A 230,686-nucleotide genomic window follows, 5' to 3' on the forward strand; every position below is an offset into this window, starting at 1 on the left:
TCTGTAGGTACTAAAACACATGGTAAATATGTTGGTTCTATTACATTGTATGATTCACCTAATTTTTATAATAAGGTAAATATTAATCCTAACCATAAATGGGCAATGCAACCCATTGTTTTAGAAATTGTTAATAAAGATGGAAACAACGATAAAGATGGTATTGACCCTACGGTTGAGTTTCCTGAAGACTATGGTAACCTCGGTATTTTAGGTGATAAAGCAGAACCTCTATTAGCCAGAACACTGCAGTTAATTACTACAGGATCAAGGGCATTTTCGTTACAAAGAGTTCCTTTTGAATTAAAAACAATTAGCAGTTCGAAAGCAAATAGTCCAACATACAATAATATGTACGTTGAATTAGAATAGAAATTAAAAAATCCAGTATTAAGCTGGATTTTTTTTTATAACAAACTCATTTGAGCATTGTTTTCTTCATTTGGTATTTTAAGGTTTACTCCCAGCTCCTTATTCAATTTCTTTATAAAATAAGCAGCCAATAACGGCGATTCGACTTCTAAATTTTGGTGAATAAAAAAGTGAATATTATTCAATCCAAGAGTTCTCCACTCTTTCAAACGAAGTACCCAATCATCTAATCGTGTATAATCAGAAGGATGATTTGCACCAACATAGCGTACAAAAGCTTCATCATTAGTTAAACGCATATGCATCATATCTCTCCTACCCGCTGTATCTACCAATACGTTTGCTATATTATGGTTTTGTAACAAATCTGTAAACTCATTAAAAACAGTAAGATCTTCAAACCAATCTGGATGCCGAACTTCAATAGCTAAAGGGATTCCCTTAGGCCAACTAGCCGCAAAGTTTTGCATTCTTTCAAAATTCTTTGCCCCAAAATTAGAATGTAACTGTAAAAATATTGTACCCAATTTTTCTTCTAAATTACAAGCAGCATCTAAATAATAATTTACCGAATCTGCAACGTCCTGTAGGCGCTTCCAATGACTAATTTCTTGAGTTAACTTTGGGAAAAATTTAAAATTATCTGGAGTCTTTTGTTTCCATTTTGAAAATTGTTCTGCTGGAAATTGACGATAAAAAGTTGCATTCAACTCGATAGAATTAAACTGTTTCGAATAATACGCCAATTCGTCTTTAGTACCACGTGGGTAAAATCCCTTTAAATCTTGTTTATTCCATTTTGCACAACCTACAAAAACAGAAGGCTTTTCTTTCTTTTCTATAGATTCTAATAACGTAACCGTACTTGCATTCGTTTCTGGCAAACTAAAATCTATTAACTCTGGATTTTCTACTTTTCCAAATTTCATTTACGATACTTTTTTAGATTCTTCTAATCCATCTTCAATCTCATCATTAGGCATTAATTCAGGTCTAAAATCATTCATTAAATTACCATCTTGATGTTTGGCATGATCAAAACCCTGTTTCCACCATTTGGTCATCATTCTCTTATTAAAAACCAAAGAGTTTGTGGTTAATACCGTTGGTGTATAATATAAATTTAACTGAACATCATTATGTTTAGCAGATAACTTTCCTATAGTCACATTATGACGTTCGACATGCTCTAACATAAAATCAAAAACATTCAACATTAATGAAAACGGATTCTTTGCAGGCAATCTATTTATTTGTGTTACTTCTGTTTCCAAAATAATGGCATCAATTTCTTTTGCACCTCTTAAAATAGCTTCACGAATCGGAATCAAACAACCAAAACCACCATCGGCGTATTGCATATTATTCTTTTCTAACAAACTCATAAAAGGAACATAATTACACGAACCCCAAATCCAATCGCAAAAATCATCATATTCACATTCTAAAATAGACTTATACTCTATTTGATTCGCTGTTAAATTAGAAACAGTAACAATTACTTCCTTATTATCTTCACGAATCTTTTCATGCATCTTTTGGGTAATATTCTTCTTAATAAGTTTACGCAGATTTTTACTTTCTCCAAACGTTTTACGTCCGTTAATAAAATTCCATAGTGTATTTCTATGTCGAATCGACACCACTTTTTCTCCATGCACAGTTTTTATACGAAACGGACTGTTACTAAAAATAGAGTGTTGATTCACATTCGTATACAATTCTTTTAACTCATCAAGCATATGCAAAGCCAAATGAGAAACCATTAAACTTCCAGTAGAGGTACCTAAGTACATGTCGTAGTCTTTCTTCTTTTCCTTCATCAAATACTCTGCAACACCTCCTGCAAACGCACCTTTACTACCACCTCCAGAAATTACTAATGCTTTTTTCATCGATTATATAATTGATTTATCTATTTTTAGTACTGTAAAAATATCAAAAAAATGACACGTTTCTTACCTATTTTTTTAGTCGTTGTAACTCTTTTTTCTTGCAAAAAAGAAACAGCATATATTCCTCGAGAAATTAATAGTATTACCATTCAAGAATTTAAAAGAGATAGTTCTAGTATTAGAGCTATTTACGGTGTAAATCCAGATACCTTATATTATGCTGGCTCTAAAGGAGATTTAGTTACTACCATTAATGGAGGAAAAACTTGGAATACCATCAAAATCAAGTATCAAGACTCTATTCTTCCGCATTTTAGAAGTATTGCTTACAGTAAAAATGGACTCTTTACTCTATCTGTAGGAAATCCAGCGCTCTTATATAACATCAACGTTTTTGAAACTCGTATAGCTTACAAAGAGGAACATGAAAAAGTATTTTATGATAGTATGAAATTCTTTAATGATGAATTACACGGAATTGCTGTTGGAGATCCTACCGAAGATTGTCCTTCTATCTTAATTACCATTGATGGCGGAACCATATGGAAAAAACTACCATGTGAAGCTTTGCCTAAATTTGAAGAAGGAGAAGCTTTTTTTGCAGCTAGTAATACAAATATTGCCATTGTAGACAGTACGGTTTGGATTGCTTCTGGTGGAAAAAGAGCTCGAATTTTAAAATCTACCGACTATGGAAACACTTGGAAAATTTTTGATACTCCTTTTATTCAAGGAACTGGTCCTCAGGGAATGTATTCAATAGATTTTTATGATGTAAATAATGGAATTGCTGTTGGAGGAAACTATTCCGAACCTGAAGATAATTGTGCCAATAAAGCCATTACTGCCGATGGAGGAAAAACTTGGACAATTGTTGCTGATAATGAGACTCCTAATTATAAAAGTTGCGTACAATATGTACCAGACACCAATGGTAAAGAGATATTTGCAGTTGGTAAAACAGGAATTTCCTTTTCTAATGACGGAGGTTTAACTTGGAAAGATGTTAGTAAAGAAGGGTATTATAGTATTCAATTTGTAAACAAGAATATAGCTTGGTTATCTGGTCACGAAAAAATAGGAAAACTTATCATACCCTAGTAAATCTTAATCTTTTGTTAAAACCTTAAAGTTTCGTTAATATCCATGTACTTTTATATTCTAATTCAACCTAATTTTCAATGAAAAACAAATTATTACTACTGTTATTTTTGTGCTGTAGTATACTACAAGCACAGGAATATTTCCCTACAAATACAGGAGTAAAAACGACAAAAAACAATGTTTATGCATTTAAAAATGCAAAAATTTATGTCACTCCTACAAAAATTATTAAAAAAGGAACCTTACTCGTAAAAGACGGTAAAGTTGTTTCTGTTGGAAAGTCCGTTTCCATTCCAAAAAATGCACATACTGTGGATTTAAATGGTAAAACAATTTATCCTTCTTTTGTTGACGTTTATTCATCTTTCGGAATTGAAAAACCAAAGAGACAAAGTGGTTTTGGTAAACGTCCGCAATACGATGCAACAAGAAAAGGATATTACTGGAATGATCATATTAGACCAGATGTAGATGGTTCTAAGTTATTTAAATTTGATGGTAAAAAGGCTAAAGAGCTTATCAAACTAGGATTTGGTGCTGTAAATACCAATATGCAAGACGGAATTATGCAAGGAACAGGTGTTTTAGTTGCTCTTAACCCTCATAGTTCTGACGCTTATAGAGTTTTAGATTCACGTTCTGGAAATTACTTATCTTTTTCGAAAAGTGCAAAATCGCGTCAGAGTTATCCTACCTCTCGTATGGGAGCAATGGCTTTACTTCGTCAAACATATTTAGATGCTGATTGGTATGCTAAAGGAAATGCTAAAAACAAGGATTTAGCTTTACAAGCTTTAAATAACAATAAAGATTTACCTCAAATTTTTAATGCTGGCGGATATTTAGAAGATATGCGTGCTGATAAAGTTGGTGATGAGTTTGGTATTCAATATACCATTGTTGGTGGAGGAAATGAATACGAAAGAATAAATGATATCAAAAAGACAAATGCTACCTATATTATTCCTATCAATTTTAGAAAAGCCTATGATGTTTCCAACACGTTTTTAACAAACCGAATTGCATTAAGTGATATGCGTTCTTGGAATCAAGAGCCTTCCAATCCAGCAGTTTTAGCAAAAAATAATATTCCTTTTGCTTTAACTACACATGATCTAAAATCGGCAAAGGATTTTACTGCAAACTTACAGAAAGCTATTTCTTATGGTTTAGATAAAACAAAAGCCTTGGAAGCTTTAACAACTGTTCCTGCTAAAATTTTAAAGAACAATAAAATTGGAAACTTAGAAACAGGTAGTTATGCAAACTTCTTAATTACCTCTGGTGATTTATTTGATAAAAAAACTACAGTTTATGAAAATTGGGTTCAAGGAATGAAAAATGAAATCAACCCAATGAATATCAAAGATATTACTGGTAAGTATACCTTAACAGTGAATGGTCAGTCATATGATATGACTATTTCAGGTAAAGCCGCTAAGCAAACCGCAGCAATTAAAAAAGGTGATCAAAAAGTAAATTCTAAATTTAACTATGCAAATGATTGGGTATCTATTACTCTGAGAGAAGGAGATACTTTTACACGTCTTACAGGGCAAATGTTTGATAAAAACATTCAAGGAACCGCTATTGACACCAATGGAAATGAATCTAATTGGACAGCAACGTTTGTTTCTAAAGAAGATAAGAAAGACGAGAAAAAGAAGAAAAAGGAAGATACACCAGAAGTAGTTGCTATATCTTATCCGAATATCGGTTTTGGTAATCACACTAAACCTCAAGCACAAACTTTATTAATTAAAAACGCTACTGTTTGGACTTCTGAAAATGGAGAAATCTTAACCAATACAGATGTTTATATTAAAGACGGTAAAATTGCTAATATTGGTAAAAACTTACCTAAAAGAGGTGCTACTGTTATTGATGGAACTGGAAAATATGTTACTACGGGTATTATTGATGAACACTCACATATTGCTGCTTCTGCAATTAATGAAGCCGGTCATAACTCAACAGCAGAAGTAACTATTGAAGATGTGGTAGACCCAAATGATATTAATATATATAGAAATTTAGCTGGTGGGGTTACTTCTATTCAAATACTACATGGATCTGCAAACCCAATTGGTGGTCGTTCTGCAATTATTAAATTAAAATGGGGAGAGAATGCTGATAACATGATTTATAAGAATACACCTAAATTTATCAAGTTCGCGTTAGGAGAAAATGTTAAGCAATCTAACTGGGGTGATTTACAAACCGTACGTTTTCCTCAAACCAGAATGGGAGTTGAACAAGTATACATTGATTACTTCCAAAGAGCCAAAGAATATGATACTAAAAAGAAAAGTGGTCAACCTTATCGTAAAGATATTGAGCTAGAAACCTTAGCTGAAATTATCAATAAAGAACGTTTTATTTCCTGTCACTCTTATGTACAATCTGAAATTAATATGTTAATGAAAGTTGCAGAAAAATTCAACTTTAATATTAATACATTCACTCATATTTTAGAAGGATACAAACTTGCTGATAAAATGAAAGAGCATGGTGTTGGTGGATCAACATTTGCAGATTGGTGGGCCTATAAATTTGAGGTAAACGATGCTATTCCTTACAATGCTGCCATTATGCATAACCAAGGGGTAACTGTTGCTATTAATTCAGATGATGCTGAAATGTCTCGTCGTTTAAATCAAGAAGCTGCTAAACTAGTAAAATACGGAGGCTTATCTGAACAAGATGCTTGGGCAACGGTAACTATTAACCCTGCCAAACTATTACATCTAGATAATAGAACTGGAAGTATTAAAGTTGGTAAAGATGCAGATATTGTTGTTTGGAATGACAATCCGCTATCTGTATATGCTAAACCTGAAAAAACAATTATAGATGGGGCTATCTATTTCGATATCGAAAAAGATAAATCTAAACGTCAAGCAATCAAAGCTGAACGCGCTAAATTGATTAACATGATGTTAAAAGAAAAGATCAAAGGAGGTAAAACACAAGCTCCTGTAAAGAAAACTAAAAAGTTATTCCACTGTGATACTGAATAAGAATTTAAAGCTACAAAACATGAAAATTAGAATTATATATAGTTTAGTATGTTTCTTATTCATAGGAAATTTACTAGCACAACAAACACCCGCACCTAAACAAACGCAAGATTATTCTATTGAAGGGGCTACTGCTCATTTAGGAAATGGAAACGTCATAGAAAACTCATTAATTATGTTTTCTAATGGAAAAATAACTTTTGTAGGTAAAGCTGAAATGAGAATTGCGAGAATTGGTAAAATCATTGAAGCCAAAGGAAAACATGTATATCCAGGTTTTATTGCAGCAAATACCTCATTAGGTTTAGCTGAAATTGATGCTGTTAGAGCAACTAGAGACTTTGATGAGATAGGTAGTATGTTACCTCATATTAGAAGTATTATTGCTTATAACTCTGAAAGTAAAGTTGTAGAGACTATGCGTCCAAACGGAGTATTAATGGCTCAGATTACTCCACGTGGTGGAGTTATTTCAGGAACTTCATCAGTAGTTCAATTAGATGCTTGGAATTGGGAAGATGCTACTTTGAAAACTGATGACGGAGTTCATATGAATTGGCCTAATGTTTTTGCTAGAGGACGTTGGTGGATGGGAGAAGACCCTGCTTTAAAACCAAATAAAAACTACCAGAAAAATATTCAAAATATAAAAGACTATTTTAACAACGCTAAAAACTATTTAGCTGGTGCTAAAACTTCAATGAATCTTCCATATGAAGCTTTAAAGGGTATTTTTAATGGAAATCAAAAACTTTTTGTTCATGTAAATGGACCAAAAGGCATTACAGATGCTGTCAAGACTTTAAAAGAATATGGTGTTAAAAATATTGTTATTGTTCGTGGTCGTGGTGCCGAAAAAGTTGCTGATCTTTTAAAAACATATAATGTCCCTGTAATCTTAGAAAGAGCGCACCGATTACCAGGTGATGAAGATCAAGATTATGATTTACCATTCCGTTCAGCCAAAATATTAACTGATGCTGGAATTTTAGTTGGCTTAGGTATGGAAGGTGATATGGAACGCATGAGTACTCGTAATTTACCTTTTTATGCAGGAACTTATGCTGCATATGGTTTAGGTAAAGAAAAAGCACTGCAATTAATAACGCAAAACAATGCTAAAATATTAGGTATAGATAATTTAGCAGGAACTCTAGAAGTTGGAAAAGATGCTACTTTATTCATTTCAGAGGGAGATGCATTAGATATGCGTACAAATATTTTAATAGAAGCATTTATTCAAGGGAGAAAAATTAGTCTAGAATCCCATCAAACAAAACTTTGGAAACGTTATTCTAAGAAATACAAAAATCAATAAAAAAAGAGCTCGGTTCACCCCCGAGCTTTTTTTATATACAAAAATTACCCCCTATTATAATTTCTGTATACCTGCAATTGCTTTGCAAATATTTGTAATTATTGTGCTACATAAAATCCCTAAGAATAGGTATTTTTGCACTTATGAAACAAATCAGCAGTATTCAAAACCCATATATCAAAGAGCTTGTTAAACTTCAAGAAAAATCAAGAGAGCGAAAGAAAAAAGGCTTATTTATAGTTGAAGGTCAACGAGAGATTTCTTTAGTTATTAAAGGAAATTACACTATTGAAAGTTTATTGATACTGCCTGAATTAGTTTCTAAAGAATTTATACAAAGTACTGAAATTGAACCTACTCAACTTATAGAGATTACTAAAGAGGTGTATCAAAAACTTGCATATAGAGATTCTACCGAAGGAGTTATTGCAGTAGCTAGAGCGAAACAATTATCTGTAGATAACATTCGGTTTGACAATCCAAATCCTTTAATATTAGTAATGGAAGGGATTGAAAAACCAGGAAATGTTGGTGCTATGCTTCGAACGGCAGATGCTGCTAAAGTTGATGCAGTTTTTATTGCAAATCCAAAATCAGATTTGTTTAATCCAAATATTATAAGATCAAGTGTTGGGTGTGTATTCACCAATCAAATAGCAATAGGAACTTCTGAAGAGGTTATCGGATTTTTACAAAAGCAACATATTAATATTTATAGTGCTACCTTACAGAATTCGAATGAATATCATAAAAATGATTATCGTAAGGCAACTGCTTTAGTGGTAGGTACAGAAGCTACAGGGCTCACGCAAGTATGGCGAGATGCTGCTACACAAAATATAAACATTCCTATGCAAGGTGAAATAGACTCTATGAATGTTTCTGTTGCAGCTGCAATTTTAACCTTTGAAGCTAAACGACAACGGGCATTTACATTGTAAAAAATAAACTAAAAAAGGGAACTATATCTAGTTCCCTTTTTTAGTTTTTATTAGTATTCAATTCTTATTGATTACTAAATAACTTATTAATTTCATCTAAACTGATAAATTTAGATTGAGTTATTACATCTGGATCTCTACTAACATATTGCTTAATTTGAACCTTAACTTCATTATCATGCTGTCTTTCAAATTTTAACCAAACTACATCTCCGTTTGCTTTAATTTTATAAGACTCTCTTGGGTTTTCTTCAAATCCTCTTAAGAAGATTTTATGCAAAGCTCCAAAATCATTATTCATATTTGTAAATGTAAAATACACATACTCATTAACTGCTGGGTCATTGATGTTTTTGTAATAAAAGTTGTACGAATCTTCACCAACTTTTTCTAAATAAACAAATTCAACATGACTTACCACCTCTGTACGAGTAGTTTCAACGAATTCAATTTGGGAGTACGATGCTAAAGAAATAAACAATGCGGCTAAAAGGAATACTTTTTTCATAAGGGAAAATATTTTAATAGTTTGATTTTATTTACACAATGTAAACGCTGCTAAATATAAAAAATTATATTTTATTAAAATTTTGTTAATGGATTTATTTTCATCCAAAAACAACTCTTGATTTTACAGCGTGAAAATACTATTTTAGATTTTAAATAAATGGTGAAATTATTGAAAAAACTAAACAATTTTAATGATAATATCCATGTAGTAATCTTAAAACTACTTGTATCTACCTTATTGATTATTTTTTTCTATAGAATAGAAGAAGTTATTTTAAGATATGTTGATAGAGATTATGCACAAAAAATAAAAATTAGCACGTGGGAAACCAGAATCTCTCATTTCTCTAATACAACACAAATAATGATCAAGAAACAAAACAGAAATAGGATAACCGAATTAGAAACAATAATATGTTTATTTCAAGAATTATGGTTTCATTCCAACAATTGTTCTCAACCTATACGCCACATTTGGTTTCCTATTCAAGAAGTTGCAAAATCGACTCAAAAGACAAGAACAGAAATCAAAAAAAGGAAAGAAAGTTAAAACCTATTCTGATATTCAAAAACTACTTGAATAGTCTTTCATAATTTTAAACTAAGATTTTCAAACAAAAAGATATGAGAAATAAACTTTTAATATCCTTAATAACCTCATTTTTTCTTCTGTTCGCATGTAATAAAAACACTTCGATAGATTCAATAATTTTAAAACCAATCGTTGTTAAAACCTTAGATTCTTTAATATCTTATTCAGATAAAATTAAAATAGGGATGTATCCCTTTTCATCTGAACACCACGATTCCTACTGGATTTATTTTTACAAAAAAAACAGTAACTGTTATTTAAGATTAATGGCTAATTTCGATTATTATGACGAAAATGAAGTTGAAGGATATACTTTATACAAAAATAAGGTACTTACTTTCTATGGAATGAAAGATCAATGTAACCTTAACATAATTGATAAGTCTAAAATTAACACTTCTACAAAAAAAATCAAACGTTATATTCAAAGCTACCAAGATATTATTCCACCTCCACATGATCCTCCATATATTGATTTTCTTTTAAATAATGATCAACTAATAAAAGTCGTTACTCCTACTGGCTACTTTATAGATAAAAGAGATAGTACTTTTTATAACACCATACAAATTGGCAACAAAATATGGATGGCCGAAAACTTACGTTACAATGCTAAAGGATCCTTTCTTAACCCTAATAATCCAAATGAAACCTATGGAAGGCTCTATATGGTTAGTTCCTTAGAAAATGTTTGTCCCAAAGGATGGCATCTACCCTCCGACGAAGAATGGGATGATTTGGAAATTGCTCATGGAATGGAACATAAATTTGTAAACATGGGCGGATGGCGTGGAAAACATGCCATTCACATGAGAACCATTGATCATTGGGATAATGAAGCTAAAAACACCAATACATTAGGATTTAGCGTTTTACCAGCAGGGTATTATACCTCTGGAGAATTAGGACTACCAAAAGGCTTTGAAGGTTTAGGCTTTGCTGCGGCTTTTTGGTCTTCAACTCAAAATAATATTACCACAGCTCGCTTTATGTTCAGTCAAAAAACATTTGTAAATAAATGGGAGGATACTAACAATAATACGCTTATGGCATTGTCTTGTAGATGTGTTAAAGATGAATAAGCCTAATGTGGAAAACAATCCTAAAACCGTTTTTTCGATTCGTAATTATTTTACTAATTTCGACTTTCTAAACTCATTTAATGAAAGTCTGTATAGCCGAAAAGCCCAGTGTAGCTCGAGAAATTGCTAATATCTTAGGAGCCAATACCAAACGAGATGGATATTTCGAAGGTAATGGCTATGCGGTTACGTATACTTTCGGTCATTTATGTACACTTTTAGAACCTAAAGACTACAAACCTCATTGGAAAAGTTGGGATTTGAATAATCTCCCAATGCTTCCGGATAAATTTGATACGAAAGTAACGGACGATTCTGGTATTCAGAAACAGTTCAATATTGTTAAAGGATTATTTGAAAAAGCAGATGTTGTTATAAACTGTGGGGATGCCGGACAAGAAGGAGAATTAATTCAACGTTGGGTAATTAACCAAGCCGGATATACAGGTGAAATTCAACGATTATGGATTTCTTCACTTACTGAAGAAGCTATTAAAGAAGGTTTTGACAATTTAAAAGCCAATGACGATTACAATAATTTATACTACGCAGGATACTCTCGTGCTATAGGTGATTGGTTATTAGGTTTAAATGCCACACGTTTGTACACCGTAAAATTTGGTGGATATAAGCAAGTATTGTCTATTGGTAGAGTACAGACTCCTACCCTAGCCATGTTGGTTAATCGATTTAAAGAAATTCAAAATTTCAAACCGCAACCTTATTGGGAACTACAAACTTTATATAGAAATACACTCTTTAGTTGTGAAGAAGGTAGGTTCTTAAAAAAAGAAGAAGGAGAAGCTTTTGCCGATAAAGTAAAAGAAGCAGATTTCGAAATAACTTCTGTTGTCAAAAAGAAAGGGAAAGAATACGCACCTAAGCTTTTTGATTTAACAGGATTACAGGTGTATTGCAATACAAAGTTTGGATTTTCTGCTGATGAGACTTTAAAAATTGTTCAAAAGCTATATGAAATGAAAGTGGTTACCTACCCTAGAGTAGACACTACTTTCTTACCTAATGATATTTATCCCAAAGTTCCTAATATTTTAAAAGGCTTAAAACAATTCGCTAGCCTAACACAACCACTTTTAGGAAAGAAGATTCGTAAATCAACTAAAGTTTTTAACGACAAGAAGGTTACAGATCACCATGCCATTATTCCTACGGGAGTAGAAATTAGCTTACAGTACAATCAGCAACAAGTATATGATATTATTGCTCGTAGATTTATTGCTGTGTTTTATCCTGATAGCGATATTGCTAAAACCGAAGTAAAAGGTGAAGCTGATAAAGTACCTTTTAGAACTTCTGGAAAGGAAATTTTAACCAAAGGTTGGCGTGAAGTATTTGAATTTGGTAAAGACTCAAAAAAAGACGACGAAAAAGATGTATTACCAACTTTTGAAAAAGGTGAGAAAGGCCCACATGAGCCTTCTTTTTTAGAAAAAGAAACCAAACCCCCACGTAATTATACAGAGGCAAGTTTATTAAGAGCAATGGAAACCGCCGGTAAACAGGTTGATGATGATGAGATGCGGGATTTAATGAAAGAAAATGGTATTGGACGTCCGTCAACTCGTGCAAGTATCATTGAAACCTTATTTAGAAGAAAATATATAGAACGTCAAAAGAAATTAATCATTCCAACACAAACTGGAATTGATTTGATTGATTTGATAGACAATGAACTATTAAAATCTGCTGAATTAACTGGACTTTGGGAAAAGCGTTTAAAAGAAATTGAACGTGGTGAGTACAGTGCCTCTCTTTTTATAAAAGAGATGAAACGAATGGTAGATACCTTAGTATATGAAGTTCGTTCTAATAAAAAAACAGTTCGTTTATCTGCTGAAACTGCAACCAAAACTCCGGTAACAAAATCTAAAAAAACTTCTAAAAAGAAAGAGGTCGCTGGTAAAGAATGTCCTAAATGTAAAAAAGGACAATTGTTAAAAGGAAAATCAGCTTACGGTTGCTCAAATTATAAAAATGGATGTGATTTCGTGTTAAGTTTCCAATTTTTAGGAAAAAAGATATCAGAAACACAATTGATTCGATTAATCGATAAAGGTTGTACTACCAACTTGAAAGGCTTTAAACAAGGAGATGGCAAAATTGAAGGTTTAGTTCGATTCGATGATAATTTTAAATTAAAGTTAGAGCCTAAAAAAGGTTCCTCAACACCTAACCAAAGTTCGACTCAAAACAGTGAAAAAATCACCTGTCCTAAATGTAAAAAAGGTACTGTTTTAAAAGGAAAGTCGGCTTATGGTTGTTCTGAATATAAAAATGGATGTGACTTTGTATTTACCTTTGATAGCATCAAAAAAATAGCCAATGGAAAACCATTGACTAAAGAGTTTGTTCTTGAAATTTTATCTTCTAACCGATAGGTATTTAACAATCTAAAAAAATAATAACTCACAAATACTGAAGATTTTTTCGTTAAAAAACATAAGTTATTCAGCCTTATTTTCTTTTTGATAATGCTTCTTTAACTTATCTAAATTCTTTATCGATTTTTCAATCCATTCGGTATAGAGCACTTCTTTTTCATTATCTTCTAACTGCCAATCGTTTTTTTGAAGTTTCATTCGACTAGTCACATCATGTAAAGTAATTGCTGCTGCTACAGAAATATTTAAACTTTCTGTAAAACCAACCATTGGTATTTTCAAAAAGCCATCTGCATGTTTTTTAACATAATCTGAAACCCCTTCTTTTTCAGAACCAAACACAAAAGCAGTCTTTTTAGTAATATCAAAATCAGACAAAATACAAGAATCTGTATGAGGAGTAGTTGCGATAATTTGATACCCCTTATCTTTTAAGTCTTTGAAACATGTTACTGCATTATTTCCATCTTCTTTGTACCTATTTAAAGTAATCCATTGTTGACTCCCTTTTGCAACTCTTCTTGATACCTTATTGATATTATAATCTTCAATAGAATACACATCTTGTACTCCGAAAATATCACAACTTCTTATTACAGCACTAGCATTATGAGGTTGAAATATATTTTCCAACACTACCGTAAAATGTCGAGTTCTTTGGTCTAATACTTCTTTAAATTTCTGCTTTCTCCTATCTGTTACGTACCCTTCTAAAAAAGATAACAAATTTTTATCCATCATATCACAAACATAATAAAATTTACTTTTTTTAATCATGGAGCCCCTAACCAAGCTTATATTTTCTTAAACTTGCTACAAAAAGTAGTATGTTTAAAATAACATACTTGATATTTTAGATTCGAGATTATTAATTTCTGAAAATTTATCTATGAAAAAACTTGTTATACTTACTGGAGCTGGCATGAGTGCCGAGAGTGGAATTAATACTTTTAGAGATGCAGATGGTCTTTGGGAAGGTCATGATATCTATGAAGTAGCATCACCGCAAGGTTTTGAGGCAAATCCAAAATTGGTATTAGACTTTTATAACCAACGTCGTCAACAACTACTCACTGTAACACCTAATTCAGGACATCAAAACTTGGTTTTATTAGAAGAACATTTTGACGTACACATTATAACGCAAAATGTAGATGATTTACATGAACGTGCAGGAAGTAAAAATATAATACATCTTCATGGCGAACTTTTAAAAGCTAGAAGTTCAAAAAATATAAATGATGTTTTTGAATGGAAAAAAGATATATTACTTGGTGATTTAACTAAAGATGGAGCACAAATTCGCCCACATATTGTTTGGTTTGGAGAAGACGTTCCTATGATTGAAACTGCTGTAGATATTGTTGAAAAAGCCGATGTTCTAGTGGTTATTGGGACTTCTATGCAAGTATACCCTGCTGCTGGATTAGTTAATTATATTCAGCATAATACACCTATTTATTTTATAGATCCTAAACCTAATTTAAATAAAAATGCCTTCAACAACTTAACTATTATTGAAGACATTGCTAGTTCTGGAACTAAAAAGCTTATTGATTTATTAGTCGATTAAAATACTCGAATAATTCACCTTTAGAAATGTTACTTCCCTTTTCAATTAAATCGAAAATTTCAACATTTCTTTCTTTAATATATTGTTTTGAGCCCTGAAGATATTCTACCGTTACATCTTGAGGGTTCTTTAATAACCACTCATATCCTTTTTGTTCTAAAACATTAATATCTCTATTAAGTTCTATAACAATTCTCTTTATCTCATCCTCTTCACATTTAAATAAGTTAACTACTTTAGGTGAAAAATGCTCTAAATAATTTGTTCTAGTAAGTACATCATCCCAAACGACATCACTAAATATATTCATTTCATCTTCTGCAACTTGAGGTTTCATTTCCTTAAGCTCTTCCCATTCTTTTTTATCGATACTTTGTGATGCTAAAAAACGTGCAAATTCTTCATGCAAGCTTTCAAATTGTTCTTTAGTAAGTTGTCTATATTTCATAAAAAAACCGCCTCTTTTTAGGCGGTTCAAATATCTGAATTTCTAAACGAATTAGAAAACCAATATGAAACTATCTAGTTACTGTTCCCGTAATAGTAGCTACAGGTCCTGCCCCCATTGTTAACACCGAATGATCAACTGCATCAATTGGTACCTGATGTGCCAATGGCTTTAATGTAAAAGGACTTGGACTATTATCTGGATCTGGTTCTACAGAAATTACAATTGTTCTTCCTCTTAAATCCGTTGGAAAAGTTAATCCTGAAGGTGCATTTTGAATAAAATCTTCTCCTGGATATCCTGGTCCATTGTTTACAGATCCCTTAAAAGTTGAAGTTGCCGCATTATCATCTGCCGAATCAACCGCTGTAAATGTTCCTGTACTTACAGGTGTTCCATCAATAACTGCCCATCCTTCATACTTCCATCCTGCCGATAATGTTGGTAACGTTAACCCTGCCACGGCACTTCCTGATGAATTATCTAAAAACCAAACTCCACTTCGCTCATTATTAGCCATACCATCTGTAGGCGTTGCCAATATATATTTCCCTGCTGCCGCCGAGAAATTCCCAACAATACCTGTTGATGATACACTTGCAGAGTTTCCTGAAAAATCTCCTACTAATAGTTTTGTTGCTGCAGGAGCAGGATCATTATCTGGACTTGGTTCAATACTCAAAACAAATCTAGTTGCTGCACTTAAAATGCCTGCATCAATAGAAAAAGTTGTTTGCGATAATTGCCCTGAATCATTTACATCAAAAGTTCCTGTAGATACAGGTGTTCCATTAACAATCACCCAACCTTCATATTTATAACTTGTTCCTAAATTCTCTAATCCACTAATGTTTAAAGTTAAATTAGCTCTTCTTGGTGTATCGTCATCATCACTACAAGATGACAATAAAAAAAATCCCAAAATAGCTAAACCTAAAATTGCTTTCTTCATTGTTTTTGTATTTTAAATTGTACAAAAACAAAGTTAAATGTGCCATTTCTAATAAAATGTCAGCTAGATGACACTTAAGCAATTTTTTTACGAAGTCTAAGTTCTTTTCTGTTAAAATCAATAACATTGTCTTGTTTTAACTCATTCATAATGGTATTTAAAGTTTGCCTTGAAGTACCTATTAATGTCGCAATATCTTTTTGATTGTAAGGGTGTTTTATTACGTGATCTCCATTTTCAGGACATTCATATCCATATTCCTCACAAAGATCTTTAAAGAACTCTAATAATCGTGTTTTGGTATCTTTAAACAAAAGTAGTTGTAATCTTCTCTCTAACTTTTTCATTCGCAACCCTATAAACTTATATATTTTAAAACTTATAGAAGCATTTTCTCTCATTAGATCATACATAGTATCCTTAGATACTGGGCAAATAAGTGTTCGATTATCTATAGCTTGTGCAAATTCATTTCTTCTTTCAACTCCCAATATAGCTTTTTCTCCAAACAACTCTCCTTTTGTTAAAATAGCTTTGATTACCTCTTCTCCTTCTTCTGTATAGTAACCAATTTTTACTTTCCCTTCGTCTATCAAGTATAACTTATTGGCAGCATCGTCTTCAAAATAAATATAGTCGCTCTTTCTATATGAGTTAAACTCATGTCCTACTTTATATTCCGAATATTTATGCGGACACAGTATTTTAAATAAATTAACTTCTTCAAAGTACCAAAGAGCTCTCATAGGTTAAAGCGTTTATTAAAGTATGTCGAAAAAGATTAAAATTCATTACAAAAAAAACGCTGGTAATAACCAGCGCTTAATTACTTATCTTTTTTACAATGTTTTCTATCATTTCAACACCTAAATTCAGTTGCTCTGAAGATACAAATTCATTGGCTCGATGTGCTTGTTCGATTGACCCTGGACCACAGATAATACTTTCAAAACCTGCTTCGGCGAATTGACCAGCTTCAGTGGCATACGCTACATAGCTAGGGGTACTATTACCCGTTACTTCTGAAATTAGATCAACAATGGAGGCTTTTTCATCCGTTTGTAATCCTGGAACTGGTGGGTGCAATAAGGTATTTTCTATTTTAAAATTTGGAAATAGTTTTCTCTTTTCCAACTGAAGTTCATCGCAATATCCTTGATACTCATTTACAATATCCATTATACTATCTTCAGGAATCGATCGAACATCCCATTGAAATGTTGTATTCCCTGCTACAACATTCGTAGCAATTCCTCCTGCAATTTGCCCAACATGCATTGTTGAATGTGGTGGTAAAAAAGATTCATTTCTACTCTTTTGAGATAACTCTTTCATTTTATTTTCTAACCAAAGAATTAATCTAGTACTCTCATGAATTGCACTTACCTCCTTCTCTATTCTACTACTATGTCCCTGGCTTCCATTCACTTTTGTTTCAACATATAAGATTCCTTTCTGTCCAACTATTGGTTGCATCATGGAAGGTTCTCCAATAATGGCATATTTTGGTTTTTCCGAATAATACGACTTTATATGTTCTGCCAATTCTGGTGCTCTTAAACAACCTATTTCTTCATCATAAGAAATTGCAAAATATATGGGTACGGATAAATTAGCCGTAACCATTTGAGGTAATACAGATAAAAAGCAGGCTAAATATCCTTTCATATCACAAGCACCTCTTCCGTATAAATTACCCTCTTTTTCAATCAATTCAAAAGGATCTGTATTCCAAGGCTGTCCTTTTACTGGTACCACATCGGTATGACCAGATAAAATGATTCCTCCATCTACAGCCGGGCCAATTCTACAATGTAATGATGCTTGCGTTTTTTCTTCATTATACACATATACTGTTTCTATACCAAATTGGGTAATGTATTCACTTATCCAATCGACTAAAGAAATATTATTCTGTTTACTCAATACTCCAAAACTTACCAGTTTTGCTAAGATTTCTTTTGCTGTCATTTTAATAATTTATAAAAGTGGCTATTGTTAAAATAGTCCATGAAAGTACTAATATTATCATCACTAATGGTAAAATAAATTTGAACCATCTATTCAAAGGAACTCTACACATACTTAACATGGCGATAAGCCCTCCCAAAGTTGGATTAACTAAATTAGTTACTCCATCTCCTATTTGAAATGCTAAAATTGTAGTTTGTCTTGTTAAACCTAACACTTCTCCTAAAGGAATCATTACTGGTAAGGTAGCCAGTGCTTGTCCGCTACCAGAAGGAATAAATAAATTGATCACTCCTTGTGAAATGGACATTCCAACAGCAGCGAAATATTGAGGTAATCCTTGTAATAAGTTTGCCATTTCGAAAGATATGGTATCACTAATATTACTCATATCCATAAGTACTTTTATAGTGGTTGCGAAACCAACCATAAAAGCCCCTGGAGCAGCTTTTGCAACCGATTCTAATACGGTTTCACTAAAAACCGTTGGATTCATCCTCGAAACCAAACCACTGGCTATTGCTATCATTAAAAATACAGCCGAAAGTTCTATAAAATACCAATTATGTTGAAATACTCCCCAAAGTATTACACCTAAGCCAATTATAAAGATAAATAAGACCATATAATTACCTCTAGTTATCGTATATTCTGAAATAGATTTTGATAGTTTAATTCCGTTTTCATCTAATCCTTTTCCCAAAGATTTATCAGGGTTATGTGAAGTTTTTTTCAAGTATTGAATATTATACAATGCCAAAATCCCCAGTGCCAACAAACACAAAATGGTTCTCAATGCAGCTCCTGAAAACAACGGTAATTCTGCTATTTTATGACCAATTCCAACGGTATAGGGATTTATCGGTGATAATCCAAAACCAACTGTAATTGCCGCAACCGAAATACCGGCTGCTAAGATTAAATCTCCACCAATGGCAATACTTAATACCGCCGCTAATGGTACCATAGCTATATTATGTTCATACCCCACAAAAACTCCTAAGAAACCATAAAAAAACGTGATTAAAAATACAATAAGATACCTCTTTTCGTTCCCTAATTTCTTTACTAAGGTTCCTGCAGCATTTTCAATGGCTTGTGTCTTTTCCATAATACCAAACATAATTCCTCCAGCTAATACAATAAAAATAATATTTACAGCCGTTTTAAAACCTAAAGGAATTGCTTTGAAAATATCAAAAAAACTTACGGGTGTACTTTGAATAACTGCATAGGAGTTAGGAATAACTCTATTTCTACCTTCCATTAAAACTCTTTCAAACTTTCCTGCCGGAATAATATGTGTAAGTGCCGAAACCAATAGTATTATAATAAACAATAAGGTTAAAGCATGAGGGATTTTTATTTTTTTCAAAAGTATAGTTTAAGAATTAGCGTTCATCCCAAAAATAAAAAAGTGCAGCTAAAAACTGCACTTTCCTTAGAAAATATTTGATATCTAGAAATTTAGATATTTTGTTTCTTAATTAAATTCAATGCTGAACCTTCTTTATACCACTCAATTTGTCCTGCATTATAGGTATGATTTGCTATAATACTATCTTTAGACCCATCAGCATGTACTACTTCAATAGTTAATGGTTTCCCTGGAGCAAACTCACGTAAATCTAAAAAGTTGAATGTGTCATCTTCTTGAATCAAATCATAGTCTGATTCATTTGCAAAAGTCAATCCTAGCATTCCTTGTTTTTTAAGATTCGTTTCATGAATTCTAGCAAATGATTTTACCAATACCGCCACAACACCTAAATGACGTGGCTCCATAGCTGCATGTTCACGAGAAGACCCTTCACCATAGTTGTGGTCACCCACTACAATAGTTTTAACTCCTGCTGCTTTATACGCTCTTTGTGTTTTAGGAACCGCATCGTACTCTCCTGTAATTTGACTTTTAACAAAATTGGTTTGCTTGTTATACGCATTTACTGCTCCTATTAAACAGTTGTTTGAAATATTATCTAAATGCCCACGATAACGCAACCAAGGTCCTGCCATAGAAATATGATCTGTTGTACACTTTCCAAAAGCTTTAATTAATAATTTAGCTCCTTTAATTTCATCACCAATTGGCGTAAATGGTGTTAACAATTCTAATCGTTCAGAATTAGGATCTACCATAACTTCTACTCCACTTCCATCTGCAATTGGCTCTAAATAGCCATTATCATCTACTTCAAAGCCTTTTGGCGGTAATTCCCATCCAGTAGGTTCATCTAACATTACCTCTTCACCATTTTCATTGATTAGTTTATCTGTTAACGGGTTAAAGTCTAATCGTCCTGCAATTGCAATCGCAGCAGTTAACTCTGGTGAAGCTACAAAAGCATGCGTGTTTGGATTTCCATCAGCACGCTTGGCAAAGTTTCTATTAAAAGAATGTACTATTGAGTTTTTTGGTGCATTTTTCGGGTCTTTATAACGCCCCCATTGTCCAATACATGGTCCACAAGCATTGGTGAAAATCTTTGCATTTAACTTCTCAAAAACCTGTAAAATCCCATCTCTTTCTGCGGTATAACGTACTTGCTCAGAGCCTGGATTAATTCCAAACTCTGCTTTTGTTTTTAATCCTTTATCCAAGGCTTGTTGTGCTACCGAAGATGCTCTTGACAAGTCTTCATAAGATGAATTGGTACAAGAACCTATCAATCCCCATTCTACCTCTAGAGGCCAATCATTTGTAGTTGCCTTTTCTGTCATTTCTTTACCTACTGAAGTAGATAAGTCTGGTGTAAAAGGTCCGTTTAATAATGGCCCTAATTCTGATAAGTTTATTTCAATAACTTGATCAAAATATTGTTCTGGATTTGCATATACCTCAGGATCTCCCGTAAGGTATTCTTTAATTTTATTAGCTTCATCAGCCACATCATCTCTATCTGTAGCACGTAAATAACGTTCCATAGAATCGTCATAACCGAAAGTAGAAGTTGTTGCTCCTATTTCTGCTCCCATATTACAAATAGTTCCTTTACCAGTACAAGACATTGCCGTTGCTCCCGGCCCAAAATATTCTACAATTGCTCCAGTTCCTCCTTTTACGGTTAAAATTTCAGCTACTTTTAAGATTACATCTTTAGGAGCTGTCCATCCTGATAATTTACCCGTTAACTTTACTCCTATTAGTTTAGGGAATTTTAACTCCCAAGGCATCCCAGCCATAACATCAACAGCATCGGCTCCACCTACTCCAATGGCTACCATTCCAAGTCCACCAGCATTTACCGTATGTGAATCGGTACCAATCATCATTCCTCCCGGAAAAGCATAATTTTCTAATACTACTTGATGAATAATTCCTGCACCTGGTTTCCAAAATCCAATTCCGTATTTATTAGAAACCGATTCTAAGAAATTAAATACTTCATTTGAATTATTTAATGCTGTTTGTAAATCTACCGAAGCTCCTACTTTCGCCTGAATTAAGTGATCACAGTGTACCGTGGTAGGTACTGCTACTTTCTTCTTTCCTGCTTGCATAAATTGCAACAAGGCCATTTGGGCTGTTGCATCTTGACATGCAATTCGATCAGGAGCAAAATCTACATAGTCAACTCCTCTATTATAAGCAGTCGTTGCTTTTCCATCCCACAAATGTGCATATAAAATCTTTTCAGCAAGCGTTAACGGTTTACCAGTAAGTTTTTTTGCTGCATTTACATGCTCTTCAAACTTACTGTACACCTTTTTTATCATTTCAATATCAAAAGCCATGGTTTTGTTCGTTTTTGTTATATGCCTAAAGTTAGCAAAAAAAGGTGTAATCATCTTGAATCTAGTATAATTAATACCAATAAGAGTATCTAATTAATTGATTAAAATAATATAAAAAGAAAAGTCCGAGCTATAAACTCGGACTCTTATATATTTCTATAAAGTATTGTAATTATTACATTACCAATTGCTTTTGTGAAGGCTTAAACTTAGTTAACACAATACCTTCCACAGCTGCTTGATACTCTTCTAAAGTTGGAGTTCTTCCTAAAATTGAAGATAACACTACTACTGGAGTTGATGATAATAAAGATTCTCCTTTTTTCTCATCTGAATCTCTTACTACACGACCTTGGAATAAACGTGTTGAAGTAGCCATTACTGTATCTCCTGGCTCCGCCTTTTCCTGGTTCCCCATACATAAGTTACATCCTGGGCGCTCTAAATATAATACGTTTTCATATTTTGTACGTGCAGCCGCTTTTGGTGCATCATCATCAAATACAAAACCAGAATACTTAGCTAACACATCCCAATCTCCTTCTGCCTTTAATTCATCTACAATATTATATGTTGGAGGTGCAACTACTAATGGTGCATTGAATTCTACTTTACCTTGTTGTGCTTCAATGTTCTTTAGCATTTGCGCTAAAATCTTCATGTCTCCTTTGTGAATCATACAAGACCCAACAAATCCTAAATCTACTTTTTTAGTTCCTCCGTAGAAAGATAATGGTTGGATATTGTCATGTGTATAACGCTTAGATACATCCTCATTATTTACATCTGGATCAGCGATCATTGGCTCAACAATCTTATCTAAATCGATTACTACTTCTGCATAATACTTTGCATCAGCATCTGGTTTTAATGCAGGTCTAGAACCTGATTGAAGTTCTGCTATACGAGCATTCGCTTTATCTACTAAACCTTGTAATACTTGCTTCTCGTTGTCCATTCCTTTATCAATCATAATTTGGATACGATCTCTTGAAATTTCTAACGACTCGATTAATGTTTCATCTTCTGAAATACAAATAGAAGCTTTCGCTTTCATTTCTGCAGTCCAATCTGTAAATGTAAATGCTTGATCTGAAGTTAACGTTCCAATATGTACTTCAATAATTTTTCCTTGGAATACATTTTCTCCTTCAAATTGATCTAACATTTGTTGTTGTGTAGCGTGCACTACATCACGGAAGTCCATATAAGGAACCATGTTTCCTTTAAATGTAACCTTTACAGACTGAGGAATTGGCATTGTAGCTTCTCCAGTTGCTAAAGCTAGAGCTACTGTTCCTGAATCTGCACCAAATGCAACACCTTTTGCCATACGTGTATGTGAATCACCACCAATAATTACATCCCAATCATCTACAGCAATGTCATTTAATACCTTGTGAATAACATCCGTCATTGGGTGGTACACTCCTTTAGGATCACGACCTGTAATTAAACCAAAGTCATTCATAAACTTCATTAATCTTGGAATGTTCGCTTTTGACTTATCATCCCAAACTGAAGCTGTGTGACATCCTGATTGGTACCCAGCATCTACGATTGGAGAAATAACCGTTGCAGCCATCATTTCTAATTCTTGAGAAGTCATTAACCCTGTAGTATCTTGAGATCCTACAATATTTACTTCTACACGAGTATTAGATCCTGCATGTAACGTAACACCTGGTGTGTTTCCTACTGCATTTCTATTAAAAATCTTTTCTACAGCTGTTAAACCTTGACCTTCAATAGATATTTCTTTAGAAGGAGCATATACTTGAGGAACATCAATTCCTAAAACTTTACATGCAAAAGTTTGTAATTTCTTACCAAATACAACGGCATAAGATCCACCTGCTTTGATAAACTCCATTTTCGGAGGAGTTAATGCAGTAGAGATGTCTTTTAACTCTTGAGTTCCGTTATATAATTTTTTTTCTTTAGTGTTTATTGTTAAAACTGTACCTGTTTTTACAGAATACATTTCTTTTAAAATTGGATCACCATCTTCATCAACAATGGTATTTCCATTTTCATCTTTTTGCTTTACCCAATTCTTTAAATCAATTCCAATACCTCCAGTTACACCCACTGTAGTTAAGAAAATTGGAGCAATACCATTTGTACCAGCAATTACTGGTGCAATATTGATAAATGGTACATAAGGACTTGAAGGAATACCTGTCCATAAAGCCACATTATTTACACCTGACATTCTAGAAGAACCAACCCCCATTGTTCCTTTTTCAGCAATTAACATTACACGCTTGTTTGGGTGCTCTTTTTGTAATGCTAATAATTCATTTTGCATGTCTTTATTATGCTCGAACATAGATTGTCCGTGTAACTCACGATCTGATCTTGAATGCGCATCCGCTCCTGGAGATAATAAATCCGTTGAAATATCACCTACACCAGCTACATACGTTACTACTTCAATCTCTTCATCTATCTCTGGTAACTTTGTAAAGAACTCAGCTTGAGCATAACTTTCAATAATATCCTTAGCTATTGGGCTTCCCAACTTCATTGCTTCTTCTAAACGCTCTGTATCTGCTTCATACAAGAATACTTGCGTCTTTAATACTTTAGCCGCTTGTTTAGCTATTTCTTCATTGTTTCCTAAAGCTAAATCTAATAACACTGCAACAGAAGGCCCCCCTTTCATGTGAGATAATTGCTCAAAAGCAAATTCAGGAGTAATTTCTTTTACTACAGATTCTCCTAAAATAATCTCTTTTAAAAATTGAGCTTTTACTCCAGCAGCACTAGTTGTACCAGGTAAAACATTATAAATAAAAAAGTTTAGAGATGCTTCGCGGTGCTCGTTATTTTCATCTTTAATCTGTGAGATAATGTCTTTTAATAATTCGCTTCCGTCGATTGGCTTTGGGTGTAAACCTTGGCCTTTTCTTACTTCAATCTCCTTTAGGTAATCTGAGTATGTATTCATAAAAGGTGTGTTTTAAAATATTTTTAAGAAGAAAAATTAAACATTGTTTATAAAGTTAAACTCATTTTAATTCTTAAAACTATAGCGTCTATCATTTACTGTTTATAGCCAATGAAAAGGTACTAAGTATAAAATATTTATGATCGTTATTTTGTTATTTTTCGCTTAGCAAAAGTACTATTTTAGGGTGAATTTTAAAAATAAACAACAAAACAGCCAAAAAAGCAAATTAATTTAATTTCAAAACCTCTTTTTTAAAAATATATCAAAAAAACAAGGTTTTAAATCTTAAAAAATTGCGAAATTGATAATTCAACATTTTTTACTTGGAAGAAAATATTCTTATAATCATTCTAAATAAGAAAAAAAGCAGACCAATAAGCCGGATTCTGTTCTTCAAATAATTGAAGCTCTTATCATTTATCTAGTTTTACAATTACTCGTAAAATCCATCTGCCTACCCCTTAGAATCGTGCGAGCTACACTCAATTTCTAATATACGTGGCATTGCACCGCATAGAGTTTACCTGGTTTCACTACAGCATTACCTGTACATACTTTCTGTTGCACTTGTCCTCGGCTTACGCCGGACGGATGTTATCCGCTATACTGCTCTATGGTGTCCGGACTTTCCTACTTAAACTACTTTAAGTCGATAAGATAGGTCTGCTTTATATTTTATAATGTACGATTTCATAAAAAAACCCACTCAAAAATTGAGTGGGAAAATTGCTATGAAAAAGAAAAAGTGTCTAGAACGTCTTCTAGACGGTACAAATATATAAATGTTTTTTAATACAACCATCTTTTATTTCAACTTTTCTTTTGGAATTAACATATTTTTATCAAAATGCTATGCATAAAAAAACCCACTCAAAAATTGAGTGGGAAAATTGCTATGAAAAAGAAAAAGTATCTAGGACGTCTCCTAGATATTACAAATATAATTTATGTTTTTGGTATATGCAATACTTTTTCAAAAAAATGGCCATAAAAAAACCCACTCAAAAAACTGAGTGGGAAAATTGCTATGAAAAAGAAAAAGTGTCTAGAACGTCTTCTAGACACTACAAATTTAAGTTTTTATTTTTTATTCCTACAAGGAAAAAAAGTTTTTTTACGAAAACATATCTTTTACCTTTTCGAAGAAAGATTTATCTGTTTTTTGAGGATTCGGACTAAAGTTATCATCTCCCATCATTTCTTCAAAAAACTTTCGTTGATCTTTTGTAAGTTCTTGAGGAGTCCAAACATTAATATGAATTAGAAAATCACCATTACCATAATGCTCTATACTTGGTAACCCTTTACCTTTTAACCTTAAGATTTTACCAGATTGTGTACCTGCCTCAACCTTGATTTTAACTTTTCCAGTTACCGTTTCAATTTCTTTTGAAGTTCCTAATACAGCTTCGGAGAAATTGATGTATAAATCATAATGGATGTTACTACCTTCTCTTTTTAAAGTTTCATGCTTTACCTCTTCTATTAAAACTAAAAGATCTCCCGGAATAGAGTTATTACCAGGTGCTTCATTTCCTTTCCCTCCTACTTTTAACTGTACTCCTTCTGTTACACCTTCAGGAATGTTAATAGAAACTGTTTCTTCTTTAACAACCATACCTTGTGCATCGGCCCCTGATGGTTTAGAATCTAACATTTCTCCAGCTCCATGACATGTACTACAAGTCGTAGCAGTTTGCATTCTACCTAATATTGTATTGGTAACACGCATTTGTTGCCCACTACCATTACATGTTGAACATGTTTTATAAGTTACTCCTTCAGCTTGAACTTTTCTACGAACTTTTACTTTTTTCTCAACTCCATTTGCTATTTCTTCAAGAGTTAGCTTTACACGAATACGTAAGTTACTTCCTTTAACTCTAGCTTGACGACGTCCACCGCCACCAAAACCACCAAAGCCACCTCCAAAAGCACCTCCAAAAATATCTCCAAATTGGCTGAAAATATCATCCATATTCATACCGCCTCCACCGAAGCCTCCTTGACCTCCTTCAAAGGCTGCATGACCATACTGATCGTAACGTGCTTTTTTGTTTTCATCGCTCAAGACCTCATAAGCCTCGGCAGCTAATTTAAATTTTTCTTCTGCTTCAGTATTATCAGGGTTCTTATCTGGATGATACTTAATGGCCATCTTACGATATGCCTTTTTGATTTCAGCTTGTGTAGCTGATTTTGTAACTCCTAATATTTCGTAATAATCTTGTTTTGCCATTGTATTTTAATTGACAATTAACAACTAGCAATATGCAATTGATAACTGATAATTGGAAATTATTAATTGTTTATGCTTGTCCCATTACCACTTTTGGATGGCGAATAATTTTATCTCCTAGCTTATACCCTTTTTCCACACAGTCAATAATCTTTCCTTTTAGATCATCTGTTGGAGCAGGAATTTGTGTAATTGCATCATGAATCTCAGCATCAAAACTATCTCCCGGATTCACCTCAATCTCAGTTAATCCTTTTTGAGTCAAAGTATTTTTAAACTTAGACTGAATCAACTCCATCCCTTTTAATAACTCAGTGTCTTCAGATTTTTTAATTTCTGCCAAACCTCTATCAAAATCATCCATAATTGGCAGTAAAGCTGTCATTAATTCTTGACTTGCTGTTTTAAATAACTCTATACGCTCTTTAGTTGTACGCTTTTTATAATTTTCAAACTCTGCAAATAAACGCAAATATTTGTCTTTTTCTGCTTGAATTAACTCTTCTGCGGTAGGTACCTCTTTCTCTTCCTTATCTTCTTTAGCTTCCTTATCATCAATAGAATCAGTAGTTCCCTCTTGATTTACATCAACCTCTACTTGTTTTAAATTATCTTTTAACTCGTCTTCTTGTGTATATTGATCTTTACTCATTGTAAATCGTTTCTTAAATTTCTTTAGCATTCTTTTATCAATAATATTGCCAATTAATTAATTGTGTCAACATGACATTATTAATTATTTTTTTATGCTTTTGTTAGTATAATTTTTATATATTTAACTCGAATAAATATTAACTTAAAAGTCCCTCGTACTCATGAGAAAAAACTTATTAAACGTAAAAGGTGCAACAATTTTAGCAAAACAAGAATTAAAATCTATTAATGGAGGTATTTCTTTCAAAGATGCTTCCAAATGTGGATGTGATTGTGCAGGACGTGTTACTGGTCCTTTTTATTGCCACCAATTAATTGCTTGCCCTCAAGTTTATACTTGTAACGAAGAATCTTAAAATAAAAAAGGCTACCAAAATGGTAGCCTTTTTTTTACCTTCTATTTTAGACTAGTCTTCAATTCTTTCAATTTTTGCTCCAATAGACTTTAAACGAGCTTCTATATTTTCATATCCTCTATCAATTTGTTCAATATTATTAATTATTGAAGTTCCTTTTGCCGATAACGCAGCTATTAATAAAGAAATTCCTGCTCTAATATCTGGTGAAGTCATTTTTGTTGCTTTTAATTGACTTTGGAAATCATGACCAATTACGGTAGCTCTATGCGGATCACATAAAATTACTTTGGCTCCCATATCTATTAATTTATCTACAAAGAATAATCGGCTTTCAAACATTTTTTGATGTATTAATACCGTTCCTTTTGCTTGCGTAGCAACTACCAAAACAATACTCAATAAATCTGGTGTAAAACCAGGCCAAGGTGCATCGGCTACTGTTAAAACAGATCCATCAATATAGTTTTGTATTTCATATGAATCTTGCTCAGGAATATAGATATCATCTCCACGTTTTTCTAAGTTGATTCCTAATTTTCTAAATACATTTGGAATTTGTCCTAAATCTTTCCAGCTAACATCTTTAATTGTTAGCTCTGAACGTGTCATTGCAGCCATTCCTACCCAACTACCAATCTCAATCATGTCTGGTAAAACTCTGTGGGTACACCCTCCTAACGATTCAACTCCTTCAATAGTTAATAAATTAGAACCTACTCCTGTTATCTTTGCCCCCATAGAGTTCAACATTTTAGACAATTGCTGAATATATGGTTCACAAGCTGCATTATATATTGTAGTAGTTCCTTTAGCTAAAACTGCTGCCATAATTATATTTGCAGTTCCAGTAACTGAAGCCTCATCTAACAACATATCTGTTCCTACTAAACCTGTATCGGTTTCAACACCATAGAAATATTCTTCTCTATTGTAACGAAATTTTGCTCCTAGATTAATGAATCCTTCAAAATGTGTATCAAGACGTCTACGTCCTATCTTATCTCCTCCAGGTCTTGGAATATATCCTTTTCCAAAACGTGCTAATAACGGACCTACAATCATAATAGACCCTCTTAAAGAGCTACCATCTCTTTTAAATTCTGGGCTCTCTAAATATTTTAAATTAATATCATCTGCTTGGAAACTATATGAATTTGGTCCTAATTTCTCTATTTTAACTCCTAATTCTCCTAGGATGAAAATAAGTTTGTTTACATCAATAATATCTGGGATGTTATTAATCACAACTTTTTCGGGAGTTAATAAAACTGCACAAATTATCTGTAATGCTTCATTCTTTGCTCCTTGTGGCGTAATAGTTCCTTTTAACTTATGCCCTCCTTCTATTTTAAATGATGCCATTTACTTCTTTCTATTTTTATTTTTATTTGTGTTCTTCTTTTTACTGTAAGTACTTCTAACTTTAATCAAATTTTTACTTTCAATCAAACCTTCTTCCATATTTCTAAAGTCAATTTTACCATCAGAAAGCTCATATAAATGTTCTAAGATAACTCCATCTTCAACAGTATCTTTATTCCAGTTTAGATAACATTTCTTCATATGATTTGCTATGGTAAATATCAATGCTTCTTTCATATCTCCTTCTTCCCAAGTTAATGCTACATCAATCATTGTTTGAATATTGGTTCCGTAGAATCTATATTTTGATGCTGATTTAGGATAAGGTAATTTCTCTGGCTTTTCTTGTAATTCTTCTTTTGAAGGAGTTTCATATGGGCTATCTACGTCTAACTCAAAATTGGCCATTATATGCAACTGATCCCATAATTTATGTTTAAAATCTGGAACATCACGTAAGTGAGGTTGTAAATTCCCCATTACATCAATGATTGCTTTTGCCATAGTATTTCTCTCTTCCTTGCTTTCTAAAGCCATACAATGATTTACCAATTTTTGAATATGTCTACCATATTCTGGTATTCTCATAGTAGGTCTTTCCGAATTATATTCTAAATCAAACGTCATTTTTCAATATTTTAAGTATGCAAAATAGCTAATAATTGCTAATTATTGCTTAAGATTGCTTTAATTTTAATTAACCTATTACCTTCAATTTTGCGAATTGAAGTAATAATTTCTTTTTTCCTGCAGTGCTAAATTCTATTTCTGCTTTTTTATTTGGTCCTTTTCCTTCTAAACCTATGACTCTACCAGTTCCGAAACGATTGTGCTCAACCAAATTCCCTACAGTAATTTCTCCATCAAATAAATTGGCTTTTGAAGATGATACTTCAGAAACTTTTTTCATTCGACTTTTTGGAGGTACTAAATTTGATTTATCTTTTTTAGCCAAAAACTCCTTTCGTTTCTTCTGAATTGGCTTTTGAAAACGCACCTGCTTAGGAGCATCATCAAACAAATCTGCATCAATGAAACGATTCGCCCTTGGTTCTGGGAGTTTTGGAGCTAAGTATTCTAAGAACTTATCATCAATTTCTTCTAAAAATCTACTAGGTTCTCCATCTGTAAGTTTCCCCCAACGGTATCTTGTTTGTGCATAAGTTAAATAAGCTACTTTTTCAGCTCTAGTTAAAGCTACATAAAATAAACGTCTTTCTTCTTCCAATTCACTTCTCGTATTCATACTCATTGCAGATGGAAATAAATTTTCTTCCAATCCTACAATATATACATACGGATATTCTAATCCTTTTGATAAGTGAATTGTCATCAAAGAAACTCTCGGTTCTTCATCTTGTTTTTCAGAATCAAAATCCGTAGCCAATGCCACATCTTCTAAGAAAGCCGTTAAGGAAGCATCTAATCCTTCTTCAATTTTATCTGAAATAAAATCTTTAATACCATTTAATAATTCTTGAACGTTCTCCACTTTAGTAATACTTTCGGGAGTACCGTCTTTTTGAAGGTCTTTTACTATTTGTGTTTGTTTTACAACAGAATCAGCTACTTCAAAAGCATTTTTTGCCTTGGCTTCAATCTGAAAACGCTGAATCATATTTACAAAGTTTTGCAACTTTGTTTTGGTACCTGCATTGATCTTTATATCAACCTTATCCAAATTCATTAAAACTTCAAAAATGGATTTTTTATAGTGATTTGCAGCAATGACCAATTTATCAACCGTAGTAGCACCAATACCTCTTGCAGGATAATTAATGATACGCTTTAATGCTTCTTCATCATTCGGGTTGATTAATATTCTTAAATACGAAAGTGTATCTTTTATTTCTTTTCGTTGGTAGAAAGATATACCTCCATAAATCTTATACTGAATATTTTTCTTACGTAATGCATCTTCTATTGCTCTCGATTGTGCATTTGTTCTATATAAAATGGCAAATGAATCGTTTTGCAATTGTTGATTCATTTTGTTCTCCCAAATAGATTGCGCCACAAAACGTCCTTCTTCTCCTTCTGAAATAGTTCGCATCACTTTTACTTGCTCTCCAGCGTCATTAGCGGTCCAAATCTCTTTGTCTAATTTGGTTTTGTTTTTATCAATCACACTATTTGCTGCTAGAACAATATTGCTGCTAGAACGATAATTTTGTTCTAATTTAAACGTTTTTACATCTGGGTAATCCTTTTGGAAGTTTAAGATGTTTTGAATATTCGCCCCACGGAATCCATAGATACTTTGCGAATCATCTCCTACCACACAAATATTTTGAAAACGATCTGCTAAAGCTCTTACGATTAAATACTGTGAATGGTTGGTATCCTGGTACTCATCTACCATGATATATCTAAAACGGTCTTGATATTTCGCCAATACATCTGGAAATCTAGCTAACAATTCATTAGTACGTAATAATAAATCATCAAAATCCATAGCCCCAGATTTAAAACACCTATCCACATATTCTTTATAAATGTCTCCTGTTTTCGGTCTGCTGGCTTCTAAATCAGCTTGTTGTAGCTCTGAATTATTAAAATATGCTCTAACCGTAATCAAACTATTTTTAAAAGATGAGATACGACTCAAAATTTGTTTTGGTTTGTATCTATCTTTGTCTAACTGCATTTCTTTAATAATTGCAGTAATTAAACGAACAGAGTCTTGGGTATCATAGATGGTGAAATTAGATGGATATCCCAATCGATCTGCTTCAGAACGCAAAATACGTGCAAAAATAGAGTGAAATGTTCCCATCCACAGATTCTTGGCTTCACTATATCCTACTACTTTACCAATACGCTCTTTCATTTCTCGTGCTGCCTTGTTGGTAAAGGTTAATGACAATATATTAAAAGCATCTACTCCTCCTTGCATTAAATGTGCAATTCTGTAAGTTAATACTCTTGTTTTACCAGATCCTGCTCCTGCAATGATAATCATTGGACCGTCTTTTTGTAAAACGGCTGCCCTTTGAGGCTCGTTAAGTTGCTCTAAATAAGTACTCAATGAAAAATATATTGAAAGAATTTACAAAGTGGAAAATTACGGATTCTTTTAGGTTTTATAAAGGCTTATTAACATTTTTTTATTCACATTTTTTTTCTCAAAGTAAATGTTATGCTTACTTTCGTCTTCAATAGTTTTGAATATGGAAGATAAAATATTAGAAGGACTTGCTTATGCCCTTCCTGCTTTAATTACTGGAGGTGTGGCATACATGATTTTAAGTCGCTTTATTGATCAAGATAATAATGAGAAAAAGTTCAACGCTTTAGTTGAAAAAAAACGAGAGAGTTTACCAACAAAGCTGCAAGCATATGAGCGTATGCTTTTGTTTTGTGAACGTATTAATCCAGCTAAATTATTATTAAGAATTAAACCAATTGGAAATAACCCAGAAGATTATTCTCAATTGTTAATTGCCAATATTGAGCAAGAGTTTGAGCACAATTTAGTGCAACAATTGTATATTTCTGATGATAGTTGGAAAGCAGTAACAGGCGCTAAGTTAGCGATTATGGCTAAGATTAGGAATACTGCTGAAAAGGCGAGTTCTGCTAACGAATTAAGAGAAAATGTTCTGATAGACTATTCTCAAGAAGCGAGTCCAACAGAAACCGCTGTTTTAATTCTAAAACAAGAAGTAAAAAAATTAATATAAAAAAAGCTCGCAATTGCGAGCTTTTTTATTCGTTGTTATTCTTTGATTAAGATCTTGTATTCCCATGGACCTAGTTCAAAAGCATCTTTGTTTAATGTAATGTTCGAATTAGCCATATAATCTTTAAAGGTACCTTCTACTGGTGCAACTATCTTATCTCCTTCCTTAGAAAGGTTTGCAATAAATACCACTTCAGTATTTCCTTTTTTACGTACAAAAGCTAATATGTTTTTATCTGTTTCTAAGCGCTCGTATGAAGCAGCTTCTTTTCCTCCATTTAAAGCAGTGTTTGTTTCTTTAAGTTTTCCTAATTTCTGCAATACTTCCCACTCTTTTCCTTTTTCATGTGGTATTTCATCTTTTTCAAAAAACTTTAATCGATGTTTCATTCCGTATTCTTGTCCAGAGTAAATTAATGGCATTCCTGGTGCTACATAACTTAAAGCAGTCATAACTTCCCAAGCATCTCCCATACGCTCTTCAATGGTTCCGTTCCAAGAATTTTCATCATGGTTCGTTACAAACGTCATTAAAATATCATCATTTTCATAACGTGTAGTATCTTTTGCATAGTTTTCATCCCACGCTTTTGCTCCACCATCTTTCGCAATGTGGTTCATGGTATGATGGCGATCCCATCCGTAAGCCATATCAAACAATCCGTCTTTTAATAGTTCTGGTTCCCAAGCTTCTGCTAACATAAAGATGTCTTTTTTAGCTCTTAACTTCGGTATTGCTTCCTGCCAGAAATCTGTTGGTACTGATCCTGCAACATCACAACGGAATCCATCTACATTTTCTTCGGTAATCCAATGTTGCATGTCTTTTACCATTGCCTTACGCAATTCTTTGTTGTCATAGTTTAAGTCAGCAACATCTGCCCAACCTACTGGAGTTCCATCAGCATTTAAAGGATCTGTAATTTCTCCTTTTGCATTCTTTGTATAAAATTCTGGATTGCTTGTTAACCAAGTATGATCCCATCCTGTATGGTTTGGAACCCAATCTAAAATTACATACATGTCATTTTCATGTGCCGTTTTTACCAATTTTCTAAAATCTTCAATGGTACCAAATTCTGGATTGATCTTCGTAAAATCGGTTACAGCATAGTAACTTCCTAAATATTTTTTTCTTTCCCCTTCTGGAAACTCCGAAGCAAACTTATCTCCAGTTGCTTTTCTCTTCGTTTCTGAAATTGGAAATATGGGCATTAACCATATAATTTTTACGCCTAATTCTTTTAATTGAGGAATGTCTTTTGTGAATTGCTCAAAGGTTCCTTCCTTTGAATACTGTCTAATATTTGCTTCATATATAACCGCATTTTCCATCATGTTATCTGAAACAGGGGCTATTTTAGCTACCGCTGCTGGAGTGGTAACTTTGGCTTCTTCCTTTTTTTCAGTTTTACATGCAAAAACGATACATAAACTTGCAATAATTAACGTTAGTTTCTTCATACTCTTTAGTTGTTTTCTAATAATACAATTGTATAAGGGGTGTTTATAACTATTTTTCCGTTGGTTACTTTTATTTCTTGATTTGAATACGCGTCTTTTAATAAAGTTCCTTCTTTAAATACAGCTGCTACATCAAGGGTTTTCTCTCCTTTAGGTAAGTCTAAACCGATTACTATTTCTTCTTTAAAAGTACCTTGCTCAAAACTTCTTTTGAATAGATATGGTCTTTCAGAAATCATTAGATGTTTTCCTGCTCCAACCGCTGGGTGATTCTTTCTAAACTTTCCTAATTTCTGCCAATGTGCTAGCAAATCTTTAGTATCTTGTTTTTTTAGTTCCTCCCAATCCATTGGAGAACGTAAATTAGCATCTCCTTCTGCTCCTTCTATGATTAACGGACGTGCTACTTCATCTCCATAGTATATTTGTGATGTACCTGGTGATAACAACAGTTTTGTAGCTGTTTCATAAGCTTTTTCTCTTTTAGGATCAAAAGGTTGTCCATCATCATGTGAGGTCATGTAGTTTAAGGTTTCAAAACCTTTTAACTCATTATGCAAGGCTTTGTCATACTTAGCAAATAGGGCTTCGTAACTAGGGAGTTGCTTTGCATTCCATTTAAATTCAAAGTTGATTAAGCTGTTGAAAGCCTTATCGAAATAGTTTACTTTCTTATCTCCAAAATCATAGAACTGTCCACCACTAATTCCATATCCATAGACTTCTCCAACTAGATAAAAGTCTTTTCCTAAGTATTCTGTTGGATGTGCTGATTTAAACTCTTCATATGCGGTATCGCAGATGGTTTTAAATTCTTGCCATACATTTTCTTCTACGTGTTTTACCGTATCTACACGGTACCCATCAATTCCGAATTCTTTGACATAATCTGCCAACCATTTCATAATATAAAATCGTGGTGCTCTAGGATATCCGGTTTTCTTAAAAAACTCGTCCAGTTCTTTTACTTCCTGCTCATAACGTCCTTCTGCTTTCCATTTTTTAACCAATTCTTCTGGTAAGGCTACTTCTTCATTACTTTCTGTTAATACATCTGGTAAGTTTCTTACAAGTGTACAGGTTACCGTTGTTTCATAGTTTTTATATACACATTGCGGGGTTGTGCGCACCCAATTTTCTTCCCAAACCTTATCCTTGGCTGTTACCGGACCAATGTGGTTTACAACGGCATCTAACAAAATTCTAATTTTGTGTTTATGTGCTGTTTTGATAAGCTCTTTAAGGTCTTCTTCAGTTCCAAAATTCGGATCCAATTGTGTCCAATCTTTGGTCCAATATCCATGAAAACCATAAGTATACCCCGTATCTTCATCGGTTCCATCATGAATTTGCTCTACGATAGGCGACATCCATATAGCATTAACTCCTAATTCATCAAAGTATCCTTCTTTTATTTTTTTGGTAATTCCTTTTAAGTCTCCTCCTTCAAATCCTCTGAATTTTGATGGTTCATGTGTTCTATTAAAGTTCACATCGTTGGAGGTGTCTCCATTATGAAACCTATCGGTAAGTAAAAAGTATAAGTTTGCTCCATTCCAAACAAACGGAACTTCTTGCTTTAGTTTTTTCTCTTCTTTTTTACAAGAAAATAAGGTGATGCATCCTATGAAAACAATGAGTAGTTTCTTCATTTTATAGTTTTATGGTAATTTTTTTGGTCTTTTTGGTATTCCAATCAAAAGATACTAAAAGACTTTTATTGGTTTTGTTCCAAACAATTGCTTGTTTCTTTCTTCCTATTTTTACTTCTTTTGGTGCTTTTTGTATGTTGTGTACAATTAGCTTTATATCTTTTTTAGATGCGCTAAATTGTTTTCCTATAGCATCTTTCAACTCAATCGTTAAACAATCCTTTTCAAATTCACTGTTAAAGGTTAACAGTTCAAATTGGTCTTTCTGAATTGCATTAGCAGTCACACCATTGTCATTGTATAGGTTTCTTTTACTTTTCTTTACAGATGCATCATGGTAATAGTGTACTTCTATGTTATTTCCTTTATAGCTATCTGTAGATTGAACAAGCTTAGTCATCGGTATAAATGCACCTGCTCTTACATAAGTAGGAATCGAATTTTCTTTCGTTACTACTTGTTTTTTCTGTCCTCCATTAACTTTATCACCGGTGTAAAAATCAAACCATACAGCATCTTTTGGAAAATACACTTCTTGCTGAGTTACTTTTGAATTTAAGATAGGTGTAATTAAGAAATCATTTCCCCATAAATAGGTCGAAGCTAATTTTTGTAATTCTTCATTGGTTGAATTCTCAAAAAACAAAGGTCTCATTAAAGGTTTCCCAAATTGACTATTTTCATATACTAAATGATAGTTATATGGCAATAATTTATAACGTAACTCTATCGATTGTTTTGCTAGTTCTTTTGCTTTTTTTGAACGAAATACAGGTTCACTAGGTACTTCTTCTTGTGCATGGGGTCTAAAGATTGGTTGAAATACACCGTATTGTAGCCATCGAGTATATAATTCGTCATCTAAATTTGCACCTGCAAAACCTCCCAAGTCAGAATGCATATATCCTATTCCTTGCATTCCCATTTGCAATGATATCTCTGGCTGGCTTTGTAAGCCTCCCCAAGTTCTATTTACATCTCCAGACCATGGTACTAAACCAAAGCGTTGAGAACCTGAATATCCTGCACGCATTAGAATAAATGGTCTTTCATTTGGGTATTCTTTTTGAAAACCTTCAGCAATTAATCGTGCCCAATCATGTCCATAAATATTATGTACTTCATCGGCAGTTCCTGTAGCATGTTCTACCCAAGATGGGTGTACTTCTGGTTCTCCTAAATCTCCCCAGAAACCTTGTACTCCCATACTTTTGATTCCTTTATAAATATTCCAAAACCATGCTCTTCCTTCTTTTTTATAGATATCTACAATCCCCGTATTTCCAAAGTAAAAATCATATCTCGCAGGTTTACCAACAGAATCTTTTGCTAATACATCTTTCGCTACCGCCTCTTTCCATTTTTTAGATGTTGACAATACAAATGGTTCTGTTATTAAGACTGTTTTTACTCCTTTACTTTTAAGGTTTTGTACCATCTGCTTCATATCAGGAAATGAATCTTTATAGACTTCTAAATTCCCCATGGTTCCTTTTAAGTCTTTTCCAAACCAATATAAATCAAGGATGATTGCATCTACAGGAATATTTTCTTCTTTGAATTTTGCAATGGTATTTTCCGTTTCTTTTTGAGAATGATATCCAAACCTACTTGAAAAATTACCAAGTGCCCAACGTGGTAACATCGGTTGTTTTCCGGTTAATTGGGTATAATTTCCTATTAAATCTAACCAAGAATCTCCTACAATTACTTGATAAGTTTTTCTTCCTGAGATTGTTTCATAGGTCAAAGCATTGTCTTTATGACTATCTAAATCTAAATAACCTATAGGAGCGTTGTCAAAATGAATTGCATATTTCTTTGATGATAAAACCAATGGCATTGAAAAGTTCATCAGCTTAGATCTATCTTCATAACCATAATGCGCTTTGTTATACAATTCTAAACGATTTCCTCTACGATTCATTCCTAAAGCTCTTGCTCCTCCTCCATATAAAACTTCTTCTGGAGTTAGCCCAAATCGTATGGTTTCATAATCATCATTCTTTTGATATCCGTTTTTCTCTTCTGTTACTTTTTTTCCCTTGTACCAATACGAAACTTTAAAAGGTTGTTTATTTATTACAATGGATAGTTCATTTGTTTTAAACTCAATCTGTTTATCGCTCTCAACAAACTTAGCTTTGTTATATGTTGATGTCAAGACTACTGCATGAGATGCTTTTGTCGCTTCTTTTTCTCCCTTCGGGATAAAGGTTGTTTCTGAAATTTCTGAAGAATAGAATTGTATTTTATAGCTACCATCAGACACCTTTACAAGTAATTGATTGTTTGTATAAGTAGCTCCTACGAATGTTCTAGGTTGCATAGTATCTTTAAACAACCAAGCAATGGCTTCTTCAAAATTGGTTCTCCAAAGTTTTTCATCATGTTTTCCCTCTGGAACTACTTTAGATTTAATATTATCTGCATTAAAACCTTCTTCTTTTAAGGTTTTAACCATGGCATTCATATCTCGTGCAGTTTGGCTGATTTCATTAAAAGCAACATTGTTTCCTTCTTTAGCTCCTGCTAAAAAATACATCTTAGTATCGTTAAGTTTTCCATGTGTTTGAGAATACTCCTTCACTTCTGGAGCAAACCAAAATGCCGGAGAAAACACACCTACTTTTCCAAATACTTTTGGGTATTTTAATGCTGCATAATGAGAAATTAGCCCTCCCATTGAACTTCCGATAATTCCAGTATTAGTTTTATCTTTTAAAGTTCTGTAGTTTTTATCGATATATGGCTTAAGATTTTTTACTACAAAATCTAAATAAGCATCTCCTTCCCCTCCTCCATATTTATTGTTTGTCCAAGGAGAATATTCATCTAAGCGTTTTTTACCACCATTATCAATTCCTACAACTATTAATTGTAAATTTTTGTCTTTAAATAATTTATTTAGTGTTTCATCTACTTCCCATTCTCCTGAAAAGGATGTTTTCTTATCAAACAAATTCTGCGCATCGTGCATGTACACTACCGGATACGATTCTTTTGAAGAGTTGTAATTTGGAGGTAAATACAATCGAACTGTTCGTTTTCTATGTAACTCTGGAATTTCAAATTCCTTTGTTAATACAGTGACATTTTTTGATGCTGTAGATGCTTCTTCTGGACTAAATAAATGCGACCAACCAGCAATTTTAACTTTTATTGTGTCCTTTCCAGTATTAAAATTATGGATTCTATTGTCTATACTTTTCCCATTCGCATCACATTCAGCAGTTTTCCAGGTTCCTTGTGTGAATTTAAAAAGTATATTATTTGATTTCTGTGGAAGTGTTATGCTATACTTTCCATCTTTCTGAGTTAACTGAAATTTTTCATTTCCACCAGTCCAACCTTCAAAATCACCAGAAACATATATTGGTGCATCTTTAGGTGTACCTTCTGGCAATTCTTCAACAACAATAGTTACTTGTCCGAATACTGTAAGTCCTATAAATAGGAATGCTATGTTTATTATGTTTTTCACTTAGTTATTTTGCTTTGTTGTTAATAACAAACTTCCTTTTTCATTAAGCGTTAAGCTTTCCTCCCACTTTAGTTTTTCTCCAGAGATTATATTCTGAAGTATTGTATGGTCTAAACCTATTTCTTTAAAACGATTTAAATCAATCGTAATAGGTTTTTCATTCTTATTTAAAATCAACACCACGGTTTCATTCTCAACAATTCTAAACAGTACATAAACCCCATTTAATGGTGCAAAATGTATGGTTTTACCCGTATGAATGGCTTTACTAGACTTACGATAATTTAATAGTTTTCTAGTATAATCTTGCATTTCTTTTTGCTTAGGACTTAATCCTTCTCCTGTAAATGCATTAACAGTATCTCCTTCCCAGCCTCCAGGAAAATCGGTTCTAATTAAGCCATGATCACCAGGTTTTTCGGAATCATCCATTAAGATTTCTGTTCCGTAGTAAATTTGTAAAATTCTAGGCAAAACAGCATAGGTGGTTAATGCCATCTTTGTATTTACAACATCTTCTTTCAGCTGTGTATAAATTCTGCTTTTATCATGATTGTCAGGAAAAATTAAGATATCTTTTGGTGAAGCGTAGTGAAAATCATTTGCCAAACCTTCATAAATCTTTACTAGTCCTTTATTCCAACTCTCTGGTTCATTTAAAGCATCTACCACATTCTTTTGCATCCCAAAATCCATCGTTGATTTTAGATTTGATATAAAACCATCTCTGTTTTTAGCTCCTTTTTGCCAGTATCCAATTAATAACGGATTATAACTCCATTCTTCTCCAACAATAGAAAACTTCGGATATTCATTCATAATAGCATCTACCCATTTAGCCATAAATTCTTTAGCTGGATACGGATAAGTATCTTGCCTTATACCTCCTAAGCCTAAAGTTTCTATCCACCAAATTGAATTTTGAATAATATACCTAGACATATATGGATTTCGTTGATTTAAATCGGGCATAGTAGCCACAAACCAACCTTCTACATTTCCTTTTTTATCTATTTCTGAAGCGTACAAATCTTGATTTGTTGTTCTTCTATGATTGGAAGTATGTACTGTTTTCCATGACCAATTCTCTTTGTTATTTTCATAATACACTTGGTCATTTACCCAATCTTCAAAAGGCAAGTCTTTCATCCACCAGTGTTCCAAGCCACAGTGATTCGCTACCTGATCCATGATCAACTTCATACCTCTTTTAGAAAGTTCTTCTGAAAGTTTTTTATACTCTTGCAAGCTTCCAAAACGAGGATCAACTTGATAAAAATCGGTCATTGCATATCCGTGATAAGAACCACGAGCCATATCATTGGTTAAAACTGGTGTTGGCCAAATAGCAGTAAATCCTAAATCTTTTATATAATCTAAATGCTTAGTAATTCCTTCTATATCTCCACCATGTCGTTTATAATCATGTGATCTATCAACTTCTGTTTCTTTTAAATTCTCAAAACGATCGTTTTTCGGATTCGCATTTGCAAAACGATCGGGAGTGATTAAGTAAATAGCATCTGAACTATCAAACCCAACATAAGAATCAGCTTTCTTTTCTCTAGATTTTAATTCGTATGTATGTGTCTTCTTTGTCCCATCTTTAAAAGTAAACACAATGTCAAATTTCCCTGCTTGGGTAGTTTTATCAATGTTTAAATCGACAAACAAATAATTCGGACTTCTTCCTTTATGTACTTTATTAATATGTACTCCTTGATAAGAAATAGTTGGTGTTGAATTGCCTATATTTTCTTCCTTAACTAATAATTGAAGGGTATTGTTTTTAAAACCAATCCACCAATTAGGTGGTTCTACTCTTTCTAAAAAAGTACTGGAAACTTTAGATTGCGTTTTTACAATACTTTCCTGTTTCGTTGTAGTGTTACACGAAATAAAAATTAAGAAAATAATGTATAAGCTAATATTCTTCATAAGATAAAAAACCTCACAAAAAAATGTGAGGTTAGTGTCTAACTTCTAACTATACTGTTACTAAGTTATTAGGGGAAATTTTTATTAATTTATCATTTACCAAAATCTCTAAAGCGCTACCATTTTCTAATTCAAATTTAGTATCATCTTTACAAACAGAAATTTTTAATATTTGTCCTCTAAAGTTTACCTTGAAAGAGTATGCCTCCCATTGTCCTGGGATTTGTGGTGTAAAACTTAATGTGCCATTTTTTACACGCATTCCACCAAATCCTTCTACAATACTCATCCAGGTTCCTGCCATTGAGGTAATATGCAATCCTTCTTCTACTTCTTTATTATAATCATCTAAATCTAAACGAGAAGTTCTTAAATAAAACGTATAGGCTTGTTCCATTCTACCTAATTTAGCAGCCTGAATACTGTGTACACAAGGTGACAAAGAACTTTCATGTACCGTAAATGGTTCGTAAAAATCAAAATGACGTTCTAATTCTTCTTGACTAAATTGATCTTCGAAGAAATAGAATCCTTGTAAAGTATCTGCTTGTTTGATATACGGCGAGCGTAAAATACGATCCCAACTCCATTTTTGGTTAATTGGTCGTTGTGCCTTGTCTAAATCAGCTACGGTGATTAATTCTTTATCTAAGAAACCATCTTGTTGTAAAAACACTTGATGCTCTTCTGAATATGGGAAGAACATATGGTCTGCTACTTTTTTCCAAGAAGCTAATTCTTCAGCATCAAACTTTACTTTTTCTTTGATTCTGATATAATCCGAGATATGATCTGATTCTACTTTTTGAATGGCTTCTAAGGCATAATCAATACACCACTTTGCAGCATAATTGGTATACCAATTGTTATTTACGTTGTTTTCATATTCATTTGGTCCTGTAACTCCTAAAATCACGTACTTATTCTTAGCTGTAGAAAAGGTTGCTCTTTGATACCAAAAACGGGCAATACCAATTAATACTTCCAATCCCTTTTCTGGAACGTACGATGCATCTGAAGTATATCTTTCATAGTTGTATATAGCAAATGCTATCGCTGCATTTCTATGAATTTCTTCAAAAGTAATTTCCCATTCATTATGACATTCTTCACCATTCATAGTTACCATTGGATATAATGCTGCACCATTAGTAAAGCCTAATTTTTCAGCATTTTCAATGGCTCTATCTAAATGATGGTAACGATACTCTAATAAGTTTCTTGCTACTTTTTGGTCTTTTGTTGCCATATAAAATGGTAAACAATAAGCTTCTGTATCCCAATAGGTACTTCCTCCGTATTTTTCTCCTGTAAATCCTTTGGGTCCAATGTTCAAGCGAGCATCAGTTCCTAAATAGGTTTGGTTTAATTGGAAAATATTGAATCGAATACCTTGTTGTGCCTTTACATCACCAGAAATGGTAATATCTGACATGTTCCAAATCTGATTCCATGCCTGAATCTGAAGCGCTAGTAAATCATCAAATCCTATATTTAAAGCCTTGTCTAATGCAGTTTTAGCCGCAGAAACTAATGCTTCTTTTTTATGGTTTCTATCTACTGTATATCCAGCAAACTTATATAAAGTAGCCGTTTGGTTTTGTTGAACATCAACCTTGTATGTGAATGTTAATTTTCTATCAGATTTCTCCTCTTCCTTTGCTAAATCAAGTATTTTACCATCAACATACACTCGAGATTCCATAAAAGTACATGCATGGAAATTCGTTTTCATTGTATGCGACTCAATAAATCCTTGGTTTCCTTCTGATGTTACGTTAAGAATATTCCAAAACTTATCATCCCAATTTGAATCTTCATTGGTAATTCCTGCATCTAAATACGGAGAAAAAGTAATAGCTACATCTGAATTTAAAGGAGTTACTTTATATTCAATTGCACCAACTTCATCTAATTCTAAACTTAAAAAACGTTTAGAACTTACTTCTAATTCAATTCCATTAGATAAGGTTGCCTTAAATGTTCTAGACAACCATCCTTCTTTCATGTTCAATTCTCGTTTAAAGTTTTCAACTTTTTTACATGTATTTAAATCGAAAACCTCCTCATTGATTTTAACATGAATACCAATCCAGTTAGGTGCATTCAACACTTTGGCAAAGTATTCTGGATATCCATTCTTCCACCATCCTACTCTGGTTTTATCAGGATAGTATACTCCTGCAATATAGCTACCTTGAAAAGTAGCTCCTGAGTAATCCTCTTCAAAATTGGCACGTTGTCCCATCGCACCATTTCCAATACTAAAAAGACTTTCAGACGATTTTACACGCTCTTTATCAAATCCTTCTTCAATAACACTCCATTCGTTGGGTATGATATAATCTTGATTCATTTCTTATTGGATATATTAGTAAAGATTAATACTTCTTTACTTTAAATTCTTTATTCTTTTTTGTTAGTTATCATTGCATTTAGGCAGGTTTCTTTGTAAGATTCCTTTATTTCTTTGCCTATGACATTTGTTTTATGGTTAATACATTTCAATAATCTGAAATGATATTTTCTTCTTATTTTTTAATAATGTCTTCTATGAACTCTATGGAGATCTCTGTAAAGTCATTGAATACATAATCTGCTTCATGTAACACTTCTTTACTTCCAATTCCGATTGAAATCATATTTGCTGCATTCGCTGCTTGCACTCCTGCAACTGAATCTTCAAATACAACACAATCTTCTGGCTGTATTTTTAATGCTGTTGCTGCATTTAAAAATACCTCCGGATCTGGTTTTGCTTTAGATACATTGGTTCCATCTACAATTGCCTGAAACTTCTCAATCAAGTGTACCTTTTCCAAAATTGCTCTTGCATTTTTGCTTGCAGATCCTAATGCAATACCTTGTTTATTATCTATTAAATAGTGTAATATTTTAGGTACATCAGGCAGTATTTCAGAGTCATCCATTTGGGCTATATAACTTAAATAGTCATCATTTTTTTTAGCCATTAATTCTGAAAATTCTTCTGGAGATAAAGTTTTGTTTCCCCAGCTTAATATTTTTTCTAACGATCTTACACGACTCACTCCTTTTAACTGTTCGTTTTGTTCTGATGTAAAATCAATTCCTAAACCGTTTGCTAGCTTTTTCCAAGCTAGGAAATGGTATTTAGCAGTGTCTACAATAACACCGTCTAGATCGAAAATAAATCCCTTCTTCATTTTACTCTTCTACTGTTTGGTAAGTAATTGCGTTTGGATTGGTAATTAACAAATTAGCGATACCTGCAATAATTAAGCTGATACCTGCTACGGTCATTGCGTTAATAGCTTCGCTTCCTATTAAATTTGACACAAAGTTCACTCCTCCTAAGGCAGCTACAATTTGAGGAATTACAATAAACATGTTAAAGATTCCCATAATAACTCCCATTTTCTTAGGGTCTACTGAACTTGATAGCATTGCATAAGGCATTGATAAAATACTTCCCCAAGAGAATCCGATTAATACGAAAGAAATTGTTAAGTACTCATGAGATGGAATAAATTTCATCATTAGAAATCCGATTCCTCCTAAAATTAAGGATCCCATGTGTACATATTTTCTGTTGATTCTTCTTTTTGAAGTATACAATACTAAAAGCAATGCAAATGCCATTGAAGATAAACCATAAGTTCCCATATATGATCCCACCAAGTTTGATGATTTCTGAAAGGCGGTATTGGCAGTATTAAAAGCCTCCGCTTGTGCCGCTACAGCCATATCGTAATTTGCTTCAATAGGTGCTGGGGTTTGGAAAACATGTTCCGTAAGCGCTGGATTTGCCATACTCCACATAGTAAAAAATGCGAACCAACTAAAAAACTGAATAACTCCTAATTTTTTCATGGTCATTGGCATGCTACCAATATTGTTTAGTATATCTGGAATAAACTGATTTTTCTTAGCTTTTTCTCTTTCAAACTCTTCCATGTCTTCTGGTGGATACTCAGTAGTTGTAAAAACTGTATAAAGTATACTTAATAAGAATACAAAAGCACCAATTGCAAAAGCCACTTTAACCGACATTGGAACAACTCCTACTGGAGCTGCATCACTTACTCCAAATTGAGAAACCATCCATGGTAAATTACTTGCTACCCAAGTACCAATACCTATAATTAAAGTTTGTACTACAAAACCATATGAACGCTGAGATTCTGGAAGTTTATCGGCTACTAAAGCTCTAAATGGTTCCATTGAAATATTAATAGAAGCATCTAAAATCCATAAAAATCCTGCAGCCACCCATAATGCTGGTGAATGCGGTACAAAAAATAAAGCTAACGAGCTTAACACAGCTCCAATTAGAAAGTATGGTCTTCTTCGTCCCCATTTTGGACTCCAAGTTCGATCACTTAAATATCCTATTATAGGTTGAACCAATAGCCCTGTTAACGGAGCAGCAATCCATAACAATGGAATATCATCTTTTGCAGCACCAAGAGTTTGAAAAATACGAGACATAAAGCCTCCTTGTAAGGCAAAACCAAACTGAATTCCTAAGAATCCGAAACTCATGTTCCAGATTTCCCAAAAACTTAATTTACGCTTATTCATTATCGTAATTATTAGTTAATACATACGATAAGCGCTACGACTTATCTTATTCTTTTTGTGGAAAGTAAATTACTGATAAGTCCGTTTTATTGTTGTAAAGATATAATTTTAAAAATTAACTTTACGAAAAATCTACTATCACGATTTCGTAGATTCTCTAGATTTTATATTACTCGATATCACTTTTGTTTGTGGTAATCTTTCTGAATCTTCATTTTCAATTCGATCAATTAACATTTCAGCAGCTTGTTTTCCCATAGTATATCCATGCTGTACAACTGTTGTTATAGATGGTGATGAGTATTCAGAAATTAATCCATCTGTAAATCCTATGATAGAAATATCTTCAGGTATCCCTAACCCTCTCTCTTTTGCAATTCTTATTGCAATGGCAGCATAAATTTCATTTACCGTAAATATAGCATCTATTTTATTTTCAAATAAACTTTCTATTTGTTCCTTAATATTGTTTTCTTCGTCAACTTCTACAATTAACTTTCTATCAATATTAATTCCTTCTTCCTTCAAGGCCTTTTCATAACCTTGCTCTCTATGCAATCCTACGGTAACATGCTCTGGAGTAGTAACAATACCAATACTTTTACAACCGATATCTAATAAATACTTCGTTGCTTTATATCCAGCTCCAATATCATCTACAATTACTTTATCACATTTAATTGATTTATGAGTTCTATCAAACAATACTAATGGAACTTCATTATCAATTAACTTTTTAAAATGAGAAAATTCTCCATTTTCTAAAGTTTCTTTTGCTATAGATACTAACAATCCATCTACACTTCCATTAGTTAATACATCAATGGTCTCTGCTTCTTTTTGCTCATCATTATTAGAGAAACATACCATAATATTGTATCCTCTATTAGATGCTTCACTCTCTACTCCTTTAATTACTGTAGAGAAAAAATGATGTACAATCTTTGGTAAAATAATACCGATAACTTTCGTTTTTTGATTGCGTAATTGAAGTGCTAAATTATTAGGCCTGTAATTATAATAATCTGCATAAGCTCGAATCCTATCTTTAGTCTCTTGACTAATTTCATGACTATCTCTTAAAGCCTTTGAAACTGTGGAAATTGACACTCCCAATTCCTTGGCTATTATCTTAATGGTAATTTTAGGTTTCATATTTTACAAAACTCATAATTTTTTTTAGCTTATTTTAATAATATGTTAAGCTAAAGTTAGAAAGTTATTAACACGAAAACGTTTTCGTAGTGTTTTCAATAGCTACAGAGCAACTTTTATTTCTATCTTCACGTCGTGGAAAGTAAAATTATTGGTAATCTTTATATCAATTTTATACCTATTTTAATTTATAAAAATGAAGGATTTTAAAATAATATTATGTAGTATTCTATTACTGTGCTCCTCTCAAATATTTGCCCAGCAAGTACTAAAAGGAACCGTTGTAGAAAAAACAACAGGTGATGGATTACCTGGTGTTAGTGTAATTGTAAAAGGAACAACAAAAGGAACATCTTCAGATTTTAACGGAAACTTTGAATTAAGTAATGTTAAAACTGGGGATGTTCTTGTTTTCTCTTTTATTGGTTTTACTGATAAAGAAATTACCATTGGTAATAACTTTAACATTACAGTAAATTTAGAAGAAGATTCGCAACAATTAGATGAAGTTGTTGTAGTTGGTTATGGAACAACTACTAAAAAAGATGCCACAGGTTCTGTTGAATCTATCACATCAAAGGGTTTTACTAAAGGTAACATTGTTACTCCAGAAAACTTATTAAGTGGTAGAGTTTCAGGGGTAAGTATTAAAACTAGTGGTGCTCCTGGTTCTGGTTCTGAAATCAGAATTCGTGGAGGTTCTTCTTTATCTGCTTCTAACTCTCCATTAATTATTATTGATGGATTACCTATTGATAACAACGGAACTACAGGTTCTAGAGGTGTATTAGCAAATATAAATCCAAGTGATATCGAATCTTTTTCTGTATTAAAGGATGCTTCTGCAACTGCTATCTATGGGTCTAGAGCTTCTAATGGTGTAATCATTATTACAACCAAAAAAGGAAAATCTACATTTAGTTTCAACTACGATATGCAATTTACCTTTGGTGAAATTAGAGATCGTATCAATGTTTTTGGTGCAGATGAGTTTAGACAGTTAATTCAACAAAACAGACCAGCTGATGTAAACTTACTTGGAACAGCAAATACTAATTGGCAAAACGAAGTAATGCAACAATCTGTATCTACTTTACATAATTTATCGTTAAGAGGTACTATTTACAATACCATTCCTTTTAGAATCTCTGCTGGATTTACGAATCAAGAAGGTAACATTCTAACTTCTGACTTTGAAAGAAATAATGCCTCGTTATCTTTAACTCCAAGCTTTTTTAATGATCATTTAAAAATTAACTTTAACATTAATAGAGTTCATGAGTTTAGTAGGTTTGCCGATGTAGGACAAATTGGAGCTGCTCTCCGTTATGACCCTACACATCCAGTTTATGATCCTAGTTCTAGGTTCGGTGGATACTATCAACACACTACTCCTAGTAATAATACCACTATTGTTCAAAACGGAACAACAAACCCAGTTGCATCATTAATGCAAAGGTTTAACTTTGGTCAAGCAAGTAGAACTTATGGAAACATTCAGTTCGATTATAAACTTCATTTCTTACCTGAATTAAAGGCAGTTGTTAATTTAGGTTATGATGAAACGAAAGGTACAGGTACAGATATGACTTCTCTTGAAGTTCCTGTTACAACTACTAATCCAAACTTTATTGGTAATGATTCTTTTAGTAATCAAACTAGAACAAACAGATTATTAGACGGTTATTTAAACTATAAGAATAACTTAACAGAAAATATTATTGGTGACTTTACAGCTGGTTATTCATATCAGAAATTCACCAATGAAGGTTTTAACTCTGGAAACAGAAGAGATCCTAATAGTGAGTCAGATCCTTATACAGACGATCCAATAGTGTTAATTGGTTTCTTTGGTAGAGCTAACTTAACTTTTTGGGATAAATATTTAGTTACTCTTAACTACAGAAGAGATGGAACTTCTCGTTTCTCTGCTGCAAATCGTTGGGGGAACTTTGGAGGTGCTGCTTTCGCTTGGAAAATGAGTGAAGAAGATTTCTTAAAAGATTCAAAAATCATTTCAGACTTAAAGTTAAGAGCTAGTTATGGTACTACAGGACAACAAGAAATTGATGCAAGAGGTTTATTCTTAGAAAAATATCGTTTAGGAAACAATAATTCTCAATATATATTTGGAGGAAACCCATTAACCATTGCAATACCTTCAGCTATCAACCCAGATATCAAATGGGAAACTACAAGAACTATTGAAATTGGTGTTGATTATGGTATACTTGATAACAGATTTACAGGATCTATAAGTGCTTTCCAAAAGAATTCTACAGATCTTTTATTTAATGATGTATCTGTTGCCGATGGTAGTAACTTCTCAAATACAATTACAAGAAACATTGGTGAGTTACAAATAAGAGGTTTAGAATTCTCAATTAATGGAGATATTTTAAAAACAGACGATTTTGACTGGAACTTCAACTTCAATGGTACTGTTTTTGACCGTGAAATTAAAGAGTTAGCTTTAGGACAAGACGTTAGAACTGGAGGAATTGCAGGAGGTACAGGTAACAATATTCAGTTACTAAGAGAAGGATTTGCTCCAAACTCATTCTATGTATTAAAGCAACTTTACAATGCTGATGGTACTCCAATAGAAGGTGCATATGCAGATTTAAATGGAGACAATGTAATAAACGATAATGACAGATATTTAAAAGGGAAACCAGATGCTGATGTTATCTTAGGATTCCAATCGAACTTTAACTACAAAAACTTCGACTTCTCTTTTAACTTAAGAGCTAATATTGGAAACTATGTATATAATAATGTTAACTCAGCAAGGGCACAATTAGAATTATTACAAGACAATGCTGTACTAGGAAATATCCCTACTTCAGTAAATAACACTAACTTTTTAAGAACAGCAAACGTAATTACTTCTGATATTTATTTAGAAGAAGCTTCATTCTTAAAAATGGATAATATTACTTTAGGATATACCTTTAATCCGATTAAAAAATTCTCTAACACTAGTTTACGTTTATGGGCTGGTATGCAGAATGTATTTGTAATTACTGATTATAGCGGACTTGATCCTGAAGTATTTAATGGTATAGATAACACAATATACCCTAGACCTCGTAATATTTTGTTCGGAGCAAATATTAAGTTTTAAAATTAGTTAAGAAATGAAAAAATATATAAAAAACATTAAAACAGCAGCTTGTGCAACTTTGTTTTTAGCCATGGCTTTTACATCGTGTACGAAAGATCTTAATGTAAATCCGCAAGATGATGACAATATCTTAGCTAGTCAATTATTTACAAACGAAAACTCTTATAAACAAGCACTAGCAGGAGTATATGGTAACTTAGCGCTAACAGGAACTGATGGTGCTGGTTCATCAATTGTTCAAGGATTAGATGCAGGAACAAGTCAATATGGACGTGTCTTACTTTACTTACAAACATTATCTACAGATCAAATGGTATGGTCGTATGAAAATGACCCTGGAGTAAGAGAAATTCAACGTAACATTTGGACCGCTCAAAATCCTTTATTGGCAGGTATGTTTGGTAGAGCACACGTTTCTATTGCTTTGGCAAATAATTTCTTAAGAGAAACAACAAATTCTAAATTAGATGAACGTAATGTTTCTGCAGAGTTAAGAGCTAAAATTACCAACTACAGAGCTGAAGCTCGTTTTTTAAGAGCCTTATCATATTATCATATGATGGACCTATTTGGGCAAGCAAACTTTATTACTGAAGATACGCCTCTAAATAGTCAACCTGAAGCTGCGGATAGAGCTAGATTATTTAGCTACATTGAGTCAGAACTAAAAGCAATTGAAGCAGATTTATTAGATCCTCAAACTAATGAATATGGTAGAGTTGATAAAGGTGCTTTATGGATGCTTTTAGCTAAAATTTACTTAAATGCAGAAGTATACATCAATGAAGATAAGTATGCAGACTGCTTAATGTACTGTGATAAAATTATTGGAGAAGGATATTCATTAGCTACCGACTATCTACATAATTTTATGGCTGATAATGATATGAACAGCGCTAGAAATGAAATTATATTTCCTGTAATTTCAGATGGTGTAGTAACTCAAAACTTTGGTCCTACTACTGTAATGGTGAATGGTGAAGTTGGAAGTATGGAGAAAAACGGAGCTTCTTTAGGCGTTGGAGACGGCGGCTGGGGCGGTGCATTAAGAATTAGAGAACAATTCGCACGCTTATTTGAAGACAGTAGTTTTACAAATGATACAAGAAACACTATTATTTCTGCAGATAGAGATATTGAAATTGGCGATATTTCTGATAGAGATTCTGGGTATATCATAACAAAATACTCAAACAAAACTTCTACTGGACAAAACGGACAAGATCAAACTTTTGTAGATACTGATTTTCCTTTATTCAGATTAGCTGATGTGTATTTAATGTATGCTGAAGCACACCTAAGAGGTGGCGGCGGTACTATTGATAATGCTGTTAACTATGTTAACTTACTTAGAACAAGAGCCAACAACCCACAAACACTTACAAGCGGTGATTTAACTTTAGACTTCATTTTAGATGAAAGAGCCAGAGAATTACACTGGGAAGCTAAAAGAAGACAAGACCTAATTCGATTTGGAAAATACACAGATGGAAACTTTAATTGGGCTTGGAAAGGAAATGTTAGCGGAGGAATTCCTATTTCTAAAAATTTAAAGGTATTCCCAATACCTTCAAATAGCTTAGCTGCTAACCCAAATTTAAAACAAAACACAGGATATTAATTTATAACAACATAATACAATGAAAAAAATAGTATCATTATTATCTTTCATTTTAATTTTTAGCTTTATCGGCTGCCAAGAAAATGATAATTTAGAATTCATAGTACAACCTCCTCAACAAAATGTTGAGTTTACGAATGCTTTTTTAAACGAATATGTTATCACACAACAAACTTCAGGAAACATTGCTGAGCGTTTTGTTTGGAATGAAGTTGAATTTGAAGGTGTAGCTACACCAGTAACTTATGAATTACAAGTTTCTTTAACAAGTGATTTCGCAAGTTTAGAATCTTTAGGAACCACAAATCAAACGAACCTTCCTGTTACTGTTGGTAAATTTTTAAGCCTAGCAGCTGATGCAGGTTTAGACAATGACCCTAGTACTGATGACAAGCCGAACACTGGAAATATTTACTTTAGAGTAATTGCTTCTGTGGGAACTAATGGAGGTCCTGAAAGTATTTCTTCTATTAAAGAATTAACAATTACTATTCCTGAATCTACTGGAAGTAGTTCTGGAGTTCAAGTAGCTTCTTGGGGAATAGTTGGTTCTGGTTATAATGACTGGGGAAATGCAGGTCCTGATGCACCTTTCTATACTACTAGTGAAGCAAACGTATTTGTTTCTTATGTTTCTTTAGTAGATGGTGAAATCAAATTTAGAGAAAACAACGATTGGGCAAACAACTTTGGTGATACGGGAGCAGATGGTACTTTAGATGCTGGTGGAGATAATATCGTTTCTACTGCCGGTACTTATAAGGTAACCTTAAATCTTAATGATAATACTTACACAATCGAGGAATTCTCTTGGGGAATTGTAGGTTCTGGTTACAATGATTGGGGGAATGCTGGTCCAGATGCTGCATTCCACTATGATTACACAACTGATACATTTAAAGTAGGAGTTAAATTATTAGATGGAGAAATAAAATTCCGTCTAAACAATGACTGGGGTACTAACTTCGGAGATACCGGAGCTGATGGAACTTTAGATGCTGGTGGAGATAATATTGTATCTACTGCAGGTTTCTATAATGTAACTATCGATTTTAATAACAACACATATACAATTGAAGCAGGTGATGTATGGGGAATTGTAGGTTCTGGTTATAATGACTGGGGTAATGCAGGTCCTGATTTCAGTTTTACAGAAGTTAATCCTGGAATTTTTGTAGCAAACAATGTAACCTTATTAGATGGAGAAATTAAGTTTAGAATAAACGAAGATTGGGGTACTAACTTTGGAGATACAGGAGCAGACGGAACTTTAGATGCCGGAGGAGATAATATTGTTTCTACTGCTGGTAACTATAGAATTGTTATGGATCTTTCAGATTCATCGAACCCTACTTATACCATTACATCTTTGTAAATAATTTGTTTTAATTAAGGTCTGTGTAATGCAGACCTTAATTTTATTTAACTACCCACTACAGAATTATGAAAAAAATATGCTCCTTACTTCTATATTTTATTAGTTTAACCATATTTTCTCAAGTAACAACTTCTCCTGGTACACCTACCATTAACGATGAAATTACTATTACCTTAAACACAACAGGAACTGAATTAGAAAATCATACCGGCGATATTTATGCGCATACTGGTGTAACTGTTGATGGTACACAATGGGAAAACACCATTGGAAGCTGGGGAAACAATGCCACGCAACCAAAGTTTACTAAAACTGCCGATAATACCTACACGCTAACCATTACTACAAACGTATACTCATTTTATAGTGTTGATAATTCAAAAACTATCAGCGAGATAAATTTAGTAGCCCGTTCTGACGATGGTTCTAAACAAACTAGGCCAGATATTCATATCCAAATTTTTTCGGCAGATTTAAATATTCAATTTACTACACCGAATAACGATGATGTATTTGATAGTGGCGCCATGGTAACCATAACTGCTGAAGCTACCAAAGATGCTGATTTAGAATTACTCGTTAATAGTACATCTATTGAAACACTTACCAATACAAAAACCATTAGTAAAGATTATACCTTTACTACAACCGGACAACAAACCATCAAAGCTGTTGCTACTGATGGATCTACTACTAAAGAACAAGAAATTAAGCTATATATAAAAACTCCTACAGTTTCTGAAACTAGACCTACTGGGGTTAAAAATGGTGTAACTGTAAACAATGATGGTTCTGTTACTTTCATTTTACTCGCTCCTCAGAAAAACGATGTTTTTTTAATAGGAGATTTTAACAATTGGTCTTTACACCAAGATTACCAACTTAAGAAAGATGGTGATTATTTCTGGATTACCTTAAACGGTTTAGATCCAAATACTGAATACGCATATCAGTTCTTTATCGATTATAGTAAAAAAATTGTCGATCCATATGCTAAGAAAATATTAGACCAATCTAACGATCAATATATATCCGCTAGCAACTATCCCGATTTAAAAAGCTTCCCTGAAAAAGCTTCAGGAATTGTTGCTACCTTTAAAATAAACGAACCTTCTTATACTTGGCAAACCACTTCTTTTACAAAACCAGCCAAAGAAGAGTTGGTTATTTATGAATTACTTGTTAGAGATTTTTCTACTGAAGACAGTTATCAAGCCGTTATTGATAAATTAGATTATTTAGAAACCTTAGGAATTAATGCATTACAACTAATGCCTGTAAATGAGTTTGAAGGAAATGATAGTTGGGGATATAATGTATCTCACTTCTTTGCATTAGATAAAGCTTATGGGACACAAAACAAATTCAAAGAACTTATTGATAAGTGTCATGAAAAAGGCATTGCTGTAATTTTAGATGTAGTTTTTAATCATGCATACAGTCAGAATCCATTAATTCAAATGTATGACTTCAATATTTCTAATGGAACTACTTCAAACAATCCATTTTTTAATGATGATCACAATTTTCAAAATGGAGCTTTACGTTTCGGTTTTGATTTTAACCACGAATCTAACTATACCCAACAATACTTCAAAGATGTAATGTCTTACTGGATAGAGGAATATCAAATAGATGGATTTCGTTTGGATTTTACAAAAGGATTTACCAACACCTACTACCCTACTTCTGGAGATCAATGGGGAAATAATTATAATAAAGAACGTATTGATCGTTTGACCGATTATGCAAATCATGTTTGGAATAATCACGATAATGGTTTTTATATGATTCTAGAACACCTAACCAGTAACGATGAAGAAAAGGAATTGGCTAATGCAGGAATGATGCTTTGGGGAAAAATGACTGAACCATATAACCAAAACACAATGGGATATAGCAGTAACTCTGATATCTCATGGGGATATTACAAAAACAGAGACTTTAATTCTCCTCATTTAGTGGCCTATATGGAAAGTCATGATGAAGAACGTTTAATGCATAAAAATCTTCAATATGGAAACTCAAATGGTAGCTATAACGTAAAAGATTTAAATACTGCTTTAGAAAGAATGAAAGCAGCAGGAGCCTTCTATTTTACTATTCCTGGACCAAAAATGATTTGGCAATTTGGTGAATTAGGCTATGATATTAGTATTGATGAAAATGGCAGAACTGGACGTAAACCTGTTAAATGGGAATATTTCGATGTTCCTCAACGAAAAAGCATTTACGATAGCTGGAGTAAGTTAATTACCCTTAAAAAAGGAGAGAATATTTTTAACTCTACCAATGTAACCCTAAATACAGGTAATTCAGAGTTAAAAAGTATTCAAATCACCTTAAATTCAGCTACTGGAGATGAAATTAAGTATGTAACTATTATTGGTAATTTCGGTGTTACTGAGCAAGCTATAGATCCAAAATTTCAAGAAACTGGAAATTGGTACGAGCTTCTAAATGGTAATAAAAAAATAACCGTTACTAATGTAAATGAACAAATAACATTAGCTCCCGGGGAGTTTAAATTATATGCAAACAATCCAACCAGTTTATTTCCTATAACAGATAATGATAACGACGGAGTATTGAATGAAGATGATTTATGTCCAGATACACCTGAAGGTACCGTAGTAGATGTTAACGGATGTGAAGTATTTACTTTACCGAATACCAATTTCACCTTAAACGTTCTAAGTGAAACCTGCAGAAACAGTAACAATGGTAGTATCTCTATTACAGCTCAAGAAAACTTAAACTATGTAGCTAAACTTACTGGGAATTCAATGTCTTTAACTGCGAATTTCAACACAAACCATAGTTTTGACAATCTTCCTGCTGGAGCATATGAAGTGTGCATTACTGTTGATGGAAAATCAGGATATGAAATTTGCTTTAATGGTACTGTTACCGAACCAGAAGATTTAAGCGTTTTATCGAGAATTGAAAATAATAGTAAGTCTATCATTTTAAATATGTATGGTAGTAAAAACTATACAATTAATTTAAACGGAATAATATATACTACCCATAACAATGAAATAGAACTACCGATTATTGATGGTTCAAATACAATTAAAATTGTGGGTGATAAGTTATGTCAAGGAACCTTTGAAAAGGAATTCTATTTTGGTGATGAAATAAGTGCTTATCCAAATCCAGCCAACAATTTTTTCAATGTTTATTTAGGAAATCATAAACTTAATTCTACCATTCTATTATATGCTTTAAATGGAAAATTAGTTTATAAAAACTCTTCAAATAAACTTACAGAACAAATTGATATTTCAAAAATATCTAACGGCGTATATATTTTACAAGTCGTAAACAATAAAGAAAGTAAAACAATTAAAATAGTTAAGAAATAATGAACTTTAGAATTTTATATAATCTTGTATTCGTTAGTGTATTATTTATTTCTTGTGGAGGAGGTGGTGGTTCCGATGATGTAGCTCCTACTCCACCAAGTAAAGCTACTTTAATTTTTCCTGAAGAAAATTCGGAATGTAATGAAGGAACTCAGGTTTCTGCTACACAGACTACGGTTAATTTTGATTGGTCAGATGCTACCAATGCAACTAATTATGAAATTACAATTAAAAACTTAACCACTGGAACTTCTGTTAAACATACCAGTAGCACCTCGAATAAAGCTATTACCATAAATCGTGCAACTCCGTATTCGTGGTTTGTAGTTTCTAAAAATGACGGAAGTGAAACCGCTACAAGTAACACTTGGAAATTTTACAATGCTGGAGATGCGGAATCTTCACATGCTCCTTTTCCTGCTGATTTGGTAAAACCAACAATGGGAAGTAGCTTTAATAGCACTACGACTTCTGTAGTACTAGAATGGACTGGAAGTGATATAGATAATGATTTAAAACAATATAGCATTTTAATGAATACCACAAGTCCTCCTACAACTGCTCTCAATACTACATCTTCTAATTCTTTAGAAGTAAATGTAAGTACAAACAATACTTACTATTGGAGAGTGATTACCGAAGATGAAAAAGGTAATACATCTACATCAGAAATATTTCAATTTAAAATAAAGTAATTTTTAACAAAAAAGTACAAGCCTCATTTCCCCTAAAAATTTGGCTTGTACTGTAAAAACACCCCTGTTTTCCCCATAGGTTAAAAATTACTCCTTGAATCCTCTGGGCTCTTTTGGGCCCTCGAGGAATCAATTTTTAACTAACCCCTTCATTTACTGTACAGTTACTTTTTAAAACACCCTATTTTTTTTATATAAAAAACACAAATCTTTTTTAATTTGTGCCATTAGCTTTATAATCTAGTTTAAAAATTACCTCCTGGTAGCTCTGAACTTTGCGCTTATGCTCTTCGTGCGTTCAGTATCATATAATTCCCTAAAGCTGTTAATGCAGTATACTTATCATATTTATCTAACTTTTCTAAGACTTCCTTTCTTGTAATTATTTTTTCGCAATTTGTAGAACTATTATCTCTCATCAATTTGAAATATTAAACTATTGTGTTCAAAGATTTATGATATAACTAATTACTATACCCATCAACTGTACAGTTGATTATTAAAAGCCCCTATTCTTTTATATAAAAAAAGCACAAATCAATAATGATTTGTGCTATAATGCTCATTTTGTTGTTTAAAAATTACCCCCTGGAGGTTCTGGTTCTGGGCTCTGAGCTTGGGCCCTTTGTGGATTTAAAATCATATAAGTCCCTAAGGCGGTTAATGCTGTATACTTACCATACTTCCCTAACTTTTCTAAGGCTTCTTTTCTTGTGATTTTATTTTCTTGACTTGTCATATTTTGTGTTTTCATCGATGCTTATTTTTTTAGAATTACCTTCTTATTTGCTACTCCAATAGTGCTCTTTACATTCACTACATAAACTCCTGTTTCTACTTTTGGCAAAACAATACTATTCTTTCCGCTTCCTGTAAATTCTCCTTGATATACCAACGATCCTAAAGTGTTGTATAATGTTACTTCAAAGCGCTCTCCTTGAATACCTTCTACAAATAATGTTTGGTTGGCTGTATAAAGCTTGATATCTTCTGAGGTTACTTCTGGAATAATTACTTCTACTTTGCTATGCAAGTAAAATCTTCCTATTCCATTTTCTGATTGTGATAGCGTTACTTGATAAGATTCTTTGGTTAAGTCAATATGCTTTTCTAATAATCTGTCTTCTAAATACACCTCAGCTCCTTCTGGTAAAGAAGTTCCTGTTGTACTAATGATGATAGATGTTCCTGCTGCTGCTTTAACTCCTACGGGAATAATAACCGTTTCATTGGTTTCTGTTGGTAAAGATTGATATGTAAAGTTCTTTTCTGATGAACCATCTAATAGTCTAGTGTAAATATCTAAACTTGCTCCATCAAAGTTTCCTACATCATATCCTGCATCTAATCCTTTAGTTGCATTGCTTCTATAACTAATGCTAGTGTTTACTTTTATACTTTTAGAAGCTATTGATAGTTCTATAGAAGGTACACTTGCTGTTCTACTAAAAGCACCTCCTATAGCAGGTTGTACCTTTCTTTGAGCTTGTTTAAATGATAAAGCACTGATTCCACTAGTAGTTTTTACAAAGAATCCTTGTCCGGGTGCTAATGAACTTTCTCCACTTGCCAATGTTTTAGCTACATACTTGTTTTGAGTATTGTCCCAAACATAGGCACCTACATAAGTCGGATCAAAACTAGCTAGATTATCATTGATAAAGTTCGTTCCTGAGTTTTCATTAATTGGTAAGAAAGCTGTGTATGGGTTTCCTACTGCATTCCATTGAGAGGCTGTTACTGTATGGTTTACATCAATCGTTGCTACAGTTCCTGTAAATGTAACAGCTCCATTGCTTGCTCTTGAAATAGCATAACTTCTTCCTTGTTCAAAAGTAATACTGTTAGAGGCCAAATCATCAACCGTATAATACACCCATTTATTTCCTGCTGTTCTACTATCATCATAGTATCCTACCGCATACCTATTAGGAGTTACTGTAGTGTTTACTCGAATATTATTCGATGCGTTTTCAACAAAGTCTTTTACACTTTGACCAGAGACTGGAGCGGTTACAATGCTCCATTTGTTGGCTACTAAACCTCCACGCTCATAGCTTACTTGTCCTGTAGCAGTTCCTTTTACAATCAAACTAGCACTATTTGCTGCTGTTGATGTCATGGTAAAAGTTCCGTTGTTGTCTAAATTACCATCTACTTGTACTCCTCCATTTTCATTGATTTCAAAAGAAGAAAGTGATGCTACTGTTAAATCGTTGATTTGAACTGAACTTCCTATTACTGGAGTCGTTGCTACATTTGGTATTACTACATTATCTGTGGTTGTTGGTAGCGCTCCTCCACCCCAATTGCCTGTAACTGTCCAATTAGAATCTACTGTTCCTAACCAAGATACTCCAGCTACAACAACTGCTCCTGTTGAATCAAAAGAATCGCCTGTTAATTGTACTCCAGGATGATTCGTACAGTCTGGAAATCCAAATGTAGTTGGTCCACAAGCTGTAAAAAACTGATCTAAATACACTGCTCCTGTTTCAAATGCTACATTTGGTGTTTCATTTATATCAGTATACTTGATTTTTATACTAAATAAATGTTTAGGTGTTGTGGTTACATTATTCGCCGTAATGGTTCCACTGCTTACTCCTTGCTGGAAAGAAGTAGATACTCTGGAAGTTGTATTATCGTTTACAATAAAATCTTTGTAAGCAGGAAAACCATAAACTTCTCCTAAAATACTTCCTGATGGTTGTAAATATTGAAAGTTACCACTTGTATGAATATTACTTCCAAAAGCTGCTGTATTGTAGGTAAAATAAACTTGACCTGAACCTAATTTAAAATCTGTATCTGAAGCTATATAAATATCGGCTTCATAAAAATCGTCCGTTCCATCATTCGTATTTCGAGCATTTACGAAAGTAAAACTAATGTTCTGTGCAAATGTTATTGTACTAAATAAGGTTAATACAATTAGTAGTAATTTTCTATTCATGATTAAGTTTATGTTTCATTTTAAATATGGTTCGTAGGGTTTTATACAACGTATACATAGGTTGTACATTCTAATTCTTAATCACCCTATTTTTTTATTTAATTTTTTAAAAAGAAGTGTTCTTTTATTCAAGATTGAAAAAGCTATTACTTTTCAATAGCCTTTTCATCTTGATTTTATAGGTTATTGTTTAAAATTGTTTTCCTTTCCCTATGTTCGGATTTAACAAGGTATTTATATCAGTATTTTGTATTTGACCATTCATATCCATGTCTGCTTTATTATATCCAGATCCCCCTAATAATTGGATTACTGCACTAACATCTGCATTTTGAATTTGACCATTATCATCTTGATCTCCTACTGGAATTGCAAAAATTCCATTCCCCATATTAATCACAGCATTTGCTGTACCTTTTAAGGAAGTGTTATCTGATGAATAATCAATTGAAGTATTACTTGCTGATAAATTATGTGTGTTTATGGATTGAACACTTAAATGATTACGGTGTTTAATTACTATAAAATAGTTGCCAGCCGTTTGTGTAAAGTTTATTGGGGAAACACCATCTATACCAACAATATCTCCATCCCTTTGAAGAAGTCCCGATTTTCCATCTACAACAACACTACCATCAATAGCATCTCTTAATTCTATCCATATCCAATCAACAATTGCATTTGATCCCGTAGTATTAAATACAGATATATCTGTCGTTAACGCATCACTATAAGGACTTGTAGTTGGCAATAATCCTCCTACTCTAAGATCATCTCTCATGAAACTCTCTTCTCCTGTATTTGGGTTTGATGCTGCTCCTTGTAAAAAAGCCTTAATTGACATAGTAATTGTATTCATCGTATAAACCGCAGTTACACTATTACTCATTGCTACGAATCCACAAACGCTGTCTGTAAGTAAACTCTTTTTCCAATTAGTATCATCTCCAGAAGCATTTTGCAGTGTCCCTGTATTTGAATTACTAGAATCATCTGTTATATTGGTTCCAGAAGCTTGATTATAGTTATAATTTAATACCAAGTTTGTTTCTGATGTTGTATAAACAGTATTCATGCTTGATGTAATTTCCGTTTGTGTACGGATTCCATTCCAGACTCTTGTTTGTGCTATTTCTCCACCAAACAACTTGTCAGATGTAGAAGTATTTTCATAGTTTCTTCCTATTCGAATGTTGGATGTTAAATCAAAAGTTTCAAATCCATAATAAGTACTGGTTGTACCAATTAAATTTCCATTCACATAAAAATTAACACTTGAACCATTTATAGTAGCAGCTACATGGAACCACGTATTTACTGGGTATGTATAACTTGGTGTATTAAAGGTTCCCCCATCATCTACGTCATTATCATGATGACCAGCAAAAATAGTTCCTCCAGAGATATTAATATATAATGGAACAACGACTGAAGCTATACCTGTTCCTGCATATGATTCAAAAGAAATAATGGAAGCGTTTACATCAGTAGCATCTGAAGCTGGAATTTTAACCCACGTTTCTATAGTGGCTTGACTTGAACTTGTTAAATGAGAGTTGATTGCAGAAATACTAACGTAATCATCTACATTATCTAAACTCAAACTATGTCTTACTCCATTATTACTATTTGCATCCGTTGCTACGACTTTATAAATTCTATCTGCTGAAATTGCTTCTGTTGTAAAAGAAAAATCAGTTCCCGTACCCACTACTGGTCCTTGTAATACTTCATTGGATACATTATCTTGTAAATAATAACTTACTCCTGTTTGAGAGTTGGCAACTGATACAATTGCTAATTGCCCATTGGGTTGCGAAATATTAATTGTTTTCTCCTCCAATAGTTGAATGCTTGCAGTTGGTGTTTGTAACATTTGCAATGTATTGGTCGCTGAAGGCAACGTCTGATTATCTTGAACTCCTATTATATTATATGTACGGTTAGCTGTTAAAATTTCTTTAGTAAATGTAATTCCACTTCCAGTTCCTGCAATTGGTCCTTCAATGATACTATCATCTTGATTATTTCTTAAATAATAATGTACACTTGCTTGTGAATTATCTAATGAAATAGTTGCATGGGTATTACACATTACTGAACCTGTTGTATCTAAAGTTACATTTTGATTAGCTATTACAATGGCGTTCACAGTTAACGATTGCACTACATTTGGTGCAGCACTGTAGGAACCTCCTCCTGCTTGAGAGGCTGTAATATTGATAGTTCCTTCCTTAAGTATTGTTACCGTATTTCCAGTAATTGAAACAATTGTAGGGTCTGAACTTGTATATGTAACTGTTAACCCAGAAGAAGCCGTTGCTGTTAAATTAAATGCTGCATCTCCATATATTACATCACTTAATGCGTTAAAAGTTATTGTTTGTGGAGCACCAATTACTGTTACTGTAACATCTTTAGTTGTTGCATTGTATAAACTATTGTCAGAGGTAAATGCACGTAAAGTAACAGTTCCTGCACTTGAACCTGCAGTGAACACATTTCCATCCATAGAAGATCCTGTTCCTCCATTATCAATAATAGTATATGTAGTAGGTTGCCCTGAAAAATTCAATGCCGTTTCTATCGTTTTAGTTTCTCCAGGATTTAATGAAAAGTCAAATAAATTATGAGCTAAATCTGTTTTAGGTGAAAATCCTGTATTAAAGAACAATGTTGAGTAATAGGCAACTGTTTCACTATAATTTGCATCAGCTGCTTGGGTTACTTTTATTATAATAGATCCTGCCACATCACTTGTATTCAACAAATTACCGCTAATTGAATGTCCTAATGTTTCCCCTATAATTTCAAAAGTGTAAGCTCCAGTAGAGTTTGAGTTCAACGTTGTTGTCATATCTACAGTAGTTACCCCCGAGTTGACCAAATAATAAATTCCACCTCCTAAAGTTGCTAAAGGTGCATTTATAGTCAAAGTCATGGTTTCGGTAGTACTTTGATATGTTGCCGTAGCTGCTTGAGATGCTTCAATAATAACCGTTCCTGCATTCCCTATATTCACAGTTTCATTGTTTGTACCGCTTAAGGTTGTTCCCGTTCCACCATCATTAAGAATTCTATAAGTAATTGCACCAGTAGAATTTGATGTAGCATTCAAATTAAAATTTGTTCCCCCTGCATTTACAGCCATATCATTAAAAGTGATTGTTGGATTAATCAATGCTCCATTGTTAACTTTAGAAAACTCGTACCCTGTTTGTTGATAACTCTTAAAAAAGTACGGTGCACCAGAATCTGTATATGCATAAATTGTAAAGTAATAAGTTGTACCTGAAGTCAATCCAGTTATTACCAAATTTGGTGTTGTTGATGCTCCTATATACATTACTTGTTCTCCTCCCTTATAATCAGCATCTGAAGTTGGAAGCGGTCCTCTAAATCCGTAAGGAGTAAAACTATTTACCGTATTCATCTTTACAATATACCCTTTAGCCGCTCCTCTTCCATTATCAGCAATAGGTGCTCCTGTAAATGAAGCTAAAGTAAATCCCGTTCCTGTAAAATTATTAATGACGGCATTTGAAGCCAACTTATCTGTTACTCCAGCTGTAAACTTTGATGTACTATGACCTGTATTAGAAAAATAATACTGACCATTACACACTCTATAGGAGTATGTTTTGAAAAAATATTCTGTGTTGGGTAATAAATTATGCCCAGTAAAGGCTTGACCATTTGGGAACGTTCCTACCAAAATTACCTGTTCACCAGAGCCAGAATAATTTACATTCGCAGTAGGTAAACTACTTTGTACTCCTGTAATATCTGTAAATGAATTTTCTACGTTTATTTTAACTACTTGCCCTTCTGCATCAGCAGGAACATTTGATAAAATTGGTGATAATCTATTTTCATATGTCAAATCTTCTCTAAAACTTAACAATTGTGCATTACCTGATGGAATTCCACATGTTTTAATAGTTACTGGAGTACTTCCTGTTGTTTCAAAATAGTCTCCTCCAGCACAGGTATTGTAAGTATACACCTTTACATAATAGGTTCCATTGGCTGTTAATCCAGTAATATTAAGATTTGGATTTGCTGAGCTACCTATATACATAACTTGTTCTCCTCCTGTCGCTGAATTATAGACTGTACTGGCAGCTCCAGGAACAGCATTTGGTGCTGTAAAAGAATTTACATCACTTACTTTAACAATATAACCTAAAGCTCCATTTACAATTGACGGAGCTGTAAAAGAAGTAATACTTAATGTATTTGCACCTGTAGCACTTGCAGTTACATTTGTTACTGCTGATGGAGCTTCACAAACATAATTAGTAGTAACAACTGTAGAACCTGTAGTTTCAAAATTATATTTTCCTCCACATAAATCATAAGTATAAACTTTTACATAATACGCTTTATTAATCTGTAGTCCAGTAATTACTTGATTGATATTATCAGTAGTTCCAGCGGCACTTCCTACTTGTCCTGTATACACAACTTGCTCTCCTGTTTTGCCAGAATAGTCTAATGAAGCTGCTGGTATTGAAGTTCCGCTTACTGGTGCCGAAAAGCTGTTTGTATCACTAAATTTCACTAAATATCCGATAGAAGTATCCGCTCCAACTGGTCTACCTAGAGTATTAATAGTTGCGGTAGTTGGTGAAGTTGCAGTTACTGAATTAATACTCCCTACACCTGGTAATGTTCCTGGGCAAGTTGTAATAGATACAGGTGTACTAGTGTTATTATAATTGATATATCCCTGACAATCACTATAGGTATACACTTTATAATAATAAGTAGTATTTCTTTGTAAATTAGTCATTGTCAAAACCGATTCTAATGCTCCATTGTCGGTTCCTACATATACTACATGTTCTCCAGAACCACTGTAAGAATTATTTACTGCAACATTAGGTAATGACTGATTTTGGATGTAATGATCGGTAAAATCTGTGAATGAATTTGTTCTTGAAAACTTGACTATATAATAAACATCATCAAAGCTGTTAGTTCCTAAAGTATTTAAAGTAACATCGGTATCATTAACTTGTTTAGGTGATGGTGTTGCAATTCCAAACTCATAACAATAGTATAATGAATTTAAAGAATTCGCTTTTAAATTAAAATTATAATTAAAACTAGTAGCACTAGTAATTACTTCAATAGCATAATAGTTATTACTATTACCTCCACTTACATTATTACTATATGGTAAACGAACACTATAATCATAAATCCCCGAAGATTGCATCAAAGTTCGCATTGTACCAATATTTACTGGAGTTACTCCCCAATTTCCACCGCGATACTCCCAAATTCTGAAATCAAAATTTGGATTACTATTTACCCAAAGCCTATCTAAATAAAGGAACATATCAGTAGCCTGCGTTACTTTTCGAGAAATAATCCAAAAATCAGAATCAGTACTTGTAACTGTTCCTTGATAATTGGCAGACATATGAATTCGGGTTTGAGCAGAGGATATTGCATTGGCAACAGAATTATTATTCTCTACCTCATTAAACGTTTGAGCAATCATTTGTGTTATTGTTAAACACATAAGTATTGCATACAAGAGTATATTTTTTTTCATAAGAGGGCTTAAATTTTGTTCTACTTTTCTAACCTTTTTGATAAAAGGGCTTTATTATATTGCTATTAATATTTATACAACTCAATTCAGAAACTATTCTTCAAACAATTCTTAATTTAAAACCTAACCCTTTACAAGATTAGGTTTCATAAAAATTAGAATTGTTTTCCTTTACCAATATTTGGATTTACTAATGTATTTACATCTGTATTCTGAATCTGACCATTCATATCCATATCTGATTTATTATATCCTGATCCACCTAGAAGTTGGATGATAGCATTGATATCTGCATTTTGAATTTGTCCATTTTCATCTTGATCTCCTACAGGAATAGCAAATACTCCATTTCCTAAATCCACTACCGCATTGGCTCCTCCTTGAAGTGATGTATTGTTTGATGATAAATCAATAACTGTATTACTGTTTGTTAAACTATAAGCGTTTGCAGAAAGCACACTCAAATGATTTCTGTGCTTAATTACGATATGATAACTTCCAGAAGATTGTGTAAACGTAACCGGTGAGCTTCCATCAACAGATACAATATCTCCATCTCTCTGTAACAAAGCTGACTTTCCTTCTACAACAATAGAATTATCAGTACCATCTCTTAATTCTACCCAAATCCAATCTACAATTGCATTTCCACCGGTATTTGTAAATACTGAAGCACTTGTAATAAGAGCATCACTATAAGGACTTGTTGTAGGCAGTATACTTCCTGCTCTAAGGTCATCTCTCATTAAACTTTCTTCTCCAACATTTGGATTGATTGCCGCTCCTTGTAAATAAATCTTGGGACTCAACGTAATATCAGGATTCGCCACTGTTAGTGTTTGCATAACCGAAGCAGCAGCTGTATAATTGGTGTTTCCAACTTGCCTTGCTGTAATAATGGTACTTCCCATCCCTACTACACTTACTACATTTCCTGAAACAGTTGCCACTGCCGTATTTGAACTAGTGTATGTTATTGTTAATCCTGAAGTAGTACTTGCTGTAAGGTTAAAGTCTGGGCTCGAAGGCGCTACTGAAGTTAAACTGTTAAATGTAATTACTTGATTCGCTCTGTTAATCGTAAAACCATAGTTATCTGATCCTTTATATTGCGGATCTGATGCACTCACAGTAACTGACATCGTATAATCTCCGGCATTTGTTGGGGGTGTATTCGAAGGTCCATAATCGATATCATCCGTATCAGTTCCTTGATAAGAAACTGTATATGTAGGTGTAACTACTTGATCATTGCTATCTGTAAAACTTGAAATAGCAGGTCCTTGAGCAGAACCATTATAGGTCAAGCTTCCTGAACCAAAATTTATCATTACATTTTCTTTTTCAAAAACACTTAACGTGGCTATAGTACTTCCAAAGAAATTTACATCGTTCGTATTTACATATGCATGAACTTTATAAGTTCCTCCATTTGTAGGAGCATATGTAGATTTCCTGTAATAGGTCCCGTTAATTCCTTCATATGTCATTAGAATATTAGGTTCGGGCGTTGCTGCTACCCCAGGGCTTGTTTCAATACTATTTACTGTAACTGATCTTTGGGTACCATCATAATCCTGTGTTAAGTTTGTTAAGTTAATTGTAACTTCTGTTTTGTTTGTTATAATTAAGTTTCCAGAATAATTGACCGTATAATTATTCGAATTTGCCGCATAAATAGATACCGTATAATTTCCTATTGCTATTGGGGCTGCCTCACTATTATATGCTCCTGTTCTATACAAAATTCTTAATGGAATATTTTCTCCTAGTACTCCAGTTGCCGAAGCTTCAAATTCTTTAGGAAGTCCATCATAAGCTTTTGATTGTGGTGTATTAGGATTGATTGTAATCCCTCTTTGATTAATCCTAAAACTTCCCACTACTTCTCCAAAATAATTAGTATCGGATTCATCTACAGTAGCTTTAACGGTATAATCTCCTGCATTAGTTGGAGGTGTATTAGAAGGACCATACGAATTTCCTGAGTAATCATTTCCTTTATATGAAAAGTTGATTGCTGGTGATACAACACTTCCATCAGACACTTTAGCTACACTTGTTACGCCAACTGCCTTTCTTGGGTTTCCATCATAAAAAGATATTGCTAAATCTGAACTATTTAATGTAATATTTACTTGTTCCTTAGTAGTTATTGTAAATACACCTGTTTTTAATCTAATATCATAATTCGCGGTAGTTGATATCATCGGGGTTGAAAATCGATTACTTACATCTGAAGATTTAGTTTTCTTAGTTATGTTACCATTTTTCTCTGAAGCAAAAGGGTCATCTCGTCCTATACAAATACCTGTAGGACATACACCTGTAGGATCAAAGCTAGCGGGTGCTTGTGCGCTTTGATCTACTGATATTACATACGTTCCTGCTGTTTCTCCCGGTTCTCTTTTTAAAGGTACCCAAATTTTAGTATCTCCATAGGCCAGTTTTCCTTGTGTTATTGAATATGACAAGGCTGGATCAGCACTACTTAATGCTTTTATAATATCATTAGGTGTTATTTCTAAAATATTGGATGAAGCGGATCTTGTAACCGTAATTGTAGTACTCCCTGCAATAACATTGTAATTTTTATCTTCTGGTATAAATCTGGTATAAATAGTTGTAGGGATTCCACTATTGTACGTCAGTGATGTTACTCCTTCTGTTATTTTCCCTGAGTAAATGTTCAAAGAAGCATGATAATAAGTATAATACTCAAATGTTCCAGTAACATTTGCACTGGCATTTAAATGAGTAGCATCTAAAGGTACTCCTTCTAGAATAGTAGTAGGAGTATTCCAAGAAATTACTGGGTTTCCTTTTGATATAGTTAAATTAAAGTCTTTTGTAATTTCATTATAAATACCATTCGCAGGTACTGTAATTCTTAATGTCGTATTTCCAACCGTTCCTGGTGTAAAATCGTTCCCACTTAAACTTGACCCTGTAGTATCATTTACTAAACTATAGGAAATAGATCCTGTACTCGTGGTTGTTGCATTTAAAGTAGTTACTCCACTTCCATATATTATTGTTGGTGGCGTAAAACTTAACCCTAAAGTACTCTGCGTAAAGGTGTATCCCGTTTGTTGATATATAGGAGTTCCGTTACAATCATTGTATGCATATATTGTAAAATAATACGGTGTTCCTTCTGTAAGTCCTGTAATATTTAAGTTTGGTGTGATTGATGTGCCCACATGTACAACTTGTTCTCCACCGGCATACGCTGCATTACCTGATGGAAGTACTGAACCGCTAGCTAAAGGTGAAAAACTATTTACAGTATTCATCTTTATGACATATCCGTCTGGCGCATTTGTAGTTGCTGTTGGTGCTGTAAACGAGTTTAGGTCAAAAGAAGTTGTATTTATGTTATCCGTTACCACATTCGAGGCTAACTCGGAAGTAATACCACAGGTTGTATTTTGACTATAAATACCAGTTGGGTAAAAATAGTAAACACCATTACAAATCTTATAATTTACTGCAGCAAAATAATAAGTAGTACCTGGTAAAAGTCCGGTTGTAGTGACTCTAAAACCAGTAGCTGCTCCCGTATAAATAGCTGCCTGACCAGTTTTACCAGTATAATCCGTGCTCACACTTGGTAAATTTGCTGCCGTTAATATGGTTGGTAATGTAAAGTTATTCTCGGTACTTATATAAATAATTTTACCATCTGCGTTGTTGTTTCCTGTAAAATTAACAACACTCATAGTGTTATGCGAACTCGTTGGCTCTGCATATAAATAAATTTGAGCATTACTATTTGGTGGTGCACATACTGGTGTTATCGAAGATCCAACTCCAGTAGATTCAAAATAATAATTACCACCACAAAATTCTGCTGTATACACTTTAAAAAAATACGTTGTTCCTGTATTTAATCCAGTGATTAATTCATTAGGCGTAGCTGAGTCTCCTGCATAAACAACTTGTTCTCCTCCTGTGTAAACTGAGTTTGCTGTTGGTAAGCTTGTACCATTTGTAGGAGCTGTAAAATTATTAGTTGTATTTGCTTTTACAACATATCGTTTTGAAGCTCCTATACTTCCAGTTATTGAGCTTATATAACTTGAACTTTCGTTATTTGCAGATAAGTTTAGAACTGTGGCCCTTGCTGGTGCTGCTCCACATGTTGTTACAGTAAATACATTTCCTGTTCCTAGTTTCAAATTACCACCACAATCGCTATAATTAAATACTTTCACATAATAGGTAGTGTTTGCATTAAGTCCAGTTACGGTAACATTTGGAGTATAAGAATTACCTAAATAAACAGTTTGCTCTCCAGAACCATTATATGCCGTTCCTTCTGAAGTAGGATAACTCGTTCCTGATGTTGGATTAGTAAAGCTATTTACCGTATTGACTTTTATAAGTGATATATTAGTGCTTCCACCAACCGCTGTAATTCTAAAATCATTCTCAGTTGGGTCTGTAGACAATACAGTACTCGCTCCAGGTGTATTGCATCTTGGAAAATGAACTCTATAACTATATCCTCCTGATCTACCGCCTCCTACTCTAATCAAATAGTACTCATTTGCAGCGGAGTATGAAATTCCCATTGCTCGATTCGATTGATCAGTTCCTTGATGAATTAAAGTGCTAGAAATTACAGGTCCATCATAACTTCCTGTTCTTTTTTCTAACCATACTTCGGGTTGCATAGATCCTAAATTAGATTGAACCGCCATTCCTACATAACCATTAGAAAAAGGAGATCTTCCTATTTTATAGTAGTCTTCATCACTCCCTACTACTGTACTTCCTCCAATAATTGTGGTGGTATTGGTTGTAGCTACCGTAAGTGTTTTCACACCGGTATCATTGGGAAGATTATTTGGTTCCGTTTCGCTTGCATAGTCAAACTGTGCGGTGATTATTGTAGTGGTCAATAAACAGACTATAGTTAGTAAAAACAACTGTTGCTTTTTACTTAAATTCAGTTGTGATTTAAGCAAACACCATAAATATGTATAAAATGTTAGCGTAGTTTTTTTCATGAGAGGGTTTAAATTTGGTTTTAGATTTTGATGTGTTAATCAGAATAAAGAGATGATAAATCCTTAAATGTTTTCTGCTTTTCTGATTCGTTGAATGTTTATAATTTTCATTTTGTGACCATTAAAACTTTTTTCTATCAATACATCGGTAAACCAATGAAGCTTCCCACGATGAATAATTGGAAGAAACAAGAACTTCTGAATGTTCTCTCTAACTTTAAATCGTCTTTTAGATAAATGTTTTAAATCAACTTTCATATTCGTTAGTTAAATGGTTACTTATAAACTGTACATCTAAATTGTTTTTAACCCTATTTTTTCGTGTCAAAACTATTTAACTCCTTATCAAAATTCTAAAAAACCACCTATACAAAAAACTATACAAAAACAATACACCACTACAAATCAACCACTTACACAAAGAACTATTTTAATACTAGTAGTTATCTCGATCCAAAAAAAAAAGAGAGTTTGCAACTCTCTTTTAACTTAAATATTCCACTAATGAAATTTCTTTTGGAGCAGATATCTTTTTACGAAGTCTATACCTACTAATAAAAATACTATCAACTGATACCCCTAACATATTGGCTATTTCATTATTGTCTAAACCTAATTTCTCCAATGCAACTAAACGTTCTTCTGATTTTGTAAGTTTGTATCCTTTTCCATTTATCTGAGCAAAAAAATGTGGATGCACCTTAGAGAATTTATCTTTGAACAGATACCAGTCATCTTTTGTAAGAATTTTAGCATTAACTAGCTCTTGAATTGAATGAATTGTTTCCTTTTCTGAAACTTGATCTTTTAATACTTCCAATTGTAGTTTTAATTCATCTTGTTCTTTACTTTTCAATAATAATTGATGTGTAAAACTGTTCAACTCAATTTTGTTTCTTTCAACCTGTTTTTTTAACTGTGTCCTTTTATTTTTTTCTCTCCACCAAATTCCAAATATTATTAGCATAATCGAAAACAAAATAGCGACTAAAGTATTTCTCTTACTCCTTGAGATCTTTTTATCCGCTATTAATTTTTGAATATCTTTTTCTTTTTGAACATTATTAAATCTAGCTTGATGAAAGGCCAAAGCATCTGTTAATGCCTCTTTATTAATAGAATCTTTCAATTTCAAATAACTATTGTTGTGTTTTAATGCTTCTTTATAATTTCCTAATTTTAAATAGACCTTAGATAACAATCTTTCACTTTCTAAAAGGCTTATATTTTTAACCGAGTTCATCTCTGAAAACTTTCTAAAATCTTGCAAGAGTTGTAACGCTTTAACTATTTCTCCTTTTTCTATGAAATATTCGGCTTTTTCAGGAGTTATTGAAAACAGTAGTTTTTTATGCTTAATTTCTTTTTCTAACGTGAGTATTTGATTAAAAATAGTATCGGCTGATTTTAAATTCTTCTCCTTTAATCTTAATCTTAATTCTATTTGCCTTGATTGAAAAGCATTATTACTTTGAACTACTACGTCAGTGATGAAACTAGTATATCTCTTTGATGAGTCTAAATACTTATTGGCTTTATTTAAATCATTCGCTTTAATTGCCTCTTCGCTTAAAACCAAGTATAAAAATTGTAAAGGAGCATATGATTTATATTTTTTAGTTTTTATAATTAATTGATGCGTCTTTTCATTTGCTGTCTTACTCAATCCATTTCTACGATAGATTAAATCCAATTCTTTTGCTGTTCGATATATATATGGATAGTCTTTCAATTTCTCATAAAAATCATGCGCTTTTTCAAGATATTTAATAGCCGAAATAAAATTACCTGAATTGGAGTAAGCCTGTCCTGAAAAATAAAAAGCATCTGCAGCAAAAATTGAATCATTAGATGCTAAAAATAAATGTGCCGATTTCTGATAATCTTCAATAGCTTTTTTATAAGCCAATTCAGAAAAATATACGCCTCCTCTTTTTAAAAGTATATGTGCTTCTGACTTTTCTTGAGTAAAATATTTTTTATATGATAATAAAGAATCACATAAACTCTTGGCTTCTTTATTTTTACCTTTCATGATGTATTGCTGCACTAAAAATCGAGCTTTAGAAGCTAACAAATCATATTCTCGAAGTTCTTTGGCAAGTAATAAATATTCCTTTAATACAGGGACCAATTCTTTATGGTTTTTACGAATCATTTGCTTCGTTAACTCATCTAAAATTTTAAGTTTATCTTTCTTTTGAATAGTTTCTTGAGCTATTGTTTTTAGAGAATCAATTTCAGTTTGTGCAAATAGTATATTCACAAAAAATACAACCACCACTAAATTAACCAAACATAACCTACTTATAATCATACAAATAACAACATTACTACATTAATATCTTTATTATTGTACAGTAAAATTATAGTAGACCCTATTCATTATTCCTTTTTTTTTTAGATTTGTCAAACATTAATTTTTGTCAATGCCCGAACAACAAAAATCTGTTTGTGAAGAAAAGAACTTTGATTCTTTATTCAATACCTACTACGAAACTGCTACCAACTACATTTATTATAAATGTGGAAATTTGCAGCAAGCAGAAGATATTGTTCAGGATGCTTTTGTAAAAATTTGGAAAAGATGTGCTGAAGTAATTTATGAAACTGCAAGATCTTTCCTGTATACTATATGTAATAATGCATTACGTAACCAGTTTGCGCATCAAAAAGTCGTGTTACGCCATGAGGCAATTCCTAGAAGTGATAGAGATCATGAAAGTCCTGAGTTCATTTTGGAAACAGAAGAATTTAGAAGTAAACTAGAAAATGCCATTGCAAGTTTATCTGATAAAGAAAGAGAAGTTTTTTTATTAAGTCGTATTGATAAAAAAACGTATAAAGAAATAGCTGAAATAACTAACATAACTGTAAAGGCCGTAGAAAGAAGAATGAGCAATGCATTTATCAATCTAAGAAAGATTTTAGGAAAAGATTTAAAATTTTAATAGGGTAAATGCATTTATAGTGGTACAATAGATAAAGGCACGAAATAAAACAAATGAAAAAATACGAAACCGATAAATCTTTTTTAGCACGTTGGGCTGCAAATGAATTGAGCAATGAAGAATTAGCTGAGTTCAAAAAAACCGATGCCTTTAAAGATTTTGACCGTATCAATGAAATTGCGCAACAGTTCAAAGGCCCTAAAATTGACACAAAAGCTGCCTTAGCTCGAACCAAGACCAAAATGAATAAAGGAAAGGTTAGATCTTTAAATTCAAAACTTTGGTATTCTATTGCCGCTTCTATCGCTATTCTAATTTTAGGATACTTTGGTGCTAACTCTACCAAACAATATACAACAGGCATTGGAGAACAACTGGCAGTTGTACTTCCAGATGGTAGCAAAGTACAGTTAAATGCGAACTCTAATTTACAACATAAACGTTTCTTTTGGAATTCTAATCGAAAGCTTAGCTTAGTAGGTGAAGCTTATTTTCAAGTTGAGAAAGGAAGTGACTTTAGTGTTTCTACTTCCTATGGAAATGTTACAGTTTTAGGCACCAAATTTAATGTAAAATCGAGAAGTAACAATTTTGAATTAAACTGTTACGAAGGAACCGTACGATTTGATCAAAAAGGAACCAATGTTCAAAAGATTTTAAATGCAAATGATCAAATTTTATTAGTAAAAGAACGCATTATAGAACAAAAACACCAAACGGGTGAGCCTGTTTGGATGAGTGGGATTAGTGTTTTTAAAGATCGTCCATTACAGGAAGTTCTAAATGAATTAAGTAATTTGTATAATATAACTTTTAAAACAAACAACATAGATACTTCTCAATCTTTTTCGGGAAGTTTTATACATAACGATTTAGAAAAAGCTTTGAAGACTACCCTTACCCCAATGGGAATTGTCTATACTTTTTCTGATAACGAAAACATCGTATTTTTACAGTAGCATATTACCCCAATCATGAACAAAATTTTTAGTACAGCGATATTACTTTTTAGTATCGTTCAACTCTCTTTTTCACAAGAAAAGTTCAGTATTCATTATAACAATACACCACTTCAAGAAGTTATCTCTGATATTGAAAGCAAAACTCATGTCATTTTTTCATATTCGAAAGAAATCATTCAAGGCAAAAAAGTAACCTTAAATAAACAAAAAATTACTTTAAAACAATTAACCCTTAATTTAACTCAACAAACGGGATTACTATTTGAAATGCTGAGCAGTAACCAAATTGTAATAAGTAAACCCAGAAGGTTTTGTGGATTTGTGGTTGATGCTGAAACTAATGAGCCTTTACCTTTTACCAATGTTTTAATCAACGAACGTTTATTTACAACCACCAATGAACGTGGATTTTTTAGTTTTGAAAACCCAGCTAATAACTCAGAAAAAATTACTTTTAACCTACTCGGGTATCAACAAGAGGAGGTTTTAATTTCTACCAATCAGGATTGTCCTATTATTCCTTTAAAAACTGCCTCATCTGAATTGGATGAAGTGGTAGTTTTAGGGTATATAACTTCAGGGATAGATAGAAATAGTGATGGTTCCATTTCTGTGGATTCAAAGAGGTTAGGAATTTTACCAGGTTTAGTAAGTCCAGATATATCTCAAAGCATTCAATTGATTCCAGGTATTTCTACTTTGGATGAATCTGCTACGGGTATTCAAATCAGAGGAGGATCGCCTGATCAAAACCTTGTACTTTATGATGATATTAAACTTTACAACACAGGATATTTTTATGGGATGTTTTCGCTTTTTAATCCATTTGCTACAGAAAAAGCAACCATTCTTAGATCAGGAACCAGTGCGAGTTATGGTGATCGAATTTCAGGAATTATAGATATTTCTAGTGGCACAGATATTCCAGAAAAAATGGAAGGAGGGTTAGAGATAGACGGACTCTCTATTAATGGATATATCAAAACCCCTATCTCAAAAAAACTTGCGCTATATACATTTACTAGGAGATCTTATAACGATATTGTAAAAACTCCTACATATAAGAGTTATGAAGATAAAATTTTTACAAATTTTGGAACTGTAAAAGATCGAAATGGCAATATATTGGTCCTTGAAACCGATGATGATTATAGTCCTGAAACTAGTAATAACGATTTTTCATTTGCTGATTTTAATTCTAAAATAATCTATAAACCAAATAGTAAAAACACCTTAGCCATTAGTGGTTTATACACTAGAAATCGTTTAGATTTTGATTTTAGTGGAGGAGATGAAGTAGTTGTTGATTCTTTAAAAACTCAAAATAAAGGTCTGAGTTTTAATTGGACCCATGCTTCAAATGAAAAGCAACAAGAAGAACTTACAGCATATTACTCTGAGTATAATTCTTTTTATCAAAACAACGAAATCAAAGACGAAACTGGCGATGGAGTTTTAGATTTGGCTGAAATAAATATTCGTAAAAATAACATCGTAGATTTCGGTATTAACTTTACTTTTACTACTCAAATAAAAGATTCACAAAAATTAACCTTAGGGTATCAACTTTCCTATACTGATTTGAATATTTTGATTAGTAAAGAAAATCCGGTTGATAATGAATTAGAGCGTTCTTTACAAGACGATACTAATTTAAAAAATGCATTGTTTGGAGAATATACTTTTAGTTTTAAAAATAAAGGTTTTATTAACGCAGGATTACGACTTTCTCACTATAGTTCTTTGAACAGGTTTTTAGTAGAACCACGCTTAAATTTTGAATATCCGTTGAACGATCGACTTCGTTTTAAAACAGCAATAGAAAAAAGAAATCAGCCTATCTCTCAATTAGTGGAATTCAACCATACTGAGCTTCGTTTAGAAAATGAACTTTGGCGTTTATCAGATGGTGAACAATTTCCTCTATTAAGTAGTAATCAAGTCTCTGGAGGAATTTTATATCATCATAAAAACTTAAGTATTGATGTTGATGCTTATTACAAAAAACTTGATGGTTTAACTACTTTTACAAGTGGTTTTAGTAACCCTCTAGAAAACTTAGAAAAAGGTGAAAGTAGTATTAATGGTATTGATGTTCTCTTAAAATACAAATGGAACCATTACAAAATATGGGCTGGTTACACTTTTAATGATATCACATTTGAGTTTCCAAACTTAAAAGATACGCCTGAAAATTTCCCAGGTAATAACGATATTACTCATCATTTTAGAATTTCTAATACCTTACAATTAAAAAATTGGCAGTTCTCTCTAGGATGGCAATACAGATCAGGAAAACCAATTACACCTGTTAACAGTTATGTAATTAAAATAGATGCTGATAACGAGCCTGCTGGTGTAGTTAATTTTGGTGCAGTAAACAGTGAACGTTTACCCGATTTTCATCGTTTAGATGCTTCTATTTTACATGATTTAAATATTTCTTTGGGGAATAAAAAACTGAAGGCTCAACTTGGTATTTCTTTTCTTAACATTTATAATAGAGTGAAGCCACTAAACTTAATATATAAAGCTGAACGCAAACCTTTGGATGATGGAGGAATTGCTGTTGAAGGAACCACAGGTTCTAGTCCTGAAGAATTAGAAGTTATTTTAGAACAAGTAATTCAACGATTTTCACTTGGTTTTACTCCAAACGCAGTATTTAGAGTCTATTTTTAACCAATATGTTTAAATAAAAAAGCACAAGTCAAATTGACTTGTGCCGTAATAAGCTCTTAGTTGTTGTTTAAAAATTATTCCCTGGTGGTTCAGGACTTTGAGCTTGTACTTTTTGAGGGTTTAGTACCATATATGTTCCTAAAGCTGTTAAAGCTGCATATTTTCCATATTTGCTTATCTTATCTAGCGCCTCTTTTCTAGTTATTTTAGGCTCCTGATATTCAAAATTTTGATTTTTCATTGCCTATTGATTATTTCTTCAGAACTATTTTTTTACTCTTTATTCCAACAGCTGTTTTAACTTTTACGATATATACACCCGTCTCAACTATTGGTAAATCAATACTATCTTTTCCTGTTCCTTCAAAATTGGCCTGATAAATCAAAGATCCTAATGTGTTATACAAAGATAACTCATATTTTTCGTTATAAATTCCATCAACAAACAGCATACGATTCGAATTATACAATTTAATTCCATCTATAGTTACTTCTGGAATGAAGGTCTTAATTTTTGTGTGTAAGTAAAACCTACCTACTCCATTTTCTCCTTTAGACAACGTTAATTGATAATCCTCTTTAGTTAAATCAATAAGTTTAGCTAGTTCTTTATCTTCAAAAAATACCTTTGCTTCTTCTGGTAATGAAATTCCTTCTAAAGATACAACTATTGACGTTCCTTCTTGTGCTTTAATTCCAACAGGAATAACATTGGCATCATTTCCTTCAATAGGCAAAGATTGGTAGATAAAATTATTATCTGAAGAGCCATCTACCAAACGTGTATAAATATCAAATCCAGCTCCATCAAAGTTTCCAACATCATACCCTGGATCTAATCCTTTTGTTCCATTAGTTCGATAACTAATATTTGTTGTTACAATGGTTCCTTTTGATGCCAAAGATAATTTAATGGTAGGCACTTCAGTTCCTCTACTAAACGCTCCTCCTGTTACAGGTTGTAATGCTCTCTGAGCTTCTTTAAAAGAAATTGAACTTGCACTACTACTTACTTTTACAAGGAATCCTTGTCCTGGAGCTACATAGGCTGCTGCACTTACCAATGTTTTAGGTACATATTTGCTTTGAGAATTATCCCAAACATAGGCTCCTACATACATAGGGTCAAAGTTAGCCAAGTTATCATTTACAAAATTGGCCCCTCCATTTTCATTCATAGGTAAAAACGCAGTGTACGGATTTCCTATCGAATTCCATTGTCCTGCCACAATTGATTGATTGATATCTGAAGTTTCTATGGTTCCAATAAATGAAACTGCTCCATCCGTTCCACGAGATATTGCGTAGCTTTTTCCTTTTTCAAAAGTAATGCTATTGGATGCTAAATCGTCTGTTGTATAATACACCCATTTATCTCCAGAGGCTCTATTATCATCATAATACCCTACTGCATATCTATTAGGTGTTACAGTTGGATTTATTCGTATATTGTTTTCTGGATTCTCAACAAAATCTTTAATACTTTGTCCTGAAACAGGTGCAGAAATAATACTCCATTTATTAGCTACTAATCCACCTCTTTCATAAGTAACCTGTCCATTTGAAATACCTTTTACAATAAGTACTCCACTTTTGTTTGTTGATGATTTTATGGTTACGACACCATTATTTGTAAAATCTTCATTTACCAACACACCTCCATCTTCACCAACATCAAATGAAGTAAAAAAGTCTACAAATAAATCATTTACCTCAACAGTGATATCTGATTCTACAATTGGAGTAGTTACACTATTAGGAATAATAACATTACTTGTTGTTTGCGGTGCAGCATTTCCTATCCAATTGTTTGTTTCTTGCCAATTCGTATCAACATTTCCAGACCAAACTACCGAATTACAGTTTTCGCTAAAATTAGCTATTACATCTTTATCCCAAGTTGATAAATATGAAGCAGATGCATCGTCAACTTCTATACATGTTAAATAATCATTGAATCTCGCATTAAAATCAGCCATGAGATTATTGTTTCCATTTCTAACATCAAGTGACACTAGCAATGTTTGCGTAACCCCCAACTCTTCTAATTGTGGACAATTCGTAACATCTAAATAAGTGTATTGATTTTTACTTGCTCTAAGTTTCTTAAGATTTGGATTATTGACTGTTAATGTTCTGATTTTGTTAGAACGTAATTCAACTTCTTCTAAAGTCGGAATAACTGATAAATCTAATTCTGTTAAATCATTTTCAGCAACATTTAAGATTCTCAAACTTGAATTACTTGAAAGGTTTAATGCAGTTAAGTCATTATAATCTAAATTTAAAGATTCTAATAATGTAAAGGCTTCTATTCCTGTTACATCTGAAATATTTTGACTACTAATATCTAAAGCTATCACTTTTTCTATTTTAGATGTAGCTACTTGATTATCATTTGCAATTCCATTCCCCATGCTTGAACTATTTCCGACCGCAACAACATTACCATCTGCATCATGTGTTTCTAAATAATTCTCAAAATTAGCATCTGCTATATATGTGAGTTCGCAATACAAAGCGTAGTTTGCACTAGCATCTTTATGCCAAATAGCTGAATCTGGATTTATATCGTCTACTTCAATACAATTTAACCCAGTATTTCCTTGAGCGTCAAACCAAGTGAAGTTAGTATTATTTCCATTAGCTACATTTAAAGAGGTTAATTGATTATTGGCAATTCTTAATTGTAAAATACTTGAACAAGCAGATATATTTAAGTTGGTAAAATTATTATCATTAATATTTAATGATCTTAATAATGGATTATTAGAGATATCTATTGTAGACAGGTTATTATTATTACTTTGTAAAGTTTCTAATTTAGTAAGGCTTGAAATATCAAGAGTTCCAATTGGATTTCCGCCAGTAATTAACTGCATCAATTCAGTATTAGTGCTAATATCTATGTTAGTAAGCTTATTATCTTCAAGGCTTAGATGTGTAAGTTTTGAATTCTGACTTATATCTATAGTTTCTAGATTAGATCTACGACATATTAATAACTCAATGGATTTAAAGCCTTCTATCCCTGTTAAGTCGGAAATATCATTATCTTGAATAATTAGGCTAGTTTCATTTTCTATTAAAGCTGTGTAAACATAATCATCGTTCGCTATACCATTACCGAAACCTCTACCTTCTAATAAAGCTTCAAAATTATCATCTGGAACATAAGTCATTCTACAATACTCTGCATAGTTCGCGGTTGCATCTTTTAACCAAGTTCCTAATAATGCAGCAGCAGCTGGATCCTCTACTGAAATACATGTTAAACTAGGATTACCTGTAACGTCTACATTATCTAAATCAGCATTATTACCACTACGAAGGTTCAATCTTGTTAATGAAGCATTTTTACAAGACAAATTGTCTAAGGTATTTTGATTACCTAAATCTAAAGTGGTAAGAGAAGTACTGTCACATATTAATCGACTTAGATTCAAATTATTGCTTAAATCTATTTCAGCAATACTTGTATTGCTGAACGATAAGTAAAACAAATCTAATTGTTTGGTTACATCTAAACTTGTAAGCGAATTTTTACCACATTCTAAGTTTTCTAACAATACATTATTTTGAATATTTAACGAAGTAATATTAGTATTCTCACAATATAAAGAGACTAAATTCAATTGATTACTTACATCTATAGTATTTACACTATTATTCGTAACCGTTAAGCTTGTTAAATCATTATTTGTAACATCAATACTAGTTAAGTTATTATCTGCTAGATTTAAGAACTTTAAAGCGACATTGGTACTTATATCTAAAGTAGTAAGACTATTGTTTGAGGCTTCTAAACTTTCTAAAACGGTCAAACCTGTAATATCTAAGCTTGTAAGTCCTGTGTTTCCAATAGTTATATTTTCTAATAACTTATTTTTTGTTAAGTCTAAACTGGTATTTGTTAAGGAATTATCATCAATCCATAAGCGAATTAAACTAACAAAATCTTCAATTCCTGTAAAATCTTCAATTCCCTCATTTCTAGGAGTTAATAATTGTATGTTTTCAATTTTAGCTGTTGGTACCAAATTGTCATCAATAATTCCATTTCCGAGACTATTCGAACTTCCTAAAGCGACTGTTCCTCCATATTCATTATGTGTTTCTAAATAGGCCTCAAAATTAGCATCTGGAATGCTTGTAAATCTACAGTATTCAGCAAAACTAGCGGTAACGTCTTTATCCCAACTGGCTAAATAAGCTCCTGTGGGATCATCAACTTCAATGCATGTTAAATTAGGGCAACCATCTACTTCAAAGTCTGTAAAACTGCTATTGTTTCCATTTCTTGCATTTAACTCTACTAATTCACTATTGTTTCGTGCACTAAATTCTGTCAACTTGGTATTCTTACTTATATCTATAGAGGTAATATTGGTTTCATCTAAATTTAACTCTTCTAAGTTCGTTAAACCACTCACATCAAAAGAAGTAAACGGGTTTTTGGCCAAATTTAGGTAATCCAATAATGGATTATTTTTTAGATCAATTTCAGTAAATTGGTTTAAAGACCCTATTATTCTTGTTAAATTGACATTTTTACTTACATCTATACTACTTAAGGTTGTTTCGTGAATTTGCAAATCTTCTAATAAGATATTATTACTTACATCTAAACCTGTTAAGTTGTTTGTAGAAATGATTAATTCTTTAAGCGCTGTATTAGTAGCAAGGTTAACAGATGTAAGACTATTACGAGATATTTCTACCCTTTCTAATCCTGTTAAATTTGAAATATCAATACTGGTTAGTCCCATACTACTAGCCTCAATTCTTTTTAAATTTGTATTGGCAGTAAGATCCAAATGGGTATTGGTTAGTACATTATTAAATATAAATAGTACTTGTAGTGAAGTAAACGCTTCCAAACCTGTTAGATCTGTAATCCCTTGAAATCCGACAAACAAATCGGTTACATTTTCAATATTGGCAGTTTTCACATAGTTATCATTAGCAATTCCGTTCCCCATACTTGTTGGATCTCCGACCGCTACATTATTATTGTTAGCATCATGTGTTTCAAGATAATCTTCAAATCTATCATCTGGTATATAGCTCCAGTTACAATCATTACTAAAACTTGTAGTAGCATCTTTTTCCCAACTATTCAAGTAGCTAGCAGAAGTATCATCTACTTGAATACATAAAAGATTAGAATTTCCTGTTGCATACAATTCTATATCGCTACTATTGTTTCCATTTTTTAAGTTTAAAGAGGTCAATGCTCCATTTTGAAGTTCTCCGTACTCAAAATCGGGACTATTACTAAAATCTAATTCAGATACTTGGCTACCGTAAGTATACACTTCTATTAATTTTGTCAAGCCAGATACATCTAAAGCCGTCAATGATGTGTTTCCATTGACACCAATATCTTCAAGATTTACATTTTGAGAAACGTCTAATGATGTTAATGTTGGAGTATCTTCTATAAATAAATCAGTAAGGTTTACCAAAGTACTAACATCTATAGTGGTCAATTGATTCTCTCCACAACTTAACGTTTGTAAAAGCGCGTTATTAGAAACATCTAATGTAGTCAATGCATTATCTCCACAATATAGTCTAGTTAAATTGGTATTGCTACTTGTATTAAGTGCTGTTAACTCGTTTTCTCTTATCCTAAAATCAGAAAGCATCAAGTTAGAACTTATATCTATTGCGGTAAAGTTATTCCTATCTACATTTAAATAGTTCAGGTTCGTATTAGAACTTAAATCTATCGTAGACAAGTTATTATTTCCTAGCCATGCCCTTCCTAACTTTGTCAAATTAGATAAGTTTATACTCGTAAGTCCCATATCACTACAAGTAATTTCCGTTAAATTTGTATTTGCAGTTATATCTAAACTAGAAACCGTATTCCCATAAGCCTGTAACGTTTTTAAGGCTGTGAATCCCTCCAATCCTGTAAAATCTGTAATTCCTTGGTTAGAGATATTCAAATAAAGTATATTTTTTATTTGTTCGGTTCCAACATAATCATCATTGGCAATACCATTTCCCATACTCGTAATATCACCTACTGGAACTACTCCTCCAACTGAATTATGTGTTTCTAAATAAGCTTCAAAATTATCATCTGGAACATAGGTTTGAGTACAAAACAATTTATACTCCGTTTGGGCATCTTTACGCGTAAATGTTGTCTCTGCATATGATGTATCATCAACACTTACACAAGTTAACCCAGGATTGTTTCGAATATCAAAATCTCGATGATCTAAATTGGTGTTGTTTCCGTTTTTAATATTTAAATAGGTCAATTGATTGTAGGCAATTGACAAATCAACTAAAGCAACATTCTTTGAAACATCTAAACTTGTAATACTATTACTTTCTGCATATAATTCAATTAACTTTACATTATTACTTACATCTAAACTTGTTAAGTTATTTTCATATACCTGTAACTCCAATAACTCTGGGTTTTGAGAAAGATCTAAACTTGTAAGATTATTTTCCACACAATCTAAGTCTTCTAATATTGGAAGATTGGTAACATCTAAACTTGTTAAGTTGTTATCATAACATGTTAATTTTTTCAATTTCGTGTTATTCGATACATCAAGACTTGCTATTTGATTCCTGGCGCAGCTTATTGACTCTAGATCAATATTATGAGAAATATCTATTGACGTTAACTGATTTTGAAAAGCATCAATTCTTGTTAATGCAGTATTGTTACTAATATCAATTGATGTTAACTCATTTCTAAAAACTTGAACTATTTTTAGGTTTACATTTTTAGTAATATCTATACTTTGTAACCCCATTCTGTAACAATTTAACTCTTCTAAAGCTAGATTATAAGAAAGGTTTAAACTTGTCATTGTATTATCTTGACAATCGAGTTTCTTTAACGCGGTAAATCCTTCAATACCTGTTAAATCTGTAATCCCTAAATTATCAATATCTAACTCTTCTACATCAGCTATTCTATTGGTTGTTACATAATCATCATTGGCAATACCATTTCCCATACTCGAAGCATCTCCTACTGACACAGTATTTCCATTAGCATCATGTGTTTCTAAATAGTTTTCAAAATTATCATCAGGAACATAGGTCCAATCACAATCTTCGTTAAAAGAGGTTCCCGAATCTACAGTCCATAACGCTAAGCTAGACAACGAACTATCATCAACAGTAATACATAAAAGATTGTAATTAGCGCGTGCACTAAACGTTTGTATGAGTGCATTATTACCATTTCTAAAATCTAAAGACGTTAATTCATTATCGTCAAGATCAACTTTGAGTAAATTTGTATTAGCTGTTAAATCTAAACTTGTTATTGGATTCGATTCTGTTGTAAGCTCTTTTAATGATAAATTTTGGGAAATGTCTAACGATGTTATATCATTTTGAGCACAATTAAGAACCTCTAATTTTTGAAAAGCGGCAATTCCCTCTAAACTGCCAATATTTTGATTGGAAACATCTAATGATATTACCTCTTTAATTCTCACCGTATAAACATAATTATCATTTGCTACGCCGTTCCCCATTCCATTTGCTTCTAGAAAAGCTTCAAAATTATCATCTGGAATTGTACTTACTCCACAATTTTCATCAAATGATGTATGAGCATCTACGTTCCATAACACCAAGCTTGATAAAGCAATATTATCAACAGTAATACAAAACAACTGATAATTTGCTATAGCTCTAAATGTTTTTATAATACCATTATTCCCATTTCTAAAATCAAATGTTATCAAATCATTGTCGGATACATCAACGCGCTCAAGTTTTGTATTTGCTATCAAGCTTAAGTTAACAAGATCATTTGAGATTGCTGAAAATTCTAATAACTCTAAATTAGCTGATAAGTCTATAGTGCTAATACTATTGCCATCTACATTTAAAAATTGAAGACTTTGAAAAGCTTCAATACCAGAGATATTAGAAATACCCTTATTGGAAACATTTAAAGAGGTTACATTTTCAATATTCGCAATAATGACATAATTATCATTAGCAATACCGTTTCCCATACTTGATGCATCTCCTATTGAAACCGTATTTCCATCGGCATCATGCGTTTCTAAGTAGTTTTCAAAATTATCGTCTGGAACATAGGTTTGTTGTCCTACTACTAAATTACTTAATAGTAAAAGCAAAATAGATAATAGTTTTAATTTCATCGGAACAATTTGAGAGGTTAGTGAGTTTTACAGTATTTAAAAAGGTGTTTAGTTAAAGTTTATGACATAAACTCAATCTTAATTATTTTCATCTTATAACCATTAAAAGCCTTCTCAAGTCTTACCCTAGATAACCAAAAAACTCTCCCATTATGAAGTAATGGGAAAAACAAAAAAGTGTCTTTCTTAACTCTTACCTTACGCCTTTTGTTCTTTCTAATTTTAATCTGCATTATCGATTCATACTTATGGTTATAAATATGAATCAAAGAAAAAAAATACAACGTATTTTATAGTATTTATCTCCGGACAAAAAGCGGACAAAAAGCGGACAAAACACTAAACCACTAATAAACAAACAGATAAAACAAGCTATTAAGATGCTTCTAAAAACTCTAATAAGGAATGTCCTTTGGGCGCATTGATCTTTTTTCTCAACCTAGATCTGCTTCGAACAACACTATCTTGAGATATTGCTAACATACTTGCAATTTCATTGGTATCTAAGTACAATTTTTCCATAGCAATCAAACGTTCTTCCGATTTAGTTAAATCGAATCCTTTACTTTTTATTTTTAAGAAGAAACTCGGATATACATTTTTAAACTTTTCTTTAAAAGTATACCAATCGTCATTCGTTAAAATTTTATTCGTTGTTAAATCTTGCAACTTATCAATAGACTTTTGCGCTCCTATTTCTTCTTTGAGTTTTTGTATTTCTTCTGAAAGTGATTCCTGAGTTTTACTCTTCTCTAATAGCAATTGTGTAAACTCTGCTAACTCCTTTTTATTCTTGGCTATTTTTTTATCTAAAGCTTTTCTCTTCTGTTTCCCCAATAACCAGATATAATAAGAAACGGTTATTGAAATTATTACAATTGACAATAATAGTAACCACAACATGTTTCGTTTACTTTTTTCTATTTCTTGATCTTTTTCAAGTAAAGAAATTTGCGTTTCTTTTTTATAAATTTCGTTGTCTTTTCTTTCTGACTCAAATTGTGATTGATAATATAAAAACCTATTCGTTCTTACTTCATCTTCGAATGCTTCATTCGCCTCTATATACTTTTGTTGATGCTGCGCTCCTTTTATGTACTCCTTTTTTAATAAATATAATTCTGCTAATTCTCTTTCCGCCTGTATGTAATTACTAATGTCATTAACCTTTTCCTTTTTTGCCACGAACTCATTTAATATTTCTATTGCTTTACTATAATTCCCTACCTTTTTATAGTACTGTGCTTTTGGTAATAACATAACTGAATTATAGTACTCTGGTGCATCCGTTAAAAAACGTTGTTCATTTGCTAAATCTAAATGTTTCTTCGCCTTTATTATATCATTTTTATTCAAATAGTACTTTAATTTACCAACCTCTGCATGTATTTTAATTCTTGATTTGACTACAGGATGTGAAATACTATCAGCATAATACAATGCTGAATCTACATACCTTTTTGCCGTTTCGAATTCTTTTTTACTCAAATAATTCCCTGCTAATTGAATATAAATAGTACTTATCCCTTTATATTCTTTGCCTTTTAAGAGCTCTTTTAAAACTTTTTTTCTTTCAAAAATAGCTTTGTCATAAAACTTGTTTCTTCCGTAAATACTAGCTAGTTCAGATAAAGCATAATTAGCATATAGTTTATCTCCTAATATTGCATACAACTTATAGGATTCTTCATATCTTTCTAATGATGTTAAAAAGTCCTTTAAGTTTACATATACCTGCCCAGCAAAATATCTAGCATCTGCTGCAAAAATTGAATCTCCACTTATCAAAAATAAATCTCCTGATTTATCATAGTCTTTTGCAGCTTTTTCTAATAATTCCTGATTAAAATAAGCTCCTGCCCTTTTTAAAAGTAAATGTCCTTCTGATTTTTCAGTTGTAAATTTTTCTTTGTGTTTTAACATTTGCTCAACTACATATATGGCAGAATCTGCTTTACCTCCATAAATATACTTTTGCGCAATAAAACGTGTTTTAGAAGCCGCTAAATCAAAATCTCCAAGTTTTTTAGCTAATTGAATAACGTCTTCCAAATATTTGAATTGTTCTGGATGCTTTTCTTTTATCATTTGATGAGATAAAGTATCAAGTAATTTTAACTTTAATTCATCCTGTTTTGCTTCAATTAATTGTTGTTGAAGTGAGTCTATTTTGGTTTGTGAGAAACCAGATAGCACTATACCGAATATAAAAATTGCGAGGGAAAAATTTCTAATCATAAATAAAGTTGAATCAACTAAAACATCTAAATACTAGGTTCTAAAATTAAAGTAATTAAATCTAGCTTCCAAATTTCATTGATTCTAGTTAATCGTAAAAAATAATCATGAAATTACCTTATTAAACTCCTATAAAACAAAAAACTCTGAGTACATACTCAGAGCTTTCTATTATAAATTATTAATTTTTTTATGAGTTCTTTCTGTTTCTAAACATTAACCAAACTCCTACTAGAATTAAAGGAATACTTAATAATTGTCCGGTATTTAAACCTAAAATAATATCTTCTCTTCCTTCTACCTGTGGTTCTTTAAAGTATTCAATAACTAAACGTAGTCCCCATAATCCAATCATAAACAGTCCAAACAAGAATCCTTCTTGTTTTTTCTTATCTGTTTTCCAATAAAAATACCATAGAGCAAAGAATAAAACTAAATAACTAAATGCTTCATATAATTGAGTTGGATGACGTGGTACCGTTTCTCCTGCTTTCTTAAAAATAACTCCAAAACTAGAACCTGTTGGTTTTCCATAGATTTCTGAGTTGAAGAAGTTTCCAAAACGAATAAAGAATGCTGATAGGGCAACCATAATCCCTAACCTATCTAAGATGAACAAAAATTTTCCTTCAAGGTGTTTTTTAGCATAAAAATACATGGCTATAACAATTCCAATAGCTGCTCCATGACTGGCAAAACCAGTATAACCAGTAAACTTCCAGCCTTTCACCAATCCAAACAACATTTCTGCCCCTTCTTGCCTTTTCATTGGAAGTATTATTTCCCATAAATTATTTTGATAATCTGCCCAACTATAGAAAAATACTTCTCCTAAACGCATTCCTATAAGCATAGAAACAAATACATACATAAACAACGGATCCAACTTTTCTACTGGAATCTTATCTTCTATATAAATTTTCTTCATAAAATGAAGACCTAATACGAAGGCTATTACAAACATTAAGCTATACCACCTAACTCCAAAACCTCCAATATTAAAAATTTCAGGATTCCAATCCCACACTATGGATAAATAATTCATGTATATTTACTTTATATTTTTATTCTTTTTTTCCTTTACTTCGGGTACAGGATCATATCCACTTCCCCCCCATGGATGACAACTGAAAATACGTTTTGTTGCCAACCAGCCTCCATAAAACAATCCATGTTTTTTTAAGGCTTCGATTGTATAACTTGAACAAGTAGGATCATATCTACAAGTGGCAGGTGTAAACGGTGATATTGCCGTTTGATAAAAACGAACCAATAATATAAACGGATATGCTAATATTTTTTTCAAATTAATTCCAATCTTCTTTTAACAATGCATACCTTCTATCAGTACAATTATCGTATTCATTATAAAACTCTTTTACAGGTGTTAAAAACTTTGACAAAACCTTGTTAGAAGCTATGTTTTCAACCCAAACATCAGCCGTAATTTTATCTAGCTTTAGCTCTGAAAAAGAAAAATCAATCATCCTTTTTGTAATCTCTGTTGCATATCCTTTTCCCCAGTAAGGTTTTCTGAAACGATATCCCAATTCTCTATCACCTTCATCATTGGTAAGAAATGCCACAAGACCTATCAGTTCATCTTGACCGTCTTCAAAAACTCCTAAAATATTTAATGGGTTTTCAGAGATATTTCCATCAAAACCAATGGCCTTCTCGAATTTTATATTGATATTTTCTTCTGAAGGACATTGTTGAGGAATTGCCGCTATAATTTCTTTTGCTGTTAACAACTCTACAAACTCCTTTTTATGAATTTTAGTTATTGCTTTCACCACAAGTCGTTCAGAAGTAAAAATCATGAGAATTTAATTTACTGAAAATGTTGTTCCTTCTCTACCATCTTTCAACTGAATACCTAAAGCGGCTAACTCATCGCGTATTTGATCAGATAAAGCCCAATCTTTATTTTCTCTAGCTTCCTTTCTCATTTGTATCAGCATCTCCACAACCCCATCTAACTTATTTGTTCCTTGTTGTGTCTCTTCTTCTACTAAGCCTAAAACATCAAATACAAATGCATTTAAAGTTGCAGTTAATAGCGCCAAGTCATCTTTAGAAATTTCTGCTTTTTTATCTTTTAATAAATTGATAAACTTAACTGCTTCAAATAAATTAGCTATTAAAATAGGCGTATTAAAGTCATCATTCATAGCATCATAACATTTCTGCTTCCATGCTAAAACATCAAAATCAGAAGTAGCTTTACTCTCTTCTACTGATTTTAACATCTTTAATGCTTCCATTAACTTATTATACCCCTTTTCAGAGGCCAATAAAGCCTCTCCTGAAAAGTCTAAAATACTGCGATAGTGAGCTTGCATGTTAAAGAAGCGTACTACTCCAGCACTAAATGCCTTTGGTAAAATCGTATTGTCTCCTGTTAAAATTTCTTCTGGTAAAATATAGTTCCCAGTAGATTTAGCCATTTTTTGACTGTTTAACAATAACATATTCGCATGCATCCAATAGTTTACAGGTTGTACTCCTGAACATGTATGAGATTGCGCAATTTCACACTCATGATGTGGAAATTTTAAATCCATTCCTCCACCATGAATATCAATTTGTTCTCCCAAATATTTTGAACTCATTACTGAACATTCTAAATGCCAACCAGGAAAACCATCACTCCAAGGAGAAGGCCAACGCATAATATGACGTTCATCTGCTTTTTTCCAAAGTGCAAAATCTTGTGGGTTTTTCTTATCTGATTGCCCGTCTAAAACTCTTGTATTATGAATAGCATCTTCTATCGTACGTCCAGATAAAATTCCATAATTACTATTCTCATTGTATTTCAATACATCAAAATACACAGAACCATTCACTTCATAAGCCATTCCTTTATCCATGATTTCTTTAATCATTTCAATTTGCTCAACGATATGTCCTGTTGCTGTTGGTTCTATACTTGGTGGTAAGAAATTATATTTAGTAGTTACATTATGAAAGTCAACAGTATAACGTTGTACTACTTCCATTGGTTCAATTTCTTCTAAGCGTGCTTTCTTAGCAATTCTATCTTCGCCTTCATCTGCATCATTTTCTAAATGCCCCGCATCTGTAATGTTTCTTACATATCGAACTTTATATCCTAAATGCAATAAATAACGAAACACCATATCAAAAGACATGAATGTTCTAATATTTCCTAAATGTACATTACTATATACCGTTGGACCACATACATACATTCCTACACGTCCTTCGGTTACAGGTACAAAAAGCTCTTTACTTTTTGATAGCGAATTGTAAATTTTAAGTTGATTTTCTTTGTATAATTCCATAGAAAAAGTGTCTAATAACTGACGCTAAGATAGGCACTTTATAAAGAATATAGAAATGGAATTTTAGTGAAGTTTTTTCATAGTATTTTTCAACTTTTCATCTTACTCACGAACAGTTAATTGCGTATATTTTCCTTTAATTTCAAGCGTTTTATTATTAGTAGAAAGTACAAAGTTTCCGTTAATTTTTTTCGATTTATCATTTACGGAAAACTCCATAGCTGGTTTATTTCGATGCGCAGCTGATTTTTCTCCTATAACATACTCTAATTTGTTCTTTACTTTAGATAAATTAATATCGGCACTTGAAGAGTTTAAAAACACTTTAAAAGTACTATAATTCGGACTTACCTCTAAAATTGTTAACTCTCCAAACTTATTAATTACTTCAACATCATTCAAAATTTTACTGATTTCTACTTCCGAAGAGTTTGTATCTAAAGTTGTATTCGTAACCGATGCAACTTTGGCATCGGTTACGTTATTTAAAAATAATGTACAGGCATTTAATGATTCTATGGTTACTGGTGAAAATGACACATTTAACTTCCCACCATTAATTTCATCTGCTTTAAAAGCTCCATAGCTAACCTTCCCGTTTACTTTTCCTTTAGGTAGCTTAATTTTACAGTGACGGGTATTTAAATCAAACGTAGCATTTTTAGGTACTTTAATAACGATTTTCTTTGTCACTTTAACTTTCTTCCCATTTACTGTAAACTCATTACTATCAGAAGAAAACGAATAACTAAAACGTGTATTTTTTAATTGCTTTTGTGCTTCTGCTACAGCCTTTTTTATTTCTTCTTTATTTATTCTTCTTATTTCTTCTCTAGCCTTTAGCATTGCAGCCCTTTCTTCCTTAAGAATTCTTCTTTTTTCTTCAAGAACTTTTCTCTTTTCATCTCTTAGTCGTTGACGTTCTTTTCTATGCGCTTCTCTTTCTTTTTTCAGTTCTTTTGCTCTTTCTTTTAACTCTTTCTTGCGCTTTTCTTGCTTTTTCTTGAATTTTTTATATTCTTTTGACTTCTTAAATTCCTCCCATTCTTTTTTTGATTTGATGGTAATACTATTTACACCATCCTTCCATTCAATAAAATAATTATCTCCATCTTTTGCGTACTTGTCGAAATCGAAATCAAAATCTTCTAAATCTGGCAAAACCAAAGCGTCAAAATCAATATCTGGAATTTCTATTTCGGTCACATTAGGAAGTACAATTACTTCTTCTTCTACATGAGGTGCGACCCTATATACCCCAGGAAAACTATTTCCATGTTGATTAAACATTACAAAGTTATCTTTACCAAAAGAATAGAAATTTCCTCTATTAGCATTAATTTGAATTTTAGCTTTATTACCCAAAGCTTCAAATTTCCAATTATTTAGATACTTTTCGGCTTCTTTTTTACTTAAACCATCTACTTCAATAACTGCTTCTACAGCTACTTCATTTCTATCCCATGTAGTTACATCTATTTCAGCGTTAGACGCTTTAATATCAACTACTACATCTTTATTTGTATAAAACTTCTCGCTAAATTTTTTATCAAATTTTTGTGCTACTAATGTTCCTGTAACAAATAATAGTAATACACTTGTTTTAAATTGTTTGAATGTCATTTTGAGTTGGATTTTTAAATTCACGTAATTGTTTTTGCATACGTTTTAACAGCTGTAAACGCAATTGCAAGTTTCCAATCAATGCATTGATAGTATCATCGTTAACTCCTTTTGTATTGAGCTCATCGGTTAACGATTTATATTCTTTTGTTAGACTTTCTAATTGTAATAAATACCCATCAAATAATTCTTTATTTTCATTAGTTAGTTCTAACTGACTTAGTTCGTAATTAATAGAGTTTACGTAGTACGCCTCTACCGTTTTCAATTCAGGAGATATACTTCCTAAACTTAATCCCTCAGGTTTTGATGATGCCTCATCTTTTGTTGAAACCACTGGTTCAATTGGTTCTATATTACTTTTAGGATAAAAAGTAATCGCAAACCCTAAAAGTAAAACAATAGAAGCCGCAGCATATAACCATTGATAGTTTCTCTTTTTAACTACAGGAGTATCGTGTAACTCTTCCATTAGTTTTTGTTGAAAACGTGCTCTATGATTTGTTGATAATTCAACCTTCTTCTCATTCTTCTCTTGTAATATTTCTCTGATATCTTTAGACATGATGAGCTGTTTTTAATTGTTCTTGTACTTGTTTTTTACCTCTCATTAAATGAGTTCTTGACGTAACTTCTGATATTCCTAATATTTCAGAAATCTCTTTATGATCATACCCTTCTAATAAAAATAAGGTAAGTACCACTCTATATTTTTCTTTTAATTTTTGAATGCAGCTTACTATCTCTTGATAAGAAATAGTAGAAGCTACACACCAATCATCTTCTTCAACTACCGAAGATGTAATTTCTTCATTTATGGAAATCAATTCTAATTTTTTCTTCTTTAACCAATCAATACTCTGATTAATTACTATTCTTTTCAACCAAGCTCCAAAAGCCACTTCTTCTTTATATGAATTGATATTTTTAAAGGCTTTTATAAAAGCATCTTGCATAACATCTTCAGCTACAAATGAATCTTTTACGTAGCGTAAGGCAACTGTGAACATTGCTTCACAATACAAATCATACAACTGCATTTGTGCTTTTGCATCATTTATTTTACAAGCTTCAATTACTGAATGATGTAGCTGTTTGGTTGACTTCATTTTTGATTTCTTACTCTAAAGACGATTGTTTTTTAACGGCGTTGCATTTTGCTTAATTTTTATTTCTAAATTTACATTATTATTTGCTTTACCACTGTTAATGACATCAAAAAACAAATCGGCACTATCGGAAAAAGATGGAGTTTCTCAACCAGAAACTACCAGTAAATCTTCTGCTCAAAAAATTAAACGAAATCGAAGAAAACAAACATCTGTGGAAGAATTTGTTACTAAGATTTTAGAAGGTGATATTACTTTTTTAAGTAGAGCAATTACACTGATTGAGAGTACCAACTTAAAGCATCAAGAAAAAGCCAATCAAATTTTAGATGCTTGCCTTCCTTATGCTAATAAGTCTGTAAGAATTGGAATTACCGGAGTTCCAGGGGTTGGAAAAAGTACTTTTATTGAGTCTTTTGGTAAACATTTAACAGCTTTGGGTAAAAAAGTAGCTGTTTTAGCTGTTGACCCTAGTAGTTCTATTAATAAGGGAAGTATTTTAGGTGATAAAACACGAATGGAACAATTGGTTACCGATGAAAATGCCTTTATTCGTCCCTCTCCCTCAGGAACTTCCTTAGGAGGAGTAGCTCAAAAAACTCGTGAGAGCATTATTTTATGCGAAGCCGCTGGGTTTGATTCTATTATTATTGAAACTGTTGGTGTTGGACAATCAGAAACTGCCGTACATTCTATGGTTGATTTCTTTTTATTGTTGAAATTGGCAGGTGCTGGAGATGAATTACAAGGTATTAAACGTGGAATTATTGAGATGGCCGATGCTATTGTTATTAATAAAGCAGACGGTGATAATGCGAAAAGTGCAAAAATGGCTAAAGTTGAATTTAACCGTGCTTTACATTTATACCCACCCAAAGAAAATGGTTGGCAACCTAAGGTAATGGTTGCAAGTGCTTTGCATCACCAAGGTATAGATGCTATTTATGACATGATTAACGATTATATTACCAATGCTCAGCAAAGTAATTTCTTTAACAAAAAACGGAAACATCAAAATGAGTATTGGCTGTTAGAAACCATTAATCAACAATTAAAAAATAACTTCTATAACAATCCTGAAGTAAAAAATCAATTACAAATTGAAATTGAAAATTTAGAAAAAGGAACTACCACTCCTTTTAATGCTGCTAAACGCTTACTAAAAAAATAAAGATTCAGAAAAAGAAGGCTTAAAACTAGTCATACTTATAAAGCATAACATTTACGATTTTAAAGCCTTCTTAGATCAATCAAAAAACTAAAAGTTAGTAGTAATTAACTAACCTTCAAAATACCTTTACCTCCTTGGGTAATAGGTTTTATCTAACCATGTTGGATATTTTAATCCGTATTTTTCTCTCATTATATGCTCGACTACACAAAATACTCCTGCTACCTATCCTTGTTAATCTGAATACGCCTATCCAGTAATGAAAATTCATTCTTCTTGGTAAGGTTGTCGTTTGTCCATTGAATTTTAAAGGGAGTTAAATCATATGGTGTTTCTCCCTCAACTGCTAAATCCGCAAGAATTTTACCCAATAAAGGAATAAACTTTGCTGCCCAACCACCTGTATACACGAAAATATTCTCATTGTTATGTACCCATTCTGGTAGTGTATCAAGCAACAACTCTTTATTATCATTACTTAAAGTTATTAAACAAGTGGATGTAAACTCGGGCTCATCGTTTAATCCAACCATATGGTCTTTTACCCAGTCTGAATTTAACTGTAAACTCTTTTCACTAGGAATTCCAGTTCTCCCACTAGGATCTTTAATTACTCTATCTGGTATATCTGGTGCGACTCTTATATAACCTGGATTTGCCCAATCTTCTTCTGGGAACCCATAGAATAAGCTTGTATTTTGTGGTTCTTGAAACACAAACCAAGTTGGTAACTTAATATCTTCTGTTTTCTTGTAATATGCAGATGACATTTCCCAAATATCAACATTTACAGATACTCCAAAATGTTTTAAAACATCATTCACATAAGCTCCTGGAGTAATTACTAATTTTTCTGTCGAAAAAGATGCCTGCGCCGTTACTACTTCTATAATACCATCTTGTTCAGAAAATATATCGATAACTTTATCAAACTCTCTTAAATCAATATTAGAAGCTGCATTTGCAATATTAAATAACGCTTGAAGTGTTGCTTTCAAATTGATTATTCCTCCATCTTTTTGGAAAAAACCATTATAATCTTTCGGAAGATCTTTAAACGGAAATTGCTTTTCTATTTCAGATGCCGATAACTTTGTATACGGAATTGATAGTTCATCCATTACATCCATGGCAGCTTGAATACCTCCTTCTTGAGAACTAATTTTTGGATCTCCAAACCATAATGAACCTACTTTATCTATTAATGTTTCTTCTGACTTTTCTTGAAGCTTATCCCAATAAGGAATAGCATCAACAGCCAATTGTGCCATGTATTCTTGGGCATATTGTACTCTAAATTGACGTGAAAGTCCAGCAGAACTTCCTTTATTATTAAAAAATCCAAACTGTTCTAAAACGAGTACTCTTTTATCAGTGTTCGCCAATTCAGCCGCCGTTGCCAGCCCCATTGCTCCACCTCCTATTATTATAATATCATAATCTTCTTTCATGATAATTGGGTTTGGTTAGTTAAATTTTGGTTACCCCAATTTCTCAATTTTAAGGCCTCTTTAGAATATTTAATCCTTAGACGAATAATTACAAGTCATAGGAGGCTCTTTTTACAGTATAAAAGTTATATTTATTGAAAATTTAGAGGAATGAGTAAAACGGAAAACAACCTGATATCTTGGAATGATTTTACTAAAATTGAAATGCGTGTGGGTACGATTATTTCAGCAGAGGTATTCGAAGAAGTAAAAAATCCTGCTTATAAAATGCAAGTTGATTTTGGAGCGCATGGTATTAAAAAAACCTCAGCTCAAATAACTCAGCTATATAATGTAAAAGAATTGATAGGGAAACAGGTCGTAGCCGTAATCAACTTTCCTAAAAAACAAATTGCAACTATGATGAGTGAATGTTTAATTTTGGGTGGATTGGGAGATAACAAAGAAGTTACCCTGCTCACTCCAGAAAGGCCTATTAAGAACGGTAGTAAAATTGCATAATGAAACCCTTATCTCATAAAACCCTTTTTTTAATTGATGCCACAGGCGCTCTTTTATCATGTTTCTTATTAGGTTTTGTACTTGTAAAGTATCAATCTTATTTTGGAATTCCTCAGCAGACATTATACACTTTAGCAATATTTCCTTTTGGCTTTTTTTTGTATGATTTATATTGTTTGATATTTGTTAAATCTCTTCTCTATAAGTACTTAAAGCCTATTGCATACTTTAATATCATCTATTGTCTAATCTCTCTTGTATTAGTTGTAGCACATATGAAAGATATTACTCTCTTAGGATGGTTATATATCTGTGTAGAAATAATAATTGTATTGATGCTGGCTAAGATTGAGTTGAATGCTTCAAGTTTGTCTAATTAATTGCAATTCTTGCAAGTCCAAACTAAACTTTGAATATTTTATTAACTGGTATTGGTAAATCAACCCCTTCTTTTACAAAACGTTTGTGTACAACTTCTTTCAATGAACATTTTGTTTTGAACTCTAAAAATGGCTCATTTAACCAAACATAAGCTCTCATATGAATATGGTCTGGATGAACATCAATTACACGAACATCTACCTGATCTTTATTCTCAATAACCTGTTCTGTTGTTCGGTTATCAATCACATTCGGAAGTTTTATTGCTTCTTCTTGTATTATTTTTCTTGCCAAATCTATATCAGCCTCAATTCCTATTTTAAAATTATTAAAACTTAAAATATAAGAATCTTCAATCGTATGATTCAAAACAGAATCGGTACTGATAACAGAATTGGGTATAATCAAACGTTTGTTTTCAAAATTATTAATAACTGTATGTCGTAGTGTAATATCCTCTACAATTCCCATACGAGTATCGTCTAATTTTATGTAATCTCCTACTCTAAAAGGTTTAAACAATACAATAAAGGCTCCAGCAATTAAATTAGATAACGCAGCTTGTGCGGCAAAACCAATAATGGCAGCAATAATACCTGCCCCAGAAAAAATAAGTGTTGCTTTGCTTCGTAAAGTAGGAATAGTTAACACAATATAAATCAGTGCAAAAATTCCTATAAAAAACTTTACCGAATTTCTAAAAAATAGAATACTAGTTTTCCCATATCTATCAGTTTTTCTATTCTTAATAAAAAGTAAAATTATATATCGAATAACTCTTGAAATCAACCAAGATACAAGTACAACCGTTAAGATATAGCCTAAGATTCCCCAAAAAGAATCTAAATCGAACTGATATTTAAATATTTTGCCCACTATTTAGATAAACTAAATGCCTTCGATGCATGGATTGTTGTAGTATCAAAAACAGGAATATTTACATCCTTTTGTTGAATTAACAACGGAATTTCTGTACATCCTAAAATGATACCCTCGGCTCCTTGCTTTTCTAGCTTTTTAATAATACGAAGGTACTCATTTTTTGATTCTTCTTTTAATTCCCCTTTGGCTAACTCATTATAAATTACACCATGAATCACCTCTCTATCGCCTTCTTCTGGAATAATTGAATCAATCTTATACCTCATTAAAACATCTTTGTAAAAGGTCTTCTCCATAGTATATTTAGTACCAAGTAAAGCTACTTTTGCAAGCTCTTTACTTTGAATAGCCTCTGCGGTTGCTTCCGCAATATGAACTATTGGAATACTTACATGTTTCTCAACAGCCTCTACTGTTAAATGCATGGTATTTGCACAGATCACAATACTACTTGCTCCAGCACGCTCTAAGTTTAAAGCAGCATCAACCATCATTTCATCAAGTAAATCCCATCTTCCTTCTGATTGATATTGAGATACAGCCCCAAAGTCTAACGAATTAATGAGTACTTTAGCGGTATGTTTACCCCCATAAGTTTCATTGGCAAGTCTATTTAAGACTTGATAGTACATTATGGTTGATTGTGGCGTTACTCCTCCTATTAATCCAATAGTTTTCATTTAAAACAATGCTGTTTGACTATCGTCGTCTTTATTTTCTTTTTTCTTTTTTATGGCTCTAGCCAATGCTTTTTTTGCCTTATCTTCTTTCGATTCTTCAAAGTCCTTTTTTACTTCTGGGACATCTAATAAAACAGCTTCATCTTCTACAATTTCTTCTTCTTCATTTACTTCAATATCTTCCACCTTCTCTTCTACTGGTTCTTCATATGGTAAAGACTCTAACAAATTAACGGTTCTTATTTTATCAGTTGTTAACTGATTTCCTAATGCTTTAATTCCTTTAATTGAAATAAAGTCTTCAAAGTTTACTTCAATTTTCTCTAAACTTCTTTTAGAAAACACAACTTCTGCCATAGGGCGATAATCTGTTGCAATAATTTCAAGTTTTGATTTTTCATGATCAGAAATAAACACTTCTTCTTTATCTGGATTTTCAATTAGAAAACGTTTTACATAATAACGTTCTTTATTTCCATCAAAATAAATAGCCGAAATTGGTTTGTTTGGGTTCCATTTTTCTAAAACAATCATATCATTTTCAAAATGCATCGCTAAATCTGGAGTGACAGCTTTAATTTTTCCTGATTGTGTAGCGATTAAAATTTTGTCTTCTGCTTTAAACTCTCCTAATAAATCACCTCTGCCATCAACATTTAAACGTTGTACAGCATCGTCAAACCATATTTTTCGTGGTTTTAGTGTAGAAGCTCCAGCTTCTTTAAACTCAACTTTTTTGATTGGGTGTTTACTTACCAAGTTACCTCTAACTGCTCGTCCTTTCACCGCTAAATCAGCAAAATCTATATCCCATTTTAGTTTTTTGACACTTCCAACAGAACGTAATAAAATAGTCACTACTTCAGCTTCTCCATTTGGATTTGCTGTGAAGTAAAGCACTTTAGATTTAGGATTATTATTCGCTAAATTATATTCTTTATCACGCGTCACAGAAGTAACATTAAATCTTTTCATATAAGATGGACCTCTTGCACCATCTTTATAGATCATGTTATATACCGTTCGTTTATCTTTCTTCTTAAAAACTGCAATATGTATTATTCCTTTACCTACAAATGTTTTAGATCCAACCTTGGTAACTAACATTGTTCCATTATCTCTAAATACAATAATATCATCAATATCGGCACAATCATCAACAAATTCATCTTTTTTTAATGAAGTTCCAATAAAACCTTCTTCTCTATTTACATAGAGTTTAGAATTACGCATAACCACTTTGGTTGCCACGATATCATCAAAGATTCTAATTTCTGTTTTGCGTTCTTTATCTTTTCCGTACTTAGATTTTAAGTCTTTAAAATAGTCAATAGCAAATTCTATTAAATTATCTAGATGATTTTTTACTTCAGCAATCTTTTCTTCTAAACTTTCAATAAACTGTTTTGCTTTATCAATATCAAACTTAGAAATTTTCTTAATTCGAATTTCTGTCAATCGAACAATATCTTCTTCAGTTACTGCTCTTTTCAAATGCTTTACATGTGGTTGTAATCCTAAATCAATCGCTTCAATAACTCCTTCCCAAGTTTCTACTTCTTCAATATCACGATAAATTCTGTTTTCAATAAAAATACGTTCTAATGAAGAAAAGTGCCATTGTTCTTCTAATTCATTTAAATGAATCTCTAATTCACGTTTTAAAAGCTCTACCGTAAAATCTGTTGATTTCTTTAAAACTTCTGAAACTCCTATAAAAACAGGGCTGTTATCTTCAATAATACAACACAATGGTGATATTGAATTTTCACAGTTAGTAAATGCATATAAAGCATCTATGGTTTTATCTGGAGATACATTTGGAGGAAGGTGCACTAAGATTTCAACATTTGCAGCCGTATTATCTTCAATTCGTTTTATCTTAATTTTTCCTTTTTCATTGGCTTTTAAAATACTATCAATTAAAGAGGTAGTAGTGGTTCCAAATGGAATCTCTGTTATAACTAACGTTTTTTTATCGTGTTGTGAAATTTTTGCACGAACTCGTACCTTCCCTCCTCGTTTACCATCATTATAATTGGTAAAATCCGCTATTCCACCAGTTAAAAAATCTGGTACAATTCTAAAACTTCTTCCTTTTAGGTACTTAATTGAAGCATCTATCAACTCGTTAAAGTTATGCGGTAATATTTTAGTAGATAATCCTACAGCAATACCTTCTGCTCCTTGTGCTAATAACAACGGAAACTTAACAGGTAAATTGACTGGTTCTTTTTTACGACCATCATAAGAAGCCTGCCATTCCGTAGTTTTTGCATTGAATACTACATCTAACGCAAATTTTGACAAACGTGCTTCAATATATCGAGAGGCTGCTGCACGGTCTCCAGTAAATATATTACCCCAGTTTCCTTGCATATCAATCAACAATTCTTTCTGTCCCATTTGTACCATTGCATCAGCAATAGATGCATCACCATGTGGGTGATATTGCATGGTATGACCTACGATATTAGCTACTTTGTTATAACGTCCATCATCGAGATCTTTCATGGAATGCATAATACGACGTTGCACCGGTTTAAATCCGTCTTCTATAGAAGGTACCGCACGTTCTAAAATTACATAGGAAGCGTAATCTAAAAACCACTCTTTGTACATTCCTGTAACCTTTGTAATGGTTTCAGTTGTTTCCTGATTGTTTTCGTTTGTTAACTCTTCGTCGTGTTCGTAATTGTTGTTCTCTTCACTCATATATAAATGTTTAAACGACTATTCGCTTAAAAGTTTATTAGTTTAAATCCTCTTCTGATCTTTTTACAGCTTCTTTAAATTCCATATAATTGCTATACCATTTATCTATCACAAAAATACCTCTATACTTATCTTTTAAACTTGCATAAATTCTTATTTCTGATGGTTTAGACAATTTATCAAATTGTGCTTTAAAACGATATACTCTACCCAATACATTGTCAGATAAATATTGCTCTAACTGTAGTGAATTAATAGCTCCATTTTTTAATTTTATAGAATCACACTCCTTTAACATAATAGGAATCCAACCTTTTCTAAAGGAACGATATTCTGTATTTTCTTTAGTTATCAAGGGCATACTATCTAACTTACAAATATTATAAGATTCAAAAGCAAACTGTTTTAATTCATTTTTACGTTTATCTGAAATATCAGTTAAACTTTGTATAAATAATTCAGGTCCTTTATTACCTCTGTAAAAATTGTCATCCCAATATATCTTAGTAGCATATCCGTAATACTTACCTCTAAAACTAAGGTAAACCCTGCATTCTTGAGGAACATCTGCTAGTGTTCTAAAAATTTTATATCTAAAAACTAAATTGTTGTTTCTATCTTTTAAAACTTGCGCTAATTCAATTTCTATAACACTTCCATATCTTTCTTGATACCATGTACAGTTTTTGTTTAACTTAGAGATGGTATACCAATTTAATAATTGTTTTTCTGCAGTATTTGCATCTAATTTAACATAGGTACCATCATTGCATACATTTATTGTATTCTTTGCAAATTCAAAAATTGCATTCTTTTTGTTTTGATCTATTTCTGAGACATCTATCTGTTTAAATTGCGTCCACCCATTTATAGAGATCATCAATACAAAAAACCAAATATTCTTTCTCATACTATTTCTTTTCTCTTCCTTTAGCCGTTATATAAATTAAAACAAAAGCTAGAAAAGAAAATATCATCCCTATGTAATGACTTTTATTATGAACCCAAGATAGATTGTCTAAATCTACTCTGAACAAACTAACAAAGAACAGAACAGTTGCTATAATCAAATAAACTTTAAATCTATTAATGTTTTTCATATACTCTTATCTATAATAATTTTCCTTTTTCCACTAAACGTTAATCTTTCTTTATAGTTTTGTTCTATCTATATAAAACAACACCAAGTATTTCAGTATCATCTATCAAGCCTATATACCTAGAATCCAAAGAAAAATCTCTATTATCTCCAACTAAAAACACTTTTCCTTCTGGTATCTTTAGTGGTCCAAAATTATCTTTATTCCACTTATGATTATATACTTTCTGGATATCTTCTTCCATCTCATTTTTCAGTTTTAACAACCTTTTTCCTTCTATCTTTTTTTCTTCAACATATTGATCAATCAATGGAGTCTTTAACTTTTTTGTCTCGATATTGAACGTTGTATAAGGATTATCTATTACCTCTTCAATCTCTTTTCCTTTCTCATAAGAAAATTCATACATATGCATTAATACCAAGCTTTCATCAATATTAATGTTATTAATATAAAATACCCCCTTACGAATTTCAATTATATCTCCCTCTTTCCCCAATAGTCTATGCACTCTTACATGTTTCCCTATAAGATCATCATTAAAATTATAACAAACAAAATCTTTATTTTCAGGTTTTATCAAGTTTGATACGAACATAAAAGATTTAAAAGGAATATTAGGTTCATTTGCCATAGTAGGGTTATGATAAAGCTTCAAAATTCCAGTAACTCCCAATATTTGATAAACACCAAACAATATAGCTAAGGCAATTAATACTCTCTTTAAATTTCTATTCATTATTACTTCTCCTCTATTAAATCTTGCTCTACTTTTAAGTTTTCAATAATGAACTTTTGTCTGTCTGGTGTATTCTTTCCCATGTAAAATTGTAGCATTTGTTCAATAGACATTTCTTTGTCTAACATGACTGGGTCTAAACGAATATCGTCTCCTATAAAATGTACAAATTCATTTGGTGAAATCTCCCCTAATCCTTTAAATCGAGTGATCTCTGGTTTTCCTCTCAACTTATCTATTGCTGTTTGTTTTTCTTCTTCAGAATAACAATAAATTGTTTCTTTCTTATTTCTTACTCTAAACAAAGGAGTTTCTAAAATATACAAATGACCTTCTTTAATTACTTCTGGAAAGAACTGTAGGAAAAATGTAATTAATAACAAACGGATATGCATTCCATCAACATCGGCATCGGTTGCAATTACAATGTTATTGTATCGTAAATCTTCTAGTCCATCTTCAATATTTAGAGCTGCTTGTAATAAATTGAATTCTTCATTTTCATACACTATCTTCTTCGTTAATCCATATGAATTTAAAGGCTTTCCTTTCAAACTAAATACGGCTTGTGTATTTACATTTCTTGATTTGGTAATAGATCCACTTGCCGAGTCTCCCTCCGTTATAAACAAAGTAGTATCTAAATATCCATCTTTCTTAGTATCTCCAAAATGAATACGACAATCACGCAATTTCTTATTGTGTAAACTTGCCTTTTTTGCTCTTTCTCTTGCTATTTTACGTATTCCAGAAAGTTCTTTACGTTCTTTTTCTGCCTGTAAAATTTTCTTTTGAAGCTTCTCAGCAGTTTCTGTATTCTTATGTAAGTAGTTATCTAATTTTGTCTTTACAAAGTCGTTGATATAGGTACGCACTGTAGGTAATCCTCCACCCATTTCAGTAGATCCTAATTTTGTTTTTGTTTGACTTTCAAAAACTGGCTCCATTACTTTTATAGAAATGGCGCCTATGATAGACTTTCGAACATCAGAAGCTTCAAAATTCTTCCCATAAAACTCTCGGACAGTTTTTACAACAGCTTCTCTAAATGCGGCTTGATGCGTTCCTCCTTGTGTTGTATTTTGACCGTTTACAAAAGAGTGATATTCTTCTGAATATTGCGTTTTACTATGTGTAATTGCTATTTCAATATCATCACCGCGTAAGTGAATAATTGGATACAACATGTCCTCCAGATTGTTGTTGTCTTCCAATAAATCTTTTAATCCATTTTCTGAATAATATTTCTCTCCATTAAAAACAATAGTTAACCCTGGATTCAGATATACATAATTCTTTAATAGACGTATAACATACTCTGGACGGTACTTATAGTTTTTAAAGATGGTATCATCTGCAATGAAGGTTACTTTTGTTCCTCTTCTTCTAGATGTTTCATCTAATAAATCCTGGTTCGTCAAGTTCCCTTTTTCAAATTCAGCAGAAGCTGATTTACCATCACGTGTAGATTCTACTCTAAAATAAGTAGATAAGGCATTTACTGCTTTGGTACCCACACCATTTAACCCTACTGATTTTTTAAAGGCTCTAGAGTCATACTTACCCCCAGTATTCATCTTAGAAACTACATCTACTACTTTTCCTAATGGAATACCTCTACCGTAATCTCTTACAATTACTTTATTTCCTTGAATAGAAACTTCTATGGTTTTTCCAGTCCCCATAACAAACTCATCAATCGAGTTGTCGAGAACTTCTTTTACAAGAATATAAATTCCATCATCTGGTGATGAACCGTCTCCGAGTTTACCAATATACATTCCTGGACGCATTCGGATATGTTCTTTCCAATCGAGCGAGCGTATATTGTCTTCGGTATATTTTGTTTCCTGAGCCATAAAAATTGTGAGAATTTGAAGTGCTTGCTAAAATAACATTTACCGTCAAAAAACAAAAAACTCTGTCGATATAGTTATCAACAGAGTTCAATTAATTTTGTTTAAGTACAGTTTTTATATATTTATCGAGCTACTCTTCTAACATTTACAGTAATTGTTGCCGATGATTTCAATTTCCCATCAGTAACCTCGACATCTACCAAATATTTTTGGATACTTATTAACTTGGATGATTTTAATGACAATTTTCCTGCGTTTGTAATCTGAAACAAACTTAAATCATCCTTTTTTATCGAATACGTCAATTCATCATTCTCTGCATCTGAAGCAACCACCTGCAATGATATAATCGATTTTGGATTTACATTAAATGTTTGATCTACAATAACAGGAGCAGTATTTTTTTCTGCCACCTCATCACTTGAACAAGAAGTTAATTGTACTGTTAAGGCTAACCCCAGTAAAGCAATTATTTTTTTCATTTTTATTATATAATTTGTGTTTCGACCACAAACATATATTGCTCTTACAATAGAAGTTTTAAATTGTTTCCTAATGACTTCATTTTACTTCCAAATAATTCAAAAAATGAAATTTTCCTGTGATAATCAAATCACTCTCTATAAGCAAGACTATATCAAACCAAAATCTTTTGTGATAGCTATCAGCTGTGTTGGGTTGTTTGCGTTAAAATTTTCCTTTAGAAGTTTAAGCCTTTTTTCTATTGAACTAACACTACAGGGTTTTACCTTTTTTGATTTTAATGCATTGCTTATTTCTCTTTGATCAAAACCATCTGCCAAATATTGTAACAAATTCACATCGTAATCAGTAATATCAAAGGTTTCCTTGTTCTTTAAAGCATGTGCCAAATTTTGAGAAATAAAGAATATTCCTTTATATACTTTTTGAACTGCTCTCTTTAGTTCTTTTTGTCCATGCACCGACTTCCAAACATAAGCGTCTACTTCTATTTCGTGACATAATTGTTGTACTCGGTATGGTTTGTCTTCAATTGAAAACACCATTGTTTTTAAACTGGGTTGCAATAACTTTGCTTCTTTTATTAGCTCTTCTCCGATAGTTAACCGTTGAGGATTGGGGTTTTCTAAAAACGATAAATCACTAATTAACAAATCAAACGGCTCTCCTTTTAGGTATGCATTTTTAATTTTTAAATAAGCTTCATCACAATATTTTGCATATTCTATTTCAGGAATCTGTAACTCCTCTAAACATTGCATGATTCCGCTTGACATAAAATCTGTGTCTTCTGCTATTAGTACTTTTTGAAACATAACTACTTTTTAAATTGAAATTTTGCCTGAAATCCTTTTGTTTCCTTTGTTTCAAAAGTAATGTAACCTCCGATGGATTTAATACGGGTTTCCATATTTTGCAATCCATTTTTAATATTTAATGTATTAACACCAATCCCATTATCTTTATACGTAACTTTTATACTGTCTTTCTTTTGGGCAAATGCGATAACTACTAGACTTGCATTACTATACTTTTTCATATTTACCAAAAGTTCTTGTAAAACCCTGTACATCACTATTTGCTTCTCTTTTGCTATCTTATGAATTTGAATCGTAGAAATGTCTTTACTCATAACCCTACAATGATCAGTGGTAAAATCTTGAAACAACTGTTTTAAATAAGTTTCAAACTGACGTCCTGTAACAACTGGACTGTTTTCATGAGATATATTTCGAGTTTGTGTATAGATTTTTTCAAGATTTTGCAACAAAGATTCTCCTGTATTTCCTTGTTGTACTTTATTCATTGCCAGATATACATCATTTGCTAGCTCATCATGAATCTTTTTGGCCAACCTAGTTTCAGTATTATATACTTCAATTACTTTTTCCTTCTGCGTTTTTTGTCTTTTATAAAAAAAGTAAATAATAAATATGATAATAGAACCCAAACCAATAAAAATCCATTGTTGTTTTTGCGATCTATATTGCTCTGCATTTAACTGAGCTTTTAATTTTTGTTTTTCTAGCTCTTCATTATTGTAGATAACTTTTACCAGTTTATTTTGAGAGTTACTACTAGCTTTTATAATACTGTCTTTAAGAAAATTTCTTTCGAAATAAAGATCTCTTAATTTTGATTCATCTACCAATTCTACAATTTTATCTAAAGCTTCAATTCTGCTATTGGTTGCTTTTAATTCTACAGACAACGCATACATCCTATTAGCATAATCTAAAGACAGTTGTTTATTGGTACTTTTATAAAAATCTGATAAATACGAGTAATTACTCAGCAATCCTCTTTGATCATTTATTTCAATTTTTATTCTTTGAGATTTTAAAAGCTCTTCAACTTGTACATCACTATTTGCTTGAAATTTAGCATACGCATAATTCCCTAGAATTGTTGATCTTAAACGTGGATCGATACTATCAAAAAAATTATTCTCTCGAAGTTCTTTATAAATAACGACTGCTGTATCATACTTTTTTAGACTAATATAGTTCTTACCTATATTATTTTTATATCTAATTCTCTTTTCTTTATTTTCTATTAAATGAAGGGCTTTATCATACCATTTAAAAGCTTCTTTATATTTTCCTTGCTCATTAAGGTTTATGCCTAGACAGTTATATAAAGAAGAAGCAATCTTTGATTTTTTATTCGTTAAATATCGAAGTCCCATTATGGCTGTTGAATCACTTCTAGCAAACAACTCATTATCTGATTCAATACTTGCCAAGCTAAATAATCTGTAAGCTACCAATATACTATCTTCTGCTAGTACATGATTTTCCTTAGATTTTTTATAATAGTAATAAGTACTATCTAATTTTTCTAGCTTTCTGTAATTGATTCCTATCCTATAATACAATCCTCCTAACTCACTAAATGTCAAATCTTTTGACTTAACAAATTTATTTAAGTGATAAATAGCACTATCATATTGCTTAAGATTATCAAATTTTTTATTAAGTATTTTAATCTCTTCATAATCCATATTTTTGGATTTAAAGTTTAAAACATGAACTCCTTCTTTTCTTGTGCAAGAAATTTGGAGAAATAGAAAGATTAAAATGAGGGATAAAATCTTTATCTGTTTCATCCCTCTAAAATATTAAATAAATACCTATTTTCTATCCTTTACGACTAGTATCTTCATCTGAGTCGTCATCATAATCATCATCATAATCATCTTCCGGTTCATCATCCGGATCTGGATCAGGGTCTTGTTCATTTCCTCCTGTACTAGGAAGCTCTTGTTCTGTTTCATTGGGAACTAAATCATTTGATAAATCTGTACACGAAGTAAATATTCCACATGTAAACAGAATTGCTAGGACTAGAATTAATTTTTTCATTTCTTTTAAAATTTTGAGCGTTAGAATTCCTTTCCAAACATTTTGCTCGATTATCTTGTTCGTTTGGAAAAGCCTAAAATTTTAAAAGAGTCGCGCGTCTCTTTCGCGGGAAGTAAAGATTAAAATCAGTAGTATTTTACAACTTCCCTTCTGTGAAAATTCTCTGATTATAAATCTTACAATTTAAAGAAAACCAAATATATCTTATGAACAATATGGTTTTCCCTAATACAAATATTAAAATTTTTAAAATTTCATCATTTATCAAAAATTGTCCATTTTTTAATCAATTATTGTTTGTTGTTTTATGGATAACCGTAATTAATAGAGATACAATAAAAGTAGTTTTGAAGAATTATTCAATAATTTCCTAACCTACTTACTATGATTGAAAAACTTATTACTGATTTCTTCTATGCTATAGAAAAAAATGAATCCATTACTTCGAGACATGGAAAAGCCGTTTTTTTTATTGAAGAAATCTTAGAAAAGAAACATGAGAAATTTAATTATGTAAGTATTCAAACCATTAGCAGACTTCATAGAAAATTCGTAGAAAACGAAAAAAAAATTTCTGTTGGAGTACCGAACGGCTTTATCAAAGATGCAATGGCGCAATACTTAAATTACACTAATTATGACGATTACAAACTAATTAACTCTCCTACTGTTTTTCTGGGTAAAAAAAAAATTCATTATTCAAACAAGAATCATATTTCTAAACTAAAGTTAAAAGTAGCTTAAGAAATTCGATTGATACTATACATGAATTTAATGAAGGGTATTCTAAACAATGTTTAAGAATAAAAAAGCCGTTGACATTAGTTCAACGGCTTTTGTTTATATAAGTGATTTAGTTATCTTCTACTATAATTTGGAGCTTCTTTTGTTATAGCTACATCATGTGGGTGACTTTCATTGATTCCACTTGCTGTGATACGTACAAATTTACCCGTATTCTTAAGTGTTTCAATATTTTTAGATCCGCAATATCCCATTCCTGCTCGTAAACCTCCTACAAATTGATGGATACTCTCTTGTAATTCTCCTTTATAAGGAACTCTACCTACAATTCCTTCTGGAACTAATTTTTTAATATCATCTTCTACATCTTGGAAATAACGGTCTTTAGATCCTTTCTTCATAGCTTCTACAGAACCCATTCCTCTATAAGACTTAAACTTTCTTCCTTCGTAAATGATTGTTTCTCCTGGAGATTCTTTTGTTCCTGCTAATAACGATCCTAACATCACACAATCTGCTCCAGCTGCAATTGCCTTTGGAATATCTCCTGTATAGCGGATTCCTCCATCTGCTATTACCGGAACTCCACTTCCTTTAATTGCTGCTGCTACTTCTAACACTGCTGAAAACTGAGGAAATCCTACTCCTGCAACAACTCTTGTTGTACAAATAGAACCAGGTCCTATTCCTACTTTTACAGCATCTGCTCCTGCCTCTACTAAATATTTTGCTGCTTCAGGTGTTGCAATATTTCCAACCACTACATCTAGTTCTGGAAATTTAGCCTTTACTTCTTTTAAAACAGTTACTACTCCTTGGGTATGACCATGTGCAGTATCTATAATAACTGCATCTACTCCTGCATTTACTAATGCTTCGGCTCTTTCTACAGCATCATGCGTTACTCCTAAGGCAGCAGCTACACGTAAACGCCCATAAGAATCTTTATTAGCAATTGGCTTCTGAGTTAACTTGGTTATATCTCTAAACGTTATTAAACCAACTAATTTATCGTCATCATTAACAACCGGTAATTTTTCAATCTTATTTTCTTGTAAAATAACCTCAGCATCTTTTAAAGAAGTTCCTTCCGCAACCGTTACTAAGTTTTCAGATGTCATTACTTCAACTATAGGACGATCATTGTTTTTTTCAAAACGTAAATCTCTATTCGTTACAATTCCTATTAACTTACCATTATCGTCTACTACTGGAATACCTCCTATTTTATGCTCGCGCATGGCTTGTTTAGCATCCAAAACAATTGCTTGTAATGAAAGTGTAATAGGATCTATAATCATCCCGCTTTCTGCACGTTTTACCTTACGAACTTCTTGAGCTTGTTGTTCAATGGTCATGTTCTTATGCAGAACTCCTATTCCTCCTTCACGAGCAATAGCAATAGCCATAGCACTTTCAGTTACCGTATCCATTGCAGCTGATACGATAGGAACATTTATAGTAATATTTCTTGTAAATTTTGTTTGTATGCTTACTTCTCTTGGAAGTACTTCTGAATAGGCAGGAACTAATAGAACATCGTCGTAAGTTAATCCTTCACCTACAAATTTAGACTGGTGAGCGTTCATAATGCAATCAATTGTTGTGTTGTTAATTAATTGCGAGCAAATATACCATTTTTATGAATACTGACATATTATATTAACGTTAAGTGTACATATTTCTCTTTTTACGCTTGTACTTTCTTTTAATACACTTAAGGAATAAAATCAATTTTACAGATGGTTTCCTACTAATTTTGATAACAGATGAAACAAAGTTGCGCAACCCGAACTCATCTATTAACAAATTTATAACCTCAAAAACTTATTTAATTATGGCTACTTTAAAAGAACCAAAAACGTTAATCGACTCTGCTTATTTAACAAAAGGAACTATTGGAAACGTGGGAATGCCTGGTGCACCTATTGCTCATTTCTCATTAGTTGTTTCTCCTGCTTCTAACACTGTTTCAGGTATCGTTGAAATTACTCAAGCTGTTGATAGAGCTCCAATCAGAGTACACGTTGCTGGTAACATTCGTTATACAGGATATGGTAATGTAACGAAGATCGTAACATTGGCTGGAGAGTATGTAGTATCTGTTCCACCACCAGCAATTGGAAGTTACTTAGAAAAATTTACTGCATACATGGATATCGATAACGATTGGAATGGTACTGGTGGTTTTACCTATGGTAACAACAAAGTAGAAGATGTACCTGTAAAATCTGCAAACTAAAAAATTTATACTAACATAGTATTGAAATCATTCCTTTAACGAGGAATGATTTTTTATACCTCCTAAAAACACTTATAACCCCAAAAAGAACTTCCATTCCTTTTTTTTAAACGTATAAGGTTGAATCTATACTTTCAACGAAAACGTTTTCTAACTTTAACACAACTAACTAACTCTTTACCATGACTACTACACCTTCTCCTTCTATTAATGAAACCGTGTCAAAAAAAGTAATTGATGAGTTGACTAACGAAATCAATAATATGCTTTCTTATGCCATATATAACGGTATTACTATTAATACCAATATTAATACACTCATTGAAAGCAAAAATGTTGAGAACCTTATTGATGCGCATAACCTACTCGTTAAAAATATAGCTCCAGCGACTCCTAAGTCAATTGAGTTTACCAAGAATATTCGTATCAACGAAAAAAATAAATCAATCTTTAACAGATTGCCATTGGTAAGAAACTTGATCTTTTTATCATTGTTCTTTTTAGCCATGTTTATTGCAACTGGGCTATCTCCCAATGTAAATAACAATTCACTCGATGAAGGTGTGTTAAATAATAATGGATGGTCATTACTATTAAATATTTGCTTCTTAGCTTCAATATCTGGATTAGGTGTTTTGTTTTTTTTATTAAAGAAAGTAAGTGATTCAATCAAGGAAAGTACATTGGTTTCTGAAGAAGCCATTTCATATATAGCACAAATTATCTTAGGGATTATTGCAGGAATATTAATGTCTGAAATCATTTCATTCTATTCTAATAATCCAAAAAGTATCAATTTATTTAATAAAAGTGCCATGGCGTTAATTGGAGGCTTTTCTTCCGATGCTCTCTTTAGCATTTTACAAAGTATGATAGATCGTGTTAAATCAATATTTGTTACATCTTAAAACTTAAGGGGCTGTAATGGGAGATGATATATGCTAACAACTACGAATAAAAACTACATTTATAATAGTACCCATGTTAAAATGTATCTCTCCCTTACAAGTCTCCTAAAAATCAAACTATGAGACTCAACTATATTCTTATTCTTACTTCTTTTTGTATACTAAGCTCTTGTGCCAGTTTACCAAGTGCAAGTACAACGCTTACACAAGAAGTAATTAATGAAGCAAACGACATGCATTCATTAAATAAATCTTTGATTCAACGTATTTTTGATGAAAAGAAAAAACAGGTTAGTTTCTTTATTGACAAGACCTATACTCCTGCTATTATTAAAAAATATGAAGCGCTTTTACCAGATACATTAAACTACAGGAAAGAGCTTCCAAACATTATACAAAGTATAATTCCGGTTATCATGCAAAAGAAAGATTCTTTACTAGGCGTTATTGATAATCAAGAACAAAAGTTAATGAGTCAACTTGATAACAGTTATACAGAATATTCAAAAGCAGCGTCTTCTTTACAAAACTTGATTAATTCTGCAGTTAAAATAAAGTCTACAGAAGAAAGTATATTGAATAGTGTTGATAAACTTACCGATAACAAACTTAACTTTAAGAAAATAGCATCGAATTTAGATAGCATTTTAAATAAATCAAGTAGTTTTTTCTCAAAACTAGATACTATTGAAAACACATTAAAATAACATGGCAGCAATTAATTGGGATCAACTAGCAAAACAAGCTGGAAATCAAACAGACGCAGAATTTAATCAACAAATAACACAACTTACAAACCTTAATTTATCTGAGGTAGATACTTTTATCTCTGAAAGTAAAATAAGTAATGACAATGCTTTAAAAGTTTTAAAAGTAATTGACAACGCCACACTTTCTAACAATGAAAAAGCCAATTCAATTTCTACAATAGAAAACGGAATTGGCTTTTTGGTAAAGTTAGCTTCAAAGGCTATCTAAAAATGGTATTGTCTTTTATGAATGCATTTTTATAGCGTTCACTAAAAGGTACCTTTTCAGCATTTTCTAGAATTATTAAATTATCTTCAAAATAAATTTCTTTAATCTTTTTAAGGTTGACTAAGTAATTTCGATGTACTTGTTTAAAGTCAGGATTAGACAACATTTCTTTCATTTTGATTAGAGAAAGTTTAATAAGGTATCTTCCTTCATTACAATGTAAGCTACAGTACTTTTCTTTCACTTCTACATAATTAATAGCAGTGACATCTACTTTAGAGACGCTTCTCCCTTTTTTTACAAACAAAAATGAAGGACTTACCACGGCACTTTCCTCATTATAACTAATGCTATTGGATTGCTCATAACATGATTCAATAGCCAACTCTAATGAATACAATAACTCCAATTTATTATAAGGTTTTAATAAATACACCATTGGATTGGTCAACTTTGCTTCATCAAATATCGCTCTACTTTGCATACTCGTTAAAAACAAAAACGGAAGGTCTATTCCTTCTTTATTCATACGACTCGCAAGCTCTATTCCTTCAGGTTTCCCATTGATCATAATATCTAAAATGACCACATCAAAAAAGCGATTCTTTATCTCCTTTTCTGCCTCAATAATATTTCTTACTCTGACAACCTCATAAGTGTTCTCTTCTAAAAAAGATATAAGCTCATTGGCTTCACTATCTAAATCTTCTAACAATAATAATCTTAACGCGTTCATTGGGAGACATTTTATACTTTTTGTAAAACTATTTTCACGGTAGTTCCTTTTCCTAACTCACTACTAAAAGTAAGTTTTCCATTATTTTTCTTAATTAATGTTTGACATAAAATTAACCCTAAACCAACTCCTTCAGATCGATCTATCTTATCAATTGATAAATCAGTTAATGCATTAATTTTTTGCAACTGTTCTTTAGATATTCCTATTCCAGTATCATGGATTTTAATATACGAAAATTCTTCCGATTCTTTTCCAGCACTTATTTTTATACGCCCTTTTCCATCCATATACTTAATAGCATTGTCTATTAAGTTACGTACGACAATCTTAATAGATTCTTTATCTATTTTCACTAATTGATTTTCAACTTCACTACTAATAGCTATTTCTTTGGCTTCCATCAACGTACCATAATCAAATAATATATGTTCTATCAAAGGCTTCAAAGCATGCTCTCCTTGATTAAACAATAACTGATTACTTTGTTCTAAAGACCAATGCAATACATTGTTTAATAAATGGCTGGTACTTTTAGTTACCGCAATAGCAGTATTATTGGCTTCTTTGATTCCGTCTATATCTTTAGTATCAATATGTTTTTTTAATTGTTCATGTTGATACTGAATGGTATTCATTGGTGAACGTAAATCATGAGAAACCACCGAGAACAGATAATTTTTTGTTTTATTGGCAATATTTAGGTCTTCCTTTTGCTGGGTAATAAGCACATTCTGCTTCTTCAATTTTTTATAGAGAAATGCTAAAAACCCAAGGAAAATTAACAAACCTGAGGCTCCAGCAATTAAACTATGCTGAACTACTCTCTGTCTTTTGATTTTCTCGTCTTGTAAAGCTATTTCACTTTCTTTTTGTGCAACTGCTAATTGTTTATCCTTTTCGGTAAGTTCCCAAATTTTATCTCTATTAAACAGAGAATCCTTCCATTTAATAAACTCTCGATAATACTCTACGCTTTCCTTATAACGTTTACGGTTACGTTCTACGACCGCCATATTTTGTGCGGTGAACTGCTTTAACTCAACATCTGAAAATAACTTTGCTAAATCATAAGCCTCTTGAAACAAAGGAATCGCATCATCATCTAAATATTGATTATAATATACATTTGCTAAATCCATTTTTGCTCTTACTAAAGAAAGTGTATCCTCCTTATTTATTAAAGCTAATTCTTTATCAAAGTATTCTCTTGACTTATCATACTCTTTTTTATGTACGTAACATAATCCTATATTATGATAAGCCTCTTTTCTTCTAGATTTCTTAGTCCTTTCTTTAAATTTTTCCCATTCAAGGTAATATTTTAATGAAGAATCATAATCTTTTAAACTTAAATAAATTCTCGCAGATTTTAAACGCTTCAAATTAGGGTAATTTCCATAATCAGAAATTTCAGACATACTAGCTAATGCCTTTTTTAAAAGTCTTTTTCTAATAGCACTAATACCCAATATATAATTTAAAATATCCTTTTCGTCTTGAGATTTAACTTTATCAATTGCTTTTGAACTATAAATATAAGACGAATCGTACTGCTTTTTTACAAAAAATGTATAAGCAGTACAAAATTCTTCTTTTTTTTCTTCACAAAACCTCTTCGCATTTATATCTAAAATACTTTTCTCTGTTTGTGAAACTAAAGACTGTGTAGTAAATAATAGAAATAAAAATACCTTAATCTTCTCCATCAGCTGGCATAGTCACTGTCCCTCTATCTGTTTCTGGATCTTCATCTTCATCTCTTACCCAAACAACATCAGCAGAAGCCCCAGATATCACCTGATAGGTAAATTGGATATAGTATAAATCAAACTTCTCTGCTTCTTCCGCACAATTAAACTCTACACGAAATTCTCTTCCTTCTAACGTATCAAATCCTCCTTGTTTATTCAAAACTTGCACTGAATTGATACCATAGTAGTTTAAATAGATTTGATTTCCTTGTAATTGCAACCCACTGGTATTTTCTACTGGATTTAGAGTATTGTCAGGTAAATAAGCTAATACGGTTACCGTATAAGGTGTACCATTACCTCCTTCTATACCCGACATATTTACCAAAGGCCCTGTAGGTTTATTAGCCGCTTCAATGTTAGTATCAAATTTTCTGAAATCTTTTAGCGTTAATGTTACACCATTAACCGTCACTGGGTTCCCCATAGTTGTATATTTAGTTTAGTTAGACAAACTAAATTTACAATAAAAATTGAAAGAAAAAAGAAAATGATGGAAGTTCCTAAAAATATCTTTTCTAAAAAAAACTTAAGCCTCTGAATCTAAAGACACAATAAAATCTTTGTTAAGCATTCTCAAATAACAGTTCTACATATGCTCCATTAGGGTTCTTATACACTTCTTGTGTCTTTCCTTGTTGCAATACGTTTCCGTTTTGTAAGACTAAAATTTCATCAGATACCTCTAAAGCATCTTTAATATCATGAGTCACAAAAATAGCCGTGGTATTGGTTTGTTTTAAGATGGTTACAATATCTTGTCGTAACTGATTTCTTAAAATCACATCTAGATTACTAAAAGGTTCATCTAATATTAATAATTCTGGATTTGGAGCAATGGCTCTTGCTAATGCTACTCGTTGTTGTTGTCCACCTGATAATTCATGTGGATAGCGTTTTTCCATTCCTTCTAACCCCACTAAAGCTAACACTTCTTTTACTCTTTCTTGCTTATGAGGGTTTTTAGAAATTCCATAAGCAATATTCTTAAAAATTGTCAAATGTGGAAATAAAGCATAATCTTGAAAAACCATACCTACATTTCTATACTGAGGTTCAACAAAAACTGTATCAGATGCTACTAGGGTATTGTTTAATTTAATATTACCACCATCTAAGGTTTCAAGTCCTGTGATTAATCGAATCAAAGTTGTTTTACCACTACCACTTTCTCCTACAATTGCTAAAATTTTTCCTGCTTCTAACTCTAAAGAAACTTCATTTAAAGCAACTACTTTTCCTTTATTAAAAGTTTTACATGCTTTTTGTATTGTTAATAATTGCTTCTCCATTAGTTTTCTTTAGATATTAAACGATTTAAAAATAACACTGGTATTACGCCTGTGAGGATTATAAATAATGAAGGCAATGCTGCCTCTGCAATTAATTCATCACTCGCATATTCGTATGCTTTTACCGCTAGGGTATTGATATGATACGGTTTCAAAATTAAGGTTAATGGTAGTTCTTTCATTACATCTACAAACACCAAAATCAATGCACTTAAAATGGCTGATTTTAATAAAGGGAACTCAATTTTTAAAAAGGTTTGTATATTTCCTTTTCCTAATGTTTTTGAAGCCTCTGATAAACTCTTTCCAAACTTTAACGAACTTGCTTCTATAGGATTGTATGCCACCGCCATATATCTTACAACATATGCATATAGTAACGCCAAAATGGTTCCGTTAATAATAAATCCTATTTTACTATCTAATACATCTCTAAAAAACAACACTAGCCATTTATCAATAAATAAAGTAGGTATTAATACCCCTACAGCAATTACTGCTCCTGGGATTGCATATCCAAGTATCCCAATTTTTGCTATTGATTTTATCATTGATAATCGATTCCATTTAGATAAAAAGATCAATAGTAAAGCAAAAAGCACAGTTAATAGTGCTGATAAACTTGCTATTCCTAAACTTTGAAGAGATACTATTAAAAAATCTGTTGTAAACACTTCCGAATAGGTTAAAAACGCCCAATACACCAATTGTAAAACAGGCAATACAAATCCGAAAAATACAGGAAAGCAAACGATGCTTAAAAAAAGTATTCTCAATCCTTTGGATACATTTTCCTTTTGAACTTTTTTATGGTTTTTTATTGCATTGAAATACCCAATTCTTCTTCTTTGCCATTTTTCAACCATAATTAATAGAAATATAATCCCTACTAAAATTGCCGATAAATAAATAGCGGTTTCTGGTTCTTCCAAAGAAAACCATGCTCTAAATATACCCGTAGTAAACGTATTGATTCCGTAGTATTTTGCTGCTCCATAATCGTTTAACACCTCCATTAAAACCAAAATTAAACCTCCAACAAAAGCGGGTCTTGCCAAAGGTAAAATTAGTTTGAAAAAGGTTTTTCTTTCACCCGCTCCTAGCAATTTTGAAGCTTCTATAATACTACTTGATTGATTTAAAAAGAACGCCCTTGAAGCTACATATACATAAGGATACAATGATACACTTAGCACGAAAATCAATCCGAAGTGATTCATTACATCAATCTTCAAATGAAATAGTTTTTCTATAACCCCTCCATAATCAAAAACTCCTGCATAGGCATATGCAGTAATATAAGAGGGTATTGCTAATGGAAGTATTAACAACCACTCTAATTGTTTTTGAAAAGGAATATGATAGCGAGATACAATCCAAGCTGAAGAGATACCAAACACTAATGTCAAAATACTTGTACCTACAATTAACCAAACAGAGTTTTGAATGTAATTCGGTAATAAGGTAGTAACCAAATGACTCCATGTTTCCCCTGGTCCATAAAACAAATTGATAAAAATAGTTACAATGGGTATGGCTATAAACAAAACAATGGTCAATAAAAATATTGACCATTTATTTGTATCTCTTTGTATGTTTTGAATATACTTTATCACTTAGGTTCCATACATTAATGGATTACAAAGATATTGATTATTTCCATGCTGCTTTATCAAAAACTAACACTGCATTTTTATTGTTTTCTCCCAGCTTAGTTAATGATAAGGTATCTTCTTTAAAATCTCCCCATGACTTTAATAAATCAGATGGTTCAACTTCTTTGTTTACAGGATATTCATAATTAGCTTTTGCAAAAACCTCTTGCGCTTTTTTACTTGCTAAAAACTCAATAAACTTAATCGCATTTTCTTTGTTTGGTGCATATTTAGCTACTCCTGCTCCACTTACATTAATGTGCGTTCCTCTATCATCTTGGTTAGGAAAGAATATTTTTACTCCTTCTCCTGCTTTTACTTCTTCAGGGTTTTTAGAGTTTACTAACTTTCCAATATAATAGGTATTTACAACCGCTACATCTCCTTCTCCTGCTACTACAGCTTTTACCTGATCTCTATCATTTCCTTTTGGAGAACGTGCCATGTTGGCAACCATTCCTTCTGCCCATTCTGTTGCTTTTTCTTCTCCGTTATTAGCAATAATTGATGCTAATAATGATTGATTATAAATGTTCCCTGAAGAACGGATCAATATTTTGTTTTTCCATTTATCTTCTGTTAACGCTTCGTAAGTTGATAAATCTTCTGGCTTAACTTTTTCTGGATTGTATACAATTACTCTTGCTCTTTTTGTTAATGCAAACCAGTTATTATCAACATCTTTCAAATGTGTAGGAATCGTTTTATCTAAAAACTCAGAAGTTGCCGATTGTAACAATCCTTTCTTCTTAGCTCTTACTAAGCGACCAGCATCTACAGTAATTAAGACATCTGCCGGAGATAATTCTCCTTCTGTTGTCATCTTTTGCATTAACTCATCCGCTTTCGCATTTACCACATTTACCTTGATACCTGTTTCTTTTTCAAACTGAGCAAACAATTCTTGGTCTGCTTTATAATGACGGTGTGTATATACGTTTACTTCTTCTTGCTTCTTTTCTTCTTTCTTTTGCTCTGTTTTACAAGCTGCAAATGCCACTAGTAAAAGGAATGCTGAAAATATTTTTCTCATCTTAAAAATGGTTTTTCGCCTAAAAGCGATTTCTTAATTATTAAATTTTGATTTGTAAAGTAACATACCAGTTTCTTGGAGCTGAAGGAATAATTCCTGGCCCTGGATATCCTGTGGCTCTTCTGGTAAAGTATTTTTCATCCAACAAGTTATTAACTCCTGTTTCTAATTTAAACATCTTGTATTTATAAGAAAACGATACGTCAAATACACTATATGCAGGAATAACTCCATTAACTCCACTTAAACTTGGAACTACAGAGTTGGAAGCATCTGTAAATTGTTCTGATAAGTAGGTGTATTGAAAACTAGAAAGGAAGTTCTTATATCCAAATCTTACTCCTGTTTTAAAGTTTAAATCTGGAACAAATTCAACTTGATTATTTTCTATTCCGTTAATTTGCGATTTGGTATACTTGGAGTTAATAAAAGAAGTATTCGCAAAATAATTGAAGCTAAAATCGTTGTTTATTCTAAATAATTCTTTCAAGTTAACATCAAATAAACTCTCTATTCCTAAAATACGTGCATCTCCTACATTTCCTCTTTCTTGTACTACTCTACCGTCTGCAAGTCCTTTAGATACCAATCCTATTCTATCGTTATAGAATAATCCAAACAACCCAACATCATACGAAACTAGCCTTTTAAAGTTTCCTCGAATTCCCAAATCCGCTGTAAATCCTTTTTCATCTGAAATGTTAGGATTAATTGTAAATGATGGATTCACAATGTTTAAATCTGAAAAAGTTACAGAACGATAGTTTTGAGAAACATTACCATAAAATTCAATAGAATTATTTGGTTTATAACTAGCTCCTAATCCTAATAAAACGAACGAACGCTCGTTTGATTCATTACTAGTTACAGTTTCGTTTAATATTACATTTCCAGCTCCATCTTTATTTATTCTCTTAAAGAAACCATCGCTTTCCGTTTTTATATATTCAAAACGTACCCCTGGAGTTATTGATAATTTATCATTCAAATAAAAGATATTTTCTCCAAAAATGGCAATATTTTGATTTGGGTTGTTGTAGTTTGATTGTGATGAATAATCAGGATATGTATCTAAAGCTGAAGTAAAGTTAGCATCACTTCCGTTGGTTCCAGGCCCTTGTACTGATGTATTTTCTGCCTTATAAAATTTCGCTCCCACTAAGAAAGTCGCATCTTTATTAAAAATGGTATATTTATCTAATAAACGAGCTTCAAATCCAAAGTTTTTAAAATCTCCAGTTATTAAATCTCTTTCTTCTCCACTATCCACTTGACTTACTCTGTTAGTTCTAAACCCTAATGCTTTTCTTGAAGCATCTAACCCAAAGAAATTAAATGTAAAACTAGTGTTTTCAGAAAATTGATGTGACAATTTCAAATTATACAGAAACCAATCTACCTGAAACCAGTTTCTCGCTCTATTACTTTGAAATGGATTATCAGCAAACATAGCATCTGTTAAACCTCCAGCTTGTTGTGCTAAATATTTCAAGTACGTAATTTCTGCTTCTAGCTTGGTTCTGTCCGAAAATTCATATCCTAAATGTACAAACGCATTTTTTGAGTCAAATTCAGAATTCGGTCTAAAACCATCTCCCTGCTTGTAGTTATAATATCCATAGTAGCTTACTTTGTTTGAAGTTCCACCAATACTTGTAAAATTGGTAAATAAGTTATTACTTCCTACCGTATTTCTGGTTAAAATTTCAAAAGTTTTGTTTGGGTTTGGCTTTTTCATGACAAAATTAACCAGTCCTCCAAACTGCGTTCCATATTGTAAAGATGCCGCTCCTCTAACAATTTGAATTTCATTCAGTGCTTCTGCTGGAGGTGTATAATAACTTTCTGGATATCCTAATACATCTGCACTAATATCATATCCATTTTGACGTGTGTTGAAATTAGAAGTTCTATTAGGGTCTAATCCTCGTCCTCCAATATTTAATTGTAAACCTGCATCGTCATTTTGAAAAATGTTTAACCCTGCTACTTGACTATAAATTTGTCTTGCATTATTAGATGCCAACGCAGCTGTTGCCTGATTTACCAAAACAACTTCTGTCTTTTTACCTGCATAAATAGCAGTTTGCTCAACATCTTTTAATCTTGTAAGCTCAAATACTTTTTTCCTTTGCGCATTTATAACAATTTCAGAAAGTTCTTCTGAAAAAGAATTCAATACTATATCAAATGAAGTAGTATCATTAACTTCTATCTCTACCTCCTTTAGTTTATACGCATCTAAATAGAATAGTAAACTAAGTTTATTCTTATCGGTTAGAAACTCATAATATCCTTTTGAGTTTGTCTCCGTCAAAAACTTACCTCCACTCAGATAAACTTGAACTTTATTTAATTTTTTCCCAGTATCAGAAGTTATTATTCCCGATACTTTCTGTTGACCTATTAAGGTCGATGTACATGCAAATAGTATAAAAACTATTAATTTAAATTCCTTTAATTTTAATTTCATGATTAAAAGGTAATATCCAATCTTTATGTTTAAAAGATTCTTTTTGTTTGTATAAATCTATCTTAGGATTAATATATGGTTGACTTGCTCTTCCGTTCAAAGCTACAAAGCTTTCTACGTATATTTCAATATTTTCATGACCATCTTTTTTAAAATGATCTCCTAAATAATGCGCATATTCTAAAATGAAATCAGGTTGAAAACTCATCTGCTTTTCCTGAAAAGATGTTAAAAAATCAGAATTATCTACGTAAAAATACTTCCCCGTTTCAGCATCTACTACTTTAAAATTTGCATAACCCGCTTTTTCCATCAACATAACTCTCCATGAAAATCTAAAGCCTTCTTCTGTCCAAAACAATTCTCCGGGATATAATAAATAGCGCCATGGTAATAATACCTGAATCAGTAAGAAAGTTGCAATAAACCTAACTAGTATTTTACTTTGTATAGAAGAGAGTTTATACTCATTAATTTGTTGAAGCTTGCCATTTGAAATGGATAAAATTTTCTTCAAGATGTTTAAAATCTTAATATGTAAAGAAGCATCAAAAAAGATCAACGTACTAACGATCATTATAAAGGGAAACATCCCTATAGGAAACAACACCCTTGTAAATACATGAAAGAAAACAACCAATCCAAAAGCTAGTAATCTTGTTCTTTTATAAAGTAGTAAAAATGGTATTGCAAGATCATAGATAGCTCCACACCAGCTCATTGCATAATGAAACCATTCTTGTTGCATTATATTATTTCCTATAATGGGCAGGTCGTATTTAGATGGCAGCCAAATTTTTAAAGGCTGTGCTCTAAACAACCAATCTGAATTTAACTTTGCTAAACCTGCATAGAAATAAACAATTCCCAGCATAATTTTAATACTATCAATTGACCATTTAGGTATGTTTAAATACTCTTTTCTACGTTTGTACGCATCTATAGAAAAATAGGCATTTGCAGGTAAAAATATTAAAAGAAAACTCAATAAACTTATAAAGTAATAATGGTTTAAATAGGTAGTTTTATCCATTAATTCTATATAAGTAAAGCTCAAGAAAAATGAAATTATGGCCAATCGATACTTAAGTCCCAATGCCACAAAGATTGCTGAAACTCCACATACAACAAACAGCAAATAGGTATAATTTCCAATGGGTTTTACCCATTCAAACCCATAGAAAGAAAAGTGAAAAGTAGGTTCTAAATAAAGTTTTTCAATCCATCCATTATACCAAAAACGTATAATACTTAAAGTCATCATCACTCCAAATAAAATACGAAAAACCGCTAAAGGAGCGGCACTTGTATATTTTGAAAAGTATTTATTGAATGTCATCTTATATAAAAAAACTGCCTGTTTACATATTACAGGCAGCTTTCAAATATCTTATTGTATATTAATCTCCATCTGCATCCACATAATCAACACTTACATTAAAGGCTTGTAACATATCTACCTTTAACAGCACTACTGCTTTTTGCAGTTCATCATATGCTTTTAACATTTCCGTGTTGTTTGTGTTTATTTGCTCATAAAAGTTAGCATTTAAACCATTTATCTGAGTTTTGGCTAAACCGAATTGATTGTTAATTTTAGTAACCAAATCTCCTTTATTTAAAGCTTCCAAATAAGTTTTAAAACTAGCACCTGAACTCACAGCATTAAATTTTGTTCCATTAAAGAAACTTTGAACAGCTGTTAATGCTTCTAAACTTAATTCTTTTGAAGATGTTTTCTTATAAAACGCTTCTACCTTTTCTGGTAAAGTTGTTGCTGAAAAATTACCTGCTGGTATTCCTACTTTGTTTGCTCTTAATCCCTTTTCATAATAGTAAATGAAATCATTTACTAATTTATTTAATGAAGAGGTTGCTGTATTTCCTGAATTATTAGCAAATGAAACTTTGTAACCACCATTCCAATCATTTACAATAGTAGTCATTACTTCACTCATTTTAGCAACAACATCTGTTAAATACATCTTGTATTTTGCTGCGTCAGTATCTGTTGTATATTTAGCTACAATAGCATTATCATCTGCTGCCACTCCATAAAACAAATAGTCTAAGGCAGGAAACCCTTGAGCATCATGATTATTTGGATGAGCTAAATCATACCCTCCATTAGATATATTTGATTCAACATCGGCTACGGTAAGTGGATAGATATTAAAGTGATTCACAAAACCAATTTCTTCGGCCTTTCCAATATTAAACATTTCTACCCATTGCCAAGATTTATATGCTTGATACCAAGCAGTACGTGCATCTTCTAAAGTAAGTGTGCTTGGTGCATTGTTAAACGCTTCCACCTTTCCTTTTAAAACAATCAATTTACTATTAAAATCTTGAAAAGAAGGAACGATAATATTATCTGCTAAGTTTGTTAGCATTGCTTTTCTATCAAAATTATCTGTAGGTCCTACATCATCTGAACTTGAACTACTACATGCATAAATAGTAACTGCAAGTACTAGTAGAGGAATAATTTTTTTGAACATAATTTTTATTTCTATTTATTCTAAATAAAAGACATGCAAATATAAAAAAAGTAGCTAATCGTTAGCTACTTTTTATGAAATATTATTAGATAAAACTATTACTTAGTTTACTGTTTCAGCTACAGTAAAGTTAAATTTAGCTGCAATCTTGTTTGAAATATTGTCTAACGTTGCAGGTGTAGTATTTTCCCATAAACCATTTCCTGTACCTATTAAATCATTTATGTACCCATCTACTTCAGCTTTTGTAAAGTAAGATTCTGTAGAATTTGGTTTTCTAGTAAATTGTAAACTATAAATAAAACCTAAACCTTCCGAAAGATCATGAAACGCAGATGCCTTATCTGTAGCCCATACTCCTTTTCCTGATTGTAAATAATATACCGTTCTAATAGCAATTACTTCAGAAATTTTCTCACGAATAATTTCAGCTTGCTCGTTACGAACTTTATAATTTTTAGCAACGATAGCTGCTCTACCTAATTTAAATGCATTGTAAATTTCTGTCGCAATTCCAGCAAAATCAGAGTCTTTATTTACACGATCTAAATACTTATTTAAAAAGCTATCCGCATCCAATACAGGTACTGCAGGGTTAGCTTCACCTCCATATAAATATCCGTAAGCTTCATCCCACTTATGCTCCATCTTAGTGTAATTAGTACCTGTTTCTAAAGTACCAGCATCATTCTTAGCTACATTTGTTCCCTCATCTAAGACTAACGTACTTAAGTAATTATTTAACATTTGATCTACCATTAAAGCACCGATTAAACCTTTTGCAAAAATTTGATTTAACTCTACTCCTTTTCCATTAATGTATCTTGTAGAACCACCTCCAGACTCTTGTAATTTACCCGCTGTTCCTGCTACTGCATTCACATCCCAATTTGGGTAAACATCATCTACCTGCTCTTCAATCCAAGAATCAAATTCTCCTTTAATTGCATTTGCATCTACAGCATTTGCACTGAAGAAATCATTAGAAGCAGCTGTTTTACTTCTCACATTTTTTCCTGTAGCGTTTAAAGATGTATCAATAAAATCAGGTTTCCCTTCTTCATGAGCAAACATTTTATCTATATCTTCTTCAGTCTTTGCTGTGTTTTTTAAAGCATCAGCAATTTCTTTTGCCATCTTAATTCGAGTTGTTTGTCCGGAAAAACTAACAGTTGTATTTCCGTTTCTCTCAAATTTATATGTAGCAGGAGCAGTTACGTTATTTACTGGATCATCATCTGAACAAGATGTTAATACCACAGCAGAAACTGCCAACATTGAAAGAATTACTCTTTTCATTTTTATTTAGATTTAGTTTTAATAAATTTTCGACAAATTTATAGAACTCTATCGTTTTTCCAAACTTTATTAAGATTTATTTTAAATAAAAATTACACGTAAAAATAAAACACTGTTTAACAGTGTTTTAAAAATTATTTCTTTTTAAGAAGTTCAATAACAGCCTTACGAATATCATACGCCATTTCATTATCATTAGGACGATACACCTGTATTACCCCTTCCGCTTTGTCTGAAAGAATAGGTATATCTAATCCTTTTAATAAATAATCAGAAAAAGCAACTTTATATATTTTGTTACTATCAATTGGTTTTCCTTGTACAAGCCACTTTCCTTCCTTTTTAACAACATTATAACGCTGTAAATATGCTCCTGTACCTGCAGATTTTAGTCCATATTCTAACACCTCTTTTAACAAACTTCCTTTAATATCTACTTTTAAAACCGCTCCTCCGTAAGGTAAAACTCTAAAAATATCTACAACATTCACCGCTCCAGACAATTCATCATCTATCCTTACCGAACCTCCATTAACCAAAGCACAATCTACTTCGTTATTATACGCTAAACTCATCGCTTCAGCAATTAAAACCCCCATATTAGTTTGTTCACTTCTTATCGGAGTTTCTCTTGCATCCAAAGGTTCTTTAGCTGTATAAATTACTTCGTAAGGATTAGAAACGATATCTTGAATCTTATTCTTTAATATATCTTCCCATTTACTAACAACAGCATTTACCTTTTTATCAGCTACTATTTTATCATTAATCTCTTTCAATTGAGACTTGAATCTCAGTTTTTTCGTTTTGGGATCAAATTCAAATCGATGGATGTAGGCTGTTTTTGCATTTGCATCTGCTTTCGCTATTACAGCATTTCCTACTCTATCATAACTATTTGTATGTTCATGTCCTCCCATTAACAAAGGTACATTCGGTAATAATTCGGCTACCCTTTTGTCTTGACTTAAAGATAAATGGGTTAATCCTAATACAACATCAACCTTATCTTTAATATCACTATAAGATCTTTGTATTTCTTTATACATATCTCCGTAATACACATAATTTTTTGGGTTTGAAGGAATACAAACACTTATAAAACCAACTTTCAAAATAGATCCATCGGGGTTCTTAAATTCTTTTATAAAAGAATCTTCTAGATTGTGCTTGCTTCCATTTTGTTCTTTGTAAAAATAACGGTGTTCTCCATCAACATTGTGTAACACATTAGCAGAAATCCAAGCAAAAGAACTTTCATTAATTCTTTTTTGTAAATCTTTATAGCTCAAATCGAATTCATGGTTTCCAAAAGCAACCAAGTCAAAATTCATGGCATTCATTACTTCGACCATTTGTTTTCCTTTCACTCTCTCTCCATCTACTTTCATTGTACCTATTAAAGAGGGATTCAAAAAATCTCCAGCTAAAACAAGCATTACATTTTTACTTTCTTTTAACAAATCTTGGTGCACGGTTTCTACTCTTGCCATACCACCATACTTACCTCCTTGTATAGGTGCTATTTCATATACATCGTTTAATTGTAAAATTGAAAAGTACGTTTTAGATGCTTCTTGTTTAAATTTAAAGGCATCTTCTGAAGTGTTAGTTACGTTTTTAGCAGATCCACATGCCAAAAAGATAGCAACTAATAATAAAGAAAATAAATATTTGATTTGTTTCATTATGTAATTTTTAGCAAGCCAAAATTACAAATTCTAATGAAGGTATTTACGTGTATTTTGTTTTATTTGAGCTCTAAACTTAACCAACTCTGGAAATTGATAAAAGAAATTTATTTTCTTTTGAGCAGTAGTTCTTGGTCTTTTAATCTTTGGACGTAACACAAAAGCAGTCCAGCTCTCTACGATATCTTCTTCTGGACTTTCAGCCGCGTAATCAGTAATAAACTCAGTAAAATTATCCATATACAAATCTGAAAGTTTATCAACACAACTCGCTTCTGTATAGCAATGTTCTTTTTGAATATAATCCCATTCTTCTAACAAACCTTCTTTCTTCCAAAATAAGTTAACAAATCTATTCATGTAACTATTTTTGTAAGCCTCTCCTTCGTGTGTTAAATACAACCCGTTCTCTTCTACTTCTTGCCTAGTAGGTCTAATTTGTTCTTTATTCAAGGTTATTAAGTGACCAAACTCATGCACTAATGTATATACAGACTCATATAATCTTCTACGATCTCTTGAATCAAAATTTACATCTTCAACATCAATTACAAGCTGCCATCTATCATTTCCTTTACTCAATGAAACCAAGGCTCCTGTTTTTTCATCAGGACCGTCTGTCATTAACACTAACCTTCTTATATACTTTCTTAAAACCTTTTTAGGAAAAATCTTATTTAACTCACTCCAATACCTGGAAGCCAAATCGTTATTTATTGAACTATTTTTAATTAAATATCCATTATATATTTTCCATGTTCCAATCCTTTTCTCTTTACTTTGAGAAAACGATAACATCGAAATAGAAAATGTTAATAATGCGATTAAAATTTTAGTTCTCATATATCTTTAAAAAACTTCGAGTGCTTTGTTGTAAGCACTTTCAAAACTCATTGGTTTTATATTTGTATCAATACTATTACTAGTAAAGTATGATAATAATTTTTCTGTAGGCATATTACCTGTTAATTCATCTTTCGCCATCGGACAACCTCCGTATCCTTTTATGGCTCCATCGAATCGTTTACACCCCGCTTTATAAGCACTATCAACTTTTTCAAACCAAGTTGTTGGCGTTGTATGCAGATGTGCTCCAAATTCGATTTGTGGATATTTCGGAATCAAATTCGAATACAAATAGGTTATATCTTCAGGTGTCGAACTACCTATAGTGTCTGACAAAGATAGTATTTTTACGCCCATATTCGACAAACGTTCTGTCCATTCTGCCACAATTTCCACATTCCAAGGATCACCATACGGATTTCCAAACCCCATAGACAAGTATGCTACTACTTCTTTATTCGCTCTACCAGCAATGGTTAATATTTCTTTTAACGTATCAATAGACTCTTCTATTGTCTTGTGTGTATTCCTCATCTGAAAATTTTCAGATATTGAAAACGGATATCCCAAATAATGAATCTCTTCAAATTGAGAGGCATCATTTGCTCCTCTTACATTCGCAACAATAGCCAATAATTTACTAATTGTTGATGATAAATCCAACTTTTTTAACACTTCAGCAGTATCTTTCATCTGCGGAATTGCCTTCGGGGAAACAAAACTCCCAAAATCTATCGTGTCGAATCCAACTTTTAATAAAGCATTTATATATTTCGCTTTTGCCTCTGTCGGTATAAAATGACTTTTAATACCTTGCATAGCGTCTCTCGGACACTCTATGATTTTGACTTTCTCAACCATTGTGCCAAATATAAGTAAAATCATTAAAAATTGTAAGCTTTATATTAGGTTAATTCATTGGCAACAAATTAGAGAAATTATTTATTTTTATAAAAAAGTGTCACACATCAAAAATATCCTTGTCTATTAAATAGAATGATTTCATTAGAGTCGAAAAAGACACATATTAATCAACTAATCGAACGCTGCAAACTAAACGATAAAAATGCACAAATGCTTGTGTACAATAGCTACTATAAGGCTATGTTTAACACTTCATTTCGTATTTTAAAAGATGAATTTGAAGCAGAAGATATCATGCAGGAAGCTTTTTTAACTGCATTTACTAAGTTAGACACCTTTAAAGGAGAAGTTACATTTGGAGCCTGGCTAAAAAGAATTGTAATTAATAAAAGTTTAACACAACTGAAAAAGAACAATCGTTACGACGAAGTAAAAATGGAAGTTATCTCTAATGATAGCCTTGATGAAGAAGAAACGAACATAAATTATAACTCGTTGGATGTTAAATATGTATTACGAACAATTCAACAACTAAAAGATAACTATAGAATCGTACTTAATTTAAATTTAATTGAAGGGTATGATTATGAAGAAATAGCTCAAATACTCAACTATACAAACGAAAATGTGCGTACAACAGTATCTAGAGCAAAGAAAAAATTAAAACAGATTTTATTATCTGAAACTAATAAAACACAAGTATATGGAGGATAAACTACATACTTATTTTTCTGAAAATGATTTCGACATACTAGAGCCTCATTCAGGTCATATAGATCGTTTTCAAAGAAAATTAGAACAACAACAAAAGAACACCAAGAAAACCTCTTGGAGATGGTTGAGTGTTGCTGCCTCAGTGATCTTATTATTAGGTTTTTATTTAGGAAGTATTCAAAAAACGGAAACCTTTGATTTAACCACTGTATCACCTAAAATGGCAGAAGCTGAGAGCTTTTTCGTTTCTACCATAAACCAAGAATTAAAGGAAATAGAAAAGTACAGAACTATTGAAACCGAAGTACTTATTGAAGACACCTTAGACCAAATAGAGGAACTAGAAGAACAATACAAAGCTTTTATCATCGATTTAAAATCGAACGAAAATAAAAAACAAATAATTAAAGGTATAATAGCAAACTATCAACAAAGATTAACCTTACTTGAAGAACTATTATCTCAATTAGAAAACAACGAAAACCCTAACAATTTTGAAATTAATTACGATGAAGTCATTTAATATTATATTCTTATTTCTGTTAATTCCATTTGTTTCGTTTGCTACAAATGATAACAATGGGTTAAAAAAACACGAAAAAACAAAAACCATTAAGAAGAATTTTTCTGTAAACTCGAACGCAACTGTATTTTTAAAGAATAAATATGGTAATTTGAATGTTACTACATGGAATGAAAACAAGGTTGACATTACGGTAAAAATTACTGTAAAAGGAAACAGTTTAAGTAAAGTAGAAGACAAATTAGACGGTATTGACGTTATTTTTGAAGCTTCTGAAAACTTAGTAGAAGCACGTACTACTATAGAAAGTACAAAATCTAATTGGTCTTTTTGGGGTAGCAATAATAATATCAACTATCAGATTAATTATTATGTAAAAATGCCTAAAACCAATAATGCAGATTTTCACAATAAATATGGAAACATTGAACTTGATGAAATTGAAGGTAAGACCAATATTAATTGTGATTATGGTAAAATAGAAATTGATAAACTTTTAAATTCGTCGAATACTATTGATTTAGATTATTGTTCTGCCTCTGAAATTAATTTCATGGAGTCGGGGAATGTAAACATTGATTATTCTAAATTAAAAATTAATACAACAACTTCTACGAAAGTAAATTCAGATTATTCAACTGTTCGTATTGGTACTTCAGAAAATGTTGATTTTAACTGTGACTATGGTAGTATCGTTATTAATGAAGCTACTAACATTAATGGAAATTCTGATTATGCAGGAATGAAAATTGGAACTTTAAAAAAGAATTTAAAAATTAGTACCGACTATGGAGGAATTAAAATTTTAAATTTAGCTAACGGATTTGAAAATGTTACAATCGACGGAAGTTATGCCGGCATAAAAATACTAACCAACGAATCAAATAGTTTTAGTTTTAAGATGGATTTAGGCTATGCTGGCTTTAGCTACCCGGATGATAATGTAGATCTAACAAAAAGTATTAAAAAGAGTACTAAAAAGTATTATGAAGGTACTTTTGGAAACGCTAGCTCTAACTCTTCGATTAATGTTAAATCAAGATATGGAAGTGTATCATTAAAAGTTAACGACTAACTTTTTTCCAATATCATAGCTCTACATATTAAATATCGAGCTATATAATAAATAGAAGTATAAACAATTACATATCCTAAGTTGTAATCTAGATATTTATTATATGCTATTAAAATATCTGCAACTACAATTAACAAAATACCCAATAAAAAGTATTTGTTTCTAAGATTCATTTTGTTCAAATAATTCAAGAATGAAAAGAGAATCATTGTTGCAGAGGTTAACCCTAGTAATAAAAAAGAAGAAGAAATTTCTTCTAAATACGGTCTCAATAATACATAAAAAATAATAAACAAGCCAAAACTTGGAACCATATAAAACAGTAAGGTTTTTATATCAGTATCTTTTAGTGCCCTTCTAGATATAATTATATACAAAACCCTGTTTAATAACAAAAGTAAAACACCAAAAAGTAAAAAACTGTCTTCAAAAATTAAAAAAGTATCAGATGCTATAGAACTTAGCAACAAAAGTAAATACCAATAATTGATTTTTTTTGATACAGTTAAATATAAAAAGGACAAAGACAATAATGCCGTAACTTTTATAGTCATTTCCATCAATTGGTCTCCCCTATCAATAAAAAAGAAGGATACAAAACAAGCTATAAAGTAAACTGTGCTATATGTTTTAAGGTAAAAAGGCATACGTAATGTCTATAAATATATAATATAATTTTAACATAACTTAAATAAAAAATGAAAAAACAACTGCTTACTCTAATTCTAATTGCAACCACAATTACTGCAACTTCGCAAAGTTGGTGGAATTCAAAAAAGATTAAAGGAAATGGTAAAGTAATTACCAAAACAAGAACTGTAGGAAGCTTCGATGAAGTAGCCGTTGGAGGATCTTTCGACGTTAATCTAGTGCAAGGTAAAGAAGGAAATATTACTTTAGAAGGTGAAGAAAACATTTTACCTTATATCGTAACTGAAGTTAAAGGAGGAACTCTTAAAATTAAGTTTAAAAGCAACACAAATATTAATACTACTAGAAGGTTATTAGTTACTGTTGCTTTTGATAAAATTGACGGAATATCTTTAGGAGGCTCTGGAAATGTAACCTCACAAAAAGTAATCAAAGCTGAAAGTGTTTCTTTAAATCTAGGAGGTTCTGGAAGTATTATTGCTGATGTTGACGCCGACACTACTAAAGCTTCTATAGGTGGCTCAGGAAACATTAAGATAGAAGGTAAAACAGACAATTTTAAATGTTCTATTGCTGGGTCTGGAAGTATCAAAGCTTATGAACTACAAGCAAAAAATTTAAAAGCGAACATTGCTGGGTCTGGTAGTGTTAAAACTACTGTAAGTACTCGCATTAAAGCTACTGTTGCTGGTTCTGGAAGTGTTTACTATAAAGGAAATCCTAAATATGTAGATACAAACTCTATTGGCTCAGGAGATGTTATTGATAGAAACTAAACGTTTATAAAACAAAACACTGCTATTAAAAAACTCCAACAAAATATTTTGTTGGAGTTTTTATATTTTAAATACTATGAAATCTTTATTGCAAAGAAGCCAAACTTGCTTTTAACGTTTCTATTTTCGCTAAAGCATCTGCTTCTTTTTTCTTTTCACCCGCAACTACCTGCTCTGGTGCGTTATTTACAAAACGTTCATTCGCCAATTTCTTTTGCACCGATTTTAAGAACCCTTCAGTATAGTTTAACTCTTCTGTAATTTTCTTAACTTCTTCTTCTACATTGATACTATCTGCTGAAATAGGTACAAAGTACTCATTTGACTTGACACGGAAACTTAAAGCTCCTTCTACTTTTTCAGAAGAATAAGAAAGAGTCTCTATATTTACTAACTTTTGAATTACATTATCAAAATTTTCAGAAACTTTTTCATTATTAACAATTACTAAATCAATTGTTTCTTTAAATGAAATTTTCTTTTCCTTACGAATTGTTCTAATTCCTGCAACTACTTCCGATGCAAAATCAAACTCAGCAATTAATGCTTCTTTGCTTTCTTTTGTCTCAGGATATTTAGCTATGATTAACGCTTCTTCTGGAGTTCTTTCTTTAATAGATTGCCAAACTTCTTCTGTAATAAAAGGCATAAAAGGGTGCAAAATTTTAAGATTATCTTCAAATAAAGCGATTATTTCTTTATACGTTTTTGCATCTATTGGCTGCTGAAAACCAGGTTTAACAATTTCCAATAACCATCCACAGAAATCATCGTAAATCAATTTATAAATAGACATGATAACATCACTTAAACGATATTTCGAGTAATGATCTTCAATTTCAGCCAACACTTTTTGGAATTTTGCCTGATACCAATCTAAAGCTATTCTACTAGACTGTGGTTGTTCGATTGTTTCAGAAACTTCCCACAATGTTGTCAATTTGAATGCACTCCAAATTTTATCTCCAAATCTCTTCCCTTGATTACAAAGAGTCTCGTCAAACAACAAGTCGTTCCCTGCTGCCGAACTTAACAACAACCCAACACGAACCCCATCTGCACTATAGTCTTCAATTAACTTTAATGCATCTGGTGAGTTCCCTAAAGATTTAGACATTTTTCTACGTTGCTTATCACGTACTAAACCAGTTAAGTAAACATTTTCGAAAGGGCGTTGGTCTTTATATTCATACCCTGCAATTACCATACGTGCTACCCAGAAAAATAAAATATCTGGCCCTGTCACTAAATCATTTGTAGGATAATAATATTTAATTTCTTCGTTCTCAGGATTACGAATTCCATCAAATACACTCATTGGCCATAACCAAGATGAAAACCATGTATCTAATGCATCTGGGTCTTGCGTTAAGTCAGATGTTGACAATGATGAATTTCCCGTTTTCTCTTGAGCTAATTTTAATGCATCTTCAATACTTTCAGCAACTACAAAGTCTTCTTTTCCATCTCCATAATAAAAAGCTGGAATTTGTTGACCCCACCATAACTGACGCGAAATATTCCAATCACGAATGTTTTCCATCCAATGACGATATGTATTCTCAAACTTTCTTGGGAATAATTTTACTTCTCTATCTTCTCCTAAAACAGCTTCAATTGCTGGTTTTACCAACTCCTCCATTTTCAAGAACCATTGATCTGATAATCTTGGTTCTATTACCGCTTTAGTTCTTTCTGAAGTTCCAACTTTATTGGTATGCTGTTCAACTTTTAATAAGAACCCTTTTTCTTCTAATTCTTTTGATATCTCCTTTCTTACTACAAAACGATCTTTTCCTTCATAATGTAACCCGAAAGAATTTAAAGAAGCATCTTCATTAAAAATATCAATTACCTCTAAATTATGCTTATCTCCTAAAACCTTATCATTTTCGTCGTGTGCAGGTGTTACTTTTAAACATCCAGTACCAAACTCAACATCTACATACTCATCTTCAATAATTGGGATTTCACGATTACATAAAGGTACAATTGCTTTCTTTCCTTTTAAATGTGTATAACGCTCATCATTCGGATTGATACAAATTGCTGTATCTCCCAAAATCGTTTCAGGACGCGTAGTAGCAATTGTAACTTTCTCATCAGAATCTACAATACTGTATTGTAAGTAATATAGGTTTCCTTGACGCTCTTCATAAATTACTTCTTCATCTGAAAGTGTTGTTTTTGCCTCAGGGTCCCAATTTACCATTCTAAAACCACGGTAGATATATCCTTTATTATACAAATCAACAAAAACCTTTATAACAGCTTCACTCATATCATCATCCATGGTAAACTTTGTACGTTCCCAATCACATGAAGCTCCTAATTTTTTTAATTGTTCTAAAATAATACCCCCATATTGATCTTTCCACTCGAAAGCATGTTTTAAAAACTCTTCTCGTGTTAAATCACTTTTATTAATTCCTTGCTCTTTTAGTTTGGCTACTACCTTCGCCTCTGTAGCAATTGATGCATGGTCGGTTCCAGGAACCCAACAAGCATTTTTACCTTGTAAACGAGCACGACGAATTAATACATCTTGAATTGTATTATTTAACATATGTCCCATATGAAGTACTCCTGTGACGTTTGGCGGTGGAATTACAATTGTATATGGTTCTCTTTCGTCTACTTCTGAATGAAAATAATTATGTTTCATCCAGTAATCATACCATTTTCCTTCTACCTCTTTTGCACTGTATTTTGATGGAATACTCATGTGTTAATGTTATTTATTTTTGTATATTTTTACATCTCAAAAAAATGCCTAATTCAGCTTTGGCATCATTTTTGAAAAATGATTAGCAAAAATACAACTATCTTTGAGGTACAGAAAATCTAGAGGTTGTTTTTTTATTAACTAAAAAATAATATTAAATTTGTAACGGTTTGTAACCCCTAAATTAATTTTAAGATTATGAAAACATTATTATCTTTTGTAGCTATTTGCTTATTATCATTAAGTGTTAATGCTCAAGAATTTAAATTTGTAACTGAAACTATTGATTATGGTAAAGTAGCATATGGTTCTGAAGGAAAACGTACTTTCGAATTTACCAACATTGGTGATGCTCCATTAATTATCAAAGATATCAAGTCTACTTGTGGATGTACAGTTCCTAAGAAGCCAGAAAAACCAATTATGCCAGGAGAAAAAGGGCAAATTGAGGTTTCTTATGACACAAAAAGACCAGGAGGTTTTTCTAAAGCGATTACTATTATGTCTAACGCTAAGAAAAAAAGAAGAATGTTAAAGATTAAAGGATTTATTACTAAAGATGCTACTCCTGCAAAAGCAAAGAGTGTTGTAAACGATAGTGAATAAAAGACTTAATTAGATATAAAAAAAGACCTGCAAATTGCAGGTCTTTTTTTATATTCTTTGTTCTAATCTGAATTCATACTTTAGACGTGTTACCCCCCTATCTACTTTTAACTTTATCTTCTTATCAGGTTTAGAATGAAAAAGTTCCATTATTTGTCCCATTGTATAAGTATGTGCAGGTTTTCCATTGATATATTTAATAACATCTCCCTCCATTAAACCAGCTCTAGCTGCTGGTGATCCTTCAACTACTTTATCTATTTTATAAGAAGGCTTAAATCTGTAAAAAAATGTAGTTACTAAAGATATCGTATTATTTTTACTAACATTATTGTTTTCTAAAGTTCTTGCAAATTTTGTAATTGCTTCTTCTTTAATAAGTTCTTGTCCGTTATAAATAACATGTAAGCCACTCATATTATAGTAAAAGCCCCCTTTTAAAGGAGCATTCTTTTTAAACGTAATTTTTCCATTTGGGTAATCAATCCAAACTTTAAATCTCTTTAACACCTCTCCCCCAATACTTCCGTTACGTTTTTTAAATTTACGTGCATTAAATGTAGAAGTTGAGTCTAAAAATGCGGCAGTTGGTTGAATTATTTCATACTTCCCTATTTTTAGTTTAGCTACTCTACTTCTGTTCCCGTAAATGGTACCACTAAACCCCTCACCTAGTACATCATTAAAGTATTTTTTGGGAGTACGTATTTCCTTTTTCGTATCCTCAAAAAGCCACATAGCATCGGTACCTCCAGAATCTATCAAAAGTTTCACGGGTAAATCATTTACATTATCTACCAAGTCAACATTTACATCTACATAAGGTTTATTCCTGTAGAACTCTAAAGGAATAGTCTCACATTTCCTACATCTTTTGGGGTATTTGAATGTTTTCGGATTATAAAATGTTACTTTTTTATTATTATAATCTACCCTAGCAATAACATCTTTTAGTAAATCATATCCTATAATTCCATGAATAGTGGTTCCCATTCTTGCAGAAAGGTTAAAAGCATCTTTTAAAATAACATATAAACTTTCGTTAGAATTAACAATATTATTAACTCTAAAGGTATTTTTTCGAGAAAGCAGCGCCTCTACAGGTTCACCATCTCCTAAACCATGTATAAATACTTTTCTTACTTCTTTCAGGTCTATACTATCATTCTGGGTCAAATTAAAGAGTATAGTTTTGTTAACTCCTGTGTCTAAAATAAATGAAAGAGGTTTATCATTTATTTCAAGAGGAATCACTATTAAATTATTAATTAAACGAAAACTAACAGTTTGTTTATCAGTTTTTTTACCGAAGAATTGAAATTTTCCTTGACCAAAACTTAATAAGCATACATGAAGCAATAAAAGTGTAAGTAATTTTTTTCTCAAAAGGGAGTAGTTTAGAATATCAATATTCAATTTACAATTAAATTTCGGGGTATTTAACTTTTTAAGATTTTTTTAACCTTATTTCTCTACTTTTTTTATGCTTTTTTTGATGCTTTTATCTGTCTTAAATTCAATTATATTTCGCAAATTTGCCTTTGAAAACAACTAAACATTTATATTTAAAATGCCTTCTATTTCTAACAAAGGAAATTCTATGCCTCAATCACCAATTAGAAAGTTGGTGCCTTTTGCAGAGGCTGCTAAGAAAAATGGAACTAAAGTATTTCATTTAAATATTGGACAACCAGATATAAAAACTCCACAAGTTGCTTTAGATGCAGTAAAAAACAATGCCATCGAAGTATTGTCTTACGCTCGTTCTGAAGGTTCTGAAGAATACAGAAGTAAACTTGCTAATTACTATGCTCAAAATGAAATTCATGTTGCAGCAAACAACATCATTGCTACAACTGGAGGTTCAGAAGCTTTATTATTTACTATCGGTAGTATTACTGACCCAGAAGATGAAATCATTATCCCAGAGCCATTTTACGCTAACTACAATGGTTTTTCTACAGCTTCAGGAGTAAAAGTTGTTCCTGTTATTTCTAAAATTGAAGATAACTTCGCTTTACCAGCAATTGAGGATTTTGAAAAGTTAATTACTTCAAAAACAAAAGCGATTTTAATTTGTAACCCAGGTAATCCAACAGGATATTTATATAGCGAAGAAGAAATTGAAAAACTAAAGCAAATTGTACTAAAACACGATTTGTTTTTAATAGCTGACGAAGTATACCGTGAATTCACATACGACGGAGAAAAACACAATTCTGTAATGGCTTTGGAAGGTATAGAACAGCATGCTATCATGATTGATTCTGTATCTAAACGTTATAGTATGTGTGGAGCAAGAATTGGGTGTATTGTTTCTAAAAATGAAGACTTTATTAATACTGCTCTTAAATTTGCACAAGCGCGTTTAAGTCCTCCTACATATGCTTTATTAGCTAGTGAAGCTGCTTTAGATACTCCACAAAGTTATTTTGACGAAGTTATTGAAGAGTACCAAGAACGTAGAGATACTTTAATTTCTGAATTACAAAAAATTGAAGGTGTTAAAGTCGCAAATCCAAAAGGTGCGTTTTATTGCATCGCAGAATTACCTGTTGATAGTTCAGAAGATTTTGCTCAATGGATTTTAGAAAAATTTAATCATAATAATGAAACTGTTATGGTTGCTCCTGCTGGAGGTTTCTATTCTACTAAAGGAGAAGGTAACAACCAAGTAAGAATTGCTTATGTTTTAAACAAAGCTGACTTAAAGCGTTGTGTAGAAATTTTAAAAGTTGCTTTACAACAATACAATAGTTAATTGAATATACAAAACAACATATCTTTAAAAGAATACAACACGTTTGGCATTGATGTAAATGCCAAGCGTTTTGTTTCTATCGATTCTCTTTACAGTTTACAACAACTTTTAAAAGTAGAGCAAGATATTTTCTTGATTAGTGGAGGTAGTAATATGCTATTAACTACTGATATTGATAAATTAGTAGTGCATCTTAATTTAAGAGGAATTTCTATTGATAGGGAAAACCATAATGATATTTACCTAACGGTAAATGCAGGTGAAAATTGGCATGAATTTGTTCAATGGTGTATTTCTCAAGGATATGGTGGCATTGAAAATCTTTCTTTAATTCCTGGTAATGTAGGAACTTGTCCTATTCAAAATATAGGGGCGTATGGAGTTGAAGTAAAAGATGTAATTACTAAAGTTGAAGCAGTCGAAATAGCTACAGGAAAGTTAATTGAATTTTCGAATAAGGACTGTCAATTCGGCTACCGAAATTCAATTTTTAAGAATACCGTAAAAGGTAAATATATTATTACTTCTGTTAGTTTTCAGCTAACAAAAGGCGAACATCACTTAAATACGTCTTACGGTGCTATTAATACTGAATTATCAAAAATGGGTATCGACAATCCATCTATTAAAGATATTTCAGACGCTGTAATTTCTATTAGACAGTCTAAATTACCTGATCCAAAAGAAATTGGAAATAGTGGTAGTTTTTTTAAGAATCCAGTCATTTCTAAAAAACACTTTCAAAAACTTCAAAAAGAATACCCTGCAATTCCTAATTACCCAGTTTCAGAAACAGAAATCAAAGTTCCTGCTGGATGGTTAATTGAACAAAGCGGGTTTAAAGGAAAACGTTTTGGTGAGTATGGTGTTCATGAAAAACAAGCACTTGTTTTGGTTAACTATGGAGATGCTAGTGGAAAAGATATTTATAAACTTGCTCAGACCATCCAAAAAACCATTCAAAAGCACTTTGGTATTGATTTAGAAATTGAAGTTAACGTTATTTAATTTGCTTTTCGAAAGCGATACTTAAAATTGAATTTTCTTCGTTTCTTTGATAGAATTAAATTCTAGCCCTTATTATCTTTTCAATTTATCATCATAGATTTGTTGTTTTTCAAACAAAAAATTAATAATTGTTTATTTTTATTATATTTTTTCTAAAATTTTAATATTTATTTAACATTATAGTGTTATTAAATATAATTCAAACTAAACAAATTTTATTATGAAAAATCCAAAAACAATTTTATTTTTTTTTGCCCTTTCTTTTTCATTAATATTCCAAAATTGTACTTCTGACGAAAATGAAGTATCAAATTTAGATGTCCCCGCAGTCTCTCCATCAAATTTGAACATGGATGATGCTGACCATGCAACTGTTCAAGGTTTCGGACCTAACTCTTATTGGGCCAATTACCTTGTGAATCAATCAGTAACAAATTTTTTAAAAGGACAACACGACAGTGCTGCAAGTCTATTTGGTATGGGTAATGTACCATTATACTATGCTGCTGGTCCTGGAACTTTTAACGCTCTTTCTTTTAGCGCAGGATATGTAGTTTGGGGAGAGGAACTCTTAGCAAATGCCAATACTTATGGTAATGCAGCTATAGCCTATGTCGCCGCTCATGAAATAGCACATCAGGTGCAATTTAGAACAAGTGGTATTCCGAGTAGAAACCATGTGAGCGCTACAGAACTAGAAGCAGATGGATTTGGAGGTTATTATATAAGAAAAAGATATACTAGCAACTGGACAACAGCTGCACAAGGATATACTTTCTCACAAACTTTAGGTGGTCCTGTAAACTCTAGTCACGGTTCTTCATCTCAAAGAAGATCTGCATATAGATTAGGTTATCTTATAGCCGAAAATGGCAACTATACCAATAGAAATTTTGATAACGTATTCTTTTATTATTATGATCAATACGTTTTAGGAGGACTTCTTAAATCTGAAGTGAAAAAGCCTAAAAATGTATCAGTAGAAACTCATGATTATATTTCTTCATTTAGTGAAGAACTTCAAAAAATCGCTTCAGGTGAAATATCTGAAGAAGAATTTATTAATTTAAAATAACAACTAATAATAATTATATTTAATAATGAAAACTGTTTCTTTTTTTTAAGAAACAGTTTTGTTCTTTTTCCTCACCACTCTCTGTAATATTTTAGACTTTTGATATACTAATAAATAAAAGTTTATAAGTTATGAGTAGATTTTGGATTAAGTTCAAGAAGTTTTATAAATGTGAAGTGAGAACATTTAATAAAATGCTAGGTATAAAAAACTAGCCTTCTTCCTTTAATATTTTTATATGTCTAATTAGACGCTCTGTATCTAGGGCTATAGTTCCGTTATATACACCTCTAATTCTTCCTTTTTTATCAATAAGAATGAAGTTTTCAGTATGAACAAAGGCATCTTCATCTTGTGTTTTCACAAAATCTTCGTCGGCAAAATAGGCCTTACGAGCTAAATCATAAATCTGTTTCTTATCCCCTGTTACCAAATTCCATTTTTTAGAATCAATATCATTATCAATAGCATATTGCTTTAAAACAGATACTGAATCTTTAGTTGGCATAACTGTATGAGATAATAACATAACATCATTATCTGCTTTGAACCTTTCTTGAATTTTACTCATGTTCTTCTCAAGTATTGGACAGATACCTGGACAAGTAACAAAGAAAAAATCGGCTACATAAATCTTACCTTCATAAGTCTTTTTGGTAATTGCTTCACCATCTTGATTTATCAACGAAAACTCAGGAATTTGATGAATATCATTATACTTAACATCCTTTTCATGAATCCATTCTGGTGTAAACTCTGCCGAATTAAAAAAAGGGAGAGTAACTTCTTTATCAACCTCTTTTTTTGCTTGACATGATATTACTAAAATACCTATTACTAACAGTGTTAAAATTTTATTGAATAATTTCATTTTTTGTATCTACTGAATAACATTTTTTTAATCCTATTAAACCAAATCGTTCTCCATTTTTTGTAACATAATTAGCCCTAATTTTTCCATCTAACTGCCACATTCGTTGACGTCCATCTTCTTTTCCATCAACATAATTGAACATTTTTAGCAATTGTCCATTCGGAAACCATTCGCTTACTTCACCATCGTATTCCCCATGTTCATTGAAATGGTACATAAACTTAAGTTGTCCATCTTTATACCAGCCTAAATGCTTTCCTGTCTTTAAGCCATTTGTATAAAAACGCTCAAAAGATTTAGCACCTTCTTCATACCACCCTTGATACATTCCATTTCTTTTCCCTTCATTATATTCGGATTTTGACTTTAATTCTCCTGAATTATAAAAGGTATTGACTACTCCTGAAAAAGCTTCGTTTTTAAATAATAATACTCCATTTACTAATTGAAAATTAGTATCTAAAATATTTCTTTCAATTACAGCAACAGTACTATTTGTTCTAGCTTCTTTAGTTGAACAAGAAGCTAGAAATAGCGTTAGTAAAATTATATATGTAATTCGCAAAAGTTTCATTAACGAGTTACAGATCCTGGGGTTCCAAAAAAGCCACTACCATTTAAGTATGGGTCTTCGTTGGTGATATGATAATGATAAATTCCATCAGGAAAATCTGCTGTTGGAGAAACATGTCCGTGGTAATCATCTAAATCGTCGTTTGTAATGGTTTTTCCATTCTCTAAAGGACCATAGACAGGAAAACCATCAGATAACAATCCTAAAAACGCATCTTCTCCAAAACTATCAGTTAAAAACTTTGGCTTGATATGATAATGATATTGTGTATTTGCAGGATGTCCTAAATATTGGTCAAAAGAATTAATTTCTCCTGCTAAGGGTGCTCCTCCTGCTGCATATTGATTAAAGAAAACCACTCCATTTCTCGAAACTCCAATAGGTCCCATTGGCGTAGTAGATTTTGTATCTGCTTCTGACGGGTTTAACGGAATTCTAAAAGTAATATTTTGCTCTCCTATTGAACCTGGATTTTGATTCCAAGCAGGATTGGTTCCATTATAAGCCTCATACATTGCATGTCCTACCCCCCAATATGGACTTTTATGATTTGGTAAATTCGTTGTTTGTATGGTTAGTGTGTTTCCTGAAACAGAATATGTAATTGCGTCAATCCCATCAAACTTTGATAATATTGGGGTTATATCATATACTTTTTCATCTATCGTTCCTTCATTAGTTCCTTCAGAATCATTTGATCCACATGAATAAACTATTGTCATTAAACCTATTAATAAGGCTGTTATTTTTAAGTTTTTCATAATAGTTATTGCTTTAAATTATTTAGGGTTTCTTTTAAATCATCGAGTTGTTGCTGTTCTGCAGTGGTTAAAGTTCTATCTAACAAATTAGTAACTTCAAAAAAGTCATTTGATAGATTATAAAAAGCTTCGCTTCCGTCTGTAAACTTTATATATTTATAATTTCCATTTCTAATGGTATATTCATCATCACCACTAGGTTGACCATGTTCTGTATAAGCAAAATCTCTATTTTGTGAGTTGCTTGTAGAGGAAAATAATTCTTTAAAACTTTTACTATCGTTGATTTCATTAGTTCCAGTACCAGCAATATCAGAAATGGTAGCAAATAAATCGACCGTGTTTAACAACTGATCTTCTTCTTGATTAAATCGTTCTACATTTTTACCTGAAACAATCATTGGTACATTGACCCCTCCTTGATATAAAGTTCCTTTAGCTCTTCTAGATCTATAATCTTGAACCACTTGATTTGGACTTCCATTATCTCCAATAAAAATAATAATTGTATTATCCTTTTCTTCTTGAGACATTGAATCAAGTAAACGTCCAATTTCAGCATCCATCGCTTCAATCATTGCTAAGTAATATGGTAATGGATTTGCATCAATACTTGCTTCATCAGTAGGTAAACTTCCTTGTGAATGTAAATCAGCAGGAGGTAAATGAAATGGGGTATGTGGAGCATTAAAAGCCAACCACAAAAACCATGGCTGATTTTGCTGCTCTACCCAATCAATAGCTAAATCAGTAAATTTTGTGGTTGTATATTCATTTGAAGAAGTAGAACTTTGATTTTGTGTTATATTCCATTCCCAATAACTTCTCACTCCACCACTTAACAAACCAGCATAATAGTCTATTCCCATTTGTGTTGGATGTGATGGATTATTAGATAAATGCCATTTTCCAATAACAGCATTACTATATCCTGCATTTTCATCTTCTAAAAACTGTTGTAATGAGGTTTCTGTTGTAGGTAATACATCATCCACTTTCATTACTCCTGTTCTAAATCCATATTTACCAGTTAAAATACTAGATCTTGTTGGCGTACATGTTGGATACGACCATAAATTTGTAAATCGAACTCCAGTATTAATCATATTTTGCAAATTCGGAGTATTTGGCTTCACAGAACCAACGTTAAAACCTGGGGTTGCATCTAACCCCATATCATCTGCTATAATTAATAATATATTAGGTTTAGTACTAGGTGTAGGTGTTGGAGTTTCATTATCTCCTGCTATGGTTGCAGTATCACTACTACATGCAAAAAACAAAGACGTTGCGAACAATAAAGTAAGAGGTTTAAAGAGTAGCTTCATATTAATAGTTTTACATTAGACCTCCATTTTTTAAAAAGGTTTAAAATAAAAAGGACATTTCTTTTGAGAAATGTCCTTTTTATATAATCAAATGAGTTTATATTACTTATCAAATAAAGCTTTATGTATAAAACCAGCTACAACTGCTCCAGCAATTGGTGCTACCCAAAACAACCAAGACTGTGTTAAAAACTCTCCTCCCGCAAACAAAGCTTGACTCATTGAACGAGCTGGATTTACCGATGTATTAGTAATAGGAATACTGATTAAATGAATTAACGTTAATCCTAAACCAATCGCAATTGGTGCAAATCCTTTAGGGGCTCTTTCATTGGTACTTCCTAAAATTATAAGCAAGAAAAACAAGGTTAACAAAAACTCTGCAATAAAAGCAGCCATGATACCATAACCTCCTGGCGACAATTCACCATAACCATTTGCAGCAAAACCGCCAATAGATTCAAAACCTACTTTGTCAGTAACAATAATAAATAACATTGAAGCCGCCAATATAGCTCCTACCAGTTGCGAAACAATATAAGGAACCAGCTCTTTTGCCGAGAACTTACCTCCTGCCCATAGTCCTAAAGAAACAGCTGGGTTAAAATGTCCTCCAGAAATATGTCCTACAGCATAAGCCATGGTTAATACTGTTAAACCGAAAGCCAATGCCACTCCAGTAAACCCTATTCCTAATTCTGGAAATGCAGCAGCAAAAATTGCACTACCACACCCTCCAAAAACCAACCAGAATGTTCCAAATAATTCAGCGATGTACTTTTTCATGATATAAATATTAAAAATTAGTTAACAATGATTAAGACACCGCGTTTTTTAAAATGTCACATTCTCCCTTTTTCAAATAATAGCGTATCTTTGCATTTCAATATTATTTTTATGAAATTAATTTTTGTTACAATCGGGTTATTAGCTATTGCTTTTGCTGGAATAGCGATTAAAATTTGGGCTAAAAAAGATGGTGAATTTGCAGGTACTTGTGCAAGTCAAAATCCGATGTTAAACAAAGAAGGAGAAGCTTGTGGTTTTTGTGGTAAAACCCCAGATCAATTTGATACTTGCGCTGAACCACAACACAATAGTTAATTAATTTATGACATTAACTGTACTTTTCTACGTTTTAGTAGCTGTATTTTCTGTACAGATAATTTATCATTTATATTTTTTGGTATTCTGCTTTAGTAAAGAAAAAGAAACTAGTATACCTTCTATACCTGTTTCTGTTATTGTTTATACCAAGAATAGTAATGAAAATATTAAAAAGAATTTAGCTAAAATACTTAATCAAAACTATCTAAACTTTGAGGTAGTAGTGGTTAACAATGCTTCCTTTGATGATACCTATTATACCTTAGAAGATTTTCAAAGAGAGTTTAAACATCTAAAAGTTGTTAATGTTGAAAATACAGAGGCTTTTTGGGGAAACAAAAAATATGCATTGACTTTAGGAGTTAAAGCCGCCCAAAATGAACATCTTATTTTTACTGAAATCGATGCAAGACCAATTTCTGATAACTGGCTCGCTTCTATGGCTTCGAGGTTTCATTCTGAAAAAGAAATTGTTATTGGGTATAGTAAGTTTGATACAACGAAGATGTCTTTCTTAGGTATATTGGTTCGTTTTGAGCACTTACTTAAACATGTTGCTTCACTTTCTTTTGCCAAATATGGCAGTCCTTATTATACAGATGAAAAAAACTTTGCCTATACGAAAAGTACTTTTTTCAGAGTAAAAGGATACATTAATCACATAAAGTTACCTGCAAAGCATAGCGATTTATTTGTTAAAGAAGCAAGCACCAAAAAGAATACTACTATTACCACTGCTCCTAATAGTTTTATAAGTATCCCACTTCCAACTTCTTTTCTAAGTTGGTATAATACTATCGCTTTAGAGGCTTTTAATGGTAAAAATTATAAATTTAAGCATCGATCATTAACCAATTTATACTTTGTTTCTAAAGTTGCCTTTTATATTTGTGCCACTTTATTACTTATTCTTAATTGGCAGCTTTCGTTACCTTTTATTTTGGTTTATTTGTTATTTAGATATATTATTGTTGGTAAGGCATCCAATAAATTAAAAGAGAAAAATTTAATCTTCTTTGTACCTCTTTTAGAAATTTGTTTATTGTTAATTCAAATTAGTATATTTATAAAAATTAGAATTTCGAAACCTTCGCTTTGAAAATAAACCAAGAAAAGTTACTTCATCAAATCAAACTTGCCAAGCAAGGCAATCAAATGGCATTTAACTTTTTGTTAGATTCTTTTTGGGGAAACGTTTATGCATTTTTACTTCAAAAAACCCAAAACGAAAACGATGCGGAAGACATTACTATTCAAACCTTTTCAAAAGCATTCGATAAAATTTCCTCTTTTAACGAAGAATATCAATTCAAAACTTGGTTAATTACTATTGCTAAAAATATTCATATCGACTTTTTACGTAAAAAAAAGTCATCTATAACTATTGAAACTTCTAAAGACCAAGAAAAAGAGGCTTTTAAAGTAATTGATGATGCACCTTCTCCAGAAGACAAAATCATAACAGAACAAAATTTAGCGAAACTTTTACGCGATATAAAACAGCTTAAACCAAAGTATCAAGAAGTCATTAATTTGCGGTATTTTCAAGAATTAAGCTATAAAGAAATTGCAGAAAATATAGATGAACCTATAAACAATGTAAAAGTTAAATTACTGAGAGCTAAAAAATTATTAGCAGAGATTATTAAAAAATCATAAATTGCACAATCGATTTGTAATTTTTATCTGTTCATAATAATTCTTATTCATCCCCTTTCCCCATGAAGAAAAGCATATTAACTTTACTAGGTCCTGGTTTGTTATTTGCCGGTGCTGCAATTGGTGTTTCTCATTTAGTACAATCTACTCGAGCTGGAGCTGATTATGGTTTCGGATTACTTTGGGCACTTCTAATCGTTCATATTTTCAAATATCCATTTTTTCAATATGGTCCAAGATATGCAGCTGCAACTGGAGAAACATTATTAGATGGTTATAAAAAACTAGGTACTCATTTTTTAACCATTTACTATTTGTTAAATTTTGCAACCATGTTTACCATTCAAGCGGCTGTAACCATTGTTACTGCAAGTTTAGCCTCACACTTATTCAATGTAACCAATGATTTGGTGGTATGGTCATTAATTATTACTGTGGTAAGTATACTTATTTTAGGTATTGGGAAATACAAACTGTTAGATAATGTTATGAAATACATTATTATAGCTTTAACGGTAAGTACCTTAATTGCTGTTAACATTGCTCTTTTTACAACAGATAAAGGCTTTAGCTATCAACAAATACTCCCATCTGGAACTGCACAAATTACCTTTTTAATTGCATTTTTAGGATGGATGCCAGCTCCTTTAGATATTTCTATCTGGCATTCTTTATGGTCTGTTGAAAAGAACAAAGCTACTTTAGAAAATATTAAACCCAAACAAGCTGTTTTTGATTTCAACGTTGGGTATCTAGGTACTTTATTTTTAGGAGTTTGTTTTGTGATGTTAGGTGCTTTGGTTATGTACCAATCTGGAGAATCTTTTTCAAATAAGGGATCTATTTTTGCAGCACAACTCATTAAACTTTATACAAATAATCTAGGTGATTTTTCTCATATAATAATTGGTATTGCCGCTTTTACAACTATGTTTAGTACTACTTTAACCACCTTAGATGCATCTCCTAGAGCTATGACAAAAGCTTCAGAATTATTGTTTAAGCGTAAAAAAATAAAACTAGGTTATTGGTTTTGGATTCTTTTTCTAGCTGTAGGTACTTATATAATTTTAAAGTATTTCTTAGCCGATATGGGATTCTTAGTAAGAGTTGCTACTATCTTATCTTTTTTAACCGCCCCTTTTTATGCTATTTTAAACTACATGCTCATTTCTGGAAAACATACCCCAGAAAAATACAGGCCATCATTGCCTTTAAAAATTTTAAGCATTACAGGTATCGTTTTTTTAATAGGTTTTAGTATTTGGTTTTTACTGAATTTGTAACGCTTTTCTTTGTAAATTTGCAGTTCAATTTAGAAACAAATGACTAAACAACCTGTTACATTACCAGAAAGAACTAAAAAACCTAAATGGCTTAGGGTGAAGTTACCAGTAGGTAAAAAGTATACTGAATTAAGAGGCTTAGTAGACAAGTACAAATTGAATACAATTTGTACTAGTGGTAGTTGTCCTAATATGGGAGAATGCTGGGGAGAAGGAACAGCTACTTTTATGATTTTAGGAAATGTTTGTACACGTTCGTGTGGATTTTGTGGTGTAAAAACTGGAAGACCTGAAACGGTTGAATGGGATGAGCCAGAAAAAGTTGCTCGTTCAATAAAACTAATGAACATTAAACATGCCGTATTAACTTCTGTTGATAGAGATGATTTAAAAGATGGTGGTTCTATCATTTGGGCAGAAACTGTAAATGCAGTTCGTAGAGCAAACCCTTCTACTACATTAGAAACTTTAATTCCAGATTTTCAAGGAAACGAAAAGTTAATAGATCGTATTATTGAAGTAGCTCCTGAAGTTGTATCACATAACATGGAAACGGTACGCCGTTTAACTCGTGAAGTGCGTATACAAGCAAAATATGATAGAAGCTTAGGTGTTTTAAAATATTTAAAAGATAATGGTATGAGAACTAAATCAGGAATTATGCTTGGTTTAGGAGAAACTGAAGACGAGGTTATACAAACCATGAAAGATCTTCGTAATGTCGGTTTAGACATTATTACTATTGGACAATATTTACAACCCACTAAAAAACATTTACCCGTAAAAGAGTTTATTACGCCTGAACAGTTTAAGAAATATGAAACTTTAGGTTTAGAAATGGGCTTTATGTATGTAGAAAGTGGTGCTTTGGTACGTTCTTCGTACAAAGCACATAAGCATGCTAGTTAAAAATTTAACTTTTTTATTAAATTTTTCTTAGTAAACAACATATTTGTTAGATTTTTCTTAATTTGAAGTGTTTGAACTGTTAAAAAATTGTAAAATATTAAACACTCATATACAACATATTAGGTTAATTCGTAATTTTGGCACAGAATTTGGAAACAATATAACCGTAAACAAGTATTGTTTTCATTGTGTAAATTATTTGAATTAGTTGATTAACAAAAGCCCACTCGAATTGAGTGGGCTTTTGAATTTAATATATGTTGTATGCTAATTAAATTGCACTAATAATGTCATACTTCGTAACAATATGATGCTTACCATTTTCTAAATCAACTAATACTGCTTGATTATCTTTTGTAATTAATTTAGATACTTCTTCTATAGAGGCAGATTTACTTACCATTGGATATCTATTTCCCATTACATCCTTAATTGGTTTATCTGCAATATTTTTATCTTCTAAGTAACTTCTTAATAAAGCCGATTCATCAACAGAGCCTACAAAACCATTTATATCTTTTACAGGAATTTGAGAAATCTTAAAAGTTCTCATACGCTCAATGGCATGTGACACTAATTCTTCTGTTTGAACAGTTACCAATGGCTTGTTGATATGATCTTTGATTAAATCTTCAGCAGTTGTAACATCATCTTCTAAAAACCCTCTATCACGCATCCAATCATCATTAAACATTTTCCCTACGTATCTACTTCCATGATCATGGAATAACACCACTACTACATCATCTTTTTTAAACTCGTCTTTTAACTGTAATAATCCTTTAATTGCCGATCCAGCAGAGTTTCCAACGAAAATACCTTCTTCTTTTGCTATTTTACGTGTATATACAGCCGCATCTTTATCAGTTACCTTAGTAAATCCATCTATTAAAGAAAAATCTACATTCTTAGGTAAAATATCTTCTCCAATACCTTCTGTTATATATGGGTAAATTTCATTCTCATCAAAAATTCCAGTTTCATGATATTTTTTAAATACAGAACCATAGGTATCTACTCCCCAAATTTTAATATTTGGGTTCTTTTCTTTTAAGTATTTCGCCGTTCCAGAAATAGTACCTCCTGTACCTACTCCAACTACAAAATGCGTAATTTTCCCTTCTGTTTGTTCCCAAATTTCAGGACCAGTTTGTTCGTAATGAGCAACTGCATTAGAAGGGTTATCATATTGATTTACATACCAAGAATTTGGTGTTTCTTCTCCTAAACGCTTCGATACAGAATAATAAGAACGAGGATCATCTGGCTCTACATTTGTAGGACAAACTACTACCTCTGCTCCTACTGCACGAAGAATATCCATTTTTTCTTTAGATTGCTTATCTGAAATTACGAAAATACATTTGTATCCTTTTACAATCGCTGCTAACGCTAATCCCATTCCTGTATTTCCTGAAGTACCTTCAATAATAGTACCTCCTGGTTTTAAACGACCATCTGCCTCAGCATCTTCAATCATTTTTAAAGCCATACGGTCTTTAACCGAATTCCCTGGATTAAACGTTTCTACTTTTGCTAATACTAAAGCATCTACTTCTTTAGTAACTGAATTTAATTGAACTAAAGGCGTATTACCAATAGTTTCTAATATATTTTTTGCGTATTTCATCATCTTATTTTGAGCTGCAAATTTAAGCAAATCTGATAGACTTGGAAGGGTGAATTTTAGTTATGATATATGAAGGAACAATGAGCATTAAAAAACACAAAATCAGTGTTCCTATATTTAACAACAAGATCATCCAAATATTCAATTCTACAGGCATTGTAGATACATAATAGGTTTCTGGATTTAGTTGTATTATTTTAAAGTATTTCTGTATAAAAATTATGAGCATTCCTATAAGGTTACCCCACAATAGTCCTTTCAATATTAAATAAGAAGCATTGTATAAAAACACTTTTCTTATACTCCAATTATTACTTCCTAAAGCCTTTAAAACTCCTACCATTTGAACTCGTTCTAAAATCAACACAAGCAAAGCGGTAATCATATTTATTCCAGCAATTAATATCATAATAGCAATAATAAACCACACATTATTATCAATAAGTTCAAACCATTCAAAAATTAAAGGATAATTGTCTACAATAGTAATACTATTCAATGTAGCACCCGTATTACTATACACTTCATCTCCTTTTTCCTTTAAGGAATCAAAATCATCTAGTAAGACTTCAAACCCTCCTATTTGGTCATCATTCCAACGGTTAATTCTTTGAACTTCTCTAATATCTCCAATAATAATGGATTTATCAAATTGCTCAAAACCGGTATCATAAATCCCTACAATAACTGGTTTACGTGTTTTAAATTTTGACTTGCTATTTTCTGCATAAAATAGTGCCTGAATGGTATCGTTCACTTTTAAATGTAAGCGATTGGCAATGGTTTTAGATACCAGTATTTCTTTATTTCTCTGTTGTTCAAAATCAGGTAATCTTCCTTCTTTTAAATATTCTCTAAAAAAAGAAAAATCATAATCTGTAGAAACTCCTTTTAAAACGATTCCTTCAAAATCTGTTTGGGTTCTTATAATTCCAGCAACATTGGCAAAAACCTGAACATTTTTTATCCCATCTATATTTTTAAACTCTGGATAAAATTCTTGAGTTTTACTAATAGGAACTGTAGATAAGTCAGAGTTGTTATTGTCATAATTTAATATTTGAATATGACCTTTAAATCCTGACATTTTATCACGAATTTTCTTCTGAAAACCCGAACCAATAGATACTGCTACCAACATAATAGCAATTCCTAAAGCAATGGCTGTGATAGCAATTTTTATTATTGGAGATGATATACTATTTTTATATTCTTTGCCTGCAATAATACGCTTGGCGATAAATAACTCGTAATTCAAAAGTTATAATTTTATAGAATACCAAAAGTATTAATTATAGATTAAACATTTACTAATAAATGATTAAAGCTTCAATTAAACACAAAGAACTTGTTACTGATATCTTATACAGTGCATTTGTTGGTATTACGATTCCTAATTCTATTAATTTTGTAGTCAAACAAGATAAACATAGAAATAAACGGTTGCGTTTTTTAATGGAATATCTATTTTTAAAAGCTCTAGATTTTGGTGAAGTATACATTTCTAATAACCAAAACGCTTGTATTTTATTACATTACCCTCATAAAGAAAAAACCACTCTTAAAACAATTGGTAGAGATTGTAAACTCGCTTTTAAAACAATTGGCCTAATTCGTGTATACAAAGTATTAAAACGAGAATATCAACTGAAAAAACATCATGTAAAAGAAGCACATATTCATCCTTTAATTATGGGAGTGAAAAAAGATTATCAAGGGAAAGGAAGTGGAGTTCGATTAATTTATGAAGTTTTGAATGAACATAGCACTAATAAATTACCTTGTATACTAGAAACTACCACAAAATCTAATTTAAAACTCTATAAGAAGTTTGGTTTTTATATTTTTAACGAGACAACCGATTTAGGGTATCCATTATATTTTTTAAGAAAAGATTTTACCAATGAAATTATTTAAAATAGCCTTTTTACTTTTTTGTTTTCAATTAGCCGCATGTGCACAATCGCAAAAATCAACTATTAAAAAGGTTGAAAAACAGTCTTCAGTACTTAAAGTAGGAGCAGATAGAACTAATCTATATTTAAATACATTAAAGGGTAAAAATATTGCTATTGTAGCCAATCAAACTTCAATAATTAATGTATTACAACGTGCAGAGGTGAGTCCGAATGTAATGGGATCTAAGCTGGTAGCACACCATCTAGTGGATTACTTGCACAATTATGGAAATATCAATGTAAAAAAAGTATTTGCTCCAGAGCATGGTTTTCGTGGTAAAGCAGATGCTGGTGAAGTCGTGGTAGATGGTATAGATACTAAAACTAAACTTCCAATTGTTTCTTTATACGGAAAAAACAAAAAACCTTCGCAAGAGCAATTAGCTGGAATTGATGTTGTGGTTTTTGACATTCAAGACGTAGGAGCCCGATTTTACACCTATATTTCTACATTACACTATGTTATGGAAGCTTGTGCAGAGGCCAATATTCCTGTGATTGTTTTAGACAGACCTAACCCAAACGGACATTATATAGATGGTCCTGTTTTAAAAACTGCCCATAAAAGTTTTGTAGGAATGCACCCTGTTCCAGTAGTTTACGGAATGACCATTGGAGAATACGGACAAATGATTAATGGCGAGCAATGGTTAAAAGATAAAGCGCAATGTGATTTAACCATAATACCTATTGAAAATTATACACATGATTATCAATATAGCTTACCTATTAAACCTTCTCCTAACCTACCAAATGATGCTTCTATTAACTTGTATCCAAGCCTTTGTTTTTTTGAAGGAACTAATGTTTCCGCAGGTAGAGGAACTACTACACAGTTTCAAATTTATGGATCACCTTTCTTAAAAGGTTTTGAGTATAGCTTTACGCCAAAACCTAATGAAGGCGCTAAACATCCTAAGCATAAAAATGAAGTTTGTTATGGTGAAAATTTAACTGAAACGGATGAATTAACGCATTTGAATTTAGGTTGGTTATTGAAGGCTTATGAACAAACATCAGCAAAAGAAAAATTCTTTAATGCTTTTTTTACCAAACTAGCAGGAACGAAAAAACTACAACAGCAAATTGAACAAGGATTGAGCGAACAAGAAATCAAAAATTCTTGGAAGTCAGATTTAGAAAATTTTAAAAAGACAAGAGCAAAATATTTGATTTATAAGTAGACTTTACTTCTTTTTTTATTCTAAATAAAAATCATTCTTTCTTTTTGGAATAATCATTCCAAAAATTCTATATTTGCCTCATGAACAAAAAAGAATCCATACTTACTGCTGCTTTAGAACTACTTATTTCAAAAGGAGTTCATAATACACCTATGTCTGCTATAGCAAAGGCTGCTGGTACTGGTATGGGTACCATTTACAATTACTTTCCTAATAAAGATGTGCTGATTAATGAAATTTATATCCGCATCAAAGAAAAGGAAGAATCGTTATTTTTAGAAGTAGATACCCATGGACCAATTAAAACACAGTTTGAAAACTACATTACTGTATTGATCAACTTTTTTATTGAACACCCTTCTTACTTTAAGTTTTTAGAACAATTACAGGCCTCTCCTATCATTACAGAGGAAAATAAGCAAAAAGGAGGAACATCAGTAGCAATGGTAGCTACCTTATTAAAAAGTGGACAACAAAGTCGTATTATTAAAAACATTCCAATAGACGAACTACTAATGTTTATTGGTGGTGCGGTTTCTTCGTATTTAAGATGGTATCATCTTAAATCAACAAATAAACAAGGGGCTTTTACAAACCAAATTCAAATGGTTTGGGACGCTATTAAAGAGTAATTTTTTTTAACCACAATATGGAATGAACATTCATTCCAAAAAAATATATACATATGATTGATTTAAAATTTAAGCGAGAAATTAACAAACCTATTGACGAAGTATGGAGCTTTGTAATTGATGATTTTTACTCAGGTCATAAATGGGCCTATGGAACAACACATTGTAGAAAAAGAACTCTAAACGAGGATTTTGATCGAGTGTGTCAAACAGAAAGCGGAAGATTAATGGATAAAATTACCAAAATTGATAATACCAACTATATACTTGAGTTTTCAGTAAAAGGTCTACCCTTTTTTGTAAAGTCGGTAACTAGTACTTGGCAATTAACAAAGATCTCAGAAACCAAAACAATAATAAGTTTGGGACCTTGCATACATGTAATGCCCGTTATAGGAACGCTTTTACAAATTCCTATGAAAGCTCAACTAAAGAAAATATACCCAGGAATACTTGATGATCTTGTTACTTATGTAGAAACAGGTAAACCTTCCGCAAGGAAACAAAAAGAACTTGATGCTTTACAGCAATAGTTCTTCAAATAATACAATCTTTTAGCTATCAGAGAATGACTTTATTTGCCAATCTTATTCTCTGATAGTCCTAAGAAATCAATACTATTTCTTTAATTCTCGTTCTAACTTAACCAAAAAGATTAGTTCAGATTTATTTCTATTATTCACTTCTGAAGTAACAATACACGCTGTTTCCCAAAGTATACTTTTAATTTCGTCAGAAAACAGACTTTCATTGTTGTTCTTAAACTCAATAAAATTCTGAAAACACAATTCTGTAGAGTTCTCTTCTTTTTTAAATTGAAGATACATCCTTTTAATATGTTCAATTTCTGAATCGCTAAAGATTTTTGGAGCTTTCCATATTGTATCAAACAACTCCAACAGTTTTTCTTCTTCTTCTTCTCTAACAGCGCCATCAACGGCTATTACTACATATACAAATTGAGCAATACTACTTAAAAAGTTTAAAGAATGTCTTAGAACTAACATAACGAAATAATTTTAGCTTCCACTAACAAAGTTACCATAAAACTCTCTTTTAGCACATGACAAAAATCATGAAAATCAAGAAGTTATCTATCTAACTTTAAACTAGTTAAAATCATTACTTATGAAGACGATTTTATTACCTACCGATTTTTCAGAAAATTCTTGGAATGCTATTGAATATGCATTGAAACTATTTAAGAATCAAGAATGTACTTTTTATATCTTAAATACCTATATCCCTAGTATATACCATATGAATTATATGCCTTCAAGTGTTGCGTATACAGGTGTAACAGATGCATTAAAAGAGTCTTCCCTTAAAAACTTAGCATACATTGCACGTAAAATATCTGAAGAGTTTTCAAATGAAAAGCACCATGTTGAAACTGTCAGCTCTTTAAACATGTTAGTATCAGAAATTCGGAGCCTTATAAGAGAAAAATCGATCGATATTATTGTCATGGGAACCCAAGGGGCTACAGGTGCTATTGAAAAAATACTAGGAACCAATACCATGACCGTAATTAATGATATTGAATGTCCTACAATTGCTGTTCCTGAAGGTTTTAAGTTTGACAAAATTGAAAAAATACTATTCCCTACAGATTTTCAATTGTTTTACCTACCCTATCATGTCGATCCAATTGTTAATATAGCACAATTGCACGAAGCTCATATCGATATTTTACATGTTTTAGCAAAGGATTTTAAAGAGCTTGACGACGTACAAGATAAAAACAGACTTCGACTTAAGTCCTTTTTAAAAGGAACCAACAACACCTTTTTATATACAGAATATGAAGAGATTCCGAAAGCTGTTGATACTTTCTTGATGAAAAACCCAACCGATTTAATTGTAATGATGAACAATAAAAATTCATTCTTTGACAATGTTTTTTTCAAACCTATTATCAATAAAATTGGTTTTCATTTAAAGGTACCCTTCCTCGTAATTCCAAGTAAAAAGTAAGGTCATGAAAAAAAAGATTTTAATAGCAACCGATTTTTCTAAAACCTCGCTCAATGCCATCATGTATGCTTTAGAACTGTATAAGACTGATCGATGTGATTTTTATGTACTCAACGTTTTTAAAACGACTTATAATCTCATTGAAGATATCATTCCGCCAAAACCTGGGGAAAAGGGGTATGATATACCTTATCAAAAGTCTACAGATGGTTTAGAGCGTATTTCTAAGTTAATTCTGTTTAAAGAAGATGATAACCCATATCACAACTTTGAATATATCTCTTTAAACAAGCCTTTGCTCAAAGGGGTACAAGAAATAGTTGAACAAAAGGATATAGAACTGGTCATTATGGGTACCAAGGGAGTTACCGATAGTCAGAGTAGTGTTTTTGGAAGTAATGCAGTAGAAATAATGGAAAAGGTACGTAACTGTCCTGTATTAGTTGTACCAATTGATGCCAAGCAAGAACTTCCAAAAGAAATTGTATTCCCTACAGATTATAAAATTCAATATAAAAGAAAAGAGCTAGCACATTTAATAGACATTGTACGAAAGTGTAATGCCTCTTTAAAAGTATTACACGCTACCGAAGAAGATACACTTGATAGCAACCAGGAAGAACACAAAAAAATGTTGGAAAAGTACTTTGAAAGTATCCATCATTCTTTTCATACGCTCTCCTCTATTTCAGTAGCTACTGCAGTAAAATGTTTTGTAGAAAGTAGAGACAGTGACATGATCGCATTTATTAATAAAAAGCATTTGTTTTTTGGAAGTGTTTTTTCGCAACCACTGGTAAAAAAAATAGGGTATAAACTAAAAGTACCTGTGTTAGTATTACATGATTTAAAAAATTAAAACTCAAAAAAAATGAAAAATATAGGCATTTGGTTAGACAAGGAAAAGGCATTCATTGTAACCATAGAGAACAACAACGAACATATGGAAAAAGTACTTTCTAATATCGAAAATTTTAAAATACATGGTGGTTCTGGAACACGATTTAAGGGTGGTCCGCAAGATGTAGTACAAGATAGTAGGTATTTAGAAAGAGAAAAAAATCAGACTAAAAATTACTTTAAAGAATTAGCTTCAAAAGTACAAGATGCCAATGCATTAGCCATTTTTGGACCTGCTGAGACTTATGAAAAATTTAAAAAAGAACTGGAAGTATCGTATAAAAACCTTGATGAAAAAGTAAAAACTGTTCGTAACGTAGATAGCATGACGAACAATCAAGTAAAAGCATTGATACGTGACTTTTTTGAAAACGAAGTAAACTAATACCTTAAACGTTATGAAAAGTAGGTTATACATCGCGGTTATTTTAATTGTGAGTTTGTTTTACAATTGCTCTACAACGCATATGATTGATCAATGGAAGAATCCTGAGATTGACAGTTTACATATTTCTAAAATTCTTATTGTTGGACTTTCTCCAAACATAGAAGCTCGAACATCTTTTGAACAGCGATTAAAACAAGAATTCCAAGCTAGAGATATAGAAGCCGTAAGTAGTTTAGAAATTTTTGATCCAAGTTTTAGAGTTGAACAAAAATCAAAAGAAGAAATTAAGGTTATTGAAAACATCTTAACCTCCAATTATTTTGATGCTGTGCTATTGAGTAAAGTAAAAGGGATCGAAGACAAAGTCATAGAAAATCATACTTACCGCAACAGAGAACATTTAGACATTAAGTTTAAAGACGATTATTACATGCATCAAGAAATTATAGGTAACCCAAGTTATTATGAAAAATATAAAGTATACCATGCTGAATCTTCTTTGTATTGTATTTGCCCAACGAAAGATCGAGAATTGATGTGGAAAGGATCTATTGATATCATCGATCCAACCTCAGCAGAAGAAACCATTGATGATTACATTAGTTTATTAATCTTAGCTCTTGAAGAACAAAAATTACTCAATAAAAAAAGGTAGCCATAGGCTACCTTTTTCGTACATATAGATCTATTCTATTCTCCCCCCCAGAAGAATAATTTTCTATAAATTCATTTTTTAAATCGCTTTAGCTCCTGCTTCGGCAACCGTATGGTCATTTTCTACTGTACTTCCACTTACGCCTACTGCTCCAATAACATTTCCTTGTACATCTTTTACTGGTACTCCTCCAGGAAATGTAATCAATCCATTATTAGAGTGTTCAATATTATACAAAGCACCTCCTGGTTGTGATAATTCACCAATTACTCCTGTATTCATGTCAAAATAACGTGCAGTTTTTGCTTTTTTAATTGAAATATCTAATGATCCTAACCATGCTCCGTCCATACGTGCAAAAGCAACTAAATTGGCACCTGCATCTACTACGGCAATATTCATTTTTGTATCAATTGCAACCGATTTTTCTTTAGCTGCAACAATAATTTTCTCTGCTTGTTCTAATGTAATATTCATAATTCTTTTATTTACTTCAAATGATGATGCAAATGTACAATAGACAACAAGCCTCATGATTAGCCGAAAAGTTCAATTAGTTATGAAAAAAGGTCAAATTAGATTTCTGAAGGACTTATCTTAAACTTCTTTTTAAAAGCAGCGCTAAAGTTAGATAAGTTTTGATAACCCAACTCTAAGTAGATATCTGATGGTGTTACATTTGCGTTTTTTAAAAGCTCTTTGGCCTTTAACAAACGTTTATCTCTAAACCATTTTCCTGGTGAAGTTTGATACTCTTTTACAAAGTTTCTTTTAAAGGTAGATAAACTCATATTGCATAAAAAAGCAATTTCTTCTAAAGCCAAAGAAGAGAGTACATTATTTTCTATTACCTTTTTAAAAGGTGATTCTTCCTTTGCTATTAAAGAATATAAGTAGCTTTCAAATGCTTGTCCGTATTTGTTGAGTAAATACAATAACAGTTCATCAAATTTTACAGACAATAAATTATCTATAAAAGCTTTCGGAGCTTCTTTAATGGTATTTAATGAATTCAAATAAGAATCAATATACGCATCATTTTCAATAACAAAACAAGAATTTGAAGTAGTGCTATTCCCTTTACTTGATGCTTCTTTAAAAATTCTTGTAGTCGTTCTTCAGAAAAAAATAAAAGCTTGCAGTAATATATTTCCTCTGTATCTAGCAACTCGCTCCACAAACAATTTCCTTTGGCTATTAAAATAGATTGCGAATTGTTTACCATAAAAGAACCTTCTGCAAAATGCACTTGCTTCGTACCTTTTTGTAAAAAACTAAACATGTGCATGTTTAAATTGACCTTGGTTTTAATGGCTTCTTCTTCCATTTTTAGGTCATACACAAAAAGTTCTGGAAAATCAGAATCGTTTAAATAAGCATTCGGAATGTTGTCTATAGAAGGCTTCAATAAGTTAAAATCAAAAGGTTTCTTGTGGTTAATTTAAGAATCCTTGCTCCTTCATCCAAGCATCTGAGTAAATTTTGTCTGTATAGCGAATTCCATGATCTGGTAATACCACTACCACAAAACTATCTTTGTCAAATGTTCCCTTTGCAGCGTATTGTTTTACTGCCTGAATCACTGCTCCAGAAGTATATCCGCAGAAAAGACCTTCGTCTTTAATTAATTGTCGAGCAGTTAATGCTGCCTCTTTATCAGCTACTTTTTCATAAACATCTACCACATCAAAATCGGTAGCAGTTGGAATCAAGTTTTTTCCTAAACCTTCAATTTTATACGGAGCAATTTCTTTGGTATCTAACTCTCCAGTTTCATGGAATTTCTTAATCACAGAACCAATAGCATCCACCCCTAATACTTGAATATTTGGATTTTGTTCTTTTAAATATCGTCCAGTTCCTGAAATAGTTCCTCCAGTACCGCTTGCAATAACCACGTGGGTTACCTTACCTTCGGTTTGTGCCCAAATTTCTGGTCCAGTAGTATGATAATGTGCTTCAATATTTAATTCGTTAAAATATTGATTGATATAAATAGACTTCGGTGTTTCTTTATGAATACGCTTTGCAGTTTCATAATACGAACGTGGATCATCAGCAGGTACGTTTGCCGGACAAACATGTACCTCTGCTCCCATGGTTTTTAATACTTCTATTTTGTTTTCAGACGATTTATCACTCACTGCCAAAATACATTTGTATCCTTTTACCATGGCAATCATTGCCAAGCTAAACCCTGTATTTCCTGAAGTTGTTTCAACAATAGTATCTCCTGGTTTTAACAATCCTTTTTTCTCTGCATTTTCTACAATATGTAATGCTATTCTGTCTTTTGCAGAATGTCCTGGATTAAACGCCTCTATTTTAGCAAAGAAGTTACCTGGTAAATCACTAGTGATTCGTTGTAACTTTACAATTGGTGTTTGCCCTACGAGTTCTAAAATTGAATTGTTAATTCCTTTGTTTCTATCCATTGTTTTCAATAAAAAACGTCATTACGAGATAAATGACGAAGTAACCTGTTATTATTGAGATTGCTTCGTTGCTCTCGCAATGACGCTTTACACTCAATCGAGCGCAAAAATATAATTATTTTTCTAACTTATCTTCTAACATTAGTAAGAAGGTGTATTCTTCTGCAGTTTCTTTTAATGCATCGAAACGTCCAGAAGCTCCTCCGTGCCCTGCTTCCATATTGGTATGCAGCATTAAAATGTTATCGTCCGTTTTTAATTCACGTAATTTAGCAACCCATTTTGCAGGCTCCCAATATTGAACTTGACTATCGTGTAAACCAGTTGTTACTAACATATTCGGATAGTTCTTGGCTACTACCTGATCGTATGGAGAGTACGACTTCATATAATCGTAGTACTCTTTGTTATTAGGGTTCCCCCACTCATCATACTCACCAGTAGTTAATGGAATACTATCATCTAACATTGTAGAAATTACATCTACAAATGGTACCGCAGCAATGATTCCGTTGTATAACTCAGGATTCATGTTAATTACTGCTCCCATTAATAATCCACCAGCAGATCCTCCCATAGCATATAAGTGCTCTGGAGAAGTATATCCGTTATCAATTAAATATTTCGAACAGTCAATAAAATCGGTAAACGTATTCATCTTGTTTAACATTTTTCCGTCTTCATACCACTCACGTCCTAAATATTGACTTCCTCTAATATGTGCTAATGCAAAAATGAATCCACGGTCTAATAAACTTAAACGTGTTGTTGAGAATCCATCGCTAATTGTATATCCGTAAGAACCATAAGCATATTGTAAAATAGGTGTGTTCTTGTCAATCTTAGTATCCTTGTGGTGTACAATAGACAATGCTATTTTCTTACCATCACGTGCAGGTACCCAAATACGCTTGCTTACATAGTTTGCTTTATCAAACTTCCCTCCTAATACTTCTTGCTCTTTTTTAACTTCTTTTGATTTGTCTTTCATATTGAAGTCAATCACAGAACTAGGAGTTGTCATTGAATTGTAAGAATAGCGAATGATGTCTGTATCGAACTCTGGATTTGAATATACACCTGCCGAATAAGTTTCTTCATCAAATGGTAAGTAGTAATCTTCTGCTCCATCCCAACGCTTGATACGAATCTTGTTCAATCCTTCATTTCTTTCTTCTAAAACTAAATAGTCTTTAAAAATTGAAAAATCTTCAAATAAAGTATCTTCTCTATGAGGAATTACATCTACCCAATTTTCTTTGGTAGTTTTATCCTCTGGAGTTTTCATTAACTTAAAGTTTTGTGCTCCGTCTTTGTTGGTTTTGATATAGAAATGATCTCCGTAGTGCGCAATATCATATTCTAAATTACGCTCACGAGGTTGAATTATTCTAAACGTTCCATCAGGGTTATCAGCTTCTAATACTTGGTATTCTGAAGATACCGTGTTGTAAGAACCAATTACAATGTATTTTCTTGATTTTGTTTTGGTAACAAAAGTTCCGAAAGTATCATCTTTCTCTTCAAAAACTAATACATCTTCTGAAGCATCTGTACCTAAAGTGTGCTTGTAAATTTGAGAACTACGTAAAGTTACAGGGTCTTTTTTAGTATAAAATAACGTTTTGTTATCGTTTGCCCATACAGAACCTCCTGTAGTATTATCAATCTTATCTGAAAGAATTTCTCCTGTTTCTAAGTTCTTAACTTGAATGGTATACTGACGACGACTTACAGTATCTACTGCAAAAGCAGCTAACTTATTGTCTGGAGTTACATTTAATCCACCTAATTGAAAGTAGTCATGTCCTTTTGCTTCGTCATTTACATTAAAAATAACTTCTTCAGCAGCCTCTAAATTTCCTTTTTTACGACTATAAATAGGATATTGTTGTCCTTTTTCATAACGCGTAATATAGAAATATCCATTCTTTTTATAAGGAACCGACTCATCGTCTTCTTTAATACGTCCTTTCATTTCTTGAAATAACGACTCTTGGAAATTTTTGGTATCCTTTGTTATTTCATCGTAGTATGCATTTTCAGCATTTAAATAATCGTACACTTTTTGCGTTTGCTCATCTTTCTGTTCAGCATTTTTTTGCTCATCAGACAAGCGCATCCAGAAATAATTATCTGTTCTAACGTCTCCGTGCTTTTCTAATTTTGTTGGTTGTTTTTCTGCAACAGGGGCTTTTATCATTGTGTCTTTCATCTTTTTGTCTTTACAAGCGGATGCAAAAATAAGACTAAAAACTGAAGCAGATAGCAGTATTTTTTTCATTTTATATGTTTGGTTAATATTTCTTGTGAAAATACTAAATTTGCTGTTAAAAAAATCTTAAGAATTTATGTTTGGAGATATTTCAGGAATGATGGGCAAATTACAAGAGGCTCAACAAAAAGTAGAAGAAACAAAAAAACGCTTGGATACAGTATTGATAGACGAGTCTTCTTCTGATGGCAACATTAAAGTAACCGTAACTGCCAATAGAGAAATTAAAGCTATTTCTGTAAATGAAAGTTTACTTGGTGATGCTGAGGAGTTAGAAGATTATTTAATTTTAACTTTAAACAAAGCGTTGAAAAGAGCGGGAGAAATTAACGAACAAGAATTGGCAATCGCTGCCAAAGCTGGAATGCCAAATATTCCGGGTATGGATATGTTTAAATAAACCTTAGCCATGTTATTATTGCAACTTGAAGATTATATGGTACCCTGTCTAAGCAAAAAAATGTTTGGTATAGATTGCATGGGCTGTGGTATACAACGTTCTATAAACCTGCTTTTACAAGGAGAGTTTATTGCTGCCTTCAAGATGTATCCTGCCATTTATACGTTAATTATTTTGTTTGGATTTATTCTTTTAAACATAAAGTTCAAGTTTCAAAATGCGCAGAAAATAATTAGTATCTTGGCGGTATTAAATGTGCTAATTATTATCACAAGCTATATCTTAAAAATGAATCAATTAATCTAAATACAACTATGAAAAAAAAGCTAAATCCAACTATTGTTTACGTTTTATCGATTGTTAGTTTTTTATGCTGTTGTTTTCTTGGAATGGGTACTTTCCTTGCATTACCAGCATTTTTAATGGCTAACAAAGGGGTAAAAGGAGCTGAAGAAAATCCAGAAGCTTACGAGGGAGATGTACAAGCAATGAAAACTGCTAAAACAGTGGCTATGATTGCTCTTATAGTAAATGGTTTATACTTATTGTATAGTATTTACAGCTTAGCAACTACCGACTGGGATGTGTTCTGGGAAACTTATAATAAAGCATTAGAACAATATCAATAAGAATTTTAAAATGACCCGATTGGGTCATTTTTTTTGTTTTGATACGAACAGCGTGCGTCATTACCCTTTCATTTTGTCTTGATACAAAACGAAACAAAAGATCAAGACTGATTTTTTGCTAAGGAAGATACCTTCAACCAAAAATACATTTTTGGTTTTGGCAGTGTATTCGAATCCAGACCGTAAACTCTATGGATTCTCCTATACTCCATAACCTTGAATTCTACTAAAACAAAAATAGGTCGGTTGTTACTCCTTTTATATCAACCGTCCATAGAAAGTAATCCGAAAATTACACCGTAAGAAACGGCATAAATGAAAAGCTGTCTGACTCCGATAAGATCGGAGGAGTTCTTTTCATTTCGTTTCGAGGATGATAATTTTCGAGTGCAACTTTCGACAGACTCAATTTTTTTGTTCTTTTTCAGCAATGGAAAAAGAACAATATCAAACAATAAACTTCTAAACCCTTTCATTTTGTCTTGATACAAAACGAAACAAAAAATCAAGACTGATTTTTCTTTTACCGAATTCTAGCGTTTTATTCCATATTCGAATCCAGACCGTAAACTCTTTGGATTCTCCTATACTCCATAACCTTGAATTCTACTAAAAGAAAAATAGGTCGGTTATTACTCAAAAAACGTCATTACGAAAGAAGCGTAAGCGTAGTGAAGTAATCTGTCAAAAACATGACGTGCACAATAAAAAGATTGCTTCGTCCTACCTCCTCGCAATGACGTTAAGTAAAAACTTTAGTCTCTTAAAAAGTAAACACAAAATGTTTTTCCTGTTACACGATCTATTAAGTAAATAAATTGATTTTGTTCTTCATCTATAACTTTAAGTACGATCAATTCTTTTTTATAAAGTGCCATTTGCACTTTTGGTAACTGCTTACTTTGTTCTTCATTTAAAATCACAGGACCATCGAAAGGAACCTCATATCTCTTTTTATCAACTTCAAATTGAATTCTTTCATTTGTTAAGTGATATGGTAAAATTACTCCTGAAGTTTTTATGATTTCATTGGCTTCTTTAGGCGTAGGATAAAACCCAGCGTATACACCTTTTTCAACTCCAAATACTTTTGTACATAGTTTAACTGCTAAATTGTTGGGTGCATGGGTAAAAAACTCATTTCCAACAACAATACAACCAGAAGAAGCGTGATAAACACGATATTCTTTATCTAAGTTAGAAAATCCAAACCCTGGATATCCTACTCCTTTTAAATGAGCGTTTCCACCAAGATAATTACCAATGCCTCCCACAAAACTCAACAACGGAAGCAACGACCAAGAAGAAAACAACAATAGTTTCCATGTAAAATGAGATTTTCTAACTATTAAAACTATCAAAAAAACTAACCAACATATAAAGGGTAACCACCATAGCATTGGAAACCCAAACAATAACCATGAGCTTAAGAGTACCACCCAAAACAAGGGTTTTATATAGTTTTTCTTTTGTGTTGTATTTTTCATAACAATATATATGCTTCTTTTGTCTGCAAGCTACTAATTTTATGTGTTTTATATAAGAATACAACGATAAAATTCTCCTCCCGCTCCTACTCAACCTCTAACACCTAATCCTTACCTGCAAACTAACAAAAATCTAAAAACAAACATTTTTCTAAATTTAATTTTGGTAGTGGTTTTTGTTTTAGCAATACTACGGGAAACCGTAGGGTGTTTGTATGAGTTTTGTTATTTTAGGGGCTGTTTTGTAAACAAAAAATGTAAAAGAAAAAATAATGACTAAAAAGTTCCCCAACTTAACTCCAGAAGAGTCTAAAGGTATTGATAAACTTATCTATAAAAATGCATTACAACTAAAAAAAGATGCAATTTCTATTGCCGAAAATAGAAAATCTTACAGCTCCGCTACTTCTATTTTAATTTTAAGTTCAGAAGAAGTAATAAAATCCATTCTAGTATTGTTGCATTCTGAAGGATACAATGTATATAAGCTAAAAGAAACTCATAAATTTTTCTTTGACCATAAAATTAGACATCAAATTACTCAATTAATAGAAATGGGATCTGGTATTGTTAAATCATTGATTAATTATAAAGAACAAGAACCTACAAAACTGTTAAAAACAAAAATTAATTGGTTGGATAATCTGGTAAATGGATTCTTTGATGTAGTAAAAGCTGCAAGCCCATTAATTGACGCCAATAATCGAATAGAAAAACTACAAAAATTTAATGATCTAAAAAATCAAGGGCTTTATGTCGATTATAAAAACACACTGTTAGTTCCACAAAGTGAGATAACAGTAAACACCTATAAAGAAACCCTAAAGATTACAGAAAATATCTTTTCTTTTAATAAAGGGCTTCGAATTTTGTTTCATCAAGAATTCAAAAACCATATGGATATCTCACAAATTAACAGGGTCAAAAATCTTTTAAAGGATTTGATCGATGAAGCATTAAAAGATTTTTCATTTAAAGAGTTGGCTAAATCTTAATATAAACTTTAATCAATTTTAAAATAAACGGTAAACTATGAATCTAAAGTTATGCTATATCTGGGTTAGTGAATTTAGAAACTTTAAAAATACAGGATTTAATTTTTCTAGTTCAGAAAAGTTTCATTATGATGGTTATACGGGAAAATTATCAATGGAGAAAATTGAAGACTTACCTGAAAATTTTTTTGGTGATTCAATAACTGATGTTACAGCATTGATAGGAAAAAACGGTTCAGGTAAAAGTAATGCTTTAGAATTAGTTTGTAAATTATTAAAAGGAGGAGAAACATCTATTACCGAAGATTTTTTAATAGTAACTCAGGAAAATAATCAGTTTATTGGTTATCATTCAAAAAAAGAGGAATGGGTTTTAGAATTTGATTTCCCACTTAATTTGAAAAAGTACAACAAAATTATCGACCCTCTAAAAATTGTTTATTTCTCTAATGTCTTTGATGAACGTAAAAATAATTTTGACAGAGATATTTCAGATATTTCATACAACAATAGATTTAAAAGAGGGTTTTATAATTACAATATAGAGACTGATTTTAAAAAACAAATACGTTTTATTAACTCTCCTTTATTTAAAAGATTGAATATACAAACACCTACTAAAATACAAATCATTAGTAAAGTTTGGCGCTCTAAATATATAAATGCTGGTTTAAAAAGATATAATTATATTGAAAATACATTAAAAAAGTTCCAGGAATTATATAAAACTCGTTTAAAGGACATTAAATCCAGTAAGAAGTTTTATTACAATGTTGTTTATGCATTTTTTGAAGAGACCATTAAAATTTTAAACACTATATCTAATGAAAATAATAAAAACGAATTTTACTTAGAAGAGTTTTTTAGAGAGACTCAATTGTACAAAGGTGAAAGTACACAATCCATGACTAATGATATGCTAAAATGGATGAAGTATATAAGTAACTCTTTAGAAAAGAATAGTATTAACAATAGAGAGAGGAAAGAATTATCCTCTTTTAAAAAAAGATTACAGTTACTTTTTGAAATCGAAGATAAATTACTTCGAGTAGATTTCGAATATAAAACGGAAGGATCTAGAAATAGAACTCAAGAATATTTTCTTTTTGATTATACCCCAAAAACTAAAGAAGTGGTTGTGAAGTATATAGAACTCTTTGAGAAAAGTAAAATGTTTGATGTTAATTGGTTAGGTGTAAGCTCGGGTCATAAGGCTTATTTAAACATTTTTTCTTTAATCTATCATGAATTAAAAAGAATAAAAAGACCAAACTTATTATTATGCATAGATGAAGGGGATTTGTATTTACACCCTCAATGGCAAATTGAATTTTTTGATAAGCTAGTGAGTGTATTACCCGAAATTTTCAAAGACAATATCCAAATAATTTTAACTTCCCACTCCCCATTTTTATTATCAGATCTACCAAAACAAAACATCACAATAATATCTCCTAATAAAGAAATACAAACCTTAAATGGTAATGAGCTTAAGACTGAAACTTTTGCCGGCAATATATATTCTCTATACGAAGAGCCCTTTTTCTTAGATAAACAAAGGATAAGCTTATTTGCCAAGAAGAAAATTGATGAGATATTTGAAGAATTAGAAAACAAAAATACTCTAATATTAAAGGATAACCATGAAGTTATTAAAAGGAAAATTGAACTAATTGGAGACGAAGTTATTAGATTTCATTTAATGAAAAGATTAGAGAATGATTAAGATACAAGAGCACTTGAATAGAGAAGATTCTGAAGATTATTTAGATTCATTAGCAAATAGAATGTGGGAAAATTTAAATAAAAAAAGAGTAGATGGAGAATTTTATGAATACTCTTTAATAAAAAAAGTTGATAAACTGAATCTGAAACTATTAGAGCCAGATGCTTTAGATACATATGCAAATAATGACGTTGGTAAGTTAGAAAGATTAAAAAGTTTTGTTTCCTATTTACAATCAAATGAATGCTCTAAATTAAAGGAATTAATTATATCAAAACCAGAAAGACTACTTGAATTAAAAAGAGAAATATTAACCGTTATAAATCAAGATGATTTTTCTGAAATAGTTAATAATAAAATCAAACAAACAGCTTTTGGAGAATTGTTAATTTCAAATTTATTTAATTATAAAGCTTTTAGACAATCTCATTTTTGTTATGAGTTATTATTAGATGCTAATTTAGGAAAAACTACTTGCCCTTACTGTAATGATGGATTTATAAGAGTTATTGATGTAAGTGATGAAGAAGATGAAGACGAACTGTTCAAAGCATATTTGGATTTAGATCATTTTTATCCTAAGGCACAACATCCATATTTTGCATTATCTTATTATAATTTAATTCCTTGTTGTCATTTTTGTAATTCTAGTGAAAAAGGAGATAAAGTTTTTTGTATCGAGACACACCAACATCCATATTATGAATCTTTAAATGATAATTATCAATTTAAAATTAGTTCAAGAACTATTATAGATGGGTTAACTGATTCTTTAAAGTTAATAAAGAATGATGCATATAGAGAAGATTTTTCAGATAGCGATTTAAAATTAAATCAACGTTATCAGCCATATTTAACCGATGTAAATAATTTTATTAGACTGTATTTTAATTATTATAATGCTGATCAATATAATTTAGGTTGGAAAGAAGCAGTTTTAAAAGACATTCCAATTGAAACTCATGAAATCTTATCTAAAAAATTAGGTAAAATGTATCGAGATGTATATGACCAAATAAAAATAGATTAAAACACTTAAATAATAAAGTCCCTCAAATGAAATTAAAAGAACTCACCAAGAATATAGATGTATGGTATAACTGGGTAAACGCCTATAAAAAATACGTTCCCAAATTTATAGAAGAAGCCTCAACTAAAACGACCTGGAAAGAATGGGATCAAGATGTATTTAGAGAATACTTTGAAAAATCTAATGATCAATGTGTTTCTTCTCTAAAACAGGGGTATTTTACCAACGAAGAGAAAAACAAAATTAAAAAAAACTGGTCGGCAATTGCTCCTCTTTTAAAACGGATTGCTGATAATCAAGAAGCTCCACAATGGGAAACCTATGAAGAGCTTAAACAAACAATACGAAAGTATACTAAAAATGATATGCGATCTGCAACAAACCGTCTTATTGCAGGGTTGCAACCCAAATTACTTTCAACGGTAGTAAAAGAAGAAAGTCTAAGAAGTCTATATGACTATTTAAAAGAAACTATAGAAGAAGAAATTCAGCCATATCAGCATAATTGGTTTAAAGATAGTCATACTATTGCTACATTATTTCAAAAGAGTCATCCATCAGACAACCCAATGGATCTTATATCTTATCCATGGCAGGTATATGATTTCTCAAAAAATTCAAACCTTATTTCACCTATGAAAAATCAAGAAATCCAAAAGTATATTGATTTATTAAATACTAAAAAACAAATCATACTCCAAGGTCCTCCTGGAACTGGTAAAACTAGATTAGCTAAACAAATAGCAATTGAGTTAATAAAAAATAATCGCAAAGAAAATTATTATGATTTGTTCAATATTTTAAAAGAAGGTAGTACTATTGCTAATGCAAGTGGAAAAAAAGATTACTACACCATTACCAAAATAGACCATGCAACGGTTTCTTTACAATCAAAAAACAGCCTTGTTTGGTCTCCTAGAAAAGAGCATATACTTTTTAAATATGAACAATTATTGAAGGGAGAAACTCCTAAAAATGTTAACGGTAAAGATCCATATGAACTAGCCTTAGCTAAATATTTGTTTGAGAATAAAAATAAAACAACCCCTTATTCAAAAGATGAATATTGTAAAACAATACAGTTTCATCCCAGCTATACCTATGAAGATTTTGTAAGAGGTATTACTATTAAAAATAACGGAGAAGGATTAGAATATATCACAGAAAATAAGGTATTGGCTTCTATTGCAGAGAAAGCTTTAAAAAATTGGAACAACCATCATAAAGAAATAACTATTTTTAACAAAGAAACCCAGCTAGATAAATATTTTAGCCTTTTTATAGACCTTGTAGAAGAAAAGATTGAGCAAAACGAGGGTACTCTTCCTTTAACTGAAAATGTTGCTCTTATCAATTTAGATGAAGATGCTTTTCGATATAAAGGTAAAGGAGAAGGATGGGTAAAAAACGGAAATAGAATGTTGTTTAAAGATATTAAACAAGCATTTTTAGATGATAACAGGGAGCGTCAAGATTTAAAAAAGAATCCAAATTTATCTGGTTTAGCCAAACAGCATGCAAGCTATTTTGTACGTGTCTTAAATCAATTTCAAACATTTCTAAAGGAGCATGATTTATCATTTGACAAAGTAATGATTGAAAAAGAGCCTCTTAAAAACTATGTCCTAATTATAGATGAAATCAATCGAGCTAATTTATCTAGCGTTTTAGGGGAACTTATTTATGCTCTCGAATATCGAGGAGAATCGGTTGAGAGTATGTATGCTATGGAAAATGGTGATAGAGAAATAACTCTACCTCCCAATTTATTTATCATAGGAACTATGAATACCGCAGACAGAAGTGTAGCCCAAATAGATTATGCTATACGAAGACGTTTTGCTTTTATTAATGTGTTGCCTGAGGATTTAACCGGTAAATTAGACAAACATGAATTTGCTACGGATTCTTTTAAAAAAGTACAAGATATCTTTAACCATCATATCTCATCGGAGTTTAATAAAAATGATGTTCAATTAGGCCATAGCTATTTTATTTATGATAAGGAGTCCAATTTCTCTATTCAAAAAGATTTTGAGATTAAACCTATACTTCATGAATATATCAAAGATGGAATTTTAGAAGATAATGGAGAATTGACAGAAAAAATTGAACAACTTTAATGATTATTCTTAGTGAACATACTGGTTACTCTTTAAAAAAACCTTTGCTGTTAGAAGAAAAGGAGAAACTTCTATTGGATAAAAAGAATTATCAACGCTTTTTTAATCAAAACAAAGAAGACAATCTACTTTGTTATTCCATCAAATATGATCAAAACAAGGATGATTATCAATTTAATTCTTCCTTTAGAATAGGTGTAGATTGGGTTATTCCCAATAGTGTTAGTATTCAAGTAATACCTAAGCTAAATACTGATGAAATTGAGATAGACTTCCTTTCTATGTTATTTGAGGCATTAAAAGAAACTGAAAATTTACAGCACCTAGAAGGTCTATGTGAAATTGATTTTAATGCTCCAAGGATTACTATTGCACAGCAACAAGATGTTTTAACACCTCTTTTAGTTATCCAATTCCTCAGTATACTACAAAGTATTGTTAAAAAGGGATTGAAGAAATCATATTATAAGGTCACTAAAAGCTTAAACGGTACTGTAAAAGGTAAAATTAACATTGCACATACGGTTAAACAACATCACAGTAGAAAACAATTACACTTTGTAAACTGTACATATGAAGAATTTGGATTAAATACTACCAAAAATAAAGTTCTCAAGAAAGCACTTTTGTTCTCGCAACAATTGTTAGACAACTTTCCTTTTCTTAAAAACAAATATGTACATCTAATCAATTACCTTTTGGTTCCTTTTGAAAGTGTATCAAATGAAGTAACTGTTAATGACATAAAATATCGTCGTAGTAATCGTTTTTACAAAGAATATGACACCGCATTAAATTTAGCAGTACAAATACTTAAAAACAACGATTATAACATCACTAAAACTTCAAAAAAAACAAATGAGATCTTTCCTTTTTGGTTAGACATGTCAAAATTATTTGAGTTGTACATTTTTAAAAAATTGAAGGATGAATTTAAAACCAAGGGAGAGGTTTCATATCATAAAAAATATCATCGATTAGAACCTGACTTTATTTTAAAATCAAAAGACAACGCTTATAAATTAGTTATTGATGCAAAGTATAAGCCTAGATATGAAAAACATAACATATTACATAAAGACGCAGCTCAAGTAAGTGGATATACAAGACTAAAAAATATCCGAAAAGAACTGGGTTATTCAGAAAACGAAATTGTTAAAGCTCTAATTATTTTTACAAGTAATGATTCTAATCATAATGACATAAATAAATTTAAAATACTAGAATACGAAGACAAACGCTATGAAAAGCTTTTTAAATATTCTGTAAAGCTTCCCATAATAGTAGAAAAGTAACTCTTCTTTAATAAAAATCCCCTTACTCTAAAAAGCAAGGGGATTCTTTTATCATATCTATTCCAACACTACTCCTCTCCTACTACCACAATGGTATGCTTATCCAATGTTTTAAAAATAATACTATTCATTTCTTCTTTATAAGAAATGTTTTGAGCCGACAATCGTTCTTTTAAAATAGCTAGGTCTCCAGCAAAATTGATGCTTTGCAATCCTGTTCTTTGAGTAGCTTCTAGTTTAAAATTGTCATCCTGTTCACTACCCCAGAAATGTTGGATTTCAATAAACAAATGACTCTGTTGGTACATCCATTCTCTGTTTTCAATGGCATCTATATCTGGATTCGGAGCTTCTAAGTCTTTAGCACCTAAAAAATACAAGGTGAATCCGTTACCTCTATTCACATACATCCGCACAAAGAGTTTCATGTTTAAAACCTCTTCATAAAACTTAAGAATCTTTACAGGGTCTTTGGTACGAATGGTAATGAGTCCTAATGCTGTTTGTTCCTTAGTTGCTAACCTTCCATTTTGTTCAAAGGTTTTTTGGATATATTCTATTTTGTGCTGTTCGGTATCTGTCGTATGTGCTAAATAGCCAATATCTCCAAATTGAAAAGGTGCTCCTATATTCAAATTCTGTGTTAACACATATTTATAAGCTTCCTGAATATCATCTACAAACAGACTATATTTCCAATAATTATCAGTCATTTTTTCCTGATATAGCGCTTTATTAGCTAATGGGTCATATTGCAATCTTACATAAAAATCAGGATTCTGAAATCTAAAATCATAATAAATAAACCCATCTTTAGTTAATTCATGTATCAATGTAAATCCTAATATTGTGGTATAAAATTCTATTGTTTCTTCAGGATCAAATATTTGCAATGTGAAACTTTGTAATTTCATGTTGTATGGGTCTAAACAGCTTTATTCAAATATATACATTCTCTTCTACTCTACCTCCTTTATATTATCACTTCTGTCTTTTTCTGGTCTACTTCCATAAGGATCAATAGCTATGAATCTAGGCTTTTTGATCGTCTTGATTATAATTTCTGCTTCGTTAGCTTTGATAGAATGACTTTGTAAATACAATACTTCTTCTTTGTTAGCAGATTGCACCTGTGTATCAAACAAACCAATGGTAATAGGTTCATTTATTCCAATCTCTTTTTTGCTACTATCTGCTAAGGTTTTAAAACGCTTGGCTTGAACCTTTATCCTAGTTTGATAAGAAGCATCTGCAACTTTTTCTGTTGTATAAGAGCTAATCTTTAAATCGTAACGAATGATTTTTTGAAACCAATCGTCTATTAAATGATGGTACTCTTTTGGAGTGATCTGATAGAACTCGTCTAACAAATCAGTAGATAACACCTGAGGTTCGTCTAGCTCTTTAAATTTATCTACGACATTTTTAATGGCTTGATTCATTTTTTCTTCTCCGACTAAATCTTTTAATGCCAATAAAGAAATCAACGATTTTCCATATAACAAATGGGATTGTCCTTGTTCTATATACAACGAATTCTCTGCTTGAGTAGCGTAGGATCTTCCTGAGAAATAACGCTGATTGGCCGTTTTACTCAATTGCCACAACGCTTTTTTACCATACATTTTTTCTAACACTACGGCTTCGGTATACTTGGCCAATCCTTCGGTGATCAATCCTCCTCCATCTACATTTTTAGGGGTTAGCACATGTCCCCAATATTGATGTGCTACTTCATGAATGGTTCGTTTGGCTACCAAATTAAAATCGGGGTTTTCGCTTACATCAATCAAATGCAAGTTATCAGCTACCATAGCAATGGTTCCTGGTAAAGCAATACCTCCAAATCGCCAATGTCCTGGTACCTCAGCAATGCGAACATGGTTGTACGGAAACTTTCCAAAATATTGCTGACAATAGTCTATGGTTTGTCGTGTGCTTTCTGAAATCAGTTCTATATTATACTCATGATTTTGATGATAGTATTGTTCAATAGCAATCCCTTTGTACTCCTCTTGAGTAGTTGTATACGCTGCTGAGAAATATGCCAAAAACGGAATGGCATTCCCAGCTATTTTGTATTGGTAATAGTTTCGTTCTCCCTCTTTCCATTGCTTTACCAAATCTCCCGGAGCAATGGCGGTTTGCTCTTTGGAAGTAGAAATTACCGTTTCAATAGGTATTTTTATATAACCTTCATCTTCGCTATGAAAATGATTATCGCTCTCTAATTCCGTTGCTCTTTTTGGTAAATTTCTTTGCGAACGTTCATAGGCATTTTGTATTTCATACGAAGTACTATAACCTAAAATCGGATCGAAGTTATTTCGCATTAAAAAGGTTCCATTTTTCACGAAATTGTTGTTTTGTACAAATCCTTTTTTAGTGTATTGAATCTCATAACTATAGTTGATACATTCCTTCGGTTGAATTGGGGTTTCAAACTCAAAAAGTTTTACTTCGTGTATGGTATCATCCTTTTTCAGCCTTCCCTTTTCTAATTGCATCTTTGAGGTAGGAATAACTTCCGTAATCAACAAATTTTCAACGGCTATTGCTCCTCTATTTTCCAATACAAAGTTTACTTTTACTGTATACGCTTCTTCTTCTGGAAACAAATGAATCTCTGTTTTCATGTCCACCGGAATCAATTGCCTCGGTGTATCGTATTGTTTATACATGCGCTCATAGGCTTCTCGCTTGTCTAAGGCTGCTTCTCTGGTTTCAAAATCGCCAATCACCTGTGAATTATAATACACTGCGGAAGCACTTGATAAAAAGAGAATTCCTAAAAGACTTAAAGCAATCAATTGCCATTTCTTCCATGGTTTCTGTAAATTGATCCAGTGATTTTTAAAAGAAAAAGCATTATTTCGTTGCCATAGTTTATAGGCTAGCAAGGTTAGGATTACTGCCAAGCTTAACCAAGTAATGGCATAATAATGAAATTCTTTTGCAGCATCGCTAAATCCGTTCATCAAGGTGTGCTCAACGCGGGGTAGCGCACCAATTCTAAACAAAGGGTTTTCAATTCCTAAAATAGAGGTATTAAACAGTAAAATAAAGACCCCAACTGCTGTCATTCCGAAGTATTTATTCGGAAAAACACTTTGCATAAATACACTGAGTAGAATATAAAAAAGGATACCGATTCCGCTAAAATAAAACAAGGAAGCATAAGTGGTAAAATCTAGAAAATCATATCCCAACTGTATTTGAAATCCTATAGCTATTAAAATACTGATACTTATTAATAAGCATGGTAATAAGATCAATGCCACCGTCTTTGCTAAGAAAAATACCGAGGTTGGTGTGGGTGTTCCGTATAATATCCCGTCGAATTTTGTTTCTTTTTCTCTCCAAATAAGCTCTCCTCCATAAAACACTACGGCTAGAATACTGATATATGGCAAAGGATCTTTGATAAGCCATACCAATAAACTTGTAGTTGGATACAGACTTTCATTATAAGTTCCTCCCTGATTGATACGCGAATAAATTTCAGTAAATACAATTACAATCCACATGCCTATAATGGCTAAAAAGGGAAGGCTCTTGCGTACTGCATTCAATTCCATTTTTAATTGGGATACAAAACTCTTCCAACTATGTTTAAAAGCATATTGCGGTGTTTTTATGATATGATATGGTACTAAGGCTGTTTCCTTTTCTGTATTGACAGTTCTGCTCTTCTTTTTTCTTTCTGAAATTCTATAGGAAAAGAAGGTATACGAAACGAACAAAAGTATGCTTGTAAAACCTAGCCAAAAAAGTCGGTTAGCTAAGAAATATCCTGAAAGCGTTAGTTGTTGGGTATTCTTTTCAGCGCGTGTCCAAAATTGGGTTTGTTCTAGAAAGGCTGATAATCCGAACGGATCTCCTATTGCTGCCATTTGCATAGTTTCTGCGGAAGCATTCACTCCTCCCGCCAATAAAGGTGAATTAAAAAATAAAGCCGTTAAAAAATAGAGTCCGTAAATCCCTATAGCACTTACATAAGTCGCGATATTGTTTTGAGTTAACAAAGCCACCGAACTTACAATAGCGGTTACTATAAAAATATTCGGTACAGCAAATAACAGCCATGTATTTAGATAGGAAAACGCATTGAATTCTAACAATCTACTAGCATCTATAGCTGGATTTTGAGTTCCTAAATACCAGCCTATAAAACAGGCACTAAATGTGAGTAATGAAAATAGATACACGCCTAAAAATCGACTCACAAAAAATTGTGCTTTACCTAAAGAGCTGGTAAATACCAATGCATCGGTTTTATGGTGTTTGTCTCTTAAGAATCCGCTAATGGCAAAAAACATCACGATAAAGACACTTCCTAAGCTTAGTAAGCCTACATCGTAATTGATTTCATAACTAGAGTTAAAAGCTACTTTGTTAGAAAATCCTTGTGATCCTAGGGTATATCCTAAAAACCCAAAGAGAATACTAAATGCAATAAGTGCTTTTTGTTTTAATTGATATTGTATTTCAAATTTTAATAAGTGGAATAGCATAGCGAAGAGTTTTAAGAGGAAACTTGTTGTAATTTTTTGAAGTACACACTTTCTAAATCGGGCGTATACGGTTTGAATTCACCATTTAAAGGTGTTTCTGAATAGACTTGAATTTGTGTTTTTCCTGAGACCAATCGAGTACTAAGTACATGAAATCTTTCTTGGTACACCGATAGTTCTTCTTTCGCAATGGTTTTAATCCATGTTTTCCCTTCTAAACCATAGGTAAGTTCCATTGGGTTTCCTTGCGTTATTATTTTTCCTTGCTGAAGTATGGCCATGTTTTGACATAAATCACGGACATCTTCTACAATATGAGTGGATAGAATGACAATTACGTTCTCTCCTATTTCGCTCAATAGGTTTAAAAATCGATTGCGTTCTTCAGGGTCTAATCCGGCTGTAGGCTCATCAACAATAATCAACTGTGGATTTCCTAACAATGCTTGTGCAATACCAAAACGTTGTCGCATTCCTCCAGAAAAGGTATGCACCGACTTTTTTCTATGTTGATACAGGTTGGTTTGTTGTAACAAAGCAGTTACCTGCTCTTTTCTTGCTGAAGTATTCGTGATTCCTTTTAAAACCGCCAAATGATTCAATAAGTCTTGAGCACTTATTTTCGGATACACTCCAAATTCTTGTGGTAAATAACCCAATTGACTTCTCAAAAACTGCGGGTTTTGAACAATGTCTACCTCATTAAAAAATATGCTTCCTGAAGTAGGTTCTTGTAAGGTAGCAATGGTTCGCATTAAAGATGATTTTCCTGCGCCATTCGGTCCTAGTAATCCGAACAATCCGTTGGTAATTGTTAAAGCTACTTGGTTTAATGCCTTTACCCCATTGGGATATTCTTTGCTGATATCTTGAATTTTTAAAGTGTTCATGCTGTATGTTTTCTAATTTTACAACGAACTTAGAACCTATTGAAAAGAGGGACGAATTTATTTGACCAACGAGAACATTCTCCATTTCAATACGGATTTTAAAACCATAAATCTCATTCAGCATAAAAAAGCAATTGTTTGTACAGAAAAACATCCTATTCATCAAAATTGTTACACTACCTTTACACTTCTCTTTATTTTTGAACTTATATTTAAGTACATATAAAACGTGCCACAATTCAACAAAATATTAAAAGCATTCGGTATAGGACTTCTTATTGTAGTTCCTTTGATATATCTATTAGAACGTATCGGTTTTATTATTCTACCTGAAGATCGCCCTATGGAAACTACTATTTTTGGGTTTGTTTGGTGGGTGATTATTTCTGTAATGATTTACCATGTTTCCTTTTTTAAGAAACATAAAGTGATCCTTTTAAAGCTTTTGGTTTTACTGATAAGTTTTATTGTTTTATTGATTATAGATGAAAGAATCAATTATCCAGATAACCCAATAAGCTTACTTATCCTCTTATTCTTTTGGGTGGGTTTAGCACATATTTTATTTCCAAAATTTGTTGAAAAACACGGTAAGATCATTATTGGTTATTATGTATTTATACTCACCATCTTTAGTTATTTTAGATTCTTTCAGCATGAAACGGAATTGTATTCTACATTAAAACACGATTTATTTATTCCTTTGTTAATACTCCCCTTACCTGTTCTTATTGGTTTATGGATATATGAACAATACAAATGGATAAAAAGCTTACAAAATGAAAAATCGAAAGCTGAATTGGCTTTACTAAAAGCTCAGGTAAATCCGCATTTCTTTTTCAATACGCTTAATAATTTGTATTCGTTAACGGTTCAAAATTCTGATCAAGCTCCTGGGGTTATTTTAAAACTTTCTGACATGATGCGCTATACTATTTATGAAGGAAAGAAAGAATTGGTTTCTTTAAAAGAAGAAGTAGCTTACCTACAAAACTATATTGATTTGCATAAAATAAGACATCATAAAAATGTGGTTATCAACTTTACACATACCATAGAAAGTGATGTAAAAGTGGCTCCTTTGTTGTTTATTATTTTGTTGGAAAATGCTTTTAAACATGGTGTAGAAACTTTAACAGAAGATGCTTATATCCATATCGATCTTCAAAGTAAAGACCAAAAAGTACTATTTAGTATTGAGAATAACTTTGATGATACTGACCATAATACTGTAAAAGGTATTGGTTTAGAAAACCTAAAGCATCGATTGGATTTATTATATCCGAACAAGCACCAGTTAACCATTCATAAAACAAATACTACTTTTAAGGGAGTATTACAATTAAACTAACATTATGCGATATATTATTATTGATGACGAGCCTTTGGCACACCAACTTATAGAAGGGTTTTGCAGTATGCTACCTCATTTATCGCTACAAAAAAACTGTTATAATGCTATTGAAGCCATGCAGTTTTTGAATAGTAATACGGTTGATTTTATGTTTTTAGATTTAAACATGCCCAAGTTAAAAGGATTTGATTTTTTAAGGACATTACAAAACCCGCCTAAAGTGATTGTTACTACCGCTTATAAAGAGCATGCTTTAGAAGGGTTTGAATTGAATGTAGTTGATTATTTATTGAAGCCTTTTAGTTTTGAGCGCATGCTTACGGCTATTAATAAAGTACTTTCTACAACTTCCGAAAGTACTACTGCAGCTACCACTACAAATACAGCACCGACTTCGAGCAATTTCTTTGTAAAAGGGGATAAAAAATACCATCAGGTAGCAACAGAAAATATTATGTGTATTGAAGCTTATGGTAATTATTGTAAGCTGCATTTAAAAGATGATACCGTAATTATCAGTCATGAAAAAATATCTCATTTCGAAGCTTTCTTGGCACCACATAACTTTATACGCGTTCATAAATCTTATATTGTCAGTGTTCCTAAAATTACCGTTATTGAAGGAAATCGAATTTTTATAGGGGATAAAATCATTCCTATTGGTCAAACCTACAAACAAGAGGTTATAAAGTTTATGAAATAACAAATACGCAAAAAGTTTAACAATAATCTTAAGATTCTTATCTATTGATTGCTTGCAATTCACTTAAATTTTTTCCTACCAACAGAATACTTTTCACTACTACTTCATTTGGTAAAACGGTAACCTATTGTGATTAAATAAACCCAGAATCTTTGGCTTTAGCAACTAAATGTGCCGTATTGTTGGCTCTTAAGATGTCTTTTAATTTTATAATTCTTTTCTCCACTGAACTCAAACTCCCAGGCGTAATACCATTATTAGTGAAATATCGACTAATTTCAGGCTGTGATAATCCTTCAGATAGTTTTTCCATTAACCGAATATCATATTGCTTGATTTCATTGCTTGAAGGGCGTTTCATTGCCTTTTCAACTTGGTAAGATAAAAATGGAGTATCATTTTGAAGAACCTTATGGATAGCTTTATTTAAATCCTTTAACCCATTTCTTCCTTTACATATATACCCTTTAACTTTAGAATTTTGAAGTAAAGTTCTTACTTTTTGCAAACTGTCTTCAACAGAGTACACAATCACAGAAATAGCAATTTCTTTTTCTTCTAATGCTTGCACCAATTCTTTACCTGAAGTATATTCTTGGGGCCTATGATCTTTTTTAAAAGACAAGTCCGTAATTAATAAATCATAAGGATTTTTATCAATAATGGCTCGTTGAATTTTTAGGTAAGCATCGTCACAATATTGTACTTGATCAATTTCTCCAACTCCAATTTCTTGTAGCATTGTATAGACTCCTTTGTTAATATCATCCATATCTTCTGCTACTAACACTTTTTTAAACATATTAGATAATTATTTTTGTTATAAAACCAATTCCAGGTTCTGATTCAAAAATAATTTTTCCATCGACAGATTTTATACGGTTTTCCGCATTGACCAAACCATTTCGTTTCGTCAGTAAACAACCAACCCCATTATCTTTATACAAGACCTCTACTTTTTTTCCTTTTTGCTTAAATACAATTGTTACTAAAGTAGCTTCGCTATATTTTGCCATATTGGTTAACAGTTCTTTTAAAACACGATAGAGCATATTTCTTTTATGAATAGAAACTCCAGACCAATCGAACGTATTTACCTGAGAGGCAATAGACACTTTGTTGGTTTGATAGCTTTCAAACATATCATTTAAGATTTCAGAAAAACTCATTTCCTCATCTATCACATAATTATCTCTAGAAATATTCCTTGCTTTAAGATAAACGGCATCTAAATCGTCTAAAACCTCATCTGTAGCACTATCTTTTAACTGTATTTTAGACATTATTTGATACAAATCATTGGCAATAACATCGTGTACTGTTTTAGAAATCCTTCCTTCTGTTTGAATTACATTCTCAACAATTTTCTTTTTATTTCTTTCTCTATAAAAGAAATAACCTCCAAATGATATTAAAAGAATAAGGCTTCCTATAAACTGAAAGAGTTGTTTTTGTTTCTTTTCGTGCTCAGTTTCCTGTTCTTGTTTTACAGTATTATATTTTAAAAAAGCAAACTTATTTGAACTTATTTCATGTGCCTTTATAATACTGTCGTTTATTTTTTTATATAATCTTACATGCTCATTATCACTTAACTCTACTAATAAGCCTAATGTTTTTTGCTTATATGCAACACTATTAAGCCCATTAGCTATCTCTAGACTTTTTAAAGCATATTCCTTAGATTTTTCTAATTCAAAATTTTTCCTATAGAAATTTGATAAATTATAATAGCTCAAATAAACCTCTGAAAAGTTTTTTTTTGCTTTTCTTAACACTAAAGATTCTTTTAATTCGTTTAATCCTTCCTCTTTATTTATTTCAGATTTTACAATACCTAAATTATCTAAAACTAATGCTCTTAAAATTGTATCATATTCAATATTTAATTGACTTAAAGAACCTTCTAATATTACTTTTGCTTTTGAATAAAGCCTATTATCTAAATATGTATTAGCTATATTATTGAATACTGTAATACTATCCTTCTTGTTCCTAACCAATTCAAAAGTTTTTCTGTAAAACTCTATAGCTTCATCTGTAAGTTTTTTTCTTCTGTAAAGAATTCCTAAATGATTGTAAATACCCTTTTTTAAATCTCTTAAATATTCAGAATCATCCATTTTATCACATAACTCCAACGCTTTTATCGATGATTCTTCGCTTTCATTATAAAATCCCATCTTAAACTCTGCACTAGCGATATGCCATAAGGCATAAATGGTTTCTGATTTATCATCATCATTTAAAGATTTTATATAGACCCTTTTAAAAAAATTATAGGAACTTATCAAATCATCTCCTTTATTCGGATGCAAAACCAATTCTGAGTATAATCTTAAACTATCTATTTTTTCTTGTCCTTGATGAAAACTACTGCACAATAAAGCAATAAAAAAAAGGAATGATTTCTTTAAATTTTTCATTCCTCTAAAATAATAAACTTGTAAAACTATTTATTGCTTCTTTTCTAAATAATTAGCTTCCTGGAGGCGGCGGTGGAGGTGGTGGTATTATGACTCCATCTTCACCACAACACGACTTTACCTCAGTTTGAAACCCCTTCTTTACCTCTAACATATTTTCTTCTTTTATAAGTTCTTCACTATCTGTACAAGAAACTAATATTAAACTAAGAAAAATTGTAAATACTATTAAACTTATTTTTTTTATCATAATTTGATATTTTAACATTAAAAAACTGATTATAAACTACTTTCCCTTTGGAGGAGGTGGTGGGGGTGGAATAATATCGTCTTCTTCACCACAACAAGATTTTACCTCTGTTTGAAACTTCTTCTTTATCTGTGATCTTTTTTCTTCTTTAATAAGTTCATCACTATTTGTGCAAGAAATTAACATTGAATTCAATAAAATCGTAATAACTAATACACTTATTCTTTTCATTACTATTATATTTTTAAATTAATTAATAAAAAAGGAATGAATTAAACTCATTCCTTTCATCGTTATTCAAACTTACAAATAACTAGTTATAAGTTAATCTTTTTTGGTGGTGGCGGAGGTGGAATAATATCTTCCTCTTCATCACAACACGACTCTAGTTGAGTTTTAAATTCCGTCTTTAACTCTAATGGCTTTTCTTCTTTGACAAGTTCATCATTATCTGTACAAGAAGTTAACATTGAACTTAGAAAAATTGCAATTATTAATGTACTTACTTTTTTCATTGCTGTTAAATTTTTAAATTGATTAATAAAAAAGGAATGAATTTAAAATTCATTCCTTTCATAATCATTCAAACTTACAAAAAATCAGTTATAAGTTAATCTTTTTTTGGTGGAGGTGGAGGTGGAAGCTCTCCATCACCACTACAACAATTTTCAGATTCCGTTTGTAATTCACTTTTTATAGTTGAGTTGGCATCTTTTTTTATAAGCTCATCATTCTCTGTACAAGAAATTAACATCAAATTGAGGAAAACCGCAATGATTATTAATGCTATTTTTTTCATTTTGCTTTGTTTAAAATTGGACATTAGTGTTGCTGTTCGAGTATTTCATCGAACTGTTTTAAGTGTGTTTCACACATTTTTTAAAAGGCCTTTTGGGAAGTGTAAAGAAGTGTATCAAGCGAACAAGCTCTTCCCGGTTCAAGTCGCTTAATACTTTTCTCTAATTTTAAAAATGATGAAGTATTGTTTTAGAGTTTTCAACTTTAATTTCTTCATCAATTCCAGCACAAATCAACTCTAAAAACATGGGAAGTCTAGGAAGAATTCGGGAAAGATTTAAGAAGTTTTTTTCCCGTTTTTTTCCCAGACATATACAACAATAAACCAACCTATTATGCAACAAAAAATTATTAACAAAGCCTTTAAGAAAATCAAAAAAAAGGCTAAAAAAGAAGAGGGAGTTAGCTTGACGTTTACTAAAACATCTGAATATTTATCTCAACTATTAGAAGATGATTACAATGTCCGTTTTGGGGATAAAAGTTTAAGAAAAGCTTATAAAAATTCTTCCGAAATAAAGAAACCTGAAGTACTAAAAGCCTTGTGTCAATTTTTAGGATATGAAAGTTATGAAGATTATGTAAACCAACATCCCACAGATAAAAAAAGCCAGTTACAAATCAAACTTTTTTTAGAGTTCAAACATCAATTTTAAAATTACTCTAAGAAGTATTTCGTTCTAATTCATATCACTTATTCAGTAAAACACTAAATAAATTGCCCCCTACTTCAAATCGGTAGGGGTTTCTTTTTCTTATATTTAAATTCAAACTTCTTTGAAACACTTCTTAAAAAAGATATTCTCTATCTTTGAAACACAACAACCATAAGAAGTATCACTTGCTGTCTATAGAAATTTCACTATTACAAATTGTTTCATTAGTAGCTATTGTACATTATTTTGTACTCAGCTTGGTCATTCTATTTTCGAAATTTTTTAAAAGTTCTACCAATAATTACCTGGGATATACCTTATTTATTATTGCTTTAGTAGGGATGAATAATTGGTTTTGGGATCGCGGAAGTGACCCTACACTTCTTCAATGGTTCGATCTTGCACTTTGGCAATTCTTGTATCCAACTACCTTACTTATCTTTTTTTATAAATCTTCTCAAAATCCCCTAAAAAAGGCAATAAACATCCAACTACTCTACCTTCCTTTTATCATATTAAGTAGCTGTAATATATATATTTCTTTAGCAAGGGTTTTCAATTGGTATACGCTTCCAGAAATCATTCAAAGCAACGTTGGATTATTTTATAGAGGTATCAGTTTGCTCTCTATATTGTTTCCCTTTTTTACGATCATTTTGTCTTATCAATTTGTAAAAAATTCTAAAGACATTCCGAGCAAAAAATGGTTATTATATCTGTGGATGTTTTTATCTGTTTTAGAAGTCTTCGGTATTGTTTTAGAAGGACATCGTTTTCTCTTTTCAGAAAAACTACCTCTTACTTATTTATGGACAATAGGTTCGCTGTTTTTATATTGGTTTGTATACCAAGGATTGTATCAATTTAAACTTTCCAACGATCGATATGCAATTAAAACCAAAGAACGAAAAGTAGTTGTTAAATCAGAAAAATCTCTTGCCAATCAACACTCCTATTTTTCTAAACTGTTGTTTTTATTAGAACAAGAAAAAATTCATCATGATGCTAGTTTAAGTAGAGATCGTGTTGCGGAACAATTGGGTATTAGTAGCGGATATCTATTACAAGTAATCAAAGAAAATGCTGGATTAAGTTTTTCAGAATTTATAAATTCTTATCGCATCAAAGATGTAAAGGCAATGTTAAAAGATCCTAGTTTTGACAAGTACAGTTTACTATCTATTGGCTTAGAATGTGGATTCAATTCTAAAACTTCATTTTATACTAATTTTAAAAAAGAAACAGGACTTACTCCAAAAGAATTTAAGTACAAATAGGTTCTATTTTCGGTTCTATTTCGTATTCCGAACTCCTGTACCTCTTATATAGCCTAGGTTTGCCAAAAATTAAAATCAAACATCATGCAAACACGTACAGGCCTTTTGTCCTTTCTTTTTTTATGTATTAGCACCTTAGGTTTTACCCAATCAAAGACCTTTTCTTTTGAAAATGTTCATGTAATTCCCATGGATAGAGACACCGTTCTGCACAATAAAAGGGTCATTATTCAAGATGGAAAAATACATAGCATCGAATCTGCTTTGCACCCCGCAAGTATTCCGATAGACCAAGTGATTCCTGCTACCGGTAAATACTTAATGCCAGGATTGGCAGAAACACATTATCACTTACAAAACAATATTCAAAATGAATTCAAATTATTAATCGCCAACGGAATTACATCCGCAAGAAATATGGCAGAATATCCAGGACAAGATCAAATAACTATTCGAAATCAAGTTCATAAAAACACCTATTTAGCACCTCATTATTACACTGCAGGTCCTTATCTAATGCGAAAAGATTTTCGAAATGAAAATTCGGTAGACTCTATCATTCAACATCATCTTACCAAAGGCTACGATTACTTAAAATTAGCAGACAATCTTCCGAAAGCAACTTATGTAAAATTACTAGCGGCTGCCCAGAAAAACGAAATTGATGTTATCGGACATGGACAACGTGATTTACCTTTAGAGTTTTCTTTGCGAATGAAATCTATCGCCCATGTAGAGGAGTTTTTAAATATTTTTCCAAAAAAGGTACTGGTTTCTACTCCCCTATTAAACCAAGCAGCACAACAAGTTAAAACTAGCGGTGTTTATGTATCTCCTACGTTAGGTATTTTCGAAATGATTAGTAAATATGCTAGTAAAGATGAAACAAAAGTTTTACATCAAAATCCGAATTTGAAATACCTTCCTAAAAACTATCTAGATTATTGGACCTCCGATGAGATTAACTACCGTAGTTTACCATGGTTTACAGAACCAACCTCTTTAAAACGATTGGCAAAAGAATTGCAATGGCAGCAAAAATTCACATTAATTCTACACCAAAATGGCGTTCCTCTAATGGCAGGTAGCGATACTTATGGATTGTTTCTTCCTGGTTTTTCACTACATCATGAACTTGAACTAATTCATAATTCTGGACTTTCCACTTATGAAACTTTAAAAACAGCTACAGTTGTACCCGCTAGATATTTTAAAGCATTCTCTCAAAGCGGAACCATTAACGAAGGAAAACTTGCCGATGTAGTGTTGTTAGACAAAAATCCTTTAGAAAACATACAACATACTCGAACCATTTTAGGCGTAATGCTTAAAGGTAAATGGATGAATAGAAAAAAGTTAGATGCTTATTTATTGGAAGTAGCAGAATCGTATCAAACAAAAAAATAGATTCATTGGAAATTATCCTTAGTTTATTTGAAAATATCCTTAGTTCATGAATTAGTAGTTTTTGAAGCTCGACTTCGACAGTACTTTTGATACCAGAAATAACAAACAAACGCATATATATATTATGAAAAATCAACAAAGAGAACTGGTATTTTTAAGATCTTTTGCAGTGACTGTAGGATTGGGAATTTTAGCTTTTTTATCATACTCATTTAAAAGTGGAAATCCGTTCAATCAAAAATTTGGAACCATTGATGTAGAACGCATTAATATTATTGAAAAAGATGGCACCGTAAAAATGGTCATTACCAATGCTGATCATTTTCCGACCAAAGGAGATGCCATCAATGGAAGAATAAATCACAAGCGCAAAAAAAGAGCTGGAATGCTATTTTTTAACGAAGACGGTATGGAATGCGGTGGGTTTATTTATGATGGTGCTAAAAACGAACAAGGGCACTCTGCTGGACTTTCTTTAACCTACGATCAATTTGATGGAGATCAAGTAATGCAATTGCTTTCCACTGATAAAAAAGTTAACGGAAAACGCTATAAATCGAACCTATTAGTTTTTAACGACCAAGGAGATCATGTAACACAACAAGGAAACAATACTTTGCAAAATGAAATTAAAGCTATTAAAGATCCGAAACTTCGTAAAGCAAAGTATGAAGAATATAAGAAAAAAGGACTGTTGTCTACACACACTCCAAGAGTTGCTTTAGGTAATTTTGTAAACAACAAGGGTTTGTATTTATTTGATGATAACGGAAAACCAAGAGCGCTCTTTTGTATAGACGAAAACAATAAAGTAAAACTAGAAACTTATGATGAAAAAGGAAATGTTTTAAACTCTTGGCCAACAAAATAACCTTAATTAGCAATTGTAACATACCAAAAGTATGTTGCAATTGTTTATTTTTACTCGCCTATGAAAACTAGTATTCAATACATACGTAAGCACCTATTCTTCTTTTTATTTTTATTTATGTTTTGCTGGCTCTTGAGTCTTAAAAACAAAATAAGAGTTGCTGATGGTTCTTGGGACAATTTTCACTTTCACCCAGATGCGCCTTTTTGGATGTTCTTTGGTGGACTTATTATCTTTTTTTTTATCGATTTTATTAAACGAAAAGTAGAAAAAAAACATCCTATACAAACACCGCTATTAAAAAATTATTTTTTGTATTTCGGATTCGGATTCGTTGCCTATATGCTCTATCAAAATATATTAGGACTTCTTATTTCTTATGCCTTTAACAATATTGAAAAGAACTACGGATCATCTTATCTTATTATAAATAACAATATCAATGAAGCTTTAGACTTTATAATGTTTGGCGGATTTTCTCTAGCTTATCTTTATTTTCAAGATGGTAAATCCTATAAAAAACAATTAAGCGAATTGCAAATTAGTGATGCAAAAAGCAAAATTCAACAATTGCAAAATCAACTGAATCCCCATTTTTTATTCAATAATTTGAATGTCTTAGATCAATTAATTTTTGAAGATGCTATGAAAGCGTCTTCCTTTTTAAGTCGATTTTCAGAAGTATATCGTTTCTCTCTTATAAATGCAAACAAAGAACTAATTCCAATACAAGAAGAATTGCTGTTTACTGAGAACTACTTTAAATTGATGGATGAAAAGTATCAAGGTTACTATCAACTACATATTGATGATACTATTAGAAAACTACCGACCATTGTACCTCCTTTTTGTTTACAAATACTGATAGAAAATGCCATTTTGCACAACTTAGGCACCAAAGAAAAACCAGTAGCAATTCATATGAGTTATAAAGATGGAATACAAATTAGCAATAATAAAATTGCTTTAAATAGAAAGAAAAAAGGAAATGGTGTAGCCTTAAAAAACTTAAATGAACAATTTTTATTACTAAGTGAACAAAACATAGTAATTTTTGAAACTTTAGATACTTTTACTGTTACCCTACCTCTTATTAAAACTGTAGCCTAATGATTAGAATAGTTATTGTTGAAGACGAAGCTCCTGCTAGAAAAAAATTATTGAGTTATTTAAACAACTTAGATGTTCCCTATACCATTGTTGCTGAAATTGAAACAGTAGACGAGACTTTAGCTTTTTTAAAAACGAATACTGAGATTGACCTTATTTTTTCTGATATAGAATTAAGAGATGGAAACGTATTTGATGTGTATAGCAATCTTATTGTGCGAACTCCTATTATATTTACTACTGCCTATAACAACTTTTGGATGAATGCCTTTGAAACAAATGGAATTGAATACTTGTTAAAACCATATTCATTTGAACGTTTTGAAAAAGCTTGGAGCAAATTCAATAATTTAAAAGAAAATCTACAGCAAAATCAATTAGCAATTTTTAAACAACTAGACACTTATTTTCAACAAAAAGCTCCCCCTACAAAAATCTATAAAGAATTTATATCGGTAAAATCTACTAGTGGTATTTACTTCCTAAAAACAATCGATATTAAATATATCAAATCTGAAGAAGGAGTACTATTAGCTTTTGATAATGCTAACAAAAAACATTTACTAAATCAGAATTCGCTCATTACTATCCAGGAATTCTTAGACCCAGATGTGTTTTTTAAAATAAATCGAGGAGAATTAGTAAATAAACAGTATGTTGAGCGTATTAATCGCTATACCAAAAATACGGTAGCAATTCAATTAAAAGAACAAGAAACCATATTAAAAACAAGCCAAACTACCACAGCTGCTTTTAATAGTTGGATGGGAGTATAAATTATTGATCTATAAAAATGGTGAAACTAACTATACACAGAGAGCAACAACATTTAACACAAGAAGAATTGGCCAAAAAAGCTAATATTTCTGTAAGAACCATACAACGTATAGAAGCAGGTGCTACTCCAAAAGGCTATACCTTAAAAGCATTAGCTACTGCTTTAGAAATAGAAGAAAAAGAGCTATTAGAAACTGCTGAAACCTCTAAAATTAATACCCCAGTACTTATAACTATTATTAACCTTTCTTCTTTACTATTTGTATTTCTTCCACCTTTAAACTTTATGGTTCCTTTAATTATCCGATTGATAAAAAAAGAACATTCTCTCTTAAGTAAGAATATAACCACCATACAAACACTTTATGCAATTGGAATGATTTTATTTTTCATTATTAGCAATATGATAAACTTCTTATTTGATATGGATTTTTGGTGGATTCAATTTTCGCAAGCTTTTATGCTTCTCATTATACTTAGTAATCTTTTTATTATTCTAAGAAACACCGTTTCTCTTAATAAAAACCAACAATTATACTTTAAGTTTAATTTCTATCTCTTTTAATCAAAACTTCAGTATTTACGCATAATTGTCGGCTTTTTGGCGTGTTCTGTCGTCCTTTTTTTTCTATAGATTATCAGAGTTTTGCCTCTGAAATTAATTTAAAAAAATGAGCAGAAATTTATTCTTAACAGCATCCTTATTTATAATCACATCAGTCCTTTTCGGGCAAATAAGTAATCAACAATTATATCAAATAGATAGTTTATTTAATCAATGGAATGCTAAAAACCATCCTGGAGGTAGTATTGCTATTTCACAAAGTAACAAACTCATTTTTTCAAAGGCTTACGGACTTGCTAGTATAGAATACAATCGACCTAATACTACACAAACCATTTTTAATACTGGTTCTATTGCAAAACAATTTACTGCCATGGTAATAGTGTTACTTCAAGAGCAAAACAAACTTTCCGTAAAAGACAATATCAAAAAATATATTCCAGAGCTTTCTAATTTTCCTTATGATATTACCATAGAACAACTACTTCTACATACTAGTGGATTACGCGATATACATGGTTTTTTTGCTTTAGCAGGTTGGAGAAATGATATAATTACAAACAAAGACCTAAATAATCTACTACCAAACCTAAGAGATGTAAATTTCCCACCAAATACGGAGTTTTCATATTCAAATATGGGCTATATGCTTTTGGTTAACATTATTGAAAATATTACAAATGAATCTTTTGAAAACTGGCTGCAGCAAGAGATTTTTAAAAAGTTTAATATGAAACATTCCTATATAAGTAAATCTTTAGATAGCATTGTTTTTAACAAAGCTACCTCTTACAAAGGAATTTCTCCCTTTAAAAAAGCACTTCCTTATTGGGGATATGTAGGTTCTGGAAACCTATACTCTACTGCTGAAGATTTAGTCATTTGGCTACAAAACTTTAGTAACACAAAAAAAGTGTTTCAAGAACTATTAACTACGTCCAAATCGAACCCCATATATGCTTATGGATTGCGAGTTGAAACACATTTAAATAAAAAAATAATTCAACATGGTGGTGCTATCGGTGGATTTAGAAGTATTATTAGGTCATACCCAAATGATTATTTACAAATAGCCATACTATCCAACTTTACTAAAGGTGATATTTTGAATAAAATAAATCAAATCGGTGAAATAGTTTTCAATAAAAAAGAAGAAGAAACCTTACAAAAAATAGTATCTATGAAAGCTACTAGTACTATCAATGTACCAAATAACCTCCTACTGAATTATCAGGATGTATATTGGAATGATATTGAAAAGTATGGTAGAACGATCAACTTAGAAAATAATACACTAAAATTTGTAAGAACCAATTCACAAAAAAGTAATTTAACACCTATTAATAGAAATACTTTCAGAATGCAAGATGTAGCAGCTGATGTAATAGTTACTTTTAAAGAAGATAAAATGTTTGTGAAGGTAAACGATGAACCAACACAAGTTTTCCTGCGACACCTTCCTTCAAAAATTAAGAATATTGATTCAAAAATTTATGTTGGAACCTACTATAGTAAAGAAATAGAGACTAGTTTTCAAATTAGTATAGAAGAACAAATGCTATATCTGTATCATAAAAAACATGGAAAAATCAAATTGAAAAAATTATATACCGATATTTATGAATCTCGTTGGCCTTTTAGTTGTATTGAATTTAAAAGAAACAAAAATCAGCAAATAGAAGCACTTCAAATTAGCAATGGACGTGTAAGGAATATGCAGTTTATCAAAAAAAACTAATTTATTTTCTGTTAGCAGACTTTTTTTAACAAGAGTTTAGTTTATTAAACATTATTATAGAAAAGTATTTTACCATTCACCGAAGAAAAACAACCATTCATCGATAGTAATTACCATTTTAACTAAACAAAAAAATTATTTCCCAAAATAATATGAATTTTAAATTGATATATTTATTTTTAAAATGGAAAACCTACACATATTATTTATTGATGACGATGAGATTGAAAGATTAAAGTTCAATCGAATTTGTAAGCAGAGTGAATATACAACAACTATAACACAAGCTGAGAACGGTGAGGAAGCACTTCAAAAAATTGAAGAAAAACTACCTCAACTGATTGTTTTAGATTTGAATATGCCTAAAATGAACGGTATCGAGTTCTTAAGTATTTTACGCAAAAATGAGCGTTTAAAATACATACCCATAGTTGTATTATCAAGTTCTGATAACCAAGACGATGTAAAAAAATGTTTCGAAATTGGTATTTCAGGGTACTTGATAAAGCCCCTTAGATACGATGATTACAAACAAACAATAACCAAATTATTGGCGTATTGGAACGTAAATAATTTATTAATATAATAATGTATGAAAGGTATTGTATTTACTGAATTTTTGGAACTTGTTGAAGATAAATTTGGTATAGAAACTGTTGAACAAATCATTAGTGATTCAGACTTGGAGTCTAAAGGAGTCTATACTGCTGTAGAAACCTATAAGTTTACCGAAATGGTTTCTCTTTTAACCAACCTCAGTAACTTAACTAAAATTTCTCCCAACGATTTACTAAAAGTATATGGATTACATTTTTTTGACGTATTAGTTCAAAATTATGGTAACATTTTAAAAAACTACAAAACGCCTTTAGAATTATTAGAATCTATTGATGCTCATATTCATGTAGCAGTAAGAAAACTGTATCCAGATGCTGAGTTACCATATTTTGAAGTTGCAAAAACTTCAGACAATACTTTGACAATGACTTATCATTCTTCGAGAGCCATGTATGCATTTGCCCATGGACTCATGGAAAAAACCTTTGAACATTACAATCAGAAAGCAACTATAAACTACCAACTGCTAAAAGAAGACGGAACCATTGTTAAGTTTCAAATCGTAAAAGAATGAGTCAACAAAAAATTGAGATTTTAGAAAAAGCTTTAAAACGCGAACGATTGGCTCGGAAGGCAGCAGAAAGAATTCTGGAAGAAAAATCTTTAGAGCTCTATCAAACCAACCAAAACCTTTCCAAGGTTTTAAATGCAAAAGAAATAGAGTTAGAAAGTCTCTTTGAAACTATTGTAGACCCATATATCTTAATGGATTTGTATGGAAATGTTTTAAAAATGAATAATGCTTCTATTGAGTTTTTTGGCTACGATATTGATGAAAACTCTTTCAATGTATTATCTACTCTTCATAAAGAAGATTATGAGTATGCCATGCAATCCTTTAGAAAATTATTGAAAGAAGGAAGTTTTAAAAATTTCAAGGCTCGAGTTTATAATAAAAAACGTGAGTTAAAATGGATAGAAATTAACTCTAGTATTGTATATGATGATGATCATAATCCCACTTTTGCACAAGGTATTATTAGAGATATTTCTGATGAACTAGAGGTTCAAAAAGAACGAGAGGAATTGCTTAAGAGCTTAACCATTAGTAATAAAGAATTAAAAGATTTTGCACATGTAGTATCGCATGACTTAAAATCACCTTTACGTAGTATGAATGCTCTTGTGACTTGGTTAAAAGAAGATTGTGAAGAATTTGCGAATAAAGAAATTAAACAAAACTTTGATCATTTGTTTCGAAAGATAGATAAGATGGATCATCTTATTAGTGGAATTTTAAAATATGCAAGTGTAGATAAAGTTGATGCAAAAAAACAGAAAACTGATTTAGCCGTAGTAGTTCAAGAAATTATTGACACTATTCATATTCCTGAACATATTGAGGTAAAAGTTTCTGAAGAACTACCTGTTATCAATGGAGATAAGTTTCGATTGCATCAATTATTTCAAAATCTCATTAGTAATGCAGTAAAATACAGTAAACCAGAAAAGGGACTTATTGAAATTGATTGTGAAGAGATGAGTAAAAAATGGAAATTTAGTATAAAAGATAACGGAATTGGAATTGAAAAAAAATATCATCGAAAGATTTTTGATATTTTTCAAACCTTAGATGACAGGCAAAATTCTACAGGAGTTGGTTTGTCAATTGTAAAGAAGATTTTAGCAATTTATGACGGAAGAATTTGGTTAGAATCTGAATATGGTAAAGGAACAGCCTTTCATTTTACATTGCCTAAATAAGATGGTACAACCTAATTTAACATACATACAAGAATTAGCAGACGGGGATAAAGCTTTTGAACAACAGCTGTTAGCGGTTATTCAAAAAGAATTTCCTGAAGAGAAAAGAACCTACTTTCAGTTACTAGAAGAAAAAAAATATGAAGATTTAGCACAACTTGTGCATAAAGTAAAGCATAAATTTACTATTTTAGGACTAGAGGAAGAGACTAAGTTAGCTTCTGATTTTGAAGAAGATATCAAAACACAGAATTTTGATTTACAAAAAAAATTCGAAGCTGTTTTAAACGCAATTAGTGACTTTTTAACAACAACTTATTAACCCCCAGGAACTATGAAAAAAAGATGTTTGATTATTGACGACGATTCAACTGCAAGATTAATTATAAATAAACTATGCGCTGAATTCAACGAACTAGAGGTTATCGAAGAATTTTCTAATGCTATTGATGCCATTAAATTTTTAAATACAGAAAGTAATATTGATGTGATATTCTTAGATATTCACATGCCAACTTTTTCTGGGTTTGACTTTATCAAAACCCTTAAACATCCACCACAAATTGTGCTCACAACATCTGACAAAAATTTTGCCTTAGATGCTTTTGAATATGATTGTGTAGTAGACTATTTAGTTAAGCCAATTACCAAAGAACGTTTTCAAAAAGCCCTTACAAAACTAGAGAAAGTGAGTTTAAACGGTAGTACTGAAAATACTACTACTAGCGCTGAAAGTACAAACAACGATTTATATGTGAATATAGATAGAAGATTGGTCAAAATTAATATCCCAGATATTTATGTAATTGAAGCAAAAGGTGATTATGTTCGTATTAAAACAGAATCGCAGAACCATATTGTACACTCTACTTTAAAAAAGGTTGAAGAAAAGTTACCTAAAACAACTTTCCTAAAAGTACATCGCTCTTATATTATCAATACGCAGAAAATTGTGGATATTGAAGACAACAGTGTGCTGATAAAACAAGACATTATTCCTGTGAGTAGGGCTAATAAAGGTGAATTAATAAAGCGTCTAAATTTACTTTAACGTTGTTTAAACTCCATTCGTCTTTAATAACAACTCCATTAAACGATTAAACACGGTCTAAAGGCTTTATACAAGCTACTTTAGACTTGTGAAATTGTTAACAAGACATATTATTTTTCAGCTGTTTTTAGTTGGATGCCTTCAGGCACAAGTATCTGACACCTTGCTTAGATATGCAGATGAACTGCACCAAAAAACTTCAAAAGAACAGCAATTTCCAGCTACTAATTACCTAGCTGAATTTCCTTTTAACTTTTATATAAAGAAAAAAAGTTTAGTGAATGATTATAAAATCAAGCTAAAAGAATTAGAATCTAAACAATTCTTACAAGATATTGGTTTAGTTTTCAAAGCAAGTACCAACTACAACTTTAGAGATGCTTTTGATGAAGAGCAAAATTCTTTTAATAAATTTAGATTTAGAACCGAATTAGAATGGAACATTTTAAAAAACGGTTTTACACATAACCGTACCAAAGCACTTCAAAAACTAAATGAAGCCGAACATTTAAAACTTCAAAATAATCGTGTTAAAAAACAACTTTGGAGACGTCAGTTTAGAATAGACTACAGTTATATTGCCAATAAAGAAGCACTTCTGTTATTCAATTCCTTCTTAAACTTTGAAAATAATTATTTTGATTTTCTGAATAAGTTATATGTACAGAGCCTTATAAAAAGAGAGCGTCTTATTGAAGTTGGTAATCAAATTCATATATTAAAGAATCAACTTATCCATATACAAAAGAAAAATACACTTTTAAAGGATAGCATTTCTAACAATGCTCTTCTTATTGAGAAGCTTCCTATTTTTAAAATACGCATTGATAGTATGTACTTATCTGCACAAGCGTATAATAATGACTTTTTACAAGAAAATATTAAGCTAAACCATAGGGCAATTAATGACTTAAACTTATCGTTCTATATAAATCAAAACTTCAATCATTCTTTAACAAGAAATCAATATTTCCCCGCTGTAGGAATTCGTTTTAAAGCTCCCATACGTTTTAATAAAAGACAACAAATTGTAAAAACAAAGCTTCAACTATTAGCCGCTCAAGAACGAAATAAAAATGTAGGACAATACAACAGACTCATTACACATATGAATTCTTACAATGAAATTATCAAAGATTTACAAAACCAATATAAAAACTGGAAGGTAGTTGAAGAACGTATTCGTGTTTTTGAATTGTTAAAAGAAGAATATGATAACTTTAAAACGGGGCTACTTATTCTAGAGCTTACAGAAGAGAAATTTAAAATTTTAGAAAACTGTATTCAATTAAGACGGCAATTATGTACTGCATTAGCACAACTTTTTGAATTGTATCCAAAAGAAAATTTACACGAGATTTTAGTTCCGTATTCTTTTGAAGAAAATAATCAACAACAACCTATACTCTTTACTCAAAGCGATCAACACAATCTTGATTTTCAATATGAGTTTATAAAGACACAACAACAATTTTATATTCATGTATTAAAACAAGATACAGAGATTCAATTGTATTTAAGGAGTAAAAAAATAGCCTTTAAAATTGTAAACAAGGCATACATAAAAACTATAGAACAAGTAATTAATAAAGAACTTAAACAATTAGCCTTATGAAAAAATTTACATACACAAAAGGAAAGGCTGTTATTAGAACCTTAAAAGAGCCTAAGATAAAAAAGAAGAAGCTCAACTTTGATCGAATCATTTATTTTTTGATTCTCATCGGCTTATTCTTTTGGCTAGTTAGTTTTGCCTATAAAAAAACAAAGTGGATTTACGGAAACGGACAAATGTTAATGGAAAAAGTTGATGTTAACTTTACCAATGATATTCGCGTCAAAGAAATTTTTATAAATGAAGGGCAAATAGTTGAAATAGGAGATTCTTTATTCAACTATTTTCAAAATGATTTTGATAGCGATGCTTCCATTGTGCTTAAAAACTTTGATAAAAAAGAGCGAATCAACGATAACTTACAAGAAATTTTAAGAGATTTATACTTAAAAGGTATCCAACTAAAACACTTGAAAGAACAATTAGCAATTCTTATTGAAAGAGAACAACAGGTTACCAAATTAGTATTACTTGATGTGTATACTAAAACAAAACTGGATGAAATTGTCATGCAAAAACTACAGTTACAATCGAAAATAAAACTCTTACAAAGTGAAATATATCTATTATCATTACAAAAGAAGCAAATAGCAAACAATTCAAACACTTCTTATGGAGGTAATAATAACTACCAAAACACCTACATTTCACCTATTAAAGGAGTTATTGGTCAAATTTTAAAAAATAGTGAGGAGTCTTGTTACAAAACAGAAAATGTAATGACTATTCACAATGAAGAGAAAGTTTTTATTAAAGCTTACTTTAACTTGAAAGACATTGCAAAGGTTAAAGAAGGTAATATGGTATATGTGGAGTTTCCAGATAAAAGTTTATCTAAAGGAATCATAAACAGACTATATATTTCTACCTACAAAGCACCTACCGAATTTCAAAAGAAATACGAACCTACTGAACGAAATATTTTAGCTGAAATAACTCCAATGAACAAGGATGAAATTCCAGCATGGGGTACCTATTATAAATTGAATTTAAAAGTCAAAGTTCCTAAATATTAGATCAAATTTACTCTATTCAAATAAGCCCTAAGTACTATGTTTAGGGCTTTTTTTATGCTAAAATCCGTTTATCTAGTAAAAACTACCATTCATCTTTATTGACTTGTTAGACGACTAATAAAACGAAAGAAAACTAGCATTACTTCCTAATTTAGAGATATAATAAAAGTATAACCCTAAACCGATGCGTTATGAGTACCGTTAGAAAATTTAAAAAAGATAATTTAAAAACAAATAAGTTTCCAAAATTAGCATACAAGAAAAATCAGTTATTCAATAATTTAAAAAGTAAAAAAGAGAATATTGCTGTAGTAGGATTAGGATATGTAGGATTACCATTAGCTGTTCACATGGCTGCTAAATTTAAAGTAATCGGGTTCGATGTAAATTCAGAAAAAATAATGCAATTAATGCAACATAAAGATCCTTGTAATGAGCTTAGCAGTGCTGAGTTCGAAAATAAAGACATCGCTTTTACTGTAGACGAAAATATTTTAAAAGACGCGAAGTTTTACATTGTTGCGGTTCCTACTCCAATAAACGAGTTAAAGAAGCCTAATTTAACTCCTTTAAAATCTGCTACTGCAACGATTGCTAAACATTTAAAAAAGGGAGACTGTGTAGTATTTGAATCAACAGTATTTCCTGGATGTACAGAAGAAGTTTGTGTACCTATTTTAGAACGCATTTCTCGATTAAAGTTTAACGAAGATTTCACTGTTGGTTACTCTCCTGAGAGAATTAATCCAGGAGATACTCAACATACCTTCACAAAAATTAAGAAGATTGTTTCTGGTAGCAATGAAGAAACTTTAGATTTAGTTGCTAAAGTTTATGAATCTGTAGTTGAAGCAGGAGTTCATAAAGCTCCAGCCATTAAAGTTGCTGAGTCTGCTAAAGTAGTTGAAAACATTCAACGTGATGTAAACATTGGATTAATGAATGAGCTTTCTCAAATTTTTGGAGTTTTAGACGTTAATACCAAAGATGTACTAGCCGCTGCAGGAACTAAATGGAACTTCCACAATTACTATCCTGGCCTAGTTGGAGGACATTGTATTGGTGTAGATCCATATTATTTAATTGAAAAAGCAAAGGAAAATAGATATACTCCTAAATTATTGGAGCAAGTAAGAGAAGTAAACGAAGGAATGATCAATCATATCGTATTACAACTAGAAAGAAAGTTATACTCTAAAAGATTCTTAAAAAAGAAGACTTCTGTTTTAGTAAAAGGAATCACTTTTAAAGAAAATGTAAACGACATTAGAAACTCAAAAGCAGCAGAATTATGTGTAGAATTAGAAAGAAGAGGTTATAGTGTTGTAGTACAAGATTGTATGGCCAATCCTAAAGAAGTAAAAAGACGTTACGGATTAGAAATGGTAAGCGATACTACTGAAGAATTTGATGCAATCATATTAGCAGTAGATCATGAAGAATATAAAGACTTGGCTTACTATGATCATTTAAAAAACGGTAATACTAACACCCTTATTTTCGATATTAAAGGAAATAAAAAAGAGCGTTTTCCAAAAGATATTTATATGTCTTTATAATTACACAATAACAAAAAATTAGGGCAATGTTGAATTTAGTAAAATATAATAATAATTCTAGAAAGATTCATATTGAGGGATACTCGTTGCTCATTGTGGCTCACGCCAACGAGCTTAAAAATGAGCAGCTAGAATACCTTGACGGATTTATTATTGATACGGAATCAGTAGCTTTTGCTAAAGACATCATTTATCAAATAAGAACCAACAATGATTTGAAAATTGCTTTACTTCCAATATTTGTTAGTGCTATTCATAAGTTACCTAAAAACGTAGAAATTCATACAGATGGACCCGTAGCAATCGACTTAATAGGTTCATATGTTCAACGAATTGCAACCATTTCAAAAAAAATAAATAAGCTTCAAATTCCACAAAAAGCTACTCACGAAGAATTCTTAAACTATAAAGTTTTAGCCTATAGTTACACAAGAAATTTGGTTATTACCCCAATTACCTCAAGACATAGTTTAATAGGATATGAATTTCCATTTATCTCTTTACTTTTTAAAGAGCATGAAATGATATCTTTATTAAAGACTTTTGAAAAGTTAGTACAAGAAAAGCTCCTTTCTTTTACGCTTCAAGATCTTGTACACCTTTGTAAAAGTTGTTCAGGTAGCTACATCAACTTCAGAGAATGTTGTCCGAAATGCGATTCTATTGATATCAAAGCACACGATATGGTTCACCATTTTGTTTGTGCTCATGTTGCTCCTGAAAAAGATTTTAAAATAGATGATGGATTAGAATGTCCTAAATGTGATAAACGTTTACGTCATATAGGAATAGATTACGACAAGCCATCAACTATTTACTCTTGCAATACTTGCAATCATGAATTTCAAAATAGCAGCATGAAAGGTTTATGCATTGATTGCTCAACAGAACATGAGCTAGATGAGCTACTAGAAAAAACTATAGGTAATTACTCATTAACTCAAAAAGGAGAAAATGAAGTTTTAAAACTTCAAAAAAATACAGAAAATAAAGTTTCGGATGCTATTGGAAACCTCAGTTTACCGCTATTTAAAATTCTCTTAAAACAAGAAATTCAACGAATAAAAACAACAGATTGTTCTAGTTATATGGTAACAATTAATGTAAAAAATAAGCGATTGCAACTCCTAAATTCAGATGTTAAAAATGAACTTACCAAGGAAATTCACAACATCATAAAGTCCTACTTAAAAGATGCAGATATGTTAGCTTCAAAAAGTTATGATTGTCATTACTTACTGCTTCCTGAAACAAAGGAGCATCAACTTACTCGATTGAAAAACATTCAGTACAACCTTAATAAATTACTAAGTGACAACATGCAAGAGGCTTGCAATGAAATTGAAATTCATTACGAAAAAATAACCACAGAAAAAGCAATTCATGAATACCTAATCTAATGATATTAAGCATACATAACTTATTACCAGAATACGTTAACTACTGGTTTGTTGTTGGATTCAACAAATTCTTAAGAGTGTTTTGGTATTTTGTTATTTTCGAATTCACCCGCTATATTATAATCGATTATGTAATTGCCTTCATTTTTTCGTTAACTCAAAAAAGTAGAAATCAAAAATTTAAAGAAGCTAGACAAAAACTTTTTACTGAAAACCCTTTTGTTTCTGTAATAATTCCAGGAAAAAATGAAGGAAAACATTTATATAAACTTACCAAATCTCTAGCCGAACAAACCTTTAAGAATTTTGAATTGATTATTGTTGATGATGGTTCAGATGATGACACTCCTATTATTGGTAAAAATCTAGAAAAACTAGGACTTATAGATATGTTTATAAGAAACGAAATGCGTGGTGGAAAAGCTTCTGCCGCCAATTTAGCTTTGCGCTATAGCAAAGGTAAATATATCGTTCATTTAGATGCCGATTGTTCTTTTGATTCAGACGCTATTGAACAAGTATTAATTCCATTTTTCTTAGATGATAAAATAGGTGCTGTTGGCGGCAATGTAAAAGTGCGTAATTATAGAGACAGCCTTTGTGCAAAATTTCAGGCAATTGAATACCTAAAAACAGTTTCTGTTGGTAGAATAGTTACTTCATACCTTGGAATATATAAAATTATTTCAGGAGCCTTTGGTGCCTTTAGAAAAGATGTGATTGATAGTATTGGTGGATGGGATATTGGACCTGGACTAGACGGAGACATTACCGTAAAAATTAGAAAATCTGGTTATAAAATCTACTTTCAACCCAAAGCTATTTGTTTAACGAATGCTCCTTCTAAATTTAAAGTATTAACCAAACAGCGCTTGCGCTGGGACAAATCAATTATTAGATTTAGAGTTCGAAAACACAAAGACGTGTACTTCCCAAATGCAAACTTTAACTGGCTAAATTTCTTTTCTTTAACTGAAAATGTTTTCTATAATGTAGTCTTAGACATTTTATGGTGGATATACATTATTGATATTATAGTGAATTATACAAGTCAGCTAAAATTTGTGATTCCGATGAATTTCACCTTGTATTTTGTCATGTCATATGTACAAATGTTTAGCATGTATATTTTTTCTGAAAGAAGAAAAGAAGAACTATACTTATGGCCATATGTATCATTAATGACTTTATATACCGGGACTTATTTAAGAATCATAAGAACCGTTGCATATTATAAAGAGTTTTTCTTCAAACGTTCTTTTGATGATCCTTGGAATCCGTATAAATCTTCTATACAAGCTAAAAGAGCTGGTTTATAAAAACCAACACTTTACCGACAATAAATTACATTTCAACGAAATAGGCATTAAACAGCTTTACTTTCCTATTAATTTCACTGAAAAAACCAATCCTTCTATAGATTTCCTAAGTGCTATCTGAGGTTTCACAAAAATGTGAATAACAAGTAAAGAAAGTAATCAACCTAAAATCAAACAGTATGAAAACTCCAAAAACAATTCAAAACATAAAGAAAGTTATTATGATAATACAAGCTCTATTTTTCGTTGCGATGATACTTTTGGTATCAAAAATTAAACAAATAAGTTTTAAAAGATTAAAACTAGTTCCTCTAATTTTAATAGGAATATTCTATAACTGTAGTTCTACTTCCGAAAAAGAAATTTCAGATGTTATCGATACTCCAGATACGGTTGTTGAAGAGAAGCCTTTTAAAGTAAATAATAATAGTGGTCAACTTTCAAGTAGAATAACCTACGTTAACAGAACTGCAACCATTACACCGTTAGTTACCGGTATCAATGCAAGAGGTAATTCGGGAGTCAACGGAACACAGGAAATGTATTACTGGGAGCATGTTGCTGAAGTAGCTCCTTTAGTTGTAAGTGGACAAACGTTAAGTGCTACTCATATTACATTAGACGACAATAAAGCATATGTAAGTTATCATAAACAAGGAGATGTACATTTAGGTGCTGTAGAAATTATAGACTTAAACAATGCCAATTTTCCAGAAATTATTACACAAGCCACTTTCTTAAATTCCGATATAAATGCCGTTACTTCTGGTTTCACAAGCGGATCATCTTCACTAAAAGTATGGTTGGCAATGTCTGATGCAAAAAATGGAGCACAATTATTTGAATTAGAAGCCAGCAATGGTTTTTTTACAGAAACCTACAGACGTAAAAACTTATCCAACATTTTAGAAGGATCAGGGGTATCGGCTTCTGCAAATGGAATTGCAGTTACAGATGATTATTTATATATAACCTCAGGAAAAACTCATGGTGGAACTGTTCAACTTAATAAAAACACTCTTGAACCAGTAGATTCTGAAAGCTATAGTGACGCAAAATATGTTGCTGTAAACGGTACAAGTGTAGGTTCTAAAGTAGTAAGCTTAGTAACAGGAGATAACGCGAGTATCAAGGTTGATAATGTAAAAAACAGTTTAGAAACCTCTAGTTATGATATTGGATCTATTTTTCACCAAAATGTAGTAGAAACTTACAGAGGTAAATCAACAATGGAATTCTCTCCAGTAGATCAAGACAAAGTATATATTGCAAAAGGAAAAGAAGGACTAGCCTTGGTAGACGTAAATAACGGTACCATAACCAATGAATCTAAAGGAACTATGTTAGTGGTAGGAAATACAAATGGAGTAACATCTGATATTGACTATGTATATACAGCAAATGGTTCTGACGGAATTTCAATTTCACCACATCCAACTAGTGGAGGCGGAAATATTGAACCCATCTTTTATTGGGACATGGCTGAAGAAGGAGCTTCTGCAAATTATATCATTGCAGATGGAGAATGGGTATTCGTTGCCAAAGGTGGCGGTGGATTTAAAATTCTAAGAAAACGTACCAAAGATGAGTACAAAACAGTAACTACCTATAATAACAATGGTAAGCCAGATGGAATGGAAGACGATAAAGTTATTTGTAGCACATTACTACCAAACATTTATAACAATGTGTTACCTGAGCGTCAAAATGCTATGACGGCACACCCAGAGTATTTTACAAATCCAGTAAAAACTTTAGTTATTCAAGAAGAAACTGAATTAAATTTAACATTCATAGATGAAGGAGCTGGTTATAAAAACGTACTAGGATATTATACCTATGAAGAAGGAAACAAACCTACAAGCCCAGATCAAGTTGATAAAATTGTCATTTTTCCAAATGCTTCTGCTGAAAGATCTGGTGGAGAATTGGTAAGAGGAAACACCATGCGTTTATTAGGAACTTTTGAACCAGGTACTGTTGTTAGTTTCTTCTTAATTGCTAACGGATGGAGAAATGGAAGTATTACAGACGGGTACTATACACAACATTCAGATATTGATTATAACTTAAGTGGACGTCAACAAAGTATTATTTTCTATGATTCAACATGTAGTTCAATTGTAATCGCTTTTGAAGATATTAGTGTACCCAATGGAGATAACGATTTTAATGATGCAATTTTTGAAATTACACCTTCAAATCCAAATGCAATCGACACTTCTACTTTAAATCAAATAGGAAATTAAAACCAAGGGAATTTAAAAGTAAAAAAGCCTTACTAGTTTTTCTAGTAAGGCTTTTTACTTTTCAACCTCATCAATGAATAAGACTCACTTTTCCCATAGCTTTACCATGTGGTTACATTATCTAAATAACGTATCAATCTTCCTTCTTCTACTTCTTTAAAAAAGTCACAACTCGTTAATCTTAACATCACAGTATTGTCTTTTAAAGTTTGCGTATTGTGAATATCACCTGGTAAATAAACACGACATTCTCCTGCTTTTAAAATAGTAGCTTCCTTTTGCACCACATCCATAGTGCCATCAGGAAAAAACACACGATTAAACAATCCCATTTTTGACGAACCTTGTAATACGGCGTAAATTACCCAACCAGCTCCATGATCATGAGGAGGACTTATATCTCCTTCTTGTTCTAAATGTCCCATTAAAACAAATCCATGCTCCTTACTTCTATAAATCTCTTTAAAAGAGAGTTGATTCTTTAACATGTCATCCACCCAATCTTCTGTTGCACTATTTTTAATAAGGTTTTCTATTAACTCTTTGCTCTGCTTTACCAAATTAGAATTTAATGGTCCCCAAATATTAGAAATTCCCTCTATGCAATGATCCAATTTTGTCTGTTTCATAATTTTATCTTTTAGTTATAAACTGAATACTTATTCAAAAGTATAACGTGTATAGAACATTGTTTATGGACAAAAGTTGGACATTTAGGGATATTTATCCCTTTATAGCAAAATTATTTCGATACATTTCTGCAGTAAAAGAAGTGTGTTTTTTGAAGAAACGCATAAAATAAGAAGTATCCGTAAAACCTAATTCATGTGCAATTTCTGTCACAGTATTTTTAGTGAAAAGTAATAAGCGTTTGGCTTCTATTAATATGCGCTCATGAATTAAATTCATAACTGTTTTGTTCAGAGATTTTTTACATAAACTGTTCAAATGTTTAGAAGAGATATGCATTAATTTAGCATAATCTTCTAATTTTCTATGAGTTTTATAATAAGTATCAATCAAGGTTTCCAACTTTCTTAGTTGATAGGTGAGATAAATGTGATTATTAGATGTTATAGGTTCTTCATAAACTCTTGCAACACGTATTAGTAAGACTTCAAACAATGCTCTTAATAAATTGTCCTTTGCCTTAGATTTATGTTCCTCGAAAAGCTCATCCCAAGCTACAGCTATTTTTTCATCTTTCTCTCCTAACTGTAACATAGGAGTATTATTCATCGAGTGAAAAAAAGGATAGTCTAATAATTTTTGAAAATTATCATTCAAATGATAAAATGCCGAATCAAAAGAAATAACATAACCTTCAGTATCACGGCTTGTTTTTAATGAATGAATTTGCCCTGGAGAAACAAAAAACATGCAATTAGGTTTAATTTTATAAGTTTTAAAATCTATTGAATGCTCCCCTACTCCTTTCTTAATAAACATAATATGATAAAAGTTATGTCTATGAGGAGCTACAACAATTTGATTTTCAAAAATAGCACCTGTTAATTGTTCTATTTCAAACTTTGAAACTTCTTCATTAAGAATATGATCGATTGTTCTAATTGGAACATCTTTAAACTCTTTTTTACCCATAATCTATTTTTAAATCGAGATAAAAACCAAAATGGTTATATGTCTATAAAATACATTTTTAGTTTAACAAAGGTATCAATATCACTATGTAATTAGTATGTACAAAAAGCCGTTTATTAGGTACAAAACCATAAATTGAGTTATAAATATTCAAGTGAACTAAGAACTTTTATTGATCTACTATTCTTAATTCATACTTTTTTGAGTCACACTTTGCTGTATTTTTTATAACGCAACAACATGAGTATTTACAAACCTTATTAAATTTACGTTTTGATTGTATGTTTTTTCTAAATTAAATGGGTTCATTATTACGGGCTTAAAACTGTACAAAACACTATTAAATGATTTTCACTATCCAATGACATGACATTTTTTTTAACTTTATCATTCCTTTTTAATCTAAAATTCAATCAATAACTTGCATATAATAGAATGAAATATATTTACATAATTATAATAATATTTGGATTGAGTTCTTGTAAAAAAGAACGCACATCTGAACCTAACCCTAAACCTATCCTACAACATTCTTCACCAGACATTAAACTCGATCATTTTAATATTTGGGTTGACCGTCCTGAAAAAGCTAAACAAAAATTAGAAGAAATTGGTTTTTACGCTGTTCCTGATTCGCTTTCTACTGTCCATGTAGGACAAGGAACTACTGGGAAATACTTTTATTTCTTAAACAGTTACTTAGAGTTAATTTTTCCGTATAATCAAGAAGAATTTGATAAAAACAATAAAATTAATCACTTAATGGACTTTTATGAAAGAGCCAATCATACAACGAACGGGGCATCTCCTTTCGGTTTGGCCCTAAAAATAAAAGATTATGATTTAGACAAGGTTCCATTTAATATTGTTGCGTATCACCAAAATTGGATGAAAGAAAATGCTAGTATCTATGCCGCTAAAAATTCTAAGATAAATCTTAAGGAACCTTCTATTTTTATTGTCTATCCAGAAATTGAATCGGATGTATTTCAAACTATGGACGACTTAAAAAATATTCCAGAAGAATATAGCTTTGTAAGAACGTTTTATAAACACCCAAATGGAGCTCAAAAGGTTACAAAAATCCACATAACTTCAAACGGTTTAAATTCAGATTCCAAAACTATTAAAACCATAAATAACATTGAAAAAATCAGTACTGAAAATGGTAAAGAACACCTCATGGAACTCTATTTTGACAATGGTATACAAAATAAATCTTTTGATTTAAGACCCGAGTTACCAATAATCATACATTTATAATACACCTCATTAATTCCGCAAAAAAAATCATAAGTCTTGAAGAAATTATATTAGTTCAAATAAACCATATTATCTAATTCTCTCTAACTATTTTGATTATACTACTATGCTATAATTTAACATGAATTTTATTTTTGTTTAACGAAATAAGCGAAACATTAAACAAAAATATTTATCTTTGTATATATGGCTCAATCCTTTAAAAAACAGTATTTACCATCAAAAATTTGCGAATGTTGTGGTAGACCATTTACATGGAGAAAAAAATGGAAACTGAATTGGGACCACGTTAAATATTGTAGTAAAAGATGCAGATCAAAAAAACAGCGGTAGTTTGGTTTACCAATAACTTGAGAATAGAAGATAATAAACCTTTATATGAAGCTTGTGCTAAATATGAAAATGTTATTGGAGTTTATTGTTTTAATAAATCTGATTTCAATAAAACTCAATTTGGATTTAAAAAAATTGAAAAATTTAGAGCCAAATTCTTACTAGAAACTGTGAAAGACTTATCTAAAAATCTTCTAAAACTAAACATTTCTCTTTTTACCTTTTTCTCTTTACCAGAAAAAATTATACCTCAATTTTGTTGTCAACACAATGCAGATGTACTTTTCTTTCAAAATGAATTTACCCAAGAAGAACTAAATACTATTAAGGCTATAACTCAAAAATTACCAAAAAAAACGGCAGTGAATAGTTATTATGATCAGTTCTTATTTCGTCCTGAATCGATTCCCTTTCAAATTAATGATATTCCTGAAATCTTTACCAACTTCAGAAAAGAAATAGAGAAAAACGCAAAAGTTTACAATACGTTATCTATTACATCAAAGGCAGACTCTAATTTTATTAAAGTTGATACTCCAATACCAACCCTAAAAGATTTAGGCTTTCAAGATTTTGAGCTTAACACAAATACTGCATTTCCTTTTCAGGGAGGAGAAACCAATGCTTATAAACGCTTAAACCATTATTTTTTTATTTCCAGGAAGTTAAGTTTCTACAAAAAAACGAGAAATGGTTTATTAGGTATTGATTATAGCTCAAAATTCTCTCCTTGGTTAGCAAATGGCTCTCTCTCTGTAAGAACTATTTATTGGCAAGTAAAAAAATACGAACAAGAACACGGTAAAAATCAATCTACCTACTGGATGATCTTTGAACTTATTTGGCGGGATTATTTTAAATTTTTATCTCTAAAACATCAAAACAATCTGTTCAAACTTACAGGAATAAAACAGCTAAATTATAATTGGAAAAGAGACGCACATTTAATTCGATCATGGATTGATGGTAAAACTTCCAACCAATTTGTAAATGCTAACATGATAGAGCTAAAACTAACCGGATGGATGAGTAATAGAGGTAGACAAAATGTAGCTTCTTTTTTTGCCAAAGATCTCCTCTTAGATTGGAGAATTGGTGCTGCATATTTTGAAAGTTTACTAATCGATTTTGATGTGCATAGCAACTATGGAAATTGGCAATATGTTTCAGGAGTGGGAAATGATCCAAGAAATAGAAAATTTAACGTTCAGTTACAGTCACAACGGTACGACGCTACCGGTAAATACAGAAGCACTTGGTTACAACACAACTTATTTTAAATGAAAGAAGCTACCATACTATTTCCTCATCAACTATTTAAAGATATTGAGCTACTAAATAAAGAAAACACAATTTACCTGATTGAAGAATACCTATTCTTTAAACAGTATAATTTTCATAAACAAAAACTAGCTTTTCATAGAGCATCTATGAAATTTTATGAGAACTTCTTATTACAAATGGGTTTTGATGTTATCTATATTGAAACTCACCAAGCTCTCTGTAATATTAAAACTTTAATACCACAATTAATACATGAGGGAATAGAAAAAATTCACCTCTATGACCCTACCGATAATTGGCTCGAACAGCAAATCAGAAGTTTTGAAGCTCACGTAGAAATTAAGATATACGACAATCCTTCATTTTTAAATACAAAAAATCAATTATCATCCTTTTTTAAAACCTCTAAAAAGAAGTTTTATCAAACATCGTTTTATAAAGCACAACGTCTTCAGAGAAACATTCTCATTACCGAAGGAAAACCAGACGGAGGCAAATGGACCTATGATATAGAAAACCGAAAGAAATACCCTAAACATAAAAAACCTCCTAAAATTATTTTCCCTGAAAGTAATACTTATTATCAAGAAGCCATAGACTATATAGAAAGTCATTTTTCGAGTAACCTAGGAGAGTTAACTGAAAAGCAGCTTTATCCTAATACTTTCTCAGAAGCCGAAAATTGGTTGTTAAACTTTTTGAAAACAAGGTTTAATGAATTTGGGGATTATGAAGATGCGATAGTAAAAGACAAGCATTTTCTTAACCACAGTATACTATCTCCTCTTATAAATACCGGTTTGCTAACGCCAAAACATGTAGTTAATACTACTATTACCTATGCTAAGAATAACAATATTCCTATCAATTCATTGGAAGGGTTTATAAGACAAATCCTTGGTTGGCGTGAATTTATTAGAGGTGTTTATGAAGTGAAAGGGTCTGAAGAACGAACTAAAAACTTCTGGAATCATTCTCGTAAAATTCCAAAAGAGTTTTATAATGGAACTACAGGAATAATACCGATAGACAACACCATCAAAAAAATTATAAAGACTGGATACGCTCATCATATAGAACGACTAATGATTCTTGGAAATTTTATGTTGCTATGTGAATTTAATCCTGATGAAGTTTACCAGTGGTTTATGGAGTTCTTTATTGACAGTTATGATTGGGTTATGGTTCCAAATGTATATGGAATGGGTTTATTTTCAGATGGTGGTTTAATGTCTACCAAGCCTTATATAAGTAGTAGCAATTATATAAAGAAGATGAGTGATTATCCATCTGGAGACTGGCAAAAAATTTGGGATGGTCTTTTTTGGAGGTTTCTGGATAAAAACAGCTCATTCTTTTCTAAAAATCCACGACTTCGAATGCTACTTAACAATTTAGAGAAAATGGATGTAGACAAACGTATTGAACATTTTGAAAATGCTCTTACTTTTTTAAATAACCTAGGAAATTCAACAAAAAGTGAACAACTGAATTTATTATAATAATCTCAATTCATGAAGTGGTAATTTTGTTCTCTAATCAATCCTGTTTTATTTAATCAAAGTATAGTTTAAATTATCTCTCTTTGGTATACTACTTACAAACTTTTTTTGATTTGTTTCAATACTTGTTTTAAACTCATTTTGTATAAAACACAAAAAGTAATTTTAAAAATGCATTTTTTTATCATAAAATACTATAAATGCTTATTACATTTGAGTATGAGCATATTAATTTTTACTCCTCGTAACATTTCCCTAGTATATTCCCCTTGTTATTAGTTAATATGTTCAGAACTATTCGGTATCAATGGTTTAAAAAGTAAACTTCTTATATTTAAGTAGTTTACTTTTTCTGTTAATTGAGACTACTACATTCTATACATCTTAGTCTAACCACATTCATCGAGTACAAATAAAAAAGCGCTATTATAAAAATCGCGCTTTTCACTATTTGGTTTAGTTATTATTATTAAAATCTTGACTAATAATCCCAGTATGCTTTTTCATTAATGGTAACACTAGTACTATTCCTATTTAAATTTATTTCGATTTCTAAATATGGTATTCTTATTCGTATTTGACGTAATTTTTTTTAAATTAAAGTAACTCCCCTTCCTCATTTATAAATCTGTAAATTTTCTTTATCTTAAGATATAGTCTAGAAAAAAACAATTTCCTCTCTACTTCTGAATTACCAGATATTTTTTTTGACAACTTAGTTCTATCTTCAAAATGCATTGAAACTTCATCACATGTTTTATCATCATCTACTTTAAAAAATGACAAGGGTCCATAAGGTATTAATAGTCCTTTTGTGTTATCTGATTTAAATAATATACTTCCATCTAATGACACCAAATTACTATAGAACATCTCCAACCTAGCACCTCCTTCACCTTCCCTATGTTCTTTTCTAGCTTGATCTTCAATAGTTCTTAGCAATTTCTCTAAATCATCCAACACCTTTAGTGCTTCTTCTTTAGTCAATAAATTAATTCCACAATAATAGTAGATTAAATTTAATGTACTATCGATCGTAAAATCATTCCAAAATTCAATACATTCAACCTCCTTAAATAAATGAGTAAAACACGTTAACTCATATAACAAACTGGATGAGATTTTAAACTCACTTAATGAGATTCTTTTTTTTAATAACTTTTTATTAACACCACAACAATATAGCATAGAAAATACTCTAAATTTCATCAAAAGACTATCTTTTGGCAAATAATAAAGAGGTAATTCTTTTGCTGCATATAACATAACAGCATTTCTTTTTCTCCTATATATATTAGCAAACCTTTTTCCTTCTTCAAAAAAACGCTCTAAACTATCAACGGTATAGTCATTTCCCTTCCTCTCAAGTGTTATCAAATTACTTTGACCAAAATTACAAACAGTATTTAAGGAAATATTATAGTGTCTTGCAAGCACTACAACTTCATTGAAAGTTAATTGCGTCAAGTTTTTAACTCTTCTATACGCAGCATCATAGTTTATATCTAAAGTATCTGCAATTTCATCAATCATAGATATATTATCTGGTATCTTTTTTTTAATAGACGCAAACAAATTCTTAATTTCAATATTCATTTCTAACTATTTAAAATTTGTAAAAAGAAAATTGCCCTTATTTTTTTGGGGCATTATATGCAATCAAATTCTCTTCTTTTTTAACACATAGCGGAATCACTAATATTTCATTTAGACATTTATCAAATACTATGATAATGTTTATTCTATTTAAACTCCCTAATATTTCTTGAACCTCAGAACAGTTTAAAAAATAAAATTTAGTATATCTATCTTTTTAAATTAGTTTTCATAAAATATAGTTCAATTTAACCATCGTTTAAGTTCGGCTAAATTTAACAATTCTTTAAATATACCTGAATTAAACAATTACATGTAAAACTCTATTTTTATTATTAAAAACATAACTAAAGTGTTAATTTTATTTTTTTTATTTAACACAAAACAAAATTCAAAAAATGTATTTATTACAATTTGTATGAGTTTATTAAAGTATATATTTGAACTAGTTAGGGTTATTCTTTTGTCCCCTATTTGACTTTTCCCTTTAAATTACTATAAATAAAAGAACAACCCTAACTAAATAAAATCAATAAAATAGTTTCCTAACAAGATTAGAGTTTTCACACATTATATTGATTTTAATTCTCTATTATAGCTAAACTTCAATTTCCATAAAAAATGAAAACATCATTTTATATTAATAACTATAGGCAACAAAACCATCTTAATTATAAATATCATTTCTATAATTAAATTAAAATATTTAATCTCTAGAAAGCATTTAAAACTACTCTATCATATAAAAATCTTATTTATCATTCACTAAAAAATTAAAGCAATTCTTTTTCTTAATTATATAAGTATTTAAACTTTCTATATTCCAAGCTATATGAACGAGAATATAATTTTACATCTATTTTCTTTATTCTTTTTGCAACTTACTCAACTTTGATTTAACTTAACAGACAACTGATATTGTTTAACTAAACCATATGGTAAAACAAGATTAATTGGATGCTTTCTTTTAAAAAAAGACACATGTAAAAACATGTGCCTCAAGCTATATTTCAAGTTGTATATGGATACATTACTACCCCGAAACGTATCTTATTATACATGGGCAAGGTATTAAGAACCTCTAAAAGAAGTAACTTGATTTTTACAAATGAGAAAAATAAAAAAGTAGTATTTACAAATACATACAAAACAACTACTCAAACAGACACATTAAACCATAAAAAAAGGCACATATATTATATGTGCCCTAAAATTCATGAATATTTGTCGATACATTACCCTTCAAAAAATGCATCAAATTACTACTCTAAGACCAAAAATATAAAGAACCTTGAAAAAACTTAACTCGTTATTTACAAACTGCACTAAAAAAAAAGTATTATTCACAAATAAAAAAAGGCACATTTAAAAATGTGCCTAAAACTAATCAACATTATGATATTCTATTGATACATCTATACCCCGCGATATACCAAACTACTTGTTGCTAAAGTATAAATAACCTTATGAACGATATTTCATTTATTTACAAACAGAACAATAAAAAAAATTAAATTTCACAAACAAGTATTTTAGATCATTGTCTTATTCCTTTTCGAATGTCCACAACCTTTAGAAAATGAGATCGCTTCTTAAATCATACTTTAATAAAAAAGACACATCATTTGGATGTGCCTTTCATAAATCAACTGTTTATATATTTTAACACAATCAAGATGCGTTAACTATATCCAAAACTAGAAAGAATTTCTAAAAGTAATAACTTAAAATTTACAAATTAATCAATCCTAAAAAGCACTCTTTGCAATTACTCTGAAATATATTACATAAAATATTATTTGCTCTCTTTCCTATTTCTTTTCCAATAAACTTGATAAGTTTTTGTCTTTAAATTCAAAAGTATTCCGAGTTAAAATTCTATATCTGTTAATTTTTCATTTCCATAATATAATTCAGCTGTATTTACATTGAATGGAACCGTAAAAAAGATGCTTATTCGCCTTTTCTTAAAAGCTTCAGGTTCAAAATAAGTTATATGAAGCTCGGGACTTTTAGTTGTTCCATAATTAATTGGAACTTGAAATGTATTATATCCTGGAAAGTCAAAATCAATAAAACTATCTTTTACAGTATCATCATAACGGATACCATATCTAACATTTACATTTTTATCTTTAGAAAGCCTATTAAAAGGAATAACACTAGCAACATATTGATAAGAGATATCTGTAGGTCTTATTTTTAACTTATTCTTTACGTCTAGGAGAATAAATTTATTTATATCAAAATCTCTTTTCGTTTTATCTAAAGTCATCATTTTGACTTTAACGTAAATTCTTTTCAATTTATTCTTGGACTTCGTGTTTAACTTAACTGGTGTCCAAATAGAATTTTTACTAATTTCTTTAGTCCAGTGATATTTTATAGCAATATTCTCTTTTTCCAGTTCTAACTCTTGGGAGTTCATAGAATTTAATGCAGATACACACAATAATATCAATAACAATTTCTTTTTCATAATTACATTTTTTTTAAACAAAAAAGCCTTACTAAAACTAGTAAGGCTTATTGTGATCGCGACAGGATTCGAACCTGTGACCGTCTGCTTAGAAGGCTGAAAAAATTTAAGCACTTGAAAATTTCAAAAATTATACTTTATTGATAATCAGTATTTTAATAAATTTTATTTCGATTTAATTTTAATTAAAGTCAAAACGATTCAAAAAAAAGTGTGCACAAAGTGTGCATTTTTTTTCCTAACTTTAATAGAAAATTAGGGCTAAAAATGGCACGTGTAAGACTCGTTTTAGATACCAGAGAATCATCAAAAAGTAGTACAACTGGATTGTATCCAATTGCGCTACGTGTCTTCCATCGTAAAGCCAGACTTATACGCCTTTCATTTTATACTTCTAATGTCGGTTGGGATTCTACATTAACCAAATTCAAAAAATCTGCCTTAGCAAATAAAAACCAAAATTGTGATTACATAAATAAAGAGCTATATACACTACTCCACAAAGCCAAAAAACTACTTGATGAACTTGGAGAATCACTTAAATCAATTCATGTTGATAGTCTTGTAGAACATATAAAGTTAATCTGGGAAGAAGGTGAACAATCGACTATAAAAAAGAAAATAATCAACAATATTTCTTTAGAGGAATGGGGAAAAACATTAATCGCACGAAAACTAAAAGCTAAGAAACCAGGAACCGCAAAATGGTATAGAGGAGGAATTGATGCGATTAAAAAATTTAATGCAGATAACGATATCAAGCTCTATGATATTACTGTTACATTTTTAACGGACTTTCAAGCTCATCATGAGCATATTGGAAATTCTAATAACTGTATTAGCTCTTACCTAAGAGCAGTCAGAGCCATATATAATAGTGCCATTAAGGAAGATGAGTTTGAACCTATTAAAAACTCATTTATCCATTACAAAATTCCAAAGTCAGGAAGAACTAAAAAACGTGGAATTTCAAAAGAGAAGATTCTATCCATACGAAAACTTCATTATGAAATAGACTCGGAACTATGGCATACAAAAAATTATGCGTTAACTATGTTCAACTGTCGAGGAATGAACTTTATAGACTTAGCTAAATTAAAGGTAAATGCAATTAATAATGAGCGATTGCAATATGGACGAAGTAAAACTGGAGAGCCTCTGTCTGTAAAAATTACTGATGAGCTTGCTCAAATTTTAAACTATTACCTCACAAGAGAAAAAGATGAAGATGATTTCATTTTCCCTGTTGGATATGATGGAAGTCCCGAAACCTATAAACATTATCTTTCACATAGGAGACGCGTCAATAAACTATTAAAAATAATTGCAAAAGATGCAGGAATCGAAGAAAACCTAACTACATACACTATAAGACATTCCTGGGCAACAATAGCAAAATACATGGGGATTTCTACTGAAGTAATTAGTGAAAGCTTAGGGCATAATTCATTAAAAACTACTGAAATATATCTTAAAAGTTTTCATAACGACGTTTTAGATGAAGCTAATAAAATGATCGTCAGCTAGAATATTCTTTTTGTTACAGTCCTAGTTCTTTTAATCTTGCAAAAACCTCTGCCATTGATTCACCTTCTTCAAGAGGTCGTTCAGATTCCTGTTTAGTTGTCAAATATGATTCAAGAGCACTTTTTGAACCAAACATAAATTTTTCTGAATTCTGCATTTGTGAATAGTTGGCTGTTAATTTTTCTATTTCTGAAAAAGGCCTTTTGCTTATTCTTCTCCATATTCTATTTAGAAGCCCTTCTGGGCATTCAGGCATCAACATTAAAATATGCTGAGAATCTAACGGAAGCTTTAATATGTTCGATGGGTCAAATGGAGCAAATCTTTCAGGTTTATTATTTGACGCAATTACAGGATTATCACTAGTTACTAATTCTAAATTTTCATCATCAATTTTTATAACACAGATTGAATCATTTTTAAGTCTTACTTTAATCAGCTCGATAGCAACTTCTAATTGCGTTATAATCATTCCTGGTTGTCTTTCTTTATTATAATCTCTTGTAAACTCTTCAAGATTTTTTCCAGCTATAGACACTTTTTCATCCCCAAAAGTGAAATAATCTTTCCCCGTTTGTTTACAGAGCGCGAAAGCTTGTTTAAAAGCCCTCCTCATTAGATCTCTACTGGCATTTACCCATTTAGTTGTTCTATAATACATTGTAACCACTGTAGAAATGATTAATTCTCTTTCTTCGTTTGTTAGCTCTGTTTTATCTGGATCTGTTAAAATTTGATAAATTGCATCATAATGTTGCTCAAGTTCATCAGAGTAGAATCTCTCAACTGCCATTTTTTGTTCAACCGTTTCTCCTGGGAGTGTATAAAGATGTTTTTCTAAAGCAACATTCTTGATATTCGATTGAAAAATAGCTTCTTTTTTTATTGCTTTTTCAGGAAGAGCATGAATAAGATATTCTTGTCCATCTTGAATACTAAAGTGCTTTAGATAAGTTCTAGGAACAAAGTGTTGACGCTTAACTAAATTTCCTGACATAATATTTCCTTTTTAAATAAAGTTTGTCAAATCTATAAAAATATACAGTTATCACACTTCAAACTACGCATATAATAAAATAGACCATCAATTAAATTTTAGAACCACTTTTCTATTACCCTTTAGTTCTTGAAGTTCTATTTCTAGTCTCTCATTATCTCCAAGAACGAACTTTGGTAATACAAAAACAAATCGGTTCGAATCCTTGTTTTTAATCATACCTAAAAGTTCGTGTTCATAAACAACTTTCTGTAGTAGTTTTTGATATGAAGATTTCCTTCTTTTATTACCATTAACGCGATAAATATTCAAGTAATCAATCTCGAAATCGATTCCAGAGTTGTTGGAAAACTCTAAAACCAAATAGACTTCATCACCTTGATATACCATCTTTTGTAGACGTAATTTTAGTCCTTTCTTTCGTTTAGTTTTTAGATTTTCCGACTTTAATTTCAAGAGATATTTACTAAACTTCTCAAAAAACGAAACTCTTTTCCTTTCTTCAGAAATTGGCAGTATACCTGGCTTTTCTTTTATAGTCTTTCTCATTTCATTACCAATACTTTCCATATCACCAACAAAATAATTCAACTTTGGAAGATTTCTTCTATACCTAAGTATGTAGGAATAAATACGACCATCATTGGTAACAGTTAATAAATTACTATCAGTTCCTGGTTGCGCCTGTAGTAACCCAAAGTATTGCTCTTTTTCACGATTGTATGTAAACACAAAATGTGAAGCTCCAGTAATGCCCTGTCTGATAGGTTTAGGAAAAAACAGTGCTACATTTTTATGCTCATTGGCATAAATAGTGTCTAATTGTTGTTGTGCATTTAGAGTTGAACAAATTAAAGCAAACAACAATGTAATTATATATTTATTCATAAGAGTGAGTTTTTAATTATCTCTTTGAGATTTTTAAGATTAATTGATAGTTATCCGCAATCGTAACCCTTACATTACGATTGTTACGTTGGAATAGTTTTTTGATTCCAGAAACTTGCGGTATACCTGGAACATTTACATCGTTGATTGCATCACCAATTAATTGCTGTCTAACTTCAGCTCTAAAACTATTCTCTATGTAAATACCTTCACTTCCATCTTGATAATCGTGCGCTGTAAGTTTCACAGGTTGATGATTGATATGCTCAATAGAAATGATTGTGCGATTGGGCTGAAACTTTACAAATCCATAAATAGATGAATTCTTTAATAAATGCTTTCCATTTATGGTGGCATCTTTCATCAAGCGCATCTGCAATCTAAAATTTTGACGAACCGTTTGTTTCCCATCAACACGAACAAATATTTCGGAATCTGTGTTTTGGTTCATCACGATTTCATTCTTTACTGGACTAGATGCAAAAAAGAGTTGATGTTCTAAACCTAATTCTTTGGCTTCAACAGCTGTTTCCTGTTTTTCGATTTTTGAAACCGTGTCTTTTTTAATTTTAATAATCGGTTTGGTGGGAAGTTTTGGCTTTCGATAAGAAGCGTTTGTATAGTTTATTTTTCCTTGATTGTAGATGCTATCGATCATTCGTTTCTTTTCTTTCTCCAAAAGATTTGAGTCATATACTCCTGTAGAATCCAATAACTGTTCATCATAGATACTTGGCGCATTAGTTTGTCGTACTTCTTTTAAATCGTCTAAAGCCTCTAATTTGGACTTATATTCCTTTTGCTCGTCTTCCAGTTTCGGAACAGGAATTTGATTATTTTCAATAGTGGTTTCTTCCTCACCGCTAAAGTTAATAGCGTAATAAGAACCAATGAACAATACTACACAAAGTATCAATCCCGCGAAAACTATTTTATTCTTGTCCATTTTCATCATAATATTCTTTATTTATTGCCCATTATGGGCTCATAATCTTCTAGTTTTTTAAGTTGATTTTCAAAAAAGTTGGTAATCAATAATCCGTGCGTATTCTTTGGAAAGTTGCGATTCACATGGATTAAGTTTCCTGAAGTTGTTAGCTCATAGGTATCTACTACAGATCCTCTATTAATTTGAAAAATGGTTTTTGTCTCGAACCCATAGGGTTCATTTTGTAAGTCAATTTTGGTATCGATACTTATTACTTTCTGAACTAATGAGTACTGGAGTAATCTGTTGTATACTCCATCCGCTTTTTTCTGTCTATACAATGCATCTACAGAACTATTTCCGAGCCACAGCGCCTTTTCTAAATTCTTTTCATAGTTACTAGCATCGATATTATAGAAATAGTTATGAAACAAATCTAAATGCGCCAATGTTTCTACGCCCAAATTTTCTAATTGAGAAACCATCTTCAATGGAATAACACTTCCGTCTCCATTTACCACAAAGGCACTATTAACAGTTTCTTTATGCAGTTTCATAACCATTAGTACAGAAACAATGCAAGTAACAACTGTTGCGATTACCACAGTCAACACAATGAAGCGATTTAACTTCAGTACATTGTAAATATTTTTATACGGTGTTTTCATTTTAAAAAGTTGATTTTAATTGGCAAAAAGCCTAAATACAAAAGATGTTGCGCGGTGATAGAGTTTAAACTTTAGAAACACAATAAAGCCAAGTGAACCCAATTGAATAAGAGGCGCAAAGAACTCACTACCCCAATCAGTACCGAACAGATCATTCCAAAAATTTGTATTGATTTCGGTATAGAGATTATTGACAAAAACATTCACAAGAAAAAAAGCCGGTACTAGCATATAAACCCCTACGTACAATTTGAAAAAATTATAGGCAAGCGTTCTAAACTTTTCAAATACAGCTAAACTTATTACCAATGGGAAAAACGCTTGCATAATTCCTAATAAAAAGAATCGCTCAGCCAAGAATAGTGGATAAATAAATAAGTCTATCAGCCATAAAAATATTCCAACAATAAATGACAGTATTTTCAATCCATACAATGGTGTTACCAATGCCTCATACAACATTGCCAAAGCCTTTTTGGCGGCTTCCAAGGCACCCACATCCTGTTCCAAATCTATATCCTGCATCTGCAAAGGAAGGAGTGCCGGAGCCGTATCTCGGTATTGCGTTTCAATGGCTACCAAAATGTTATCAAAAACGGTCAATACCTGAGTAGAAAAAATAACAACAATCACTATGGCAAAGTTTTTAGCAAGCTCGGTGGGTGTTAATCCCCAAGTGTGCCCTTCTGTAGAAGCGATTCCTTCATTATATTTTTTTAAAATGTTGATGAGAAAAAAGAGAATAGCCAAAGTCTTCATACCAGCGATAGTATACTGCGAAAAATCGCTGTTCTTTATCGTCGTAAAAACCGTATCAATATATTCTAACCCAATCCCCAAAAACATAATTTCTAATAGCCAGTTTCTCTGTTGTTAATGATATCTTGCATTCTTCTAAAGGAAATGATTTCGCGATAACGTTTCGTCTTCGCTTGAACTTCAGCCACCATTTCCTGCGATTTTAATTCGTGTTCCTTAAGTACTTCCGCACGTTCCGCGTCACTCATCTTTAGATTACCACTAGATAAAATTTGATTGATATACTGAACCGTAGACATTGAACTTTCAATAATCTGAGTAAAAGATTCTGTAACACGATTGACTTCTTCAGGTTTGATATAGGGAGAATTTAAAATCTCTTGTAAATCTCCTTGTACCATATTAAAAAGCTGTTGGTTATTCTGAACAACTTTATGAACAGCATCAAGCTGTTGAATGACATTACTGACTTGCTCAATGCGTTCTTTTTGTTTCTTTAAAAAGTCTACTGTTTTGAGTAATTGTGTGGTATGTTTACCAGATTCTAACAGTTGTTTTGCTAGACTGACAAAGTTAGTGTTATCATACACTGGCCATCCTTGGCTCGTAGCACGAGCAGGCAATAAAAGTGTCAAGGCTAGTGCAATTACTAATGTTCTAATTTTGTTTTTACTCATTGTTAAAAATTTGTTTTGGTATTCGTGAATCTTCGATTTCATAATGATTGTTTTTAAGAATTGATAAATATGTTGATGGCTCTTTCCATTGAGCCGTGTTCTTCAAATAATGCCATTATTTGCTCACTCTCTTTACCATCGGTTAAGTAAGCTGCAAAGACTTCTTTCGGAACTTCCAATCGAAAAATGTTGCTCTCCTTTCCAATTTTGATGAACATTTCGGTGTACTTGCGCTCACCAGTTAGATTGTTTCGGATAGATTTTAATTGGTTTAAATCGTGGCTCGAAAGGTTTAAGCGTTTTTGTAGTTCATCATAACCTTTCTCATTACGTAAGCTGTAAATGACTTGCGTGTTTTCAAGAATACTCGCCGATGTTGAATTGTTTGGCAATTGATTGATGGATTGCAAAATGATGCCAATTGCACCATTCTGTTTTCTAATTGCCTGATAGTAGAATTCCACACTTTCTAATACGTTCCCAAACTTCAATTGCTTTGCAAACTCATCAAACAGTATGATACCACGTTCTGAACGATTACGCCAAATAGTTCTTTGAATAGCCGACTTGATAAGCTTCAGCATCACCGACAAAATCTCTTTGTTGTCCTTTACTTCATCCAGTTCAAAGACAATCATTCGCTTGTCTTCAATCTTATAGGTTTGGTCTTCGCTTACATTGAACAAGAAGCTGTATAAACCATCATCAACATATTCCGAAAGGATGTGCAAAAAGTTATAAACGCTAAAATGCTCTTCTTGAATTTTAAGTTCCTGAATGAGCGTATCTTTTTTATCATCTATAAATTGATACAAGGATGCCAGCGAATAGGTGTCATTAACACCATTTTGGTAGTAGTAACGAAGTACTTTTTTGATAGCTACTTCGTGCGCTTTGGTAGCATCCTTTAGTGCCAATAACTCCAACAGGAACACACCCAAATCTTCTAATCGTTCAGGTGTTAAATCGGCTTCCGAAGCAATATAAAATGGATTGATGCCTAAATTCTTCCCTTGCTCATACCGCAGTATGATATGGTCATCTGGATAGAGCTTTGCAAACTTGGAATACGAACCTCCCAAATCTATAATCACCAAGCGAACTTGTTGCTCGAAATATTGGCGAAGTATGTTGTTAGCTAAAAAGGATTTACCCTCACCAGTCGGTGCGAAAATGGCAAAGTTTCTTGCCTTAATGCGTTTCTTTTTTTCATCCCAGACATCTTTTAAAACTGGAATGTTGTATTGTCTGTCGTTAAAGATGATACCTGTTTTATCCGACTTATAATTACTATTATTAATGTATAAACACAGTGCATGCTTTAAATCGGTAACGTATAAATCCTCATTCGAAAAGTTAGACGAAAAGCAAGCATAAGAGTTTAGAAAAAAGTTTTTTCGCTCTTCTCCTTTTGGATAATACGGGACAATATCCAATTCCTTAAACTCTGTTTTTATCTTGGATGCAATTCTGCCCAATTCTTCAGCTTCCTTACTCCAAAAGATGACGTTTAAATGTCCTCTGATAATTCGTGAAGCATCGTCTTCATTAATTTGATTAACGATGTGCTGAATTTTCTTCAAAACCACTTTATTTTGTGAGCCAAAGTTGGAACTCTTGTTCAACTCTTCAATCTTCTTATCGAGTAGTTTTCGCCATTTATGCTTGTCATCCAAATAGATGATTTGATTGACGATATGATTTTCATTGAGGTTTAATCCCAATCCGTCGATAAAACCTTGATGAAACACAAAATCATCTGAAGTAAACTTGTCATTGGTTTTACTACTTTGTACTACTTCACCAAAACAGAGTTCACTATTTACTGCCAACACATCAAAATTGTAATCGCCTATTTCAATGTGTTTCTTCTTTAGCTGTACATCGGTATCAAATCCTTCATTGAAACCATTGAAATAGCTGTTGGTGTATTCCAAGATTTCTTCTTGGTTCATTGGTTTCATCAATACCTTTCGGCTATTATTGATAAAAGATACTGCATCATTCACCGAAGCAATGAACTCGGTAATGTTATGGTCCATTTTTTTATGGATGCCTTTTTCAACTTTCCGAAAAGGGTTGACAAACTTCGCATTATTCAATGCCTTGTTAAATGGCATTATAAAGAACAAATAGCTTTGGTGTTTTAAGTAATCCCTTCCCTTAAAATAGTTATAAGTGGCCCGTTCCAAAAAGGAATTGTTGGGTAATTCGTTAGCATCATAATGTGCCTTCTGATACACATCTTGTTTATGGATTACTGTACTTGTTGGCAAGGATTTAAAAGCCTGAAACCATGCTCCGTGTATGTCTTCAAAATCTTTTTCAGACAAGGAGTAGATTTCAGGCAGATCCCCCTTAAAACATAATACCACATTACCATTATTGGCAAACACCAAATGATTCTGAATATCTAATATAGGATGGTATGCAGATAGATTAATCTTCATAATACAGGCGGTTAATTCTTTTATTACTTATGGCTAATGGAAATACCTTTTTGAAGTGTAGCAATGCAGGGTGCTTGGTAAGATGTGTCAGTACTATATAAAGCGTTGCATTTAACACGAACACCGAAATGATCACTGCAAAACTGAACGAAAAGATGATGAACAATAATGACCCTATTACAGAGATCATCATGATGGCGAACAATGAAATGGGTAATCCCATTATCATTGCACGCTTTCGTATGTTTTTATAGACTTCGTAACGTTTCATACTTACACTACGATTCCTATTAAATATGTAAAAATACCTACCACTGCTCCAGCTATAAGTACAAAAACCAATACACGCGTAATCCCTTTTTTAAGGTCAGCATTTTCTCCAAAGAAATGCCCTGCATTAAACAGGAAACCAACTAAAAAGATAACACCCAATAGAATTGGAAATATGGAACGAATGGTGTCCGAAATATCGTCTACCGAATCTTCAATACCACCAATTTGTGCAAAAATGGTGTTTGAAATTAGAAGCAAAAGTGTCGTGAGATACAGTGATTTTTTCATAATGAAATAGATTTAAAATTTACTTGATTTTACTTTTGGAAAATTACTGTATATTGTACTTCAAATTATTAATAATCAGATATTTGTGAATAAAATAAATATTGATTTTGATTGTGTTTTTTTGATGTGAATTGGCATCAAATTGTATGAGAAATTGAAGCGACTATGTTGATAACTGAAAAACTTTTAAGACGTCGAAAACTGAAAAACGTCGTTTTTGTGATTCTACTACTAAAAATGTGTTTGTTTTTTGGTCAGAAAAAAGTGGTTGTGATTGATGTTGGACATGGTGGAAATGACACTGGTGCCATTGGTATAAACGATATAAAAGAAAAGGATGTGGTTTTAGAAATTGCCAAGCAAATTATTCAGCTTAACAAAACTGTTTTACGCAATGAGCTCGATATCTATTTAACCAGATATACTGACACCTTAATTTCTTTGGGTGATAGAACCCATTTGGCTAAAGCTTTAGATGCTGATGTGTTCGTATCATTACACTGCAATGCTTCGCCAGTTGTATCAAAAGGTATTGAAGTTTATGTACACCGTTCAGATAGAGAACATACCAAAGCCTCAATTGGTTTAGGATTGTCAATTTTAAATGAAACCACAGAAAAGTTGGGTTTTAAGAAGAGAGGCGTCAAGTTTGCCAATTTTCAGGTATTGCGTGAAGCCGAAAATCATCCTGCTGTTCTTATAGAAATGGGATTTATGACAAATGCTGATGAAGCCGACTACCTTAATAAACCAAAAAACATAAGAGCGATGGCGCTCTCCGTACTAATGGGAATTATAAATTATTTAAAACTGGAACTATGAAGGATTTTTTTGTTCAAATAGTCAAAATTTTAAAGAAAGTACTTTACAAAATATTCATGGGACTTTTTAAAATATAAGAACACATTCGCTAAAGAAGTGGATTACTCCCCAATATTTCATTCGTTCTTTTCATATCAACAAAAACACTATTACCATGAAGTATATATTTATCTAATAAATCTTTACTAACCTTTATTTGAGATAATAAAAGGTAAACGATAACGAAATCAAAAAGAAAACTTATATACAACAAATCAAACTCTGAAAAAACATCTCTATTTCCTGTGTTACTATGAATATGAAAATCTCGTGAACGTACTACTTTACTTGGAAACTTTTCCCATTCTTCATCACAAATCTTGCCTATCTTCTTGAATATATCTTCATGTCCTAGAATTTGTTTTTTTAAATTGGTCTTCAAGTCATCTGTAAAAAGTTTACAATAAGCCTCAAATGTTGCTATACTATTTGTGAATCTTTTGTTATGACTAGGTTGATTGCCAATGAAATTTTCCATGAGTTTATCTAGGCAAAACTGAAAGTCCTTATTTGAATATGTAGCATTCAGTATTTTAGATAATTGAGTTTTTACTTTTTCATAATCTGTGTGCACAAATGTTGTAGTAGATTTGGATAATTTTTTATCGTTATAGTATAGTTGCTTCCAATACCCACACCCCATACACTTAAAACTAAACTTGCTAAACTTAGATGATTGTCCAAAAACTAATTGAAGTACTTTTTGAAATTGGTCATACAACTCTATTGCTGATAAAACGGTCACTGCCTCTTCTAATTCAAATTTTATTGAACCTTGATTAGATATATTGAGCTCAGTTCTTTTTACCGTATGATATTTCAAATAATGCGCAATTTTAATCTGAAGATTTTCATTTGTGATAGTATAGGAATCGTTAAATTCTTTCTTAATTAACTTCTCATCTATAGTGTCATACCAAGGTGAAAAATTCACCCATTTGACAATCGCTTCATTCACCACAAAAAATTCTTTGAATTTAAGATTTATTGCATCCACTATATGTGAATCACTTACAAATGAATACTTGGGTCTGTATATTCTAGTTTGAGTAATCCCAGATGAAGAATATTTTATTCTACAGTCTATAAATGTTAAGTGCCCTAAACCCGTAAAAGCTCCAAGAATTTGAGATTCTTTGTAAGCTTTCTTTGGTGTATGTAAATTAGTTTCTAAAACAAGATCATCATCTATAAAAGACATAACACAGAACTGCTTATGTTGTTCTTGATTTACGAACCAAACTTCACCATAGTATTTTTTATCTTTTTTTAAATCCACATAAAATCTGTTTATAATTATTATGATTTAATAAATATCGTTTTTTAGCAATGTGTCAATAAAAAAGTTAATGAATTGTCATCAGCCTAGAAACTCCAATATAAAGTGATTAAGCAATCCTCATATAAGCATCTGGCATATAATTGTATATATATACTCTATCAAAATTAGATTCAAGCTTATCAAAATCTGAATGCTCAAAATCATGTGTTGACGCTTTTGTGCCAAAATCTGAAACTAAAAGCAACCAATTTTCATCATATTCTTCAGGGTACTTCTTAATATTCTTTTCTTTTTTTGATATAATAGTTTGTAACCATTCAATATTAACCCTCTCTACTAAATATGCTCCAAAATGTTGCCAATTTTCAAATTTTCTAGTATTTGAAATAGAAAAACTATCAATTAAGTTTGAAACTTTAGAATCTAAAAATTTTGATGAAATATCAAACTCAAAATTCTTATTATTTAAATAAATTGTTTCTACCAACTTAAAAACTTCTATAGAGTATTCCATTTCAGCTTTTAGTCCCGACTTAAGTTTTATATTATTAAAGGTCATTAATACATACAACTCATCATCATATTTTTCCCTAAACAATTTTAGAGCATTATTGATAATTTTTTCTCTATAAGATTCTAATTGTTTTAGTTTAGGGTTTATTAACCTAGTGTGTTCTAAAGATACTTTAAGACCATCAATATCCAATATAAAATCAGGTGTTTCAAAGTCTATTATATTCGATACTCGTAACTTTAATTCAGAATTAGAAATAAATTTTATTAATTGATGTCTTTCAATTTCTTTCTTTTTATCCAATCCTTAATTTTTAATTAATTATGCTTTCCGTTAGGTTAGAAGATAGCTTCTTATCAAAATTTACCCCTTTGAGTTTTAACTCTTCTATTACAGAGTCTTTAAACTCTAGCTTATCTACCAAGTTCCTGTGTCTATGATTGTATTGCCTGAACAAATCGTCCCAAGTCATTGCATAAATTTCGTAGTTGTTAATTGATTGAACCAGAAAACGCTTTCCTTTGTTTTTTTGATTTTCATACAATCCTTTGATAAAACCATCAACCTGTTTGCCTACTAGAATAAATTTCCAATGTCTTAACTGGCTATTAAATTGAGTTTCATTCACAATAAAGTTAAGATAATCTTCTATTTGTCGATATTGCTCTTTACCAATTGTAACTGAAGGCCTTTTTAATTCAATAATTATATTCTCTTCAATTATATCATCATTAGAGTTAGGGTCTGGAATACTTGATTTACGACATATAAAAATATCCGGTCTTCTTAACTTTTCTTTACGATTTAATTCACTAATCTTTGGTTGCTTGTTATTGTTAATCTCAAGGAACTGCAAATAATTATTGAGAACAGTTTCAAAATTCACATCTGCCGATACCAAGTGATACTTTTCTCCAAATAACCAATAATTGTTTTCAATAACTTTTTGAATATGATTAATTTCATCAGTGAATTTTTCCAAATCAAACACTAGAACTTTTAAGGTTTCAACGGCTATATGTCTATTTTCAAGAAGCTTAACCAAACTCATTATATGAGTGAACTTTGTTCTATTTAGAGTTTCAGCGAGTTCAGTTCTTTCATCATCAGTGAGATTAACAATACCATCGATTATTGTCAATATTTTATCCCGCTCTTCTGAATCAAGAAGTAAATTCAAGAAACCAACTAATGTTCGGCTTTGAGTTTTATTCAGCTTGTGAAAAATCTTTGGTTCAGCACAATAAAGCTCTTTAACGACATTTTCTAAATCATTCTTACGCAATTGCTCATAACTCGTATTTTTAAATGAAGGAAAAACATTATCGTTTCTATATTTAATTATTAAATCTTCAGCTTTATTTTCCTTTATATATTCTTTCTCTTTTTGAGAAATAAATTCTTTTAAGTGAGAAACAAGAAGCTTAAATGTACTATCAAGTTGATTTTTATCAAAAGAAGGAGAATCATTCTTTGTGGGTAAAAAGTCATTAAAATAAGCTGACTCTACATAAACAGAATGATGAAAATCTATCGCTCCGTTATTAAAAGAGGTGTGAACCCGATGCTTTTCTATTTTATCACTATTTAGAAAATAATTAAAGTACTTGTCTCCAATTTTTTTACTCCAACGGACATAAGAAACTTTAAATTTATCATCAATAATCGTTGCTTCAAAATTTTGAGAATCAGCAATGATTCTATTATAATCAATTCTATTTCCGTTAACTATAATTTTGTAATCTCGTTCTTTATTAAGATGCAAAAACCAACCAAACTCACTTGCTAAAAAATCAAAAAACGCCTCATTTTCTAATTGATCTCCATATAGATCAAAAAACGTATCAAATGTAACGACTGTACCTGTGTCCTTTTTAACAACCTTCTTTTCTTGGGTTATACCATAATTCTGACTGTCCTCCTTACTAATGACTATACCGTATTGAAAATTTTTACCTTCCTTTTCAAATACAGTATCCCATTTGGCTTCATTCGCAAAAGTTGTAAATGAATATCTACCTTTTCCTTTTTTACCTTTAATAAATCCAGTCTTAGAAAAAGTAAACATCTTTTGAGAATCTTGAAATTTTCCAAACGTATTTTCTAATTCGGATAAATCAATACCTGTTCCATTATCAGAAATTGATAAGCTATTGAGATAGCCTATTTCATTAGAATCGTAATCTATTTTTATTGTAGTAGCTCGGGCGTCAAAACCGTTCCACACATATTCAGCAATGGCTTTATATCCACTCGGTAAGCCACTCTGTTCGATGCTTTTTGATGTTATTTTAGAGGTAAACTTTTTCATGAAATGTAAAGGTAATAAAATGATCTTGTTCATTTAAATTTTATTATCCTTTATCCATAGCCCTTTTTCCAATAATAGAAATGCCTTGTTTTATTAGGATTGTAAAACTATAGATATACTATAATAAGTTTGTTTCTACTAACTGAATCAATCAAAAACCAGAACAGGACCATT

At 31.6% G+C, this 230,686-nt stretch carries 189 protein-coding genes, 1 other RNA gene and 1 pseudogene (2 of these 191 only partly in view); 82 read left to right on the forward strand and 109 right to left on the reverse strand.

Annotated elements, in window-relative coordinates; translation table 11 throughout:
* Positions 1-372, forward strand: partial view of a S41 family peptidase gene (locus ABNT22_RS11255; RefSeq protein ID WP_348719026.1) — the 3' portion only. The gene continues 1,041 nt to the left of window position 1, outside the view; 372 of the gene's 1,413 nt are visible here — the last part of the coding sequence; its start codon lies off the left edge, out of view; it ends in the stop codon at positions 370-372.
* 35 nt (positions 373-407) lie between these two features.
* On the opposite strand, the gene ABNT22_RS11260 is transcribed toward ABNT22_RS11255, so the two are convergent.
* Positions 408-1,301 (reverse strand): DUF72 domain-containing protein, encoded by an 894-nt coding sequence (locus ABNT22_RS11260; protein ID WP_348719028.1) that lies wholly within the window; start codon positions 1,299-1,301, stop codon positions 408-410.
* The gene (locus ABNT22_RS11265) at positions 1,302-2,267 is read right to left on the reverse strand and encodes a patatin family protein (protein WP_299109623.1); all 966 of its coding nucleotides are present in this window, start codon (positions 2,265-2,267) and stop codon (positions 1,302-1,304) included.
* A gap of 51 nt (positions 2,268-2,318) precedes the next feature.
* Between ABNT22_RS11265 and ABNT22_RS11270 the strand changes: the two genes are divergently transcribed.
* The 4 genes from ABNT22_RS11270 to ABNT22_RS11285 all read left to right on the forward strand — a co-directional run bounded on the left by ABNT22_RS11270 (position 2,319) and on the right by ABNT22_RS11285 (position 8,650).
* Positions 2,319-3,368 carry an oxidoreductase gene (locus ABNT22_RS11270; protein WP_348719029.1) on the forward strand — a complete coding sequence of 350 codons (1,050 nt, stop codon included), beginning with the start codon at positions 2,319-2,321 and terminating at the stop codon, positions 3,366-3,368.
* A gap of 80 nt (positions 3,369-3,448) precedes the next feature.
* Positions 3,449-6,391, forward strand: coding sequence for an amidohydrolase family protein (locus tag ABNT22_RS11275; RefSeq protein WP_348719030.1), 2,943 nt, complete (start codon positions 3,449-3,451; stop codon positions 6,389-6,391).
* Positions 6,392-6,410: 19 nt separating this feature from the next.
* Entirely contained in the window at positions 6,411-7,709 is a 1,299-nt protein-coding gene (locus tag ABNT22_RS11280; RefSeq protein WP_348719032.1) for an amidohydrolase family protein, read from the forward strand.
* Between the two features lie 143 nt (positions 7,710-7,852).
* Positions 7,853-8,650 carry an RNA methyltransferase gene (locus ABNT22_RS11285; RefSeq protein ID WP_348719034.1) on the forward strand — a complete coding sequence of 266 codons (798 nt, stop codon included), beginning with the start codon at positions 7,853-7,855 and terminating at the stop codon, positions 8,648-8,650.
* A gap of 64 nt (positions 8,651-8,714) precedes the next feature.
* Here ABNT22_RS11285 and ABNT22_RS11290 read toward each other — a convergent pair whose 3' ends face one another.
* Complete coding sequence (locus tag ABNT22_RS11290; protein ID WP_348719035.1) at positions 8,715-9,158, reverse strand: hypothetical protein; 444 nt, start codon at positions 9,156-9,158, stop codon at positions 8,715-8,717.
* A 159-nt stretch (positions 9,159-9,317) separates the two neighbouring features.
* Here ABNT22_RS11290 and ABNT22_RS11295 point away from each other — a divergent pair, with 159 nt between their 5' ends.
* The 3 genes from ABNT22_RS11295 to ABNT22_RS11305 all read left to right on the forward strand — a co-directional run bounded on the left by ABNT22_RS11295 (position 9,318) and on the right by ABNT22_RS11305 (position 13,233).
* Entirely contained in the window at positions 9,318-9,710 is a 393-nt protein-coding gene (locus tag ABNT22_RS11295; protein ID WP_348719036.1) for a hypothetical protein, read from the forward strand.
* Positions 9,711-9,784: 74 nt separating this feature from the next.
* Complete coding sequence (locus ABNT22_RS11300) at positions 9,785-10,834, forward strand: FISUMP domain-containing protein (RefSeq protein WP_348719038.1); 1,050 nt, start codon at positions 9,785-9,787, stop codon at positions 10,832-10,834.
* A gap of 80 nt (positions 10,835-10,914) precedes the next feature.
* Positions 10,915-13,233, forward strand: coding sequence for a DNA topoisomerase 3 (locus tag ABNT22_RS11305; protein ID WP_348719040.1), 2,319 nt, complete (start codon positions 10,915-10,917; stop codon positions 13,231-13,233).
* Between the two features lie 66 nt (positions 13,234-13,299).
* Here ABNT22_RS11305 and ABNT22_RS11310 read toward each other — a convergent pair whose 3' ends face one another.
* Entirely contained in the window at positions 13,300-13,977 is a 678-nt protein-coding gene (locus ABNT22_RS11310; protein WP_348719041.1) for an RNA methyltransferase, read from the reverse strand.
* A gap of 148 nt (positions 13,978-14,125) precedes the next feature.
* Between ABNT22_RS11310 and ABNT22_RS11315 the strand changes: the two genes are divergently transcribed.
* Positions 14,126-14,809: an NAD-dependent deacylase gene (locus ABNT22_RS11315; protein WP_348719042.1), complete on the forward strand. Its 684-nt coding sequence runs from the start codon at positions 14,126-14,128 to the stop codon at positions 14,807-14,809.
* Here ABNT22_RS11315 and ABNT22_RS11320 read toward each other — a convergent pair.
* The 10 genes from ABNT22_RS11320 to ABNT22_RS11365 all read right to left on the reverse strand — a co-directional run bounded on the left by ABNT22_RS11320 (position 14,787) and on the right by ABNT22_RS11365 (position 27,762).
* On the reverse strand, positions 14,787-15,257 hold the full coding sequence (locus ABNT22_RS11320) for a DUF6495 family protein (protein ID WP_348719044.1): 471 nt from the start codon (positions 15,255-15,257) through the stop codon (positions 14,787-14,789). The genes ABNT22_RS11315 and ABNT22_RS11320 overlap by 23 nt on opposite strands.
* Positions 15,258-15,327: 70 nt before the next feature.
* On the reverse strand, positions 15,328-16,209 hold the full coding sequence (locus ABNT22_RS11325) for a hypothetical protein (RefSeq protein ID WP_348719045.1): 882 nt from the start codon (positions 16,207-16,209) through the stop codon (positions 15,328-15,330).
* Between the two features lie 74 nt (positions 16,210-16,283).
* Positions 16,284-16,955, reverse strand: coding sequence for a Crp/Fnr family transcriptional regulator (locus tag ABNT22_RS11330; protein ID WP_348719046.1), 672 nt, complete (start codon positions 16,953-16,955; stop codon positions 16,284-16,286).
* A 76-nt stretch (positions 16,956-17,031) separates the two neighbouring features.
* Positions 17,032-18,180: an acetylornithine deacetylase gene (gene argE / locus ABNT22_RS11335; protein ID WP_348719048.1), complete on the reverse strand. Its 1,149-nt coding sequence runs from the start codon at positions 18,178-18,180 to the stop codon at positions 17,032-17,034.
* Position 18,181: 1 nt separating this feature from the next.
* Positions 18,182-19,555, reverse strand: a complete 1,374-nt coding sequence (locus ABNT22_RS11340) for a YfcC family protein (protein WP_348719049.1) — start codon at positions 19,553-19,555, stop codon at positions 18,182-18,184.
* Positions 19,556-19,647: 92 nt separating this feature from the next.
* The gene (locus tag ABNT22_RS11345) at positions 19,648-21,915 is read right to left on the reverse strand and encodes an aconitate hydratase (RefSeq protein WP_348719083.1); all 2,268 of its coding nucleotides are present in this window, start codon (positions 21,913-21,915) and stop codon (positions 19,648-19,650) included.
* 175 nt (positions 21,916-22,090) lie between these two features.
* Complete coding sequence (locus ABNT22_RS11350; protein WP_348719050.1) at positions 22,091-24,868, reverse strand: bifunctional aconitate hydratase 2/2-methylisocitrate dehydratase; 2,778 nt, start codon at positions 24,866-24,868, stop codon at positions 22,091-22,093.
* A 362-nt stretch (positions 24,869-25,230) separates the two neighbouring features.
* An RNA gene (gene rnpB, locus ABNT22_RS11355) (RNase P RNA component class A) lies at positions 25,231-25,541 on the reverse strand.
* Between the two features lie 444 nt (positions 25,542-25,985).
* Positions 25,986-27,110: a molecular chaperone DnaJ gene (gene dnaJ, locus ABNT22_RS11360; protein ID WP_348719051.1), complete on the reverse strand. Its 1,125-nt coding sequence runs from the start codon at positions 27,108-27,110 to the stop codon at positions 25,986-25,988.
* A 70-nt stretch (positions 27,111-27,180) separates the two neighbouring features.
* Positions 27,181-27,762, reverse strand: coding sequence for a nucleotide exchange factor GrpE (locus ABNT22_RS11365; RefSeq protein ID WP_348719052.1), 582 nt, complete (start codon positions 27,760-27,762; stop codon positions 27,181-27,183).
* 163 nt (positions 27,763-27,925) lie between these two features.
* Between ABNT22_RS11365 and ABNT22_RS11370 the strand changes: the two genes are divergently transcribed.
* Positions 27,926-28,120 carry a hypothetical protein gene (locus tag ABNT22_RS11370; RefSeq protein WP_348719054.1) on the forward strand — a complete coding sequence of 65 codons (195 nt, stop codon included), beginning with the start codon at positions 27,926-27,928 and terminating at the stop codon, positions 28,118-28,120.
* Between the two features lie 51 nt (positions 28,121-28,171).
* Here ABNT22_RS11370 and murA read toward each other — a convergent pair whose 3' ends face one another.
* The 3 genes from murA to ABNT22_RS11385 all read right to left on the reverse strand — a co-directional run bounded on the left by murA (position 28,172) and on the right by ABNT22_RS11385 (position 32,513).
* Complete coding sequence (gene murA / locus ABNT22_RS11375) at positions 28,172-29,485, reverse strand: UDP-N-acetylglucosamine 1-carboxyvinyltransferase (RefSeq protein ID WP_348719055.1); 1,314 nt, start codon at positions 29,483-29,485, stop codon at positions 28,172-28,174.
* Positions 29,486-30,112, reverse strand: a complete 627-nt coding sequence (locus tag ABNT22_RS11380) for a DUF4290 domain-containing protein (protein ID WP_348719056.1) — start codon at positions 30,110-30,112, stop codon at positions 29,486-29,488.
* 70 nt (positions 30,113-30,182) lie between these two features.
* A complete protein-coding gene (locus ABNT22_RS11385) occupies positions 30,183-32,513 on the reverse strand; it encodes an ATP-dependent helicase (RefSeq protein WP_348719057.1) in 2,331 nt (776 codons plus the stop codon).
* Positions 32,514-32,655: 142 nt separating this feature from the next.
* On the opposite strand from ABNT22_RS11385, the gene ABNT22_RS11390 reads away from it, so the two are divergent.
* A complete protein-coding gene (locus ABNT22_RS11390) occupies positions 32,656-33,168 on the forward strand; it encodes a hypothetical protein (protein WP_348719058.1) in 513 nt (170 codons plus the stop codon).
* Between the two features lie 35 nt (positions 33,169-33,203).
* Here ABNT22_RS11390 and ABNT22_RS11395 read toward each other — a convergent pair whose 3' ends face one another.
* The 8 genes from ABNT22_RS11395 to ABNT22_RS11430 form a co-directional block, all read right to left on the reverse strand.
* On the reverse strand, positions 33,204-34,631 hold the full coding sequence (locus ABNT22_RS11395; protein ID WP_348719059.1) for an alpha-amylase family glycosyl hydrolase: 1,428 nt from the start codon (positions 34,629-34,631) through the stop codon (positions 33,204-33,206).
* A 5-nt stretch (positions 34,632-34,636) separates the two neighbouring features.
* Positions 34,637-36,283 (reverse strand): alpha-amylase family glycosyl hydrolase, encoded by a 1,647-nt coding sequence (locus tag ABNT22_RS11400; RefSeq protein ID WP_348719060.1) that lies wholly within the window; start codon positions 36,281-36,283, stop codon positions 34,637-34,639.
* Position 36,284: 1 nt separating this feature from the next.
* Positions 36,285-39,767 carry a TIM-barrel domain-containing protein gene (locus ABNT22_RS11405; RefSeq protein WP_348719062.1) on the reverse strand — a complete coding sequence of 1,161 codons (3,483 nt, stop codon included), beginning with the start codon at positions 39,765-39,767 and terminating at the stop codon, positions 36,285-36,287.
* The gene (locus ABNT22_RS11410; protein ID WP_348719063.1) at positions 39,768-41,705 is read right to left on the reverse strand and encodes a glycoside hydrolase family 13 protein; all 1,938 of its coding nucleotides are present in this window, start codon (positions 41,703-41,705) and stop codon (positions 39,768-39,770) included.
* 49 nt (positions 41,706-41,754) lie between these two features.
* A complete protein-coding gene (locus ABNT22_RS11415; protein WP_348719064.1) occupies positions 41,755-44,061 on the reverse strand; it encodes a glycoside hydrolase family 65 protein in 2,307 nt (768 codons plus the stop codon).
* A gap of 175 nt (positions 44,062-44,236) precedes the next feature.
* Positions 44,237-44,890, reverse strand: a complete 654-nt coding sequence (pgmB, locus tag ABNT22_RS11420) for a beta-phosphoglucomutase (RefSeq protein ID WP_348719065.1) — start codon at positions 44,888-44,890, stop codon at positions 44,237-44,239.
* Between the two features lies 1 nt (position 44,891).
* The gene (locus tag ABNT22_RS11425; protein WP_348719067.1) at positions 44,892-46,268 is read right to left on the reverse strand and encodes an MFS transporter; all 1,377 of its coding nucleotides are present in this window, start codon (positions 46,266-46,268) and stop codon (positions 44,892-44,894) included.
* A gap of 138 nt (positions 46,269-46,406) precedes the next feature.
* Positions 46,407-47,423: a LacI family DNA-binding transcriptional regulator gene (locus ABNT22_RS11430; RefSeq protein WP_348719069.1), complete on the reverse strand. Its 1,017-nt coding sequence runs from the start codon at positions 47,421-47,423 to the stop codon at positions 46,407-46,409.
* A 196-nt stretch (positions 47,424-47,619) separates the two neighbouring features.
* Between ABNT22_RS11430 and ABNT22_RS11435 the strand changes: the two genes are divergently transcribed.
* The 5 genes from ABNT22_RS11435 (at position 47,620) to ABNT22_RS11455 (ending at position 57,612) form a co-directional block, all read left to right on the forward strand.
* The gene (locus ABNT22_RS11435) at positions 47,620-50,550 is read left to right on the forward strand and encodes a SusC/RagA family TonB-linked outer membrane protein (RefSeq protein WP_348719070.1); all 2,931 of its coding nucleotides are present in this window, start codon (positions 47,620-47,622) and stop codon (positions 50,548-50,550) included.
* Positions 50,551-50,563: 13 nt separating this feature from the next.
* The gene (locus tag ABNT22_RS11440; RefSeq protein ID WP_348719071.1) at positions 50,564-52,171 is read left to right on the forward strand and encodes a RagB/SusD family nutrient uptake outer membrane protein; all 1,608 of its coding nucleotides are present in this window, start codon (positions 50,564-50,566) and stop codon (positions 52,169-52,171) included.
* Positions 52,172-52,190: 19 nt separating this feature from the next.
* Entirely contained in the window at positions 52,191-53,546 is a 1,356-nt protein-coding gene (locus ABNT22_RS11445) for a SusE domain-containing protein (protein ID WP_348719073.1), read from the forward strand.
* Between the two features lie 68 nt (positions 53,547-53,614).
* The gene (locus ABNT22_RS11450) at positions 53,615-56,917 is read left to right on the forward strand and encodes an alpha-amylase family glycosyl hydrolase (RefSeq protein WP_348719074.1); all 3,303 of its coding nucleotides are present in this window, start codon (positions 53,615-53,617) and stop codon (positions 56,915-56,917) included.
* Complete coding sequence (locus tag ABNT22_RS11455) at positions 56,917-57,612, forward strand: hypothetical protein (RefSeq protein WP_348719076.1); 696 nt, start codon at positions 56,917-56,919, stop codon at positions 57,610-57,612. Before ABNT22_RS11450 ends, ABNT22_RS11455 begins: the two co-directional genes overlap by 1 nt.
* A 281-nt stretch (positions 57,613-57,893) precedes the next feature.
* Here ABNT22_RS11455 and ABNT22_RS11460 read toward each other — a convergent pair whose 3' ends face one another.
* From ABNT22_RS11460 to ABNT22_RS11490, 7 genes are all read right to left on the reverse strand, one after another.
* Positions 57,894-58,031 (reverse strand): hypothetical protein, encoded by a 138-nt coding sequence (locus ABNT22_RS11460; protein ID WP_348719078.1) that lies wholly within the window; start codon positions 58,029-58,031, stop codon positions 57,894-57,896.
* Positions 58,032-58,186: 155 nt separating this feature from the next.
* Positions 58,187-58,366: a hypothetical protein gene (locus ABNT22_RS11465; RefSeq protein WP_348719079.1), complete on the reverse strand. Its 180-nt coding sequence runs from the start codon at positions 58,364-58,366 to the stop codon at positions 58,187-58,189.
* Positions 58,367-58,372: 6 nt separating this feature from the next.
* Positions 58,373-60,568 (reverse strand): T9SS type A sorting domain-containing protein, encoded by a 2,196-nt coding sequence (locus ABNT22_RS11470; RefSeq protein WP_348727098.1) that lies wholly within the window; start codon positions 60,566-60,568, stop codon positions 58,373-58,375.
* A 190-nt stretch (positions 60,569-60,758) separates the two neighbouring features.
* Positions 60,759-66,134, reverse strand: coding sequence for a beta strand repeat-containing protein (locus ABNT22_RS11475; RefSeq protein WP_348718602.1), 5,376 nt, complete (start codon positions 66,132-66,134; stop codon positions 60,759-60,761).
* Between the two features lie 155 nt (positions 66,135-66,289).
* Positions 66,290-71,041 (reverse strand): MBG domain-containing protein, encoded by a 4,752-nt coding sequence (locus ABNT22_RS11480; protein ID WP_348718601.1) that lies wholly within the window; start codon positions 71,039-71,041, stop codon positions 66,290-66,292.
* 171 nt (positions 71,042-71,212) lie between these two features.
* Positions 71,213-71,407 (reverse strand): hypothetical protein, encoded by a 195-nt coding sequence (locus ABNT22_RS11485; RefSeq protein ID WP_348718599.1) that lies wholly within the window; start codon positions 71,405-71,407, stop codon positions 71,213-71,215.
* Positions 71,408-71,633: 226 nt separating this feature from the next.
* Positions 71,634-73,466, reverse strand: a complete 1,833-nt coding sequence (locus ABNT22_RS11490) for a hypothetical protein (protein WP_348718597.1) — start codon at positions 73,464-73,466, stop codon at positions 71,634-71,636.
* Positions 73,467-73,578: 112 nt separating this feature from the next.
* Between ABNT22_RS11490 and ABNT22_RS11495 the strand changes: the two genes are divergently transcribed.
* The 3 genes from ABNT22_RS11495 to ABNT22_RS11505 are packed head-to-tail and all read left to right on the forward strand — an operon-like array spanning position 73,579 to position 77,744.
* Positions 73,579-74,100 carry an RNA polymerase sigma factor gene (locus ABNT22_RS11495; protein ID WP_348718596.1) on the forward strand — a complete coding sequence of 174 codons (522 nt, stop codon included), beginning with the start codon at positions 73,579-73,581 and terminating at the stop codon, positions 74,098-74,100.
* Positions 74,101-74,153: 53 nt separating this feature from the next.
* Entirely contained in the window at positions 74,154-75,059 is a 906-nt protein-coding gene (locus ABNT22_RS11500) for a FecR family protein (RefSeq protein ID WP_348718595.1), read from the forward strand.
* A gap of 15 nt (positions 75,060-75,074) precedes the next feature.
* Positions 75,075-77,744 (forward strand): TonB-dependent receptor, encoded by a 2,670-nt coding sequence (locus tag ABNT22_RS11505; RefSeq protein WP_348718594.1) that lies wholly within the window; start codon positions 75,075-75,077, stop codon positions 77,742-77,744.
* 67 nt (positions 77,745-77,811) lie between these two features.
* Here ABNT22_RS11505 and ABNT22_RS11510 read toward each other — a convergent pair whose 3' ends face one another.
* The 10 genes from ABNT22_RS11510 to ABNT22_RS11555 all read right to left on the reverse strand — a co-directional run bounded on the left by ABNT22_RS11510 (position 77,812) and on the right by ABNT22_RS11555 (position 94,187).
* On the reverse strand, positions 77,812-77,985 hold the full coding sequence (locus tag ABNT22_RS11510; RefSeq protein ID WP_348718593.1) for a hypothetical protein: 174 nt from the start codon (positions 77,983-77,985) through the stop codon (positions 77,812-77,814).
* Between the two features lie 10 nt (positions 77,986-77,995).
* Positions 77,996-85,906: a T9SS type A sorting domain-containing protein gene (locus ABNT22_RS11515; RefSeq protein ID WP_348718591.1), complete on the reverse strand. Its 7,911-nt coding sequence runs from the start codon at positions 85,904-85,906 to the stop codon at positions 77,996-77,998.
* 375 nt (positions 85,907-86,281) lie between these two features.
* Positions 86,282-88,144: a hypothetical protein gene (locus tag ABNT22_RS11520; RefSeq protein WP_348718590.1), complete on the reverse strand. Its 1,863-nt coding sequence runs from the start codon at positions 88,142-88,144 to the stop codon at positions 86,282-86,284.
* Positions 88,145-88,334: 190 nt separating this feature from the next.
* The gene (gene lgt / locus ABNT22_RS11525) at positions 88,335-89,189 is read right to left on the reverse strand and encodes a prolipoprotein diacylglyceryl transferase (RefSeq protein WP_348718588.1); all 855 of its coding nucleotides are present in this window, start codon (positions 89,187-89,189) and stop codon (positions 88,335-88,337) included.
* A gap of 6 nt (positions 89,190-89,195) precedes the next feature.
* Complete coding sequence (gene yidD, locus ABNT22_RS11530) at positions 89,196-89,450, reverse strand: membrane protein insertion efficiency factor YidD (protein ID WP_348718587.1); 255 nt, start codon at positions 89,448-89,450, stop codon at positions 89,196-89,198.
* Position 89,451: 1 nt separating this feature from the next.
* Positions 89,452-89,967, reverse strand: a complete 516-nt coding sequence (locus tag ABNT22_RS11535; protein WP_348718586.1) for a GNAT family N-acetyltransferase — start codon at positions 89,965-89,967, stop codon at positions 89,452-89,454.
* A 6-nt stretch (positions 89,968-89,973) separates the two neighbouring features.
* Positions 89,974-91,455, reverse strand: a complete 1,482-nt coding sequence (gene cysS / locus ABNT22_RS11540) for a cysteine--tRNA ligase (protein WP_348718585.1) — start codon at positions 91,453-91,455, stop codon at positions 89,974-89,976.
* A gap of 102 nt (positions 91,456-91,557) precedes the next feature.
* Complete coding sequence (locus ABNT22_RS11545) at positions 91,558-93,078, reverse strand: hypothetical protein (protein ID WP_348718584.1); 1,521 nt, start codon at positions 93,076-93,078, stop codon at positions 91,558-91,560.
* Positions 93,059-93,643, reverse strand: coding sequence for a hypothetical protein (locus ABNT22_RS11550; RefSeq protein WP_348718582.1), 585 nt, complete (start codon positions 93,641-93,643; stop codon positions 93,059-93,061). The genes ABNT22_RS11545 and ABNT22_RS11550 overlap by 20 nt, the downstream gene beginning before the upstream one ends.
* Positions 93,636-94,187, reverse strand: coding sequence for an RNA polymerase sigma factor (locus ABNT22_RS11555; RefSeq protein ID WP_348718580.1), 552 nt, complete (start codon positions 94,185-94,187; stop codon positions 93,636-93,638). The genes ABNT22_RS11550 and ABNT22_RS11555 overlap by 8 nt, the downstream gene beginning before the upstream one ends.
* Positions 94,188-94,287: 100 nt before the next feature.
* Here ABNT22_RS11555 and meaB point away from each other — a divergent pair, with 100 nt between their 5' ends.
* Entirely contained in the window at positions 94,288-95,358 is a 1,071-nt protein-coding gene (meaB, locus tag ABNT22_RS11560) for a methylmalonyl Co-A mutase-associated GTPase MeaB (RefSeq protein ID WP_348718578.1), read from the forward strand.
* 221 nt (positions 95,359-95,579) lie between these two features.
* Here meaB and ABNT22_RS11565 read toward each other — a convergent pair whose 3' ends face one another.
* The gene (locus tag ABNT22_RS11565) at positions 95,580-96,809 is read right to left on the reverse strand and encodes an FAD-dependent oxidoreductase (RefSeq protein ID WP_348718577.1); all 1,230 of its coding nucleotides are present in this window, start codon (positions 96,807-96,809) and stop codon (positions 95,580-95,582) included.
* 150 nt (positions 96,810-96,959) lie between these two features.
* Between ABNT22_RS11565 and ABNT22_RS11570 the strand changes: the two genes are divergently transcribed.
* Positions 96,960-97,310 carry a tRNA-binding protein gene (locus tag ABNT22_RS11570; RefSeq protein WP_348718576.1) on the forward strand — a complete coding sequence of 117 codons (351 nt, stop codon included), beginning with the start codon at positions 96,960-96,962 and terminating at the stop codon, positions 97,308-97,310.
* Between the two features lie 402 nt (positions 97,311-97,712).
* On the opposite strand, the gene ABNT22_RS11575 is transcribed toward ABNT22_RS11570, so the two are convergent.
* From ABNT22_RS11575 to ABNT22_RS11620, 10 genes are all read right to left on the reverse strand, one after another.
* Positions 97,713-98,567 carry a mechanosensitive ion channel family protein gene (locus ABNT22_RS11575; protein WP_348718575.1) on the reverse strand — a complete coding sequence of 285 codons (855 nt, stop codon included), beginning with the start codon at positions 98,565-98,567 and terminating at the stop codon, positions 97,713-97,715.
* On the reverse strand, positions 98,567-99,253 hold the full coding sequence (locus ABNT22_RS11580; RefSeq protein WP_348718574.1) for an aspartate/glutamate racemase family protein: 687 nt from the start codon (positions 99,251-99,253) through the stop codon (positions 98,567-98,569). Before ABNT22_RS11580 ends, ABNT22_RS11575 begins: the two co-directional genes overlap by 1 nt.
* Positions 99,254-101,968, reverse strand: coding sequence for a DNA gyrase/topoisomerase IV subunit A (locus ABNT22_RS11585; protein ID WP_348718572.1), 2,715 nt, complete (start codon positions 101,966-101,968; stop codon positions 99,254-99,256).
* Positions 101,969-102,005: 37 nt separating this feature from the next.
* Complete coding sequence (locus ABNT22_RS11590; RefSeq protein ID WP_348718570.1) at positions 102,006-102,878, reverse strand: hypothetical protein; 873 nt, start codon at positions 102,876-102,878, stop codon at positions 102,006-102,008.
* Positions 102,879-103,132: 254 nt separating this feature from the next.
* Positions 103,133-103,807 (reverse strand): signal peptidase I, encoded by a 675-nt coding sequence (lepB, locus tag ABNT22_RS11595; protein WP_348718569.1) that lies wholly within the window; start codon positions 103,805-103,807, stop codon positions 103,133-103,135.
* Between the two features lie 2 nt (positions 103,808-103,809).
* Entirely contained in the window at positions 103,810-105,666 is a 1,857-nt protein-coding gene (locus ABNT22_RS11600; protein WP_348718568.1) for a DNA topoisomerase IV subunit B, read from the reverse strand.
* A gap of 122 nt (positions 105,667-105,788) precedes the next feature.
* Positions 105,789-106,148, reverse strand: a complete 360-nt coding sequence (locus tag ABNT22_RS11605; protein WP_348718567.1) for an Ig-like domain-containing protein — start codon at positions 106,146-106,148, stop codon at positions 105,789-105,791.
* A 150-nt stretch (positions 106,149-106,298) separates the two neighbouring features.
* The gene (locus ABNT22_RS11610; protein ID WP_348718566.1) at positions 106,299-106,964 is read right to left on the reverse strand and encodes a response regulator; all 666 of its coding nucleotides are present in this window, start codon (positions 106,962-106,964) and stop codon (positions 106,299-106,301) included.
* A 2-nt stretch (positions 106,965-106,966) separates the two neighbouring features.
* Positions 106,967-108,652 carry a sensor histidine kinase gene (locus tag ABNT22_RS11615; RefSeq protein ID WP_348718564.1) on the reverse strand — a complete coding sequence of 562 codons (1,686 nt, stop codon included), beginning with the start codon at positions 108,650-108,652 and terminating at the stop codon, positions 106,967-106,969.
* A 136-nt stretch (positions 108,653-108,788) separates the two neighbouring features.
* Positions 108,789-109,013 (reverse strand): hypothetical protein, encoded by a 225-nt coding sequence (locus ABNT22_RS11620; protein WP_348718562.1) that lies wholly within the window; start codon positions 109,011-109,013, stop codon positions 108,789-108,791.
* Between the two features lie 384 nt (positions 109,014-109,397).
* On the opposite strand from ABNT22_RS11620, the gene ABNT22_RS11625 reads away from it, so the two are divergent.
* On the forward strand, positions 109,398-109,757 hold the full coding sequence (locus ABNT22_RS11625; RefSeq protein WP_348718561.1) for a hypothetical protein: 360 nt from the start codon (positions 109,398-109,400) through the stop codon (positions 109,755-109,757).
* Positions 109,758-109,870: 113 nt separating this feature from the next.
* Here ABNT22_RS11625 and guaB read toward each other — a convergent pair whose 3' ends face one another.
* Positions 109,871-111,346: an IMP dehydrogenase gene (gene guaB / locus ABNT22_RS11630; protein ID WP_348718560.1), complete on the reverse strand. Its 1,476-nt coding sequence runs from the start codon at positions 111,344-111,346 to the stop codon at positions 109,871-109,873.
* 248 nt (positions 111,347-111,594) lie between these two features.
* On the opposite strand from guaB, the gene ABNT22_RS11635 reads away from it, so the two are divergent.
* From ABNT22_RS11635 to ABNT22_RS11650, 4 genes are all read left to right on the forward strand, one after another.
* Positions 111,595-111,999 (forward strand): DUF1842 domain-containing protein, encoded by a 405-nt coding sequence (locus tag ABNT22_RS11635; protein WP_348718559.1) that lies wholly within the window; start codon positions 111,595-111,597, stop codon positions 111,997-111,999.
* Positions 112,000-112,181: 182 nt separating this feature from the next.
* Positions 112,182-112,907 (forward strand): hypothetical protein, encoded by a 726-nt coding sequence (locus ABNT22_RS11640; RefSeq protein WP_348718558.1) that lies wholly within the window; start codon positions 112,182-112,184, stop codon positions 112,905-112,907.
* A gap of 119 nt (positions 112,908-113,026) precedes the next feature.
* Positions 113,027-113,614, forward strand: coding sequence for a hypothetical protein (locus tag ABNT22_RS11645; RefSeq protein ID WP_348718556.1), 588 nt, complete (start codon positions 113,027-113,029; stop codon positions 113,612-113,614).
* Between the two features lies 1 nt (position 113,615).
* Entirely contained in the window at positions 113,616-113,885 is a 270-nt protein-coding gene (locus ABNT22_RS11650) for a hypothetical protein (RefSeq protein ID WP_348718555.1), read from the forward strand.
* Here the strand turns inward: ABNT22_RS11650 and ABNT22_RS11655 are convergent.
* From ABNT22_RS11655 to ABNT22_RS11715, 13 genes are all read right to left on the reverse strand, one after another.
* Positions 113,878-114,621 (reverse strand): LytTR family DNA-binding domain-containing protein, encoded by a 744-nt coding sequence (locus tag ABNT22_RS11655; protein WP_348718554.1) that lies wholly within the window; start codon positions 114,619-114,621, stop codon positions 113,878-113,880. The genes ABNT22_RS11650 and ABNT22_RS11655 overlap by 8 nt on opposite strands.
* 11 nt (positions 114,622-114,632) lie before the next feature.
* The gene (locus ABNT22_RS11660; protein WP_348718553.1) at positions 114,633-116,330 is read right to left on the reverse strand and encodes a tetratricopeptide repeat-containing sensor histidine kinase; all 1,698 of its coding nucleotides are present in this window, start codon (positions 116,328-116,330) and stop codon (positions 114,633-114,635) included.
* Positions 116,317-116,802 (reverse strand): hypothetical protein, encoded by a 486-nt coding sequence (locus tag ABNT22_RS11665; RefSeq protein WP_348718551.1) that lies wholly within the window; start codon positions 116,800-116,802, stop codon positions 116,317-116,319. The genes ABNT22_RS11660 and ABNT22_RS11665 overlap by 14 nt, the downstream gene beginning before the upstream one ends.
* 139 nt (positions 116,803-116,941) lie before the next feature.
* A complete protein-coding gene (locus ABNT22_RS11670) occupies positions 116,942-117,667 on the reverse strand; it encodes an ABC transporter ATP-binding protein (RefSeq protein ID WP_348718550.1) in 726 nt (241 codons plus the stop codon).
* Positions 117,667-119,283 (reverse strand): iron ABC transporter permease, encoded by a 1,617-nt coding sequence (locus ABNT22_RS11675; RefSeq protein WP_348718549.1) that lies wholly within the window; start codon positions 119,281-119,283, stop codon positions 117,667-117,669. The genes ABNT22_RS11670 and ABNT22_RS11675 overlap by 1 nt, the downstream gene beginning before the upstream one ends.
* 37 nt (positions 119,284-119,320) lie before the next feature.
* A complete protein-coding gene (locus ABNT22_RS11680) occupies positions 119,321-120,355 on the reverse strand; it encodes a Fe(3+) ABC transporter substrate-binding protein (RefSeq protein ID WP_348718548.1) in 1,035 nt (344 codons plus the stop codon).
* A 40-nt stretch (positions 120,356-120,395) separates the two neighbouring features.
* On the reverse strand, positions 120,396-122,828 hold the full coding sequence (locus ABNT22_RS11685; protein ID WP_348718546.1) for a TonB-dependent receptor domain-containing protein: 2,433 nt from the start codon (positions 122,826-122,828) through the stop codon (positions 120,396-120,398).
* Entirely contained in the window at positions 122,803-124,167 is a 1,365-nt protein-coding gene (locus ABNT22_RS11690) for an HTTM domain-containing protein (protein ID WP_348718544.1), read from the reverse strand. Before ABNT22_RS11690 ends, ABNT22_RS11685 begins: the two co-directional genes overlap by 26 nt.
* Positions 124,168-124,228: 61 nt before the next feature.
* Positions 124,229-125,332 carry an imelysin family protein gene (locus ABNT22_RS11695; RefSeq protein WP_348718543.1) on the reverse strand — a complete coding sequence of 368 codons (1,104 nt, stop codon included), beginning with the start codon at positions 125,330-125,332 and terminating at the stop codon, positions 124,229-124,231.
* Between the two features lie 102 nt (positions 125,333-125,434).
* Entirely contained in the window at positions 125,435-126,631 is a 1,197-nt protein-coding gene (locus ABNT22_RS11700) for a DUF4856 domain-containing protein (protein WP_348718542.1), read from the reverse strand.
* A gap of 134 nt (positions 126,632-126,765) precedes the next feature.
* On the reverse strand, positions 126,766-128,319 hold the full coding sequence (locus tag ABNT22_RS11705; RefSeq protein WP_348718541.1) for a bifunctional metallophosphatase/5'-nucleotidase: 1,554 nt from the start codon (positions 128,317-128,319) through the stop codon (positions 126,766-126,768).
* Between the two features lie 33 nt (positions 128,320-128,352).
* Positions 128,353-129,165: a hypothetical protein gene (locus tag ABNT22_RS11710; RefSeq protein ID WP_348718539.1), complete on the reverse strand. Its 813-nt coding sequence runs from the start codon at positions 129,163-129,165 to the stop codon at positions 128,353-128,355.
* 6 nt (positions 129,166-129,171) lie between these two features.
* Positions 129,172-130,029, reverse strand: a complete 858-nt coding sequence (locus ABNT22_RS11715) for a hydroxymethylglutaryl-CoA lyase (RefSeq protein ID WP_348718609.1) — start codon at positions 130,027-130,029, stop codon at positions 129,172-129,174.
* 135 nt (positions 130,030-130,164) lie between these two features.
* On the opposite strand from ABNT22_RS11715, the gene ABNT22_RS11720 reads away from it, so the two are divergent.
* The 3 genes from ABNT22_RS11720 to ABNT22_RS11730 are packed head-to-tail and all read left to right on the forward strand — an operon-like array spanning position 130,165 to position 132,344.
* Complete coding sequence (locus ABNT22_RS11720; protein ID WP_348718538.1) at positions 130,165-130,746, forward strand: RNA polymerase sigma factor; 582 nt, start codon at positions 130,165-130,167, stop codon at positions 130,744-130,746.
* Positions 130,736-131,269, forward strand: coding sequence for a hypothetical protein (locus ABNT22_RS11725; protein WP_348718537.1), 534 nt, complete (start codon positions 130,736-130,738; stop codon positions 131,267-131,269). Before ABNT22_RS11720 ends, ABNT22_RS11725 begins: the two co-directional genes overlap by 11 nt.
* Complete coding sequence (locus ABNT22_RS11730) at positions 131,256-132,344, forward strand: hypothetical protein (RefSeq protein WP_348718536.1); 1,089 nt, start codon at positions 131,256-131,258, stop codon at positions 132,342-132,344. The genes ABNT22_RS11725 and ABNT22_RS11730 overlap by 14 nt, the downstream gene beginning before the upstream one ends.
* On the opposite strand, the gene ABNT22_RS11735 is transcribed toward ABNT22_RS11730, so the two are convergent.
* Positions 132,341-132,898, reverse strand: a complete 558-nt coding sequence (locus ABNT22_RS11735) for a lysoplasmalogenase family protein (protein WP_348718535.1) — start codon at positions 132,896-132,898, stop codon at positions 132,341-132,343. The genes ABNT22_RS11730 and ABNT22_RS11735 overlap by 4 nt on opposite strands.
* A gap of 144 nt (positions 132,899-133,042) precedes the next feature.
* On the opposite strand from ABNT22_RS11735, the gene ABNT22_RS11740 reads away from it, so the two are divergent.
* The gene (locus ABNT22_RS11740; protein WP_348718534.1) at positions 133,043-133,771 is read left to right on the forward strand and encodes a head GIN domain-containing protein; all 729 of its coding nucleotides are present in this window, start codon (positions 133,043-133,045) and stop codon (positions 133,769-133,771) included.
* A gap of 85 nt (positions 133,772-133,856) precedes the next feature.
* On the opposite strand, the gene ABNT22_RS11745 is transcribed toward ABNT22_RS11740, so the two are convergent.
* Entirely contained in the window at positions 133,857-136,496 is a 2,640-nt protein-coding gene (locus tag ABNT22_RS11745; RefSeq protein ID WP_348718533.1) for a valine--tRNA ligase, read from the reverse strand.
* Positions 136,497-136,694: 198 nt separating this feature from the next.
* Here ABNT22_RS11745 and ABNT22_RS11750 point away from each other — a divergent pair, with 198 nt between their 5' ends.
* A complete protein-coding gene (locus ABNT22_RS11750; protein WP_348718532.1) occupies positions 136,695-137,102 on the forward strand; it encodes a DUF1573 domain-containing protein in 408 nt (135 codons plus the stop codon).
* A gap of 48 nt (positions 137,103-137,150) precedes the next feature.
* On the opposite strand, the gene ABNT22_RS11755 is transcribed toward ABNT22_RS11750, so the two are convergent.
* The gene (locus tag ABNT22_RS11755) at positions 137,151-138,488 is read right to left on the reverse strand and encodes a retropepsin-like aspartic protease (protein WP_348718531.1); all 1,338 of its coding nucleotides are present in this window, start codon (positions 138,486-138,488) and stop codon (positions 137,151-137,153) included.
* A 184-nt stretch (positions 138,489-138,672) separates the two neighbouring features.
* Between ABNT22_RS11755 and ABNT22_RS11760 the strand changes: the two genes are divergently transcribed.
* The 3 genes from ABNT22_RS11760 to ABNT22_RS11770 all read left to right on the forward strand — a co-directional run bounded on the left by ABNT22_RS11760 (position 138,673) and on the right by ABNT22_RS11770 (position 141,946).
* Entirely contained in the window at positions 138,673-139,863 is a 1,191-nt protein-coding gene (locus ABNT22_RS11760; protein ID WP_348718529.1) for a pyridoxal phosphate-dependent aminotransferase, read from the forward strand.
* On the forward strand, positions 139,864-140,871 hold the full coding sequence (gene murB / locus ABNT22_RS11765; RefSeq protein WP_348718528.1) for a UDP-N-acetylmuramate dehydrogenase: 1,008 nt from the start codon (positions 139,864-139,866) through the stop codon (positions 140,869-140,871).
* Positions 140,872-141,091: 220 nt separating this feature from the next.
* The gene (locus ABNT22_RS11770) at positions 141,092-141,946 is read left to right on the forward strand and encodes a hypothetical protein (protein WP_348718527.1); all 855 of its coding nucleotides are present in this window, start codon (positions 141,092-141,094) and stop codon (positions 141,944-141,946) included.
* 211 nt (positions 141,947-142,157) lie between these two features.
* Here ABNT22_RS11770 and ABNT22_RS11775 read toward each other — a convergent pair whose 3' ends face one another.
* The 5 genes from ABNT22_RS11775 to aqpZ all read right to left on the reverse strand — a co-directional run bounded on the left by ABNT22_RS11775 (position 142,158) and on the right by aqpZ (position 146,269).
* Complete coding sequence (locus tag ABNT22_RS11775) at positions 142,158-142,817, reverse strand: SCO family protein (RefSeq protein ID WP_348718526.1); 660 nt, start codon at positions 142,815-142,817, stop codon at positions 142,158-142,160.
* Positions 142,801-143,394 carry a hypothetical protein gene (locus tag ABNT22_RS11780; protein ID WP_348718525.1) on the reverse strand — a complete coding sequence of 198 codons (594 nt, stop codon included), beginning with the start codon at positions 143,392-143,394 and terminating at the stop codon, positions 142,801-142,803. The genes ABNT22_RS11775 and ABNT22_RS11780 overlap by 17 nt, the downstream gene beginning before the upstream one ends.
* Positions 143,394-144,155, reverse strand: coding sequence for a YHYH protein (locus ABNT22_RS11785; RefSeq protein WP_348718523.1), 762 nt, complete (start codon positions 144,153-144,155; stop codon positions 143,394-143,396). The genes ABNT22_RS11780 and ABNT22_RS11785 overlap by 1 nt, the downstream gene beginning before the upstream one ends.
* 5 nt (positions 144,156-144,160) lie before the next feature.
* Positions 144,161-145,483, reverse strand: coding sequence for a sulfatase-like hydrolase/transferase (locus ABNT22_RS11790; protein ID WP_348718522.1), 1,323 nt, complete (start codon positions 145,481-145,483; stop codon positions 144,161-144,163).
* A 102-nt stretch (positions 145,484-145,585) separates the two neighbouring features.
* Positions 145,586-146,269, reverse strand: a complete 684-nt coding sequence (gene aqpZ, locus ABNT22_RS11795) for an aquaporin Z (protein ID WP_348718521.1) — start codon at positions 146,267-146,269, stop codon at positions 145,586-145,588.
* Positions 146,270-146,380: 111 nt separating this feature from the next.
* Here aqpZ and ABNT22_RS11800 point away from each other — a divergent pair, with 111 nt between their 5' ends.
* From ABNT22_RS11800 to lipA, 5 genes are all read left to right on the forward strand, one after another.
* Positions 146,381-146,587, forward strand: coding sequence for a membrane or secreted protein (locus tag ABNT22_RS11800; RefSeq protein ID WP_348718520.1), 207 nt, complete (start codon positions 146,381-146,383; stop codon positions 146,585-146,587).
* Positions 146,588-146,594: 7 nt separating this feature from the next.
* Positions 146,595-147,689 (forward strand): glycosyltransferase, encoded by a 1,095-nt coding sequence (locus ABNT22_RS11805; RefSeq protein WP_348718519.1) that lies wholly within the window; start codon positions 146,595-146,597, stop codon positions 147,687-147,689.
* Positions 147,686-148,249 (forward strand): RNA polymerase sigma factor, encoded by a 564-nt coding sequence (locus tag ABNT22_RS11810; protein ID WP_348718518.1) that lies wholly within the window; start codon positions 147,686-147,688, stop codon positions 148,247-148,249. The genes ABNT22_RS11805 and ABNT22_RS11810 overlap by 4 nt, the downstream gene beginning before the upstream one ends.
* Positions 148,250-148,311: 62 nt before the next feature.
* On the forward strand, positions 148,312-149,535 hold the full coding sequence (locus ABNT22_RS11815; protein ID WP_348718517.1) for an Nramp family divalent metal transporter: 1,224 nt from the start codon (positions 148,312-148,314) through the stop codon (positions 149,533-149,535).
* Positions 149,536-149,574: 39 nt separating this feature from the next.
* Positions 149,575-150,444 (forward strand): lipoyl synthase, encoded by an 870-nt coding sequence (lipA, locus tag ABNT22_RS11820; RefSeq protein WP_348718515.1) that lies wholly within the window; start codon positions 149,575-149,577, stop codon positions 150,442-150,444.
* Positions 150,445-150,715: 271 nt separating this feature from the next.
* Here lipA and ABNT22_RS11825 read toward each other — a convergent pair whose 3' ends face one another.
* Both ABNT22_RS11825 and ABNT22_RS11830 read right to left on the reverse strand, forming a co-directional pair.
* Positions 150,716-152,074, reverse strand: coding sequence for a pyridoxal-phosphate dependent enzyme (locus tag ABNT22_RS11825; RefSeq protein WP_348718608.1), 1,359 nt, complete (start codon positions 152,072-152,074; stop codon positions 150,716-150,718).
* Between the two features lie 22 nt (positions 152,075-152,096).
* Positions 152,097-153,332 (reverse strand): ABC transporter permease, encoded by a 1,236-nt coding sequence (locus tag ABNT22_RS11830; protein WP_348718514.1) that lies wholly within the window; start codon positions 153,330-153,332, stop codon positions 152,097-152,099.
* Positions 153,333-153,391: 59 nt separating this feature from the next.
* Here ABNT22_RS11830 and ABNT22_RS11835 point away from each other — a divergent pair, with 59 nt between their 5' ends.
* The 4 genes from ABNT22_RS11835 to ABNT22_RS11850 all read left to right on the forward strand — a co-directional run bounded on the left by ABNT22_RS11835 (position 153,392) and on the right by ABNT22_RS11850 (position 156,381).
* Complete coding sequence (locus ABNT22_RS11835; RefSeq protein ID WP_348718513.1) at positions 153,392-153,991, forward strand: GNAT family N-acetyltransferase; 600 nt, start codon at positions 153,392-153,394, stop codon at positions 153,989-153,991.
* Positions 153,978-155,216, forward strand: a complete 1,239-nt coding sequence (locus ABNT22_RS11840) for a DUF1343 domain-containing protein (protein ID WP_348718512.1) — start codon at positions 153,978-153,980, stop codon at positions 155,214-155,216. Before ABNT22_RS11835 ends, ABNT22_RS11840 begins: the two co-directional genes overlap by 14 nt.
* Positions 155,217-155,296: 80 nt before the next feature.
* Entirely contained in the window at positions 155,297-155,848 is a 552-nt protein-coding gene (locus ABNT22_RS11845; RefSeq protein WP_348718511.1) for a TetR/AcrR family transcriptional regulator, read from the forward strand.
* Positions 155,849-155,901: 53 nt separating this feature from the next.
* A complete protein-coding gene (locus ABNT22_RS11850; protein WP_348718510.1) occupies positions 155,902-156,381 on the forward strand; it encodes an SRPBCC family protein in 480 nt (159 codons plus the stop codon).
* Between the two features lie 84 nt (positions 156,382-156,465).
* Here ABNT22_RS11850 and ABNT22_RS11855 read toward each other — a convergent pair whose 3' ends face one another.
* Positions 156,466-156,855 (reverse strand): hypothetical protein, encoded by a 390-nt coding sequence (locus ABNT22_RS11855; protein WP_348718509.1) that lies wholly within the window; start codon positions 156,853-156,855, stop codon positions 156,466-156,468.
* A 121-nt stretch (positions 156,856-156,976) separates the two neighbouring features.
* Here ABNT22_RS11855 and ABNT22_RS11860 point away from each other — a divergent pair, with 121 nt between their 5' ends.
* Genes ABNT22_RS11860 through ABNT22_RS11875 form a run of 4 tightly spaced genes read left to right on the forward strand, consistent with a single transcriptional unit; the run spans position 156,977 to position 159,768 of the window.
* Complete coding sequence (locus ABNT22_RS11860; protein WP_348718508.1) at positions 156,977-157,825, forward strand: universal stress protein; 849 nt, start codon at positions 156,977-156,979, stop codon at positions 157,823-157,825.
* A 4-nt stretch (positions 157,826-157,829) separates the two neighbouring features.
* Complete coding sequence (locus ABNT22_RS11865; RefSeq protein ID WP_348718507.1) at positions 157,830-158,684, forward strand: universal stress protein; 855 nt, start codon at positions 157,830-157,832, stop codon at positions 158,682-158,684.
* A gap of 12 nt (positions 158,685-158,696) precedes the next feature.
* Positions 158,697-159,110 carry a hypothetical protein gene (locus ABNT22_RS11870; RefSeq protein ID WP_348718506.1) on the forward strand — a complete coding sequence of 138 codons (414 nt, stop codon included), beginning with the start codon at positions 158,697-158,699 and terminating at the stop codon, positions 159,108-159,110.
* Positions 159,111-159,123: 13 nt separating this feature from the next.
* Positions 159,124-159,768, forward strand: a complete 645-nt coding sequence (locus ABNT22_RS11875; protein ID WP_348718504.1) for a hypothetical protein — start codon at positions 159,124-159,126, stop codon at positions 159,766-159,768.
* A 78-nt stretch (positions 159,769-159,846) separates the two neighbouring features.
* Here ABNT22_RS11875 and ABNT22_RS11880 read toward each other — a convergent pair whose 3' ends face one another.
* From ABNT22_RS11880 to ABNT22_RS11900, 5 genes and pseudogenes are all read right to left on the reverse strand, one after another.
* On the reverse strand, positions 159,847-160,245 hold the full coding sequence (locus ABNT22_RS11880) for a heme-binding protein (RefSeq protein WP_348718503.1): 399 nt from the start codon (positions 160,243-160,245) through the stop codon (positions 159,847-159,849).
* Positions 160,246-160,343: 98 nt separating this feature from the next.
* Positions 160,344-160,559, reverse strand: a complete 216-nt coding sequence (locus tag ABNT22_RS18395; protein WP_412766899.1) for a helix-turn-helix domain-containing protein — start codon at positions 160,557-160,559, stop codon at positions 160,344-160,346.
* Positions 160,560-160,730: 171 nt separating this feature from the next.
* Positions 160,731-161,095, reverse strand: a pseudogene (locus ABNT22_RS11890) (AraC family transcriptional regulator); the annotation flags it as partial.
* A gap of 109 nt (positions 161,096-161,204) precedes the next feature.
* The gene (locus tag ABNT22_RS11895; protein WP_348718500.1) at positions 161,205-162,203 is read right to left on the reverse strand and encodes a PLP-dependent cysteine synthase family protein; all 999 of its coding nucleotides are present in this window, start codon (positions 162,201-162,203) and stop codon (positions 161,205-161,207) included.
* A gap of 115 nt (positions 162,204-162,318) precedes the next feature.
* The gene (locus tag ABNT22_RS11900) at positions 162,319-164,487 is read right to left on the reverse strand and encodes a S9 family peptidase (protein ID WP_412766898.1); all 2,169 of its coding nucleotides are present in this window, start codon (positions 164,485-164,487) and stop codon (positions 162,319-162,321) included.
* Between the two features lie 67 nt (positions 164,488-164,554).
* Between ABNT22_RS11900 and ABNT22_RS11905 the strand changes: the two genes are divergently transcribed.
* From ABNT22_RS11905 to ABNT22_RS11915, 3 genes are read left to right on the forward strand one after another with little or no spacing between them, the layout of a single operon-like run.
* Complete coding sequence (locus ABNT22_RS11905; RefSeq protein WP_348718498.1) at positions 164,555-164,878, forward strand: YbaB/EbfC family nucleoid-associated protein; 324 nt, start codon at positions 164,555-164,557, stop codon at positions 164,876-164,878.
* A 36-nt stretch (positions 164,879-164,914) separates the two neighbouring features.
* Positions 164,915-165,184, forward strand: coding sequence for a DUF2752 domain-containing protein (locus ABNT22_RS11910; RefSeq protein WP_348727301.1), 270 nt, complete (start codon positions 164,915-164,917; stop codon positions 165,182-165,184).
* Between the two features lie 8 nt (positions 165,185-165,192).
* Positions 165,193-165,507, forward strand: a complete 315-nt coding sequence (locus ABNT22_RS11915; RefSeq protein WP_348718495.1) for a CCC motif membrane protein — start codon at positions 165,193-165,195, stop codon at positions 165,505-165,507.
* Between the two features lie 755 nt (positions 165,508-166,262).
* Here the strand turns inward: ABNT22_RS11915 and ABNT22_RS11920 are convergent.
* On the reverse strand, positions 166,263-166,994 hold the full coding sequence (locus ABNT22_RS11920; protein WP_348718494.1) for a hypothetical protein: 732 nt from the start codon (positions 166,992-166,994) through the stop codon (positions 166,263-166,265).
* Between the two features lie 272 nt (positions 166,995-167,266).
* Between ABNT22_RS11920 and ABNT22_RS11925 the strand changes: the two genes are divergently transcribed.
* From ABNT22_RS11925 to ABNT22_RS11945, 5 genes are read left to right on the forward strand one after another with little or no spacing between them, the layout of a single operon-like run.
* A complete protein-coding gene (locus ABNT22_RS11925) occupies positions 167,267-167,989 on the forward strand; it encodes an AbiV family abortive infection protein (protein WP_348718492.1) in 723 nt (240 codons plus the stop codon).
* Between the two features lie 37 nt (positions 167,990-168,026).
* Positions 168,027-169,715 carry an AAA family ATPase gene (locus ABNT22_RS11930; protein ID WP_348718490.1) on the forward strand — a complete coding sequence of 563 codons (1,689 nt, stop codon included), beginning with the start codon at positions 168,027-168,029 and terminating at the stop codon, positions 169,713-169,715.
* Positions 169,708-170,745: a hypothetical protein gene (locus ABNT22_RS11935; RefSeq protein ID WP_348718489.1), complete on the forward strand. Its 1,038-nt coding sequence runs from the start codon at positions 169,708-169,710 to the stop codon at positions 170,743-170,745. Before ABNT22_RS11930 ends, ABNT22_RS11935 begins: the two co-directional genes overlap by 8 nt.
* Positions 170,746-170,771: 26 nt before the next feature.
* Positions 170,772-172,868, forward strand: coding sequence for an AAA family ATPase (locus ABNT22_RS11940; protein WP_348718488.1), 2,097 nt, complete (start codon positions 170,772-170,774; stop codon positions 172,866-172,868).
* Positions 172,868-174,163 carry a 5-methylcytosine restriction system specificity protein McrC gene (locus ABNT22_RS11945; RefSeq protein WP_348718486.1) on the forward strand — a complete coding sequence of 432 codons (1,296 nt, stop codon included), beginning with the start codon at positions 172,868-172,870 and terminating at the stop codon, positions 174,161-174,163. Before ABNT22_RS11940 ends, ABNT22_RS11945 begins: the two co-directional genes overlap by 1 nt.
* 68 nt (positions 174,164-174,231) lie before the next feature.
* Here ABNT22_RS11945 and ABNT22_RS11950 read toward each other — a convergent pair whose 3' ends face one another.
* Genes ABNT22_RS11950 through ABNT22_RS11960 form a run of 3 tightly spaced genes read right to left on the reverse strand, consistent with a single transcriptional unit; the run spans position 174,232 to position 179,567 of the window.
* Positions 174,232-175,077, reverse strand: coding sequence for a VOC family protein (locus tag ABNT22_RS11950; protein ID WP_348718484.1), 846 nt, complete (start codon positions 175,075-175,077; stop codon positions 174,232-174,234).
* A 45-nt stretch (positions 175,078-175,122) separates the two neighbouring features.
* On the reverse strand, positions 175,123-178,677 hold the full coding sequence (locus ABNT22_RS11955; RefSeq protein ID WP_348718483.1) for an ABC transporter permease/M1 family aminopeptidase: 3,555 nt from the start codon (positions 178,675-178,677) through the stop codon (positions 175,123-175,125).
* 11 nt (positions 178,678-178,688) lie between these two features.
* Complete coding sequence (locus ABNT22_RS11960) at positions 178,689-179,567, reverse strand: ABC transporter ATP-binding protein (protein ID WP_348718482.1); 879 nt, start codon at positions 179,565-179,567, stop codon at positions 178,689-178,691.
* 229 nt (positions 179,568-179,796) lie between these two features.
* Here ABNT22_RS11960 and ABNT22_RS11965 point away from each other — a divergent pair, with 229 nt between their 5' ends.
* Entirely contained in the window at positions 179,797-180,918 is a 1,122-nt protein-coding gene (locus ABNT22_RS11965; RefSeq protein WP_348718481.1) for a sensor histidine kinase, read from the forward strand.
* A 4-nt stretch (positions 180,919-180,922) separates the two neighbouring features.
* Positions 180,923-181,624 carry a response regulator transcription factor gene (locus ABNT22_RS11970; protein ID WP_348718480.1) on the forward strand — a complete coding sequence of 234 codons (702 nt, stop codon included), beginning with the start codon at positions 180,923-180,925 and terminating at the stop codon, positions 181,622-181,624.
* A 133-nt stretch (positions 181,625-181,757) separates the two neighbouring features.
* On the opposite strand, the gene ABNT22_RS11975 is transcribed toward ABNT22_RS11970, so the two are convergent.
* The 6 genes from ABNT22_RS11975 to ABNT22_RS12000 form a co-directional block, all read right to left on the reverse strand.
* Positions 181,758-182,426 carry a response regulator gene (locus ABNT22_RS11975; protein WP_348718479.1) on the reverse strand — a complete coding sequence of 223 codons (669 nt, stop codon included), beginning with the start codon at positions 182,424-182,426 and terminating at the stop codon, positions 181,758-181,760.
* Position 182,427: 1 nt separating this feature from the next.
* On the reverse strand, positions 182,428-184,050 hold the full coding sequence (locus ABNT22_RS11980; protein ID WP_348718478.1) for an ATP-binding protein: 1,623 nt from the start codon (positions 184,048-184,050) through the stop codon (positions 182,428-182,430).
* Between the two features lie 52 nt (positions 184,051-184,102).
* Complete coding sequence (locus ABNT22_RS11985; protein WP_348718477.1) at positions 184,103-184,300, reverse strand: hypothetical protein; 198 nt, start codon at positions 184,298-184,300, stop codon at positions 184,103-184,105.
* Positions 184,301-184,336: 36 nt separating this feature from the next.
* Complete coding sequence (locus ABNT22_RS11990) at positions 184,337-184,531, reverse strand: hypothetical protein (RefSeq protein WP_348718476.1); 195 nt, start codon at positions 184,529-184,531, stop codon at positions 184,337-184,339.
* Positions 184,532-184,617: 86 nt separating this feature from the next.
* Complete coding sequence (locus ABNT22_RS11995) at positions 184,618-184,815, reverse strand: hypothetical protein (RefSeq protein ID WP_348718474.1); 198 nt, start codon at positions 184,813-184,815, stop codon at positions 184,618-184,620.
* Positions 184,816-184,910: 95 nt separating this feature from the next.
* On the reverse strand, positions 184,911-185,099 hold the full coding sequence (locus tag ABNT22_RS12000) for a hypothetical protein (protein ID WP_348718473.1): 189 nt from the start codon (positions 185,097-185,099) through the stop codon (positions 184,911-184,913).
* A gap of 334 nt (positions 185,100-185,433) precedes the next feature.
* Here ABNT22_RS12000 and ABNT22_RS12005 point away from each other — a divergent pair, with 334 nt between their 5' ends.
* From ABNT22_RS12005 to ABNT22_RS12095, 19 genes are all read left to right on the forward strand, one after another.
* A complete protein-coding gene (locus ABNT22_RS12005) occupies positions 185,434-185,754 on the forward strand; it encodes a hypothetical protein (protein ID WP_348718472.1) in 321 nt (106 codons plus the stop codon).
* A 155-nt stretch (positions 185,755-185,909) separates the two neighbouring features.
* A complete protein-coding gene (locus ABNT22_RS12010) occupies positions 185,910-187,031 on the forward strand; it encodes a helix-turn-helix domain-containing protein (RefSeq protein ID WP_348718471.1) in 1,122 nt (373 codons plus the stop codon).
* Positions 187,032-187,115: 84 nt separating this feature from the next.
* Positions 187,116-188,438: an amidohydrolase family protein gene (locus ABNT22_RS12015; protein ID WP_348718469.1), complete on the forward strand. Its 1,323-nt coding sequence runs from the start codon at positions 187,116-187,118 to the stop codon at positions 188,436-188,438.
* 124 nt (positions 188,439-188,562) lie between these two features.
* A complete protein-coding gene (locus ABNT22_RS12020; protein ID WP_348718468.1) occupies positions 188,563-189,309 on the forward strand; it encodes a hypothetical protein in 747 nt (248 codons plus the stop codon).
* A 60-nt stretch (positions 189,310-189,369) separates the two neighbouring features.
* Positions 189,370-190,419, forward strand: a complete 1,050-nt coding sequence (locus ABNT22_RS12025; RefSeq protein ID WP_348718466.1) for a sensor histidine kinase — start codon at positions 189,370-189,372, stop codon at positions 190,417-190,419.
* Positions 190,419-191,195 (forward strand): LytTR family DNA-binding domain-containing protein, encoded by a 777-nt coding sequence (locus tag ABNT22_RS12030; RefSeq protein WP_348718465.1) that lies wholly within the window; start codon positions 190,419-190,421, stop codon positions 191,193-191,195. Before ABNT22_RS12025 ends, ABNT22_RS12030 begins: the two co-directional genes overlap by 1 nt.
* Before the next feature lie 17 nt (positions 191,196-191,212).
* Complete coding sequence (locus tag ABNT22_RS12035; protein WP_348718464.1) at positions 191,213-191,761, forward strand: helix-turn-helix transcriptional regulator; 549 nt, start codon at positions 191,213-191,215, stop codon at positions 191,759-191,761.
* A 106-nt stretch (positions 191,762-191,867) separates the two neighbouring features.
* Entirely contained in the window at positions 191,868-193,499 is a 1,632-nt protein-coding gene (locus ABNT22_RS12040; RefSeq protein ID WP_348718463.1) for a serine hydrolase domain-containing protein, read from the forward strand.
* A gap of 184 nt (positions 193,500-193,683) precedes the next feature.
* Complete coding sequence (locus ABNT22_RS12045; RefSeq protein ID WP_348718461.1) at positions 193,684-194,085, forward strand: response regulator; 402 nt, start codon at positions 193,684-193,686, stop codon at positions 194,083-194,085.
* A 6-nt stretch (positions 194,086-194,091) separates the two neighbouring features.
* Entirely contained in the window at positions 194,092-194,631 is a 540-nt protein-coding gene (locus tag ABNT22_RS12050; protein WP_348718460.1) for a heme NO-binding domain-containing protein, read from the forward strand.
* Positions 194,628-195,821, forward strand: a complete 1,194-nt coding sequence (locus ABNT22_RS12055) for a sensor histidine kinase (RefSeq protein ID WP_348718459.1) — start codon at positions 194,628-194,630, stop codon at positions 195,819-195,821. Before ABNT22_RS12050 ends, ABNT22_RS12055 begins: the two co-directional genes overlap by 4 nt.
* A 1-nt stretch (position 195,822) precedes the next feature.
* On the forward strand, positions 195,823-196,143 hold the full coding sequence (locus ABNT22_RS12060) for an Hpt domain-containing protein (protein WP_348718457.1): 321 nt from the start codon (positions 195,823-195,825) through the stop codon (positions 196,141-196,143).
* Between the two features lie 12 nt (positions 196,144-196,155).
* Positions 196,156-196,872 carry a LytTR family DNA-binding domain-containing protein gene (locus tag ABNT22_RS12065; RefSeq protein ID WP_348718456.1) on the forward strand — a complete coding sequence of 239 codons (717 nt, stop codon included), beginning with the start codon at positions 196,156-196,158 and terminating at the stop codon, positions 196,870-196,872.
* 88 nt (positions 196,873-196,960) lie between these two features.
* The gene (locus ABNT22_RS12070; protein ID WP_348721686.1) at positions 196,961-198,487 is read left to right on the forward strand and encodes a hypothetical protein; all 1,527 of its coding nucleotides are present in this window, start codon (positions 196,961-196,963) and stop codon (positions 198,485-198,487) included.
* Entirely contained in the window at positions 198,484-199,503 is a 1,020-nt protein-coding gene (locus ABNT22_RS12075; protein ID WP_348718453.1) for an HlyD family efflux transporter periplasmic adaptor subunit, read from the forward strand. The genes ABNT22_RS12070 and ABNT22_RS12075 overlap by 4 nt, the downstream gene beginning before the upstream one ends.
* 191 nt (positions 199,504-199,694) lie before the next feature.
* Entirely contained in the window at positions 199,695-201,062 is a 1,368-nt protein-coding gene (locus ABNT22_RS12080) for a nucleotide sugar dehydrogenase (RefSeq protein ID WP_348718451.1), read from the forward strand.
* Between the two features lie 26 nt (positions 201,063-201,088).
* Positions 201,089-202,462: a hypothetical protein gene (locus ABNT22_RS12085; RefSeq protein ID WP_348718450.1), complete on the forward strand. Its 1,374-nt coding sequence runs from the start codon at positions 201,089-201,091 to the stop codon at positions 202,460-202,462.
* Positions 202,462-203,781 (forward strand): glycosyltransferase, encoded by a 1,320-nt coding sequence (locus ABNT22_RS12090; RefSeq protein WP_348718449.1) that lies wholly within the window; start codon positions 202,462-202,464, stop codon positions 203,779-203,781. Before ABNT22_RS12085 ends, ABNT22_RS12090 begins: the two co-directional genes overlap by 1 nt.
* A 179-nt stretch (positions 203,782-203,960) precedes the next feature.
* A complete protein-coding gene (locus ABNT22_RS12095) occupies positions 203,961-206,030 on the forward strand; it encodes a DUF4114 domain-containing protein (protein WP_348718448.1) in 2,070 nt (689 codons plus the stop codon).
* A gap of 101 nt (positions 206,031-206,131) precedes the next feature.
* On the opposite strand, the gene ABNT22_RS12100 is transcribed toward ABNT22_RS12095, so the two are convergent.
* Both ABNT22_RS12100 and ABNT22_RS12105 read right to left on the reverse strand, forming a co-directional pair.
* On the reverse strand, positions 206,132-206,659 hold the full coding sequence (locus ABNT22_RS12100) for a hypothetical protein (protein ID WP_348718447.1): 528 nt from the start codon (positions 206,657-206,659) through the stop codon (positions 206,132-206,134).
* A 94-nt stretch (positions 206,660-206,753) separates the two neighbouring features.
* Positions 206,754-207,632: an AraC family transcriptional regulator gene (locus tag ABNT22_RS12105; RefSeq protein WP_348718445.1), complete on the reverse strand. Its 879-nt coding sequence runs from the start codon at positions 207,630-207,632 to the stop codon at positions 206,754-206,756.
* A gap of 435 nt (positions 207,633-208,067) precedes the next feature.
* Between ABNT22_RS12105 and ABNT22_RS12110 the strand changes: the two genes are divergently transcribed.
* From ABNT22_RS12110 to ABNT22_RS12125, 4 genes are all read left to right on the forward strand, one after another.
* Positions 208,068-208,895: a hypothetical protein gene (locus ABNT22_RS12110; RefSeq protein WP_348718444.1), complete on the forward strand. Its 828-nt coding sequence runs from the start codon at positions 208,068-208,070 to the stop codon at positions 208,893-208,895.
* Between the two features lie 186 nt (positions 208,896-209,081).
* A complete protein-coding gene (locus tag ABNT22_RS12115; protein ID WP_348718443.1) occupies positions 209,082-209,228 on the forward strand; it encodes a DUF2256 domain-containing protein in 147 nt (48 codons plus the stop codon).
* Entirely contained in the window at positions 209,204-210,508 is a 1,305-nt protein-coding gene (locus ABNT22_RS12120; protein ID WP_348718441.1) for a DASH family cryptochrome, read from the forward strand. Before ABNT22_RS12115 ends, ABNT22_RS12120 begins: the two co-directional genes overlap by 25 nt.
* Positions 210,509-212,014, forward strand: a complete 1,506-nt coding sequence (locus ABNT22_RS12125; protein ID WP_348718439.1) for a cryptochrome/photolyase family protein — start codon at positions 210,509-210,511, stop codon at positions 212,012-212,014.
* 597 nt (positions 212,015-212,611) lie between these two features.
* Here ABNT22_RS12125 and ABNT22_RS12130 read toward each other — a convergent pair.
* Positions 212,612-213,610 carry a hypothetical protein gene (locus tag ABNT22_RS12130; RefSeq protein ID WP_348718438.1) on the reverse strand — a complete coding sequence of 333 codons (999 nt, stop codon included), beginning with the start codon at positions 213,608-213,610 and terminating at the stop codon, positions 212,612-212,614.
* Positions 213,611-215,480: 1,870 nt separating this feature from the next.
* Entirely contained in the window at positions 215,481-216,089 is a 609-nt protein-coding gene (locus ABNT22_RS12135; protein WP_348718437.1) for a hypothetical protein, read from the reverse strand.
* A gap of 267 nt (positions 216,090-216,356) precedes the next feature.
* Here ABNT22_RS12135 and ABNT22_RS12140 point away from each other — a divergent pair, with 267 nt between their 5' ends.
* Positions 216,357-217,616, forward strand: a complete 1,260-nt coding sequence (locus ABNT22_RS12140; protein ID WP_348718436.1) for a site-specific integrase — start codon at positions 216,357-216,359, stop codon at positions 217,614-217,616.
* Positions 217,617-217,629: 13 nt separating this feature from the next.
* On the opposite strand, the gene ABNT22_RS12145 is transcribed toward ABNT22_RS12140, so the two are convergent.
* The 8 genes from ABNT22_RS12145 to ABNT22_RS12180 form a co-directional block, all read right to left on the reverse strand.
* The gene (locus tag ABNT22_RS12145; RefSeq protein WP_348718434.1) at positions 217,630-218,613 is read right to left on the reverse strand and encodes a DUF4238 domain-containing protein; all 984 of its coding nucleotides are present in this window, start codon (positions 218,611-218,613) and stop codon (positions 217,630-217,632) included.
* Between the two features lie 87 nt (positions 218,614-218,700).
* Positions 218,701-219,501, reverse strand: a complete 801-nt coding sequence (locus ABNT22_RS12150) for a DUF4138 domain-containing protein (protein ID WP_348718433.1) — start codon at positions 219,499-219,501, stop codon at positions 218,701-218,703.
* Between the two features lie 16 nt (positions 219,502-219,517).
* The gene (gene traM, locus ABNT22_RS12155) at positions 219,518-220,456 is read right to left on the reverse strand and encodes a conjugative transposon protein TraM (RefSeq protein ID WP_348718431.1); all 939 of its coding nucleotides are present in this window, start codon (positions 220,454-220,456) and stop codon (positions 219,518-219,520) included.
* A gap of 8 nt (positions 220,457-220,464) precedes the next feature.
* The gene (locus tag ABNT22_RS12160) at positions 220,465-221,097 is read right to left on the reverse strand and encodes a conjugal transfer protein TraK (RefSeq protein ID WP_348718430.1); all 633 of its coding nucleotides are present in this window, start codon (positions 221,095-221,097) and stop codon (positions 220,465-220,467) included.
* 15 nt (positions 221,098-221,112) lie between these two features.
* Positions 221,113-221,943 (reverse strand): hypothetical protein, encoded by an 831-nt coding sequence (locus tag ABNT22_RS12165; RefSeq protein ID WP_348718429.1) that lies wholly within the window; start codon positions 221,941-221,943, stop codon positions 221,113-221,115.
* Between the two features lie 5 nt (positions 221,944-221,948).
* The gene (locus tag ABNT22_RS12170) at positions 221,949-222,575 is read right to left on the reverse strand and encodes a conjugal transfer protein (protein ID WP_348718428.1); all 627 of its coding nucleotides are present in this window, start codon (positions 222,573-222,575) and stop codon (positions 221,949-221,951) included.
* A gap of 11 nt (positions 222,576-222,586) precedes the next feature.
* On the reverse strand, positions 222,587-224,986 hold the full coding sequence (locus ABNT22_RS12175; protein WP_348718605.1) for a TraG family conjugative transposon ATPase: 2,400 nt from the start codon (positions 224,984-224,986) through the stop codon (positions 222,587-222,589).
* 270 nt (positions 224,987-225,256) lie between these two features.
* Positions 225,257-225,544 carry a hypothetical protein gene (locus ABNT22_RS12180; protein WP_348718426.1) on the reverse strand — a complete coding sequence of 96 codons (288 nt, stop codon included), beginning with the start codon at positions 225,542-225,544 and terminating at the stop codon, positions 225,257-225,259.
* Positions 225,545-225,763: 219 nt separating this feature from the next.
* Here ABNT22_RS12180 and ABNT22_RS12185 point away from each other — a divergent pair, with 219 nt between their 5' ends.
* Positions 225,764-226,366, forward strand: a complete 603-nt coding sequence (locus ABNT22_RS12185) for an N-acetylmuramoyl-L-alanine amidase (RefSeq protein ID WP_348718425.1) — start codon at positions 225,764-225,766, stop codon at positions 226,364-226,366.
* Between the two features lie 88 nt (positions 226,367-226,454).
* On the opposite strand, the gene ABNT22_RS12190 is transcribed toward ABNT22_RS12185, so the two are convergent.
* The 4 genes from ABNT22_RS12190 to ABNT22_RS12205 all read right to left on the reverse strand — a co-directional run.
* Positions 226,455-227,684 carry a HEPN domain-containing protein gene (locus ABNT22_RS12190; protein ID WP_348718424.1) on the reverse strand — a complete coding sequence of 410 codons (1,230 nt, stop codon included), beginning with the start codon at positions 227,682-227,684 and terminating at the stop codon, positions 226,455-226,457.
* A gap of 109 nt (positions 227,685-227,793) precedes the next feature.
* Positions 227,794-228,504 carry a hypothetical protein gene (locus ABNT22_RS12195; RefSeq protein ID WP_348718422.1) on the reverse strand — a complete coding sequence of 237 codons (711 nt, stop codon included), beginning with the start codon at positions 228,502-228,504 and terminating at the stop codon, positions 227,794-227,796.
* A 10-nt stretch (positions 228,505-228,514) separates the two neighbouring features.
* Positions 228,515-230,545: an ATP-binding protein gene (locus ABNT22_RS12200; RefSeq protein WP_348718421.1), complete on the reverse strand. Its 2,031-nt coding sequence runs from the start codon at positions 230,543-230,545 to the stop codon at positions 228,515-228,517.
* Between the two features lie 114 nt (positions 230,546-230,659).
* Positions 230,660-230,686: the 3' portion of a hypothetical protein gene (locus ABNT22_RS12205; protein ID WP_348718420.1), read on the reverse strand. The gene runs 705 nt beyond the window's last position; only the last 27 of its 732 coding nucleotides appear in the window; its start codon lies off the right edge, out of view — the gene reads right to left on this strand; its stop codon occupies positions 230,660-230,662.

It is taken from the genome of Tenacibaculum sp. 190130A14a, assembly GCF_964048965.1.
Classification (GTDB): Bacteria; Bacteroidota; Bacteroidia; order Flavobacteriales; family Flavobacteriaceae; genus Polaribacter; species Polaribacter polynesiense.

Excerpts from the sequence above, each read along its gene's own strand:
- ABNT22_RS11260 (WP_348719028.1), bottom strand. The coding sequence starts at position 1,301 with ATGAAATTTGGAAAAGTAGAAAATCCAGAGTTAATAGATTTTAGTTTG.
- ABNT22_RS11265 (WP_299109623.1), bottom strand. The coding sequence starts at position 2,267 with ATGAAAAAAGCATTAGTAATTTCTGGAGGTGGTAGTAAAGGTGCGTTT.
- ABNT22_RS11270 (WP_348719029.1), top strand. The coding sequence starts at position 2,319 with ATGACACGTTTCTTACCTATTTTTTTAGTCGTTGTAACTCTTTTTTCT.
- ABNT22_RS11275 (WP_348719030.1), top strand. The coding sequence starts at position 3,449 with ATGAAAAACAAATTATTACTACTGTTATTTTTGTGCTGTAGTATACTA.
- ABNT22_RS11280 (WP_348719032.1), top strand. The coding sequence starts at position 6,411 with ATGAAAATTAGAATTATATATAGTTTAGTATGTTTCTTATTCATAGGA.
- ABNT22_RS11285 (WP_348719034.1), top strand. The coding sequence starts at position 7,853 with ATGAAACAAATCAGCAGTATTCAAAACCCATATATCAAAGAGCTTGTT.
- ABNT22_RS11290 (WP_348719035.1), bottom strand. The coding sequence starts at position 9,158 with ATGAAAAAAGTATTCCTTTTAGCCGCATTGTTTATTTCTTTAGCATCG.
- ABNT22_RS11295 (WP_348719036.1), top strand. The coding sequence starts at position 9,318 with ATGGTGAAATTATTGAAAAAACTAAACAATTTTAATGATAATATCCAT.
- ABNT22_RS11300 (WP_348719038.1), top strand. The coding sequence starts at position 9,785 with ATGAGAAATAAACTTTTAATATCCTTAATAACCTCATTTTTTCTTCTG.
- ABNT22_RS11305 (WP_348719040.1), top strand. The coding sequence starts at position 10,915 with ATGAAAGTCTGTATAGCCGAAAAGCCCAGTGTAGCTCGAGAAATTGCT.
- ABNT22_RS11310 (WP_348719041.1), bottom strand. The coding sequence starts at position 13,977 with ATGATGGATAAAAATTTGTTATCTTTTTTAGAAGGGTACGTAACAGAT.
- ABNT22_RS11315 (WP_348719042.1), top strand. The coding sequence starts at position 14,126 with ATGAAAAAACTTGTTATACTTACTGGAGCTGGCATGAGTGCCGAGAGT.
- ABNT22_RS11320 (WP_348719044.1), bottom strand. The coding sequence starts at position 15,257 with ATGAAATATAGACAACTTACTAAAGAACAATTTGAAAGCTTGCATGAA.
- ABNT22_RS11325 (WP_348719045.1), bottom strand. The coding sequence starts at position 16,209 with ATGAAGAAAGCAATTTTAGGTTTAGCTATTTTGGGATTTTTTTTATTG.
- ABNT22_RS11330 (WP_348719046.1), bottom strand. The coding sequence starts at position 16,955 with ATGAGAGCTCTTTGGTACTTTGAAGAAGTTAATTTATTTAAAATACTG.
- argE (WP_348719048.1), bottom strand. The coding sequence starts at position 18,180 with ATGACAGCAAAAGAAATCTTAGCAAAACTGGTAAGTTTTGGAGTATTG.
- ABNT22_RS11345 (WP_348719083.1), bottom strand. The coding sequence starts at position 21,915 with ATGGCTTTTGATATTGAAATGATAAAAAAGGTGTACAGTAAGTTTGAA.
- ABNT22_RS11350 (WP_348719050.1), bottom strand. The coding sequence starts at position 24,868 with ATGAATACATACTCAGATTACCTAAAGGAGATTGAAGTAAGAAAAGGC.
- dnaJ (WP_348719051.1), bottom strand. The coding sequence starts at position 27,110 with ATGGCAAAACAAGATTATTACGAAATATTAGGAGTTACAAAATCAGCT.
- ABNT22_RS11365 (WP_348719052.1), bottom strand. The coding sequence starts at position 27,762 with ATGAGTAAAGATCAATATACACAAGAAGACGAGTTAAAAGATAATTTA.
- ABNT22_RS11370 (WP_348719054.1), top strand. The coding sequence starts at position 27,926 with ATGAGAAAAAACTTATTAAACGTAAAAGGTGCAACAATTTTAGCAAAA.
- murA (WP_348719055.1), bottom strand. The coding sequence starts at position 29,485 with ATGGCATCATTTAAAATAGAAGGAGGGCATAAGTTAAAAGGAACTATT.
- ABNT22_RS11380 (WP_348719056.1), bottom strand. The coding sequence starts at position 30,112 with ATGACGTTTGATTTAGAATATAATTCGGAAAGACCTACTATGAGAATA.
- ABNT22_RS11390 (WP_348719058.1), top strand. The coding sequence starts at position 32,656 with ATGGAAGATAAAATATTAGAAGGACTTGCTTATGCCCTTCCTGCTTTA.
- ABNT22_RS11395 (WP_348719059.1), bottom strand. The coding sequence starts at position 34,631 with ATGAAGAAACTAACGTTAATTATTGCAAGTTTATGTATCGTTTTTGCA.
- ABNT22_RS11400 (WP_348719060.1), bottom strand. The coding sequence starts at position 36,283 with ATGAAGAAACTACTCATTGTTTTCATAGGATGCATCACCTTATTTTCT.
- ABNT22_RS11410 (WP_348719063.1), bottom strand. The coding sequence starts at position 41,705 with ATGAAGAATATTAGCTTATACATTATTTTCTTAATTTTTATTTCGTGT.
- ABNT22_RS11415 (WP_348719064.1), bottom strand. The coding sequence starts at position 44,061 with ATGAATCAAGATTATATCATACCCAACGAATGGAGTGTTATTGAAGAA.
- pgmB (WP_348719065.1), bottom strand. The coding sequence starts at position 44,890 with ATGAAGAAGGGATTTATTTTCGATCTAGACGGTGTTATTGTAGACACT.
- ABNT22_RS11425 (WP_348719067.1), bottom strand. The coding sequence starts at position 46,268 with ATGAATAAGCGTAAATTAAGTTTTTGGGAAATCTGGAACATGAGTTTC.
- ABNT22_RS11430 (WP_348719069.1), bottom strand. The coding sequence starts at position 47,423 with ATGAAACCTAAAATTACCATTAAGATAATAGCCAAGGAATTGGGAGTG.
- ABNT22_RS11435 (WP_348719070.1), top strand. The coding sequence starts at position 47,620 with ATGAAGGATTTTAAAATAATATTATGTAGTATTCTATTACTGTGCTCC.
- ABNT22_RS11440 (WP_348719071.1), top strand. The coding sequence starts at position 50,564 with ATGAAAAAATATATAAAAAACATTAAAACAGCAGCTTGTGCAACTTTG.
- ABNT22_RS11445 (WP_348719073.1), top strand. The coding sequence starts at position 52,191 with ATGAAAAAAATAGTATCATTATTATCTTTCATTTTAATTTTTAGCTTT.
- ABNT22_RS11450 (WP_348719074.1), top strand. The coding sequence starts at position 53,615 with ATGAAAAAAATATGCTCCTTACTTCTATATTTTATTAGTTTAACCATA.
- ABNT22_RS11455 (WP_348719076.1), top strand. The coding sequence starts at position 56,917 with ATGAACTTTAGAATTTTATATAATCTTGTATTCGTTAGTGTATTATTT.
- ABNT22_RS11460 (WP_348719078.1), bottom strand. The coding sequence starts at position 58,031 with ATGAGAGATAATAGTTCTACAAATTGCGAAAAAATAATTACAAGAAAG.
- ABNT22_RS11465 (WP_348719079.1), bottom strand. The coding sequence starts at position 58,366 with ATGAAAACACAAAATATGACAAGTCAAGAAAATAAAATCACAAGAAAA.
- ABNT22_RS11470 (WP_348727098.1), bottom strand. The coding sequence starts at position 60,568 with ATGAATAGAAAATTACTACTAATTGTATTAACCTTATTTAGTACAATA.
- ABNT22_RS11475 (WP_348718602.1), bottom strand. The coding sequence starts at position 66,134 with ATGAAAAAAAATATACTCTTGTATGCAATACTTATGTGTTTAACAATA.
- ABNT22_RS11485 (WP_348718599.1), bottom strand. The coding sequence starts at position 71,407 with ATGAAAGTTGATTTAAAACATTTATCTAAAAGACGATTTAAAGTTAGA.
- ABNT22_RS11490 (WP_348718597.1), bottom strand. The coding sequence starts at position 73,466 with ATGATTATAAGTAGGTTATGTTTGGTTAATTTAGTGGTGGTTGTATTT.
- ABNT22_RS11495 (WP_348718596.1), top strand. The coding sequence starts at position 73,579 with ATGCCCGAACAACAAAAATCTGTTTGTGAAGAAAAGAACTTTGATTCT.
- ABNT22_RS11500 (WP_348718595.1), top strand. The coding sequence starts at position 74,154 with ATGAAAAAATACGAAACCGATAAATCTTTTTTAGCACGTTGGGCTGCA.
- ABNT22_RS11505 (WP_348718594.1), top strand. The coding sequence starts at position 75,075 with ATGAACAAAATTTTTAGTACAGCGATATTACTTTTTAGTATCGTTCAA.
- ABNT22_RS11510 (WP_348718593.1), bottom strand. The coding sequence starts at position 77,985 with ATGAAAAATCAAAATTTTGAATATCAGGAGCCTAAAATAACTAGAAAA.
- ABNT22_RS11515 (WP_348718591.1), bottom strand. The coding sequence starts at position 85,906 with ATGAAATTAAAACTATTATCTATTTTGCTTTTACTATTAAGTAATTTA.
- ABNT22_RS11520 (WP_348718590.1), bottom strand. The coding sequence starts at position 88,144 with ATGATTAGAAATTTTTCCCTCGCAATTTTTATATTCGGTATAGTGCTA.
- lgt (WP_348718588.1), bottom strand. The coding sequence starts at position 89,189 with ATGAATTATTTATCCATAGTGTGGGATTGGAATCCTGAAATTTTTAAT.
- ABNT22_RS11535 (WP_348718586.1), bottom strand. The coding sequence starts at position 89,967 with ATGATTTTTACTTCTGAACGACTTGTGGTGAAAGCAATAACTAAAATT.
- cysS (WP_348718585.1), bottom strand. The coding sequence starts at position 91,455 with ATGGAATTATACAAAGAAAATCAACTTAAAATTTACAATTCGCTATCA.
- ABNT22_RS11545 (WP_348718584.1), bottom strand. The coding sequence starts at position 93,078 with ATGACATTCAAACAATTTAAAACAAGTGTATTACTATTATTTGTTACA.
- ABNT22_RS11550 (WP_348718582.1), bottom strand. The coding sequence starts at position 93,643 with ATGTCTAAAGATATCAGAGAAATATTACAAGAGAAGAATGAGAAGAAG.
- ABNT22_RS11555 (WP_348718580.1), bottom strand. The coding sequence starts at position 94,187 with ATGAAGTCAACCAAACAGCTACATCATTCAGTAATTGAAGCTTGTAAA.
- meaB (WP_348718578.1), top strand. The coding sequence starts at position 94,288 with ATGACATCAAAAAACAAATCGGCACTATCGGAAAAAGATGGAGTTTCT.
- ABNT22_RS11565 (WP_348718577.1), bottom strand. The coding sequence starts at position 96,809 with ATGAAAGAAGATTATGATATTATAATAATAGGAGGTGGAGCAATGGGG.
- ABNT22_RS11570 (WP_348718576.1), top strand. The coding sequence starts at position 96,960 with ATGAGTAAAACGGAAAACAACCTGATATCTTGGAATGATTTTACTAAA.
- ABNT22_RS11580 (WP_348718574.1), bottom strand. The coding sequence starts at position 99,253 with ATGAAAACTATTGGATTAATAGGAGGAGTAACGCCACAATCAACCATA.
- ABNT22_RS11585 (WP_348718572.1), bottom strand. The coding sequence starts at position 101,968 with ATGAGTGAAGAGAACAACAATTACGAACACGACGAAGAGTTAACAAAC.
- ABNT22_RS11590 (WP_348718570.1), bottom strand. The coding sequence starts at position 102,878 with ATGAGAAAGAATATTTGGTTTTTTGTATTGATGATCTCTATAAATGGG.
- lepB (WP_348718569.1), bottom strand. The coding sequence starts at position 103,807 with ATGAATAGAAATTTAAAGAGAGTATTAATTGCCTTAGCTATATTGTTT.
- ABNT22_RS11600 (WP_348718568.1), bottom strand. The coding sequence starts at position 105,666 with ATGGCTCAGGAAACAAAATATACCGAAGACAATATACGCTCGCTCGAT.
- ABNT22_RS11605 (WP_348718567.1), bottom strand. The coding sequence starts at position 106,148 with ATGAAAAAAATAATTGCTTTACTGGGGTTAGCCTTAACAGTACAATTA.
- ABNT22_RS11610 (WP_348718566.1), bottom strand. The coding sequence starts at position 106,964 with ATGTTTCAAAAAGTACTAATAGCAGAAGACACAGATTTTATGTCAAGC.
- ABNT22_RS11615 (WP_348718564.1), bottom strand. The coding sequence starts at position 108,652 with ATGGATTATGAAGAGATTAAAATACTTAATAAAAAATTTGATAATCTT.
- ABNT22_RS11620 (WP_348718562.1), bottom strand. The coding sequence starts at position 109,013 with ATGAAAAAATTAATTCTAGTCCTAGCAATTCTGTTTACATGTGGAATA.
- ABNT22_RS11625 (WP_348718561.1), top strand. The coding sequence starts at position 109,398 with ATGATTGAAAAACTTATTACTGATTTCTTCTATGCTATAGAAAAAAAT.
- guaB (WP_348718560.1), bottom strand. The coding sequence starts at position 111,346 with ATGAACGCTCACCAGTCTAAATTTGTAGGTGAAGGATTAACTTACGAC.
- ABNT22_RS11635 (WP_348718559.1), top strand. The coding sequence starts at position 111,595 with ATGGCTACTTTAAAAGAACCAAAAACGTTAATCGACTCTGCTTATTTA.
- ABNT22_RS11640 (WP_348718558.1), top strand. The coding sequence starts at position 112,182 with ATGACTACTACACCTTCTCCTTCTATTAATGAAACCGTGTCAAAAAAA.
- ABNT22_RS11645 (WP_348718556.1), top strand. The coding sequence starts at position 113,027 with ATGAGACTCAACTATATTCTTATTCTTACTTCTTTTTGTATACTAAGC.
- ABNT22_RS11650 (WP_348718555.1), top strand. The coding sequence starts at position 113,616 with ATGGCAGCAATTAATTGGGATCAACTAGCAAAACAAGCTGGAAATCAA.
- ABNT22_RS11655 (WP_348718554.1), bottom strand. The coding sequence starts at position 114,621 with ATGAACGCGTTAAGATTATTATTGTTAGAAGATTTAGATAGTGAAGCC.
- ABNT22_RS11660 (WP_348718553.1), bottom strand. The coding sequence starts at position 116,330 with ATGGAGAAGATTAAGGTATTTTTATTTCTATTATTTACTACACAGTCT.
- ABNT22_RS11665 (WP_348718551.1), bottom strand. The coding sequence starts at position 116,802 with ATGGGGAACCCAGTGACGGTTAATGGTGTAACATTAACGCTAAAAGAT.
- ABNT22_RS11670 (WP_348718550.1), bottom strand. The coding sequence starts at position 117,667 with ATGGAGAAGCAATTATTAACAATACAAAAAGCATGTAAAACTTTTAAT.
- ABNT22_RS11680 (WP_348718548.1), bottom strand. The coding sequence starts at position 120,355 with ATGAGAAAAATATTTTCAGCATTCCTTTTACTAGTGGCATTTGCAGCT.
- ABNT22_RS11685 (WP_348718546.1), bottom strand. The coding sequence starts at position 122,828 with ATGAAATTAAAATTAAAGGAATTTAAATTAATAGTTTTTATACTATTT.
- ABNT22_RS11690 (WP_348718544.1), bottom strand. The coding sequence starts at position 124,167 with ATGACATTCAATAAATACTTTTCAAAATATACAAGTGCCGCTCCTTTA.
- ABNT22_RS11695 (WP_348718543.1), bottom strand. The coding sequence starts at position 125,332 with ATGTTCAAAAAAATTATTCCTCTACTAGTACTTGCAGTTACTATTTAT.
- ABNT22_RS11700 (WP_348718542.1), bottom strand. The coding sequence starts at position 126,631 with ATGAAAAGAGTAATTCTTTCAATGTTGGCAGTTTCTGCTGTGGTATTA.
- ABNT22_RS11705 (WP_348718541.1), bottom strand. The coding sequence starts at position 128,319 with ATGAAACAAATCAAATATTTATTTTCTTTATTATTAGTTGCTATCTTT.
- ABNT22_RS11710 (WP_348718539.1), bottom strand. The coding sequence starts at position 129,165 with ATGAGAACTAAAATTTTAATCGCATTATTAACATTTTCTATTTCGATG.
- ABNT22_RS11715 (WP_348718609.1), bottom strand. The coding sequence starts at position 130,029 with ATGGTTGAGAAAGTCAAAATCATAGAGTGTCCGAGAGACGCTATGCAA.
- ABNT22_RS11720 (WP_348718538.1), top strand. The coding sequence starts at position 130,165 with ATGATTTCATTAGAGTCGAAAAAGACACATATTAATCAACTAATCGAA.
- ABNT22_RS11725 (WP_348718537.1), top strand. The coding sequence starts at position 130,736 with ATGGAGGATAAACTACATACTTATTTTTCTGAAAATGATTTCGACATA.
- ABNT22_RS11730 (WP_348718536.1), top strand. The coding sequence starts at position 131,256 with ATGAAGTCATTTAATATTATATTCTTATTTCTGTTAATTCCATTTGTT.
- ABNT22_RS11735 (WP_348718535.1), bottom strand. The coding sequence starts at position 132,898 with ATGACTATAAAAGTTACGGCATTATTGTCTTTGTCCTTTTTATATTTA.
- ABNT22_RS11740 (WP_348718534.1), top strand. The coding sequence starts at position 133,043 with ATGAAAAAACAACTGCTTACTCTAATTCTAATTGCAACCACAATTACT.
- ABNT22_RS11745 (WP_348718533.1), bottom strand. The coding sequence starts at position 136,496 with ATGAGTATTCCATCAAAATACAGTGCAAAAGAGGTAGAAGGAAAATGG.
- ABNT22_RS11750 (WP_348718532.1), top strand. The coding sequence starts at position 136,695 with ATGAAAACATTATTATCTTTTGTAGCTATTTGCTTATTATCATTAAGT.
- ABNT22_RS11760 (WP_348718529.1), top strand. The coding sequence starts at position 138,673 with ATGCCTTCTATTTCTAACAAAGGAAATTCTATGCCTCAATCACCAATT.
- ABNT22_RS11770 (WP_348718527.1), top strand. The coding sequence starts at position 141,092 with ATGAAAAATCCAAAAACAATTTTATTTTTTTTTGCCCTTTCTTTTTCA.
- ABNT22_RS11775 (WP_348718526.1), bottom strand. The coding sequence starts at position 142,817 with ATGAAATTATTCAATAAAATTTTAACACTGTTAGTAATAGGTATTTTA.
- ABNT22_RS11780 (WP_348718525.1), bottom strand. The coding sequence starts at position 143,394 with ATGAAACTTTTGCGAATTACATATATAATTTTACTAACGCTATTTCTA.
- ABNT22_RS11785 (WP_348718523.1), bottom strand. The coding sequence starts at position 144,155 with ATGAAAAACTTAAAAATAACAGCCTTATTAATAGGTTTAATGACAATA.
- ABNT22_RS11790 (WP_348718522.1), bottom strand. The coding sequence starts at position 145,483 with ATGAAGCTACTCTTTAAACCTCTTACTTTATTGTTCGCAACGTCTTTG.
- aqpZ (WP_348718521.1), bottom strand. The coding sequence starts at position 146,269 with ATGAAAAAGTACATCGCTGAATTATTTGGAACATTCTGGTTGGTTTTT.
- ABNT22_RS11800 (WP_348718520.1), top strand. The coding sequence starts at position 146,381 with ATGAAATTAATTTTTGTTACAATCGGGTTATTAGCTATTGCTTTTGCT.
- ABNT22_RS11805 (WP_348718519.1), top strand. The coding sequence starts at position 146,595 with ATGACATTAACTGTACTTTTCTACGTTTTAGTAGCTGTATTTTCTGTA.
- ABNT22_RS11815 (WP_348718517.1), top strand. The coding sequence starts at position 148,312 with ATGAAGAAAAGCATATTAACTTTACTAGGTCCTGGTTTGTTATTTGCC.
- lipA (WP_348718515.1), top strand. The coding sequence starts at position 149,575 with ATGACTAAACAACCTGTTACATTACCAGAAAGAACTAAAAAACCTAAA.
- ABNT22_RS11825 (WP_348718608.1), bottom strand. The coding sequence starts at position 152,074 with ATGAAATACGCAAAAAATATATTAGAAACTATTGGTAATACGCCTTTA.
- ABNT22_RS11835 (WP_348718513.1), top strand. The coding sequence starts at position 153,392 with ATGATTAAAGCTTCAATTAAACACAAAGAACTTGTTACTGATATCTTA.
- ABNT22_RS11840 (WP_348718512.1), top strand. The coding sequence starts at position 153,978 with ATGAAATTATTTAAAATAGCCTTTTTACTTTTTTGTTTTCAATTAGCC.
- ABNT22_RS11845 (WP_348718511.1), top strand. The coding sequence starts at position 155,297 with ATGAACAAAAAAGAATCCATACTTACTGCTGCTTTAGAACTACTTATT.
- ABNT22_RS11850 (WP_348718510.1), top strand. The coding sequence starts at position 155,902 with ATGATTGATTTAAAATTTAAGCGAGAAATTAACAAACCTATTGACGAA.
- ABNT22_RS11855 (WP_348718509.1), bottom strand. The coding sequence starts at position 156,855 with ATGTTAGTTCTAAGACATTCTTTAAACTTTTTAAGTAGTATTGCTCAA.
- ABNT22_RS11860 (WP_348718508.1), top strand. The coding sequence starts at position 156,977 with ATGAAGACGATTTTATTACCTACCGATTTTTCAGAAAATTCTTGGAAT.
- ABNT22_RS11865 (WP_348718507.1), top strand. The coding sequence starts at position 157,830 with ATGAAAAAAAAGATTTTAATAGCAACCGATTTTTCTAAAACCTCGCTC.
- ABNT22_RS11870 (WP_348718506.1), top strand. The coding sequence starts at position 158,697 with ATGAAAAATATAGGCATTTGGTTAGACAAGGAAAAGGCATTCATTGTA.
- ABNT22_RS11875 (WP_348718504.1), top strand. The coding sequence starts at position 159,124 with ATGAAAAGTAGGTTATACATCGCGGTTATTTTAATTGTGAGTTTGTTT.
- ABNT22_RS11880 (WP_348718503.1), bottom strand. The coding sequence starts at position 160,245 with ATGAATATTACATTAGAACAAGCAGAGAAAATTATTGTTGCAGCTAAA.
- ABNT22_RS18395 (WP_412766899.1), bottom strand. The coding sequence starts at position 160,559 with ATGAGTTTATCTACCTTTAAAAGAAACTTTGTAAAAGAGTATCAAACT.
- ABNT22_RS11895 (WP_348718500.1), bottom strand. The coding sequence starts at position 162,203 with ATGGATAGAAACAAAGGAATTAACAATTCAATTTTAGAACTCGTAGGG.
- ABNT22_RS11900 (WP_412766898.1), bottom strand. The coding sequence starts at position 164,487 with ATGAAAAAAATACTGCTATCTGCTTCAGTTTTTAGTCTTATTTTTGCA.
- ABNT22_RS11905 (WP_348718498.1), top strand. The coding sequence starts at position 164,555 with ATGTTTGGAGATATTTCAGGAATGATGGGCAAATTACAAGAGGCTCAA.
- ABNT22_RS11910 (WP_348727301.1), top strand. The coding sequence starts at position 164,915 with ATGGTACCCTGTCTAAGCAAAAAAATGTTTGGTATAGATTGCATGGGC.
- ABNT22_RS11915 (WP_348718495.1), top strand. The coding sequence starts at position 165,193 with ATGAAAAAAAAGCTAAATCCAACTATTGTTTACGTTTTATCGATTGTT.
- ABNT22_RS11920 (WP_348718494.1), bottom strand. The coding sequence starts at position 166,994 with ATGAAAAATACAACACAAAAGAAAAACTATATAAAACCCTTGTTTTGG.
- ABNT22_RS11925 (WP_348718492.1), top strand. The coding sequence starts at position 167,267 with ATGACTAAAAAGTTCCCCAACTTAACTCCAGAAGAGTCTAAAGGTATT.
- ABNT22_RS11930 (WP_348718490.1), top strand. The coding sequence starts at position 168,027 with ATGAATCTAAAGTTATGCTATATCTGGGTTAGTGAATTTAGAAACTTT.
- ABNT22_RS11935 (WP_348718489.1), top strand. The coding sequence starts at position 169,708 with ATGATTAAGATACAAGAGCACTTGAATAGAGAAGATTCTGAAGATTAT.
- ABNT22_RS11940 (WP_348718488.1), top strand. The coding sequence starts at position 170,772 with ATGAAATTAAAAGAACTCACCAAGAATATAGATGTATGGTATAACTGG.
- ABNT22_RS11945 (WP_348718486.1), top strand. The coding sequence starts at position 172,868 with ATGATTATTCTTAGTGAACATACTGGTTACTCTTTAAAAAAACCTTTG.
- ABNT22_RS11950 (WP_348718484.1), bottom strand. The coding sequence starts at position 175,077 with ATGAAATTACAAAGTTTCACATTGCAAATATTTGATCCTGAAGAAACA.
- ABNT22_RS11955 (WP_348718483.1), bottom strand. The coding sequence starts at position 178,677 with ATGCTATTCCACTTATTAAAATTTGAAATACAATATCAATTAAAACAA.
- ABNT22_RS11960 (WP_348718482.1), bottom strand. The coding sequence starts at position 179,567 with ATGAACACTTTAAAAATTCAAGATATCAGCAAAGAATATCCCAATGGG.
- ABNT22_RS11970 (WP_348718480.1), top strand. The coding sequence starts at position 180,923 with ATGCGATATATTATTATTGATGACGAGCCTTTGGCACACCAACTTATA.
- ABNT22_RS11975 (WP_348718479.1), bottom strand. The coding sequence starts at position 182,426 with ATGTTTAAAAAAGTGTTAGTAGCAGAAGATATGGATGATATTAACAAA.
- ABNT22_RS11980 (WP_348718478.1), bottom strand. The coding sequence starts at position 184,050 with ATGAAAAATTTAAAGAAATCATTCCTTTTTTTTATTGCTTTATTGTGC.
- ABNT22_RS11985 (WP_348718477.1), bottom strand. The coding sequence starts at position 184,300 with ATGATAAAAAAAATAAGTTTAATAGTATTTACAATTTTTCTTAGTTTA.
- ABNT22_RS11990 (WP_348718476.1), bottom strand. The coding sequence starts at position 184,531 with ATGAAAAGAATAAGTGTATTAGTTATTACGATTTTATTGAATTCAATG.
- ABNT22_RS11995 (WP_348718474.1), bottom strand. The coding sequence starts at position 184,815 with ATGAAAAAAGTAAGTACATTAATAATTGCAATTTTTCTAAGTTCAATG.
- ABNT22_RS12000 (WP_348718473.1), bottom strand. The coding sequence starts at position 185,099 with ATGAAAAAAATAGCATTAATAATCATTGCGGTTTTCCTCAATTTGATG.
- ABNT22_RS12005 (WP_348718472.1), top strand. The coding sequence starts at position 185,434 with ATGCAACAAAAAATTATTAACAAAGCCTTTAAGAAAATCAAAAAAAAG.
- ABNT22_RS12015 (WP_348718469.1), top strand. The coding sequence starts at position 187,116 with ATGCAAACACGTACAGGCCTTTTGTCCTTTCTTTTTTTATGTATTAGC.
- ABNT22_RS12020 (WP_348718468.1), top strand. The coding sequence starts at position 188,563 with ATGAAAAATCAACAAAGAGAACTGGTATTTTTAAGATCTTTTGCAGTG.
- ABNT22_RS12025 (WP_348718466.1), top strand. The coding sequence starts at position 189,370 with ATGAAAACTAGTATTCAATACATACGTAAGCACCTATTCTTCTTTTTA.
- ABNT22_RS12030 (WP_348718465.1), top strand. The coding sequence starts at position 190,419 with ATGATTAGAATAGTTATTGTTGAAGACGAAGCTCCTGCTAGAAAAAAA.
- ABNT22_RS12035 (WP_348718464.1), top strand. The coding sequence starts at position 191,213 with ATGGTGAAACTAACTATACACAGAGAGCAACAACATTTAACACAAGAA.
- ABNT22_RS12040 (WP_348718463.1), top strand. The coding sequence starts at position 191,868 with ATGAGCAGAAATTTATTCTTAACAGCATCCTTATTTATAATCACATCA.
- ABNT22_RS12045 (WP_348718461.1), top strand. The coding sequence starts at position 193,684 with ATGGAAAACCTACACATATTATTTATTGATGACGATGAGATTGAAAGA.
- ABNT22_RS12050 (WP_348718460.1), top strand. The coding sequence starts at position 194,092 with ATGAAAGGTATTGTATTTACTGAATTTTTGGAACTTGTTGAAGATAAA.
- ABNT22_RS12055 (WP_348718459.1), top strand. The coding sequence starts at position 194,628 with ATGAGTCAACAAAAAATTGAGATTTTAGAAAAAGCTTTAAAACGCGAA.
- ABNT22_RS12060 (WP_348718457.1), top strand. The coding sequence starts at position 195,823 with ATGGTACAACCTAATTTAACATACATACAAGAATTAGCAGACGGGGAT.
- ABNT22_RS12065 (WP_348718456.1), top strand. The coding sequence starts at position 196,156 with ATGAAAAAAAGATGTTTGATTATTGACGACGATTCAACTGCAAGATTA.
- ABNT22_RS12075 (WP_348718453.1), top strand. The coding sequence starts at position 198,484 with ATGAAAAAATTTACATACACAAAAGGAAAGGCTGTTATTAGAACCTTA.
- ABNT22_RS12080 (WP_348718451.1), top strand. The coding sequence starts at position 199,695 with ATGAGTACCGTTAGAAAATTTAAAAAAGATAATTTAAAAACAAATAAG.
- ABNT22_RS12085 (WP_348718450.1), top strand. The coding sequence starts at position 201,089 with ATGTTGAATTTAGTAAAATATAATAATAATTCTAGAAAGATTCATATT.
- ABNT22_RS12090 (WP_348718449.1), top strand. The coding sequence starts at position 202,462 with ATGATATTAAGCATACATAACTTATTACCAGAATACGTTAACTACTGG.
- ABNT22_RS12095 (WP_348718448.1), top strand. The coding sequence starts at position 203,961 with ATGAAAACTCCAAAAACAATTCAAAACATAAAGAAAGTTATTATGATA.
- ABNT22_RS12100 (WP_348718447.1), bottom strand. The coding sequence starts at position 206,659 with ATGAAACAGACAAAATTGGATCATTGCATAGAGGGAATTTCTAATATT.
- ABNT22_RS12105 (WP_348718445.1), bottom strand. The coding sequence starts at position 207,632 with ATGGGTAAAAAAGAGTTTAAAGATGTTCCAATTAGAACAATCGATCAT.
- ABNT22_RS12110 (WP_348718444.1), top strand. The coding sequence starts at position 208,068 with ATGAAATATATTTACATAATTATAATAATATTTGGATTGAGTTCTTGT.
- ABNT22_RS12115 (WP_348718443.1), top strand. The coding sequence starts at position 209,082 with ATGGCTCAATCCTTTAAAAAACAGTATTTACCATCAAAAATTTGCGAA.
- ABNT22_RS12120 (WP_348718441.1), top strand. The coding sequence starts at position 209,204 with ATGCAGATCAAAAAAACAGCGGTAGTTTGGTTTACCAATAACTTGAGA.
- ABNT22_RS12125 (WP_348718439.1), top strand. The coding sequence starts at position 210,509 with ATGAAAGAAGCTACCATACTATTTCCTCATCAACTATTTAAAGATATT.
- ABNT22_RS12130 (WP_348718438.1), bottom strand. The coding sequence starts at position 213,610 with ATGAATATTGAAATTAAGAATTTGTTTGCGTCTATTAAAAAAAAGATA.
- ABNT22_RS12135 (WP_348718437.1), bottom strand. The coding sequence starts at position 216,089 with ATGAAAAAGAAATTGTTATTGATATTATTGTGTGTATCTGCATTAAAT.
- ABNT22_RS12140 (WP_348718436.1), top strand. The coding sequence starts at position 216,357 with ATGGCACGTGTAAGACTCGTTTTAGATACCAGAGAATCATCAAAAAGT.
- ABNT22_RS12145 (WP_348718434.1), bottom strand. The coding sequence starts at position 218,613 with ATGTCAGGAAATTTAGTTAAGCGTCAACACTTTGTTCCTAGAACTTAT.
- ABNT22_RS12150 (WP_348718433.1), bottom strand. The coding sequence starts at position 219,501 with ATGAATAAATATATAATTACATTGTTGTTTGCTTTAATTTGTTCAACT.
- traM (WP_348718431.1), bottom strand. The coding sequence starts at position 220,456 with ATGATGAAAATGGACAAGAATAAAATAGTTTTCGCGGGATTGATACTT.
- ABNT22_RS12160 (WP_348718430.1), bottom strand. The coding sequence starts at position 221,097 with ATGAAAACACCGTATAAAAATATTTACAATGTACTGAAGTTAAATCGC.
- ABNT22_RS12165 (WP_348718429.1), bottom strand. The coding sequence starts at position 221,943 with ATGTTTTTGGGGATTGGGTTAGAATATATTGATACGGTTTTTACGACG.
- ABNT22_RS12170 (WP_348718428.1), bottom strand. The coding sequence starts at position 222,575 with ATGAAATCGAAGATTCACGAATACCAAAACAAATTTTTAACAATGAGT.
- ABNT22_RS12180 (WP_348718426.1), bottom strand. The coding sequence starts at position 225,544 with ATGAAAAAATCACTGTATCTCACGACACTTTTGCTTCTAATTTCAAAC.
- ABNT22_RS12200 (WP_348718421.1), bottom strand. The coding sequence starts at position 230,545 with ATGAACAAGATCATTTTATTACCTTTACATTTCATGAAAAAGTTTACC.